General features: G+C 64.8%; 206 protein-coding genes, 4 tRNA genes and 4 pseudogenes (2 of these 214 cut by a window edge). 103 read left to right on the forward strand and 111 right to left on the reverse strand.

Annotation, left to right across the window (positions count from 1 at the left end):
* Positions 1 to 863 carry the 3' portion of a voltage-gated potassium channel protein gene (gene kch / locus RO07_RS20945; RefSeq protein ID WP_237171313.1) on the forward strand. 364 nt of this gene lie to the left of the window's left edge, so 863 of the gene's 1,227 nt are visible here — the last part of the coding sequence; the start codon falls outside the window, past its left edge; the stop codon is at positions 861 to 863.
* An 87-nt stretch (positions 864 to 950) separates the two neighbouring features.
* Here kch and uvrC read toward each other — a convergent pair whose 3' ends face one another.
* Entirely contained in the window at positions 951 to 3,428 is a 2,478-nt protein-coding gene (uvrC, locus tag RO07_RS20950; RefSeq protein ID WP_237171314.1) for an excinuclease ABC subunit UvrC, read from the reverse strand.
* Between the two features lie 145 nt (positions 3,429 to 3,573).
* On the opposite strand from uvrC, the gene earP reads away from it, so the two are divergent.
* Positions 3,574 to 4,893, forward strand: coding sequence for an elongation factor P maturation arginine rhamnosyltransferase EarP (gene earP / locus RO07_RS20955; RefSeq protein ID WP_052266768.1), 1,320 nt, complete (start codon positions 3,574 to 3,576; stop codon positions 4,891 to 4,893).
* Positions 4,894 to 5,031: 138 nt separating this feature from the next.
* Positions 5,032 to 5,589, forward strand: a complete 558-nt coding sequence (efp, locus tag RO07_RS20960; RefSeq protein WP_039405465.1) for an elongation factor P — start codon at positions 5,032 to 5,034, stop codon at positions 5,587 to 5,589.
* A gap of 182 nt (positions 5,590 to 5,771) precedes the next feature.
* On the opposite strand, the gene nagZ is transcribed toward efp, so the two are convergent.
* The 21 genes from nagZ to RO07_RS21065 form a co-directional block, all read right to left on the reverse strand.
* Positions 5,772 to 6,806: a beta-N-acetylhexosaminidase gene (gene nagZ, locus RO07_RS20965; RefSeq protein ID WP_039405466.1), complete on the reverse strand. Its 1,035-nt coding sequence runs from the start codon at positions 6,804 to 6,806 to the stop codon at positions 5,772 to 5,774.
* Entirely contained in the window at positions 6,806 to 7,162 is a 357-nt protein-coding gene (gene acpS, locus RO07_RS20970) for a holo-ACP synthase (protein WP_237171479.1), read from the reverse strand. Before acpS ends, nagZ begins: the two co-directional genes overlap by 1 nt.
* A 197-nt stretch (positions 7,163 to 7,359) precedes the next feature.
* A complete protein-coding gene (pdxJ, locus tag RO07_RS20975) occupies positions 7,360 to 8,121 on the reverse strand; it encodes a pyridoxine 5'-phosphate synthase (RefSeq protein WP_039405468.1) in 762 nt (253 codons plus the stop codon).
* A complete protein-coding gene (gene recO, locus RO07_RS20980) occupies positions 8,118 to 9,122 on the reverse strand; it encodes a DNA repair protein RecO (RefSeq protein ID WP_039405470.1) in 1,005 nt (334 codons plus the stop codon). The genes pdxJ and recO overlap by 4 nt, the downstream gene beginning before the upstream one ends.
* Positions 9,109 to 10,002 (reverse strand): GTPase Era, encoded by an 894-nt coding sequence (gene era / locus RO07_RS20985; RefSeq protein WP_039405472.1) that lies wholly within the window; start codon positions 10,000 to 10,002, stop codon positions 9,109 to 9,111. Before era ends, recO begins: the two co-directional genes overlap by 14 nt.
* Positions 10,003 to 10,061: 59 nt before the next feature.
* On the reverse strand, positions 10,062 to 11,153 hold the full coding sequence (rnc, locus tag RO07_RS20990) for a ribonuclease III (RefSeq protein ID WP_072637226.1): 1,092 nt from the start codon (positions 11,151 to 11,153) through the stop codon (positions 10,062 to 10,064).
* 249 nt (positions 11,154 to 11,402) lie between these two features.
* A complete protein-coding gene (gene lepB / locus RO07_RS20995) occupies positions 11,403 to 12,317 on the reverse strand; it encodes a signal peptidase I (RefSeq protein ID WP_039405474.1) in 915 nt (304 codons plus the stop codon).
* Positions 12,318 to 12,335: 18 nt separating this feature from the next.
* Complete coding sequence (gene lepA / locus RO07_RS21000; RefSeq protein ID WP_039405475.1) at positions 12,336 to 14,141, reverse strand: translation elongation factor 4; 1,806 nt, start codon at positions 14,139 to 14,141, stop codon at positions 12,336 to 12,338.
* A 204-nt stretch (positions 14,142 to 14,345) separates the two neighbouring features.
* Positions 14,346 to 14,600: a glutaredoxin family protein gene (locus tag RO07_RS21005; protein ID WP_039405477.1), complete on the reverse strand. Its 255-nt coding sequence runs from the start codon at positions 14,598 to 14,600 to the stop codon at positions 14,346 to 14,348.
* Positions 14,601 to 14,616: 16 nt separating this feature from the next.
* On the reverse strand, positions 14,617 to 16,101 hold the full coding sequence (locus RO07_RS21010) for a DegQ family serine endoprotease (RefSeq protein ID WP_052266769.1): 1,485 nt from the start codon (positions 16,099 to 16,101) through the stop codon (positions 14,617 to 14,619).
* A 129-nt stretch (positions 16,102 to 16,230) separates the two neighbouring features.
* A complete protein-coding gene (locus tag RO07_RS21015; RefSeq protein ID WP_039405478.1) occupies positions 16,231 to 17,286 on the reverse strand; it encodes a MucB/RseB C-terminal domain-containing protein in 1,056 nt (351 codons plus the stop codon).
* Positions 17,287 to 17,982, reverse strand: a complete 696-nt coding sequence (locus tag RO07_RS21020; protein ID WP_039405480.1) for a sigma-E factor negative regulatory protein — start codon at positions 17,980 to 17,982, stop codon at positions 17,287 to 17,289. It abuts the gene before it with no gap.
* A gap of 38 nt (positions 17,983 to 18,020) precedes the next feature.
* Positions 18,021 to 18,620: an RNA polymerase sigma factor RpoE gene (rpoE, locus tag RO07_RS21025; protein ID WP_010805230.1), complete on the reverse strand. Its 600-nt coding sequence runs from the start codon at positions 18,618 to 18,620 to the stop codon at positions 18,021 to 18,023.
* A 168-nt stretch (positions 18,621 to 18,788) separates the two neighbouring features.
* Positions 18,789 to 20,027: a beta-ketoacyl-ACP synthase II gene (gene fabF, locus RO07_RS21030; RefSeq protein ID WP_039413143.1), complete on the reverse strand. Its 1,239-nt coding sequence runs from the start codon at positions 20,025 to 20,027 to the stop codon at positions 18,789 to 18,791.
* Between the two features lie 142 nt (positions 20,028 to 20,169).
* Positions 20,170 to 20,412 (reverse strand): acyl carrier protein, encoded by a 243-nt coding sequence (gene acpP, locus RO07_RS21035; RefSeq protein ID WP_039405481.1) that lies wholly within the window; start codon positions 20,410 to 20,412, stop codon positions 20,170 to 20,172.
* Between the two features lie 136 nt (positions 20,413 to 20,548).
* A complete protein-coding gene (fabG, locus tag RO07_RS21040) occupies positions 20,549 to 21,298 on the reverse strand; it encodes a 3-oxoacyl-ACP reductase FabG (protein WP_039405483.1) in 750 nt (249 codons plus the stop codon).
* Positions 21,299 to 21,321: 23 nt separating this feature from the next.
* Complete coding sequence (gene fabD, locus RO07_RS21045; protein WP_039405484.1) at positions 21,322 to 22,251, reverse strand: ACP S-malonyltransferase; 930 nt, start codon at positions 22,249 to 22,251, stop codon at positions 21,322 to 21,324.
* A gap of 105 nt (positions 22,252 to 22,356) precedes the next feature.
* The gene (locus tag RO07_RS21050; RefSeq protein ID WP_039405486.1) at positions 22,357 to 23,349 is read right to left on the reverse strand and encodes a beta-ketoacyl-ACP synthase III; all 993 of its coding nucleotides are present in this window, start codon (positions 23,347 to 23,349) and stop codon (positions 22,357 to 22,359) included.
* Between the two features lie 39 nt (positions 23,350 to 23,388).
* Entirely contained in the window at positions 23,389 to 24,441 is a 1,053-nt protein-coding gene (gene plsX, locus RO07_RS21055) for a phosphate acyltransferase PlsX (protein ID WP_052266770.1), read from the reverse strand.
* A 118-nt stretch (positions 24,442 to 24,559) separates the two neighbouring features.
* Positions 24,560 to 24,739, reverse strand: a complete 180-nt coding sequence (gene rpmF / locus RO07_RS21060; protein WP_039405487.1) for a 50S ribosomal protein L32 — start codon at positions 24,737 to 24,739, stop codon at positions 24,560 to 24,562.
* Between the two features lie 128 nt (positions 24,740 to 24,867).
* The gene (locus RO07_RS21065; RefSeq protein ID WP_039405489.1) at positions 24,868 to 25,470 is read right to left on the reverse strand and encodes a YceD family protein; all 603 of its coding nucleotides are present in this window, start codon (positions 25,468 to 25,470) and stop codon (positions 24,868 to 24,870) included.
* 176 nt (positions 25,471 to 25,646) lie between these two features.
* On the opposite strand from RO07_RS21065, the gene RO07_RS21070 reads away from it, so the two are divergent.
* Positions 25,647 to 26,267: a Maf-like protein gene (locus RO07_RS21070; protein WP_039405490.1), complete on the forward strand. Its 621-nt coding sequence runs from the start codon at positions 25,647 to 25,649 to the stop codon at positions 26,265 to 26,267.
* A complete protein-coding gene (locus RO07_RS21075) occupies positions 26,264 to 26,980 on the forward strand; it encodes an SAM-dependent methyltransferase (protein ID WP_039405491.1) in 717 nt (238 codons plus the stop codon). The genes RO07_RS21070 and RO07_RS21075 overlap by 4 nt, the downstream gene beginning before the upstream one ends.
* A gap of 113 nt (positions 26,981 to 27,093) precedes the next feature.
* On the opposite strand, the gene RO07_RS21080 is transcribed toward RO07_RS21075, so the two are convergent.
* The 4 genes from RO07_RS21080 to RO07_RS21095 form a co-directional block, all read right to left on the reverse strand.
* Positions 27,094 to 28,158, reverse strand: coding sequence for a S49 family peptidase (locus RO07_RS21080; RefSeq protein ID WP_039405493.1), 1,065 nt, complete (start codon positions 28,156 to 28,158; stop codon positions 27,094 to 27,096).
* A 61-nt stretch (positions 28,159 to 28,219) separates the two neighbouring features.
* Entirely contained in the window at positions 28,220 to 28,642 is a 423-nt protein-coding gene (locus tag RO07_RS21085) for a Rieske (2Fe-2S) protein (protein ID WP_039405495.1), read from the reverse strand.
* Positions 28,639 to 29,301, reverse strand: coding sequence for an HAD family hydrolase (locus tag RO07_RS21090; protein ID WP_039405496.1), 663 nt, complete (start codon positions 29,299 to 29,301; stop codon positions 28,639 to 28,641). Before RO07_RS21090 ends, RO07_RS21085 begins: the two co-directional genes overlap by 4 nt.
* Positions 29,302 to 29,305: 4 nt before the next feature.
* Positions 29,306 to 30,292 (reverse strand): RluA family pseudouridine synthase, encoded by a 987-nt coding sequence (locus RO07_RS21095; protein ID WP_039405499.1) that lies wholly within the window; start codon positions 30,290 to 30,292, stop codon positions 29,306 to 29,308.
* Positions 30,293 to 30,913: 621 nt separating this feature from the next.
* Here RO07_RS21095 and RO07_RS21100 point away from each other — a divergent pair.
* The 7 genes from RO07_RS21100 to RO07_RS21130 all read left to right on the forward strand — a co-directional run bounded on the left by RO07_RS21100 (position 30,914) and on the right by RO07_RS21130 (position 39,748).
* Positions 30,914 to 34,177: an Rne/Rng family ribonuclease gene (locus RO07_RS21100; RefSeq protein WP_039405502.1), complete on the forward strand. Its 3,264-nt coding sequence runs from the start codon at positions 30,914 to 30,916 to the stop codon at positions 34,175 to 34,177.
* 428 nt (positions 34,178 to 34,605) lie between these two features.
* The gene (gene moaA / locus RO07_RS21105; RefSeq protein ID WP_039405504.1) at positions 34,606 to 35,733 is read left to right on the forward strand and encodes a GTP 3',8-cyclase MoaA; all 1,128 of its coding nucleotides are present in this window, start codon (positions 34,606 to 34,608) and stop codon (positions 35,731 to 35,733) included.
* 72 nt (positions 35,734 to 35,805) lie between these two features.
* Positions 35,806 to 36,657: a hypothetical protein gene (locus RO07_RS21110; RefSeq protein WP_039405506.1), complete on the forward strand. Its 852-nt coding sequence runs from the start codon at positions 35,806 to 35,808 to the stop codon at positions 36,655 to 36,657.
* Between the two features lie 93 nt (positions 36,658 to 36,750).
* The gene (gene mobA, locus RO07_RS21115) at positions 36,751 to 37,341 is read left to right on the forward strand and encodes a molybdenum cofactor guanylyltransferase MobA (protein ID WP_237171315.1); all 591 of its coding nucleotides are present in this window, start codon (positions 36,751 to 36,753) and stop codon (positions 37,339 to 37,341) included.
* An 86-nt stretch (positions 37,342 to 37,427) separates the two neighbouring features.
* Positions 37,428 to 38,711: a molybdopterin molybdotransferase MoeA gene (moeA, locus tag RO07_RS21120; RefSeq protein ID WP_039405511.1), complete on the forward strand. Its 1,284-nt coding sequence runs from the start codon at positions 37,428 to 37,430 to the stop codon at positions 38,709 to 38,711.
* 94 nt (positions 38,712 to 38,805) lie between these two features.
* Complete coding sequence (locus tag RO07_RS21125; protein WP_039405514.1) at positions 38,806 to 39,090, forward strand: hypothetical protein; 285 nt, start codon at positions 38,806 to 38,808, stop codon at positions 39,088 to 39,090.
* A gap of 130 nt (positions 39,091 to 39,220) precedes the next feature.
* Positions 39,221 to 39,748, forward strand: coding sequence for a GNAT family N-acetyltransferase (locus RO07_RS21130; RefSeq protein ID WP_052266771.1), 528 nt, complete (start codon positions 39,221 to 39,223; stop codon positions 39,746 to 39,748).
* Positions 39,749 to 39,945: 197 nt separating this feature from the next.
* Here the strand turns inward: RO07_RS21130 and RO07_RS21135 are convergent, their stop codons facing one another.
* From RO07_RS21135 to pncB, 5 genes are all read right to left on the reverse strand, one after another.
* Positions 39,946 to 41,394, reverse strand: a complete 1,449-nt coding sequence (locus tag RO07_RS21135) for a DNA recombination protein RmuC (protein ID WP_039413146.1) — start codon at positions 41,392 to 41,394, stop codon at positions 39,946 to 39,948.
* A 70-nt stretch (positions 41,395 to 41,464) separates the two neighbouring features.
* Entirely contained in the window at positions 41,465 to 42,457 is a 993-nt protein-coding gene (locus RO07_RS21140) for a 2-hydroxyacid dehydrogenase (RefSeq protein WP_039413148.1), read from the reverse strand.
* 38 nt (positions 42,458 to 42,495) lie between these two features.
* Positions 42,496 to 43,914, reverse strand: a complete 1,419-nt coding sequence (locus RO07_RS21145) for a sodium:proton antiporter (RefSeq protein ID WP_039405517.1) — start codon at positions 43,912 to 43,914, stop codon at positions 42,496 to 42,498.
* A gap of 343 nt (positions 43,915 to 44,257) precedes the next feature.
* Entirely contained in the window at positions 44,258 to 44,920 is a 663-nt protein-coding gene (locus RO07_RS21150; protein ID WP_039405519.1) for a LutC/YkgG family protein, read from the reverse strand.
* A 184-nt stretch (positions 44,921 to 45,104) separates the two neighbouring features.
* Entirely contained in the window at positions 45,105 to 46,298 is a 1,194-nt protein-coding gene (gene pncB, locus RO07_RS21155; RefSeq protein WP_039405520.1) for a nicotinate phosphoribosyltransferase, read from the reverse strand.
* A gap of 219 nt (positions 46,299 to 46,517) precedes the next feature.
* Here pncB and fdxA point away from each other — a divergent pair, with 219 nt between their 5' ends.
* The 3 genes from fdxA (at position 46,518) to RO07_RS21170 (ending at position 47,174) form a co-directional block, all read left to right on the forward strand.
* On the forward strand, positions 46,518 to 46,841 hold the full coding sequence (gene fdxA, locus RO07_RS21160) for a ferredoxin FdxA (RefSeq protein ID WP_039405521.1): 324 nt from the start codon (positions 46,518 to 46,520) through the stop codon (positions 46,839 to 46,841).
* Between the two features lie 95 nt (positions 46,842 to 46,936).
* A tRNA-Asn gene (locus RO07_RS21165) sits at positions 46,937 to 47,012 on the forward strand.
* 86 nt (positions 47,013 to 47,098) lie between these two features.
* Positions 47,099 to 47,174 (forward strand) — tRNA-Asn (locus RO07_RS21170).
* Positions 47,175 to 47,339: 165 nt separating this feature from the next.
* On the opposite strand, the gene oxlT is transcribed toward RO07_RS21170, so the two are convergent.
* Together oxlT and RO07_RS21180 are read right to left on the reverse strand one after the other, a co-directional pair.
* Positions 47,340 to 48,662, reverse strand: coding sequence for an oxalate/formate MFS antiporter (gene oxlT, locus RO07_RS21175; protein WP_039405522.1), 1,323 nt, complete (start codon positions 48,660 to 48,662; stop codon positions 47,340 to 47,342).
* A gap of 985 nt (positions 48,663 to 49,647) precedes the next feature.
* The gene (locus RO07_RS21180) at positions 49,648 to 50,457 is read right to left on the reverse strand and encodes a FadR/GntR family transcriptional regulator (RefSeq protein WP_160118097.1); all 810 of its coding nucleotides are present in this window, start codon (positions 50,455 to 50,457) and stop codon (positions 49,648 to 49,650) included.
* Positions 50,458 to 50,736: 279 nt separating this feature from the next.
* Between RO07_RS21180 and RO07_RS21185 the strand changes: the two genes are divergently transcribed.
* From RO07_RS21185 to RO07_RS21215, 7 genes are all read left to right on the forward strand, one after another.
* A complete protein-coding gene (locus tag RO07_RS21185) occupies positions 50,737 to 52,338 on the forward strand; it encodes an FAD-linked oxidase C-terminal domain-containing protein (protein WP_237171316.1) in 1,602 nt (533 codons plus the stop codon).
* 140 nt (positions 52,339 to 52,478) lie between these two features.
* Entirely contained in the window at positions 52,479 to 53,498 is a 1,020-nt protein-coding gene (glcE, locus tag RO07_RS21190) for a glycolate oxidase subunit GlcE (RefSeq protein WP_237171480.1), read from the forward strand.
* A gap of 8 nt (positions 53,499 to 53,506) precedes the next feature.
* Entirely contained in the window at positions 53,507 to 54,769 is a 1,263-nt protein-coding gene (gene glcF, locus RO07_RS21195) for a glycolate oxidase subunit GlcF (RefSeq protein ID WP_039405523.1), read from the forward strand.
* 176 nt (positions 54,770 to 54,945) lie between these two features.
* Entirely contained in the window at positions 54,946 to 55,350 is a 405-nt protein-coding gene (locus tag RO07_RS21200) for a DoxX family protein (protein WP_039405525.1), read from the forward strand.
* A gap of 61 nt (positions 55,351 to 55,411) precedes the next feature.
* Positions 55,412 to 56,239, forward strand: coding sequence for a dioxygenase family protein (locus RO07_RS21205; protein WP_039405527.1), 828 nt, complete (start codon positions 55,412 to 55,414; stop codon positions 56,237 to 56,239).
* Positions 56,240 to 56,320: 81 nt separating this feature from the next.
* Entirely contained in the window at positions 56,321 to 57,232 is a 912-nt protein-coding gene (locus RO07_RS21210; RefSeq protein WP_039405529.1) for a LysR family transcriptional regulator, read from the forward strand.
* Between the two features lie 167 nt (positions 57,233 to 57,399).
* Complete coding sequence (locus RO07_RS21215; protein WP_052266772.1) at positions 57,400 to 58,758, forward strand: hemolysin family protein; 1,359 nt, start codon at positions 57,400 to 57,402, stop codon at positions 58,756 to 58,758.
* A gap of 144 nt (positions 58,759 to 58,902) precedes the next feature.
* On the opposite strand, the gene RO07_RS21220 is transcribed toward RO07_RS21215, so the two are convergent.
* From RO07_RS21220 to RO07_RS21230, 3 genes are all read right to left on the reverse strand, one after another.
* Positions 58,903 to 59,670: a flagellar brake protein gene (locus tag RO07_RS21220; RefSeq protein ID WP_039405530.1), complete on the reverse strand. Its 768-nt coding sequence runs from the start codon at positions 59,668 to 59,670 to the stop codon at positions 58,903 to 58,905.
* Positions 59,671 to 59,957: 287 nt separating this feature from the next.
* Positions 59,958 to 60,596: a LysE family translocator gene (locus tag RO07_RS21225; RefSeq protein WP_039405531.1), complete on the reverse strand. Its 639-nt coding sequence runs from the start codon at positions 60,594 to 60,596 to the stop codon at positions 59,958 to 59,960.
* Between the two features lie 200 nt (positions 60,597 to 60,796).
* Positions 60,797 to 61,000 (reverse strand): cold-shock protein, encoded by a 204-nt coding sequence (locus tag RO07_RS21230; protein WP_039405533.1) that lies wholly within the window; start codon positions 60,998 to 61,000, stop codon positions 60,797 to 60,799.
* A 449-nt stretch (positions 61,001 to 61,449) separates the two neighbouring features.
* Here RO07_RS21230 and RO07_RS21235 point away from each other — a divergent pair, with 449 nt between their 5' ends.
* Positions 61,450 to 62,289: a peptidoglycan DD-metalloendopeptidase family protein gene (locus RO07_RS21235; RefSeq protein ID WP_084072738.1), complete on the forward strand. Its 840-nt coding sequence runs from the start codon at positions 61,450 to 61,452 to the stop codon at positions 62,287 to 62,289.
* A gap of 116 nt (positions 62,290 to 62,405) precedes the next feature.
* Here the strand turns inward: RO07_RS21235 and mdoH are convergent, their stop codons facing one another.
* The 3 genes from mdoH to RO07_RS21250 form a co-directional block, all read right to left on the reverse strand.
* A complete protein-coding gene (gene mdoH / locus RO07_RS21240; protein ID WP_084072883.1) occupies positions 62,406 to 64,889 on the reverse strand; it encodes a glucans biosynthesis glucosyltransferase MdoH in 2,484 nt (827 codons plus the stop codon).
* Positions 64,890 to 65,041: 152 nt separating this feature from the next.
* The gene (locus tag RO07_RS21245) at positions 65,042 to 66,565 is read right to left on the reverse strand and encodes a glucan biosynthesis protein G (protein WP_039405534.1); all 1,524 of its coding nucleotides are present in this window, start codon (positions 66,563 to 66,565) and stop codon (positions 65,042 to 65,044) included.
* A 391-nt stretch (positions 66,566 to 66,956) separates the two neighbouring features.
* Positions 66,957 to 67,610, reverse strand: coding sequence for a LysE family translocator (locus RO07_RS21250; protein ID WP_039405536.1), 654 nt, complete (start codon positions 67,608 to 67,610; stop codon positions 66,957 to 66,959).
* Positions 67,611 to 67,909: 299 nt separating this feature from the next.
* On the opposite strand from RO07_RS21250, the gene RO07_RS21255 reads away from it, so the two are divergent.
* Positions 67,910 to 68,818: a LysR family transcriptional regulator gene (locus RO07_RS21255; RefSeq protein ID WP_039405538.1), complete on the forward strand. Its 909-nt coding sequence runs from the start codon at positions 67,910 to 67,912 to the stop codon at positions 68,816 to 68,818.
* A 56-nt stretch (positions 68,819 to 68,874) separates the two neighbouring features.
* On the opposite strand, the gene RO07_RS21260 is transcribed toward RO07_RS21255, so the two are convergent.
* From RO07_RS21260 to RO07_RS21280, 5 genes are all read right to left on the reverse strand, one after another.
* Entirely contained in the window at positions 68,875 to 69,897 is a 1,023-nt protein-coding gene (locus RO07_RS21260) for an alpha/beta hydrolase family protein (protein WP_147284597.1), read from the reverse strand.
* A gap of 216 nt (positions 69,898 to 70,113) precedes the next feature.
* Positions 70,114 to 71,400 carry an MFS transporter gene (locus tag RO07_RS21265; RefSeq protein ID WP_039405541.1) on the reverse strand — a complete coding sequence of 429 codons (1,287 nt, stop codon included), beginning with the start codon at positions 71,398 to 71,400 and terminating at the stop codon, positions 70,114 to 70,116.
* A complete protein-coding gene (locus RO07_RS21270) occupies positions 71,397 to 72,590 on the reverse strand; it encodes an amidohydrolase family protein (protein ID WP_039405544.1) in 1,194 nt (397 codons plus the stop codon). The genes RO07_RS21265 and RO07_RS21270 overlap by 4 nt, the downstream gene beginning before the upstream one ends.
* A gap of 13 nt (positions 72,591 to 72,603) precedes the next feature.
* Entirely contained in the window at positions 72,604 to 74,076 is a 1,473-nt protein-coding gene (locus RO07_RS21275; protein ID WP_039405546.1) for a sodium:solute symporter family protein, read from the reverse strand.
* Positions 74,073 to 74,294: a DUF3311 domain-containing protein gene (locus RO07_RS21280; protein ID WP_039405549.1), complete on the reverse strand. Its 222-nt coding sequence runs from the start codon at positions 74,292 to 74,294 to the stop codon at positions 74,073 to 74,075. Before RO07_RS21280 ends, RO07_RS21275 begins: the two co-directional genes overlap by 4 nt.
* Positions 74,295 to 74,911: 617 nt before the next feature.
* Here RO07_RS21280 and RO07_RS21285 point away from each other — a divergent pair.
* The 4 genes from RO07_RS21285 (at position 74,912) to RO07_RS21300 (ending at position 81,145) form a co-directional block, all read left to right on the forward strand.
* Positions 74,912 to 75,718, forward strand: coding sequence for a GntR family transcriptional regulator (locus RO07_RS21285; RefSeq protein ID WP_237171318.1), 807 nt, complete (start codon positions 74,912 to 74,914; stop codon positions 75,716 to 75,718).
* A 150-nt stretch (positions 75,719 to 75,868) separates the two neighbouring features.
* The gene (locus RO07_RS21290; protein WP_039405552.1) at positions 75,869 to 77,170 is read left to right on the forward strand and encodes a UDP-N-acetylglucosamine 1-carboxyvinyltransferase; all 1,302 of its coding nucleotides are present in this window, start codon (positions 75,869 to 75,871) and stop codon (positions 77,168 to 77,170) included.
* Between the two features lie 448 nt (positions 77,171 to 77,618).
* Positions 77,619 to 78,386: a response regulator transcription factor gene (locus RO07_RS21295; RefSeq protein WP_052267444.1), complete on the forward strand. Its 768-nt coding sequence runs from the start codon at positions 77,619 to 77,621 to the stop codon at positions 78,384 to 78,386.
* Positions 78,383 to 81,145 (forward strand): hybrid sensor histidine kinase/response regulator, encoded by a 2,763-nt coding sequence (locus tag RO07_RS21300; protein WP_237171319.1) that lies wholly within the window; start codon positions 78,383 to 78,385, stop codon positions 81,143 to 81,145. The genes RO07_RS21295 and RO07_RS21300 overlap by 4 nt, the downstream gene beginning before the upstream one ends.
* A gap of 10 nt (positions 81,146 to 81,155) precedes the next feature.
* On the opposite strand, the gene RO07_RS21305 is transcribed toward RO07_RS21300, so the two are convergent.
* The 3 genes from RO07_RS21305 to RO07_RS21315 form a co-directional block, all read right to left on the reverse strand.
* Positions 81,156 to 82,499 carry an MFS transporter gene (locus tag RO07_RS21305; protein WP_052266774.1) on the reverse strand — a complete coding sequence of 448 codons (1,344 nt, stop codon included), beginning with the start codon at positions 82,497 to 82,499 and terminating at the stop codon, positions 81,156 to 81,158.
* Positions 82,500 to 82,558: 59 nt separating this feature from the next.
* A complete protein-coding gene (locus RO07_RS21310) occupies positions 82,559 to 83,212 on the reverse strand; it encodes a DUF4286 family protein (RefSeq protein ID WP_039413180.1) in 654 nt (217 codons plus the stop codon).
* A 245-nt stretch (positions 83,213 to 83,457) separates the two neighbouring features.
* Positions 83,458 to 84,411: a LysR family transcriptional regulator gene (locus RO07_RS21315; RefSeq protein ID WP_039405555.1), complete on the reverse strand. Its 954-nt coding sequence runs from the start codon at positions 84,409 to 84,411 to the stop codon at positions 83,458 to 83,460.
* 283 nt (positions 84,412 to 84,694) lie between these two features.
* Here RO07_RS21315 and RO07_RS21320 point away from each other — a divergent pair, with 283 nt between their 5' ends.
* From RO07_RS21320 to RO07_RS21335, 4 genes are all read left to right on the forward strand, one after another.
* Complete coding sequence (locus tag RO07_RS21320) at positions 84,695 to 84,907, forward strand: hypothetical protein (RefSeq protein ID WP_039405558.1); 213 nt, start codon at positions 84,695 to 84,697, stop codon at positions 84,905 to 84,907.
* Between the two features lie 70 nt (positions 84,908 to 84,977).
* Positions 84,978 to 85,310, forward strand: coding sequence for a hypothetical protein (locus RO07_RS21325; RefSeq protein ID WP_052266775.1), 333 nt, complete (start codon positions 84,978 to 84,980; stop codon positions 85,308 to 85,310).
* Between the two features lie 113 nt (positions 85,311 to 85,423).
* Positions 85,424 to 86,728: an O-antigen ligase family protein gene (locus tag RO07_RS21330; RefSeq protein ID WP_084072741.1), complete on the forward strand. Its 1,305-nt coding sequence runs from the start codon at positions 85,424 to 85,426 to the stop codon at positions 86,726 to 86,728.
* Entirely contained in the window at positions 86,722 to 87,615 is an 894-nt protein-coding gene (locus RO07_RS21335) for a glycosyltransferase family 2 protein (protein ID WP_039405560.1), read from the forward strand. The genes RO07_RS21330 and RO07_RS21335 overlap by 7 nt, the downstream gene beginning before the upstream one ends.
* A gap of 101 nt (positions 87,616 to 87,716) precedes the next feature.
* On the opposite strand, the gene RO07_RS26175 is transcribed toward RO07_RS21335, so the two are convergent.
* Both RO07_RS26175 and RO07_RS21340 read right to left on the reverse strand, forming a co-directional pair.
* Positions 87,717 to 87,887 (reverse strand): hypothetical protein, encoded by a 171-nt coding sequence (locus tag RO07_RS26175; RefSeq protein WP_157118221.1) that lies wholly within the window; start codon positions 87,885 to 87,887, stop codon positions 87,717 to 87,719.
* Positions 87,888 to 87,991: 104 nt separating this feature from the next.
* Positions 87,992 to 89,044: a YeiH family protein gene (locus RO07_RS21340; protein WP_052266777.1), complete on the reverse strand. Its 1,053-nt coding sequence runs from the start codon at positions 89,042 to 89,044 to the stop codon at positions 87,992 to 87,994.
* Between the two features lie 256 nt (positions 89,045 to 89,300).
* Here RO07_RS21340 and RO07_RS21345 point away from each other — a divergent pair, with 256 nt between their 5' ends.
* Positions 89,301 to 89,963 (forward strand): 2-hydroxychromene-2-carboxylate isomerase, encoded by a 663-nt coding sequence (locus tag RO07_RS21345; protein ID WP_039405563.1) that lies wholly within the window; start codon positions 89,301 to 89,303, stop codon positions 89,961 to 89,963.
* A gap of 61 nt (positions 89,964 to 90,024) precedes the next feature.
* Here the strand turns inward: RO07_RS21345 and RO07_RS21350 are convergent, their stop codons facing one another.
* The 4 genes from RO07_RS21350 to yfiR form a co-directional block, all read right to left on the reverse strand.
* Positions 90,025 to 91,290 (reverse strand): SGNH/GDSL hydrolase family protein, encoded by a 1,266-nt coding sequence (locus tag RO07_RS21350; RefSeq protein WP_418303729.1) that lies wholly within the window; start codon positions 91,288 to 91,290, stop codon positions 90,025 to 90,027.
* A 208-nt stretch (positions 91,291 to 91,498) separates the two neighbouring features.
* Positions 91,499 to 92,074 (reverse strand): outer membrane lipoprotein YfiB, encoded by a 576-nt coding sequence (gene yfiB, locus RO07_RS21355; protein ID WP_472462555.1) that lies wholly within the window; start codon positions 92,072 to 92,074, stop codon positions 91,499 to 91,501.
* A gap of 81 nt (positions 92,075 to 92,155) precedes the next feature.
* Complete coding sequence (dgcN, locus tag RO07_RS21360; protein ID WP_039413191.1) at positions 92,156 to 93,406, reverse strand: diguanylate cyclase DgcN/YfiN; 1,251 nt, start codon at positions 93,404 to 93,406, stop codon at positions 92,156 to 92,158.
* A gap of 188 nt (positions 93,407 to 93,594) precedes the next feature.
* The gene (gene yfiR / locus RO07_RS21365; RefSeq protein WP_052266778.1) at positions 93,595 to 94,161 is read right to left on the reverse strand and encodes a regulatory sequestration protein YfiR; all 567 of its coding nucleotides are present in this window, start codon (positions 94,159 to 94,161) and stop codon (positions 93,595 to 93,597) included.
* Positions 94,162 to 94,686: 525 nt separating this feature from the next.
* On the opposite strand from yfiR, the gene RO07_RS21370 reads away from it, so the two are divergent.
* The 5 genes from RO07_RS21370 to RO07_RS21390 all read left to right on the forward strand — a co-directional run bounded on the left by RO07_RS21370 (position 94,687) and on the right by RO07_RS21390 (position 101,651).
* On the forward strand, positions 94,687 to 96,408 hold the full coding sequence (locus RO07_RS21370; RefSeq protein ID WP_052266779.1) for a putative bifunctional diguanylate cyclase/phosphodiesterase: 1,722 nt from the start codon (positions 94,687 to 94,689) through the stop codon (positions 96,406 to 96,408).
* Positions 96,409 to 96,728: 320 nt separating this feature from the next.
* Positions 96,729 to 97,835: an S-(hydroxymethyl)glutathione dehydrogenase/class III alcohol dehydrogenase gene (locus tag RO07_RS21375; RefSeq protein WP_039405568.1), complete on the forward strand. Its 1,107-nt coding sequence runs from the start codon at positions 96,729 to 96,731 to the stop codon at positions 97,833 to 97,835.
* Between the two features lie 215 nt (positions 97,836 to 98,050).
* Positions 98,051 to 98,752 carry an SH3 domain-containing protein gene (locus RO07_RS21380; RefSeq protein ID WP_072637125.1) on the forward strand — a complete coding sequence of 234 codons (702 nt, stop codon included), beginning with the start codon at positions 98,051 to 98,053 and terminating at the stop codon, positions 98,750 to 98,752.
* A 788-nt stretch (positions 98,753 to 99,540) separates the two neighbouring features.
* Positions 99,541 to 100,971 (forward strand): amino acid permease, encoded by a 1,431-nt coding sequence (locus RO07_RS21385; RefSeq protein ID WP_039413198.1) that lies wholly within the window; start codon positions 99,541 to 99,543, stop codon positions 100,969 to 100,971.
* Between the two features lie 212 nt (positions 100,972 to 101,183).
* The gene (locus RO07_RS21390; protein WP_039405573.1) at positions 101,184 to 101,651 is read left to right on the forward strand and encodes a cupin domain-containing protein; all 468 of its coding nucleotides are present in this window, start codon (positions 101,184 to 101,186) and stop codon (positions 101,649 to 101,651) included.
* 15 nt (positions 101,652 to 101,666) lie between these two features.
* Here RO07_RS21390 and RO07_RS21395 read toward each other — a convergent pair whose 3' ends face one another.
* Positions 101,667 to 101,960: a hypothetical protein gene (locus tag RO07_RS21395; protein WP_039405576.1), complete on the reverse strand. Its 294-nt coding sequence runs from the start codon at positions 101,958 to 101,960 to the stop codon at positions 101,667 to 101,669.
* Between the two features lie 260 nt (positions 101,961 to 102,220).
* Between RO07_RS21395 and kefF the strand changes: the two genes are divergently transcribed.
* Together kefF and kefC are read left to right on the forward strand one after the other, a co-directional pair.
* Positions 102,221 to 102,958: a glutathione-regulated potassium-efflux system oxidoreductase KefF gene (gene kefF / locus RO07_RS21400; RefSeq protein ID WP_115089309.1), complete on the forward strand. Its 738-nt coding sequence runs from the start codon at positions 102,221 to 102,223 to the stop codon at positions 102,956 to 102,958.
* Complete coding sequence (gene kefC, locus RO07_RS21405) at positions 102,958 to 104,880, forward strand: glutathione-regulated potassium-efflux system protein KefC (protein WP_039405579.1); 1,923 nt, start codon at positions 102,958 to 102,960, stop codon at positions 104,878 to 104,880. Before kefF ends, kefC begins: the two co-directional genes overlap by 1 nt.
* 37 nt (positions 104,881 to 104,917) lie before the next feature.
* Here the strand turns inward: kefC and RO07_RS21410 are convergent, their stop codons facing one another.
* On the reverse strand, positions 104,918 to 105,637 hold the full coding sequence (locus RO07_RS21410) for a hypothetical protein (protein WP_052266780.1): 720 nt from the start codon (positions 105,635 to 105,637) through the stop codon (positions 104,918 to 104,920).
* 122 nt (positions 105,638 to 105,759) lie between these two features.
* Here RO07_RS21410 and RO07_RS21415 point away from each other — a divergent pair, with 122 nt between their 5' ends.
* Positions 105,760 to 106,665, forward strand: a complete 906-nt coding sequence (locus tag RO07_RS21415) for a LysR family transcriptional regulator (RefSeq protein ID WP_039405580.1) — start codon at positions 105,760 to 105,762, stop codon at positions 106,663 to 106,665.
* A 70-nt stretch (positions 106,666 to 106,735) separates the two neighbouring features.
* On the opposite strand, the gene RO07_RS21420 is transcribed toward RO07_RS21415, so the two are convergent.
* Complete coding sequence (locus RO07_RS21420) at positions 106,736 to 107,179, reverse strand: hypothetical protein (protein ID WP_052266781.1); 444 nt, start codon at positions 107,177 to 107,179, stop codon at positions 106,736 to 106,738.
* Positions 107,180 to 107,422: 243 nt separating this feature from the next.
* On the opposite strand from RO07_RS21420, the gene RO07_RS21425 reads away from it, so the two are divergent.
* Entirely contained in the window at positions 107,423 to 108,325 is a 903-nt protein-coding gene (locus tag RO07_RS21425; protein WP_039413209.1) for a hypothetical protein, read from the forward strand.
* Positions 108,326 to 108,427: 102 nt separating this feature from the next.
* On the opposite strand, the gene RO07_RS21430 is transcribed toward RO07_RS21425, so the two are convergent.
* The 7 genes from RO07_RS21430 to RO07_RS21460 form a co-directional block, all read right to left on the reverse strand.
* Complete coding sequence (locus tag RO07_RS21430; RefSeq protein WP_039405583.1) at positions 108,428 to 108,835, reverse strand: DUF4148 domain-containing protein; 408 nt, start codon at positions 108,833 to 108,835, stop codon at positions 108,428 to 108,430.
* 235 nt (positions 108,836 to 109,070) lie between these two features.
* Positions 109,071 to 110,018 carry an SRPBCC family protein gene (locus RO07_RS21435; protein WP_039405585.1) on the reverse strand — a complete coding sequence of 316 codons (948 nt, stop codon included), beginning with the start codon at positions 110,016 to 110,018 and terminating at the stop codon, positions 109,071 to 109,073.
* Positions 110,002 to 110,358 carry an ArsR/SmtB family transcription factor gene (locus RO07_RS21440; RefSeq protein WP_039405587.1) on the reverse strand — a complete coding sequence of 119 codons (357 nt, stop codon included), beginning with the start codon at positions 110,356 to 110,358 and terminating at the stop codon, positions 110,002 to 110,004. Before RO07_RS21440 ends, RO07_RS21435 begins: the two co-directional genes overlap by 17 nt.
* A gap of 55 nt (positions 110,359 to 110,413) precedes the next feature.
* Positions 110,414 to 111,325 (reverse strand): bestrophin family protein, encoded by a 912-nt coding sequence (locus RO07_RS21445; protein WP_039405591.1) that lies wholly within the window; start codon positions 111,323 to 111,325, stop codon positions 110,414 to 110,416.
* Positions 111,326 to 111,514: 189 nt separating this feature from the next.
* Positions 111,515 to 112,444 carry a 3-hydroxyisobutyrate dehydrogenase gene (gene mmsB / locus RO07_RS21450; RefSeq protein WP_039405593.1) on the reverse strand — a complete coding sequence of 310 codons (930 nt, stop codon included), beginning with the start codon at positions 112,442 to 112,444 and terminating at the stop codon, positions 111,515 to 111,517.
* 25 nt (positions 112,445 to 112,469) lie between these two features.
* Entirely contained in the window at positions 112,470 to 113,969 is a 1,500-nt protein-coding gene (locus RO07_RS21455) for a CoA-acylating methylmalonate-semialdehyde dehydrogenase (RefSeq protein ID WP_039405595.1), read from the reverse strand.
* A gap of 151 nt (positions 113,970 to 114,120) precedes the next feature.
* Positions 114,121 to 115,359: an ABC transporter substrate-binding protein gene (locus RO07_RS21460; protein WP_039405597.1), complete on the reverse strand. Its 1,239-nt coding sequence runs from the start codon at positions 115,357 to 115,359 to the stop codon at positions 114,121 to 114,123.
* Between the two features lie 150 nt (positions 115,360 to 115,509).
* Between RO07_RS21460 and RO07_RS21465 the strand changes: the two genes are divergently transcribed.
* Complete coding sequence (locus RO07_RS21465) at positions 115,510 to 116,505, forward strand: LysR family transcriptional regulator (RefSeq protein WP_039405599.1); 996 nt, start codon at positions 115,510 to 115,512, stop codon at positions 116,503 to 116,505.
* On the opposite strand, the gene RO07_RS21470 is transcribed toward RO07_RS21465, so the two are convergent.
* On the reverse strand, positions 116,506 to 117,405 hold the full coding sequence (locus RO07_RS21470) for a LysR family transcriptional regulator (RefSeq protein WP_039405602.1): 900 nt from the start codon (positions 117,403 to 117,405) through the stop codon (positions 116,506 to 116,508).
* Positions 117,406 to 117,613: 208 nt separating this feature from the next.
* On the opposite strand from RO07_RS21470, the gene RO07_RS21475 reads away from it, so the two are divergent.
* Positions 117,614 to 118,843 (forward strand): MFS transporter, encoded by a 1,230-nt coding sequence (locus RO07_RS21475; RefSeq protein ID WP_039405605.1) that lies wholly within the window; start codon positions 117,614 to 117,616, stop codon positions 118,841 to 118,843.
* 83 nt (positions 118,844 to 118,926) lie between these two features.
* On the opposite strand, the gene RO07_RS21480 is transcribed toward RO07_RS21475, so the two are convergent.
* Entirely contained in the window at positions 118,927 to 119,784 is an 858-nt protein-coding gene (locus tag RO07_RS21480) for an arylamine N-acetyltransferase family protein (RefSeq protein ID WP_039405608.1), read from the reverse strand.
* A gap of 219 nt (positions 119,785 to 120,003) precedes the next feature.
* Between RO07_RS21480 and RO07_RS21485 the strand changes: the two genes are divergently transcribed.
* Complete coding sequence (locus RO07_RS21485) at positions 120,004 to 120,459, forward strand: GFA family protein (RefSeq protein WP_039413211.1); 456 nt, start codon at positions 120,004 to 120,006, stop codon at positions 120,457 to 120,459.
* Positions 120,460 to 120,525: 66 nt separating this feature from the next.
* On the opposite strand, the gene RO07_RS21490 is transcribed toward RO07_RS21485, so the two are convergent.
* Positions 120,526 to 121,059 carry a glyoxalase superfamily protein gene (locus RO07_RS21490; protein WP_039413214.1) on the reverse strand — a complete coding sequence of 178 codons (534 nt, stop codon included), beginning with the start codon at positions 121,057 to 121,059 and terminating at the stop codon, positions 120,526 to 120,528.
* 348 nt (positions 121,060 to 121,407) lie between these two features.
* On the opposite strand from RO07_RS21490, the gene zapE reads away from it, so the two are divergent.
* The 3 genes from zapE (at position 121,408) to RO07_RS21505 (ending at position 124,226) form a co-directional block, all read left to right on the forward strand.
* On the forward strand, positions 121,408 to 122,439 hold the full coding sequence (gene zapE / locus RO07_RS21495; protein WP_039405611.1) for a cell division protein ZapE: 1,032 nt from the start codon (positions 121,408 to 121,410) through the stop codon (positions 122,437 to 122,439).
* 182 nt (positions 122,440 to 122,621) lie between these two features.
* A complete protein-coding gene (locus RO07_RS21500; protein WP_039405614.1) occupies positions 122,622 to 123,248 on the forward strand; it encodes a LysE family translocator in 627 nt (208 codons plus the stop codon).
* A 183-nt stretch (positions 123,249 to 123,431) separates the two neighbouring features.
* The gene (locus RO07_RS21505) at positions 123,432 to 124,226 is read left to right on the forward strand and encodes an HAD-IIB family hydrolase (protein WP_039405618.1); all 795 of its coding nucleotides are present in this window, start codon (positions 123,432 to 123,434) and stop codon (positions 124,224 to 124,226) included.
* Positions 124,227 to 124,773: 547 nt separating this feature from the next.
* Here RO07_RS21505 and RO07_RS21510 read toward each other — a convergent pair.
* Positions 124,774 to 125,193, reverse strand: coding sequence for a hypothetical protein (locus RO07_RS21510; protein WP_039405621.1), 420 nt, complete (start codon positions 125,191 to 125,193; stop codon positions 124,774 to 124,776).
* A 796-nt stretch (positions 125,194 to 125,989) separates the two neighbouring features.
* Between RO07_RS21510 and RO07_RS21515 the strand changes: the two genes are divergently transcribed.
* The 4 genes from RO07_RS21515 (at position 125,990) to RO07_RS21525 (ending at position 127,594) form a co-directional block, all read left to right on the forward strand.
* Positions 125,990 to 126,337, forward strand: a complete 348-nt coding sequence (locus tag RO07_RS21515) for a hypothetical protein (protein ID WP_147284596.1) — start codon at positions 125,990 to 125,992, stop codon at positions 126,335 to 126,337.
* 44 nt (positions 126,338 to 126,381) lie between these two features.
* The gene (locus RO07_RS26180) at positions 126,382 to 126,609 is read left to right on the forward strand and encodes a hypothetical protein (protein ID WP_147284595.1); all 228 of its coding nucleotides are present in this window, start codon (positions 126,382 to 126,384) and stop codon (positions 126,607 to 126,609) included.
* Between the two features lie 103 nt (positions 126,610 to 126,712).
* Positions 126,713 to 127,327 (forward strand): pyridoxamine 5'-phosphate oxidase family protein, encoded by a 615-nt coding sequence (locus RO07_RS21520; RefSeq protein WP_039405626.1) that lies wholly within the window; start codon positions 126,713 to 126,715, stop codon positions 127,325 to 127,327.
* Positions 127,328 to 127,339: 12 nt separating this feature from the next.
* On the forward strand, positions 127,340 to 127,594 hold the full coding sequence (locus RO07_RS21525) for a hypothetical protein (protein WP_039405628.1): 255 nt from the start codon (positions 127,340 to 127,342) through the stop codon (positions 127,592 to 127,594).
* A gap of 539 nt (positions 127,595 to 128,133) precedes the next feature.
* Here the strand turns inward: RO07_RS21525 and RO07_RS21530 are convergent.
* Positions 128,134 to 128,499: an SHOCT domain-containing protein gene (locus RO07_RS21530; RefSeq protein WP_167369442.1), complete on the reverse strand. Its 366-nt coding sequence runs from the start codon at positions 128,497 to 128,499 to the stop codon at positions 128,134 to 128,136.
* 468 nt (positions 128,500 to 128,967) lie between these two features.
* On the opposite strand from RO07_RS21530, the gene RO07_RS21535 reads away from it, so the two are divergent.
* The 7 genes from RO07_RS21535 (at position 128,968) to RO07_RS21565 (ending at position 137,139) form a co-directional block, all read left to right on the forward strand.
* Positions 128,968 to 129,041, forward strand: a tRNA-Gly gene (locus RO07_RS21535).
* A 195-nt stretch (positions 129,042 to 129,236) separates the two neighbouring features.
* A complete protein-coding gene (locus tag RO07_RS21540; protein WP_039405634.1) occupies positions 129,237 to 129,818 on the forward strand; it encodes a TetR/AcrR family transcriptional regulator in 582 nt (193 codons plus the stop codon).
* A 101-nt stretch (positions 129,819 to 129,919) separates the two neighbouring features.
* On the forward strand, positions 129,920 to 131,119 hold the full coding sequence (locus RO07_RS21545; RefSeq protein WP_039405637.1) for an MFS transporter: 1,200 nt from the start codon (positions 129,920 to 129,922) through the stop codon (positions 131,117 to 131,119).
* Between the two features lie 651 nt (positions 131,120 to 131,770).
* Positions 131,771 to 132,553: a DUF3348 domain-containing protein gene (locus tag RO07_RS21550; RefSeq protein WP_052266782.1), complete on the forward strand. Its 783-nt coding sequence runs from the start codon at positions 131,771 to 131,773 to the stop codon at positions 132,551 to 132,553.
* Positions 132,550 to 135,576 carry a DUF802 domain-containing protein gene (locus tag RO07_RS21555; RefSeq protein ID WP_039405641.1) on the forward strand — a complete coding sequence of 1,009 codons (3,027 nt, stop codon included), beginning with the start codon at positions 132,550 to 132,552 and terminating at the stop codon, positions 135,574 to 135,576. Before RO07_RS21550 ends, RO07_RS21555 begins: the two co-directional genes overlap by 4 nt.
* A complete protein-coding gene (locus RO07_RS21560) occupies positions 135,573 to 136,250 on the forward strand; it encodes an OmpA family protein (RefSeq protein ID WP_039405644.1) in 678 nt (225 codons plus the stop codon). Before RO07_RS21555 ends, RO07_RS21560 begins: the two co-directional genes overlap by 4 nt.
* Entirely contained in the window at positions 136,243 to 137,139 is an 897-nt protein-coding gene (locus RO07_RS21565; protein WP_084072884.1) for a DUF2894 domain-containing protein, read from the forward strand. The genes RO07_RS21560 and RO07_RS21565 overlap by 8 nt, the downstream gene beginning before the upstream one ends.
* Before the next feature lie 91 nt (positions 137,140 to 137,230).
* On the opposite strand, the gene RO07_RS21570 is transcribed toward RO07_RS21565, so the two are convergent.
* A complete protein-coding gene (locus RO07_RS21570) occupies positions 137,231 to 138,418 on the reverse strand; it encodes an MFS transporter (protein ID WP_039405647.1) in 1,188 nt (395 codons plus the stop codon).
* A gap of 164 nt (positions 138,419 to 138,582) precedes the next feature.
* On the opposite strand from RO07_RS21570, the gene RO07_RS21575 reads away from it, so the two are divergent.
* Positions 138,583 to 139,050, forward strand: coding sequence for a winged helix-turn-helix transcriptional regulator (locus RO07_RS21575; RefSeq protein WP_052266784.1), 468 nt, complete (start codon positions 138,583 to 138,585; stop codon positions 139,048 to 139,050).
* 184 nt (positions 139,051 to 139,234) lie between these two features.
* A complete protein-coding gene (trmB, locus tag RO07_RS21580; protein WP_039405652.1) occupies positions 139,235 to 140,032 on the forward strand; it encodes a tRNA (guanosine(46)-N7)-methyltransferase TrmB in 798 nt (265 codons plus the stop codon).
* 85 nt (positions 140,033 to 140,117) lie between these two features.
* Here the strand turns inward: trmB and RO07_RS21585 are convergent, their stop codons facing one another.
* From RO07_RS21585 to RO07_RS21600, 4 genes are all read right to left on the reverse strand, one after another.
* Positions 140,118 to 140,960 carry an undecaprenyl-diphosphate phosphatase gene (locus tag RO07_RS21585; RefSeq protein WP_039405654.1) on the reverse strand — a complete coding sequence of 281 codons (843 nt, stop codon included), beginning with the start codon at positions 140,958 to 140,960 and terminating at the stop codon, positions 140,118 to 140,120.
* A 103-nt stretch (positions 140,961 to 141,063) separates the two neighbouring features.
* Entirely contained in the window at positions 141,064 to 141,702 is a 639-nt protein-coding gene (locus RO07_RS21590) for a DUF1439 domain-containing protein (protein ID WP_084072745.1), read from the reverse strand.
* A gap of 76 nt (positions 141,703 to 141,778) precedes the next feature.
* Positions 141,779 to 142,042, reverse strand: coding sequence for a YkgJ family cysteine cluster protein (locus RO07_RS21595; protein WP_039405660.1), 264 nt, complete (start codon positions 142,040 to 142,042; stop codon positions 141,779 to 141,781).
* 140 nt (positions 142,043 to 142,182) lie between these two features.
* The gene (locus tag RO07_RS21600; protein WP_052266785.1) at positions 142,183 to 142,965 is read right to left on the reverse strand and encodes an SDR family NAD(P)-dependent oxidoreductase; all 783 of its coding nucleotides are present in this window, start codon (positions 142,963 to 142,965) and stop codon (positions 142,183 to 142,185) included.
* A gap of 161 nt (positions 142,966 to 143,126) precedes the next feature.
* Here RO07_RS21600 and RO07_RS21605 point away from each other — a divergent pair, with 161 nt between their 5' ends.
* The 4 genes from RO07_RS21605 to RO07_RS21620 all read left to right on the forward strand — a co-directional run bounded on the left by RO07_RS21605 (position 143,127) and on the right by RO07_RS21620 (position 146,501).
* A complete protein-coding gene (locus tag RO07_RS21605; RefSeq protein WP_052266786.1) occupies positions 143,127 to 143,744 on the forward strand; it encodes a TetR/AcrR family transcriptional regulator in 618 nt (205 codons plus the stop codon).
* A 96-nt stretch (positions 143,745 to 143,840) separates the two neighbouring features.
* Positions 143,841 to 144,509 carry a protein-L-isoaspartate O-methyltransferase family protein gene (locus RO07_RS21610; protein ID WP_039405665.1) on the forward strand — a complete coding sequence of 223 codons (669 nt, stop codon included), beginning with the start codon at positions 143,841 to 143,843 and terminating at the stop codon, positions 144,507 to 144,509.
* Between the two features lie 123 nt (positions 144,510 to 144,632).
* Positions 144,633 to 144,956, forward strand: a complete 324-nt coding sequence (locus RO07_RS21615; protein ID WP_039405667.1) for a rhodanese-like domain-containing protein — start codon at positions 144,633 to 144,635, stop codon at positions 144,954 to 144,956.
* Positions 144,957 to 145,034: 78 nt separating this feature from the next.
* Complete coding sequence (locus RO07_RS21620) at positions 145,035 to 146,501, forward strand: TolC family outer membrane protein (RefSeq protein ID WP_052266787.1); 1,467 nt, start codon at positions 145,035 to 145,037, stop codon at positions 146,499 to 146,501.
* Between the two features lie 117 nt (positions 146,502 to 146,618).
* Here RO07_RS21620 and waaA read toward each other — a convergent pair whose 3' ends face one another.
* The 4 genes from waaA to RO07_RS21640 form a co-directional block, all read right to left on the reverse strand.
* Positions 146,619 to 147,920, reverse strand: a complete 1,302-nt coding sequence (waaA, locus tag RO07_RS21625) for a lipid IV(A) 3-deoxy-D-manno-octulosonic acid transferase (protein WP_052267449.1) — start codon at positions 147,918 to 147,920, stop codon at positions 146,619 to 146,621.
* Positions 147,921 to 147,922: 2 nt separating this feature from the next.
* Entirely contained in the window at positions 147,923 to 148,810 is an 888-nt protein-coding gene (locus tag RO07_RS21630; RefSeq protein WP_039405669.1) for a Kdo hydroxylase family protein, read from the reverse strand.
* Positions 148,811 to 148,815: 5 nt separating this feature from the next.
* A complete protein-coding gene (gene waaC, locus RO07_RS21635) occupies positions 148,816 to 149,808 on the reverse strand; it encodes a lipopolysaccharide heptosyltransferase I (RefSeq protein WP_237171482.1) in 993 nt (330 codons plus the stop codon).
* Positions 149,809 to 150,036: 228 nt separating this feature from the next.
* Entirely contained in the window at positions 150,037 to 151,434 is a 1,398-nt protein-coding gene (locus tag RO07_RS21640; protein WP_039405672.1) for a phosphomannomutase/phosphoglucomutase, read from the reverse strand.
* 340 nt (positions 151,435 to 151,774) lie between these two features.
* Between RO07_RS21640 and RO07_RS21645 the strand changes: the two genes are divergently transcribed.
* The 7 genes from RO07_RS21645 (at position 151,775) to RO07_RS21675 (ending at position 159,849) form a co-directional block, all read left to right on the forward strand.
* Complete coding sequence (locus tag RO07_RS21645) at positions 151,775 to 152,992, forward strand: oligosaccharide flippase family protein (RefSeq protein WP_039405674.1); 1,218 nt, start codon at positions 151,775 to 151,777, stop codon at positions 152,990 to 152,992.
* Positions 152,993 to 152,996: 4 nt separating this feature from the next.
* Positions 152,997 to 154,142, forward strand: coding sequence for a glycosyltransferase family 4 protein (locus RO07_RS21650; RefSeq protein WP_115089042.1), 1,146 nt, complete (start codon positions 152,997 to 152,999; stop codon positions 154,140 to 154,142).
* A complete protein-coding gene (locus RO07_RS21655) occupies positions 154,139 to 155,284 on the forward strand; it encodes a glycosyltransferase (RefSeq protein WP_039405677.1) in 1,146 nt (381 codons plus the stop codon). The genes RO07_RS21650 and RO07_RS21655 overlap by 4 nt, the downstream gene beginning before the upstream one ends.
* 8 nt (positions 155,285 to 155,292) lie before the next feature.
* Entirely contained in the window at positions 155,293 to 156,435 is a 1,143-nt protein-coding gene (locus RO07_RS21660; protein WP_052267451.1) for a glycosyltransferase family 4 protein, read from the forward strand.
* Between the two features lie 68 nt (positions 156,436 to 156,503).
* Positions 156,504 to 157,598 carry an MraY family glycosyltransferase gene (locus RO07_RS21665; protein ID WP_039405680.1) on the forward strand — a complete coding sequence of 365 codons (1,095 nt, stop codon included), beginning with the start codon at positions 156,504 to 156,506 and terminating at the stop codon, positions 157,596 to 157,598.
* A 54-nt stretch (positions 157,599 to 157,652) separates the two neighbouring features.
* On the forward strand, positions 157,653 to 158,744 hold the full coding sequence (locus tag RO07_RS21670; RefSeq protein ID WP_039405683.1) for an MraY family glycosyltransferase: 1,092 nt from the start codon (positions 157,653 to 157,655) through the stop codon (positions 158,742 to 158,744).
* A gap of 94 nt (positions 158,745 to 158,838) precedes the next feature.
* Positions 158,839 to 159,849, forward strand: coding sequence for a symmetrical bis(5'-nucleosyl)-tetraphosphatase (locus tag RO07_RS21675; RefSeq protein WP_039405686.1), 1,011 nt, complete (start codon positions 158,839 to 158,841; stop codon positions 159,847 to 159,849).
* 35 nt (positions 159,850 to 159,884) lie between these two features.
* Here RO07_RS21675 and RO07_RS21680 read toward each other — a convergent pair whose 3' ends face one another.
* The 7 genes and pseudogenes from RO07_RS21680 to RO07_RS21710 all read right to left on the reverse strand — a co-directional run bounded on the left by RO07_RS21680 (position 159,885) and on the right by RO07_RS21710 (position 165,946).
* Positions 159,885 to 160,715: a lysophospholipid acyltransferase family protein gene (locus tag RO07_RS21680; RefSeq protein ID WP_039405689.1), complete on the reverse strand. Its 831-nt coding sequence runs from the start codon at positions 160,713 to 160,715 to the stop codon at positions 159,885 to 159,887.
* A gap of 12 nt (positions 160,716 to 160,727) precedes the next feature.
* Positions 160,728 to 162,032: a dihydroorotase gene (locus tag RO07_RS21685; RefSeq protein ID WP_039405692.1), complete on the reverse strand. Its 1,305-nt coding sequence runs from the start codon at positions 162,030 to 162,032 to the stop codon at positions 160,728 to 160,730.
* Between the two features lie 7 nt (positions 162,033 to 162,039).
* Positions 162,040 to 162,993, reverse strand: a pseudogene (locus tag RO07_RS21690) (aspartate carbamoyltransferase catalytic subunit); the annotation flags it as partial.
* Between the two features lie 89 nt (positions 162,994 to 163,082).
* Complete coding sequence (gene ruvX / locus RO07_RS21695; RefSeq protein WP_039405695.1) at positions 163,083 to 163,511, reverse strand: Holliday junction resolvase RuvX; 429 nt, start codon at positions 163,509 to 163,511, stop codon at positions 163,083 to 163,085.
* On the reverse strand, positions 163,508 to 164,077 hold the full coding sequence (locus RO07_RS21700; RefSeq protein WP_039405698.1) for a YqgE/AlgH family protein: 570 nt from the start codon (positions 164,075 to 164,077) through the stop codon (positions 163,508 to 163,510). The genes ruvX and RO07_RS21700 overlap by 4 nt, the downstream gene beginning before the upstream one ends.
* 162 nt (positions 164,078 to 164,239) lie before the next feature.
* Entirely contained in the window at positions 164,240 to 165,631 is a 1,392-nt protein-coding gene (locus RO07_RS21705; RefSeq protein ID WP_039405701.1) for a hypothetical protein, read from the reverse strand.
* Between the two features lie 144 nt (positions 165,632 to 165,775).
* Positions 165,776 to 165,946 (reverse strand): rubredoxin, encoded by a 171-nt coding sequence (locus RO07_RS21710; RefSeq protein ID WP_039405704.1) that lies wholly within the window; start codon positions 165,944 to 165,946, stop codon positions 165,776 to 165,778.
* A gap of 221 nt (positions 165,947 to 166,167) precedes the next feature.
* Here RO07_RS21710 and thiD point away from each other — a divergent pair, with 221 nt between their 5' ends.
* Positions 166,168 to 167,010 carry a bifunctional hydroxymethylpyrimidine kinase/phosphomethylpyrimidine kinase gene (gene thiD, locus RO07_RS21715; RefSeq protein ID WP_039413242.1) on the forward strand — a complete coding sequence of 281 codons (843 nt, stop codon included), beginning with the start codon at positions 166,168 to 166,170 and terminating at the stop codon, positions 167,008 to 167,010.
* A 121-nt stretch (positions 167,011 to 167,131) separates the two neighbouring features.
* Here the strand turns inward: thiD and RO07_RS21720 are convergent, their stop codons facing one another.
* The 8 genes from RO07_RS21720 to recA form a co-directional block, all read right to left on the reverse strand.
* The gene (locus RO07_RS21720) at positions 167,132 to 168,931 is read right to left on the reverse strand and encodes an O-antigen ligase family protein (RefSeq protein WP_147284594.1); all 1,800 of its coding nucleotides are present in this window, start codon (positions 168,929 to 168,931) and stop codon (positions 167,132 to 167,134) included.
* Positions 168,932 to 169,093: 162 nt separating this feature from the next.
* Positions 169,094 to 169,612 (reverse strand): pilin, encoded by a 519-nt coding sequence (locus tag RO07_RS21725; RefSeq protein ID WP_039405706.1) that lies wholly within the window; start codon positions 169,610 to 169,612, stop codon positions 169,094 to 169,096.
* Positions 169,613 to 169,871: 259 nt separating this feature from the next.
* Entirely contained in the window at positions 169,872 to 170,600 is a 729-nt protein-coding gene (locus RO07_RS21730) for a TerC family protein (protein WP_039405709.1), read from the reverse strand.
* A gap of 147 nt (positions 170,601 to 170,747) precedes the next feature.
* Positions 170,748 to 171,629: a succinate--CoA ligase subunit alpha gene (sucD, locus tag RO07_RS21735; protein WP_039405712.1), complete on the reverse strand. Its 882-nt coding sequence runs from the start codon at positions 171,627 to 171,629 to the stop codon at positions 170,748 to 170,750.
* Between the two features lie 84 nt (positions 171,630 to 171,713).
* Entirely contained in the window at positions 171,714 to 172,880 is a 1,167-nt protein-coding gene (gene sucC / locus RO07_RS21740) for an ADP-forming succinate--CoA ligase subunit beta (RefSeq protein WP_039405715.1), read from the reverse strand.
* A complete protein-coding gene (locus RO07_RS21745; protein ID WP_039405717.1) occupies positions 172,877 to 173,557 on the reverse strand; it encodes a DUF2889 domain-containing protein in 681 nt (226 codons plus the stop codon). The genes sucC and RO07_RS21745 overlap by 4 nt, the downstream gene beginning before the upstream one ends.
* A 309-nt stretch (positions 173,558 to 173,866) precedes the next feature.
* Positions 173,867 to 174,379, reverse strand: a complete 513-nt coding sequence (gene recX / locus RO07_RS21750; RefSeq protein ID WP_418303692.1) for a recombination regulator RecX — start codon at positions 174,377 to 174,379, stop codon at positions 173,867 to 173,869.
* A gap of 184 nt (positions 174,380 to 174,563) precedes the next feature.
* On the reverse strand, positions 174,564 to 175,628 hold the full coding sequence (gene recA, locus RO07_RS21755; RefSeq protein ID WP_039405721.1) for a recombinase RecA: 1,065 nt from the start codon (positions 175,626 to 175,628) through the stop codon (positions 174,564 to 174,566).
* Positions 175,629 to 175,829: 201 nt separating this feature from the next.
* On the opposite strand from recA, the gene RO07_RS21760 reads away from it, so the two are divergent.
* From RO07_RS21760 to RO07_RS21775, 4 genes are all read left to right on the forward strand, one after another.
* Positions 175,830 to 176,519, forward strand: a complete 690-nt coding sequence (locus RO07_RS21760) for a response regulator transcription factor (RefSeq protein ID WP_039393077.1) — start codon at positions 175,830 to 175,832, stop codon at positions 176,517 to 176,519.
* A gap of 234 nt (positions 176,520 to 176,753) precedes the next feature.
* The gene (locus RO07_RS21765) at positions 176,754 to 178,277 is read left to right on the forward strand and encodes a sensor histidine kinase (RefSeq protein ID WP_039405723.1); all 1,524 of its coding nucleotides are present in this window, start codon (positions 176,754 to 176,756) and stop codon (positions 178,275 to 178,277) included.
* Positions 178,278 to 178,448: 171 nt separating this feature from the next.
* Complete coding sequence (locus RO07_RS21770) at positions 178,449 to 180,107, forward strand: MFS transporter (RefSeq protein WP_039405725.1); 1,659 nt, start codon at positions 178,449 to 178,451, stop codon at positions 180,105 to 180,107.
* 199 nt (positions 180,108 to 180,306) lie between these two features.
* Positions 180,307 to 180,383, forward strand: a tRNA-Met gene (locus tag RO07_RS21775).
* A 1,028-nt stretch (positions 180,384 to 181,411) separates the two neighbouring features.
* On the opposite strand, the pseudogene RO07_RS21785 reads toward RO07_RS21775, so the two are convergent.
* The 4 genes and pseudogenes from RO07_RS21785 to RO07_RS21800 all read right to left on the reverse strand — a co-directional run bounded on the left by RO07_RS21785 (position 181,412) and on the right by RO07_RS21800 (position 183,232).
* A pseudogene (locus tag RO07_RS21785) lies at positions 181,412 to 181,693 on the reverse strand (addiction module antidote protein).
* Between the two features lie 3 nt (positions 181,694 to 181,696).
* Positions 181,697 to 181,792: pseudogene (locus tag RO07_RS26670) on the reverse strand (type II toxin-antitoxin system RelE/ParE family toxin); the annotation flags it as partial.
* A gap of 115 nt (positions 181,793 to 181,907) precedes the next feature.
* A complete protein-coding gene (locus RO07_RS21795; RefSeq protein ID WP_039405727.1) occupies positions 181,908 to 182,249 on the reverse strand; it encodes a TFIIB-type zinc ribbon-containing protein in 342 nt (113 codons plus the stop codon).
* A 206-nt stretch (positions 182,250 to 182,455) separates the two neighbouring features.
* Positions 182,456 to 183,232, reverse strand: coding sequence for a TerC family protein (locus RO07_RS21800; protein WP_039405729.1), 777 nt, complete (start codon positions 183,230 to 183,232; stop codon positions 182,456 to 182,458).
* Between the two features lie 183 nt (positions 183,233 to 183,415).
* On the opposite strand from RO07_RS21800, the gene RO07_RS21805 reads away from it, so the two are divergent.
* On the forward strand, positions 183,416 to 184,375 hold the full coding sequence (locus RO07_RS21805) for a LysR family transcriptional regulator (protein WP_039405731.1): 960 nt from the start codon (positions 183,416 to 183,418) through the stop codon (positions 184,373 to 184,375).
* Positions 184,362 to 185,435: an AI-2E family transporter gene (locus tag RO07_RS21810; RefSeq protein WP_039405733.1), complete on the forward strand. Its 1,074-nt coding sequence runs from the start codon at positions 184,362 to 184,364 to the stop codon at positions 185,433 to 185,435. The genes RO07_RS21805 and RO07_RS21810 overlap by 14 nt, the downstream gene beginning before the upstream one ends.
* A gap of 124 nt (positions 185,436 to 185,559) precedes the next feature.
* Here the strand turns inward: RO07_RS21810 and RO07_RS21815 are convergent, their stop codons facing one another.
* Positions 185,560 to 187,125: a tetratricopeptide repeat protein gene (locus RO07_RS21815; protein WP_039405735.1), complete on the reverse strand. Its 1,566-nt coding sequence runs from the start codon at positions 187,123 to 187,125 to the stop codon at positions 185,560 to 185,562.
* 527 nt (positions 187,126 to 187,652) lie between these two features.
* On the opposite strand from RO07_RS21815, the gene RO07_RS21820 reads away from it, so the two are divergent.
* Both RO07_RS21820 and RO07_RS21825 read left to right on the forward strand, forming a co-directional pair.
* A complete protein-coding gene (locus tag RO07_RS21820) occupies positions 187,653 to 189,392 on the forward strand; it encodes an ABC transporter permease (RefSeq protein WP_039405737.1) in 1,740 nt (579 codons plus the stop codon).
* A 10-nt stretch (positions 189,393 to 189,402) separates the two neighbouring features.
* A complete protein-coding gene (locus RO07_RS21825; RefSeq protein WP_039405741.1) occupies positions 189,403 to 190,719 on the forward strand; it encodes an ABC transporter ATP-binding protein in 1,317 nt (438 codons plus the stop codon).
* Between the two features lie 121 nt (positions 190,720 to 190,840).
* Here RO07_RS21825 and RO07_RS21830 read toward each other — a convergent pair whose 3' ends face one another.
* The gene (locus RO07_RS21830; RefSeq protein ID WP_039405743.1) at positions 190,841 to 191,725 is read right to left on the reverse strand and encodes an outer membrane protein; all 885 of its coding nucleotides are present in this window, start codon (positions 191,723 to 191,725) and stop codon (positions 190,841 to 190,843) included.
* A gap of 451 nt (positions 191,726 to 192,176) precedes the next feature.
* Between RO07_RS21830 and RO07_RS26185 the strand changes: the two genes are divergently transcribed.
* Entirely contained in the window at positions 192,177 to 192,320 is a 144-nt protein-coding gene (locus RO07_RS26185; RefSeq protein WP_157118222.1) for a hypothetical protein, read from the forward strand.
* Positions 192,321 to 192,446: 126 nt separating this feature from the next.
* Here RO07_RS26185 and RO07_RS21835 read toward each other — a convergent pair whose 3' ends face one another.
* Complete coding sequence (locus RO07_RS21835; RefSeq protein WP_174234876.1) at positions 192,447 to 193,430, reverse strand: NAD-dependent epimerase/dehydratase family protein; 984 nt, start codon at positions 193,428 to 193,430, stop codon at positions 192,447 to 192,449.
* Between the two features lie 2 nt (positions 193,431 to 193,432).
* Positions 193,433 to 194,650, reverse strand: coding sequence for a glycine C-acetyltransferase (gene kbl, locus RO07_RS21840; RefSeq protein WP_039413248.1), 1,218 nt, complete (start codon positions 194,648 to 194,650; stop codon positions 193,433 to 193,435).
* A gap of 232 nt (positions 194,651 to 194,882) precedes the next feature.
* On the opposite strand from kbl, the gene RO07_RS21845 reads away from it, so the two are divergent.
* Together RO07_RS21845 and RO07_RS21850 are read left to right on the forward strand one after the other, a co-directional pair.
* Positions 194,883 to 195,473, forward strand: coding sequence for a helix-turn-helix domain-containing protein (locus tag RO07_RS21845; RefSeq protein ID WP_039405749.1), 591 nt, complete (start codon positions 194,883 to 194,885; stop codon positions 195,471 to 195,473).
* Positions 195,474 to 195,849: 376 nt separating this feature from the next.
* The gene (locus tag RO07_RS21850) at positions 195,850 to 197,469 is read left to right on the forward strand and encodes a methyl-accepting chemotaxis protein (RefSeq protein ID WP_072637126.1); all 1,620 of its coding nucleotides are present in this window, start codon (positions 195,850 to 195,852) and stop codon (positions 197,467 to 197,469) included.
* Positions 197,470 to 197,496: 27 nt separating this feature from the next.
* On the opposite strand, the gene RO07_RS21855 is transcribed toward RO07_RS21850, so the two are convergent.
* Positions 197,497 to 198,201, reverse strand: coding sequence for a TetR/AcrR family transcriptional regulator (locus RO07_RS21855; RefSeq protein WP_039413251.1), 705 nt, complete (start codon positions 198,199 to 198,201; stop codon positions 197,497 to 197,499).
* A gap of 324 nt (positions 198,202 to 198,525) precedes the next feature.
* On the opposite strand from RO07_RS21855, the gene RO07_RS21865 reads away from it, so the two are divergent.
* Both RO07_RS21865 and RO07_RS21870 read left to right on the forward strand, forming a co-directional pair.
* Complete coding sequence (locus tag RO07_RS21865) at positions 198,526 to 199,812, forward strand: MFS transporter (RefSeq protein WP_039405754.1); 1,287 nt, start codon at positions 198,526 to 198,528, stop codon at positions 199,810 to 199,812.
* A gap of 176 nt (positions 199,813 to 199,988) precedes the next feature.
* On the forward strand, positions 199,989 to 201,113 hold the full coding sequence (locus RO07_RS21870) for an alkene reductase (RefSeq protein WP_039405756.1): 1,125 nt from the start codon (positions 199,989 to 199,991) through the stop codon (positions 201,111 to 201,113).
* A 143-nt stretch (positions 201,114 to 201,256) separates the two neighbouring features.
* Here the strand turns inward: RO07_RS21870 and RO07_RS26190 are convergent, their stop codons facing one another.
* The 6 genes from RO07_RS26190 to RO07_RS21900 form a co-directional block, all read right to left on the reverse strand.
* Positions 201,257 to 201,397, reverse strand: coding sequence for a hypothetical protein (locus RO07_RS26190; RefSeq protein WP_157118223.1), 141 nt, complete (start codon positions 201,395 to 201,397; stop codon positions 201,257 to 201,259).
* 176 nt (positions 201,398 to 201,573) lie between these two features.
* Positions 201,574 to 202,812: a mechanosensitive ion channel family protein gene (locus RO07_RS21880; protein ID WP_039405762.1), complete on the reverse strand. Its 1,239-nt coding sequence runs from the start codon at positions 202,810 to 202,812 to the stop codon at positions 201,574 to 201,576.
* 217 nt (positions 202,813 to 203,029) lie between these two features.
* Positions 203,030 to 204,235, reverse strand: coding sequence for an osmoprotectant ABC transporter ATP-binding protein OsmV (locus tag RO07_RS21885; RefSeq protein WP_039405765.1), 1,206 nt, complete (start codon positions 204,233 to 204,235; stop codon positions 203,030 to 203,032).
* Entirely contained in the window at positions 204,232 to 204,879 is a 648-nt protein-coding gene (locus tag RO07_RS21890; RefSeq protein ID WP_039405768.1) for an ABC transporter permease, read from the reverse strand. The genes RO07_RS21885 and RO07_RS21890 overlap by 4 nt, the downstream gene beginning before the upstream one ends.
* A 58-nt stretch (positions 204,880 to 204,937) precedes the next feature.
* Complete coding sequence (locus RO07_RS21895; RefSeq protein WP_084072749.1) at positions 204,938 to 205,870, reverse strand: glycine betaine ABC transporter substrate-binding protein; 933 nt, start codon at positions 205,868 to 205,870, stop codon at positions 204,938 to 204,940.
* A gap of 20 nt (positions 205,871 to 205,890) precedes the next feature.
* The gene (locus RO07_RS21900; RefSeq protein ID WP_052266791.1) at positions 205,891 to 206,625 is read right to left on the reverse strand and encodes an ABC transporter permease; all 735 of its coding nucleotides are present in this window, start codon (positions 206,623 to 206,625) and stop codon (positions 205,891 to 205,893) included.
* 877 nt (positions 206,626 to 207,502) lie between these two features.
* Between RO07_RS21900 and RO07_RS21905 the strand changes: the two genes are divergently transcribed.
* Entirely contained in the window at positions 207,503 to 208,876 is a 1,374-nt protein-coding gene (locus RO07_RS21905; protein ID WP_052266792.1) for a GGDEF domain-containing protein, read from the forward strand.
* A 60-nt stretch (positions 208,877 to 208,936) separates the two neighbouring features.
* On the opposite strand, the gene RO07_RS21910 is transcribed toward RO07_RS21905, so the two are convergent.
* The 4 genes from RO07_RS21910 to RO07_RS21925 are packed head-to-tail and all read right to left on the reverse strand — an operon-like array spanning position 208,937 to position 214,153.
* Positions 208,937 to 209,356: a VOC family protein gene (locus RO07_RS21910; RefSeq protein ID WP_039405771.1), complete on the reverse strand. Its 420-nt coding sequence runs from the start codon at positions 209,354 to 209,356 to the stop codon at positions 208,937 to 208,939.
* Positions 209,356 to 210,900: a SpoVR family protein gene (locus RO07_RS21915; protein WP_039413260.1), complete on the reverse strand. Its 1,545-nt coding sequence runs from the start codon at positions 210,898 to 210,900 to the stop codon at positions 209,356 to 209,358. Before RO07_RS21915 ends, RO07_RS21910 begins: the two co-directional genes overlap by 1 nt.
* A 52-nt stretch (positions 210,901 to 210,952) precedes the next feature.
* Entirely contained in the window at positions 210,953 to 212,215 is a 1,263-nt protein-coding gene (locus RO07_RS21920) for a YeaH/YhbH family protein (RefSeq protein ID WP_039405774.1), read from the reverse strand.
* A gap of 15 nt (positions 212,216 to 212,230) precedes the next feature.
* Complete coding sequence (locus RO07_RS21925) at positions 212,231 to 214,153, reverse strand: PrkA family serine protein kinase (protein WP_039405777.1); 1,923 nt, start codon at positions 214,151 to 214,153, stop codon at positions 212,231 to 212,233.
* A 1,053-nt stretch (positions 214,154 to 215,206) separates the two neighbouring features.
* Here RO07_RS21925 and RO07_RS26750 point away from each other — a divergent pair.
* The 16 genes and pseudogenes from RO07_RS26750 to gloA form a co-directional block, all read left to right on the forward strand.
* Positions 215,207 to 215,329 (forward strand): hypothetical protein, encoded by a 123-nt coding sequence (locus RO07_RS26750; RefSeq protein ID WP_257786851.1) that lies wholly within the window; start codon positions 215,207 to 215,209, stop codon positions 215,327 to 215,329.
* Positions 215,326 to 216,120 (forward strand): metal ABC transporter ATP-binding protein, encoded by a 795-nt coding sequence (locus RO07_RS21930; RefSeq protein WP_052266793.1) that lies wholly within the window; start codon positions 215,326 to 215,328, stop codon positions 216,118 to 216,120. Before RO07_RS26750 ends, RO07_RS21930 begins: the two co-directional genes overlap by 4 nt.
* Positions 216,121 to 216,167: 47 nt before the next feature.
* On the forward strand, positions 216,168 to 216,980 hold the full coding sequence (locus tag RO07_RS21935) for a metal ABC transporter permease (protein ID WP_052267452.1): 813 nt from the start codon (positions 216,168 to 216,170) through the stop codon (positions 216,978 to 216,980).
* Between the two features lie 11 nt (positions 216,981 to 216,991).
* Entirely contained in the window at positions 216,992 to 217,918 is a 927-nt protein-coding gene (locus tag RO07_RS21940; protein WP_052266794.1) for a metal ABC transporter solute-binding protein, Zn/Mn family, read from the forward strand.
* 198 nt (positions 217,919 to 218,116) lie between these two features.
* On the forward strand, positions 218,117 to 219,460 hold the full coding sequence (gene miaB / locus RO07_RS21945) for a tRNA (N6-isopentenyl adenosine(37)-C2)-methylthiotransferase MiaB (protein ID WP_039405779.1): 1,344 nt from the start codon (positions 218,117 to 218,119) through the stop codon (positions 219,458 to 219,460).
* A gap of 115 nt (positions 219,461 to 219,575) precedes the next feature.
* A complete protein-coding gene (locus RO07_RS21950; protein ID WP_167369443.1) occupies positions 219,576 to 220,634 on the forward strand; it encodes a PhoH family protein in 1,059 nt (352 codons plus the stop codon).
* A pseudogene (gene ybeY / locus RO07_RS21955) lies at positions 220,631 to 221,095 on the forward strand (rRNA maturation RNase YbeY); the annotation flags it as partial. The gene RO07_RS21950 and the pseudogene ybeY, both read left to right, overlap by 4 nt.
* 170 nt (positions 221,096 to 221,265) lie before the next feature.
* Positions 221,266 to 221,913: a gamma-glutamylcyclotransferase gene (locus RO07_RS21960; RefSeq protein ID WP_039413274.1), complete on the forward strand. Its 648-nt coding sequence runs from the start codon at positions 221,266 to 221,268 to the stop codon at positions 221,911 to 221,913.
* Between the two features lie 129 nt (positions 221,914 to 222,042).
* On the forward strand, positions 222,043 to 222,918 hold the full coding sequence (locus RO07_RS21965; protein WP_039405781.1) for an HlyC/CorC family transporter: 876 nt from the start codon (positions 222,043 to 222,045) through the stop codon (positions 222,916 to 222,918).
* Positions 222,919 to 222,932: 14 nt separating this feature from the next.
* A complete protein-coding gene (gene lnt, locus RO07_RS21970) occupies positions 222,933 to 224,489 on the forward strand; it encodes an apolipoprotein N-acyltransferase (RefSeq protein WP_052266796.1) in 1,557 nt (518 codons plus the stop codon).
* Positions 224,490 to 224,684: 195 nt separating this feature from the next.
* Positions 224,685 to 225,623 carry a glycine--tRNA ligase subunit alpha gene (glyQ, locus tag RO07_RS21975; RefSeq protein WP_039405783.1) on the forward strand — a complete coding sequence of 313 codons (939 nt, stop codon included), beginning with the start codon at positions 224,685 to 224,687 and terminating at the stop codon, positions 225,621 to 225,623.
* Positions 225,620 to 227,800 carry a glycine--tRNA ligase subunit beta gene (glyS, locus tag RO07_RS21980; RefSeq protein WP_039405784.1) on the forward strand — a complete coding sequence of 727 codons (2,181 nt, stop codon included), beginning with the start codon at positions 225,620 to 225,622 and terminating at the stop codon, positions 227,798 to 227,800. Before glyQ ends, glyS begins: the two co-directional genes overlap by 4 nt.
* 24 nt (positions 227,801 to 227,824) lie before the next feature.
* The gene (gmhB, locus tag RO07_RS21985; protein WP_052266797.1) at positions 227,825 to 228,418 is read left to right on the forward strand and encodes a D-glycero-beta-D-manno-heptose 1,7-bisphosphate 7-phosphatase; all 594 of its coding nucleotides are present in this window, start codon (positions 227,825 to 227,827) and stop codon (positions 228,416 to 228,418) included.
* An 84-nt stretch (positions 228,419 to 228,502) separates the two neighbouring features.
* Entirely contained in the window at positions 228,503 to 229,288 is a 786-nt protein-coding gene (locus tag RO07_RS21990; RefSeq protein WP_039405786.1) for a lysophospholipid acyltransferase family protein, read from the forward strand.
* A gap of 84 nt (positions 229,289 to 229,372) precedes the next feature.
* Complete coding sequence (locus tag RO07_RS21995) at positions 229,373 to 230,254, forward strand: M48 family metallopeptidase (RefSeq protein WP_039405789.1); 882 nt, start codon at positions 229,373 to 229,375, stop codon at positions 230,252 to 230,254.
* A gap of 110 nt (positions 230,255 to 230,364) precedes the next feature.
* Positions 230,365 to 230,686, forward strand: the 5' portion of a protein-coding gene (gloA, locus tag RO07_RS22000) for a lactoylglutathione lyase (protein WP_039405791.1). It continues 80 nt past the right edge of the window; 322 of the gene's 402 nt are visible here — the first part of the coding sequence; the start codon lies at positions 230,365 to 230,367; the stop codon falls past the right edge of the window.

Genomic DNA, 230,686 nt, shown 5'->3' on the forward strand with positions numbered 1-230,686 from the left:
TTCATCTGAACGTCCGCCTCGATCTGACGTTCGTTCTCTCGATCGTGTGCCTCGCGCTGCTCCTCTGGTACTGGCGCGAGTTCGACCGCGCGAGCTTCGCGGCCGCCACGCTCTACACGCTCGTAGCCGCCTTCTCGCTGCTCGTCTATTCGACGTTCGGCACCCTCTATCTCGGGCACGAATTCACACCCGCCGTCACCGATCTGGCCACCGCGTTCTACTTCGCGATCGTCACCATGACGACCGTCGGTTACGGCGACATCGTGCCGTACACCACCGACGCGCGGCTCTTCACCGCGTCGGTCATCGTCTTCGGGATCAGCGTGTTCGCGACGTCGCTCACCGTCGTCATTGGCCCGCTCGTCGGCGGCAATCTCAGGAAAATTCTCGCGGGGAGGTTTGCTCACGTGATTCGCAGAGACCACTTCATCGTGGCGGGCGCTTCGCCGCTCGCCATCAACGTGCACCACGAACTCGCCAAGCGCGGGCAACCCGTCACGGTCATCATCACCACCGGCGTGGACAGCCCGTTTCCGGAAGATGCCGACGTCATCCACGGCGACGCCAGCGACAATACGGTGCTGACCCACGCCGGCATCGAACGCGCAAAAGCCGTGCTCGCACTGCGCGCCGACGATTCGGAGAACGCCTTCATCGTGCTCGCCGCCAAGGAGATCGCCCCGAACGTGCGGACGATCGCATCGGTCAACGACAGCAAGCACCTGAGCAAGCTCAAACGCGTGCAGCCGGACATGATCTTCGCGCCGCCGGTCGTCGGCGGAGAACTGCTGGCACGCACACTCTCCGGCGAGACCGTCGACAACGATACGGTGATGCGGCTCCTGTTCCACGGCGATACGTGAGCCGTGCAGTGTCTGGCTCGTCGGCCGGGCAGGCGTCAGGCGGCGTCGAGCAGACGTGGAGCGGACACCTGGCGGACGGCCGTCACATCAGTGCAGTTGGCGGTAGATCTGTTCCGCGAGCGTCGTCGAGATGCCCTCGACACTGGCCAGTTCGTCCACGCTCGCCGACGCTACCCCCTGCAGGCCACCGAAACGCATCAGCAGGCGCTGACGACGCTTCGCCCCGATCCCCTCGATTTCCTCGAGACGCGACGTCTGACGCGCCTTTGCCCGCTTGGCGCGCATGCCGGTGATCGCAAAGCGGTGCGCTTCGTCGCGAATCTGCGCAATGAGCATCAGCACGGCGCTCTCGCGGCCGAGTTCCAGCGGCGGACGCCCGTCGGCAAAAATCAGCGTCTCGAGCCCCACTTTGCGTCCTTCTCCCTTGGCGACACCAACAAGCCGGCCGATATCGATGCCAAGCTCGACGAAAACCTGACGCGCCACCTCGACCTGCCCTTTGCCGCCATCGATCAGCACCAACTGCGGGAGATTGGCCTCCACGTCCGAAACATCCGAAGCGCTCGAGACGCTCGATGGCGCATCGGGCACCTGCGTCGTCGAAGCCGATGTATCGGCACGATCGCCGCTCGCCATCTCGCGGTCGGGCAGCACCACCGTCTCGGCTTCCGCACGCGCCACATCGGCCGCGACGGACGACGGATCGGCAGCATCGTTGACGCTGTTCGCGGCGGCCTCCATCAGACGGCCGTAGCGGCGCGTCAACACCTGGCGCATCGCCGCATAGTCGTCGCCCGGCGTGATCCCCGCGATGTTGTACCGGCGGTATTCGCTCGTCTGCATCTTGTGATGATGGAACACCACGCACGACGCCTGCGTCGCTTCGCCCTGCGTATGGCTGATGTCGAAACACTCCACACGCAGCAGCGCCGGATCATCGATGTCGAGACCGATCGTCTGCACCAGTTCACGCGTGCGCGCCTGCTGGCTGCCCTGCTCTGTCAACAAACGCGTGAGTGCGAGCTGCGCCCCCTGCTGCGCCATGTCGAGCCAGGCACGACGCTGCCCCTGCGGCTGGCGCACCATCGCAATGCGACGCCCCGCCTGCTCGGACAACGCCGCGAGCAACTCGTCGCTCGGCAGCGCGTGGCTCACGATCAGCACCGGCGGCACCGACTGCCCCAGGTAGTGCTGCGCGACGAACGCCTCCAGCAGACGCGACTCCAGCGACGCCGACGGCGTATCCGACGGCATCGCCTCGGCGATATCCCCCGCGATCCTTCCGGCGCCGGCATCGGTGGCGTCCGATTCCGCGACGGACGCGTCCGAGGCCCGCATCTCGTCGTCTTCGAACTCGTCGGCAATGCCACCGTCCACACCGCGCTCCACGTGCGCCGGGAAATAAGCCTTGTCGCCCAGATGACGGCCGCCGCGCACCATCGCGAGGTTCACGCATGCGCGACCGCCGGCATAGGCCACGGCGAGGATATCGGCGTCGACGTCGCCCGCCGTCTCGACGGACTGCTGCTGGAGCACGCCGGAGAGCGCCTGCATCTGGTTGCGCACGGCCGCCGCCTGCTCGAATTTCAACGCTTCGGCATAGGCCATCATCTTGCTTTCGAGGGCGGCGAGCACTTCGCTCTGGCGTCCGGAGAGGAACGCCGCCGCGTTGTTGACGTCGCGCGCATAGTCCTCGTCCTGAATCGCACCAACACACGGCGCGCTGCATCGCTCGATCTGATGCAGCAGGCACGGACGCGTGCGGTTCGCGAAAACCGAGTCCTCGCAGGTGCGCAGCTGGAACACCTTCTGCAGGATCTGAATGCTCTCGCGCACCGCCCATGCGCTCGGGAACGGGCCGAAGTACTGCCCGCGGCGGTCCACCGAGCCACGGTAGTACGCCATGCGCGGGTATTTGTGCTGCGTGAGCTTGAGGAACGGATAGGACTTGTCGTCGCGAAACAGGATGTTGTAACGCGGATGCAGCGCCTTGATCAGATTGTTCTCAAGCAGCAGCGCCTCGGTTTCCGAGCGCGTCACGGTCGTTTCCAGCTTCGCGATGCGCGCCACCATCAGCGCAATGCGCGGTGAGAGTTGCGTCTTGTTGAAGTAGCTGGAGACACGCTTCTTGAGATTGCGCGCCTTGCCGACGTACAGCACGTTGCCCGCGGCGTCGTAGTAGCGATAGACGCCCGGCAGGTTCGGCAACTGGGCAAGCACTTTGCGGGCGTCGAACAACGGTGCGTCGTTGGCGTCGTTGGCGTCGCCCGGCTCACCGGCTTCGGAAGCGTCTGCGGCGCGCGGGCGCGGCGAGCGCTTCGTTTGCTTCGTGCGCTTTGCAGCCTTCGCGTTTTCCCCGCGCTCGGCCTCTTCTGCCTTACCGGGGGCGTCGTCGTTCGCGGTGGCGGCAGTCGCGCCGGCTTCCTCCCCTGTCATCGCATCGGCCGGCTCACCAGCGATCTGCGACGCTGCGGACGCGGCAGTGTGCGCGTCGCCCTCGCCGGCGGCGGATTTCGCTTTGCGGGACTTGCGCAGCGGCGTGACGTCGTGAGCGTCTTCGGTCATGAACTCTGAAATTCGGTGCGTCCTGCGAGCGATGCGCGCAATCGTTGGCAATCATTGCGCCACTGGCGCGACCACCGAACGCCATCATCACGCATCGCAGGGACTAAAATCCAAAGTTTAGACCAATCCGCGTCACCGCTTCTCAATGTCCCTGCCCGCCACGTCGCCTATCGCCGCATCGACCGCATCCACGGCTTCCACCGCGTCCGCCCCGCGCCCGCTGGTGCCGCGCTGCGACCTCTTCTGCACGGTCGTCGACAATTTCGGCGACATCGGGGTGTGCTGGCGCCTGGCCCGCCAACTCGTGCGCGAACATGGCTGGTCCGTACGGCTGTGGGTCGACGATCTCGCAAGCTTCCGGTATCTGCGCCCGGACATCGATCCGACGCTCGCGCGTCAGCGCTGCGACGGGGTCGACGTGCGTCGCTGGGAGGCCGAGTGGCGCGCCGCCCCGGATGACGCCGCGGACGCGAACCCGGGCATGGCCGCCGATGACAACGCCCCCGGCGACATCGTCATCGAAGCGTTCGCCTGCCATATCCCGGACGCCTACGTCACGGCGATGCACGCGCGCAAACTGGCAGGCAACCCGCCGGTCTGGATCAACCTCGAATACCTCAGCGCGGAAGACTGGGTCGAAGACTGCCACCTGATGAAATCGACGCACCCGCAATTGGGTCTCGTCAAGACGTTCTTCTTCCCCGGCTTCACCGAGCGCACGGGCGGCCTCGCGCGCGAACGCGAACTGCTCTCGCGCCGCGACGCCTTTCTGGCCTCCCCGGCGCTGCGCGATGCCTGGTGGCAACGCACGCTCGGCCTGCCCGCCGCGCCGACGGACGCGCTGGTCGTCTCCCTGTTCGCCTACGAGAACGCGGCGCTGCCTGCGTTGTTCGCGCAGTGGGCCGCCAGCGAGACGCCCATCGTCTGCCTCGTGCCCCAGGGCCGCATCGCGCCGGCCGCCGGTGCATGGTTCGGGCGCGAAGCGCTGGCGCCAGGCGAGTCGGCGAGCCGAGGGGCACTGACCGCCTATGGACTGCTGTTCGTGCCGCAAGCCGAGTTCGACACGCTCCTCTGGGCCTGCGACGTGAATTTCGTGCGCGGCGAGGACTCGTTCGTGCGGGCCCAATGGGCGGCCAAGCCGTTCGTCTGGCACATCTACCCCCAGGCCGAAAACGCCCATCACATCAAGCTGGACGCCTTTCTCGCGCGCTACCTGGGTGAGTCCCGGTCAACAACGGCCACCACGACGCCCGACGTCGAACCGCCAACGCACGCCGCCCGCGAGGCGCTGCGCACCTTCTGGCATCTCTGGAACGGGTACGCCAACACCACACCGGACTGGTCGGCGCTGGCCGCCTGCCTGCCGGAGCTCAACAGCCATGCGCGCGCCTGGGCAAACCGGCAAGTGGCCCTTCCGGACCTCGCGCGACAGTTGGCAAGCTTCGTGGAAAATCAGGTAAAATAGCTGGTTTTTCAACGCTTTGCTGCTTAACCTGCTGCCCCGGAACGTTCCGGGCGGACGCGGGAATCAAGCGGCGAATGGGCGTATGGAAGCGCTCAACAAGCGGCAAATCGCTTATTTCGTCACAGGATCTCGTTTTTTATGAAAACCGCTCAAGAACTCCGCGTCGGCAACGTCGTCATGATCGACGGCGAGCCCAATGTCGTGCTGAAGACCGAATACGTCAAGTCGGGCCGTAACTCCAGCGTCGTGAAGATGAAGTACAAGAAGCTTCTCTCCGAAGGCCGTGGCGAGTTCGCCTACAAGGCCGACGACAAGTTCGACGTCGTCGTGCTCGACAAGAAGGAAGTGACCTACTCGTACTTCGCCGACCCGATGTACGTGTTCATGGACGCCGACTACAACCAGTACGAAGTCGAAGCCGAGAACATGGGCGACGCCATCAAGTACCTGGAAGACGGCATGCAGTGCGAAGTCGTGTTCTACAACGAAAAGGCCATCTCGGTCGACCTGCCGACCTCGCTCGTGCGCGTTGTGGAATACACCGAGCCGGCCGTGAAGGGCGATACGTCGTCGGGCCGCGTGCTCAAGAACGCCAAGATCAACGATCTGCTGGAAATCCAGGTGCCGCTGTTCGTCAACACCGGCGACAAGATCGAAATCGACACGCGCACCGACGAGTACCGCAGCCGCGTCTAAGTCGCGACATAACGCCCGCACCGCCCTCGCGGCGATGCGGCGCGATACGCGCAGGCAACAAAAAAGCGCTCAATCCCTCGGGGTGAGCGCTTTTTGTTTGGCGGGTCACCGGTGTCGGCCCCTCGCTCCGTTCCGCGATCTCGCTATCTCGCTATCTCGCGGTCTCGCGGTCTCGCTCGGCCTCAGCCGCCGAACGTCTCCGCGATCAAGCGCTTCGCCGCCTGATACTCCGGCTGCGCGAGCATCTTTTCCCAGCCCTGCACCTTACCGCGTCCCTTGAGATGCTTGATGCGGCGTTGCGACACCGTGTCGGGCACCGTCTTCATCTCGTGCAGCAGCCGGTCCGCCAACTCGGGGCGGTTGCAGATCAGCACCATGTCGCATCCAGCGTCCATCGCCGCATGCGCGGCGGTCACCACGTCGCCCGCGGCGCTCGCGCCCTGCATCGACAGATCGTCGCTGAAGATCACGCCGTCGAACGCATACTTGCCACGCAGGATTTCCTTGAGCCACTTGGGCGAGAAGCCCGCCGGGTTCGGGTCGACCTGCAGATAGATCACGTGCGCCGGCATGACGGCCGACAGCGACATGCCGAGCCAGTCGTAGGGTTGCGCGTCCACCGAGAGAATTTCGTCGAGCGAGCGCTCGTCCACCGGGATCTCGTGATGCGAGTCCGCCGCGACGAAACCGTGCCCCGGGAAGTGCTTGCCGCAGTTCGCCATGCCCGCGAGCAACAGGCCGTGATTGAGGCTCTTGGCCAGCATGGCCACGACGCGCGGATCGGCGTCGAAGGCGCGGTCGCCGATCACCGTCGAAGTGCCGTAATCGAGATCGAGCACCGGCGTGAAGCTCAGATCGATGTCGCATGCGCGCAGCTCGGACGCGAGCACATAGCCCACGGCCGTCGCGACGCGCGTCGCCTTGAACACGTCTTCGTGCCAGAGCTTGCCGAGCTTGCCCATGGCCGGCAGGTGCGTGAAGCCATCCGTGCGGAATCGCTGCACGCGACCGCCCTCGTGGTCGACGGCGATCAGGATATCGTCGCGCACGTCGCGAATCTGCTTCGTGAGCGCACACAGTTGCGCACGGTCGTCGAAGTTGCGGCTGAACAGGATGACGCCCCCGGTCAACGGATGGTCGATGCGGCGGATGTCGTCCTCACTGAGGGTCAGCCCGACGACGTCCAACATCACCGGGCCCGGCCTGCGCTTCGTCATTACGTTTTCTCCGATGCAATGTTGCGTGAAGCGATCGCGAACGCGACCGCGTAGTCTTTCTCGTCCGTGATCGAAATCTCGATGGACAGCTGGCGCTCGGCCAGCCATTGCGCCAGCTCCTCCGAGACCACCACCATCGGTTTGCCCGACGGCGCGTTGAGCGTCTGCACCGCACGCCAGGTCATCGGCCAGCGCATACCCAGTCCGATCGCCTTGGAGACGGCTTCCTTCGCCGCGAAACGCGTGCACAGGTACGCCAGTCCACGAGCCTCGGAGCGATTTCGACGGGCGTGATAAACCTTGAGTTCCTCCGGCCCGAGGATGCGCTCGGCAAAGCGTCCGTTCGTGCGCGTCATCACGCCCACGACACGGCTGATCTGGAGGATATCGGTGCCCACGCCGAACACCGCCGTCGCGCCATGCGCAGGCGCGGAAACGCGGACGCCGGCGGAAGACGGCGCGGCATCGGCAGGCGCGGACGTCGGCAGATTCGGATCGGTCATGTGCGGTGACTGTACGGTAGACGTGGCGCGTATCGCGGGGGAGGGATGGCTCAGCCGCGCGCGGCCAGTCGGCTCGCGACCATGATGGCCTTCATCTCGCGCACGGCGTTCTCCCATCCCGCGAAGATCGCATGCCCGACAATGGCGTGTCCGATATTCAGTTCGGAAATGCCTTCGATGGCAGCAATCGGCTGCACGTTCTCATAGTGCAGACCGTGCCCCGCGTTGACGCGCAGTCCGAGCGAAATGCCCAGGGCCACCGCGCGTTCGATGCGAGCGAACTCGGCTTCACGCGTGGCTTCATCGTGCGCCTCGGCGTAACGGCCCGTATGCAGCTCGACCACCGGCGCCCCCATGCGGGCGGCAGCGCGAATCGGCGCCTCGTCCGGATCGATGAACAGCGACACGCGGCTGCCCGCCTCGCTCAACTGCCGCGTTGCCGCCGCCACACGGTCGTACAGGCCGACGACGTCGAGCCCGCCTTCGGTCGTCAGCTCCTGACGGCGCTCCGGCACCAGGCAGACGTCATGCGGTTTGACGCCGCACGCAATCCTCAGCATCTCTTCGGTCACGGCGCATTCCAGGTTCATGCGCGTGCGCAGTTTATCGCGCAGATTCGTCACATCGTCATCGCGAATATGACGGCGGTCTTCACGCAAGTGCAGCGTGATGACGTCCGCACCGGCCTCTTCGGCCAGCAACGCCGCCTTGATCGGATCGGGATAGGTCGTGCCGCGCGCATTGCGCACCGTCGCCACGTGATCGATGTTGACGCCCAGATCGATGGGGCTGCCGTGGAAGAAGAGGCTCATAGTTTTTGCAGGTCGAGCAGGATCTGCCGGGTATTGAGCGGAACGCCGCCCAGGTGGTGGTTGAGAAGAAAGCGCATGAGCAGCTTGCTTTGTTGCACGGTCTGCGCTCGCGAGTAATCGTCTTGCTCCATATCCAGCAGCGTTTGTCCAATCACCACCGGCCAGTCGGACGGCTCGTCGCCGCGCGCCGGTCGCACGCCCCAGTCGGGATGGAACACGTAACGGCGCTCGGCGCTCACCTTGCCGCGGGTCTGCGTGCAACGGTCGAACGCCACCGCATACCCAGTCTCGCGCAGCAGCACACGCTCGAATGCCCGCAGGATGACGCCCGCCGGCTCGCCATGCGCGAGATGGTGCAGCGTCGCGAGATAGTGCTGGAACAGCTTGTCGTGCGGATCGTCTCGCGCACAGAACTTCACGAGCAATTCGTTGAGGTAGAAGCCGGAGAGCAGCGCGTCGCCTTCGAGCGGACGCAGGCCGCCGACCCACTCGGCCTTGGTCAGCGTGCGCAGCTCGCCCTTGCCGAGCCACGCGAGCGAGAGCGGCTGAAACGTCTGCAACACACCGCGCAGCGCGGAATGCGGACGCTTCGCCCCCTTGGCGACGAGGGCAATCCGCCCATGATCGCGCGTGAGCACGTCGATGATCAGACTCGTTTCGCGATAGGGATAGCTGTGCAGCACGAAGCCCGGTTGCTCGGTCACGCGGCTTTGTTCGCGCTCGGCCGCCCGGGCGGGCGACGGTGCACGCCGCGTACGTTTGGTCGTTCCCCTGGCGGTTTCGGTGGAAGCCTCGGCCTCCTGGAAGGTCTCGGAGGCGTCGTCATCCACGGCGCGCGCGCGGGCGCTGCCCGTGCGGCGCACGGTGCGCGCTCCCGTGCGAGGTGCACGCGGCGAATTGGCCAACGTCGCCGGCGCAGCTTGCCTGTCCGCCCCGGCAGACGTCAGGTCGTCCGGCGCGGCAATCTCCTCACGTGCGGTATCGAGCTCACTCGTAGCCATACGCCCGCAGGCCGGCCTCGTTGTCGGCCCAACCGCCCTTGACCTTGATCCAGACTTCCAGATACACGCGACCGTCGAAAAGCTTCTCCATGTCGAGGCGCGCGTCGGTGGAAATCTGCTTGAGCTTCGCGCCCTTGTTGCCGATGATCATCGCCTTGTGGCTGTCGCGATCGACCAGAATCGTCGCGAAAACACGGCGCAGATTCCCTTCCTGTTCGAACTTGTCGATGATGACCGTGCTCGTGTACGGCAGCTCGTCACCCGTCCAGCGAAACACCTTTTCGCGCAGAATTTCGGCCGCGAGGAATCGCTCGCTACGGTCGGTCAGATCGTCCTCGCCGTAGATCGGTTCGCCTTCGAGCAAGTATGGGCGCAGCACGCCCAGCAGACGCTTGATGTCTTCCGGACGCTTCGCCGAGAGCGGCACCACTTCACGGAAATCGCGCGCTTCGCCTACCGTCTTCAGGAAAGGCAGCATCTCCGCCTTGTCGGCAATGCGGTCCAGCTTGTTGACGATCAGCAGCACCGGCGTGGTCTCGGGCAGCAGCTTGAGCACCTTCTCGTCGTCGGGACCGAAGTTGCCCGCTTCGATGACGAACAGCACCACGTCGACGCTGGCGAGGGTGGACGTTACCGCGCGGTTGAGCGAACGGTTGAGCGCGCTGGCGTGGCGCGTCTGGAAGCCCGGCGTGTCGACGAAGATGTACTGCGCGTCTTCCGTCGTGCAAATGCCCGTGATGCGGTGACGCGTGGTCTGCGCCTTGCGCGAGGTAATGCTGATCTTCTGACCGACGAGGGCGTTGAGCAGCGTCGACTTGCCGACATTCGGACGCCCGACGATCGCCACGGTCCCGCAGCGAAAATCCGTCTTATCGTTCATGATTGGAAACTCTCTTGAAAAGGAGCCGGCGCCTCGCGCCCACCCCTTGAATAGGATGCTCAGGCAGCTGCCGGCGGTTGCTTGGCCACGTCGGCCTTCTCGACGGGCTTGTCTGTGACTTTCTCTGTCGCCGTCTTGTCGCCGCCCTTCTCCCCAGCCTTCTCGCCGCTCTTGTCGCCACTCTTCTCCGGCGCCACGTTCATTGCCGACACCGTTGCCGGCGCGCGGCTCGCGCCGTGGCTCGCCGATGCGGTCATCGCGGGCGCGCTTGCGGCGCCCGCGGCCCCCCCGGCCCCCCCGGCCCCCGTAGCGGCCGTGACGTCGCGCGCCTCCTTCGCATCCTTGCCGGGACTCGCGTCCTTCGACTCGCTCGCCGCGGCCCGCTCGGCCTTCTTCGCTTCGGACGCCGCGGCCTTGGCCGCACGCTTCTTCGCCGCCTTGGCACTCTTTTCGGCCTTCGGCTTCGCCAGTGCCGGCATCTTCTGGACTTCCTCGAGCGCCTTCTTGGCCGCCGCCTGCTCGGCCGCGCGACGGCTGGCGCCCGAACCGCCCACCTTGATGTCGAGCTTCGGCACCGTGCACTCGACCTCGAACTGCTGATTGTGTGCCGCGCCATGCGTGGCGGTCACGGTGTACTGCGGCAGCGCGATCTTGTGCCCTTGCAGGTATTCCTGCAGCAGCGTCTTCGCGTCCTTGCCGAGCGTCTTAGGATCGACATGTTCGAGCACCGGCGTGTACAGCCGCTCGATCACCGCGTAAGCCTTCTCGAAACCGCCGTCCAGGTACATCGCCCCGAACAGCGCTTCGAGCGTGTCGGCCAGAATCGACGGACGGCGAAATCCGCCGCTCTTCAGTTCGCCTTCGCCCAACCTCAGAAAATCGGAGACCCCCAGCGTCTGTGCGATCTCGTAAAGCGACTGCTGCTTGACGAGATTGGCGCGTACGCGCGACAGATCGCCCTCGTCCAGCTTGCCGTAACGGCGAAACAGGATCGCTGCGACCGAACAGTTGAGAATGGAATCGCCGAGAAACTCCAGCCGCTCATTGTTGGCGGCACTGTGGCTACGATGCGTCAGTGCTTGACTAAGCAATTCCGCATCGTGGAAACGATACTGGAGGCGTTCTTCCAGTTGATTCAGAGATTGAGGCATGGCGCAAGTATAGCGCGACGCTCCCGCCCCGGCGCGCGCCGTCGCCAAGAAACGACGGGCTCAGCCGCCGTCCGGCGGGCTTTTCAGACTCGCGGGAGGGCGATGGATCGGACATTTCCGAGGCAGCCATGCCCCGTCGCATTATTTAATTCAAAATTAAAAATAATAATGCGGAAATTGACTTTTTATTATCAATTTCCGCATCAATCAAACCCTAACGGAGAATGGTTTCCCCGGTACTCCGCACGCTTACTGGAAGCTGCCCAGACGCTTGAGGTTCGAGAAGTTCATCCAGATGAAGAACGCCCGGCCCACGATGTTCTGCTCCGGCACGAAGCCCCAGTAGCGGCTGTCCGCGCTGTTGTCGCGGTTGTCGCCCATCATGAAGTAGTTGCCCGGCGGCACCTTGCAGATCACACCCTGGCTGTTGTACTGGCAGTTCTGCTTGTTCGGGAAGTCGTCCGCGCCCATGATGTACGGCGGCACGTTCGGGTCGTTCAGGATACGGTGCTTCACACCTCCCACCGTCTCCTCGAACTGCTTGAAATAGGCGATGTGTTCGTCGTCGAAGTAATCCGGCATGGCCGTCTCGGGCACCGGCTGACCGTTCACCGTGAGCTTCTTGTTCTCGTAGGCCACCACGTCGCCCGGCACGCCGATCACGCGCTTGATGTAGTCCATCGACTCATCCTTCGGGTAACGGAACACCACCACGTCGCCGCGCTTCGGCTCGCCCACTTCGACGATCTTCTTGTTGATCACCGGCAGGCGGATGCCGTAGTCGAACTTGTTCACGAGAATGAAGTCGCCCACGAGCAGCGTCGGGATCATGGAGCCCGACGGGATCTTGAACGGCTCCACCACGAACGAGCGCAGCACGAACACGGCGAGGATCACCGGGAAGAAGCTCGCCGAGTACTCGAGCCACCAGGGCTGGCGCAGCTTCTCGTCGCGCAGGCGCGCACGTGCGCTCGCCACGGCGTTGCCGTCCTGCGAACCGGAACCCTGAACACCGGATCCCTGCAGCGCAAATTGCTGCTGGTCGAATTGCGACACGGCATCCTGCGCCGCCCGGCGGCGCGCCGGTTGAAACACCAACTTGTCGGCCACCCAGGCCACCCCGGTCACCAGCACCAGGATCAAAAGAATCAGGGCGAAATTCATGCGGGACCTGTCGCTACGTTATTTGTCTTCGACTTGCAAAATGGCAAGGAACGCTTCCTGGGGAATTTCAACGCTTCCCACCTGCTTCATGCGCTTCTTGCCTTCCTTCTGTTTCTCAAGCAGCTTCTTCTTACGCGTGATGTCGCCACCATAGCACTTTGCCAGCACGTTCTTGCGCAATGCCTTGATGTTCTCACGGGCAATGATGTTCGCACCGATCGCCGCCTGGATCGCCACATCGTACATCTGACGCGGAATGATTTCCCGCATCTTCGCCGCCACCTGGTTGCCGCGACGACGGCTCTCCGAGCGGTGCACGATGATCGACAGCGCGTCGACCTTGTCGCCGTTGATCAGCATGTCGACCTTGACCACGTCCGACGAACGGTACTCCTTGAATTCGTAATCCATCGACGCATAGCCGCGCGAGACCGACTTCAGACGATCGAAGAAGTCGAGCACGATTTCGGCCATCGGAATTTCGTAGATCAGTTTGACCTGACGTCCGTGGTACTGCATGTCGAGCTGGATGCCGCGCTTTTGCTGGCACAGCGTGACGACCGCGCCCACACATTCCTGCGGCATGTACAGATTGACGGTGACGATCGGCTCGAGGATCTCCTCGATGCGCCCCGGATCCGGCATCTTCGACGGATTCTCGACGGTGAGCGTCGTGCCATCGCGCTGGACGACCTCATAAATCACCGTCGGCGCCGTGGTAATGAGATCCATGTCGAATTCGCGCTCCAGACGCTCCTGCACGATTTCCATGTGCAGCAGGCCCAGGAAGCCGCAACGGAAGCCGAAGCCCAGCGCTTGCGAGACTTCCGGTTCGTATTGCAGCGACGCATCGTTGAGCTTGAGCTTTTCGAGCGATTCGCGCAGGGCGTCGTACTGGTTGGCTTCGACCGGATACAACCCCGCGAACACCTGTGGCTTCACTTCCTTGAAGCCCGGCAGCGGCGCCGGCGCGGGCTTGGTCGTGGTCGTCACGGCGTGCGTGACGGTGTCGCCCACCTTCGCCGCGTGCAGTTCCTTGATGCCCGAGATGATGAAGCCCACCTGGCCGGCCGACAGCGACTCGCGCTGTTGCGAACGCGGCGTGAACACGCCCACCTGCTCGACCGGATACGTCGCGCCGGTGGCCATCAGCTGAATCTTTTCCTTCGGCTTGAGCGTGCCGTTGACCACACGCACGAGCATCACCACGCCCACGTAGTTGTCGAACCACGAGTCGATGATCAGCGCCTGGAGCGGGCCGCTCGCATCGCCCTTGGGCGGCGGCACCTTGGCGATGAGGGCTTCGAGCACGTCTTCCACGCCGAAGCCGGTCTTGGCGGAGCAACGCACGGCGTCGACGGCCTCGATGCCGATGACGTCCTCGATTTCCTGAATCGCGTTCTCCGGCTCGGCCGACGGCAGATCGATCTTGTTGAGCACCGGCACGACTTCCACACCGAGCTCGATGGCCGTGTAGCAGTTCGCCACGGTCTGCGCTTCCACGCCTTGCGAGGCGTCGACCACCAGCAGCGCGCCTTCGCAGGCGGACAGCGAGCGGCTCACTTCATACGAGAAGTCGACGTGCCCCGGCGTGTCGATGAGGTTCAGGTTGTAGACCTTGCCGTCGCGCGCCTTGTATTGCAGCGCAGCGGTCTGCGCCTTGATGGTGATGCCGCGCTCGCGCTCGAGGTCCATCGAGTCGAGGACCCGGGCTTCCATTTCACGATCGGACAAACCGCCGCTCAACTGGATGATGCGATCGGCCAGGGTCGATTTCCCATGGTCGATGTGGGCGATGATCGAAAAATTGCGAATGTGGTCCATGAGGCGGGCTATAGAAAAGTCGGTGCCATGGGATTCGGCTCGGCAGCGGCTTTCGAGAGAATCGGCAAACACGATATTTTAGCCGAAAGCGCGCCCATTCCGTCTGAAATCGCGCGCATCGCAGCGTTATATCGGTAATCGCGGGAAGGTCCGGGAGTCGCTCGGAGAATGATGGTGGCGCGGCAGCGTGGCGGCCTAGTGGGCTCAAGCCGCTTGAACGGCCGGGACCACCGCGATGACGGCGGCGGCATCGAACCGGTAGCGGCACAACTCGCGCTCGTCCAGCGCCAGCACGGGCACGATCTCGTCGTACTTCGCCTCAAGCGCCGGATCGCTGTCGACGTCGACGACCGTGACGGAGAAGTCCCACGCCGGGCGCATCGCTTCGAGCGCCGCAAGCATGTCATCGCACAGATGACACCACTTGCGGCCATAAAGCGTGAGCGCCGGCGCGGTCATGGGTCAGCCGTTCGGCTTACTTGGCCTGTGTGCGTGGGCGCAGCGGCACGAACTGCGTGGCATCACCGCGGCGCACGAGAATCGGCACGAGACGCTTCGGATCCAGCGCCTTGACCACTTCCTCGAACTGCTTCGCGCTGACGATGTCGGCGTCGCCTACCCGCAGGATGACGTCGCCCTGCTGCAGGCCGGCGCGTCCCGCCGGACCTTCGGCCAGCTCGACCTGCACGCCGCCGCGCAGCTTCATGTCCTTCTTCTGCGCCTCGGTCAGATCGGATACCACCAGCCCCAGCGCGTTCGGATGCGGGGTGTCGGCGCTGCCGCTCTGGGCCTTGGAGGCCTTCGGCGCATCGGCGTCGGCTTCCGCGATCGTGATGCGCAGATCCTGGTTCTTGCCCTTGCGCAGGACTTGCAGCGTTGCCGTCGAACCCGGTTTCGTCTCGCCGACCATGCGCGGCAGATCCGTCGCGTGATCGACCGGTCGACCTTCGAACTTCATGATGATGTCGCCCGGCTGCACGCCCGCCTTCTCGGCCGGGCTACCCGGCTCGATACTGCGCACGAGCGCGCCCTGAGCGCGCGGCAGTCCCAGCGAATCGGCAACATCCTTGCTCACTTCGCTGATCGCCACGCCGATACGACCGCGCACCACCTTGCCCGTTTTCTTGAGCTGATCGGCCACGCGCATCACTTCATCGATCGGAATCGCGAACGAGATGCCCATGAAGCCGCCGGTCTGGCTGTAGATCATCGAGTTGATGCCGACGACCTCGCCGCGCATGTTGATGAGCGGGCCGCCCGAGTTGCCCGGGTTGACCGCCACGTCGGTCTGAATGAACGGCAGGTAATCGCCGGTGTCGCGGCCCTTGGCCGACACGATCCCCGCCGTCACCGTGTTCTCGAGACCGAACGGCGACCCGATGGCCACCACCCACTCGCCCACGCGCAGCTTGTTCGAGTCGCCGACCGGCACCGTGGGCAGGTCCTTGGCTTCGACCTTGACCACGGCGACGTCGGTGCGCTTGTCGGCACCGATCAGCTTCGCCTTGAACTCGCGCTTGTCGGTGAGCGTGACGTAGATGCTGTCGGCACCATCGACGACGTGCGCATTGGTGAGAATGTAGCCGTCGGCCGACACGACGAAGCCGGAACCCACGCCGCTGTTCTGCTCCTCGTCGGGCTGCGGCTGTCCACGCTTGGGCGTGCCGCCCTTCGGACCCGGTTGCGGCATGGGCACGCCGAAGAAGCGGCGGAACAGCTCGGCCATGTCGTCGTCCATGCCCGGCGGCAGGCCGCGTTGATTGCGGCTCACGCGCTCGGTCGTGCGAATGTTCACGACGGCCGGGCCGACGCGATCGACGAGCTGAGTGAAATCGGGAAGATTGGTGACGAGCGGCGCGTTCGACGCCGAAGCCGGAGCGGCAAAGGCGGCGGGCGCTCCCGCCAGTTGCGCGGCAATGGCGCCGCCAAGGATGACACGAAGCAGGAGAGTCTTCTTCATTGGAAGAGCGTGGTGCGCGATAGTCTGGGAACCCCTGAGGACGGCCAGGCATCCGACACGGCATCGTGTCTCGATGCGCCTGACTGCCCGGACCGCGCCGTCACCGGTCGCGGCCCACCCGAAAGCCGGTCACTTCGCCGGCTGTTTGTACTCGATGCTGTTGGCGAACTGTTGCAGCGTGGCCTGCGGCACTTCGCCCAGCAAGGTCAGCCAATAGTCGCCATGGCGCTTGATGAGGATGTTCGTCGCACCGGCGCTACCGTGGCCTTCCTTGCGTTCACGCGTAGCCGGCTCGATAAACACCGACAGGCCGGCCATGCCGTCGGAATATACCACCTGCTGGACTTCCAGCGGTTTGCCGTCGGCGGTCGACCGCATCGTGCGACGCACCTCGCGAACCGCCTTGAAGCCCGGCACCTTCTTGTCCACGTCGATGCTCCAGCCGGCGTCGGCCAGATGCGTCGGTGCGATCTGCGGCTTGACCACGTGCCATCCATGCGTTGCCTGGATGGCGTGCAGGATGCGCGCCTTCTCTGTCGGCACGCCGATCGAGATCTGCGAGAACGCGGCCTGCTCGAGCAGATGACCCTCAGCGTCGATGGTCTGCGCACGCAGCAGCAAGCCCGTATTGCGGTCGGCCCACAGGCGGTAACCGAAACGGTAATCGTCTCGCGGCGTGAGTTCGATCACCACGCAGTCGAAGCCGGCCATGCGTTCGTTGGGCAGCAGCTTCGGCGCGTAGTAGTCGAGGACGTCGCGATTGGGTGTGGCGAGCAATGCCGGGAACGAATCCTTGCTCTCGCGCTTTTCCTGGAAGACAGTCTTCTGCTCGGGAATCAGCGTGTAGACGTCGTCGTTCTGGCGAAGAATGCGGCGCTGACGACCGTCGAGCGTCTCCAGTTCTTCGAATTCATTCCCCTTGTCGGCAAAGTGACTGATCTTCGACGAACGCATGGTCGAGCCACGCTGATAGACGAAGGTGCCGATGTAGTTTTGCGTCTGCGCCGCGCGATGGATCTTGGTGAGCCATGCACCGACTTCGCGACGCTCGACCAACGGATCGGACGCCGACGAAGCCTGCGCCCACGCCTGCGTTTGCAGCGTGGTCGCGAGCAAGAAGGCAAAGAGGAAGAAAGTGCGCCCGAAGGGCGCACGCGGCAAGGATTCGATACTCAGGCGCTGCATTTATTCGTCCGCTTGCGCCGAGGCTCGCATGTAGGGAGAAACGCCCTGGCCGATCGGCGCCGGGGCATATTGCTGATGCGCGGCCAGATACTGGTCGAGACGCGCATCGCGCAACACGATCAGATCGTTCGGCGCACCGGCACTCGCCCCGTTGGCCGCCACGGCCGCTTGCGGCTGCTGCGTCAGCGCCACGCGCGTGAGGTTGGAGCCACCGGCGGCCGGCGTCGCGGTCTGAGCCAGCACCTGCGGCTGGGCGCCGCCTGCCGGATGATCCTGCAAACGCGGCACCACCACCCACGACAACGCAGCGACCGCCGCGGCGGCGGCGGCCGTCGGCAGGACACGGCGAACGCGCAGGAAAGGATTGATTCGCGTGACACGCGAGCCCGCCGTCTTCGCGCTTTGTCCGGCACTGGCCTGGGCATCGGCCAGTGCGGTCGGCGCGAGCAGATGCGGCTCGGCTTCGAGGCGCGCGGCGAAGGAGGCCATGAAGGCGGACTCCGAACGCGGCAGCGTCAGTTCATCGGAACGCAGTGCGTCCCCGATCAGATGGTAGTCGTCCCACAGAGGCCGGCCAGAGGTGTCGGCCTCGTCCAGCAGGGCAGCCAGCTCGTCCGGATCGAATTCCCCGTCCATCAACGCGGAAATCCGCTCGGCTTGCAGCCCCCGCTGCGTTTGCACCGTCGCTGATCCCATGATATCCCCCAACGAAAATAACTTCCCCGGCGGCGCGCTTACCAGCGCTTGCCGTCAGGCGTGTCCAGCAGCGGCCGCAACCGGCTGGCAATCGCTTCACGCGCCCGGAAAATTCGCGAACGGACAGTTCCGATCGGGCACCCCATGGCTTCGGCGATCTCTTCGTAGCTCAACCCCTCGATTTCCCGCAGGGTAATTGCCGTCCGAAGTTCATCGGGCAAAGCCTCCATCGCTGTGTTGACGGTCTGAGCAATCTGCTTGCTCATCAGCATCGACTCAGGCGTGTTGATATCCCTTAGTTGATCGGCCTCGGCAAAAGTTTCAGCTTCTTCAGCGTTCGCTTCAGTCGAAGTCGGTGCACGGCGCCCCTGCGTAGCGAGGTGGTTTTTCGCCGTGTTGACAGCAATACGATACAACCAGGTATAGAACGCCGACTCACCGCGAAACTGCGGCAAAGCACGGTAGGCCTTGATGAAGGCCTCCTGCGTCACATCCTCGACCTCGGCGGCATCGCGAACGAGCCGCGACACGAGGCGGATGATCTTGCGGTGATATTTCGCGACCAACAGCTCGAAGGCGGCTTTGTCGCCCTTTTGCACACGCTCGACGAGCGCCTGGTCGATTTCTCGTTCACTCACCTGATATGGATCCGTATTTTCTCTGAGCGGTAGACCCGGTCCGGGCCCGATTGCACCCCGGCGGCACTTGGCCGCCGTGGCTGGAAGTGTCTGTAACGCCGCACGCCCGGGCACACTCACCGGAGCGTGGGTCAGCGGGATAGGACGCCTGCGCGGCGTCCCGCGAACTTAGACGCGCTGGAAGACCAGCGAGCCGTTAGTCCCGCCAAATCCGAAAGAGTTCTTCAATGCGACGTCAATTTTCAGATCCCGCGCCACGTTTGCGCAGTAGTCCAGGTCGCACTCGGGATCCTGATTGAAGATGTTGATCGTCGGCGGTGACTTCTGGTGGTGCACGGCCAGCACGGTAAACACCGACTCCAGACCGCCCGCGCCACCCAGCAGGTGACCGGTCATCGACTTGGTCGAGTTCACCACGACCTTCTTGGCGGCATCACCCATCAGGCGCTTGATCGCAACGGTTTCGGCGATATCGCCCGGCGGCGTCGAGGTGCCGTGCGCGTTCACATAGTTCACCGCGTCGGCGTTCAGGCCAGCGTCGCGCAGCGCATTGCTCATTGCGCGTCGCGCGCCGTCGCCGTCCTCGCAAGGCGACGTCATGTGGTGGGCGTCGGCGCTCATGCCAAAGCCCGTAATTTCGGCGTAGATCTTGGCACCGCGCGCTTTCGCGTGCTCGTACTCCTCGACCATCATCACGCCAGCGCCTTCACCCAGCACGAAACCGTCGCGGTCCCTGTCCCAAGGACGGCTGGCCGTCGCCGGGTCGTCGTTACGTTCGGAGAGCGCCCTCATTGCCGCAAAACCACCGATACCCAGCGGCGACACCGTCGATTCGGCGCCACCGGCGAGCACCGCATCGGCGTCGCCGTACTGAATCATGCGAGCGGCCTGACCGATGCAGTGCAGACCGGTCGTGCAGGCCGTGACGATCGCAAGGTTCGGCCCCTTCAGGCCATACTTGATCGACAGGTGGCCGGAGATCATGTTGATGATCGAACCCGGCACGAAGAAGGGGGAAATCTTGCGCGGACCGCCTTTGAGTAGGGTGTTCTGCGTATCTTCGATCATCGGCAGGCCTCCGATGCCCGAGCCCACCAGTACGCCGATACGCTCGGCGTTCGCCCCGGTGACTTGCAGACCGCTGTCTTCAAACGCCTGAATGCCGGCGGCGAGACCGTAATGGATAAACGTATCCATACGGCGTGCATCCTGGGGCGTCAGGTATTTCGCGACATCGAAATTCTTGACTTCGCCTGCAAAGCGCACCTTGTGGGCGCTTGTATCGAACTTCGTGATGTTGGCGATACCCGAACGGCCCGCGATCAGATTCTCCCAACCTTCGGCAACAGTGTTGCCGACCGGCGAGATCAGGCCCAGACCGGTAATGACGACGCGACGACGACTCACGATACTCCCCTTCTTCTGCTGGGTCATACAAAACAAAAGCCACAGAGGCGACAGGGTTCGACCCTGTGCTCCCTGCGGCTGACAGGCGTGCCTGGCACCGGGAAACCGGTCGGCACTCCGGCCGGCCAGTGATCCGTGGACCTTAGGCTGCCGCCTGATGGGCCTTGATGTAATCGATGGCTTGTTGCACGGTAGTGATCTTCTCGGCGGCTTCGTCCGGGATTTCCGTGGTGAACTCTTCTTCCAGGGCCATCACCAGTTCAACCGTATCGAGCGAATCGGCGCCCAGATCGTTCACGAAGCTGGATTCGTTCTTGATTTCGGCCTCGGCAACGCCAAGTTGTTCCGCGACGATCTTCTTGACGCGTTGCTCAATGTTATCCATTCAAACCCTCCGGGGTAGTTAGTTCAAACAAGTGCGCGCATTTTAACAGGTTTGCCGCGCAAAGTTAGCCTGTGCCAAATAATGTTCAATACCACACAAAATCGCGCAATTTGACCACAATTTACGCGAAAAATCATCAATTCATGTACATGCCGCCATTCACGTGGAGCGTCGTGCCAGTGATGTAGCCGGCCTGCGGCGACGCGAGGAACGCCACGGCATTCGCGATGTCTTCCGGCGCACCGAGGCGGCCCAACGGGATCCGCGCCTTGAGCGCTTCGTGCTGCGCTTCGCCCAGCGCCTTGGTCATGTCCGTGTCGATGAAACCTGGCGCCACGCAGTTGACCGTAATGTTTCGACTGCCGATCTCGGCAGCGAGCGAACGCGACATGCCGGCAACACCGGCCTTGGCCGCCGCGTAGTTCGCCTGGCCCGGATTGCCGGCCGAGCCGACGACCGACGTCACGTTGATGATACGGCCGCTGCGCGCCTTCATCATCGGCTTGATGACGGCACGCGAGAGACGGAAGATCGCCTTGAGGTTGGTATCGATCACGTCATCCCATTCGTCGTCCTTCATCCGCATCGCAAGATTATCGCGCGTGATGCCGGCGTTATTGACGAGGATGTCGAGTTTGCCGTGCTGCTTGAGGATGTCGTCCAGTGCGGCTGCCACGCCCTCGGCGTCGGTCACATTCAGGACGATGCCCTTGCCGGCCAATCCGGCTTCGGCAAAGTAGGCGTCGATGCCCTTGGCACCGCCTTCGCTCGTGGCCGTGCCCACGACCGTCGCACCCTGACGGGCGAGTTCGAGGGCGATGGCGCGTCCGATGCCGCGCGAGGCGCCGGTCACCAGCGCCACGTGATTGTCGAGTTGCTTGCTCATGTCGGAAATATCCTGTCTGTGGCTTATGCCAGTTGACCGCGCACATCCGCGAGCGACGTCGGATCGGTGATCGCCAGCCCAGTCAGATTGCCATCGATGCGCTTGGTCAGGCCGGTCAGCACCTTGCCCGGCCCGCACTCGACCACCTGCGTCACGCCTTGCGCCGCGAGCCACTTCACCGACTCGACCCAGCGAACCGGCGCGGCGGCCTGACGCACGAGAGCATCCTTGATGCGCGCCACATCGGTCTCGACGGCGACGTCGACATTGTTGACGAGCGGAATCTGCGGTGCGTTGAACGTCACGTTCGCGAGATACTCGCGCAGACGATCCGACGCCGGCTTGAGCAGCGACGAATGGAACGGCGCCGACACCGGCAGCATGAGCGCACGCTTGGCGCCCGCCGCCTTGGCCAGTTCGCAGGCCTTCTCGACGCCAGCCTTCGCGCCGGCGATCACGACCTGAGCCGGCGCGTTGAAGTTGACCGCTTCCACCACGCCCGCAGCTGAAGCCTCGGCACAGACATTGCAAACGGTATCGTCATCGAGCCCGAGGATCGCGGCCATGCCCCCCTGCCCGACGGGCACAGCTTCCTGCATCGCCTGGGCGCGAAAGCGCACGAGCGGTACAGCGTCCTTGAATGCGATCACACCGGCCGCGACCAGCGCGGTGTACTCGCCCAGGCTGTGCCCGGCGACGAACGCCGGCTTGGCGCCGCGCTCGGCGAGCCATGCGCGGTACATCGCGTAAGCGGCCGTGAGCATCACCGGCTGCGTGTTGGTCGTCAGATTGAGTTCTTCGGCCGGACCTGCCGCGATGAGCTGGGCCACATCCTGCCCGAGGGCGTCCGAAGCTTCGGCCAGCGTCTCGCGCACAACAGCGTTGTCCGCGAATGCGTCGAGCATGCCAACCGATTGGGATCCTTGTCCCGGGAAAACGAAAGCGAATGTCATGGCGCTGATTTTGCAGTCAAATTCTTCAGAAACATGGCGGCGCGGTGTCGCGCGTCACCGTGACGCGTGCATGAGCGTCGCGGCACGAGCCCCGCGCCGGAACGCTTACATGCGGAACAGCACGGCGCCCCACGTAAAACCCCCGCCCACGCCTTCGATCATGACGTTCTGGCCCGGCTTGATGCGCCCGTCGCGCACCGCGACGTCGAGCGCAAGCGGAATCGAGGCGGCGGAGGTATTGCCATGCTGGTCGACAGTGACGACCATCTTGTCTTCGGACAGCCCCAGCTTGTGGGCCGTGCTCGACATGATGCGCAGATTGGCCTGGTGCGGAATCAGCCAGTCGATCGCCGACGGTTCCAGCCCAGCCTTATCCAGGGCCTCGTTGGCCACTTTTTCCAATACTCTGACGGCCAGCTTGAACACCGCCTGGCCATCCATATAGAGGAACGCTTCGCCGCGCACGGCGCCGGCGTCCACGTTACCCGGCACACACAGGATATGCGCGTAGCTACCGTCGGCGTGCAGCGCGCTCGACAGAATGCCCGGCTCGCTCGAAGCCGTGAGCACGACCGCGCCCGCACCGTCGCCGAACAGCACGCAGGTGGCGCGATCGTTGAAGTCGAGAATACGGGAGAACGTTTCGGCGCCGATCACGAGCGCGTTCTTGTACGCGCCCGAGCGGATGAAATTGTCGGCCGTGGCCATCGCGTACGCGAAGCCCGAGCAGACTGCCTGGACGTCGAACGCGGCACAGCCGTTGGTGATGCCGAGTTTGCTCTGCACGTAGCAGGCCGTGCTCGGAAACACGAAGTCGGGTGTCGAGGTCGCGACGATGATGAGTTCGACCTGCCCAGCCTCCAGTCCGGCCATCTCGAGCGCGCGCTTGGCGGCCTCCACGGCCATGTCGCTGGTCTTCTGTTCCGGTGCCGCGAAATGGCGGGCCTTGATGCCGGTACGGGTGACGATCCACTCGTCGCTCGTTTCGATGCCGCGCGTGGCGAGCTCGTCGGTCAACTGCTGATTGGTCACGCGTCGCGCCGGCAGGTAGCTGCCGGTGCCGACGACACGGGAATAAATCGCGGACTGGGTGGTCATCTTATGATCGGTTAGCGCGCCGGGACGAGGCCGTCTGACTCAGAGCGCCGGAATGGCGCTCACCGGCTTGGCGTCCTGGAGCTGGGTCTGATTCTCTTGCATGGCGCGCGACAAGCGGTCGAGCACACCGTTGCGAACTGCATCATAGCCGCGTTTGATGGCCCATTCAAACGAATAGGCGTCGGCCGAGCCGTGGCTCTTGATGACGAGTGCACGCAATCCGAGCAGCGCCGCACCATTGTAGCGACGGTGATCGACGCGATGCTTGAAGCGGGTGAGAATCGGCAGGGCGATGGTTGCGATCACTTTCGTCCACCACGTCCGGGTGAACTCCTCGCGGATCATGTCGCCAAGCATCTGCGCCAGCCCTTCCGAAGTCTTGAGTGCGACGTTGCCCACGAATCCGTCGCACACGACGATGTCGGTCGTGCCGCGATAGATGTCATTGCCTTCCACGTTGCCGTAGAAATTCAGCGTCGAGCCGCGCAGCAACTCGCCCGCCTGCTTGATGACGTCGTTACCCTTGATGACTTCCTCGCCGATGTTGAGCAAGCCGATCGACGGGCGCTCCTTCCCGTCGACCGCCGCGACCAACGCATGGCCCATTTCGGCGAACTGCAGCAGGTGGGTCGGCTCGCAATCCACGTTCGCGCCCAGATCGAGCATCGTGGTGTAGCCGCCCTTCTGATTGGGCAGCACCGTGGCAATGGCGGGACGCTCGATGCCGGGCAGTGTTTTGAGCACGTAGCGCGAGACGGCCATCAGCGCGCCGGTGTTGCCGGCGGACACGCAAGCCTGCGCACGCGCTTCCTTGACCAGATTGAGCGCCACACGCATCGAGGAGTCTTTCTTCTTGCGCAGGGCGGTCTCGACCGAGTCGTCCATGGCGACGACTTCGCTCGCATTGACCACGGACAGCCGCGGGTGATCCGTCGCACGCAGCTTCGCGAGCTGCGCGTTGATGATCTCCTGCTGTCCGACCAGCACAAGTTCGACGTCGTCGGTGGATTGCACGAAGCGCACCGCGGCCGGCACCGTCACCGATGGGCCGTGATCTCCGCCCATGCAATCGATCGTCAGGGTGACTGTCATGTCGACGTGATTGGCTTGTGGTACAGGTAACAAAAAAAGCGGCAGGATAAGTGCCGCTTTTGCCACATCGGACGATCAAACAGCGCCATGATGGGCGCGTATCGCCTGTCGGGCCGAGTTAGTCGTTCTTGGTCTTGATGACCTTGCGACCACGGTAGAAACCGTTCGGCGAGATGTGGTGACGCAGGTGCGTCTCACCCGACGTCGGCTCGACGGCGGTCGCCGGCGCGGTCAGGAAATCGTGCGAACGGTGCATGCCGCGCTTCGACGGCGACTTCTTGTTCTGTTGAACGGCCATGATAACTCCTCAAAATATCGCGAAATTTTAACACAGTTCGAGCGCCGCCCTACGGTGTCGGCCTGTTGGCCCGACCTGTGCGACTAACGCAAACATGTACTTTGGTGAGCCGGAAATCCGGCCGCACATTACTTTCCGTCCTTGTCCGGCGAGCGCTTGAGCGCTGCCAGCGCCGCGAACGGAGACGGCTTATCCTCTTCTTCGGGCGCGGGTTCCGGTTCGGTCAACCCGTCGCTGCCCGTGGCCAGACTATCGTGAACACTCGGACAAACCTCGTGCTTGGGAACGATCGGCAGGGCCAACAGCAATTCTTCCTCGATCAGTTCGCGCAGATCGAAATGTTTCGAGCCGACCAGCGCCTCGAACTCGTCTTCGTCGAGCGGACGGGCTTCGGCGGCGGCCTCGTCGCGCACGATCTCGAAGGTCGTCTCCGAGTCGAGCGATTCCTGGTACGGCGTAAGACAACGCTGGCACTCGAGCCACATCGGCCCGTTGACCGAGAGCGTCAGGAACTGCGCCACCGTCGGCTTGCCGTCCGCGCGCAGCACCTGCTTTTCAGCACCTTCGGCACGCCAGTGGAACACGTCCTTCGCATGGTCCGACGCCGAGACTTCGGCAGGCACTTCGGTTACCATGCGCGGCAACGCCGCAAGTTGCACGTCACCTTCCGCCACCCGGCCGGTACGCGCGAATTCGAACAGATCGACGATATATTCGTTCATCACGCTCATCCTTGCCTTGGCGCATCCGGCTGCGAATTCACGCCCCTGCTGGCTCGCAGCGCCTTGTCCGACACCGTTTTCCGGCTTTCGAACCCACGTCGCGCGAACTGGCGGGACCGAGCGCCAGATTGCAAAAGCCGTGAATTCTAAATAGTTTTTCGTTTCTCGTCAAACACTTAAACCCGATGACCGCACAGCCCCTGCCATCGCTGATCCTGGCTTCCGGATCACGCTATCGCCGTGAACTGCTCGAGCGCCTGCGCCTGCCGTTTACGGTCGTCGTCCCGGACATCGACGAAACACCCGCCCCCGGCGAGACGCCGCACGATACCTCGCTGCGCCTGGCCCGCGAGAAAGCGCAGGCCGTGGCCGCGCGCCACGCCGGCGCCGTCATCATCGGCTCCGACCAGGTAGCAACGTTCGAGGGCCGCCAGATCGGCAAACCGGGCAACTTCGAGAACGCCATGTCGCAACTGCGCGATATGCGCGGCAAAGTTGTCGAATTCCACTCCGCGCTGTGCGTGCACGACGCCCGCAACGGCCGGAGCCAAGCGAAGGACATCGTCACTCGCGTGAAGTTTCGCGACCTGCCCGACGACGTACTCGCCGCCTACCTGCATGCCGAGACGCCCTACGACTGCGCCGGCAGCGCCAAGTCCGAGGGTCTGGGCATCATGCTGCTCGAAACCATCGAGAACGACGACCCGACAGCCCTCATCGGCCTGCCGTTGATCGCCCTCACGACCATGTTGATGCAAGCGGGCATCGGCCTGCCCGGCCCGGGTACGCACGGAGGCCAGGCATGAGCGGCACGCTGTATCTGATTCCCAACACGCTCGGTGCGAACACGCGCGGCGGCTTGCCAGCCGTGCTGCCCGAGGACGTCCGCGCGGTCGCCGCCGGGCTGAAGTACTTCGTCGGCGAGCAGGCCAAGAGCACGCGCGCGTTCCTGAAACTGGTCGGCGTGAGCACGCCGATTCAGGAAATCGATATCCGCGAGTTGAACGTCAATACGCCGGAAGCGGCCATCGACGCCCTCCTCGCGCCCATTCTCGCAGGCGCAGATGGCGGACTCGTGTCGGAAGCGGGATGTCCGGCGGTCGCCGACCCCGGGGCGCTGCTGGTGCGTCGCGCGCATGAGAAAGGCGTGCGCGTCGTGCCGTTCGTCGGACCCAGCTCCATTCTGCTCGCCCTGATGGCCAGCGGACTGAACGGCCAGAGCTTCGCGTTTCACGGCTATCTGCCGACGGACGCGGCCGAGCGCGCCAAACGCCTGCGCGAACTGGAACAGCGCTCGCGCAAGGAAAAGCAGACGCAGATCTTCATCGAGACGCCCTACCGTAACAAGGCCATGCTCGACGCATTGCTGCAGCACTGCGACGCGTCCACGCTCCTTTGCGTAGCCGTCGACGTGACGCAGGACGATGAGCAAATCGTGACCCATCGCGTGAGAGGTTGGCCGCAGGCACGCATGGAACTCCACAAACGACCCGCGATTTTTCTGTTTCTTGCGCAGTAGCCTGTCGCGCCGAAGCCGCAAATCCCGGCGCCGAATAAGGCAGAGCCCCGCGAAAATCCAGGTTTTCGCGAGGCTCTGCCGCGATGCCTGCCCGCTACGCGTGGCTGGCCTGATTACTTGAGCGTCAGCGCCGACCCCATCATCATCGTCTTCATGGCGGCCTCCCCGACGGCCGCGCCGAAGCGTCGCGCCACCCGCTCGGGCAGGTTTTCCTTGACGGTGTAGTCGACGAGATCGGGCGCCTTGAGCACGTTTCGGGCGACCGAATCGACGGTCCCCAGGCCGTCCGCAAGTCCGAGATCGATCGCGCGCTGACCGGTCCAGAACAGGCCGCTGAACAGATCCGGATCATCCTTCAGACGATTGCCCCGGCCTTTCTTTACCGCGCCGATGAACTGCTGATGCACCTGCTCGAGCATGTCGAGCGCATAGGTCTTCTGCTGCTCGGTCTGCGGCGAGAACGGATCGAGGAAGCCCTTGTTGCGACCCGCCGTCAGCAGGCGCCGCTCGACGCCGAGCTTGTCCATCAACCCGGTGAAGCCGAAACCGTCCATCAAAACACCGATGGAGCCGACGATGCTCGCCTTGTCCACGTAGATCTTGTCTGCGGCCGCCGCCACGTAGTAGCCACCGGAGGCACAAATCTCTTCCACCACGACATACATCGGCTTCTTCGGGTATTTCGCCCGCAACCGCGCGATGTCGTCGTAAATCATGCCGGCCTGCACCGGGCTGCCACCGGGACTGTTGATGCGCAGGATCACGCCCGCAGCCGACGAATCCTCGAACGCCGACTCCAGCGCCGAATTGATTTTCGACGCACTTGCCTGACTTTCCGGGGAAATTTCGCCCGTCAACGTAACGAGCGCCGTGTGTTTGCCGGAAGCCGACCCGGTCGGGCTCGACGCGCCGTCGAAATCGAAGACCGACCAGACGATAAGCGCGAAGATCGCGAGCGTAAGCAGTCGGAAGAAGATTTTCCAACGGCGTGCAGCCCGCTGCTCGCGGATGCCGGCCATCAGCACCTTCTCGAGCATCTCACGCTCCCACGGCTTTACGGCATGGGGATCGCGACCGCCGCCACCGCCATTGCCGCCATTGCCGGCGGACGGACGACCACCTGGCGGCGGGAAACCGGGTTCAGTGCGGGACGAGTCGGGCGGCAGTGGGTCGGCCATACGTTATCCAGAAATACTTCAGTGATGAGCGATCGATACACGACGTATGGCGCAGAAGCCTTCAAGTCGCGGGCGTCTCGGGGTTTGGTACTTCGATATAGGCGTCGGGCCACCAGACGACGGTTGTCCCGGCAGGCTGACCGTCATCGGCTGCGGCGGGCCGCTCTTCGACCCGCACCGGTTGCAACGCGCCGCCACGGCAAGGACCGCCGATGCAATGACCGGTGTCCGGCTCATAGGTCGCACCATGAGTGGCGCACATCAAGTATAAGCCGGACGTTTCGAAGAACTGCCCCTCCGACCAGTCGAGCTCCATGGGCACGTGCGCGCACTGATTGAGATAGCCGAATACGCGTCCGTCGTAGCGGATCACGAACGCCGGCGTCAGACGCCCGCCCACGAGGACTTCGAAGCGCACGCCCCGGCCGCCGTCCTCAAGGGCCGCGCCTGGACAAATCGGCTGTGGCGCCACGGCTTCGCTCACACGCGCTCCAGCAACCAGTCACGCAGTTCGGCCACGCTGCTCGCGCAATACGCCGGCTCGAGCGCCACCAGTTGATCACGCGGATGCGCGCCGCCGTATGCCACCGCCACGCCGGCCGTGCCGGCGCTGCGCGCCATCTGCAGATCGTGCGTCGTATCGCCGATCATGACCGTGCGGCCCAGATCCTGGCCGAGCTCACGCGTGAGTTCCTGCAACATGGCCGGGTGCGGCTTGGAGAATGTTTCGTCGGCGCAACGCGTGGCGTCGAACATTCGCATGAGGCCGGCCGCTTCGAGCGCCCGGTTCAGGCCAACGCGCGACTTGCCCGTCGCCACCGCCAGGAAACGACCGCGCGAGCGCAATTCTTCGAGCAATTCCCGGATACCGGCAAACAACACCGTCTCCTTGTCACCTATCAAATAATGAAAGCGATAGCGCTCGGACAGGCGCGGATAGTGTGCGGGGTCGAGTGACGGAACGGCCATCTGGAGCGCATCGCGCAAACCGAGTCCGATCACGTGACTCGCCAACTCGTCGGTCGGCACCGGCAGGCCGAGATCGCGGCAGGCCGCCTGGATGCAGCGGGTAATGGTGGGCGTCGAATCCATCAACGTCCCGTCCCAGTCGAACACGACCAGGTCGAATTCAGTGCTTGGCATCGCCTCAGGCGCCTCGAAGTTGATTGAGGAATTTCTCACATTCTGGCGGCAACGCCGCTTCCAGCGCAATTGGCGTCTCCAGCACCGGATGGGTGAACTTCAGCCGCCATGCATGCAGGAACATGCGCTTGATGCCAGGCTGGACGCCGGGGCGGGCCAACGACTTGTTCAGCGTGAAGTCGCCGTACTTGTCGTCGCCTATGATCGGCGTGCCGCAATGCGCCAGATGAACGCGAATCTGATGGGTTCGCCCCGTTTTCAGTTCCGCTTCCAGCAACGTATAGGGTGGCAACGATTCCACCATACGAAATATCGTATGCGAGGCTTGGCCATCTTCCTGTACTCGCACGCGGCGCTCCCCTTCCGCGGTGACATATTTATATAGCGGGACTTTGACCGCGCGTTGGCGATCGCGCCATTCACCGGTGACACAGGCGAGGTAGCGCTTGTCCATCCGGTTGTGGCGAATCTGTTCGTGCATGCCGACAAGGGCGGCGCGTTTTTTCGCGAGCAATAGAATGCCGGACGTCTCGCGGTCGAGGCGATGCACCAATTCGAGGAATTTCAACTGCGGCATGGCGCGGCGCAACTGCTCGATCACGCCGAACGACACCCCGCTGCCACCGTGCACGGCCACGCCGGCCGGCTTGTCGATAGCCATCAGGTAGTCGTCTTCAAACAACACGGGGAACGTGGCGGCCGGCACATGGGCAGGGGCATCGGCGACGGGCGCCGCGACGCGAACCGGCGGAATGCGGACAATATCGCCCAAAACAAGTCGATAGGCAGCGTCTATTCGCCCTTTGTTCACGCGGACTTCGCCGCTCCGCAAAATGCGATAGACGTGGCTTTTTGGTACTCCTTTGCACTCACGCAGGAGGAAATTATCGATGCGTTGCCCGGCCGAGCCATCATCGACCTCGACGAGCCGGACCTGCGGTGCGGACGCCGGCGCAACCATTTTCTGCCGACTTTTGCCTAACTCATTCATTATGAATATAATTTGCCCAACAGAGGTGGCGGTAGCGGGAATCATGCCAAATCCCCACATCTGTCGGTGCATACCCCAAAACGGTATTTTACTTGCACCCCGGGCAGGCTGCTCGTCCGGTGACCCTGGAGCAGCAAGCGCACGCACGTCACGCAGCGTCGGCAGGAAGTTGGCCCACAGGCCGCTTCGGTCGCAACGCGCGGGACGCGGATAGAGTTGGTGGTTATAGAATTTTTTGGCGATCAGCCCGAACGCCCTTGTTCGAGCTGATCGCTTTGTGAATATCGTTCGCGTAATAGTCGAGATTGAGGCGCCGTCACAAGAAGAATAAGTGTCGGCAGGCGCCCCGAGAAAATGTTGATGAAGTTTCTCGTCCAGTTTCTCCTGGTACGGACTGCAAGCCCGAAGTGATCCGCGCTGCGTCGGAGTTTTCCGGCACGTCGGCGAATCGGGGTGAGCGCGAAGACATATTCGCAGGCGCCTTTGCGTCCGTTGGCCTCATCGCCCGGACCCCCCGGCAATTCTTCCACCCCCGGCTCGAACCTCGCGTGTTGGATAACTCGAGTGATACGTGCCCGACGCACTGCGCATTGGCAACTGCGGCGGGTGGGAGTCGTTTTCATGAAACGCATGTTGTTCAACGCCACGCAGCAGGAAGAACTGCGCGTGGCCATTGTCGATGGGCAAAAACTCATCGACATCGATATCGAGACGGCCGGACGCGAACAGCGTAAAGGCAATATCTACAAGGGTGTCGTCACCCGTATCGAACCCTCCCTCGAAGCCTGCTTCGTCAACTACGGCGAAGGCCGCCACGGCTTCCTGCCATTCAAGGAAATTGCCCGCGCATACTTCCGCGACGGTTCCGATGTGCGCAATGCGCGCATTCAGGACGCCCTCTCAGAAGGCCAGGAACTCATCGTTCAGGTCGAAAAGGAAGAACGCGGCAACAAGGGCGCCGCCCTCACGACGTTCATTTCGCTGGCCGGCCGCTACCTCGTGCTGATGCCGAACAACCCGCGTGGCGGCGGCGTGTCGCGCCGCATCGAGGGCGAAGACCGTCAGGAACTGCGCGAAACGATGGCGGAGCTCACACTGCCGGAAGGCATGAGCATCATCGCCCGCACCGCAGGCATCGGCCGCTCGGCCGAAGAACTGCAGTGGGATCTGAACTATCTGCTGCAGTTGTGGCACGCTATCGAAGGCGCCGCCCACAACATCGAACTGCCGCGCGACTCGGCCCTCATCTATCTCGAGTCGAGCCTCGTCATTCGCGCCATTCGCGACTATTTCCAGCCGGACATCGGTGAAATCCTCATCGATACGGAAGAAATTTCCGAGCAGGCACGCAACTTCATGCAGGTGGTCATGCCCGATCACCTCAATCGCGTGAAGCAATATCGCGACGACGTGCCCCTGTTCTCCCGTTTCCAGATCGAACACCAGATCGAGACGGCTTACTCGCGTCAGGTGCCGCTGCCCTCGGGTGGCGCCATCGTGATCGACCACACGGAAGCCCTCGTGTCGATCGACGTGAATTCGGCGCGCGCCACCAAGGGCGCCGACATCGAGGAAACCGCCCTGCGCACCAATCTGGAAGCTGCCGACGAAGTCGCCCGCCAGTTGCGTCTGCGCGATCTCGGCGGCCTGATCGTGATCGACTTCATCGACATGGAGTCGGCCAAGAACCAGCGTGAAGTCGAACAACGTGTGAAGGATGCGCTCAAGCACGACCGGGCCCGCGTCCAGATGGGCAAGATCTCGCGCTTCGGCCTGATGGAGCTCTCGCGTCAGCGTCTGCGCCCGTCGCTGTCGGAAGGCACGCACGTGACCTGCCCGCGCTGCAACGGCACCGGCCACATCCGCGACGCCGAATCGTCGGCGCTGCAAGTCCTGCGCATCATCCAGGAAGAAGCGATGAAGGAGCACACGGCAGCCATCCACTGCCAGGTGCCGGTCGAAGTCGCGGCGTTCCTGCTCAACGAAAAGCGTCAGGAAATCAACAAGATCGAAGCCCGCTTCAAGGTTGGCGTGCTGCTGATCCCCAACAAGCATCTCGAAACGCCGCATTACAAGCTCGAGCGCCTGCGCTTCGACGATCCGCGTCTCGATGCACCGAAGGCAAGCTATGCGCTCGCCGAGGAAGCCGCGCGCGCATCGGAAGACGATCCGGCCGGCTACAGCAAGAAGAAGGAAGACGTCCGTCCGCGTCAGGAAGCGGCCGTGAAGGGCATCACGCCCGAGCAACCGGCACCGGCTGCGCAGCCGCGTCCGGAAGCCGTCGCACCGGCAGCGGCCCCTGCCGCCGCACCGGTCCGCAGCGGCGGTTTCTTCGGCTTCGTGAAGCGTCTGCTCGGCCTCGAGTCGGCAGCACCGGCGCCCGTCAAGGCCGAAGAACCGGCCAAGCCGGCGGCGCGTCCGCCGCGTGAGCGCCACGAGCGTCCGCATCAGCAGAACCGCAACCGTCGCGGCAACGCACGCGACGAAAACAAGGCGGGCAAGGACAATGCCGGCCAGACGGCCCGTGAGGGTCGGGAAGGTCGCGAGGGCCGCGGCGCTCGTCCGGAGCGTGCCGAGCGCAATGAACGCAACGAGCAACGCCAGGAAGGCCGCGACAAGCGTGAGCGCGACGACGCCCAGCGTCAGCCCGCACAGGACGTGCGTGCCGAGGAAGGCCGTGAACCGCGTGAAGGCCGTGAGCGTGGCGGCCGCCGTGACCGCAACGAGCGTCGCGAACGCCGTCCGGCGGAAGGCGCCGAGGGTCAACAAGCCGCAACGCAACGCGTCGCTCAGCCGAGCGCACCGGCTGCCGCGCTGGTGGCCCCGCAGGATGACGTGGAGCAAGATCGTCTGACCGCACAGGTCGAAGGCGCACCGATGGCGGGCGAAGAAGGCGAGCAGGCGAATGAAGAGCGCCGCCGCAGCCGTCGCCGCGGCCGTCGTGGTGGTCGTCGCGAACGCGAAGCCAACGAGCAGCAACTGCCGGCAGACGGCGAGCAAGGCGAAACCATCGTCACGGAAGACGACGTCGAAAGCTCGCGTGCGCCGGTGTTGACTGCCGAAGCCGCCGAGCATGCCGCCACCGACGCGCTGGCACGTGCCGCCGCGCCGCTCGCCGCCGTGGCAGCAGCTCCGGCTGTCGCCTCGCCGGTCGCCTCGATCACCCCGCACACCCAGCAAGCCGAGCCGACGCCCGCGCCGGTTCAAGCGGAGCAAGTGCCGGCCCACACGGTTCCGGTCGCCACGGTTGTGGAAACCGCGCCCGCCGCCACGCCGGAAGTGCCGGCCCCGGTGGTCGTCGAACCGGTTGCTGCGGCCCCGCTGCCGAGCACCGATGCGAGCGTCGCGCCGGTCGTGCCACCGGTGAATGCCCCGCTGCCGACCGCCACGCCGGTCCCGGCCCAGCCGACGATCCCGGCCGAAGCCCTGACGGAAATCGCTGCGACGGCTGCATCGGCAACCACGGTTGCCAGCGCGCCGGCACCGGTCGAAACGGCTCAGGCTCAACAAGTCGCATCGACCTCCTCGGTGACTCCGCCGGCAGAAGTCGAAGCGGCGAAGGCCGTGGATCCCGTGGAAAGGCCGGCCGCGGCAATCGCCGCGGTTCCGGAAGCTGCTGCCGCCGCGACGGAAGTCGTCACGCAGAAGCCGGCCGCCGTGGCTGTCGAGCCGACGCTGGAACGCAGCGCGCTGGAATCGACGCTCGCAAGTGTCGGTCTGGTGTGGGTCCACACCGATGCCGACAAGCATCGCGCCGCCAAGGAAGCCGCCGCGCAAGCCGTGCCGGCACCGCGCGTGCCGCGCGAGCGTCGTCCCGTCGCGCCGCTCAACGACGGCCCGATGGAGCAGGTGGAAACACGCGCACCGTCGAACCACGCAGCTTGACGCGATCGCGCACCCACGGCCCCGGCATCACGCCCGGGGCTTGCAGAGCGTGACGTAATGCCAGAAAAGGAGGCTCCGGCCTCCTTTTTTGCTGCGTACTCATCGAAGGTTCGAGGTGCGCCGAATGCCTCCGGGAGATCCGTTCGCCGCACGTTTTTTCGACATTTTCGGGACGAAGACGCAGTCGCCACGGCCGCAACCCCGCGTTGTCCCGACTTGTGCGCATCGTCGCCTGTCCGTATCTTGACAGGTAGATGTGCAGTACAGGCTTGACGCTTCGCAACGAACGCATGGCTTCCCGCCGTGACCGGTGATCGCGCAGACCGCTTTTCCTGCCGCCACGCACCGGCCCTCTCTCGCCGACGTTCCCCACGTCGGCGGCCCGCGGGGCAATTCGTTAGAATGGAGACGCAAGCCAAGACCCCGACATGACTGAAACGATCATCCGACTCACCGATCTGCGAAGCGACGCCCGCTATGCGACGCAAACCCCGCAGATTCCCGCACAAGTGCGCGCCGCGACCGGCCATCTCGAAGATGCGCTCGCACGGCCGCTGCACGACCTGCGCATCTCGGTGACCGATCGTTGCAACTTCCGCTGTGTCTATTGCATGCCGAAGGATGTCTTCGACAAGAACTACGCGTTCCTGCCGCAATCGTCCCTGCTGTCCTTCGAAGAAATCGAGCGCACCGCGCGACTGTTCGTGGAACATGGCGTGGAGAAGCTGCGCCTTACCGGCGGCGAACCGCTGTTGCGCAAGCACATCGAGCGGCTGATCGAGATGCTTGCGCGCCTGCGCACGCCATCCGGCAAGCCGCTCGACATCACGCTCACGACCAACGGCTCGCTGCTTGCACGCCGCGCCCAGTCGCTCAAGGACGCCGGCCTGACCCGCGTGACCGTCAGCCTGGACAGTCTCGACGATGCGATCTTCCGCCAGATGAACGACGTGGACTTCCCGGTGGCCAAGGTGCTCGAAGGCATTGCCGAGGCTCAGCACGTAGGGCTCGGACCGGTCAAAGTGAACATGGTCGTCAAGCGCGGCACCAACGACGGCGATATCGTTCCCATGGCGCGGCATTTCCATGGCAGCGGCGTGGCGCTGCGCTTCATCGAATACATGGATGTCGGCACGTCGAACGGCTGGCGCATGGACGAAGTGCTGCCGTCGGCCGATGTCATCGCACGATTGAACGACGCCCTGCCCGTCGAGCCGCTCGAGCCGAACTACCCTGGCGAGACGGCACAACGCTGGCGGTATCTCGATGGCGGCGGTGAGGTCGGCGTCATTTCGTCAGTCACACGCGCTTTTTGCGGCACTTGTTCGCGGGCGCGCCTGTCTACGGAAGGCAAGTTGTATCTGTGCCTGTTTGCCAGTTCCGGTTACGACTTGCGCACGCTGTTGCGCAACGGCGCGAGCGACGCGCAGATCTCGACCGTCATCGGCGACATCTGGCGAGGCCGCACCGATCGGTACTCGGCCTTGCGTACGGCGGCCACGGGTTTGCCCGAGAACGCCCCACCGAAAGTGGAGATGTCCTATATCGGTGGATGAGCGTCCCGGACGTCGCCCATTCCTCCACGGCGCATCGACCTGCTTTCGAACTTTCGAATTCCTTCACGACACATGATTTTTGCTGCCCCGGGCGCTCGTCACGCCCGAGACTCCTTCTCGATTTCCCGACGCGTCATCGCCGCGAGCCTCGGCGCACTCGCCCTGATGCTGGCGAGCCTGGCCGCGCCTACGCGCGCCTGGGCCGACTGCGACACGTCCAATCGTGACATCGCGAACCATCTGATGACCTACAGCGGCCAGCTCGGCGAGCGCAACCCGTTGCGCCTCGTGCTGCGCCCGAGCTCCGGCGGCAAGCTCGAGGGCCGCTACGCCAATGCGTCGTCACTGGGCGACACGTATCTCACCGGCAAGCTGGAGAACAAGTCGCGTCTCCACCTGACCGAATTCGACGCGGGCGGCATGCCACGCGCCACCTTCGACGGTGAATTCGCGTCGGCTGGCGACGTCAACCGCCAACGCGTTTCGTCGACGAGTTGCGAAGTCATCTCGGGTCAATGGAAAGACCTGCGTACCGGCCGCACGGTGCCGTTCGAGCTGTCGCTCGCGAGCATCCAGAGCGGCAAGATCGACCATCTCTACGGTGTGGCCGGCGTGAGCGACGACGAGACGATCAACCGTGCCGCCACGCAGTTCCGCAAGGGCGTGCTCGACGACCGGCGCGACGTCGTCGCACAATCGATCCGTTACCCATTGCATGTCTCACTGCGCGGGAAGACGATCGTGCTTCGCAATCCGAAGTCGCTCCTCGCGCGTTACAACGAGATCTTCACCGACAGGTATGTCCGCACCATCGGTGCGGCGGTTCCGCGATTGATGTTCGCGCGCGATCAGGGCGTGATGCTCGGCGACGGCGCCGTCTGGTTCGACGCCGCGGGGCGCGTCATCGCGCTGAACCGCTCCTGACGCGAACGTTCTCCGCGCTCTCCGTTCTCGGCCCGCCGTCCCCACGACTCTCGACCACCGCCCATGCCCACGTCGCCCATTTCCCACGATGCCATGACCGGCCTGATCCTCGCAGGGGGACGCGGGCAACGCATGGGCGGCCGCGACAAGGGCCTGCAGATGTTCGCCGGTCAGCCGTTGGTCGCGCATGTCGTCGCGCGCTTGCGCCCGCAGGTGGGCGCGCTGCTCATCAGTGCAAATCGGAACGGCGATGCCTATGGAGCGTTCGGCGCGCCGATTGTGGCCGATGAGACGCCGGACTTTCCCGGCCCGCTGGCGGGCATGCTGGCAGGATTGCGTGCAGCGCGCACAGACTATGTGCTGACGGTGCCCTGCGACGCGCCCTATCTCCCGGCGGATCTCGGCGAGCGGCTGGCTGCCACGCTCAGCGGGTCGGCCCCTGGCACCACGCCGGCCCCACTGGCCGCCTATGCCGCCACGGCGCAGGGCCCGCACCCGGTGTTTGCCCTCCTGCATCGGTCGCTGGCCGACGACCTCGCCGCCGCGCTGGCGAGCGGGGAGCGCCGTGTCCGGGCGTGGCTGGCACGCCACAACGCGGTACAAGTTCACTTCGGCGACGAGCGTCCGTTTTACAATGTCAACACGCTGGACGACCTCCATTCCGATACGCCGCGCGCCCCCTGACATTCCGGGCATCGACGCGGCCCGATCCGTCGCCATCGCTTTTACGGGATTCACGCCCGGTACTGCCGGATGACGACGCCACACCGATGACAACACTAGACGACGCCCTGGCCGGCTTGCCGGACTACGACCCTAACCATATGACGGTCGAGCTGGCGCGCGCGATCATCGTGCGCACCGTGCGTCCGGTGTCCGCGGTCGAGCACGTCGCCGTACGCAGCGCCTTGGGCCGTGTGCTGGGCAGCGACGTCATTTCTCCGCTGGATGTCCCCGCTTTCGAAAACGCGGCCATGGACGGTTACGCGTTCGCAGGCAGCGCACTGGCCGCCGGTGGCGACGTGCGCCTGCGCGTGGCGGGCCGCTCGCTCGCGGGCCGTCCGTTCGACGGCGTCGCCGGTACCGGTGAGTGCGTCCGCATCATGACCGGTGCGCTGATGCCGGCAGGCTGCGACACGGTGGTTCCGCAAGAGCAGGTGCGGCGCGAGGGCGACACGGAAATCGTGATCTTCGCGGCAAACGCCGTCACGCCCGGACGCCACGTGCGCCATGTCGGCGAGGATCTGGCAGCCGGTCATCCGGCGCTGCATGCAGGCAAACGCCTGCGCCCGGCTGCGCTCGGACTGCTGGCGTCGCTCGGCATCGCCGAAGTGCCGGTTCGCCGCCGCATTCGCGTGGCGTTCTTCTCGACGGGCGACGAACTACGCTCGGTCGGCGAGTCGCTCGCCCCGGGCAATCTTTACGACAGCAACCGCTACACGCTGTATGGCATGCTGCAGCGGCTGGGCGTGGAAGTGCTCGACCTCGGTGTCGTGGCCGACGATCCGCAGGCGATCGAGGACACCCTGCGCATGGCGTGTCGCGATGCAGATGCGGTCATCACGTCGGGCGGCGTGTCGGTCGGCGAGGCCGACTTCACCCGCGAGATGATGACGCGTCTGGGCAATGTGGTGTTCTGGAAGATGGCCATGCGCCCCGGGCGTCCGTTCGCTTTCGGCGAGCTGGAGTGCGACGGTCATCGCGCGCTGCTCTTCGGACTGCCCGGCAATCCGGCGGCCGTGATGGCATCGTTCTACCATCTGGTGCGCGATGGTCTGTTCGCGCTCATGGGCGCCGAGCCGCAAACGACGCCGCGCCTGCCGGTCCCGACGGCCACCGCCATCGCGAAGCGCCCCGGGCGCACCGAGTTCCTGCGCGGCATTCTCGCCACCGACGAACAGGGCCGCTGGCAGGTCACGGTGGCCGACGCGCAGAGTGCCGGCATCCTGCGCACCATGAGCGAAGCGAACTGCTTCGTCACGCTCGATACGGCACGCGGCGACGTGGCGGCGGGCGAGCTGGTCGACGTCATCGTATTCGACGGCCTGGTCTGAGGCACCCAATCAAGCGAAGCAACGAAACAGCACTAAATCGCCGGGGTCGGGGCTTCGACGACTTCGGCACCACATAAACCGAAAGCACACGTCAATGACAACGAAAAAACAGATCACGTATATCAGTCCCGGCCAGACGGCCAAAGCGCTGGTACTGGTCTATCTCACCTTCAGTATTCCGCTGGTGCTGCTCGCCTTTCTGGCGGCCTTCATCCGCTACGGAGAATTGCCCGGTCTCGCGTTCATTTCCGCACTGGTGCTGAATGCCATCGTCGGCTTCGTGCTGCTCTGGATCGCCTGCCACGCCTATAATTGGGTGGCCGAACGATTCGGGGGCATAGAAGTCGCGTTGAGCGACGCTCCCGAAGACGAATACTGATTCACCTCCCGACAGCGAGGCGTCACCGGCCGCGGCGATCCGTGCGTCGGTGGACACGCGACTTCTCCCGCTTTGCGTGCTTTCCTCGCTGTCCTGACTCACTCACTGGCTGAAAAGCCCATTTGCTGTCATGTCCCTGACCCTACGAGTTGCCACGCCCGACGACGTCGACGCCATTCACAGCCTGATGCGAGAACTGGCCGTCTTCGAGAAACTGCTGGACATCTTCGAGGCCACGCCGTCGAGCGTGCACGAGGCCCTGTTCGGCGCCAACCCGGCAGCCGAGTGCCTGATGGCCGAGTGGGAGGGCCAGGCTGTCGGCTACGCCCTGTACTTCCACAACTTCTCGACCTTCCTCGGCCGCCGCGGGTTGTATCTGGAAGACGTCTACGTTCAACCATCTATGCGCGGCAAGGGCGTTGGACAGGCGTTGATGCGCAAGCTCGCGGGCATCGCCGTGGAGCGCGGTTGTGGACGCTTCGAGTGGACCGTGCTCGACTGGAACCAGCCGGCGATCGACTTCTATACGTCGCAGGGTGCGACGGTCTTGCCCGACTGGCGCGTCGTACGCATGGCCGGCGAGGCGCTCGACCGGTTCGCTCGCAGCGTCGGCGAGGCGCTCGACCGGTTCGCTCGCAGCGTCAGCGAGCCGCGCTGAGTCCGGGCGTTCAAGCGGTTATTGAAGGCGATTCCGGTGGCGCTTTCCGGTGCTTCCCGAATCGCGCCAGGGAATCGCTTTGGAACGAAATGTCGGCCTTTGCGGCTGACTCGATCCGGGACTTGCCCCCGGTCACGACGCTCGGTCGCGGTTCAGGTGCAATTCCGGTGCGATGCAGACGCCAATCAAACCGCACACTAAACTGCATCGTCGGGATCCAGATCAACACCGAGCAGTTCGATGGCCTGCTCTCCGGGCAGCGCCTCCACCGCCTTGAGCTGACGCGCCATCGCGCGCGTGCGCACTTCGGCCTTGTCGATCGAACGCGCCACCGTCTCCAGCTGCGACTTGGTCTTGGCCAGCACGTCGCCGAACTTGGTGAATTCCGTCTTCACCGCGCCGAGCACCTGCCAGACTTCGCTGGAGCGACGCTCGATGGCCAGTGTGCGGAACCCCATCTGCAGGCTGTTGAGCAGGGCGGTCAGCGTGGTCGGTCCCGCCACCGTGACGCGGTATTCGCGCTGGAGCAGATCCGAGAGCCCGGGGCGGCGCAGCACTTCCGCATAGAGGCCTTCCGTCGGCAGGAACAGCAGCGCAAAGTCGGTCGTGTGCGGCGGTGCCAGATACTTCTCGGCGATGGTCTTGGCTTCGAGACGAATTCGCGTCTCCAACGCTTTCGACGCCTCTTCCACCGCCACTGGATCGGCGCGCTCCTGCGCATCGATCAGACGCTCATAATCTTCGCGCGGGAATTTCGCGTCGATCGGCAGCCAGACCGGCGTGGCGCTATCCCCGTTCTGTCCCGGCAGCGCGATGGCGAATTCCACGCGCTCGGCGCTGCCCGGCTTGGTCGCCACGTTCTTCGCGAACTGTTCCGGCGTCAGCAATTGTTCAAGCAGTGCCTGCAACTGCACTTCCCCCCAGATGCCGCGCGTCTTCACGTTCGTCAGCACGCGCTTGAGGTCGCCGACGCCAGCCGCCAGCGTCTGCATCTCGCCAAGGCCACGGTGCACTTGTTCCAGACGATCCGACACGAGCTTGAACGACTCGCCGAGCCGCTGTTCGAGCGTCGCGTGCAATTTCTCGTCGACAGTACGCCGCATCTCTTCGAGCTTCGCCGCATTGTTGACTTCGATGTCCTTGAGCTTCTGCTCCAGTGTGGCGCGCACTTCCGCGAGGCGACGCTCGTTGCCTTCCGCCAGTTGCGTCAACTGCTGGTGTTGCGCTTCGCCGAAGCGACGCAGCGTCGACGCCTGCTCTTCGCGCATCTGCTGGCCGTTGAGCACCAGGCTCTGACGCACCGCGTCGAGTTGTGCGGCGTTCGTCTCGGTGAGCTTGGCGAGTTGCTGGGCGAAGCCGTCGATCTGGTTGTTCTGCACCGTGGCCACGCTCGTCATCTGCGCGGCGAGCGTTTGCTGGAACTGCGCCATCTGCGCACTTTGCTCGCCGCGCCCGGCGCGGGCGGTGTCCGCGAACTCCTGACGCAGTCCGCGCTCGCTGCGTTCGGCCGAGCGCAGCAGGTCGTCGCGCACGCTGGCGAGCGCATCGACGAATGTCGAGTCGCCACCGCGTTGCCACACCTTCACCGCAATCGCGATCATGACCAACAGATTCAGCGCCGCCAGCGCCACCAACACCATCTCCATCATCGCGTCGCGACTCCCATCGATTCTGTGACTTGCATTCCGACCTTATCGCCCGCAAAGGCGCGCGCAGTTACGACTTGCGCACCGCGGGATTGAGCAGGCACGGCGGCTTGCCCGCGGCGGCGCCGAAGCCCAGCGCCGCAATGAGGTTGTCCGCCGCGAGGCTCGCCATGCCGCGACGCGTTGCCGCCGATGCGCTCGCGATATGCGGCGTCAGCACGACATTCTTCACTTTGAGCAGTTCCGGGTGCACCTTCGGCTCGCCCTCGAACACGTCGAGACCCGCAGCCGCAATCTGTTTGTCTCCCAGTGCCTTTGCGAGCGCAGCGTCGTCGACGATGCCACCGCGCGCCAGATTCACGAGCGTGGCCGTCGGCTTCATCATCGCGAGTTCGGCCGCGCCGATCGTGTGATGCGTCGCAGGCGAATACGGCAGGACGAGGATCACATGATCGGCCGTGCGCAGCAGCGTGTCCTTGTCGACATAGCTCGCCTTGCAGGCCGCTTCGGTGTCGACGTCCAAGCGCGAGCGATTGTGATACACCACGTGCATATTGAAACCCATCGCACGGCGCGCGATCGCCTGGCCGATGCGTCCCATGCCGATAATCCCCAGCGTACTGCCGTGCACATCGGCGCCGAGGAACATGTCGTAGGCCCACTTGTCCCAATGCCCTTCGCGCAGCCAGCGCTCCGACTCGGTGACCCGACGCGCAGTGGCCATCAGCAGGGCCCAGCCGAAATCGGCGGTCGTCTCGTTGAGCACGTCGGGCGTGTTCGTCGCCATGACGCCGGCAGCCGTCATCGCGTCGATATCGAAGTTGTTGTAACCCACCGCCATGTTCGCGACCACGCGCAAGTGCGGCGCACCGGCCAGCACCGAAGCATCGATCCGCTCGCTCGCCGTGGTGATCGCGCCCACCTTGTCCGCCAGACGCGCGCGCAGTTCGTCGCTCGAATACACCGTATCGGTGTCGTTGCGCTCGACATCGAAGTACTGCGCCAGACGCTCGATCACGTCGGGAAAAATCGCTCGGGCTACCAGTATCTTCGGTTTCACCAGTTGTCTCGCAGAGGTTGGCCGCGTGGCAATGTCGCGGCTCAGAAGAATATCAGGGTCGTCAGGACGAAAAGCGGCAGCAGAATCGCGCCCGACCACAGCATATAACCAAAGAAGCTCGGCATGCGAATGCCGCGCTGCTCCGCAATGGCTTTCACCATGAAGTTCGGCGCATTGCCGATGTACGTGTTCGCGCCCATGAACACCGCGCCCGCCGAAATCGCCGCCAGCGTGGCCGCGCCGGTCGTCATCAGCGATGCCGCGTCGCCGCCTGCCGTATTGAAGAACACCAGGTACGTCGGTGCATTGTCGAGGAACGACGAAAGCAGCCCGGTCGCCCAGAAGTACATGACGTTGTCCGGCGCACCGCCCTGCCCCGTGACGAGGCGAATCACCCAGCCGAGTGCGCCCGCTTCGCCGGCGCGCAGGATCGCCACGACGGGAATGATCGTCAGGAAAATACCGGCGAACAGCTTCGCGACTTCCTTCATCGGTTCCCAGTTGAACCCGTTGCCCTCGCGCGCCGTACGCGGCGTGATCGCCAGCGAGATCAGCGTGATCACGATCAGCCCGGCATCGCGGGCGAAGTTCTGCAACGCCACCGGCGTCCCGAAGACGTCGAACGCCACGCCAGGCTTCCAGATGCCACTCATCAGCACCAGCCCCACCGCGGCTGCCAGCAGTACGAAGTTGCGCTTGCCTTCCAGACGCACCGGTGCGGCGTGCGGCGTCGGGTCCAGCGCGTCGATCTGGCGCTCCGTCTTCTGACGGAAGTAGTAGCTGTCGATCAGGAAGAACAACACCAGCAATACGGTGCAGATGAACAGCGTCTCCGGCCAGAGGTAACGTGCCGTCCAGAAGAAATCGACACCCTGCAGGAAACCGAGGAAGAGTGGCGGATCGCCCAGCGGCGTGAGGGAGCCGCCCGCGTTCGCCACGAGGAAGATGAAGAACACGACGACGTGTACGTTGTGCTTGCGGTTGTCGTTCGCGCGGATCAATGGACGAATCAACAGCATTGCCGCGCCCGTCGTTCCCATGATGCTCGCGAGCACCGTGCCCAACGCGAGCAACCCCGTGTTGAGCCATGGCCCGCCGCGCAGGTTGCCGTGCACGCAAATGCCCCCTGCCGTGGTGAACAGCGCAGTGAGCAGGACGACGAACGGAATGTACTCGGCCACGACCGCATGCACCGCCCCGTACCATGCCGCTCCCGCCCCGAACACCAGCGCAAAGGGCAGCAGAAACGCCGCGCCCCAGAACGCCGCGATCTTGCCGAAATGGTGATGCCAGAATGCCGGAGCGAGCAGCGGCCCGAGCGCGATCGAGAGCAACAACCCGGCGAACGGAACGCCCCACCAGGCGACGAGCTGTGCGCCATCCGGTCCGGCAGCAAACGCCGCCGGGCTGATCAGCGCCAGCCCCGCTGTGGCCAGCGCCCCCAAAATCCCCTTCTGCATTGTGTCTTGTTCCTATTGATGAATGGTCAACTCCTTACGAGTCACCACCTTCACGAGAGTGCCCCAACGGCGCGAGCTTGGGATATTTCCCTAACTTGCATCGATGTGAAACGAAAGACCGCCGGGATGGCAATACGGCAAACCGGCGAAGAACGGTAGTCGCGGTCGTGAACGCTCAAAGAACCTCAATACGGCTCAGCGCGGGTCAGAGCTGCTCAAGACGCTGACCGCTAGTCCTCTGCGAGGGGGCACCAGTGCAATGAAGCATCCACCGCCTGAGCGATGCCAGCGCTCCGACGAAGCAACGCCGTGCCACGTCAGCGCAATGCCCTCAGCGTCTCGCTCAGGCCCCGTCGACGACGATCACGTGAACGCGGTACGGCCCGTGAGCGCCCAGCACCAGCGTTTGTTCGATATCGGCGGTGCGCGACGGTCCCGCAATGAAATTGGTGGCACGCGAGAGCTGACCACGTTCGCTGCGCATGAGCGCGAATCCGTCTTCATGGCCGGCGACGATGCGCGACGCGGGAACGATGGCGATATGCGTTTCCGGCAGCAGTGTGGCCGAAGCAAACGTCTGCGGCCCCGACATCATCATCAGTGCGCCAGTCTCCGCGATGGCGCAGAAGCAACCCGTGATGCCGACGAGATCGTCGCCGTGCGGCTTGCGGAATTCCACGTGGCACCCCGCGCCTGCCCAGTCGAGCTCGCGCAGCGTCGGCCACGCGACGGCCTGCGTGTTGAGCCCGTTGGCCTGCAGATACGTTGCGGCGGCGGCCGGCACATCGCGCATACCCGGCACGCGGGCGATGGTCGTCGACAGCGCTTCGGCCTTGCCGATGAAGGTCGCGACGAGATCGCCGGGCATCGTCGGGCGCGGTCCCTGCGGATGGCGCGCCAGATAGTCCTCGGCCGCCGCCTGCTCGTTCGCACGCGCGGCATCGGGACGATGCTGCGCATTTCGGATGCGGGCGAAGATGCGATTGCGGGCGTCGGAGGTGTCCATGGCTGCGTCCTGTGAAGCCGACGCGCCGGTCTGAAGCCGGCGTCGTCCGCTGGGTCGGGTGTCGTATCACGAAGCCGCCGGGAGCTTTCCGGCGGGCGATGGGCAATTATAACGGTTGCCCCTCGCGCCACGACGAGCCTTCGCACACTATCGGAATGCTCTGGCGGTGCGCTCGGACAACGCGTCAGTGGCCCGCTGCCGGCTCCGGCGCGATCTCGAACACCTGGCGTAGATAGGCGAGGTAGGCGTCGTCGTCGCACATGTTCTTGCCCGGTGAATCCGAGAGCTTGGCCACCGGCTGGCCGTTGCAGCGCACCATCTTGATGACGATCTGCAGCGGCTGATAGCCCAGATCGTTGGTGAGGTTGGTCCCTACGCCGAAGGCCAGTTTGCAGCGATCGCGGAAGCGCTCGAACAGCTGGAGCACCTTCGGAATGTCGAGGCCGTCCGAGAAGATCATGGTCTTGGTGTGCGCGTCGACGCGGTTCTGCGCGTAGTGTTCGAGCAGCCGCTCGCCCCAGGCGAACGGGTCGCCGGAATCGTGACGCGCGCCATCGAAGAGCTTGCAGAAGTACATGTCGAAGTCGCGCAGGAACGCGGACATGCCGTACACGTCGGACAGCGCGATGCCCAGATCGCCACGATACTCCTTCGCCCACGTCTCGAAGCCGAAGATCTGCGAGTCGCGCAGCCGCGGGCCGAGTGCCTGACAGGCTTGCAGATACTCGTGCGCCATCGTGCCCAGCGGGGTGAGGCCGAGCTTTGCCGCGTAGTACACGTTGCTCGTGCCCGCAAACTGCTCGCCGAGTTCGTCGCGCAGGGTGAGGATGACCTCCTCGTGCCACTCCTTGGAGAAGCGGCGGCGCGTGCCGTAGTCGGCAATCTTGCAGTCGCGATAATCCACCGGCTCGGCGAGCATGCAGATCTTGTCCCTGAGCCGCTGACGCCCTTCTTCGTACGCCGGCGTGCGCTGCGTGTTGCGGAAGTAGACCTCGTTGACGATGGCCAGCACCGGGATCTCGAACAGGATCGTGTGCAGCCACGGCCCCTGGATGACGATGTCGATCTCGCCGTTGCGCTTGGCCGACGGCTGCACGGTGATGTACTTCTCGTTCAGGTGGAAGAGATCGAGAAAGTCGATGAAGTCGCTCTTGATGAAGCGCATTGCACCGAGATAGCGCAGTTCCGACTCGGTGAAGCGCAATCCGCAGAGCAGGCGGATTTCGTCGCGAATCTCGTCGACATAGGGCGTGAGATCGACGCCTTCGGTGCGGCACTTGAAGCGGTACTCGACCTGGGCGGCCGGAAAGTGATGCAGCACCACCTGCATCATCGTGAACTTGTAGAGATCGGTATCGAGCAGCGACGTAATGATCATGGCGGCGGGCCCCGCGCGGAGCACTTACAGCGATGTCCGATGGTACCGCAAAGCGGCGTCGGGCATGAGATCGAGGCCAGGACGCGCAAGCTCGCTGCGCGGGTTGCCGGGACAGGGTCCGGGAGGGGCCGGCTCCCTCACCGGCGACGTCCGGCTGCGTTACAATACGCGTTTTAACGGCCGCTCGAAGCCGTTTCGCCCTACTCTGGAGTTGTTGGCATGACCCACGTTGTCACCGAAAGCTGCATCAAATGTAAATTCACCGACTGTGTGGACGTTTGCCCCGTGGACTGCTTCCGCGAGGGGCCGAACTTCCTTGCGATCGATCCGAACGAGTGCATCGATTGCGCCGTCTGCGTGGCCGAGTGCCCGGTGAATGCCATTTATGCCGAAGAGGACGTGCCGGGCGACCAGCAGGAATTCATCGCGCTCAACGCCGAGCTCTCGCCGAACTGGCCGAGCATCGTGAAGACGAAGACGCCGCTGGCCGATGCCGATCAATGGAAGGACGTGACCGACAAGCTGCATCTGCTCGAGCGCTGAACCAGGAGCGGTAATTGCGCACGGGACGCAGAAAAAATGCGCGCCGAGTGTTGACAGTGTGCGAAAACCGCCTCTATAATCGCTTTCTCTTTTGATCCCCGATAGCTCAGTCGGTAGAGCGCCGGACTGTTAATCCGTAGGTCCCTGGTTCGAGCCCAGGTCGGGGAGCCAAGAATACCGAAGCGATGGCCTCGCACACGCGGGGCCTTTGTTTTAGTCGATGCGTAGCGATCGCGGCGCACGACGCACAAGTTTGATCCTCGATAGCTCAGTCGGTAGAGCGCCGGACTGTTAATCCGTAGGTCCCTGGTTCGAGCCCAGGTCGAGGAGCCAAAACGCAAGAAGCCTCGCCAATCGGCGAGGCTTTTTTGTTTCTGCAGTATCGATGTCCGCTGCCCCCTCACGTGCTCCCGCCGCATCGTCATAAACGAACGGGGCACCGTCTCCGGCGCCCCGCTCCCTACCGCGTTGCTTGCACTTCAGTACGACTTGCCGACATCACTCGCCTGCAGGCGCACCGATCGCCACCGATGAAGCGCTCGTCGTCGCTTCCGGACGATTCTGGTCTTCGATCCAGCGACGGCGCATCGGCGCGAGCAGGAACTTCGCCGCCACGGCCGCCGTGATGCTGATCACGGCGGCGGCGATGAACACGCGATCCCAATGACCGCCGACGGCCAGCACGGATGCCAGCGGCACCAGCAGCGCCGCCGTGCCCTTCGCCGTGTACAGCGTGCCGGCGTTGGACGCCGCATTCTTGCTGCCGAATGTGTCCGCGCACAGCGCCGGGAAGATCGAGAAGATCTCTCCCCAGCACAGGAAGGTCATCGCCGCGAAGAACACGAACATGTACGGGTTCTGACCAAAGTGCATCAACCCGAGCATCGCCACGCCTTCTCCAAGGAAGATGATGAACATGGCGTTCTCGCGACCGATCTTGTCCGAAACGAAACCGCACAGCGGACGCGTGAAGCCGTTGCACAGGTTGTCGATCGACAGCGTCATCGTCAGCAGCGGCAACGTCGCGCCGAACAGCGTCATGGGCATCGATGCAATGCCGTAGTCCTTCGCGATCGGACCGATTTGCGCCGTCGCCATCAGACCACCGGCCGCCACCGCCACGAAGCACGCGTAGATCACCCAGAACACCGGCGTACGGATCATCTGGCCCGAGGTGTAGTCGACCTTCGTCGCCAGGTTGCGACGCGAGACGGTGATGCCCTTCGGCACACGCGGCTTGACCAGCATCAGCGCGAGCAGAAAGATCGCCGCGCCCTGCACGATGCCGAAGTTGAAGAACGCCGCCTCGTAGCCCGACTCGCGGATCATGTTCGCAATCGGAATGACCGTGATGGCCGCGCCGGCGCCGAAACCCGCCGCCGTCAGACCGGCCGCCAGACCGCGCTTGTCCGGGAACCACTTGAGGGCGTTGCCCACGCACGTGCCGTAGACGCAACCCGCACCGATACCGGCGATGACCGCCGCCGTGTACAGCACGGCCAGCGTCTCGGCGTACGAATACATGATCCACGACACGGCGACGCACACCGCGCCGCCCGCCACGACCGGCCGCGGGCCGAAGCGATCGACCAGCCAGCCCTCGATCGGCACGAGCCACGTTTCCACCACAATGAAGATCGAGAACGCCACCTGGATGGCCGCGATGCCCCAGTGATGCTTCGCCTGCATCGGCTCGACGAACAACGTCCACGAATACTGCAGATTGGCCACCAGGCCCATACAGATGATGCCGATCACCAGTTGTGACCAGCGCCCTCCCAGAAAAGAGGTTTTCTCCTCCGGTTGTGCGGCTGCTTGCATGACTTGCCTCCTATTCCTGTCAGACGATTGGCGACGACCCGCGCTTGATGTTTGCGGTGCTCGCCGCCATCGCGTCCCGTCGCGCGGCCCGGCATGGGGATCTGCGCAGTACGGCACGCCTCCTGGCATTGCATGCGGCTCATGCTTGGCCGCTTGATCGCGGAGCGTCGCCTGGCGGCGAGCTCGCGGGGCTCAAGCCCCGGCTGACTGACTCTCGGAAGCGCCAAAGGACACTTCCGGCCCCCACTTCGGCGCGGCGACGCGGGCGTTACGCCCGCGCCGGCAAGTTGCCGGCTGCCGAAGGGTGACTGGGGAAACAAATTCGAGTGCGGACCGGCCAGCGACGTCGTACTGTCGACAACGACGCGAGCCCTGCCCCCTCACTCAGGCGGGCGCGCCCCGCGGACGCGTGATCGCCGGATCGCCTGCCCGGAACCCGCGGCAGGGAGATGAGGCACGCCGCAGCGCGCCGGTCGGTACCGGTAACGCCGACGGCGGATGCGACTGGACAGCCGGTGCGAAAACATCGCACGAGGTCTGCCCGAAAAGAAATATGGACGTACCCAACTTGCGTCTCCGATGAGTGCCGCGCGATTCGTCTGCCGTCCGGAAATTCACGGGTCCAGTCTGGCAATTTGCGCCGCATTGAATCTGATATACAAGATTCAATATATCGAATTAAGTATTTTTATGGTTCCAAAATTAGTCGATGGTCGAATGACTGTCAACCCGAGAGCGCCCTCACGGGCGTAGCGATCGACGCTGGATATTCAGGATTGTCACGAACGGAAGGTAAGCGCTTGGTAACCGCCAAAACCGCGTGATATCTGTCGTTGGGAGGCGGGGAGGGGCAGGAACTGGAGGAAGAATGGCTCGTGCGGCATCGCACCACACGGTACAGGGTCAGGGAAAACGATGACGTTTTGGGATCTTCGTTCCGGCCGCCCACCCTCGCACGAGGGCGGCCGCCGTCGGTGCGGATGCGTCAGTTCGGCTCGACGTCGCCCGAATTGTTGCGGATGAAGGTCAGGTGTTCGCGCAGCGAGCGTTGCGCGCTGGCAGCGTCATGCGACGCCACGGCATTGAAGATGCGGCGATGCTGAGCGATGAGCTCGGCCAGATCGGCGCCGTGACCGACGATGGCACGGTAGTTGTCGACCACCGAGCCGCGCAGCAGCTCGAAGATCGCGTGCATCAAATGCACGAGCACGAGATTGTGCGTGGCTTCGGCGAGGGCCAGATGGAAGTGTGCGTCGAGCTCCGGCACGCGCGTGAGCAACGACTGTCCGCGCGCATCGCCTTCGCCGTCGAAGCCGTCGCGCTCGGCGGCATAGGCGGCATAGGCGGCCTCGAGCGCTTCGAGCGCCTGGGCCAGACGAGCCACGTCCTCGGGCGTCGCGCGCTCGGCCGCCAGTTCCACGGCCTTCGCTTCGAGCACCTCACGCATTTCCAGGACGTCGTCGACCGTCTTGCTATGCCGCGACATCAGTTGCGAGAGCGGTTCGGCAAGCAGTGGCTGGCTCGCGTTCGCGACCAGATAACCGCCCCCGGCACGACCCACGATCAGGCCGCGCGACTCCAACCGCAGCAGCGCCTCGCGCAACGAGGGGCGCGACACGCCCATCTGCTGCGCAAGATCGCGCTCCGACGGCAATGCCGAGCCCGGCGCCAGCCGCCCTTCGACGACCATCGTCTCCAGTTGCTCGTAGACCATGTCGGACAAACGCAGCCGCGGCGGCGGCGTCACCGGCGCGAAGCTGGCGGCGGCGGAATCGCTGATGGGAGAAGAGGACATAGGCTGGGACGACTCGTTGGACGGCATGTCGGCTTGGGTTCTCGACGAAGAAATCACAGACGCCACGATACAGGATGCGGCCGGCGTCAGGGCGCCCTTTCCCCGGGTACGCGCCTGCTGTCGGGACGTCTCTCCAAAATCAAGGGTTAACCCGGTAGTCGAAATCGGATCATTCCCTTTACGATGACGTCACCCGATAACTGGTCTACTGGTCGACCAGTCTACCAGCAGACCAGTGAAATCTCATTACACGTCAACCTTCGTCCGAGAGCAAGCCCGATGGCGTCAAATGCCCCGCTTCCTGGTTCGTCCCCCGTCCTCGCGCCGCGCCCTCGGCAACCGCTGAATGTCAGTCTGAGTGCCGTCACGGCGAGCGTGGCAAGCGCGGCGAACGCCGACGAGCCGGTCTTCGAAACCGTTGACGAGGCTACGCGCGCCGCGCGCCTCGCCGCCTTGCGAAGGGCCGTGCCGGAGGTGCAATGGCTCACCGACCGCGAACAGATCACGCCGTACGAGTGCGACGGACTCGCCGCCTATCGCAAGTTGCCGCTGGCCGTCGTGTTGCCGGCCGACGAGGACCAGGTCTGCCGCATTCTGCGCGCCTGCCGCGAGCACAACGTGCCCGTGGTGCCCCGCGGCGCGGGCACCGGCCTGTCGGGCGGCGCCATGCCCATTACCGACGGCATCGTGCTCTCGCTCGCGAAGTTCAAACGCATTCTCGAAGTGGACGCCTACGCGCGCACGGCCACCGTACAGCCCGGGGTGCGCAACCTCGCCGTATCGGAAGCGGCCGCCCCCTACGGCCTTTATTACGCACCCGATCCGTCGTCGCAGATCGCCTGCACCATCGGCGGCAATGTCTCGGAGAATTCCGGCGGCGTGCACTGCCTGAAGTACGGCCTTACCGTGCACAACGTTCTGCGCGTGCGCGCCGTGACGATGGACGGCGATGTCGTGGAGTTCGGCTCGCACGCGCTCGACACGCCGGGGCTCGATCTGCTCTCGGTGTTCATCGGCAGCGAAGGCATGTTCTGCGTCGTCACGGAGATCACCGTGAAGCTCGTGCCGAAGCCCCAGGTGCAGCAGGTCATCATGGCGAGCTTCGATGACGTGGAAGCCGGTGGCAACGCCGTAGCCGCGATCATCGCCGCCGGCATCATTCCGGCGGGACTGGAGATGATGGACAAGCCCGCCACGCAGGCTGTCGAAGAGTTCGTGCACGCGGGCTACGATCTCGACGCCGCGGCCATCCTGCTGTGCGAATCCGACGGTACCCCCGAAGAAGTTGCCGAAGAAATCGCGCGCGTGTCGGCAGTGTTGCGTGCTTCAGGGGCGACGCGCATCCAAGTCTCCGCATCCGAAGCCGAGCGTCTGCGCTTCTGGTCGGGCCGCAAGAACGCGTTTCCGGCCGCCGGGCGCATCTCGCCGGACTATTACTGCATGGACGGCACGATTCCGCGCCGCACGATCGGCACGCTGCTCAAGCGCATCGAAGCCATGGAAGTGCAATACGGGCTGCGCTGTATCAACGTCTTCCACGCGGGCGACGGCAACATGCATCCGCTCATCCTGTTCAACGGCAACGATCTCGACGAATGGCATCGCGCCGAAGCGTTCGGCAGCGACATTCTGGAGGCGTGCGTCGAGCTCGGCGGCACCGTCACGGGAGAGCACGGCGTGGGCATCGAGAAGATCAACTCGATGTGCGTGCAATTCTCGCCGGAGGAGCGCGATGCGTTCTTCGGTGTGAAGCGCGCGTTCGATCCGGCAGGCCTGCTCAACGCCGACAAGGCCATCCCCACGCGGGCGCGCTGCGCCGAATACGGCAAGCTGCACGTGCGCGGCGGCCTGCTGCCTCATCCCGATTTGCCGAGGTTCTGATGTCGCAAGTCATTCGCATGGCGTCGTCCGGCGCCGACACCGATACGGACACGGGTATCAACGCCGATACCGAAGCGCAAGCCGCACAGCGCGCGCTCGCCGACATTCGCGAGCGCGTGCTCGCGGCCACCGCCGGCGGCATGCCGCTCGATATCCAGGGCGGCGGCACCAAGCGCTGGTACGGACAGACGCCCGTCGGCGAACCGCTCGACATGCGCGCCTATCGCGGCATCGTCTCGTACGACCCGGCCGAACTCGTCATCACGGCGCGCGCGGGCACACCGCTCGCGCAAATCGAAGCCGCGCTGGCCGAGCGCGGTCAGATCCTGCCGTTCGAGCCGCCGCATTTCGGCCCCGGCGCCACGCTTGGCGGATGTATCGCCGCGGGACTCGCCGGCCCACGCCGCCCACACGTGGGCGCTCCCCGCGACTTCGTGCTGGGCGCCGTCGTCATGAACGGTCAGGGCCAGGTGCTGCATTTCGGCGGGCAGGTGATGAAGAACGTCGCGGGCTACGACGTCTCGCGCGTGCTGGCCGGCTCGCTCGGCACGCTCGGCGTGCTGCTCGAACTCTCCATCAAGGTATTGCCGTGTCCGGTGGCGGAGGCGACGCTGCGCTACGAGATGTCGCAGGCGCAAGCCATCGACCAGCTCAACCGCTGGGGCGGCCAGCCGCTGCCGCTTACGGGATCGGCGTGGCATGATGGCGTGCTGAGCGTTCGTCTGGGCGGGGCTTCCGCCGCGATCGACGCCGCGCGCATCGCCATGGGCGGCGAGCACGTCGGCACGGTGCAAGCCCAGGCGTACTGGGAAGCGCTGCGCGAGCAGACGCATCCCTTCTTCGCCGACGCACCCGTCGTGGGTGAGGGACAACCGCTGTGGCGTCTGTCGGTGCCGTCGACCACGCCGCCGCTCGCCCACGGCGACGCGCATCTGATCGAATGGGGTGGGGCGCAGCGCTGGTGGATCACACCGCGCGCGGCCGACGAAGTCCGCACAATTGCCGCTTCGGTCGGCGGGCATGCTACGCTGTTCCGTCATGGCGACAAGACGGCCGGCGTCTTCACCTCGCAACCGGCCGCACTGCACGCTATCGGCGAACGCCTGCAGGAGGCTTTCGATCCGAGCCGCATCTTCAACCGCCATCGGCTGTACCGCTAAATTCGACGATGCAAACGAACCTCGCAGAATTTCTCCGCCAGACGCCGGACGGCGACGAAGCCGAAGCCATCCTCCGCAAATGCGTGCATTGTGGCTTCTGCACCGCCACGTGCCCGACCTACCAGTTGCTGGGCGACGAACTCGACGGCCCGCGCGGACGCATCTACCTCATCAAACAAATGGTCGAAGGCCAGAGCGTGACGCGGGAAACGCAGCGCCACCTCGATCGCTGCCTGACCTGCCGCAGTTGCGAATCGACGTGCCCGTCGGGTGTGCAATACGGGCGTCTCGCCGAGATCGGCCGCCGTCACGTGGACGCCAAGGTCGGCCGCCCGGCCGGCGAGCGCGCGCTGCGCTGGACGCTCGCCCGCGTGCTGCCCAATCGCGCCCTCTTTTCGCCGGCGCTGCGTCTGGGCCAGCAGTTCCGCTCGATCCTGCCGCGCGCGCTGCGCGAGAAGGTACCGCACCGCCAACGCTCGGGCGCGTGGCCGCACGCCAGACACACCCGCCGCATGCTCATGCTCGAAGGCTGCGTGCAGCCGGCCATGCTGCCCAACGTCAACAAGGCGACCGCCCGCGTGCTCGACACCCTCGGGATCGAGCTCGTCCGCCCGGCGTCGGCAGGGTGTTGCGGCGCCATCCGTCTGCATCTGAACTATCACGACGACGGCCTGGACGACGCGCGCCGCAACATCGACGCCTGGTGGCCCGAAATCGAGGCAGGGGCGGAAGCCATCGTGATCAATGCATCGGGCTGCGGCGCGACGGTCAAGGAGTACGGCCACCTTCTGCGTCACGATCCGCAGTACGCCGGCAAGGCACAGCGCGTCTCCGAACTGGCGCGCGACCTCGCCGAAGTACTGCTCGACAACATCGAGGCGCTGCAGCGCCGCGTGCCGAACCGCAAGACGGGCAAGATCGCCTATCACCCGCCCTGCACGCTCCAGCATGGTCAGCAGCTCAAGGGGGTGGTGGAAAAAGTGCTCGCGTCGGTGGGTGTGAACGTCATGCTGCCGCAGGACAGCCACATCTGCTGCGGCTCGGCGGGCACGTACTCGGTCACGCAGCCCGAGCTGTCGCACCAATTGCGCGACGCGAAATGGAAGTCCCTCGACGCGCTCGAGCCGGAGCTGGTGGTCTCCGCCAACGTCGGCTGCATCTGCCACCTGCAGGCCACCGCCAAGGGCGAGCACGCCCGCGATCACGCGCCGGTCCAGCACTGGATCGAACTGCTCGATCGGATGATCGCTACCCCGCAAATCGCCAATTGAGTCTCACCCGGATTGATTGTCCCGACAACAGGGACAATCAATCCCGAGTCCGCTCGTTTATCTGGACGATGGCGCTCCCTAGAATCGTCGGTAAGTCAGCCCGCCTTCCCGGCCTCACTGGCCTCACCGTGGCGCAGACGAACCTCACCCTCGATTCCCCCTGGACGGAGCCCGTCATGATCGATACCAAAACCGCCCCGTACGCCGCGCTGCTGCTGCGCGTGTCGCTCGGCATCCTGTTCCTCGCCCACCTGTCGCTGAAGGTGTTCGTCTTCACCGTGCCGGGCTTCGTCGGCTTCTTCGGCTCGCTCGGCCTGCCGCCGTTCCTGGCCTATGTCACCATGGCCGTGGAACTCGTCGGCGGCCTGATGCTGATTGCGGGCTTCCACGCGCGCTTTGCCGCATTGCCGCTCGCCGTGCTGATGCTCGGCACCATCGTCACCGTGCACGGCCACAATGGCTGGATGTTCGCGAACAAGGGTGGCGGCTGGGAATTCCCCGCGTTCTGGCTGGTGGCGCTGCTGGTCGTCGCACTGCTCGGCGACGGCGCCTGGTCGATTCGCCGCCCGCGCACCGCCTGACGCGCCACGCGCGATTCGACGCGACCGAACACGGCTCGAAGCCAGTACCGGAGAAACCGCCATGTCTGCCCTGCCCACCCTCTTCGTCTCTCACGGCTCGCCGCTGCTTGCGCTCGAACCGGGCCGCACCGGCCCGTTGCTGACGGCGCTGGGGCGTGCGGTACCCCGTCCGCGGGAGATTCTCGTCGTCTCCCCACACTGGTCGACGCCGACACCGCGCGTGGGCAATCTGGCGCAGCAGCGCACGATCCACGACTTCGGCGGTTTCCCCCGCGAGCTTTACACGCTGCAGTACCCGGCCGCCGGTTCCCCCGCCCTCGCCGAGCGCACCGTCCGGATCCTGCACGATGCCGGGCTGCCTGCCGCCACCGACGACCAGTGGGGGCTCGACCACGGCGCCTGGGTGCCGCTGCGCTATCTGTATCCGGATGCCGACGTGCCGGTCACGCAGTTGTCGCTGCAGCGTCATATGCGCCCGGAGTACCACTATCGCGTCGGCCAGCAGCTCGCCTCGCTGGCGCGGGACGGTGTGCTGATCGTCGCCTCGGGCAGCTTCACGCACAACCTGCATGAAGTTTTCCGCGCCCCGTCGGAAGATCGGGAGGAAGCCCCTTACGTGGCCGAATTCGCCGCGTGGTTCACCGAACACCTGGCCGCGATGGATCTCGATGCGCTGTTCGACTATCGTGCGCGTGCGCCGCACGCCGAGCGCGCGCATCCAACCGACGAGCATCTGCTGCCGCTCTACATGGCGTTGGGCGCCGCGGACGACCCCGCACGGCAGACGCACTTCGACACCGGTACGACCTACGGCGCGCTACGCATGGATGCCTTCGCGTTCGGCAGCGCCGCCCCGTCGCTCGCCGAGGTCGATGCGCTGGCACAATGACGTCTGCAAGGCCGAAGCGCGAGACGCCACGTTTCGTGCGCCGGTCGTCCGCCGCGCATTCCTGAGGAGCATCGTCCCGGCATGAACAAACTTCGCGAGATCGAGTGCTTCATCGCCGTGGTCGAATCGGGCAGCTTCGTCAAGGCGGCGGCCTCGCTCGGCATCTCGAAGACCGCCATCTCGCGCTATGTCGCCGATCTCGAGGCGCGTCTGGGCACTCGGCTGCTCCAGCGCACCACCCGGCGGCTGTCGCTGACCGAGCCCGGGCAGCGTTACGTCGAGCGTTGCCGTCAGATCCTCGCCGAACTCGACGAAGCCGATGCGATGGCCGGCGAGCAGGACGGGGAACCGGCCGGTGCACTGCGCATCAACGCGCCGCATACGTTCGGCGTGCTGCACCTGGCGCCACTCTGGCCGACGTTTCTGAGCCGCCATCCGCAGGTCTCGCTGGACATCACGTTGAGCGACCGGCTCGTGGATATCGTCGACGAGGGCTACGACCTCGCGATCCGGATCACGCGTCTGCCCGATTCCTCGCTGGTGCACCGCCGGCTCGCGGGCACACGCATGGTGCTGTGCGCCTCGCCCGACTACCTCGGCCAACACGGTACCCCTCGACATCCGAGCGAACTCGCGCATCACGAAACGGTGGGTTACAGCTACTTTTCGCACCGTCGCGAATGGCGCTTCGACGGCCCCGACGGCCCGGTCTCGGTGCGCACCCGCGCGCGGCTCATCGCCGATAACGGCGACACCTGTCTGGCCGCCGCCGTGGCAGGCGCGGGCGTCATCCTGCAACCGGCGTTTCTTGTGCAGGACGCCCTGCGCGATGGCCGGCTCATCGAGTTCCTGCCGGAATACACGCAAGGCGAGACGGGCATTTTCGTGGTCTACCCCACACGCAAATACCTCAGCGCGAAAGTGCGCGCGCTCATCGACTTCCTCGTGGAAGCCTTCGCGGCGCCGGGATGGCGCGCCCTCGATCGGCGCTGACGCCCTGCGGGCAGGCAGGAGGCTTGCTCGCATCCGCCGCGAAAGGCCTGCGAACCGTCAGCGAATGGCCGCAAACGGCACATAAAACGCAGCAACGTCACGGCGTTTTTATGGCATGCCGCAAATGTCCCTTATACTGACGGGCCTGCTGTCCCATTTCATATATTTTGGAAAACTTCTTACTGATCGTCGCTGCGATCCTGCTGGTGTTGCTCAACGGCTTTTTCGTGGCGGCGGAATTTGGTCTCGTCAAACTGCGCCAGACGCGCGTTCATGTCATAGCCCGCCAACGCGGTTGGCGCGGTCGTATTCTGGCCAAGGTCCACGGCCAGCTCGATACCTACCTCTCGGCCTGTCAACTCGGCATCACCCTCGCCTCGCTGGGTCTGGGCTGGATCGGCGAACCGGCGTTCGCGCGCATTCTCACGCCGCTGTTCGAACTGGTCGGCGTAAGCTCCGCCGAACTGATTCACGCGCTCGCCTTCTTCATCGCGTTCTTCACGATCTCGTACCTGCACATCGTCGTGGGCGAGCTCGCGCCGAAGTCGATGGCGCTGCGCATGCCGGAAGCCGTCTCGGTGTGGACCGCCGCACCGCTCTACGGCTTCTACTGGCTGATGTATCCGGCGATCTGGATTCTCAATCACAGTGCCAACCGGCTGCTGCGCTGGACCGGACTCGATCCTTCGCACGGCACCGACGCGCACTATTCGGCCGACGAAATCAAGCTGATCGTGCGCCGCGGCGCCACCAGCGAAAAGCTCTCGCGCGACGACTGGAACGTGGTGGCCTACGCCATCGACTTCAGCGATCTGACCGTCTCCGACCTGATGCGTCCGATGAGCGAAGTGGCCGCGTTTCGCCTCGGTGCCACGTTCGCCGAGAACATGGACACGGCCTATCGCCATCGCTACAGTCGCTACCCGTTCCTCGATCACGACGGCGAGACCGTGCTCGGCGTGGTCCACCTCAAGGACCTGTTCCTCGCCGAGCACCACGGCCAGTCCATCGAGGACCTCGGCAGCATGGCGCGTCCGGTCGAGCGGGTGAAGCCCGACATGCCCGCACGCGAACTGTTCAGCCGCTTTCGCCGCGGTGCGCCGCACTTCGCCATCGTGGGATGGCCCGACCAGAAGCCCATCGGCTTCCTGACGCTGGACAACCTGCTCTCGGCGCTGGTCGGCAAGATCCGCGACGAATTCCGGCAAACGGAAGACGACTGGACCCGCATGGAGGACGGTACGCTCATCGGCCGCGGCAGCCTGCCGATCCTCACGCTCGAGCGTGCGCTCGGCCTGGAGATCCCGAGCGAACACGCGGAATCCGTCGGCGGCCTGATCATGAACGCGCTCGGCTATCTGCCCCGCGAAGGCCAGAAGGTCGACTTCGAGGGCTTCTCGGTCGTCGTGAAGAAGATGCAGGGCCCGCGCATCGTGCTCGTGCGCGTCTATCCGGAGAGCGTGCGCGAAGCCCGCGAAATGCAGGGCAAGACACCCCATATGGCGGCTCGGCAACGAGACGATTGAAAGGGTGTTCGATCCCCCCGGAGGCCGGCGTCAAGCCGATCTGTCGCGGCGGCGGCGAGCGATTCCCACGCTCGCTGACAAACGAGAAAGGCGACCCGAGGGTCGCCTTTCTCGTTGCTTTCCGATGTATCCGCTGGCCCGGGCTCAGGCGCGAGCGAATGCCTTGCGATTGAGTTCGAGTTGGGTGATGAGCTTCTGCAAGCGCGATTCCGCCGTGCGCGTGAGCGCGATGAAGCGGCAGCCCACGTGGTACTCGACGTCCTTCGCGAGCGGCACGGTGCGCACTGCACAGACCTCCAGATCGACTTGCACCGTGCCGTAGTCGCGCAGTTCGATCTCGGCGTGCATCAGCATGGAGCCCTTCGGGATATCGACGGCCGCCGCGGCCTTCGTGCGCAGGCCAACGCCGCCCAGCGACAGATCGAAGACCGACAGGCGCATCGGCGTCTCGTCCGGGAACTTGACCGTGCATTGATAAGGATCGAGGATCGGCGTCTTTACACGGAAATAGTCGCGGCGCTGCAGGCGCACGAGCGTTTCCGGATACGACGAATAGAAAGCGGGATAGCCTTCGTACTCACGCTCTTCCACGTCGCCAATCGGGAAATGAATCTGGATGCCTTCCGGCACGCCGACGAACAGCGCGCGCTTGTTGGCCAGCAGTGCGCGGTTTTCCGTCTCCACACCGCCCCAGTCGAAATAGAAACCGCGGGCCTGCGGCTCGACCTTGAGCAGACGCGTCACGAGCTGGCGTTGCCCATTCGCGAAGTACACGGTCATGAAATCGCCGCGGGTGGCCAGATGACGCAGCACGCCGCCGATCTCCAGCGGGTTGCTGATGCGATACGAGTCGTGCAGTTGAGACTCTTCGTCCGACGGTGCCGGTGTCACCTGCGGTTCTGTCGTTTCCATACCTGATCTTCTATTTGTCCCCGTGACGGCCGCGCCTGGTCGCGCGGTCCGTACGCAATAAAGCCTTCGCGATGCACGAGCGGTGTTGCCATCGTCACATCGCGGCGTGAATACACGCCCGTCGATGCTCAATCACCGTCCCAAGCATCGGATCATGAACGTTAACGGTCGCCGGCCGGAAATATTGAGTGCACCGACGCACGAACCTGCTGCTCCCCGTACCGTGCGCCACACCCGGGCGTTCGCCAACGCCCCTGCCACCTTGTCGAGGTTGGCCCGACGGTCGATCAGCGATGCACCGCTGCCATCAACGCACCGAAGCCCATGAACACACCGCCGCTGATGCGGTTGAATGCCTTGAGCACGCGCGCCTCGCGCAGATACGGCGCAATGCGCAGACCGCCCGTGGCGTAAATCATGTACCAGCTCATTTCGATGACCGCGAACGTGCCGAGCAGGATCGAAAACTGCGGCAGCTTGGCGGCCGCCGGATCGATGAACTGAGGCAGGAACGCGGCGGCGAAGAGAATCGCCTTCGGATTGCTGGCCGCGACCAGGAAACCGGATTTGAACAGCTTGCCGAAGCTCGAATCGGCGACGAGTGCGGGTGTACCGAGGTTCGCGGCGGCCTCCTTCGTGTCCACCGGCGAGCGCCAGCTCTTGTAACCGAGGTACACCAGGTACGCCGCACCGACGTAGCGCAGCGTATCGAACAGCATTGGCCAGGCCTTGAGTACCGCGCCGAGACCGGCGGCGGAGATCGACATCATCGCGATGAGCGCCGTCATGCAGCCCACCATCGTTCCCAGCGCCGGGCGAAGCCCGTGCCGCGCGCCATGTGTCATGACGAGCAGCATGTTCGGCCCGGGCGTCGCCGAGACGAAGAAGACGGTGACCACGAACAGCCACCAGGTTTGCAGGCCCATGATTGCCTCGAAAGAATGCCTACGCGAATGCGAACAGGCATTGTAGCGTCGAACCGTGACAGTGACGCCGTTCGCGTGCACGTCTCATGCGAATCAAAAATAGTGGCCAAAACAAACAGGCCCGATGGCTTTCGCCATCGGGCCTGTTCATCGTGCGATGCCGGCTTGCCATGAGGCCAGCGCGGCATGACAAGCGCCTGTTACAGCGGCTTGATGTTCGCGGCTTGCTTGCCCTTCGGGCCAACCTTGACTTCGAACGACACGCGTTGAGCTTCTTGCAGCGACTTGAAGCCGTCGACCTTCACTTCCGAGAAGTGAGCAAACAGGTCTTCACCGCCGGCGTCCGGGGTGATGAAGCCGAAGCCCTTTGCGTCGTTGAACCACTTAACAATACCGGTTTCCATGTTTTTTCCTAATAAAACAATAGCCTGGGATCGGAATGACCCCTCTAGCGCTGACAATCAAGGGAAAATGAAGGACTAGAAACCAGCGAGAAGCAGGAAAACTACGTCTGACAACAACTTCGCGGCTTGACAATCTGCAGTTGGTTTTATACGTGTAGCGCCGACGCTTGTCAACAGGGGAAATGCAGCAAAATACGTAACAATTTCCGCAAATAGCGGGGAATTTGGGTGCTCATCACGTGTCCGATGGGCAATTCCTGCCCGTACAATGGGCGTTTGTCCCGCGCCCGTGCCGTTATCGCGCGTTTCGGTCGTGTTTCGTGCTCCGAAGCCGTTCTTAGGGGAAATCCTCCCTGGACGTCTACACGCTTACACCGGCCGCCACGCCTCGCAACGCCACAGGGCCCCTGATCTCCCTGACCTGCCTACGGATGGAGCCTGACCGCCTCATGCGACCCACCGCGTCGCACCCTGCACGCCCCCTCGTTCGACCCCATGCGTCCGCCCGCGCGGACGACGCTCGCCCTTGCGCCTCTCGCTGGCTTGCCCGCTGGCGCACGTATTCGCTGACGCTCGCCGTCTGCGCCACGCTGGCCGCCTGTGCGGGATCGCCGACTTACGGTCCGGTGCCGGCCGGCAGTTACCGCGTGCAATCGGGCGACACGCTCTATGGCATCGCCCGCGCCAACAACGCCAGTACGGCCGACCTTGTGCGCTGGAACGGTCTGACCGATCCGGACAAGATCGAAGTCGGCCAGGTGTTGCGTGTGGTGCCGCCTGCCGGCTCGTCGAGTGCGCCGGCAGCGGTGGCATCCGCGGGCGCGGCCGCGTCGGGCGGCGCCTCGAAAGCCCGCCCGAGCCCCAAGCCGGCGCCGAAGAAGTCCGCCCCCGCGCCGGCCGCCCCGCGCACCGCCACCAACAAGATCCCGATGGTGTGGCCGGCCGACGGTCCCGTACTGGCGAACTTCAACGGCAGCAGCAACAAGGGCGTCGACATCGGCGGCAAGTCCGGCGATCCGGTGTATGCCGCCGCCGCGGGCAAGGTCGTCTATGCCGGCAGCGGTCTGCGCGGCTACGGCAATCTGGTGATGGTGCAGCACGAGAACGGCTATCTCACCGCCTACGCCCACAACCGCGCCCTGCTGGTCAAGGAAGGGGCGTCGGTGAGCAAGGGTCAGAAGATCGCCGAGATGGGCGACACCGACTCGCACGGCACCGTGAAGCTGCACTTCGAGGTGCGCCAGAAGGGCACGCCATTCAACCCGCGCGACTTCCTGCCGTCGCGTTAGGTACTCGGGCGCTCAGCCCGTTATCCGGCCCTCCCCAAGCCACTCCCGAAAAGCATAACGGCAAGGCGCTGAGCCTTGCCGTTCTGCCTTGTACCGCGCAGCCTCGCCCCGAGGAATCAGGCCGAAGCCAGATAGCCTTGCGCCAGTCCGTTCGAGCGGGCATCGCGCCAGTCGCGATGTGCACGCGGATCCGTCCACACGAGCAGATGGAGCGCGGCGAGCCCGCGCGGATCGTTGAGCAACTCCCACTTCTGCGTGTTGGTCAGCTTCGCCGGTCCCTTGAGCAGCGCCGTCTCGACGCGGCCCGCGCGCACGGCGTCGCGCTTCGCGTCGTCGAGCGTGGGCGCCACGCTCGCGGCGACCAGCGCATTGGCCATCGGATCGACCACCGCGTCGACGAAATCGACGTGCTTGCGCGATTCGTCGGTGTACTTCTCCGTCATGCGCAGTTCCTTGGGCGGCCACGACTCCTCGGGAATCAGGAACAGGCGCGCGCGCTTGAGGGCGCGACCGAGCGAGACGCGGCTGGAGAAAACCGACACCGGAATCGAAATCATCATCGAGCCGACGATCGGCATCAGCCACCAGATGAAGTCCGGATTGAGCCAGTAGACCATGCCGCCCCATCCAAGCCCGATCAACGTCTGCAGACCGTGGCGTCGAATCGCTTCGCCCCAGTGCGTTTGCGCGTCTTCGCGCGGCGGCGACTTCCACTGAATGGCGATGCCGGTGAGCGCGGCGAGCACGAACTGCGTGTGAAACAGCATGCGCACCGGCGCGAGCAGCGCGGAGAACACCATCTCGATGAACATGCTCACCGTCACCGCGACTCCGCCGCCAAAGCGCTTCGCGCCCTTCACCCAGATCAGCAGCACCGCCAGGATCTTCGGCAGGAAGAGCAGCGTGGCCGTGGCCGAGAACAAGGCCAGCGCGCGCTCGGGGTGCCATTCGGGCCACACCGGGAACAATTGACGCGGCGCGGTGAAGTACTCGGGCACCACCAGCGTGTGCTTGGCAAGCAGGCACGTGGACAGAATCAGGAAGATGAACCACAGCGGCGCGGAAACGTAGGCCATCGCGCCCGTCACGAATACGGCGCGATGCACCGGATGCATGCCTTCGGCCAGGAACAGGCGGAAGTTCATCAGGTTGCCCTGACACCAACGGCGGTCGCGCTTGAGCTCGTCGAGCAGGTTCGGCGGCATTTCCTCGTAGCTGCCGGGCAGATCGTAGGCGATCCACACGCCCCAGCCCGCACGCCGCATGAGCGCCGCCTCGACGAAGTCGTGCGAGAGAATCGCGCCGGAGAGCGCGCCCTTGCCGGGCAGCGGCGCCAGCGCGCAATGCTCGATGAAGGGCTTCATGCGAATGATCGCGTTGTGCCCCCAGTAGTGCGATTCGCCCAGTTGCCAGTAGTGCAGACCCGCGGTGAAAAGCGGACCGTACACGCGACCGGCGAACTGCTGGAGGCGGGCGTAGAACGTTTCACGGCCTGCCGCGAGCGGCGCCGTCTGAATGAGGCCGGCGCTCGGATGCGCCTCCATCATGCGCACGAGTTTGGTCAGACATTCACCGCTCATGACGCTATCGGCGTCGAGCACGATCATGTAGCGATACTCGCTGCCCCAGCGACGGCAGAAGTCGTCGAGGTTGCCGCTCTTGCGCTTGACGCGCCGTTTGCGGCGTCGATAGAAAATCCGGCCGAAGCCATCGACCTCGCGGCACAACGCCTGCCAGGCGTCCACTTCGGCCGTGCAGCTGTCGGCCTCGTTGGAGTCGGACAGGATGAAGAAGTCGAAGCGCTCGAGGGAGTCCGTCTTGGCGAGCGACTCGTAGGTCGCGCGCAGTCCGGCGAACACGCGACCGACGTCCTCGTTGCAGATCGGCATGACGATGGCCGTCCGGGCATTCGGCTCGATCGGCGCATCGCCGGCGGCCATCTTCGAAATCATGTGGCGATCGCCACCGAACAACAGGACGAAGAAACCGAAGATCGCGGTCCAGAAGCCTGCCGACACCCAGCCGAACAGCAGGACGAACAGCACCAGCACGGCAAATTCGAGCGGATCGGCGCCGTGATACGGCAGCACCGAGGCCATGAAGTGCGTGGCCAGTGCGGTCTGCGCGATCATCAGCACGAGCAGCATCCAGCGGCGACGGCGCCCGGCCTGCGACCACTTGCCCTTGGGATCGGGGGCGTCGCGCACGAGCGGATCGGGATCGGCGCGGCCGGTCAACTTGCGCCACAGACGCGCGAGCGGATTGAGCGACCAGGGACGGGGCAGGAGAGACGCACGACGCACCGGCGGCGCGACGCGAAGCGTTTGCACGCCGCGCACTTCGTTCAGGCCCGCCGCCGCGGCCAGCGAGCCGCCTTCGGTGAGCGCGAGACGCACGGGTTGCGAGGCGAGCACCGCATTGCTGTCGGACTCGATTTCCGCCGTGTCGCGAGCGTGCCATGCCGCGCTCGCCCCAGGCGTGGCCGCAGCCGCATCCGAAGCGGGTAGCGCGACCAGCTCCCGCGGCGTGCCGGTGGCGGACTCGGAGAGGTCGGGCGCATTCGCGGCGTCCACGGCGTCGGCGGCGCCGCCGTTCGCCATGCGTGCGGCGAGCAGACGCTGAATGCGCGTGAGCACGTCGAGCGAATCGCCGCCCTCACGCTTCGCTTGCGCGAGCAGGGCGCGGCGTTTCTCCGCGGGCAGGGGCAACCGGTTGACGTACAGCTCGTCGACCGGAATATCGGAGCGGTCGCTCACTCGGGGGGTAACAGGTAGCTCCACGTTTCGGATAGGGTATTGCTGCCGTTGCGCAGGTAAGCGCGCATTTCGACGGGTTTCTCGGAATCGAGGCGGCGCATGCGCAGCATGACGCGGTAGCCTCCCGTGACGTCATTGCGCTGCGTCTGCACTTCGAGGATCTTGCCGTTGCCGTCGATGGATACATTGCCTTCGACCTTGGCATCGTCCGGCAGTTTCTTGAGCGCCGGGCCCTCGAAATCGAGTGCAAACAGCAGACTGTCGTCTGGTTTCCCCCGGTAGCCGTGTCCTCGACGGCTTTGCGTCACCCACGCCGTGGGAGGGCGTTTGTCGTTATCTTTCTGCCAGGAAAGCTTGTACTCGAGCGAGTACGGTTGCTTGGGTTTGGGAGGCGAGTCCGGCACCCAGTACGCGACGATATTATCGTTCGTTTCGTCCGGCGTCGGGATCTGCACGAGCTCCACGCGGCCCTGGCCCCACTTGCCCTTGGGCTCGACCCAGGCGCTCGGCCGCAGTTCGTAGTGGTCTTCGAGGTCCTGGTAATCGGTGAAGTCGCGATCGCGCTGGATCAGGCCGAAACCGCTTGGGTTGGACAACGCGAACGACGACACGAGCAGGCGTTTCGGATTGACGAGCGGACGCCAGATCCACTCGCCGGTTCCCGACTGGATCGACAGGCCGTCGGAGTCGTGCACTTCGGGACGATAGTCGGGCACGGCGGGCGGCTGGTTCTCGCCGAAGAAGAACATGCTGGTGAGCGGCGCGATACCGAGCTTGGTGACGTTCTCGCGCAGGAACAGTTCGGCCTTCACGTCCACGGTGGTGTCCACGCCGGGCCGCAGCGTGAAGCGGTACGCTCCGGTCGCGCGCGGCGAGTCGAGCAACGCGTAGATGGTCAGCTCTTTGGCGCCGGGCGCCGGGCGCTGAATCCAGAATTCGGTGAAGCGCGGGAATTCCTCGCCGGAGTTCAGCGCGGTATCGAGCGCGAGACCGCGTGCGGACAGGCCGTAGGTCTGGTTCTTGCCAAGTGCGCGGAAGTAGCTCGCGCCGAGGAAGACCATCACTTCGTCCTTGTACTTCGGCGTATTGACCGGGAAGTGGATACGGAAGCCCGCGAAGCCGAGCCCGCGCAATTGTTTCTGGTCGACCTTGAGTGCGCCGAAGTCGAACATGTCGGGGCTGTAGCGCACTTCGCGCGCGGTGTTGCCCACGAGTTCGTTGATCTTGACGGGACGGTCGTAGTACGAGCCCTCATGGAAGAACATCAGCTCGAACGGCAGCTTCTGCGCACGCCACAGCGCCTTCTCGGGCTTGAAGCGGATGTTGCGATAGCGATCGTAGCTGAGGTTCTGGAGATCCTTGGGCAGGTTCGGATCCTTGGGCTTGTAGCGATTGTTCGCGAGCGTGCGCGCCTGTTTGGCAACGTCGTCGAACGAGAAAGCATGCGCCGCGCCGGAAAAGAGCGCGCAGACGCTGAGCACACCGGCGAGCGCCAGGCGCAGGGCGCGGTGGGAAATCATGCGGGGAACCGCGGTGGGCAGGAATTCCATCGGCAATGGGGATAGCGTGTAACGCGCGTGCCGACCGTAGCCAGCGTGCGCCGAACGCGCAATTTTACCCGCTCATTCCCCGATTGACTAAAGATGCATCGGCAAAACCTTCGAAGCGGGCGCTCACATTACCCAAATCCTCCGGCCCGACGCCGCCCGAGCCGCGTCACAAATTTGTGACTATTTGTGACCAAGGGGCAAAAGGGGACGGAAAAGAGAGGGTTTTTGACGCCTCTCCTGCCCGTTTTCGTCCGTTTCAGCCAACTTGAAAACAGGTTCCTGCCGTTTTCTCGTCATTTCCGCACCGACGAGGTCTATCGGGAGGGGCGCGGCGTGTCGATTCACGAAGCAGCTTGCCGCGTTACCGCCCCGCCAGCGCCAACATCCCCCCAAGTCCCATCAACGCACCACCAATGGTGCGCCGCACGAGATGCTGACGACGCACCATCGCCTCACGCAGCCACCCCGCCGAAAATCCAAGCGCCACCAGGCTGAACCACGCCCAATGCGCGAACGACATGAATGCACCGTAGGCCAGCCCCAGCTTCCAGCCCGTGCCCGCATGCACCACCTGTGTGAACGTGCTCACCACGAACAACGTGGTCTTCGGGTTCAATGCGTTGGTGAAAAAACCCGTGCGGAACGCTTCCATCGCCTCGCGCCCGCGAGCCGCGCCCGCTCCACCCATCGCGTCGGCTTCGCCCCGCCCTTCCTCCCGCGTCACATCCGCCACCAACGAACGATCACGCCACGTCCGCCAACCGATGTACACCAAATACCCCGCCCCCACCCACTTGATCGCCGTGAACAACCACGGCACCCGCGCAATCACCAAACCCACACCCACCAACGTGTAGAACACATGCACCTGCACCCCCGCCGCAATCCCCAACGCCGCCCATAACCCCGCCCGACGCCCGTGCCGCCAACTCGAACGCGTCACCATCGCGAAATCCGGCCCCGGGCTGATCACGGCCAACACCGTGATGGTCATCACCGCCAATAGCTCTTGCATGAGTTTTTCTCACCTGATTCTTTTTTGAAGGCTCTGGGGCTCGCAGATTTGCTTCTCCCCTCTGCTGCTACCGCCTCATCCGATTACCACCCCGATGGACCGGGGCCCTATTCCGCCGCTCAAACATAGACCCAACTCGCTGCAGAACAGGGCCCCGGTCCATCTCACCCATTCATCCACCCGCATCGCGCTTATTGCGCCCCGCTCCTGTTCTTGGTCGTCGTGTTCGTATTTTCTTTGGGTTCCTTCGGCGCCAAAAGCGATCTTTTTGTTGGGGGATTCATGTTAATTTCTCACGTATGAATCGCTCCCTGCCGCTCAACGCACTCCTCGTGTTCGACGTCGCCGCCAACGAACTCAGCTTCGCCCGCGCCGCCGACCGCCTCTTCGTCACCCACGGCGCCGTCAGCCGCCAAATCCGCTCACTCGAACTCGCCCTCGGCCTTCCCCTCTTCGAACGCCGCAACCGCGCCGTCTTCCTCACCCCCGCCGGCGAACGCCTGCACGCCACCACCCGGCATATCTTCGAACAACTCGACACCACCGTCGCCAGCCTTCGCTCCACCCACCCGGCACGCCCGCTCGTCGTCTCCTGCGAACCCACCCTCGCCATGCGCTGGCTGATTCCCCGCCTCGCCGCCTTCGCCCACGCTCACCCCGATATCGCCCTCCACCTGCATTCGGCCGGCGGTCCCCTCGACCTCGCAAGCGCAGGCGTCGATGTCGCCATCCGCCGCAACGACTTCTTCTGGGGCCACACCCTGGTCGCCGAACCGCTCGCCGACGAATGGATCGGCCCAGTCGGATTGCCCTCGACATTCGCCCGCGCCCAACTCCACACGCGAACCCGGCCCCACGCCTGGAAAGACTGGCAACGCGCCATGCAACTCGCCGGCGTAACCCCAGACACGCTGCCCCGCTTCGACGCGAATGCCGCGCCGCCCCCGTTCGAACACTTCTATCTGAGCCTGCAGGCAGCCGGCGCCGGACTCGGCGCAGCCATCGGATCGGTGTACATGGTCAGCGACGAATTGAGCGCCGGACGACTGGTCGCTCCCCATGGCTTCGTACGCGACGGCTCGGCCTACGTCGCGCTCGCGCGCGAACCCTTCGCCGACAATCCGGCATGCGACACGCTGTTGAACTGGTTGAGAATTTCGCTGGCAGAATCCGCAAGACCCTGGATCGACGCAGACGCCAGACAGTGACTCGTTCGACGCCACGGCGTTGCGCCGTGCGTCATCGTCCCATCACCACGGCCGCGTTACTTCGCGTCGAGCTTCACACCGAACGCGGGCGTGGGCACGCTACATCGATGGCCGCGCACGTTGTCGAGGAACCGCTGGATCAACGGCAGCACCTTGAGCTCGACGTCGCCATGCCCGTATCCGAAGCCGGCAAAGTTGAAGTGCGTCGCACCATCGACCACCGCGAGCCAATGACACCCTGCGGGTAGATCGGCATACGGCTCGGTGCGCGTCTGCCACTTGCCGTCGAACGGCTCATCGCGCGTGCCGGTCACCATCAGCACCGGCTTCTGGATGCCACGCCATGCCCCGGCCGGAAAGATCGGCCCCGGTCCCTGCGGAGACAGAGCGACATAGCCGTCGAACCGATCGTCACTGTCGAGTCCGAGCTTGTTCTTCGCCCCCGCTTCTATCATCACCGCCGCCGCCCCCATCGAATGACCGATGAAGACCGCCGGCCCCGCACGGCACTGGGTTCTCGCCCAATGGAGTGCCGCACCGGCGTCCTCGAGCCGATCGTCATACGCTTCGGGGTCCGTAGTGAGTGCCTGCAAACCATCGCGCAGTCCACCGTTGCGCACGCGCTCGCGCAGCGAGTCGCGGCCGCTTTCCTTGTGCGCCATCGTCACGGCAAGCCAGCCGTACTGCGACAGTGCGCGACCGAGCCACGACAACGCGTCGCGGTCGTCACCCGTCTCCGGGCTGAGCACGGCCACGCCGTTGCAGACCGACGGCGGACGGAAAACGTGAAGATTGACGTAGGCGCCGTCGCTGCGCAGCACTCGCTGATCGGTGCCGGTCGGCGGTCGTTGAGAAGCGCTCGGTGAGGCGGCCAGCGATGTGGCGGATGTGGTCGATGCTGCGGAAGACGACGATGCCGCGACTGGTGCCGGCTTCTGCGCGAGCTTGCCCGGCAAGGTGGTGTCGGCTGCCGAGACAGGCGAGGAGAACAGGGTCAGCGCAGTCAGGCAGAGGAGCGCCATCGCACCGGAACTGCGGGCACCGAGCGCGACGAGCATCGTCCCGATCGATCGTCCCACGGCCCTGCGCGACAGTCCGAGCATCCGTTCTCCCTAGGTATCTGGCAGCCCGCAGCCGAGTAGGGCCGGAAGGCCAGGGACCGGTCTCGCGCCGAAGTCCCGCTGCGACATCACACGATGAGCCATCTTAGCGCGGATTGCGAAGGAACTCGCATGATTTTTGCATCGCCGATACCTGTCTCGCGTGCGCAACGCGCGCCGCCCGCGGTACGCACGTCAAGCGCGCTGATGACACCCCCCGCGTGCGTCGCGCGATAGTCCCAGCGCCAACGCGTAACCCGCCGGATCGAAGCGCCACGTCAGTGCGATCAGCGCCACATTGAACACGATCAGTCCGATCCATGCCGGCATGAAACTGCCCGTCGCCGCGCGCACGGCGCCCGCCGCGAACGGCGCGAGCGCCGCAATGCAGAAGCCCACTCCCTGCATGAAGGCCGCCAGCGCCGCCGCGTGACGCGGATGCGCGTGATGATCCAGCGCGAGCACGAGCCCCAGCGAGAACGTGCCGCCCAATCCGAAGCCGATGCCGCCGATCCACCACCACGCCGCGGCGTCCGGCGCGCCGACCAGCCCCGCCAATCCGGCCAGCGTGGCCGCGAGCGCCAGCGTCAACCAGCGACGACGATCGACGCTGCGACGCGCGAGCCACGGCAGCAATAGCGCAGCGACCACCTGACACGCCGTGAGCCATGCGAGCAACGCGCCGCTGTGCGTCGCGCTCATGCCGCGCTGTTGATAGAACGGAGGCAGCCACGCGACCATGGTCGTATAGGTGCAATTGATGAGGCCGAAGTACACCGCTAGCGTCCAGGCGCGCTGCTTGCGCAATAACGCCCGCATCGACGGCATGCCGCCCGCCGCACGCAGACTCCCGGGCGCATCTCCCGCGGAAGGCGCAGTGAAAGTCGTGATGGAAGTCGTCGTGGAAGTTGTTGCGCAAGCGGCCGACACCGGCACGCCCCGCGACAACGGGGCACGCCACCAGACGAGCGCCGCCGCACACACCACCACCAGCCATATGCCCAGTCCGACGCGCCAGTCGTCCGCCTGCGCGGCCACCCACGGACTCGCAGCCGCGCCAAGCCCACCGCCGCCCATCAGCGCCGCCGAGTACAACCCCATCATCGACGTCATGCGGGCCGCGCTGAAGTTCGCCTTCACCACCCCCGGCAACAACGCCTGAATGACGGCGATGCCAATGCCGGACGCCAGCGCGGTGCCGATCATCGTCAGGGTGTCGTCGGCAACGAATCGCATGCCGCACGCCAACGCGAGCGCGGCCAGGCCGAGCAGCACGCCGCGCCGCTCGCCGAACCGGCGCGCAAGCCCGCTCGCGGCGAAAGCGCCCGCACCCATGGCCAGCACGGGCAGCGACGTCAGCAGCGCCGCGACGGGATACGTCATCCCGGTCGCTTCGCGGATCTGCGGCAGCAGCGGACTGATCGACGTGAGCGTCGGCCGCAGCGTCAGCCCGACCGCGACGATCGCCAGCCAGAGCGTCATACCGCCACGCCCTCGCCCACGACGACGCGGCCGTTGGCGATCACCCAGCGACGCGGCGCACGCGTCACGATGGCCTGCGCAACATTGACGGCATCGACGAGTACGAGGTCGGCGCGCGCCCCGACCCGCAGGCCGTAGTTCTCGAAGCCGCAAACGGTCGCGCCCTGATGCGTCACGCAGTCGAGCGCCACCTGCTCGAGCTCGTCGTCGCGACGCAGGTTGTAGCGCAGACCGATCATCATGGCGCGCTCGAGCATGTCGGGCGAGCCGTAAGGCGTCCACGTGTCGCGAATGCCGTCGTTGCCGCCGGACAACGCCACGCCCGCACGCCGGCAGGCCAGCAACGGCGGCACGGTGCGCGAGGGCGGCGCCGTCGTGACGAGTGCCACGCCGGCCTGTGCGAGTCGCGCAAGCATGGCGTCGGCACGCGCCGCATCCAGTTCCCCCAGACAAAACGCATGCGACACCACGACCTTGCCCTGCATGCCCAGTGCCGCAATGCGTTCGAGCATCAACTCGAAAGAGAACACGCCCATCTCGCCCGGCTCGTGCAGATGGATGTCGACGGGACAGCCATGCTTGTCGGCAAGCGCGAACATGGCGTCGAGCGACGCCCTCGGGTCGCGATCGATGGCGCACGGGTCGAGCCAGCCGAGAACGTCGGCGCCGCGCGAAAGCGCGGCATCGAGCAACTCGACGGTGCCGTCCCGATCGAGCACGCCCGATTGCGGGAACGCCACGATCTGCATGTCGAGCGTATCGGCCAGCGTGTCGCGCGTGGCCAGCACGCCGTCGAGATGGCGCAGGCCCGCGTCGGTGTCGATGTCGACGTGCGTGCGCAAACGCGTGGTCCCCGCGGCGAGAAACGCACGTCCGAGTGCGAGCGACGCCGCACCGGCATCGTGCCCGCTGCGCGCGCGCCACCGACGCTCGTTGTCGATGCGATCGATGAGCCGCGTGCCGCATTCGTTGACGTACCACGGCATGCCCCACATCGTCTTGTCCAGATGCGTGTGCGACTCCACGAGCCCCGGCATCAGCAGCGCGCCGCGCGCATCGATCTGCGTCGCCGCGATCTCTTGCGTCGCGGGCAGCGACGCGCCAAGCGCCACGATGCGCCCGTGCGCCACGCGCACGTTCACCGGCGTGCCGTCGAACGCGCGTGCATTGCGAATATCCAGTGTTGTCATGCGTTCCTCGATGTCATTGAGCAGCCAGCGTCACTGCAACGTTACGCGAACGTGTTAGCAGGCTCACGATCACGAACGTGGCGCCGTTCACCGCGAGCGCCACCAGCCCCATGTTGATCGACGCGATCGTGGCCGAAGCGCCGGGAAACAGCGTATGCAGGTTGACGTCGAACCCAACCGCTGCGAGCAGCACGACAGCGCCCGCGCCAATGCCGGCAAACGCGCCGTACTTGTTGCCGAACGGGCGTGGCAGCAGACTCGCCACGAACGACGGGAACAACTGCGTGAGCAGGCTCGACGCGAACAGCGCCAGCGTCACGAACGTGGCACCGCCTCGCAGCACGAAGAACACCGCCACCAGCCCGAACACCGGCAGCACGCGCTTGGCGAGCTTGCCCACGAACGCATCGCTCGCCTGCGGCGCGAAGCCGTCGCGATAGATGTTCTTGGCGATCAGCGTGGACGCGTTGAGCAGGATCATCGAACCGGGCACGAGCGCGGTCAACACCCCGACACCCCCGATCACACCGACGAACCACGGCGAGAACGTCTGCTTGACGATGCGCAGCAGCGCCAGATCCGAGTCGGCGCCCGTGAGCCCGGGCACTTGCAGGATCGCCGCGAAGCCCACGAAGAACATGAACGCGATGACCATCTGGTAGAGCGGCATCAGAATCGTGTTCTTGCGCACCGCGCTCTCGGTCTTGGCTGCATACACGGATGTGAAGACGTACGGATACAGGTAATAGCCGAGCGATGTGAGCAGGATCGTCGAGTTGTACCAGGACAGCGTCAGCCCGCTCGTGGGCATCTGCAGGAAACCCGGCCGCGCCGCCTCGATACGGTCGAACATCTCGCCGAAGCCGCCGAAGTAGTGCAACGGCAGATAGACACCAAGGAAGATCGCGATCACGAGAATCAGGATGTCCTTGTAGATCGCAATGCTCGCCGAACCGTGAATGCCCGAGACGGTGATGTAGAGCACCATCGCAATCGCGCCGCACCAGATCGCCACCGCCGGTGGAATCGTGCCGTACGACGCCTCCGAAACGATGATGCCCAGCCCGCGCAGTTGAATGATGAGCAGTGCGCTCATGCCAAGCACGGCCACCACCGAAACGATCACGCCCATCGCCCGCGAACGGTACGCCGTCGCGAAGAAGTCGGAGAACGACACGCAACCGTGGCGCGTGGCGTGACGCCAGGCCGCCGGCAGCATCCAGTAGCCGAGCAGATACGCGAGCGCACCGTACGCCAGGATGTAGAACGCGGGCGGCCCCTTGCTGTACGCCCACCCGCTCGCGCCCAGAAATGTGAAGGTCGAGAACGCTTCCCCGGCCATCAGCAGAAAGACGAGCAGCGTGCCGAAACCCCGGCCGCCGACCGCCCATTGCTCCAGGCTCATCGTGCGGCCGCGACGCGCGCGCAGCCCGACGAAGAGCGCGAATGCGAGAAACGCCGCGATGACGGCGAGCGCGGCATTCATGATGCGGCTCCGTCGCGGTCGTCGGCGCGCGCGGTGTCGCGCGAACCATCGAAGCGGAACATCACCACCATGACCAGCGAGGTCAGCAGCAGCCAGACGATGTTCCAGGTCATCAGGAACGGCAGCCCGGCAAGCCGGGTGCCGACATGTTCGGCGAGCCAACCGCCGCTGTAGAAGGCCGCGACAGGCAGCGCGGCCAGGCAATGTACGGATTTCATGACGTCTCCAGACCCAAGGAATTTCAAAGGGCGCCCCGCCGGTAACGACAGCGACAGCGGTGCGGCCATGGCTTCGGCCACTTCGCAAGGGCTTGGCGACGACTGGCAGGTTACGTCGAATTGCCATATCATCAACCAAACATAACGAAATGGTTAACCATTTTTGTTGACCATTATCGACAGCGATTTGCCGAAATGCAAGGTCGCCGTACCCGGATGGAGGGAAATCGAGGGTTTACCGGGAGAACGCGCGGGGGAAGCGCGGCACAAAGGAAAGGCGCAGCAGGAAAGCGCGAAGGGAGAAGCACGAGAAAGCCGGTGTGTGCCGGCGAGCGCCATTCACGAGCCATGCCGACGTATGCCAACGTATGTCGACGTGAACGCCGGCGTCGAAGGGCTGGCGCCGGAGGCTTGCGTGGGGACGCCGTGCGGGCAGCGTGAGCGGGGGCATCCCGGCGGGTACAATGCGCTCCACGTCCGCGCGAAACCATGGGCCGCGGGCGCTCCGTGCCAGCCGGGACCGGAGGGGCAGGACTGGCCGCGAGGGGCTTCGCTTGCCATTCAGCGCCATGGTCTCGGGGCTTCCGCCCGGCAAACGACTTTCAGGGAGGTCAGGCTTGAGCCGCACCGCAGCACCGGCGTCGCCGCGCGACGCTTCTCCCACCGGGATCACGCCCGGCGCCGCCCGCGGGCATCGCGACGAGAGCGACGCCGCGCCGGGCAGCGCCGGGCAGCAGATCGAGGCGCGCGTCTATGCCGCGATCTCGCAAGCGCTGCTCTCCGGCAAGCTGCGCCCCGGCATGCCGCTGCGCGAGCGCAACCTGGCCCAGGCCTTCGATTGCACGCGCGGCGCGGTGCGCAAGGTGCTCGCGAGACTCGGCTTCGAGGGCAAGCTGGTGCTCGAGCCGAATCGCGGGGCGTTCGTGCCGCAGCCGTCGCTCGACGACATCCGCCAGACCTACCGGGCGCGACGCGTGCTGGAAACCGGCGTGATCGCCAGCATTTGCGGGCGCTTGAGCGTCGGCCAACTCGCCGTGCTCGACGACCACGTCGCCACGGAAGCCCGCTCGCATGCCGAGGGCACGCACGAGCGCTCCATCCGTCTCGCCGGCGAGTTCCATCTGAAACTGATCGGCATGGCCGACAGCGCCGAGCTCGATGCATTCGCCCGCACGCTCGTCGCCAAGACCGAGCTCTACAAGGCGCTCTACGATCCGGCGGAATTCATCCATTGCGCGCCGACGGAGCATGCCCAGCTCGTTGGTCTGTTGCGCGACGGCAAGACGCAGGACGCCATCGCGCTCGCCACTGCGCATCTCGACGAACTCGAAACCCGCGTCCTCACGCGCGCGGCGGCGGCCGAAACGCCCGACTTTCGCGCCATCTTCGCCGAGGCATTCGCGGGCGCCGCACCGCACGGGTGAATCCCTCGCGCGTCAAGCGGGCGCGGCATTCCCGCCACGGGCCTGGGGTCGCGTCGCACGCAGCGCGCAATCGGGGTATATTTCGCCTGTTTGCGACGGGCGCCACGCCCGACCTCCCCTCGCTTGACGCATGAAGCCCGAAGGAAGCCCATGTCCCATCTGGTAGTCCACGGCGGCCAGCCGCTGCGCGGCCGTATCACCCCCTCCGCCAACAAGAATGCCGTTCTGCCGGTGCTGTGCGCCACGCTGCTCACCGACCAGCCGGTGCGCCTCGTCGGCGTGCCCGAAATCACCGACGTTCGCAAGATCCTCGATATCTTCCGCCAGCTCGGCAGCGACGTCAGCGTCGATTTCGATACCGGCACGCTCGACCTGCACCACCGCAACACGAAGTTCGACCCGCGCACCGACCATCTGCCCGAAGAGATGCGCTCGTCGATCATGCTGGTGCCGCCGCTGCTCGCGCGTTTCGGCGTGGCGCGCATCGAAGACAACATCAAGGGATGCACGCTCGGCGTGCGCGAAATCGATCCGCATATCGAAGTGCTTCGGCATTTCGGCGGACGCGTCGAGCGCACCGAAGGCTCGCTGCTCATCCATGCCGACGACGCCCGCCCCGCCATCCACCACTGGCTCGACTATGCGTCGGTGACCACGACGGAGAACTTCGTGCTGTGCGCGGCGACCGCCAACGGCCGCTCGCAACTGAACAACGCCGCGTCCGAGCCGCACGTGCAGGAATTCTGCCGCTTCATGCAGATGCTCGGCGTGCCGATCGAAGGCGTCGGGACGTCCCAGCTCGCCATCGAAGGCGTGGCGCGCTTCGGCGGCGGTGAATTCCGCTTCGCCGAGGACTTCCACGAAATCACCACTTTCCTCGCGCTCGGCGCCATCACCGGTGGCGAGATCACGGTCAAGAACACGGCCCCCGAGCAATTCCCGCTGATCGACCGCACGTTCGCGAAATTCGGCGTGAAGGTCGAACACCGCGACGGCTGGTCGACGGCCACGGCGCAAGGCAGGCTGAAAGTCCAGACGCCGTTCACGCAGAACATTCTGACAAAGGTGGAAGCCGCCCCGTGGCCGTACTTCCCCGTCGATCTGCTGCCGATCTTCATCGCGCTGGGCGTGAAGGCCGAAGGCAGCGCCATGTTCTGGAACAAGGTGTATGACGGCGCGATGGGCTGGTCGACAGAACTGTCGAAGTTCGGCGCCCACGTATTCCAGTCCGATCCGCACCGGTTGATCACGTTCGGCGGCGTGCCGCTCTCGCCCGCCGTGGTGGAAAGCCCGTACATCATTCGCGTGGCGATCGCCCTGCTGATGGTGGCGGCCAGCATCGACGGCCAGTCGACGATCAAGAACGCACAGCCGATCCGCCGCGCGCACCCGCGCTTCGTGGAGAATCTGTGCTCGGTCGGGGCGAACGTCGTCTGGACGACACCCGAATAAACCGAACGAGCGAATCGAGCGAACGGCTTGGCCGGCTCCCCCCGGGGGGCCGGGCTCGTCAGATTGGGGCCCGCCAACGGCAGACGACCCCCCGATCGCCTGCACGCCGGTCATCGCCCCGACGAACCCGACGGTTGACGTTACCCGAGCCGGCCGCATCCCGAACCACGCCATCTTTGCCCGACGGCAATAAACGTTTGCTCAAAGGAAAAATATTTCCCATGCGCAGGCTTTCGCACCAGATCGCCCGCCGCGGGACGCGGCGCCACGAGGCGATTGTGAAAGAATGGCGAGCATCATGAGCGACCGTCCCCTGCCCTCGCAGCCCCTCGCGATGCCTCCCACGCCGTCCAGCGTAACGTCCGACGCGTCATGGCCGGCCTCGCCCCACGCCAGCCACCTTGCCGGCGTGCGCGTGCTCGTCGTCGACGACAACCAGGAAAACCGCATGCTGCTGATGGACTTCCTGAGCCAGCAGGGCTGTCGCGTCTACATGGCGCAGGACGGTCGCGACGGTTACGCCAAGGCGCGCACCGTGCTGCCCGACCTGATTCTCATGGACATCCGCATGCCCGTATGCGATGGCCTGGGCGCCTGCCGGTTGCTCAAGGCCGATCCCGGCACGCGCCAGATCCCGTTGATCTTCCTGACCGCCGCGGCGCTTCCCGGGGAACGCGTGGCCGGGCTTTCGGCGGGCGCAGTGGACTACATCACCAAGCCATACGACTTCGAAGAAGTGCGCTTGCGCCTTTCGATCCATCTGAAGGCGACCACGCCCGCGGCGACACCCTCCGCAGGCGACGCCGCCCTCTCGCCGCTACCCGTGCAGGCCCACACGCTCGACGCCGTCCTCTTTCGCGCCACGCGCGCGCTGCTGCTCGATCGGCTCGAGACGACGCCCGAGCTCGCGGGTCTTGCCAGCGCCGTCGGCACGAATACGCGAAGACTCAATCTGGCATTCCGCCGCTGCGTCGGAGTGACGGTGTTCGACTTTCTGCGCGAAGAGCGCATGAAAGAGGCGCGACGGCTCCTGTCCGAGACGTCGCTCGACATCCAGAGCATTGCGAGCGCGGTCGGCTTCACCAGCGCCGCCAATTTCGCGACGGCCTTCCGAGAGCGCTTCGGCATGCCGCCGAGCGGTTTCCGCGAGCACGGGGTCCAAGGCTCGACGGCCGCGACCGACGCGACGCCCTCCGGCACGGCGGGCTCGCGATGAATGTCGCGGTTGCGCCGGACAGCCCGGCGTACGGAATGCAGCGCGTCGCCGTCTGGCTCGCGTCGCGCGCCGTCGTTCTGATGCTGCTCCTGTGGGTGGCGGGCGTCGCCGCGTCGCCGGTCTCCCCTGCCGCATCGCCCATCGATATTGCGAGTGCCCCGTCGCCGCTCACGCTCGACACACAACTCCGAATCCTCGAGGATCCGACGGGCCGCCTCGACGCCGCCCAGGCCTACGCCGCGCCCGGCTGGCGCGACGTGCAGCCCAGCATGCTCAATCCCGGCTACAGCCGCTCGGCGTTCTGGCTGATGGGCCGCGTCGAGAACACCGGCGAGCAGCCCGTCACGCGGTGGTTGAGCGTGGGCATCGTCAGGCTGGAAGACATACGTTTCTATGCGATGTCGGCCGACGGCACGCGCCCCGTCGTCACATGGCTGGCGGGTCACACCGTACCGCTTGCGCGCCATCCGGTGCGCTCGGAGACTTCCGTCTTTCCGATCACGCTCGCCCCCGGCGAACGTCTGACGTATCTGGTGCGGGTGCGGACGCGCTCGTCGGTGAGCATCGTGGCGCAGCTCTGGCAGCCGGACGGATTCCGTCTGGCCGAATCGCACAATGCGATGATCGCCATGCTGCTCGCGGGGTCGATGATCACCATCGGGTTGTACGCTTTCGTGCTGGGCGTGACGCGTCGCGACCCGGTGTTCGTGCTGCTCGCCTTCACCACGGTGACGCAGGTCGCTCAGGACATGGCCTTCCAGGGCTTTCTCTATCGCTACCTGCTGCCGCAGGGCGGCGAGCTGATCGTGCGCGCCCCGAGCTTTCTCTCCACGCTCACGGTGGCCAGTTTCAGTGCGATGGTGGTCCTCTTCTCCGGGCTGCATCGCATACGGCTGTGGCGCTGGACCTATACCGTCATCATCGCGCTCATGGTCGGCATGGCGCTGTGGGTCGCGTTCGGCGATCATCGCGCGGCGGCACTGACGCACTTGCGGTTGCTCTCCGCGTTCAACGTCGTCTGGGTCGTCTCGCTCATCGACGGCTGGCGACGCGGCTTCGCCAACGCACGTCTGTGCCTGCTCTCGTTTTCGCCCGGTTGTATCGCACTCTCCTGGCGGCTGGCTGTCATTCACGGCCTGCTGCCCGAGGCGTGGCTGGCCAACACGGCCATGGCGTGGAGCACGAACGTTTCCGTGCTACTCATGCTGACCATCATCGTGGCGGGACGCTCGCGCGAGCTCGTGCGCGAGCAGCGCGCGGCGCAGCGCGAGTTGCTCGACGCACGCCGCGAGGAACAAGTGCGGCTCGCCAACGCCGTGGACGCCCGCACGCAGGAACTGCACGCCGCGCTCATCGCCGCCGACGAGGCCAACAGCGCGAAGAACGACTTCCTCGCTCGTATCAGCCACGATCTGCGCACGCCGCTCACCTCCATCATCGGCTTCGCCGATCTCGTGCAGGCGGGCGGACGCGAAGATGCCGATCGGGGCCGCATCATCCGTCGCAGCGCGCATCACATGCTCGCCATGATCAACGACCTGATCGAGTACGCCGGCGGTGGCGCGGCGGACGCGTTGCACGTCGCGCCGGTATACACGCACGCCTTCATCGACGGCATCGTGCACGAAGGCATGAGCCTGGCGGGCAAGCACGGCAACGCGTTTCTGCTCGACATTCGCACGCCGTTGCCGCCGTTGCTCTCGCTCGACGCCAAGCGCGTGCGGCAAGTGCTCGCCAACTTGCTCGACAACGCCGCAAAGTACACCGACCACGGCACGATCACGCTCTCGATCTCGACCGCGCCGCACACGACACATGCCGACGTCGTGAACGTTTCCTTCAGCGTGGAAGACTCCGGCTGCGGCATCGCACAGGAAGACCTGCCACGGGTCTTCGAGCCGTTCGCACGACTCGACCGGGCGCGCCGCCTGCCGGGGGTGGGACTCGGGCTGGCCATCGTGCGGCAATGGGTCGAGCGCATGGACGGCACCATCGCGATCCACAGCACGCCCGGCCAGGGCACGCGCGTGGCGTTCTCGCTGCCGTTGCGCATCGCGCGCGAAGCCGATCTCGTGCCGCAGTCGCTTGCCGGCGCCACGCACGCGTTGCCGTCTCTCGACGGCAGCGGCCATCATCTCTGGCTCGCCGAGGATTCCCCCGAGATCCGGCAGTTCCTGCATGACGAACTGGCCAGCCTGGGCTTCACGGTGCGCACGTTCAGCGACGGCGTCGCGCTCGTCGCCGCACTGGGCGACGCCAGCAAGCCGCCGCCGGATCTGGTCATCACCGACCATATGATGCCCAACGCCGATGGTCTCGCCGTCGCGCGTGCGGTTCGCCGCCGCTGGCCCGCCCTGCCGGTGCTCGCTGTCTCAGCCTCGCCGCAGGCGCTGGCCAGCGACGACCCGGCAGGCGCCGGCTACAACGCCTGCCTGCTCAAACCGATCGAACTCGCCGACTTGCGCAACACGCTGGCACGACTGCTGAACCTGCCACGCGACGACGCTCGCGCCGCGTCGGATGCCGCGCAGGCGACCAATGTACCAAGGCTTCGTCCGTCGCGCGAATTGCTGCACGACGCGCAACAATTGATCGCCATGGGCGCCATCACCGATCTCATCGACTGGGCGCGTGACCTGAGCGCCCAAACCCCGCAATTCGACGGCTTCGCGCGCCACGTGCAACAACTGGCGCAGCGCGGCGATCTCGCCGGACTCACGGCGTTGTGCGACGCGCCGTCGGCGGCGTCAGCGGTCTAGCGCCAGGAGATCAGTCCTTGAGCGGCTTGTGTGCCGTCTCACGCGCGGCGAAGAGCGCGATCGCCGTGACCGCCAGCGCGGCCGTCACGTACAGCGACACGGAGACTGTCGTGCCGTACTTCTTGTACAGGCTCACGATGATGAGCGGTGCGAAACCGCCGCCAAGAATACCGGCAAGCGTGTAAGCGAGCGACGAACCGGCATAGCGCACGCGCGTGGGGAACTGCTCGGTGACGAACGCCGCCTGCGGTCCATACATGATCGCGTGGATGACCAGGCCGACGACCACCGACAACACGATCAGCGCCGGGCTCGACGTATCGAGCAGCACGAAGAACCCGTACGCCCAGATCACCGCGCACAGCACGCCAAAGCCGTACACGGGCCGACGGCCGAGCCTGTCGGAAAGCGCACCGAAGAGCGGCACCGTCAGCGCGTTGCATGCGGTGCCCACGAGCACGGCGGTCAGCGCGAGTGGGCGCGAGAGGTGCAGCGTGCCCGTTACATAGGTCAACGTGAAGACGACCATCAACGCGTAGAGCACGTCCGAGCCGATTCTCGAACCGCCGGCGATCAACAGGTTGCGCCAGTGCGAGCGGAATACGTCGGCGATCGGCATTTCCGCCTGACGGTCCGAGTGCGCCATCTCTTCGAACATCGGCGTTTCTTCGACGCCGCGCCGCACCCACAGACCGAAAGCCACGAGCACCAGGCTCAGCAGGAACGGCACGCGCCACCCCCACGAGAGGAAATCGTCCGGCGAAATCGACAACGTGATGAGTGCGATGAGGCCCGTGGCCAGCAGCGTCCCGAACGACGGGCCGACCTGCGTCCAAGAGGCATTCAGGCCGCGCTTGCGCTGATCCCCATGCTCGACCGAGAGGAGCACGGCGCCGGCCCATTCGCCGCCGAGCGCGACACCCTGTACGAAGCGCAGCGCCACGAGCAGCACCGGGCTCCAGATGCCGATGGCCGCGTAGGTCGGCAGCAGCCCCATGAGGCCCGTGGTCACGCCCATCACGACGAGGGTGAGCACCAGCACGGCGCGTCGGCCGATCTTGTCGCCGAGGTTGCCGAAGACGAAGCCGCCGAGCGGCCGCGAGACATAGCCCACGGCGTAGGTCGAGAGCGCCAGGATCGTGCCGGCCAGCGGATCGACCGACGGGAAGAACAGGTGATTGAACACCAGGGCGGCGAGCGTGTTGTAGACGGTGAAGTCGTACCACTCGAGCGTGGTGCCGACCATGCTGGCGGTGGCGAGGCGCCCCTTCTTCGCGCGCTGCCCGTCGTGCGCGGTCTGCGCGTCTTGCGTGGCGGCGTCTGCACCGCCGCGGGTATTGGAATAGGTCGTCATGGATGTCTCCAGTGAGTCCGTGAGATCCCGAGGGACAGAAAGATCGAGGTCCGGGGGCGTCAGTCGCCGTTGGCGCCGAGACGCCACAGCATTGCGAAACGGGTCACGTCCGCGGCGGGAATGCCGTGCGAGGCAGCGAGCGCTTCCGCGCTGGCACGCACGGCGGCGAGGTCGGAGCCTTCGATCAGAACCACCGCGTCGGCCGGAGGCAGCGGGGCATCCTTGGCCGTGAGCGAAACGGATAGCGCGGGCACGGTGACTTGCAGCGTGGCGCGCACGATGCCGTCGGCTTGCGCGATCTCGGCGAGTTGCGCGGCGAGGCGCGGACGTGCCTGCTGCACCACCGCTTCCGTGAGCACGAACGCGGCGAGCATGCCGCCCTGCCCTTCGCCGGCTTCCACGTCCAGCGTGCCGACGCGGCGCTGCGTGTGCTGCATGCGCGCGAAGTTGCTCAGCGACCATGCCGTCTGATGATTGAAGGCCTGGGCATACGGCTCGCTGGTGAAGACGGAAGCGTCTTGCGTGCAGTAGAGCGCGAGATACGGGCGCGCCGTATCGTGCAGCGCCTTGAAGCGTCGGGCGAACCGGAAGCCGGGAATCGCCACGCGCTCCTGCATGTGTTCGCGGTCGTACCAGCGATTGAAGTCAGCCTCGAAGGCCGGATCGATATTCGTCCAGATACAGAGTTGGGCGCGCGGGGCAGTCACAGTCATGAGGCATTCCATCGGTTTCGACAATCGGGAGGCCGGCCAGCGCGCGAGACGCAAGGCTCGACCGTCCGACCGAGTGTGCAAAACGAGGGAAAACGCGTCCAACAAGAAATCAAATTCGCCGCGACAGCAATTTCTTATGACCGTCGCGAGTCCCTTGTCCGACGGGCAGGCGAATGAGAGGGCCGCTGGGCTCGAGCGACGCGAAGATCACGAGGGCACCGCTGCGCTGGAAGACGGTGGATCGCTCAGGATTCGCCGTCGCCCCACGCGGGGGCGGTCATGGCGGCGGCCGGCGGAATGGCGATGTCCGGCCCCATGTTGAGGGCGAACTCGCTGGCGGTGCGCTGCGCGAGACGTGCGACGTTCTCGGCGAGCAGCGCCCCCGTGCGGAAAGAACCGACGAGCGGCAGGTTGGGGAAATTGGCATTCACGCGCAGCAGATGCAGGCTGTGCTCGCCAAGCTCGCGCTGAATGATGGCCGGCGGCAGAATGGCCACGCCGAAGCCGTCGGCCACGAGCCGGATGATCGCCGCCACCGACGTCATGCAATTGACCCGCACGGGCCGCTCGGCGGCGACCGAGAACATGCGCTCGAGCGTCTTGTGCGGGCCGGAATGGCGTGAAAAGCTCACCAGCGGATAAGCGGCGAGATCGGCCACGTCCAGCGTCTCGCCTTCGAGATTGAGCTTCGGGCTCGCCACCCAGCGCATCGGGAATTCCGCGAGCATCAGGTTTTCGATCCCCGTGCCGTTCTGCATGTCCGTCTGCAACACGAGATCGAGCGAGCCGGCCTCCAACTGCTTGCACAGGTTGATGGTCGTTTCGCTGGTGACTTCGATTTCGAGTTGCGGGTATTCGCGATGGATGCGTGCAGCCAGATCGGGGAACCAGCTATGCACGATGGACTCGACCACACCGATCTTGAGCACCCCCGGGGGCATGTCCGGATCGCTCAGCTCGCGCTTCATCTCCTGACCGAGCGTCACGATTCGCTCCGCATACGCCAGCGCCTTCTGGCCAGCGGCCGTGAGCGTCACCTCGCGGGCGCTGCGATCGAACAGCCGCACGCCGAAGCTCTGCTCGAGCGAAGCGATCCGGCTGGACACCCCCGCCTGCGTGGTGTGCAGACGCTCGGCCGTCAACCGGAAATTCCGGAGCTTGGCGAGCCAGACGAAGGTTTCGAGAAAACGCAGATTCATACGGGATAACGGCAAAAAGACCCGGGAAATTGCCCATTTTAGCGGCAACACACTAGGGCCAACCAGACGCACGGAACGTAGCGCCGCGGGACGATGCTGTTACGTCCCGACGTTCCTCTCATGTTTCGTTTTCGTAACGTTTTCCGATGACGCGCCGACGTCAGCCGTCATCAACTCCTTACAAATCAAGCGGTTAGTCGACTTGGGAGGCCTGGCGCGGGATTTGCATATGCCTGGATAACGGCCCTACCGAGGCCGGAGGGCCGAATCTCTGGAGACAGTCATGGCAACCGCCCATTTCCGCCGGCCGCATCCGACAGTGGAACTCGCGCGCTGCGTGTTCCGGCAGCATTACATTCGTATCATGCAGGCCGACCAGCCTGGCAACTATGCGGTGCTCGTTGACATATGGCCAATGGACGGCCGGACGTTCTCCAGCATCGATCAGGCCAAGCATGCGGCGATGCTATTCATCCGCGACATGGAAAACGACTGAGTCCACTTCGGTGATATGCCCGCGCCAGCGGCGCTGGCGCGCAGCGCGCCCCGCCTCGACACGAGACCCGATGAAATACCATCACACACACTACAACGCCCGGGCCGCCATGCCACGTGCCGCCGCCCGCCAGGAAGTCGTGCTCGACCCGTCGAATGACCCATACGCGCGAGTCGCGGTCGAAGCCTACGCAGAGGCTTGCGCCCACGAGCAACCCTGGCTCGCAGAAGCGTTGCAGCGCCAATACCAGTTGGCGGGAGGAACGCCGTCGAGCGCCGCCGCGCTCTGGCGCGCGTTTCATGCTGCGCAACGTCAGGCCCGCGAGAGCGATTCGTATGACGAAGCGGCATGGACACACGTCGCGCTGCATCTGTGCGGGGTGCTGGGGGCGATGAATTTGTGAGCGTCGGCCCGCCTTGCAAACGGCGACGTTGTTGAAGATTCATAAAAACGCGGTGTCGAGGGCATTTCTGGCATACTTCGTGCAAAGCAAATCACGAAGTCCGCAAGTTGCCAATGAGCAAGTTCCCCGCGCCGGTTCGCTGTGCCAGCCGACACCTCCTAGCCAAGATTTTCGGCATTCTGATCCTGTTATTTCCCGCCGCCGCGCTCGTTGTGCCCCGCGGAGGAAACACGGTGATGTTCCTCATCGTGGCGTTGGGAGCTGCGGTACCGCTGGCGGATCGCAAGCAGGGTGAGATTCGGGCGCATATCAAAGCTGACGTTGGTGTCCGCGTGTTCGTCGTGTCGCTGGCCCTGCCCTTTTTCGGCGTCCTGCTGACCGAGGCGCTCCACGGAAAAATTATCTCGAACACGCTGGACTCCCCGGTTCGTTTCCTGCTCGCCGTCATCGTATTTTTCGGATTGCAGCGACTTGTCGACGCCGTGCCGAAATGGGCCGACCTCACCTTCGCCGCGGGCGCCATCAGCGCGGCGGCCATGGCGCTGTATTCGACGGCGGACCTTCTCGCACCGCGTGCCGGAAGCACATTTCTCAATCCAATCCACTTTGGCGACATCGCCCTGCTGCTCGGCATCCTTTCGGTGGTGTCGATTCATTGGCTGTCCCACGACAAGCCGTGGATCGTGGCACTCAAGATCATTGGCGGTGTGGCCGGTTGCTATGCCTCGGTGGCAAGCCAGTCCCGAGGGGGATGGATCGCGTTACCGTGTCTGCTCGTCGTCTGGTTGTTATGGCCCAGACATCCGGTCAGCGTGGCTCGCCGGGTCACGATAACGATCGTTGCCGTCGTCCTGCTCGCGAGCACTTTCGCATCGCAAACGGTTCGCGAACGGTTCGCATCCGTTCAGACCGACCTCACCAGCCTGTCAGCCGGGCAGCCGGACACATCCACCGGCATCCGGCTCGAGCTATGGAAAGCGGCCGGTCAGCTCATCGCGGAGCATCCGGTACTTGGGCTGGGCGCTCATGGCTACCGGCTCGCCATGCCGACCATGGCCAAAGAGGGCGTACTCACACCGACCGCCGCCGAGTACGGTATGGGCGAAGTCCACAATCAAGTGCTGGCGTATTTCGTCGACTACGGACTGCTCGGCTTGCTGGCCATTCTCGGCGTCTATATCGGCCCTGCCTGTTTCTTCATCCGCGCGGCCAGGCTCAGCCATAGCCCGCGGGCACACCGAGCGGCCCTCATGGGACTGATGACGGCCGTCGCCTTTGCCGTTTTCGGACTGACCGTCGAGACGTTCAACCTGAAGGTGACGGTGGCCTTCTACGCGACGATGCTGTCATTATTTGCGGCATTCGCCAACACCACCGAACCGGCCCCTTCGCGCCAAGGCCAGAACAAAGCATGCTGAGCATCCTGATCCCTACCTGGAACAACCTGCCGTTCCTCAAGCTGTGCATCGATAGCGTTCGCCGTCATTCAGGCGAAGCGCACGAGATCCTCGTCCATGTGAACGACGGCAGCGACGGCACACTCGACTGGGTGCGCGAGCAGGGTCTGCGTCATACGCACAGCATGGGCAACGTCGGTGTATGCCTGGCGCTGAACCAGCTCGCACCGCTCGCGTCGCACGATCAGTTGCTGTTCCTGAACGACGACATGTTCGTCACGCCCGGCTGGGACACCGCACTCACCGACGCCGCCCGCGCGCTCGACACCCCCGTGTACTACCTGTCCTCGGTGATGATCGAGCCGAACGCCGGCGTCAGCAAACAGGTGGTTTCGAAGGACTTCGGCACGACAACGGACACGTTCGACGAAGCGGGACTGCTCGCCTTCGCCGCATCGCTCGGTCGCGGCGACGTGAATGGCGTGCCGACGCAGCCCACGCTGGTGAGCCGCAGTCTGTGGCATCTGGTCGGGGGGTACAGCATCGAATTCGGCCCGGGGATGAGCAGCGACGACGACTTCCTCATGAAGCTGTGGCTGGTCGGCTGTCGCACCTTCCGGATCGTCGGCAAGAGCGTGGTGTACCACTTCGGCTGCCGTTCCACCGGCCGTGTCGTGAAGAATCGCGGTAGCCGTGAGTTTCTGATGAAGTGGGGAATGACGCAGGCCGAGTTCAAGCGCGATTACCTCGACCTGGCCGGCACGCCGGCAGGCAGTACGCTGCCCAATGTCCCGCAGCCCAGCGGCAAGAGCCGCATCAAGCGCGCGCTGCACGGCAGCAAGCCCTACCCGCTCGAAGACCTCGCCCGCTGGGATGCCAACGTACCGAGCCATCTCCAGTTGGACTGACCCCCGACAACCATACCTGTGCACCGGCTGACGAACGTCAGCCGTCCCTTTCCCTTCCTTTTCCTTTTCCCGCGACCTCGCACCGGACAACGACAGCGACGTCAATGGCGCGGGTGACGAATCCGGCTCCAGGCGTGCTCCAGACGCTGCACCGCACGATGATCGGGGTGTCGCGTCCACCACTGGCCGATTTCCCAGGCCATGCCGGCCAGCAGGGCGATCAGGATAAGCGCGCCGACCGTGTACCAGATTTCACCGAATGAGGTTGCCATGTTGGCCTCCCGAAAACGCTTCACGGACGACCATTGGCCGTCCGTGATTGCATTCTAGGCGAGGCCGCCCGGCTTGCCCGCCGGGTCTACCCTTGAGGCAGGGTTCAGAGCTGTCCCATCATCAATTGCACCGCGAGGCTGCTCACCGACACGGCGGCCCACACCCCCAGGCCCAGCAGGATCGGACGCACGCCCGTCGACGCCATGCGACGCAGGTTCGACGACAGGCCGATGGCCGTCAACGCAACGATGATCAGGAACTCGGCGGCGTCGTGAATCCAGGGCTGCAACTCGGCCGGCACGAACCCGGCGGTACGCACGCCCGAGGCGATGAGGAAGCCGAGAATGAACCACGGGAAGATTCGGGCGAGGCTGAAGTTGCCGGCGCCGGCGCGCTTGGCACGGTAGGCGACGATGGCGGCCAGCGTCAGGCAGATGGGGATGATCAGCGTGGCGCGGGTGAGTTTCACGATGGTCGCATAGTCGCCCGCGGCCTTGCTGTAGCTGTAGCCTGCGGCGACGACCGACGACGTGTCGTTGATGGCCGTTCCTGCCCACATGCCGAAGCCGAGATCCGACAGGTTCAGCATATGGCCGAGCATCGGGAACAGCAGCACGGCCGCAATGTTGAACAGGAAGATGGTCGAGATAGCGAACGCGGTTTCGTGGTCGTCCGGCTTCACGATCGGCGTGACCGCCGCGATGGCCGACCCGCCGCAAATGGCCGTTCCCACGCCGATAAGCAACTTGAGCTTGTCGCCTACGCCCAGCAGACGACCCAACCCCCACGCCGACAGGCCGGCCGCGGTGATGGTGACGGCCGTCACGGCCAGCGACTCCAGGCCGGTGTGCGCCACCTGCGACAGACTCAGGCCGAAACCGAGCGCGATGATCGACCACTGCAGCACGTACTTCGAGGCGAACTTGATGCCGGCCTCGTAGCGGGCGCCGGGCGAGAAGACGTTGCGCACGAGAATGCCGAGCAGGATGCCGAACACCGGACCGCCGACGATCGGCATCTCACGACCGAGCAACAGCGCCACGAACGCGATCGCGGTCGAAAGAAGCAGACCGGCCCACGGGTTGTGCTGATCCGGCACCAGCGTATCGGGCCGGCTGGCCGCAGCGTGGCGAGTGGTGTGGGTTTTTGTTGTCATGGCAGGCACTCCGATGGAATGACTGCAAGTCTAAAAACTCCGCTTCAATAATAAAAATCGTTATATCAAATACAAATCATCCGAAAATCCGATGATTTGGCGAGAGGTATGAGCGACCTCGATAACCCACTGAATTCACTACACTTTTGGGGACAGGAAGTGAGGCCTTGATGACGCTCGCCAAGCGTATGGCACCGCTACACTGTGCGAAGTCCGCAAAAGAGACTCCCAGAGCTCACTTCAGGAGACCGCCTCCATGTCGCAAGTTGTCGGCACCGCGCCCTCGCGCGCGCAGTGGTATTTCGATTTCGCCTCCCCGTTCTCGTATCTCCAGTTCGAGCGGTTCGACACGCTGCCGCCCGAACTCGACGTCGAACTCAAACCGATCGTGCTCGGTGCGATCCTCGTGCATCTGCAAACGCAAGGGCCGGCGGAGACGCCGCGCAAACGCATCTTCACGTACCGCATGGCGCAGTTTCGTGCCGAGCAGGACGGCATTGCCTACCGCATGCCGCCCGTGCATCCGTTTCATCCGATCCGTGTGCTGCGTCTGGCCGTGGCACTCGGCGCCACACGCGACGTCGTACGTGCGATCTTCCGCTTCATCTGGGCCGAGGGGCGCGACGTCACCGACGCGGGCGAATGGCAGGTGCTGAGCGAGCGTCTTGGCTTGTCCGGCGGCGAAGCCCTCGCCCGGGCGGAAGCGCCGGAGGTGAAGGCCGCGCTACGCGAGAACACCGAAAGCGCGATCGCGTCGGGCGTGTTCGGCGTGCCGACGTTCGCTCATGACGGCCAGTTGTATTGGGGTGACGATGCGACAGCGCTGTTCCGGCATTGCCTTGCGCATCCCGAATGGCTGCACTCGCCAGAGGTGGCGCGTCTTGAACAGGTGACGGTCGGCGTGCGACGGGAGCGTTGAAGCCCCGCCCGCTTACCGACTCGCGGCACTCCCATCGCCGTTGCGCCGTCACGCGCGACGGCTACTTCACGCCGCCGAGCACGAGCGCCAGAGGTACGGCGTCCGCCATCGCGGCATAACCGGCGTCGCTCGGGTGCGTGCCGTCGCCGCTGTCGAAGCGCGGCAACATGCGTGTGGGCTGAGCGGGATCGCGCAGGGCCGCATCGAAGTCGATCACGCCATCGAATGCGCCACCGGTGCGCACCCACTGGTTGACCGCCTCACGCACGGCTTCGCGCTCGGGCGGCAGTTTGCCCGGCGGGATGGTCGTTCCCAGAATCCGGACGTTGCGGGCGCGCGCCGCCGCGATCAGCGACTGGTACCCCCCGATCATCTCCTGCGCGTTCACGATCACGTGCGGCACGTCGCAGTCGAGTCCCGCATGCGGCGGCACGTAGCCGAAATTGATGTCGTTGATGCCGATCTGTACGACCACCGTGCGTACGCCGGGCTGCTCCAGCGCATCGCGGCGAAAGCGCGCCACCAACCGCTCGCCGTAACAGGCCGAATCGTGCAACAGACGATTGCCGCTGATGCCGAGATTGAGCACCGCGACATCGCGACGCCCCGCGCCCTCGATACGCCTCGCCAGCACGTCCGGCCAGCGGCGGTTCGCGTTGAGCGTGCTGCGCATGCCGTCGGTGATCGAGTCGCCGATCGCGACGACGGCTTGTGCCGGCATGTCCGGCACCACGCTCACGCCCGCGAGCCATAGCGTGTTCGTAAAGCGGGTGGGAAATACCGACGCCTTCGCATCGTCGACGAAGTCGCCGGCACCGCTCAGGAACGCGGTCTGCTGCGCGATCTTGTGCCACGTTGTCGGCGTGCGCGCTTCCCGGGTAAAGAGGCTGATGGCCAGCGGCGCGCCGGCGCGCACGGCGAACGGCACCGGATCGCTCTCCAGCGACGCCCCGGGCGCGATCCTGGCGACCGGCTGCCCACTGAAGGTGAGCGCGCGCGCCGTCGTCGCATCGATGGCGGCGCCGCGCAAGGACGCCGCCACGCTTGCGCGTTCGATGACCAGCGGCTGAGTGCCGTACGCGTTGCTCAGGCGCACGCGCGTTTCATTGCCCGAGAGCGTCGGGTAGACGATCTGGCGCACCGTCCGCCCGCCCACGGCCGGCGCCCGATTGAACGACGGGGCTGCCGGGTGCTGCGCCACGGCTTGCGGCGCGGTAGCCCAGACGCCCACGCGCGCGTTCTGGGCGAACGCCCCCGGGGCCGTGCCCGCCACCGCGGCCAACAGGGCGCAGGTCGGCGCCACGGACAAGACGCGGCGCACTCGCAACAGGCCGTCGGGGAGAAAGAAACGGTGAATCAGGGACATCGGGAACGTCGGAGGCATCGCGACAAGAACGGGCGGCTCCGCCGGAGGACTCCGGCGATAGCCGACATTGTGCCTGATCGCAGCCGTTGGCAAGCCCTGACCTGCCTTACCGTCGATAACGACCCTCCACGGATCATCTCCGGTCGCACGAGCGCGACGAGACGAAACTTCAACGCGTCGAAATCACGATCGCCACGCGGCGATTCTGCGCCCGGCCGGCCGGCGTGCTGTTATCGGCCACAGGATTGCGCTTGCCCGCACCGACCGTCTTGATCCCCGCACGCTGCATCCCCGCGTCGATCAGTGCCTCGGCCACGGCGTCGGCACGCCGCCCGGAGAGCTGTTCGTTGTAGGCGTCGCTACCAACCGAGTCCGTGTAACCGTACACGCGCACCTCGTTCAGGCCGACCTTCACCAGCGTCTGTCCGATACGGGCCACGGTCTGCCGCGCCCCGTCTTTCAGCACGAACTGGTCGGTGTCGAAGAGCACCGTATCGGCCATGCCGAATTCCCAGCCCTCGTCGGTCTGGACGAAGCCTTCGGCCTTGAGTGCCGCAATCTGCTCGGCGGTCAGGCCATGGACCGGAGTGGTCTGGCAGCCGGCCAGTGCGCCGATGCCGATCAGGCAGACGAGTGCGGCGAGACGGCGCGCGCGGGTCATCAGGCTCGCGAGTCGATGAACGAGACGCGCAGCCCAGCCGATAAGCGCGCGGTACGAGCGGTGAGTGTCAACAACGAAGTCCAAGGTAAATCCCCATTGCGGTATGTAATCTGATCGTCATTTATGGTTATGGTGATGCCTGTGGCCTGGTTGCTGCGCGCAGCTTCATGCGAGGCTTTGCGCCACATGCCAGGTCCCCACGCCGGCCCGTTTGGCCTGATACATCGCGGCATCGGCCATGCGCAACAGCCCGGGCGCGTCGGCGGCGTGGTTCGGGTACAGCGCCACGCCGATGCTCATCGACGTGATGACCTCGCCGCCATCGGGCAGCGGGATCGGTTTTTCCATCGCCACGAGCAAACTCTGCGCGAGCCTCACGGCGTTCGACGTCTGGCGCACGCCGGGCAGCATCACGGCGAATTCGTCGCCCCCGAGCCGCGCCACCAGATCGCCTTCGCGCAACGGCTGACGCAGGCGCTCGGCAATCGTGATCAGCACGGCGTCGCCGGCGTCATGCCCCATCTGGTCGTTGATCTCCTTGAACCGATCGCTGTCGAGATAGAGCAGGGCGACATGGGTGCCCAGCTCGTGGGCGTCGATCAACGCCTGGGCGAGACGCGACTCGAAGTACCCGCGGTTCGGCAGCCCGGTCAACGGATCGTGATTGGCCTGGTGCGCGAGCGTTGCGTTCTGCGCGCGCAGATGGTTCTGCCACCCCTCGAATTCGTCGAGCAGCGCGTTGAAGTCGTCGCCGAGTTCCTTGAGCTCGGCCAGCGGCGTGGGCGCCACGCGCTGATGGAACGCGCGCTCGCGCCGCACGGCATGGGCGACCTCCGCCAGCGCGCGCAGTGGCTTGACGATATCGCGATGCATTCGCTTGGCCAGCACGTTCGCCACGGCAAACGTTACCAGCAGACACGCCAGCACGCCACCCACGCCACTCAGTAGGAATACAAAGAACTGATGTCCCTGCCCCTGCACCTCGATATGACCGACGACATTGCCGTCATGGCGAATCGGCAGCGTGACCGGCCCGGGCAGCGCGATGTCGGCGACCGTACGTTCCAAGCGCGTGAGCGTGCCGCCATCGGGCCGCCGCCACAGCGCGAACTGTGCGCCGTTCGCATCGAGCACGCGCACCTGCACCACGTCTTCGTCATTCGCGATGAGGGCGATGCCTTCCTGCGCGGCCACGCGGTCGCCGAACACCACGGCGGCCTCGGCGGTGTAGGCGAGCGAGCGGCCGAGCAGCATCAGGTTGTTCTCGGCGTAGGCGCGCAGTCCGATCCACGCCACGAGCGTGAGCGAGACGGCAGCCAGCACCACGGCGGAGACGGCCAGACGCAGGTGCGTGCGTCGCAGCACGCGCTGCAGCGACGGGCGAGCGCGGCGTCGCGGCCCCCGCGTGCTGGCCATGGCCGGCTGATTGTCGAATGGCGGCAAGTGATCGTTGCGCCGGGACGCGCCGTTCACGGCCGCCGACGGGGGATCGCCGGCCGCGCCGGGCGCGCCGGTCCTGGCCTCCGAGGCGAGCGGCGACAGGAGGCCGGCCATGGGCGCGCCGGTTCCGGGGGGCAGAGTGGGGGTTGGGGGGCGTTGGATCGTCATGGTGTCCCCGGTTTTCGCGCCAGCTTCAGCACGTTGGGGTGGACACGTACGCCGCTGCGCGCGACGGTGTCGAGGTTGATGTCGAAAGTCACCCGGTCGGCATCGACGTTCAGGCAGAACATCGTGCCCTGCGTGCACGAGTCATTGCGCTCGCTGATCGTCAGCATGGGGTGACCGGCGATGCTGGCAAGCAAGTGCCGGCGTTCGGTGTCGCTTACGGCACCGAGATACAACGCGTCGCACGACGAACCAATCGCAGGATCGGTGACCGGTATGCGCTGCGCTTCGACCGGTAGACCGGTACTGGGCAACGGCCCGGAGAGCAACTCGCGTGCGTAGTCAGTGTTGCCGCTCACGCAAAGGCGAACCTTGTCGGGAGACGTTGGCCAGCGGGTATAACTGATGATGCCCAGCACCACTTGCCGCACGCTGGCGTCGCGGACGTGGTTCGCCGCCGATGCGGCAGATGCTCCGACGGCAGGCGTCTGCGCTACGGCGTGCCCGACGGCAAACAGCAGTCCGGCGAACCACGCACCCCGTGCGAGCGCGAAACGTGCGCGCACACGAAGACCTGGCCGGCGTTCCCGCCAGTCACGTCCCGCCATGCTGTTCACCGATATCCAGACGCAATGCAACGCTGTCTTCCTTTGCCGAAATTGCCGATGTTGCCGGGGTGTTCACCGCCTTGCCGGATTGACGTACTGCACGGGGCCCCCGTTCGAGTCAGGGCGCATCATACCGAAGGCCTCGCCCGCAAGCCATACAGGTGAACCATTTGCCGCACGCCGTCATCGCCCGCGCGCCTCGCCGGCGCGACACATCCCTCTCATTTTCGATAGGCCTCGCAGGGCATCGGAACAATACACAGCATGCGCGAGACAATGCATTTGGGAAACCCCTCCACCCCCCACGTTTTCCCTCGTCCACGGCCCTTTTCGACGTGGCAGAATAGTGCACATAACTTTTTGAAAAACAAGAGAAATCAAGCCCGTCGATCGCTCGATTTTCGAGATGACAATCGCGACGCCAGGGAGGTGTTGCATGACGTGCCGGAACCCCGCTCGGAGCGGCTTTCGGGAGGTGTGGGCATGAACGAGCCCGTCCCCCGTCGGGTGCCCGACGTTCAAACCGAATTGAGCCGCGCTGCGCTCGACAGCGCCCCTTATGCCATGTTCGTGTGCAACGACGACGGCATGCTCGAGCGCATGAACGCGGCGTTCACACGGCTTACCGGTCACCAGCCCGCCGACCTGCTGGGCAAGCGCAGCTTTCTTTCCTTGCTGGACCCTTCCGAGCTGGCACGTCGCCGGCCGCCTGCGCTGGCCAGCCTGTCAGCCGGCGAGGCGGTGCCCTACGACGACGAGTGGCATCTGCTCACGCCGGCGCGCAGTTGGCTGCCGGTCCGCCTCGCCTTGTCGTGTGTCGAGCATGTGCCCGGCGAGCGACGCTGGGTCGGCATTGTGCTCGACCTCTCGCAGCACGTCGAAGTGGCGTCGCGGCTGTGGTACGTCACCCACCATGATCCGGTCACCCGCCTGCCCAACCAGACACTGCTCGACGAACGCCTCGAACTGGCGATTCACCGTTGCGCGCGCCAGCAAGCCGGACTGACCGTGATGCTCATCGAGCTCGATCATCTTCGCAAGCTGCGCGGCACCTTCGGGCCGCCGGCGGCCGAACTCGCCCTGCGCATCGCCGCCGAGCGTTTGCGCGAGGCGGTCGGCCCCGAAGATACACTGGCATGCCTGGGCGGCAGCCAGTTCGTGATCGTCACCAATGAAACGGGAGACGCGGCGCGCGTACTGGCGTCGAAGCTGCAGGCGCGGCTCGCCCAATGGGTCGACGTCGACCGGAATACCGTGGCGCTCGACGCAAGCATCGGCGCCGTGAGCTATCCCGATCACGGCAGCACGCCGGAGACGCTGCTGCGCCGCGCCCACGTAGCGTTGGCGATTGCCGATGCGAACGGCGGCGGCCTGCGCTTCTTCAGCAGCGAAATGGACGCCCAGGCGAAGCGGCGCAACGCGCTTGAAAGTCTCTTGCGCGTGGCCGTGCACGACCAGCCGCACGCGCAACTGCACCTCGTCTATCAGCCGCAGGTCAGTTTGTCGGACGGCGAGATCCGCAACGCCGAAACGCTCCTGCGCTGGCGCCATCCGTCCCTCGGCGCGATCGGCCCGGCCGAGTTCATCCCCATCGCCGAGACTTCGGGGATGATCCTGGCGCTGGGCGAATGGGTGATGCAGACCGCGTGCCGCGAAGCGAGCCGACTGCTGCGCCGCTGCGGCCGTCTGCCGCGCATCTCGGTAAACGTTTCGGCGCAGCAGTTCGCGCGCCAGGATGTCGTGGGCATGGTCGAGCGTGCATTGCAGGCGCACGCATTGGCGCCCGCGTATCTGGAGATAGAAATCACGGAGACGGTGCTGCTCGGCGATTCGAGCACCGCCGTCGGATGCCTGCGCTCACTGCATGACATGGGTGTGGAGATCGCCGTGGACGACTTCGGCACCGGCTACGCGAGCCTTGCCTACCTGACGCGTTTCCCCGTCAACCGCCTGAAGATCGACCGGACCTTCGTGCGCGACATGCTGACACATGCACCGAGTCATGCCATCGTGAGCGCGGTGATCGCCATGGCACATTCGCTCGGGCTGCGCGTGACAGCCGAAGGCGTGGAGACGCAGGCGCAAGCCCAGCGACTCACCGAATTGGGCTGCGACGAGGCGCAGGGCTACTGGTTCGCGCGGCCCGTCGACATGCACGGGCTGCATCACATCGTGGCGCCGCTGGGCAGCGGTGCACGGCGCTGACGCAAACTCGCTTCGCCAATGCCGTGCGCCGGCTCGATGTCGAACCGTCCGTCGCCCGGTCGGATTGGCGTTTTGGGGCACTACCGAGCGGGATTTCACGAGCCGTCGGCTCGCCCCTCGTGAGCCGGTGCGGGTCGCCTGACGGGAACAGGCGAGGCAGGTGAGACAGGCGTGCCGGGCGCCGGCGTCTGGCAATTCTTGCGTCGGGCGCCGCATTTTCCGGTGACATGGCTTGTCAAGACTCGCGCGTGACTTTAGAACGCGGTAAGGTACGTCGCGAAGGGAATCCCCCGAACGACGTTGCAACGAGGAATATCGCCATGAAAACCAAAGCCGCCATTGCCTGGGAAGCGGGCAAGCCCCTGACCATCGAAGAAGTCGATCTGGAGGGGCCGCGCGCGGGCGAGGTGCTGATCGAGGTCAAGGCCACCGGCATCTGCCATACGGACTACTACACGCTCTCCGGCGCCGACCCGGAGGGGATCTTCCCTGCCATTCTCGGCCATGAAGGTGCGGGCGTGGTCGTGGACGTCGGTCCCGGCGTCACCACGGTGAAGAAAGACGATCACGTCATTCCGCTGTACACGCCCGAGTGCCGTCAGTGCAAGTTCTGCCTGTCGCGCAAGACCAACCTCTGCCAGGCCATCCGCAGCACGCAGGGCCGCGGCCTGATGCCGGACGCCACGTCGCGCTTCTCGCTCGACGGCAAGCCCATCTTCCACTACATGGGCACCTCCACCTTCTCGAACTACATCGTCGTGCCGGAAATCGCCGTGGCGAAAGTGCGCTCCGATGCGCCGTTCGACAAGGTCTGCTACATCGGCTGCGGCGTGACCACCGGCGTAGGCGCGGTCGTCTATTCCGCGAAGGTCGAAGCGGGGGCGAACGTCGTGGTGTTCGGCCTTGGCGGTATCGGCCTGAACGTGATCCAGGGCGCGAAGATGGTCGGCGCCGACAAGATCATCGGCATCGACATCAATCCGGGCCGCGTCGAGCTCGCGAAGAAATTCGGCATGACGCACTTCATCAATCCGAAGGAAGTCGAGAACGTCGTCGACGCCATCGTGCAGTTGACCGATGGCGGCGCCGACTACTCGTTCGAGTGCATCGGCAACGTCACGACCATGCGTCAGGCACTGGAGTGCTGCCACAAGGGCTGGGGTCAGTCGTTCATCATCGGCGTGGCGGCGGCCGGTCAGGAAATCAGCACGCGCCCGTTCCAGTTGGTCACGGGCCGCGAGTGGAAAGGCTCCGCGTTCGGCGGCGCACGCGGGCGCACCGATGTGCCGAAAATCGTCGACTGGTACATGGAGGGCAAGATCAACATCGACGACCTCATCACCCATACCTTGCGTCTCGATCAGATCAACGAAGGCTTCGACCTGATGAAGCGCGGCGAGTCCATCCGCTCGGTCGTGCTGTATTGATCGCGGGAGGGGCGAACGGATGGCGGCGTGGCGCCCGCGCCGCCTGAAATCGCAAGCGAAGTCATACGCGCCAATATTCCTGTCTCGTTTCGTTACACGATACTGAAAACCAACGATGGCAGGCGTCGGTCGAACCGGACGGAAAGACTTCGGGCGGGTTATCGCTGCCTGACGGCGATGCCGTCAAGCTGCGCCGCCGACATAGGGAGACCGACATGAAACCATGGACCTTACCGCTCGTCCTTGCCGGGGCGGCCGTGATGACGGCGGTGCCGGAGGCGGCGTCCGCGCAGTCGGGACAGGCGGTTGTCAACACGCTGGCCAACGTGCGCGCGGGTCCGGCGGCTGAATATCCCGTTGTGGCGCAGGCCGCAGCCGGCATGCCGGTGACCGTGTATGGCTGCCTGTCCGGTTACACGTGGTGCGACATCGGCTTGCCGGGCACGCGCGGCTGGATCTATGCGGGTTTGTTGAGCTATCCGTACCAGGGCAACCCGGTGCCGGTGCTCAACTACGGCACGGCGATCGGGTTGCCGATCATCACTTTCTCCATCGGCTCGTATTGGGGCAGCCATTACCGCAATCGTTCGTGGTATCACGATCAGCGGTATTGGCACCGGCCGCCGCATTGGGGTGGGCCGGGACCACGCCTGCCGGGTCATTATCCGGGACCGGGCCACCGGCCGCCGGGGATGGGCCATGGACCGGGACCGCGGCCGCCGGGCCACGGAGCGGGTCCGGGCTCCTGGCCTCCGGGTCATGGCGCGGGTTCGGGGCCGGGGCGTCCGCCGGGACATGGCGCGGGGCCAAGGCTGCCGAGGGGAGGACATGACGGGTATGGCGGGCGTGGCGGAGGTCATGGTGGAGGGCATGGAGGCCGCCATCCGGGCGGCGCCCCAGGCGGCCCAAATCAATGAGACGCCAAGGGACGACGTAGGGCAAGCCGTATGAAGTGGGCGGTGGTTGTGGGGGGTGAGATGGGCGGACGTTATCGGTGCCCTGACGGAGCGACTTTGAGGTGGAGCGGAGTCAGGGTACCGGTAACGTCCGCGGCCCGGGCGTCTGAGCGGGTGGGAAAGTGATGAGCGGGTTGTGGGTTTCGCTGGCCAGCTTCCGATAAACTCCTGATAAGCCTCAACACGCCCCCCAAATTCAGCAATCGCTGCACGCACCTCCTGAAAAACGCTTAAAATGTGAGCAATTCCGGCCAGGCGGGGGTGCCGATCAGGCGCCGATGGCCGGACTGCAGGACAGCGAGCCATGGCCCGAGCGACGCGCACGAGTTTGCGTACCCGGGCATTCAGCATCAATCAAGACCCTTCAGCAGACCTTTCTCCGGTGTGCCGTCGCGTAGCCGCGATGGTCACGGCAGTCCGGCAGGATCCTCCGTAAGTCTCGATCGTGTTCGTCCCGCCCTGGCGTGCCATGCGCACGCCGTGGTTGCCTATCGCCATGCCGCAGCCGGCGCGCGTCATCCGCGCACGCCGGCGCGGCGAGGACTCCAGTGCGCCGTTGTGGCGCCGGCCGCGTTTGGTGCATGGACGAAGCTCGCATCCCTGTGGCGATCCGCCAGGCATGGGAACGAGCGGCCACAAGCCCGGGGTGCCTTTGCGGCCAGGTCGCGGGACACGTCTCCCGTGGAATTCCCGATGGCGCGCGCGACGCGAACGCCGGGGGCATACGTTGCAGGAACCTTTTGCAGTTCATGAGTCTTTTTCGTACCAAAAACATCGAGAGCATGCTCGCTGCCGGCCGTACTGGCAGCCTGCGCAAAGTGCTTGGCCCGGTCGATCTCGTCCTGATGGGCATCGGTGCCATCATCGGCACCGGCATCTTCGTGCTCACCGGCACCGGCGCCCTCACCGCGGGCCCCGCCCTCACCCTCTCCTTCATCATTGCGGCCACCGCATGCGGTTTCGCCGCCCTGTGCTACGCCGAATTCGCCTCGACCATTCCCGTCTCCGGCTCCATCTACACCTACAGCTACGCCACCCTCGGCGAAATCGTCGCGTGGATCATCGGCTGGGATCTGATGCTCGAATACGGGCTGGCGTCGTCGGCCGTCTCCGTGGGCTGGTCCGGCTACTTCCAGTCGCTCGCCGCCGGCTTCGGTCTGCACCTGCCCAATGCCATCACGGCGGCACCGGGCAGCGTGCCGGGCGTGACCACCTTCATCAATCTGCCCGCCGTCGTGATCATGTTGCTCATCACGTGGGTGCTGTCGCATGGCGTGCGCGAGTCCGCGCGCATCAACAACCTCATGGTGGCGATCAAGATCAGCGTGGTGCTGCTGTTCATCGCGGTGGGGGTCTGGCACGTCAAGCCGGCCAACTGGACGCCGTTCATGCCATTCGGCACCAGCGGCATGTTCAACGCCGCCGCGCTCGTCTTCTTCGCGTTCATCGGCTTCGACGCCGTCACGTCCGCCGCCGAAGAAGTGCGCAACCCGGGGCGCGACCTGCCCATCGGCATCATCGGCTCGCTCATCGTGTGCACGCTGCTCTACGTCGCGGTGGCCGCCATCATGACCGGCATCGTGCCCTTCGCACACTTCGCCGGCATCGACCATCCCGTCTCGCTCGCGCTGCAGTACGCCGGCCAGAACTGGATCGCGGGCTTCGTCGATCTGGGCGCTATCCTCGGCATGACCACCGTCATTCTGGTGATGACCTACGGTCAGACCCGCATCACCTACGCCATGTCGCGCGACGGCCTGCTGCCGCCCATGCTCTCGAGCATCCATCCGACGCACAAGACGCCGTTCGCCGGTACGTGGATCATCGGCGTGGTGTTTGCCGTCATCGCCGGCTTCGTGCCGCTGGACGTGCTCGCCGAGCTCATCAACATCGGCACCCTGTCGGCATTCGCCCTCGTGTCGGTCGCCGTGCTGGTGCTGCGCCGCACGCGCCCCGATCTGCCGCGCGCGTTCCGCGTGCCGGGTGCGCCGGTCGTACCGCTCGTCTCCGCCGGACTGTGCCTGTTCCTGATGGCGCACCTGCAAGCGGCCACGTGGATCGCCTTCGTCGTGTGGCTCGCCATCGGCCTGGTCATCTACTTCTCGTACGCGCGTCGCAACGCCGTGCTGCACAAGTATGACGCCGAGGCTGTCCCGTCCGCACAACAGCCCCAGCCCTGAATCTCCTCACCGACCGACCCGCCTCGCGCCCCGGCGCGAGAGCGCGTATAGTCCGGCACAGGCGCGCGCCGTCACCGATCCGCTTCGCGATCTCCCGCTGCGGCGCGCGCCGCCCGCCTCCCATGGCGGGTCGCGTCATCCTGCCTCCTGCAAGCGTTGGTCCGTAGTTCCCTTGCTTCAGTGGCTTCACATCCCTGCAAAGGAAAAAGAACATGCGCCGCTATGTCCTGCTCGCTGCCGTACCCGCCGCCTTTGCCGCGGGCTTCCTCGCTTCCCATTCGATGCCGAGCGCGAACGCGCAAAACGCGCAAGCAAGCGCCCTCGCGGCGCAGATCATCGACGTCGGCGCCATGACCGACGAACAGATCGGCAAGCTCGTGCCCAACGTCGGCACGCTTCGCACGAAGACACTCGTCGCCACGCCCAACGGCACCGTCGCGGTACAGAGCGGCAACGTGCCGCGCCACACCCATCAGGAGGCGGACGAGATTCAATACGTGATTTCCGGCAGCGGCACCTTCTGGCTGGGTGATCAGCAGCGCGAAGTGCATCCGGGCGACCTGATCGTGATCCCGCGCGGGACCGTGCATGCCGGCTCGCAGAACACAAGCAGCGAGTTCAAGGTGCTCGCGATCAAACTGCCGCCGCAAGCGCCGAACGACATTCAGTTCGTGAAATGACAGAAGCCGTGCGGCTCAGCCGAAATTCCGGTTGAGCCACACCGCGCCATATCCGAGCGCAAACATCGTCAGCAGCAACGGGATGGAAATGCGCAGCACCTGGATGACGAGCGGGCGAGGCGGCAGACTCTCGTCCTGCGGCATGCGTCCGGCCTCGTGCAATGCGCCCGTGCACAGCGCGGCGGCCACGGCGCTCGCGAACACCCAGAACGTCTGGTTGTAGAGCAACGCGACGAGCAGCAGCGTCAACGCGACGTTGCGACCGTGGTAAATGAGATTGACAGCAGTACGAAAGGCTTGCGGCGACATATTCGTAGAGCGCCGGTGCATACGGTGCGACCGGACCGGCGCGAAGGTCTTGTTATTCGTCCTTGAGTCTGCGGCGCACCCGCGGTGCGCCGCGCCCCTCGAAAGCGGCGAAGGCAACCCAAGCTTAAACAGGCTTAACGGCTTTCGCCAGCGTAGTCTTTAACTTGCGAGATACCGGCCGCATGCCGCGACGGCGCACGGCGTCAACTCATACCTCGGGGCGATGCCCGGCGACATGGGGATGCGGTATGCTCCCCGGCATGACTTTCCCCGCCTCTCCCCCCAATTCCGGTGACGCCCCCGCAGACGCCGACGGCGCGCCCGGGCGCAGTGTCTACGTCATCGTGGCGCACCCGCGCTGGCGCGACTCACGCGTGAACCGTCGGCTGCTCGCCGCCGCACGCAGCATTGCCGGCGTCGACGTCAACGATCTCTATTCCACCTATCCCGACTTCAGCATCGACGTGGCCGCCGAGCAGCGGCGGGTCGCCCGTGCCGACCTGATCGCGCTCGTGCACCCGATCTACTGGTACAGCATGCCGCCGTTGCAAAAGCTCTGGCTCGACGAAGTACTGTCGTGGGGATGGGCTTACGGCCACGGCGGCCACGCCCTCGCCCACAAGGACCTGTGGCTCGTGGCGAGCACCGGCGGGCCGCACGCCAGCTATCGCGCCGAGGGCTATAACCAACACGACTTCGCGGACTTCCTGCCCGCCTACGAACAGACGGCGCGGTTGTGCGGCATGCGCTTTCTGCCGCCGCACGTATTCTACGGCGCGCGGCGCAGCGACGACGCCGCGCTCGACGCCCACGTGAGCGACTTCGCCGGGCGACTCGCCACCTACCCGCAATGGCCCGAACTGATTTCGATGGCCGAGGCGCCCGAATGCGGGGACATTCCCGTGGCGGATCGTCCGCGCTGCCAGACCGGCGTGGCCGACGCCGTGGCGCCGTCGGCATCCGATGACGAGATCGTTGGCACCGGGAAGGGGGTCTGATGGAACACGTTCCGGCCTGGCTACTGGCCAGTCTCATCTATCTCGCGGCAGCGGTGATCGTCGTGCCGCTGTCCCGCGCGCTGGGCCTGGGCGCGATCATCGGCTATCTCGCGGCGGGGATCGCCATCGGTCCGTGGGGTCTGGGGCTGGTCTCCCGCGTCGAAGACGTGCTGCACTTCGCCGAGTTCGGCGTGGTGCTCATGCTCTTTCTCGTCGGCCTCGAACTGGAGCCGCGACGCCTCTGGAATCTGCGCCGGCCGATCTTCGGCTGGGGCGCCGCGCAGGTGCTCGGATGCGCCGTGCTGCTCTTCGCGGCCGGCATCGCGCTCGGTGCACCGTGGCGCATCGCGCTGGTGGCCGCACTCGGCCTGGCGCTGTCGTCCACCGCCATCGCGCTGCAGGTCATGGCCGAGCGCAACCTGCTCGCCACCCCGAGCGGACAGGCCGGGTTCTCGATTCTGCTGTTTCAGGACGTCGCCGCCATCCCGATCCTCGCGTTGCTGCCGCTGCTCGCCGATTCGGTCGACAGCCGCATGCTGACCGGCACCGAGCGCGCGTTCGAAGCCTTGAAGATCGTCGGCGTGATCGCCGCGATCATCCTCGGCGGGCGGCTCGCCCTGCGCCCGCTGCTGCGCTGGATCGCCAACAGCCGCACGCCGGAAATCTTCACGGCCGCGTCGCTGCTGCTGGTCGTCGCCATCGCCGCGCTGATGCAGTGGGTCGGACTGTCGATGGCGCTGGGCGCCTTCCTCGCGGGCGTGCTGCTCGCCGAAAGCGAATACCGGCGCGAACTGGAAACCGACATCGAGCCGTTCAAGGGATTGCTGCTCGGCCTGTTCTTCATTGCCGTGGGCATGAGCATCGACTTCGGCGTGCTGCTCGCGCAACCGCTGCGCATGATCGCCGTGGTGGTGGGCTTCATGATCATGAAGGGGCTGGTGATCCACGGTCTGGCGCGCACGATGCGACTGCCGTACCAGGAGCGGCCGATCTTCACGCTGCTGCTGGCCCAAGGCGGCGAATTCGCGTTCGTGGTCTTCCAGTCCGCGGGACCGCAGGTGCTGCCGCCGGCAGTGTCGTCGTTCCTGATCGGTGCGGTGGCGCTGTCGATGCTCGTCTCGCCGCTGCTGCTCGTGGCCATCGACAAGTGGCTGTTGCCGCGCTACAGCGTCAAGGGTTCGCCACGCATGGAGGAAATCTCCGAGCCGCAGTCGGCCAACGTCGTGATCTGCGGCTTCGGGCGTTACGGGCAGATCGTGGGCCGTGCGCTGGTGCCGCAAGGCGTGTCCATCACCGTGCTCGACCATGATCCCGACACCATCGAGAGCCTGCGTCAGTTCGGGTTTCGCGTGTTCTACGGCGATGCCACGCGGCTCGACCTGCTGCGCATCGCCGGGGTGGCGAGCGCGCGCGCCGTGGTCGTGGCCGTCGACGACGCGGACCAGTCGCTCGAGATCGTCGACCTGATGCGCGAGCACTTCCCGCACGTGCCCATCGTGGCGCGAGCGCGCAACGTCGGCCATCTTTTCCAGCTTCGCGATCGCGGCGTGCAGCACATCGAGCGCGAAGTCTTCGAGTCGTCGCTGCGCAGCGCCCGTTCGGTGCTCGAAGCGCTGGGCTGGCCGGCGGCCGAAGCACGCGAGGCGACGATGGCATTTCGCCGGGCGAACCTGCAACTGACCGACGAGATGTACCCGACGTACCAGGATCGCAACAAGATGATCGCGACGGCCAAGGAAGGCCGCCGTCAGTTCGAGGAGCAGATGACGCGCGAGCGCGAACAGCGTCGCGCGCAACGGCAGGTCACGTTCGGCTGGGACGACGACACGGTGCCCGACACGACGCCCACGCCATCGTCGCCGCCAACCTCATCGGCTTCATCGGGCAAGCCCGACAGCACGGCCGACGACCGGCGCATGTGAACATCGTGCGCCGGCGCGATGGGGTGACTGTGAGGCGCTAGGCCTCGATATTGAGAAATCGCGGATACCGACCGCTGCCGTTGCCGGAGGGTTCGTCGTAGCGCACGCGGGCGAGCGCCAGACGATACGCCGAGCGAGCGATGTCGGACGGCTCTCCGATTCTTGACCACAGCGCCTGATCGAGTTCCGCAATTTCAAGCAGCAGGCATCGCATGTCGTGTGGCAATTCGTAGCGCTGCACGATGTCGCACATCAGATTGGCCGTCACAACCGCGAGTAAACGTCGGCGGTCAATCGCGCTGCCGGCAACTTCGACCCGATCCTTCAACTGCGAGAGGAGCGCGCCCCCCGCCTGAGCACTCACGCGAAGCGTGGCCGCGGGCAATGCAAGGGCCGTAATGTAGAACGCGTCGTCGGGCTGAAACGCCTCCAGTTTCAGTGTCACATCCCGCGCCTTGTGAAGAATCGCGCGCTGCCGCATGAGCCTGCCTTGTACCGACGCGGGTAGACTCGGGAAGGTACTGTGAAGGCGGACGTAGTATCCCTCGCCGGATTCCCAGTCCCCGAGATGCTCCGCGTCGATATGACAGGCAAGCGCGGACAACTCAATCAGGTCTCCGACGAGCGCGCGACTCGCCAGATAGGCATGCAGTGCATCCCTCGTGTTTTCTGGGGAGGCGGTATGCGCCTTCCAGCATTGGGCGATGAAGTCGGCAAACGCCGGGCTCGATGGCAATGCGATGAACGTTTTTTCCATCCGTGACTCCTGTTCGATGCGAATGACCAACCGGCATGGTTGACCTGTCGTCGAGTGTGAGTTGTCGGCCACAGGCCGACCAGTGCAGAATGTGGAATCGAACATTGCGTTATGCGCCTGGTATGAAACGCCAATCGTGGACGTCCGTGGATCTCAATTTGCTGAAAGCCTTCAGCGTGCTCGTGTCGGAGCTGAGTGTCGCCGCCGCCGCTCGACGGCTGAATCTGAGTGAATCGGCGATGAGCCGAACACTCGGTCGAGTCCGGGAGGCATTCGGCGACCCGGTGCTGGTTCGCGCAGGACGCTCGTTGGTCCCGACCCCGCGAGCGTTATCGTTGCAAGCGAAGGTCAACGAGATGCTCGAGGCTGCCCAGGAGATTTTCCGGGCCGATGAACCTCCGAATCCCGCGGCGCTCGAGCGCACGTTTACGATTCAATGTAACGAGGGGTTTGTCGTGGAATTCGGGGCAAAGCTGCTTGGCATCGTGAGAGCATCGGCGCCCAAAGTTCGATTGCGCTTTGTGACTCAGAGGGAAAAGAGTGCGGAAGCATTGCGCGAGGACTTTGCCGACGTGGAAATTGGCGTGCTCGGGAGAAGCGGTCCGGAGATTCGTTTGAAGACGCTACTGAGAGATCGCTTCGTCGGCGTGGTTGCACCGGATCATGCGCTGGCGAAGCGCGGGCACGTCAGCGTGAGCGACTACGTATCCCATGAGCACGTCAGCGTGTCGCGCCGTGGACTCGTCGATGGGCCCATCGACAATGCGTTGCGCGAGAACGATGTCGTTCGGGATATCGCGGCGGTCGTTTCCAGTTTTCCTGCTGCCTTGGCGATGGCGCGTGACAGTGAACTCATCGCCAACGTGCCGTTTCGCCAGACGGCATTCGCGCGAAAGGGGATGCACACCTTTGAGCTGCCATTCGAGACCCCGCAGGTCGTTGTCTCCATGATGTGGCATCCCAAGGTCGACGCAGACGCCGCCCATCGATGGTTGCGAGACTGCCTGCAATTGGCGTGCGAGGAATGAGGGGGCGTTGCTTCGTCTGGAACGATTCCTGAGACCCGGGCCCCAGAGATGAAACGCCCCGCCACCGTGCTCACATGGCCCGGGCGAATCCGTCGAACGGACGGAAATGGCCGTCTGCCGGCACGGTCGCATCGGCACGCAGGCGCGCTTCGGCATCGGCGCCCGCAAGGCCGCGATAGTACAGGTGCACGGCGATAGCCGCCGAATAGCGGCGAATTTCGACCAGCGCGAGGTGAGCATGCTCGGCCGACGTGAACATCAGATAAGGCGACTCCTGTTCGATGAGTCCCGCGACCTGATGCAGCCCGTGGCGGTGCAGAACCTCCGCGAGTTCGTCGCGGCTGCGGTGCGTGTTCGCATCGGTGGTCGGGTACATCATGCGCAGCAGCGCGAGCGGATGTTCGGCGCAGGCCAGCGAGAGCGCCTGCACGACAGCGTGACTGTCGAGCGCCGTGGCCACGGCGTCACCTTCGGGACGATGCTGCGGAAAGAGTTGCTCAAGGGTCAGCGTCATGATGAGTCCAGTGCAAGAAAGCTGCAAAACTGCGACAGCGGATTCCACAGTCTAGTGAGTCGGAAACGCCCGATAAACACCGCGGCGTGAAGACCTGCGTTGCGCGCGCCGCAACAATTACCGGATATTTCTTGCGCATCGGGACGCCTTGCGACCGACGCTACACGGCGCTCCCTCATCGCTTGATGATATGATTTTCGCCGACGCCGATGAGACTCATACCTGATGCGATATCCCGAAACGATGTCCGACACGCTGGCAATTGCCATCACCGAGGCCGACCATGTCATGCGCCACTGGCAATACGACATCGATGGCCAGATTGAAATTGGTTCGGACTCCCACAAGCGCATGTTCTGCCACATGCTGCTCGAGTCGCATAATCCATACAAGCCCGCGATCATCGACTGGCCGGTGCTGCCGCCGGACGCGCTCAAGCGTCTGACGGCCCTCCCCATCTGGGACATTGCCGTGCAGACGGAAGGCCGCGCCTCGATTCGCGTCGCCACTTACGCCGCGTCTGTGCAAGACCCGCTGCTGCGCAAGGCCATCGCCATGGACGGCGACGAGGAGGCCCGTCACAAGGTGGTGCTGTCGCGGCTCGTCGAGGCTTATGGCATAGAACTGGCCCCCGAACCCGCCTATCCACCGCCCAGGAACGCCGAATGGGCGTGGATGAAGACCGGCTTCAGCGAATGCATCGACAGCTTCGTCGCGTTCGGTCTGTTCCGCTCGGCGCAGCGTTCCGGCTACTTCCCCGAGGCGCTCGTGGAGACCTTCGAGCCGGTCATCCAGGAGGAAGCGCGCCACATCCTGTTCTTCACCAACTGGGTCGCGTGGCATCGCCATAACCTGCCGCGCTGGAAGCGGCCGTGGTTCTATGCGCGTGTCGTGGCCGTATGGATCACGCTGATCTGGGAGCGTCTGGCGATCGCGCGCGGCATCGACACCGACGGCGTGGCGCGCGACTCCAACTTCCTCGTGACCGGCACGGCCGATATCGGCGAATCGCTCAAGCCGCGCGAGCTGATCAAGCTGTGTCTGGAAGAAGATGCGCGCCGCATGGAAGGCTACGACAAGCGCCTGCTGCGCCCGACGTTCGTACCGAGGCTCGCACGCCTCGCGCTGCGCTTCATGAGAGGCTGAGCGGCTAAGCACCTGGGCGAACCGATGAAGAAAAGCCGCCCCGGGCTCACGCTCGGGACGGCTTTCTCATTGCAGCTTCATGCCGGGGGCACGATCGTTCGATCAGCTGCCTTGGCTCACGTCCAGTTCGCCGGCGGCACGGGCGCGGGCCAGTTCCTGCTTCACGTCGGCACGCGACACGTTCGAGCCCTGCGACACGACGATCGGGTAGTTGACGTCGTTCTCTGCCATCAAGCCTTCCGCGCGAGCCTGCGCCAGCTCGGTCTTCACTTCGGCGCGGCTCTTGACCGAGCCCGAGGCGACATACACCGGGTAGTCGGCGTCGCCGTGCGGGATCAGGCATTGCGCACGGGCCTGCGCCAGATCGGCGAGCACGGCGGCGCGCGTGAGCGGCTGACCTTGCGAAGCGACTTCGGGGTAGTTATTGCCGTTTTCGGCGGCAAAGCTGCCGGCAGCACCCAGCGAAGCCACGGCGGCAATAAGGGCGATTGCGATGTTCTTGCGGTTCATTTTCCTAACTCCTGTCTAGTTGCGACGACTTTGTTTTGAATTGCGCCGTCGATGGAAGGAAGTCTAGGACTGCGCATTGCAATGAAAAACGCGATATTCGTTCACGAACTATTGCGACTTTCGATGAGAATCAACGCACCAAATCGGTGCAACCCACCAAGCACAAACGCCGCAGCGCGCCAATGCGATGGCGGGCTGCGGCGTCGGCGGAACGCTTTCCGGTGAGACGAGCGGCTTAATCGACGAGCGATGCGCCGAGGGCGTCGAGCAGGAAGTTCGAGCCGCGCTCGCGCGAGCCAGCGTCGTCGTAGCCGTCGAAGAAGGCGCCCTGCTCCGTCATGACGACGTGCGTACCGCCATCGCGCGGCCTGAGTTCGAAAGTTGCCAGCGACGCCGAGATCTTGCGCTCGTCGAGGTGCATCTCGTACGCGTAGACGACGCGCACGTCGGGCACGACGTCGAAGTACACCGCGTCGAACGTCGACACCATGCCGCTCGACCAGCGTGCGCGGGCGCGCTCGGTTCCGCCCGGGCGCACGTCCATCGTGCGCTCGATCAGCGTGAGGCCGTCGCCGCGCGCGAACCAGCGGTCCTTGGCTTCACGCTCGGTCAGCGCGCGGAACACCCGCGACGGCGAAGCCGGATACTGGCGCTCGATGCGGAAACTGCCGTGCACCACACTGCGCTGCGTGGGCGCGTCGAGCTCGCGCAACACCTCGCGGCCGAGCTTGTCGAGCGTCTGCTTCCAGCCTTCGCCTGCGCCCTCGGGCATCCACGCATAGGCGGGATCATGCACGGTGTAGCGTTGCTCGACCTCGAGCCGGGTGCCGTCGGCAACATCCGCGAACGTCGCCGTCGTCAGCGCGCCGAACAGCGCGTGCCCCTTGGCGTCGCTCACATCCATCTCGATCACCAGACGCTTCAGATCGTCGATTTCGACGAAACGGCCGCGAATCCAGTGCGACTCGCCTTCGGGCGACTGCATGCGCAACTCGAACACGCCGCCCACGCGGGGCTCGACCGTGGCTTCGGGCACCGTGTAGCCGAGCGGGCAGAACCAGCGCTTGACGGCATCCGTCGTCGTCCACGCGCGGAACACCGTCTCGCGCTTGGCGGCATACGTCCGGCCGACGCTCAACGGGCGTGGCGAGCCGGCGGCCTTTACTTCACTTGCTGTCCTCATGAACTTCTCCTTCGGGCGGCAGGCTGGCCAGATACTCGCCCAAACGGTCGAGATGGCCTTCCCACTCGTGACGACGCTGATTGATCCATCGCTCCGCGAGGCTCAGCGCCTGGGGTTCGATCCGGCACGTGCGCACACGGCCGGTCTTTTCCGTACGCACCAGGCCGGCGCTTTCGAGCACGGACAGGTGCTGCATGACCGCCTGCAACGACATCGACAGCGGCTGCGCGAGCGCACTCACGGACGCGGGTCCCTGCGCCAGCCGCGCGAGCATCGCGCGACGCGAGGTATCGGCCAGTGCCTGGAAGGTCAGATCGAGGGCGTTGTCATGGTCAAGCATGTACTTGAGTATAAAGGTTCACGAAAGTAAAGCAAGGACTTTAGTATTAAAAATTTCAGGTGACGATGTGGTGATCGCGCGGCCGCACCCGGGCCGTGTGCTGACGGTGAAGGATTTCGCGCAGCGACTGCTCGATGGTTTCGGTCATGGCGTCGAGCGCCAGATCGTTCGCCTCCAACCCGAAAGGCTCCTCGATCTCGGCGCTGACGGCTTCGAGCGCGAAGAAGGTATAGGAGATGAAGGCGACGATCACTGGCGTCATCGGCCCGATGGAATCGACCAGGCCGAACGGCAGCAGCACGCTGTAGAGATACGTCACGCGATGCAGGATCACGCCGTAGGTGAACGGAATCGGCGTGGAGGCGATCCGCTCGCAGCCGCCGATGGCGTCGCCCATGCGGTCCAGATGCATCTCCATGACCTGTGCGAGCGGTGCGTCGATCTGGCTTTCGAGCCGCCGTTCGCGCAGCCATTCCCCCGCCATGAGCAGGATCGCGATCGGCTTGAACTGCTTGCGCGCGAGGCACGCCACGTCCTCCGGCGACAGCAGGCGCTCGAAGTCGGCGCGCGCGTCGGTGCCGCGCAATTGGTGGCGCATGCCGTGCACGAACGCGATCAGATAAGCGACGAAACGCGGCGAATCGGACGTGTCGGAGATCAGCGTCATCGACTGACGCGCCAGCGCGCGGGTCTCGTTGAGCACGCTGCCCCACAGCACACGCGCCTCCCAGTACCGGGCATAGCTCGTGGTATTGCGAAAGCCGAGGAAGATCGCTAGCGTGATGCCGATGAGCGAGAACGGCACGAACGTGAGCGGGATCTTCCATTCGAAGATGCGGCCGTGCGCGACGGTCACGAGAATGGAAATGATCGTGGTGAAGACGAGCTGCGGGGCGATCTTGGGCAGGATCGAGCCGCGCACGACGAAAAGCATGCGCAGCCAGTGCAGATTGGGACGGACGATCATGATGACGAAGAGGCTCGCGGAGCAAGCGAAAACAGGCCGTTGGGGGAGCCGTTGCGCCGCGATGATACGCCCATATCGGCAGGTTTGAAATGGTCGTGGTCGATACCGTCCCACTACAGGACGAAACGCCCGTCGGCCGCGAGACCGACGGGCGTTTCCCCTGTTTGCCGCCGCGCCACCGCGCCGGGCCTACTTCACATCCAGCGCCTGCGCGAGCGTGACCGGATCCTGGAAGATGCTCGAGAAGTCGAGCGCCCCGTGTCCATTGGCGCGATGCACCTCGAAGATGCGGCGCGCCAGATCGCCGAGCGGCGTGGCAACGTTGCTGGCCTCGGCGGCCCCATGCGCGAGGCGCAGGTCCTTGGCCATCAGGTCGGTGGCAAAGCCGCCGGTGTAGCCGCGCGAGGACGCCGCATTCTCCATCACGCCGGGGCACGGATTGTAGACCTCCAGCGTCCAGTTGCGGCCCGAGCTCTGCTGCATGACCACCGAGAGCACCTTCGGATCGAGGCCGTTGGCAATGCCCAGACGCAGCGCCTCGCTCGTGCCCGCCATCAGGATGCCCAGCAGCATGTTGTTGCACAGCTTGAGCGTCTGACCGGCGCCGAGCGGGCCGCCGTGGTGGATGGCCCGTCCCATGCTGCCGAGCAGCGCTCGCATGCGCTCGACGAGCGCGGCGTCGCCGCCGACCATGAACGTGAGCGTCCCGGCCGCGGCCCCGGCCGTACCGCCCGAGACCGGCGCGTCGAGCAGCGGCGTGCCCGGGCGCGCGAGCTTGGCCAACTGACGCGGGATCTCCGGGGGCACCGTACTGCTGTCGATCAACACGGCGTCTGCCGGGGCGTTGGCAAGCACGCCCTGCTCGCCGCCGTAGGCCGCCAGCACGTGCTCGCCGGCGGGCAGCATCGTGATGACCACCTGCGCGTCGCGCACGGCGTCGGCAATCGACGCGGCCGCCGTGCCGCCCGCGGACGCGAGCCGCTCGACGGCGGCGCCGGACAAATCGAAACCGCGCACGGCGTGCCCTGCCCGGACCAGGTTGGCGGCCATCGGCCCGCCCATGTTGCCCAGGCCGATGAACGCGACGCGCAAGGCGCCTTGCTGTGTTTCCGTAGCCATCGTCTGTCTCCCGAAAAGGCGCGCGTTACTTCAGCGTGATCGTGGTGTTCACGCCGACGGGGCCGGTGCCGCGCGCTTGCCAACGCGCCGTGACGGTCTTGGTCTGCGTCCAGAAAAGGACGGCCTGCTTGCCGTTCGGGCCCAGGTCGCCGAGCTTCGACGCACGCGAACCCGTGAAGCTGAACCACGCCACCGGCACCGGAATCGGCAGGTTGATGCCGACCTGGCCGACGTCGATCTCGTTCTGGAACTGACGCGCCGCACCGCCGTCCTGCGTGAACAGCGCCACACCGTTGCCGTTCGGGTTGGCGTTGACGAACGCGATCGCCTCGTCGAGCGTATCGACGCCGGTCATGCACAGCACCGGTCCGAAGATCTCCTCGCGATAGATCGACATGTCGGCCGTCACGCCATCGAAAATCGTCGGGCCGACGAAGTTGCCTTCCGGCGCTTCCTTGACCGCGTGGCCGCGACCGTCGAGCAGCAGCTTCGCGCCTTCCTCCACGCCGGCGCCGATGAGCCTCTCCACACGTGCACGCGCCTGCTTCGACACCACCGGCCCCAGATCGGCCTTGCGGTCGGTGCCCGGGCCAACCTTCAGCGCACGTGCGCGTTCGACCAGCTCCGGCACCCACTCGCGCGCCTCGCCCACGAGCACCGCCACGGACGTTGCCATGCAGCGCTGACCGGCCGCGCCGAAGGCGGCGCCCAGCAGGTGGTTGATGGCTTGCTCGCGATCGGCATCCGGCAGGATCACGCAGTGATTCTTGGCGCCCATCATCGCCTGGCAGCGCTTGCCGGCCTCCGACGCGCGGCGATAGATGTGCGTGCCGACGTGTGTCGATCCGATGAACGAGATGGCCTTGATGTCGGGGTGATCGCAGATCGCGTTGGCGATGTCCGGTCCGCCGTGCACGACGTTGAGCACGCCCGGCGGCAGACCGGCTTCGAGCGCGAGCTCGGCCAGGCGCAGCGATGCGCTCGGATCCTGCTCCGAAGGCTTGAGCACGAACGTGTTGCCCGTGGCGACGGCCAGCGGGAACATGAAGCACGGCAGCATCACCGGGAAGTTGAATGCGGTGATGCCGGCGCATACGCCGAGCGGTTCGATGAGCGTATATACGTCCACGCCGCCCGCGGCGTTCTGTGCATACTCGCCGAGCTGCAGCGATGCGATCGAGCAGGCGTGCTCCACCACTTCGAGACCGCGGCCGACTTCGCCTTCGGCGTCGGGCAGCGTCTTGCCGTGTTCGCGCGTGATGAGTTCGGCGAGCTCGCCCGTGTGATCGCGCAACAGTTGCTGGAAGCGCAGCATCACGCGCATGCGGTTCGCCTGCGACGTATTGCGCCACGCCTTGTAGGCGGCCTTCGCCGAGGCCACGGCGGCGTCGAGCTCGTCGGTCGTGGCGAACGGCACGCGGGCAACCACTTCCTGGGTCGCCGGGTTGATGACATCGCGCCACTGCGTCGACTTCGATTCGACGCGCTTGCCGTCGATGAGCAGCGGAATGGTGGGTAGGGACATGACACGCTCTCCTGATCGAACGAATACTGGGATTCGGGGGTTATCGGTGATGGTTTTTTCAGTTTCGGCGGACGGCGGACTGCCCGTGCAAGACGTGCAGCGCCGCCGGCACTTCAAAGATAGGCAATCGAGGCGATGCCTGCTGCCGCGCTCACTTCGGCGCCGAACTCGTCTTCACGAGCGCGCAGCTCGACTTCGACAGCGGCTGGAACGCTTCCGTCGCCGGCACCGTGCCGACCTTCGTGTAGTAGTCCCACGGCCCCTTCGACTCGGCCGGAGACTTCACGCGGAACAGGTACATGTCGTGGATCACGCGACCGTCGGGACGGATCGACGCGTTGTGCATGATCGGATCGCGAATCGGCATTTCGCGCATCTTTTGCGCGACGACCTTGGCGTCGACGCTCTTGGTCGCCGCCACGGCACGCAGGTAATGCAGCACGCTCGAATACACGCCGGCCTGCACCATCGTCGGCTTGAGATCCTTGTACTTCTTCTGGAAGCGGGCCGACCAGGCGCGCGAGGCGTCGTCGTAGTCCCAATAGAAGCCGTCGGTGAACATCAGGCCCTGCGCCGTGTTCAGACCGAGCGCATGCACGTCGGAGAGGAAGACCAGCAGTGCGGCGAGCTTCTGGCCGCGCTGCACGATGCCGAATTCGCGCGCCTGCTTTAGCGCGTTGACGGTGTCCTGGCCGCCGTTGGCGAGCGCCACGACCTGTGCCTTCGAGCTTTGCGCCTGCAGCAGGAACGACGCATAGTCCGACGCGTTGAGCGGATGACGCGACTGCCCGACCACGGTGCCGCCCAGTGCCTTCACGTTATCGGCGGCGTCCTTTTCCAGCGAGTGGCCGAATGCGTAGTCGACGGTGATGAAGTACCACGACTTGCCGCCGTTCGCGACGATGGCCCGCGCCGTGGCGGCCGACTGCGAATACGTGTCGAACATCCAGTGGAAGCCCGTGGGAGAACAGTCTTCGTTGGTCAGCCGCGTGGTTGCCGGACCGGAGAACAGCACGACCTTCTGCTTGTCCATCGCGAGCTTCTGCACGGCGAGCGCGGCAGCCGAGTTGGTCAGGTCGGCGATCGCATCGACGTTGTCGCGATCGAACCATTCGCGCGCCTTGTTGGCCGCGACGTCGGCCTTGTTCTGGTTGTCGGCCGAAACCAGATCGATCTTCATGCCCTTGCACTCGGCGGCGAGGCAGTCGTCAATGGCCAATTGCGCGGCCGCCACGGAGCCCGCGCCGCCCATCGCCGAATACGTCCCCGACATGTCGGTCAGCACGCCCACCTTCACCGGACGGTCCGGCAACTGCGCCATGCTTCCCACCGACGTCACTCCCAAGCCCGCGCCGAGTCCCAGCGCGAGCAGCCACGGCTTGATCTTCATCGCTTGTCTCCTTCAGATCCTTTCAGGTCTCTTATGCTTTCGTCGCCGACGTCTATGCGTGGCGCTCATAAATTGTATTTGTGCGAATTTGCTTTACATAGCGCAAATCTGCATCTACTTTGTGCACAAATACACATAGGAGACCGGGCCATGACCCGCAAGGCGACGATACGGCAGGCGACGGCGACGGGCGCCGCCGGCACTTCGGCGAGTTCCGGCGCCGAACCTCGTCCGGACTGGGACGACCTTCGCTACTTTCTCGAGGTGGCGCGCACGCAGCGTGTGAGTGCGGCGTCGCAGCGGCTCGGCGTCGACCACACGACCGTCTCGCGTCGCGTACGGGCGCTGGAGCAATCGCTCGGCACGCTGCTCTTCGACAAGTCGCGCAACGCTGGCTACGCGCTCACGCCCGAGGGCCAGCAGTTGCTCGTGCATGCCGAACAGATGGAAACCACGCTGCAGTCCGCCTGCGAACAGGTCGCCGGACTGGGGCAGACGCTCTCGGGCCATGTGCGCATCGGTTCAACCGAAGCGTTCGGCACCTACTTCGTCACGCCGGTGCTCTCGCGCTTCCAGCGCGAGTACCCGGCCATCGACTTCGACGTGCTGCCGGTGCCGCGCTTCGTGAGTCTGTCCAAGCGCGAGGCCGATCTGGCCATCACCATCGAGCGCCCGCAGCGCGGCCCTTACGTGTGCAGCAAGCTGTGCGACTACCGTCTGCAGTTGTACGCCACGCCCGGCTATCTCGCGCAGTACGGTGACGTGAGGCGCTTTGGCGACCTTGCCGGACGGCGCTTCATCAGCTATGTGGACGAGCTCTCGTTCAGCAACGAGTTGCGCTATCTGGAAGATGTCGTGCCGGGCGGCAACGTGGTGTTGCGCAGCACGAGCGTGATCGCGCAATACCAGGCCGCGCTGCAAGGCGAGGCGCTCGCGATCCTGCCTTGCTTCATGGCCGCGCAGGACCCGCGCCTCGTGCCGCTGCTGGTCGACGAGGTGGTCGTCACGCGCAGCTTCTGGATCTACTGCCACGAAGAGCTGCGCACGCTCAAGCGCATCACGGTGCTCTGGGACTACCTGCGCGACGCCGCCCAGCGCAACGACGCGCTGCTGCAGGGCCGCGCCGGACAACTGCTGTGGGGCTGATCAGCGAATCTTGCGCTGCTCGTGATCGATCACGGCGGGAATCGCCGCGCGCATGGCTTCGATGAAGCGGCGCAGCCGCGCGGGGTAGTACTTCGCGTAAGGATAGATGATGTACATCGGCAAGGCCGTCGAGCGCCATTGCGGCACGAGCTGAATCAGGCGCCCCTGCGCAACGTCCTCGGCCATCACCCACGACGAGCAAACGCCGACGCCCAGGCCGCGCAATGCGGCACTGCGCAACGCATACAGATTGTCGGTACTCATGCGCGGGTCGAATGTCACGCGCTCGGTCTCGTGCGTCGTCTGGTGCGTGAGCGTGATCTCGTTGCGATAGAACGTGGTGAGCGAGAGCCATGGCAGCGACGCGAGCTCCGACGGATGTTCGGGCATCTCCCGCCCCGCCAGCAGCGCGGGCGACGCCGCCACGATGCGCGGCACGTCGGTGAGCGAGATCGCCACGTTCGAGCCGTCGCGCAGCTCGCCCACGTGGATCGCGCAATCGATACCTTCGGCGATGAAGTCCGGCTCGCGGTCCTGCAGGAACCAGTGGACCTTCATGCCGGCATACCGCTCGAGAAAATCCGCGAGCGGCCCGATCAGCATTTCCTGCCCGAAGGCATGCGGTGCGAGCACTCGCAGCGTGCCCTCGGGATCGTCGCCGGTGCCTCGCAGATCGGCCTCGAACGCTTCCCAGTTCGTCACCAGTTCCTTCGCGCGTGAAAAGCAGCGTTCGCCGTCCTCGGTGAGCTTCATGTGATGCGTGGAGCGTTGCAGCAAGCGCAACCCGAGCGAGCGTTCGAGCATCTGCAGGCGTCGGCTGACGGTGGGCTGCGTGGTGCCGAGCAGCGCCGCAGCCGCCGAGAGGCTGCCCGCCTCGACGATGCGCACGAAGGTCTGCATCAGTTCGACGCGATCGGCGCCCGAGCCCCGGGCAGGACCGGCATCACGGGAGTCCCCTTTCGGGGAGGTCTCCCCTGAAGGGGATGACGAGTGAGGGAGGGAACTTGTCATACGCAACACGTATAAAGGTTGTACGGATTATAGGTCTACCGCTGCACCGCACCAAGCGAGACACTACGCCCCGTACTTTCCTATTGGAGCCTCCCGCATGAGTTCCGCTCAGCTTTCCACCGCCGGTCAGGCCGCCACACGGCCGCAACCGGAGCTTTCCGCCCGCCTGATCCTGTTGCTGGCGACCGGCACGGGTCTGACCGTCGCATCGCTGTACTACGCGCAACCGATGCTCGGCATCATGACCGACGACATCCATGCCGCCAACACGACCGTCGGCTGGGTGCCGACGCTCACCCAGCTCGGCTACGCGCTGGGCATCCTGTTGCTGGTGCCGCTGGGCGACATCATCGACCGCCGCCGCATCGTGCTGATCAAGGGCGCGATCCTGACGCTCGCGCTGCTCGTTGCCGCCGTCTCTCCGGGGATCGGCACATTGCTCGTCGCGAGCCTGGCGATCGGACTGACCGCGACGATGGCGCAGGACATCGTGCCGGCAGCGGCGTCGATCGCACCCGAGTCGATTCGCGGACGTGTCGTCGGCACCGTGATGACCGGCCTGCTGCTGGGCATCCTGCTCTCGCGGGTGGTGTCGGGCTTCGTCGCGGAGAACTTCGGCTGGCGTGCGATGTATGTCGTCGCGGCAGTCAGCGTGGCCGCGTTCGGCGTGGTGGCATGGCGCAGCCTGCCTTCGTTCCATCCCACGACGCAGATGAGCTACGGCCAGTTGATCGGCTCGATCGCGAGCCTGTGGAAGCGCCATCCGGCCCTGCGTCGTGCGGCATTCGCGCAGGGGCTGCTGTCGGTGGGTTTCAGCGCGTTCTGGTCGACGCTGGCCGTGATGCTCCATGAAGCGCCGTTCCATCTTGGCGCGGCCGCTGCCGGGGCCTTCGGCCTGGCGGGTGCGGCCGGTGCGCTCGGCGCGCCGCTGGCCGGGCGTATCGCCGATCGCAAGGGTCCGCAGATCGTGACGCGTCTCGGCGCCGGCCTGGTCGCCGTCTCGTTCGCCGCGATGCTGCTTGCGCCGATGCTCGGCGCCCATGCGCAACTGTGGCTCATCGGGCTGGCCGCCATCGGCTTCGATCTGGGCGTGCAGGTGGCGCTGGTGTCGCACCAGACCATCGTCTACGGCATCGAGCCCGCCGCGCGCAGCCGTCTGAATGCCGTGCTCTTCGTCGGCGTGTTCATCGGCATGTCGATCGGGGCGTTGCTCGGCGCGCAGGCACTGGCGCACTGGGGCTGGACGGGCGTCGCGTCGCTTGCCACGCTGGCCGCACTGGGTGCGCTCACCGTACGGATGTGGCCGGGTACGACGTCGGCGCACTGATGCACTGATTCGCGCTTCGGCAACGCAACGAGAAGGCCGCTTCCCTCGGGAAGCGGCCATTTTTTTGCGACGTGTCGCGGCGCTCAGCGAGCGGACTTCGCCGCCCCCTCCTGCGCGCGCTCGAACAGTTCACCGGCGTCGATACCGTCGAGCCGGAGGCCGAAGCGCTCGCTCAGGATCTGCGCGAGTTGTGCTGCCGAGGCGATGTCGGTCTCGGCGACGACCTCGCCTTGCGACGAGCGCTCGGTCAGTCGGGTATCGAGCAGTGCGATGCGTCCCTGCGGCAGCACGCGGCATGCCATCAGGTGCTGCCGGAAAATCGACTCGGGCGCGCTCGACGTGTACCAATTGCCGAGCTTGTAGTCGATCCACTCGGCTGGCCGTGGCGTGAAGCGGTAGACGGGCAGCCATTTCTCCGACGACTTCACGCTCAGGCGGTACTCGCTCACGGGGGCGCCCTCACCGGTGCGCACGGCGTCGAGCAGGTACGTCTCGAGCACGGTCGACTGCGGCTGTGTCGAATGCAGTCGCAGCGGCGCGGTCAGCGTGACCGAGCCGAAGCCGACGTCGGCCAGCCATGCCTCGCCCTCGAGGTCGACGCGCAACAGCATGTGCGTCAGCGGCGCTTCCACGTCGAACGTCCGGCCCCAAACGACACGGCCGATGAGCGGTGTGACCTGGAAGCCGAGATGCGTGAGCGCGCTCGCGAACAGTGCGTTCTGCTCGAAGCAGTACCCGCCGCGCCCGCCGTCTACCAGCTTGGCCACCACGGACGGCAGATCGACGTCGACCGGGCGCTCCCGGATCGGGTCGAGATTCTCGAACGGGATGGCGAGCGGGTGAAGCGCGTGCACGGCGCGCAGGACGTCGAGCGTCGCCGCACGCGGGCCGGTGTAGCCGATGCGCTGAAAATAGCGCTCCGGATCGAAAGGATGGGACATGACAGGCAGCCTCTCACGGGGTGCGAACATACGCGGAGCCCATACGTTAGCGCATCGGCGCGGCACGCGGACAAAGCCCTGCGGTTCCTCGGGGGGATTGCCGCAGGTTGCCGCAGCAAGCCAGGGTCACCAGACCCTATGACTTCCGGCAGGGACACGCCCGCGCGCACTCGCCGTATCCTTACGCCATTGCGCAGCCTGCGCATTGAACATGCTTTCATGACAACCACGACAAATCCGAACCTCACGAACCTCACCGTCGCCTGCCAATGCGGCGGCGTCACCATGACCCTGTCCGGCGAGCCGGCCGCACGTGCGCTTTGCCACTGCAACGCCTACCGGGACTTCTATGGCAGTCCGATGCTGGCCGCCACGGCCTGGGAGAAATCGCAGGTGTCGTTGACGGGTATGACGCAGCGGTTCTCGCATCCGACGCGCCGGATGACGCGTGAGTTCTGTCCCCAATGTGGCGAGACGCTGCACGGCACGAACCGCCTCGACATGCGCGTCGTGCCGAATGCGCTGCTTGCGCGGGCACACGACGCCACATTGCCGGCTTCCCTGCGGCCGACCATGCATCTGTTCTATCGTCATCGCGTCCTCGACGTGCGCGACAATCTGCCGAAATACCTCGACGGCTGGGACGGCGCCCTGTACGAAGAAGGGACGGACTGACTCGAATGCCGCCGCCGGCGCGGCGGTCATCGTCAAGACTGGCGACGACCGCCCATGCGTTGGCGATCAGCCGTTGGATTCGCAGAAGCGGATGCGATTGTTGAACGGATCCGTCACCGTCATCTGCTTGCCCCAGTCGAGTTCTTCGATGCCGGGGTTCATGTTCGGGTAACGCTTGCCGCTCAGCTCGCGCTGATAGGCCTCCACGCCGCGCATGTACACGAACGTCGTGGCGCCCGGGCTGGCGTCGCCGAAATGGCCGGACAGATGCAGCGTCATGCCCGCGCGCGAAACCTGGCAATACAGCGGTAGACCGTCGGCGAAGCGATGCTCCCAGTCGAGCCGAAAACCGAGGAAGTCCACGTAGAATTCGCGCGCCTTGGCTTCGTCGAAGATGCGATGGATCGGCGCGACGGTGTCGAACGCGATGCCGTCGCTCGTCGCGGAGGCGAGTTTTGCGGCCAGCACGTTCCAGTCCGCGACGCCGAACTGTGCGGCAACGGATTCGAGGGCCTGTGCGTGGGAAATGTCGATGCCCTCGCGCGCGAGACGTTCGCGCAGGGACTTGGCCATGACTTTGGCGTCGAGGTAGGTTCGCATGTTTGCCATCCTTGGTGATGTTCGGCGGCGACGATTTCGATCAGTGCTCGCGTTGCTGATGCGCGTCGCCTGATGAACGGGACGGACATGCGACCTGCGATGCTTTCACCGTGCCCGGCAAGCGGGTGCGAGCGGCAGGCAGCATCGGCCTTGACGGCGATTCTAGCAGCAAACTGCGCCGGCACGGCGACGCCGCGGTCGCCTTGAAGCCATGACGGAAGGCGATGCCGAAATGCGATGACTGCGCGCCGAATTCCGCATTGGCCGCCGCCGCGGGGCGTCGGTATAGTGGCGCAGGTTGGTCAATGCCACACGCACCGACCGCCGTTCCGATGGAGTCCGTCTTTCATGATCGATGCCGAGCGCGTGACGCAGGCGCTGGCCGCGCGCCACATTCACCCCGATGCCCGTCAACGCGATGCGCTCGCCGCCCTCGCCCGCCTGGGCGCTGGCGACAGCCATTACGAAGGCGTCTATTGTCACGGTCTGCCCGGACGCGGCAAAAGCCTCGTCGTCGACACCGCCTTCGCCGTGGCGGTATGCGATAAGCGCCGCGTGCACTTCCACGAGTTTCTGCGCGATATCCATCGGCAGCTCGTGCGCGAGCCGAAATGCGACGACCGGCTGGCCGCCGTCGCCAATCGCTGGCTCGACGGCGTAGCGCTGCTTTGCTTCGACGAATTCCACGTCCATGACATCGCCGACGCCTTCCTCATCGGCCGCTTTCTCGACATCGCGCTCGCGCGCGGCGTGCGGCTGGTGCTCACATCGAATTACGCACCACAACAGTTGCTGCCCGACCCGGAATTTCACGAGCGCTTCGTGCCGACGATTTCGGTCATTCTGCGGCGCTTCGCCATCGTTCATTTCGACGGCGCCACCGACTACCGCGTCGGCGGCGAGCCCGCGCAATTGCCGCGCTGGATCGCTCCGCTCGAACTCGCCCGCGCGACGCTGCCCGAGCACTATTTCGCCATGGAAGGCATGCCGCCCGGAATACCCATGGAGGTCTCGCTCGCCGGCCGTTCGCTGCCGGCGCGCAGTGCAGGCGAACAGGTGTTGTGGGCGGATTTCGATGCGCTTTGCGTGGCTCACCGTTCGCATCTCGACTACCTGGCGCTCGTCGAACAATGGTCGGCGCTGATCGTCGACGACCTGCACGTCGAGCGGCTGCACCGCCCCGACACCCTGCAGCGCTTTCTATGGCTCGTGGATATCTGTTACGACCGTCAGCGCACCTTGCTGATCGCGTCGGACACGCCGCTGATTCCAGCCCTCGACGCGCTCAGCGACTGGCGCGATCTGTCGCGCACGATCAGCCGCCTCGCCGAGATGGGTTCGCGCGATTATGAGCGGCGCACGCTGGTTCGTCCGCGTTGAATGTCTCTGAATTTCCGGTGATTACGCGATCCCCGCGCTCACGCTCAAGGACGACGCGCCGCGGGCCGATCGGGATTCGCCGGACACCTTGTCCGACGATAGTCGGCCGGGGAGGGCCTGCATTGCTGACGTTCGCAGTATCTGTAACACTGGCGCTTCTGCCTTGTTCCCGGAATCTCGTCATGCAACTCTCCACACTCGCGATTTATGCCACGGCCGCGCTGATTGGCGGTCTGATCCCCGGCCCGACGACATTGCTCGCGCTGGCGAACGGCATTTCCGGCAACTGGCGCGTGGTGCTGGTCGGCATGTGCGGTGCGGCGCTGTCGGACATGCTCGTGGTGGCGGCCGTCGGGGCGGGGCTCGGGGCATTGCTGATGGCGTCGGCCACGATGTTCGCCACGGTGAAATGGGTCGGCGTGGCTTATCTCGTGTGGCTGGCGATCCAGTTGTGGCGCAGCCATCCGCAGGATTTGAGCCAGGTGCGCATCAAGTCCGATCTGAGTGCGCGACGCGTCTTCCTGCGCAGCTTCGGCGTGGCGTTGACCAATCCCAAGATTCTTCTGTTCTTCTCGGCGTTCCTGCCGCAATTCGTCGATACGTCGCTGCCGCTCGCGCCGCAATACGCCGTGCTGGCGGTGGTGTCGGCGGCGGTCGACATCGTGGTGATGACGCTGTACGCCACGGGCGGCGTGCAGGCCGCCCGCCTGATGACCGCGCGTGGTCTGCAGCGTCTGAACCGCGCATGTGCCGTGGTCATGTTCTCGCTCGCCGGCGGGCTGGCGATCTATCGCAAAAGCGGGAGCTGACGGCGGCTGTCGCGCGACGGCGATGTCGTCTGCGCGCGACGCCAATGGCATGTCTGAACGCCTCGGCACGAGGGTGAGCACCGCCAAATGACATTTCCGTATATGGAAATCTGACGGCGCGCCTGTCCCGGATTTCGTTGGGTGCATACTCGATGCCCCTTCGAGCGTATCGACTCACAGCTTATGCAAGTCCTCTCCCGAGCCCCCGCCGGCGAATTCAGCGACGTCCGCTTCGTGCTGACGGACATGGACGAGACGCTGACGCGTCACGGGCGTCTGGCCGCCAACGTCTACACGGCACTGGAACGCTTGCAGGTAGATGGGTTCCGGGTGATTCCCGTGACGGCCGCACCGTCGGGATGGTGCGACCAGATGGCGAGGATGTGGCCCGTCGACGGCGTGATCGCCGAGAACGGTGGCATCTTTCTCCAACGCCAGGCCGACGGGCACGGCGTCGTGCGTCGATACTGGGATGAGGCGGTTGCCCGTGAAGATGCGCGGAACGCATTGACGGAACTCGCGAACGACGTACTCGCGCGCGTTCCCGGATCGCGGCTGGCCGACGATCAGAGCTTCCGGCTTACGAGCGTGGCGTTCGAGCGTAGCGGGGTTGCCGGCAAAGACGTCGAAATCGTTGAAGCGTTTCGTGCCGCGGGTGCCGACGCCACGATCAACAACCTGTGGGTCCTCGGATGGTTCGGTGGATACGACAAGTTGAAGATGTCTGGTCGCACCCTGCTGAGGGCGTTCGGCGTCGACATCCATGTCGAGGGCCACAAGGTGCTCTATTCGGGCGATTCGCTCAACGACGCCCCGATGTTCGCCTTCTTCCGCAACACTGTTGGCGTCAGCACCGTACGCGACTATCTCGACGTGCTGCCCAAGGCCCCGGCATGGGTGACGAACGGCCCTGGCGGGGACGGGTTCGTGGAGATCGCGGACCGATTGCTGCGCGATGCGCGCAGGCGCCCTGCCTGACGACGACATCGGATTCGTTGGGCGACGACGCGCGAAAAGCGCCGGTCGGCAACGACGTGACGAACAAATTGCGCCGCCAGTGTGGGATGGCGCCGGCCAGTGGGATGCCGGGAAAAGCATGGAAATTCTGACTGAGCCGGAGCGCCGCCGTCGGCGCGCGGCGCAAAAAAATCGCCATTGTGCAGGCAACATTGGAGCCAGGAGCGGCGGTGTCGGCCGTTGCACGTCGGTGCAACGATGGTACGCCGCTGCGTGTGACGCATGCGCTAGACTGCTACAACCGCGAGGCGATTAGCTGGGCAGCGACGACCGGCGAGCATGGCGATGTGTGGCGCGCGACGTGATGCCAGCGCCTCGGCACCACTCAAGCGACGTTTGAACACTACAACGAGTTCCCCGTATAAAGCCCTGAATACTGCTCGCGCGAGTTCAAGCGATTCAGTGTCATCAACCTATGGGCTGCTGCCAGTTTCATGGACACCAAGTTACGGTGAACAATGGAACCGGCGGCAGCCCATTGATTCCAACTTGCTGTTGACAACGCCCCTTAAAACGACCACGGTCGCCAAAAGGAATTATCAGGCGTTTGGGGGGACGTGGCTTTTTCAGTCAAGCCGAGCCTCTTCCTGGCAGGCCCCCTCAGTTCGCCCTCCCAAGTGAGGTACGTGATCACATTATCGAGTCTGACTTTGTAATCCCGGGCGATTCCTAGGCGTCCACCTCGGTCCGTGATTGCATCCTTGCCGAGATCGTACCATTCCTTCAGCATGGAATCGGTGACAGGCCGGAGTCCGCCCGGGTTGAGCCGATCGTAGGCATGCTGCCTCAGCTCACCGTTCGCCTTGAGATAACGTGTCACGTTCGAGTATTTGACGTTGTATTTCCTGGCGACTCCTTCGAGTCCATCGTTTTCATCGATTCCATCCTTGTAGCGCTCGCTCCAGTCCTTCAGCATGTCGTCGGTCACCTCGGGCCTCCTACCACGTCGTCGAGAGGGGATGGGCGCTGCGCCCGGCATAAGATCCCATCCACAGCCAGAGTTCTCTTGTCCCACGCCCGTATCTGGCTTGACATTCCCCCAGCCAGCATTAAAACGGAGTGCCTCGGTCAACGGCGAATTTGACAAGCAATCAGAATAGGGCAGCGTATCGATAGCAGCTTGTCCTCCACCGATACCTACCCCGATACAATTTTTTGCCCAGACGCTCGCGGACTCGTTGTCGAATGCACGTCCTGTTGCCTCGAACGATGGAACGCCGACGGACAATGAGGGTCTTGGATACCCCGAGTCGGAACTAAGATAGGGCTGCTCGACCAACCTCGATTTTGTGGATAGATCAAGGGGCCCCGGCGACGTTTGCCGACCTACGCCAATACAATTTGCCGCCCAGATCTGCCCTGGATGATGAGGATAAGCGCCTTGATAAGGGTGGTAGAGGGGACTGACGGAAGACTGTGGAAGGATTTTCATGAATATTTGATGGCGAGTACCGGCGGTAAAGTTAATGGGTGGATTTATGGAATCTTCAACCCAAAGATCTCTCAATTTGCTTTCGCACTCTTGCAAAAATTGACCACTCGTCTATATAACCGCTTGTATCTGCCCAACTGCTGCGCGTAAACGTGGGCATGCGCCCCCCGCTGCCCATCGAATGGCTTCCTCGCCGGTACTCGAAATCTTGGGGTCCGGCAGACAATGCAACGACGGTAAGGAGATCCTGAATATGCAGATGACGCGCCAATAGATCAGGTAAATGGCCGCAATGGAAAAACTCGTAGCGCTTGAGCGGCGATTGACTGTAGACGAGCGGATGTTCCCGCTCGAGCACTATCGGGAGGGGGCTCATACCGACAATGCAGCGATCGGAGCGTCCTTCGTCCCCTATGGGCTGGCCCGTGATCTAGTCACGTTGTTGATCCGTGTGCCGGGATTGGCGCGCTGGTATTTGCCCGCGAGTCCGAGGATCGTCATCCGATCTGTGTGGAGCGAAATGCGGAGTACGCACGCGTTGGGCGCGGGCAAGCTGGATGGCGCATCAGAACATCATCTCTTTCAGGAGTGGGAGATTCGCCCGTCATCAGCGCAATGGCTGTTTTGTTCCGCCGTTTAACCAACGCGTGCTAGCATGAGACAAAAGAGGTGGGAGTTTGTCACATGCCAACACAGATGTATAAGCAATACGGGAAGCGAACGTATACGATTCGAGTCGCGCCCAACGGGGTTTCAGGCTGGAGAGCCGTGGCTTCGGTCGGTCATATGGAAGGTGGAGTGTTCTTCACCGACTTTTCCAAGATCACCGGCCTATCGGGATATTCGGCAGACGACGCCTGGGTTCGAGCCGAAGCGCAAGTCCTGACATTCATCGACAAGATCGACAGTTGATCCTTCGTCCGCCGTCCGTGCCTGGGCACTTATCGGTGGACTGCAGGCCGTTCCGGAATCGCGATCGAGCTTCCGGCGGATTCGACATTTGCGAGAGCGTTGTATGGGTCATGAAATTGACAGCGTGGAACAACTCGAAGCGATTTATGGCGAACCGAGCGAACGCGCGCTGTGGAAGGAACTGAACTATCTCAACGAGGACTATCAGGCCTTCGTTAAAGCTTGCCCTTTCGTGGTGCTGGCATCTGTTGGCGACCAGGGGACCGATTGCTCACCGAAAGGCGATCCCGCCGGCTTCGTTCAGATCCTGGACGAAAGGACGTTGGCGATTCCGGATCGTCCCGGCAATAACCGGATCGATAATCTTCGCAACCTCATCGCCGATCCGCGTGTTTCACTTCTTTTCTTGATTCCGGGCATTGGCGAAACGCTGCGAGTCAACGGACGCGCTCGCATCTCCGTCGATCCGGATTTGCTCTCTCGCTTTGAAATCAGCGACAAACTGCCGAGAACTGTCATCGTGGTGTCGATCGACAGCGTGTATTTCCATTGCGCCAAGGCGATCGTCCGCTCCCGGTTATGGGATCAGGCGACGCAGATCCCCCGCGAGACACTGCCTAGTACCGGCGCAATGCATCGGCGTTTGAGCGGTGGGCATTTCGATGGGGATACCTACGACCGGGATTTGCCGAAACATACGGCGGACGGGTTGTACTAAAGGAACATCAGCATGACGCATGCGAACCACGTTCAGCAGATCAGGGATATGTGCGACACCAAAGGTCTTCCGTTGGTTTTGGAAGGGCAACTGGTGGGAGATGTCTTTCGGGTCAGCGCGAAGATCAAGTTTCCGGGGGACGATTGGTTTGTCGCTTCAGGGGAAGGTGGGTTGAAACCCGATTTGGCGTCTGCGGTCGAGTTCGTGTATCGCGAAGTGAAAGCGAAAGTGCATCACGAAATTCTTCAGCGGACGTTGCGGGGGTAACGGCTTAACGCGAGCCACCAAGTAGCCGCAGCATAGCGAAGCTATGCCAAATGCCTCGACTCAGTACCGCCAAGGCGCAGACGAAAATAAGAAAAGCCCGCACATGGCGGGCCAAAGACTGACGGTCACTCGGGAGGCCACCAGCTTCCACGAACCTATGTCGAAATGTCGCTGGTTGCGTCCAACGCCGTTGGTAATAGTCGTTCCGAATGGCAATCTGCCTTTGCTGATCCGCTGCCTGGACTTGGCTCATTGCGTCTGCGTGCCCCTTCGCATACGCCTCCTGTTGAAGCTTTGCGAGTGCTTGCGTGAACGCCGCCTGCGGTGGATCTTGGTGCACGCCATGCGGTTGTTGACTCACGAACCGTCCCCAAAATTGTGCATATGTGAGCTACATGGCACCGACCACAGCGGCAGCACTTATGTGAATCGAAACGTCACGCGCAACGCAATGCAGACTACCTAGGAACACACTTGGCGATGGTCGGACGGTGGTGACGAGATCTACACACCAACCCTGTTCCTAAGTAGTTTATTGGTTAGATACTTGCGAGGATTTCATCGCGCCGCTTCTGGAAATCCTCGGGGCTGATGAGTCCCTTCTCATGCAGATCCTTCAATTTCCGAATACGGTCCTCGACTGCGACGGGAGAACCTGCCGCCGTCGGTGCCTGGCCGGTGTGAACTGCTCCAGCACATGCTGCATTGATGTCATTCATCAATGCCACCTCATCAAACAGAGTGTTTCCCTTCTTATCCCGCGTGAGGTTTGAATAATGCCGACCAAGAGCAAGCGTCTTTTGCTTGATATCAGCGTTTGTTGGGTTTCTCTTTAGTTCATCGAGCGACGAGATATACCGTTGGTGCGCTGCCTCTCGCTCTCTTTGCTTTTTCTTCTCGCTCATGATTGCAAGAACAATTATCGCGACCACTGCAATAAGAAATATCCAACCCATCGCTTTTCCCCGTTTATCTGGTTACATCGAGATATTTAGTTTTTTCTGCTTATGCGTTGCCTAAGCCTACACACGACCGGAATTAACGCCGACCTCGGCCATGCAGTGTATGACATCCGCGGTGTTCACCTCAAGACTCCCCGCCTATCTCAGTCGTGGCGTTTTTGCCGCTGAGCAAGATTTTCGTCTCGCATTCGGCCAATAGCGCTTACCGCATCAAGCTTAAAAACCGCCCCAAACGGACCAAAAGGAGCCAGAAAAGGCATCCCCGCGATGGGAATCGAATCTGAGATTCCAAAATGCTGCCAACACACACCGATTCCAGCAATCCGATCCGAAGTGGATACGCTTTTCACGCCACCTACCAGATCTCACGATTGCCAAACTCCCCAATCCCCGCGTAGAATAGCCCTCTTCGCGGGCGTCGTATAATGGTAATACCCTAGCTTCCCAAGCTAGAGCCGTGGGTTCGATTCCCATCGCCCGCTCCAGAGATTCTTCGAAGAAGCCGTCCTCGTGACGGCTTTTTCGTTTTCCGCCGTCGCGGAGCGCCTCCAAAAAATCAATCCCACAACCCACATCCGGTTATTTGAACATCCGTTCAAAAATAACCTATAGTCCCACCATCGCAGCGTTGCCCCGTGGGCGCAGCCCATTTTGCTGCCCTTCTCCCTTTGAGGCCCATCATGAGCGGTAGACCCAGAGAATTCGACGACGCGGCCGTCATCGACGCCGCCATGGACGTCTTCTGGACGCACGGCTATGAAGGCACCTCCGCGCAAGCGCTCGTCGAATGCACCGGCCTCGGACGCGGCAGCCTCTACAACGCATTCGGTAGCAAGCTCAACCTCTATCACGAAGCCCTCGAGCGCTATCAAACGCTCGGACTTCAAACTCAACTCGACATCCTCAACGCCCCCGGCCCCATCAAGGACCGGCTGCGCGCGCTCATGCAATGGGGCATCGACGAGGACCTCGATCCCGAGAAGCAGCGCGGCTGCATGACGCTCTTCGCCGTCCTCGAGCGCGGCGCAAAAGACCCCAAGGTCCGGCAGATCAGCCTCGCCTACCTCACCCGCATCGAACAAGTCATCGTGCACCTGATCGCCGTCGGCCAGCATAGCGGCGAACTGTCCACCGAACGCTCGCCGCTTCTCGTCGCGCGCACGTTCCTGTCCAGCTACTACGGCCTGCGCGCACTCGGCCGCACCGTCAGCGATCGCGCCTTCCTCGAAGACATCGTCGAAGGCGCCCTCGCCCAGCTCTAAGCACCCTCACGCCCAAAGCCCCCAACACACGCACAGAATCCCCGACCCCGTCCCTCCACGGGCTCTCCCCCAACTCCGAATTTGGAATGAACGTTAAAAATATGACTTCGAAATCCGCCATGCCAGCCGTCGTCTACTTACTCGGACTCACGGTCTTCGCCATGACAACGGCCGAATTCATGGTCGCCGGGATGATGCCCACGCTCGCCCATGCGATGGATGTCGGCATCGGCGCCATCGGCAATCTCATTTCGCTTTACGCACTCGGCATGGCCATCGGCGGACCAGTGCTCACCGCCGTGCTGCTCGCCCTGCGCACGCCGCACAAGCGCGCCCTCGTCTGCCTCCTGACGATCAACGTCGCAGGCGGCGTGCTCGCCGCCGTCGCCACGCGCTATGAAGCGATGGCGCTCGCACGCATCGTCATGGGTGTCGCCAGCTCCGCCACATTCGGCGTCGCGCTCACGCTGTGCGCCGACCTCGTCGCCCCGTCCGTGCGCGGACGCGCCGCCGCCTTCGTGCTCGGCGGCCTGATGTTCTCGCCCGTCGTCGGCGTGCCGCTCACGGCCTACATCGAGCAACACTTCGGCTGGCGCGCCAGCTTCTGGCTGGTCGCCATCCTCGCCGCACTGTGCACCATCGCCGTCGCCCTCTGGGCCCCCGTCACCCAAAAGCAGAGGCGCGAGGACATCAGCCTCGCCGCCGAAATCCGCTCGCTGCGCAATCGCCCGCTGTGGGCCGCGTTCGCGACCAGCGGCCTCATCATCGGCGCCACCTTCGCCGCGTTCAGCTACTTCTCGCCCATCTTCCTGAACGTCGCCGGTGTCTCCGCCGCCGCAATCCCGAACCTGCTCGCGATGTACGGCATCGCCAACATCATTGGCAACGCCATCACCGGACGCTTCGCCGATCGCCACACGCTCACCGTTCTCGTCGCGGGCCTGAGCGTGCTGGCCCTCGCACTGGTCAGCTTTGCACTGTGGGCCGAACTGCGGCCGGTCGGCGTTGCCGCCTTCGCCGCCATCGGCCTCACCGGCGTCTCGCTCAACCCCGCCATGGTCGCTCGCGTAATGCGCGCCGCCACGCCGGGGCCACTCGTCAACACGATGCACACGTCGGTGATCACGGCCGGCCTTGCCTTCGGCACGTGGGCCGGCGGCGCCGCAATCGATGCCGGTTATGGCCTGCGCGCGCCCCTCTGGATCGGCGCCGCCATGGCCGCACTCGGTCTCGCCAGCCTGCTGCCCTACCTGCGCAACGGACTGGCCCAGTCGCCCGACACGGCTTGCTCCGTGTCCTGAGTTGCCGCTAGCTCACTGCTTAGAAGAAGTTCGCGATGCCGGCGAGGAGCTCAGCCACCGGCTTCGCGCGCAGCGCCCACGTACCTACCGTCACCAGTCCATCGCAGATCGGTCCAATTGCGGCCATGTCACACCTCTCGTTTTCGTTCGGTTCGATGTTGCTTGTTTGTCCCTAAGCGAGTGGCTTAGAGAAAGTTCGCAAGGCCTGCCAGAAATTCGGCCACCGGCTTCGCGCGCAGCGCCCACGTACCTATCGTCACCAGTCCATCGCAGATCGGTCCAATTGCAGCCATGTCACACCTCTCGTTTTCGTTCGGTTCGATGTTGCTTGTTTGTCGCTAAGCGAGTGGCTTAGAGAAAGTTCGCAAGGCCTGCCAGAAACTCGGCCACTGGCTTCGCCCGCAGTGCCCACGTACCTACCATCACCAGTCCATCGCAGATCGGTCCAATTGCAGCCATTTCACACCTCCGGTTTTTGCTTCGTCGTTTCGCGTTTGTCGCGAGTTGGGTCAAAGATAAACCTCGGGATAAGGGCTGGAAACTGAGATAAATCACAGTCGGCACCCGGGCGCCGGATGGCGCCGGAGGCGGCCACCTGGGGCAAGAGGCGCGCGCAGTGTAAACTGCAGGGTTTTCGACCCCCCCAGTGGAATGGTGCAAGTGCCCCGGCGTCCCGTTATCAGCGCCCCGACACTCATACGCTCGCTGGCCCGTCTGAGCACGTTCGCGCCCCCAGAGGCCGCGCCGTCGCTCTCGGACCGCCTGAGTCAGTGGCTGGGCTGGACCGACGCCATCGCCCTGTCGTCGGCCCTCAAGGCCAACCCGCCGGCTGCAACGCCCGGCGTGCGTTCGGCCGCGCAGGATCCGGCCAGCGAACTCGCCCGCGTGCGCGCGGAGCTCGCCACCGCCATCGCTCGCGATTGCGGGCTGGCGGCCGCGCCAGGCGGGCAGATTCGTGCGCTCAGCGCCGCCGAGCGCCAACGCGCCGCGTCCTTCGCGGAGTTTCCGGCCTATCGCCAGCGCTACGCGACCTCGCAGCAGACGATGGACACGGCCATCAGCGCCCTGCGCACACGCCTGCGCGCCCAGCTCGCCACCCAGTCGCCGCAGGCTGCGCGACTGGCCAGCGTGGACGCCGTCATGGAACGCGTGATGGGCGCCCGCGAGCGGACCCTGCTCGCCAGTGTGCCGAACCTGCTCGAGAGCCATTTCGTGCGCCTGCGCGACACGGAACAGGCCGCGATGGCCGCCCCGCGCGTGCCCGGCGCACCGCCGCTCGCGCCGGCCGGCACCTGGCTCGACACCTTCCACCGGGATATGCAGAGCATCCTGCTCGCGGAACTGGATATACGCCTCGAACCCGTCGAAGGGCTGATCGCCGCCCTCGCATCGGCGCCGACTGGCGAAAACGTTAGTGAACCCGGACAACAATGACCCGTTACCTCGTTGATCTCGTCGCCTTTGTCGCAGGCCTGGCCGTCGTCGGCTGGATCGCCATCGGCTATGCCGGTACCAACACCCTCGCGCTGGCTATCTCCCTGCTGATCGCAGCGGTCTACCTCATCGGCGCCCTCGAACTCAAACGCTTCCATGAATCGACGAACACGCTCGCCCGCGCCGTCGCCGGCCTGAACGCCGCCCCCGCGTCGCTGCCCACCTGGCTCGACACGCTCCCCGCCGGCCTGCGCAACGCCGTGCGTCTGCGCGTGGAAGGCGAACGCGTCGGCCTGCCCGGCCCCGCCCTCACGCCCTACCTCGTCGGCATGCTCGTGCTGCTCGGCATGCTCGGCACGTTCCTCGGCATGGCCGCGACGCTGCGCGGCACCGGCCTCGCCCTCGAAGGCGCAACCAACCTCGAAGCGATCCGCGCTTCGCTGGCCTCGCCGGTCAAGGGCCTCGGCTTCGCTTTCGGCACGTCCGTCGCCGGGGTGGCGACCTCGGCCATGCTCGGCCTGCTCGCCGCGCTCGCTCGCAAGGAACGCGTGCAAGCCGTCCAGGCGCTCGACGCCCGCATCGCGACCACGCTGCGTCCCTTCTCGCAACAACATCAGCGCGAAACCACGCTGCAACTGCTCGCGCAGCAAGCCACCGTCATGCCCGCGCTCGTCGACCGTCTGCAGGAAATGATGGCGGCCATGGAGCGCCAGAGTCAGACGCTCGGCGAACGACTCGTCGCAAGTCAGGACGCCCTTCACGCGAAGACCGACGCCTCCTACGCGCAGCTGACCAGCGCAATGCAGCAGTATCTGAAGGACAGCGTCGCCACGACCGCCAGCGCGGCCGGCGCCGCCATCCGCCCGGAAGTCGAAGCGACGATGGCGAGCCTGGCGCGCGAGGCGGCGTCGTGGCATCAAACGGTGTCCACCGCGATGCAAGATCGCATGGACGGCCTGTCCGATCGTTTCGAAGCCACGACCGCGCGTGTCGCAAACGTCTGGAAAGATTCGCTCGACGCTCAATTGCGTGCCAACGAATCGCTCGCAACCGATCTGCGCACGGCGCTCGGTGAATTCACGCAGACCTTCGATACGCGCTCGGCGCGACTGCTCGACGACGTCGCCACACGCCTCGAAGCCGCGACGGGCCACGTCAGCCAGGCCCACGCGAGCGTGGCGCAAACGTGGGAGTCTTCGCTCGCCGCGCAACAGCGCTCGCACGACACCCTCGCCGAGAACCTTGGCAGCGCGCTGAATCGATTCACGCAGACGTTCGATTCGCGCTCGACCAAGCTCGTCGACGATGTCGCCGCCCGACTCGAGACCGCGACGAATCACGTCAGCACCGCACATGCGGGCGTCGCACAAACCTGGGAAGCGTCGCTCGCCGCGCAGCAGACCACCAACGACACGCTCGCCAGGGATCTCGCCGCATCGCTCGCGCAATTCGCACAGACGTTCGAGACGCGCTCCGCAGGCTTGCTCGCCGATGTCACGTCGCGCCTCGACAACGCCACCGGCAGCATCGCCACCGCACAGACCACCGTCGCGCAGGCCTGGGAGCAAGCCCTCGCCCAACAACAACGCTCGCATGAGGCGCTCACGCAAGACCTCGGCACGGCGCTCGATCGCTTCGCGCAGACCTTCGAAGCCCGCGCCAACGCACTGCTCGGCGACGTGGCGACCCAGCTCGAAGCAGCCAGCGGCAACGTGAGCGGCGCGCACGAACGCGTCGCGCAGGCGTGGGACCAGTCGATCGCCCAGCAGAAGCAGGCGAACGAGACGCTCAACGCCGATCTCGCCGCCGCGCTGACCCGTTTCGCCGACACCTTCGAGCAGCGCGCCTCGCAACTGATCGACAGCGTGAGCCTGCGTACCGAAGGCGCGATGCAGAGCGTATCGGAGACTGCCAGCGTGGTGTCCGGCGAGTGGAAGCAAGCCCTCACCGCGCAGCAGACAGCAAACGAGACGCTCGCAAACGATCTCGGCACGGCCCTCGAACGCTTCGCGCAAACGTTCGAATCGCGCGCGACGCAGTTGCTCCAAAGCGTCTCCGCCCACATCGACTCGACCTCCGAGAACGTGGCGCAGACCTGGCGCGACGCCATCGCCGAACACACGCGCACGAGCGAGCGTCTGGCCGACGGCAACCAGCAGCTCATCGCCGCGACGACCAGCGCCTTCAACGACCACAGCGCGTCGTTGATGCAGGCGCTGAGCGCCGCGAACGCCGCCCATCACGACGCTACCGCCGAGCGCGAGACGCAACGCCTGTCCGCGTGGACGCAGACGCTCGAAGGCACGCTGGCCACGCTGCGCGCGCAATGGCAGCAGATCGGTGAGCAGACGGCCACCCAGCAGCAAACGATCTGCGACACGCTCGCGCGCACGGCGTTGGAGATGTCCGAGCAGACGCGCGCCAATGCGAACGACACCATCGCCGAGATTTCGCGTCTGGTGCAAACCGCCTCGGAAGCCCCGAAGGCTGCCGCCGAGATCATCGGCGAACTGCGCCAGAAACTCTCCGACAGCATGGTGCGCGATAACGCCATGCTCGAAGAGCGCTCGCGCCTGCTCGACACGCTCGGCACGCTGCTCGACACCGTCAAGCATGCCGGCAACGAACAGCGCGCCGCCGTCGACGAGCTCGTCACCACGTCCGCGCAATTGCTCGAACGCGCGGGCGCGAATCTCGGCGACGCGGTCGCCGCACAGACCGACAAGCTCGCCGCCGCTTCGGCACAGGTCGCGGGCAGCGCCATCGAGATCGCCAGCCTCGGCGACGCCTTCGGCGCGGCAGTGCAGAGCTTCGGCGAATCGAACTCGCAACTGCTGGAACACCTGCAGCGCATCGAAGCCGCGCTCGACAAATCGATGGCGCGCAGCGACGAACAGCTCGGCTACTACGTCGCCCAGGCGCGCGAGGTCGTGGAACTGAGCGTGATGTCGCAAAAGCAGATCCTCGAGAATCTGCAGGAACTGGCGCAGACGCGGGCACAACCGGGTAGCGTGGCAGCATGAGGGACGAACTGGACGCGGGCATCGGAGAGAGTGTCGAGAGCGGCGACATTGGCGCCGCGTCGCCCACGTGGGCCGTCTTCGGCGATCTGATGTCGGTGATGCTCGGCGCGTTCGTGCTGATCATGCTCGGCGTGATCGGCGTGCAGATCGAACTGTCCACGAAGCTCGAACGCGAGGTCAAGGAGCGCCGTGCCGAGACGCAGCGCCGCGAGACGCTTGAAAAAGCGCTCGCCGGCCCGCTTGCGGGCGGCCGCGTCACACTCGTGAACGGCCGCATCGGCATCAGCGGCAACGTGCTCTTCGCGCTGAACTCCGATCAGTTGCAGCCCCAGGGGCGCGAGGTGCTGCGCAGTCTCGCGACGCCGCTCGCCGCCTACCTGCGCGCGAGCGACGAGATCCTGATGGTGAGCGGCTTCACCGACGACCAGCAGGTGCGCGAGACGAACCGCCGCTTCGCCGACAACTGGGAACTCTCGGCCCAACGTGCGCTTACCGTCACACGCGAGCTCATCGCCGCCGGTGTGCCACCGTCGTCGATCTTCTCGGCGGCATTCGGCGCCGAACAGCCCGTGACGTCGAACGCCGACGAAGCCGGTCGCGCCAAGAACCGTCGCGTGGAAATCGCCCCCATGCCGCGCAGCAGCGCCAGCAATGCAGGCAAGCCGCATGCGTGACGCCAACGTCGATTCACTCGTGGCCGAAGCATCGGTGGCATCCGGCGCGCCGGCGCCGGCAGCCCCGGCCGACACCCTGTCGGCACGGATCGCGCAGTGGCGCTCGCAGGGCGCCGACAAGCGAGACCCGGTGCGCTTTCATCGCATCGAAGCCCTCGCCGCACGAAGCCGTGCCTATGATGGCGACATACGGCGCGTGCTCGACGAACGGCTCAAGACGCTCGTCGACGAGTTTGCGCAACGGCTGACGTCCATCGAATCGACACCCGAAACCTCGCAGGACGCGCCAACCGACCAGCGCGCGGCGTCGCTGCTCGCCGCACTCGCCGCGGATATCTCGCATCGCGCTGGCGATCGTGCAGCGCCCGCGCCGGCATCTCGTGCGCCTCGTGCGCCTCGTGCACCTCGCGCCGTGGCGCTCGCGAGCAACACCGGACGAGCCGGCGATACGATCTCGCCGGCAACCGCCCCGGCCTCCACGTCCACCTTGGCCCCCTCGGCCGCACCGCCGGCCAGGCGTGCCGCCACGCCGCTCACGCCCGTGGCGGTGCCCATCACGCCAACGGTCATCTCGACGGACGACGCCTTCGAGGATCTCGACGTGCTCGAGTACTTCCGCGAGACGTGGTCGAAGCTGAGTACCGACGGCAACCTCCGGCAGTCGCTCGCGCAAGTGCCGGAGAACGCCGGTCCGCTGAACTCCAGCCATCTCGTGCATCGTGCACTGTCGCTCATGCACGACGTCTCGCCCGACTACCTGCGGCACTTCCTGCGCCATGCCGACGCGCTCTCCTGGCTCGAAGACATGGAGACGACAGGCGTACTCGGCAACAAGAGTCCGGCACGCGCCACGACGCCCGCAAAACCGAGCCGCGCGAAGACGCGTTGACGAGCGCTCGTCGGGGGCACCGGGCTGCTCGTCAGGCATTCCACCGGTGTCGTGACGATCGCAACGCGGGAAGTCTCGTGACAAATCCCCGTCAAGCACCGCGGCGCGCCTTGGCGCTGTGCGGCATCCATCGCAACGTCAGCGCCCAGCAAGCCAACGCCGCCAGACTCACGAGCGCGCCCAGCACGCACACGCCCGTCCACCCGAATGCCGCGAAGGTGGCCGTCGCGGCAACCGCGCCCAGCCCGCTGCCGGTCGCGTAGAACAGCATGTACGCACCGACGAGTCGGCTCGGCGCATCGGTGCGCGCCGCGAAGATCAGGCTTTGATTCGTCACGTGAATGGCCTGGCCGGCGAGATCGAGCAGCAACACCCCGAGCACCAACCAGCCCAGCGACGCATGCAGCCCGGCCAGCGGCAGCCATGAGAGCGTGAGCAGAATCAACGCCGCGCCTGTCGTGCGCTGCGCCCAACCGCGGTCCGCCCAATACCCGGCACGCGCCGCCGCCAGCGCCCCCGCGGCGCCGACCAGTCCGAATGCGCCGATCGTCGTGTGCGAGAAGTGGAACGGCGCAGCGGACAGCGGCAGCACCAGCGCACTCCAGAAAATGCTGAACGCCATGAACATCAGCAGGGCAATGGCGCCACGAATCTGCAAGGTGCGCTCCTCGCGCAACAGCTCGAACATGGAGCGCAGCAACACGACATATCGCTGACGCGACGAAGAGGTCCCTTGACGCGGCAACGTGCGCCACAGCACGGCGCCGAGAACGAGCATCGCCAGCGCCGAGGCCAGATACACGCCACGCCATCCCGCGATGTCCGCGACGCCGCCCGCCATCACGCGCGCCAACAGCAGGCCGACCACCACACCACCCTGCGTCGCGCCGACGACGCGTCCGCGCTCGTGCTCGCCCGCCGTACTCGACGCATAGGCGATGAGGCCCTGCGTCATGGCCGTGCCCAACATGCCGACCAGCGTCATACCGAGCAGCAGCGCCAGCGCCGAGGTCGCCACCGACACCCACAGCAGGCTGATCGTCAGCAAGCCCAGTTGAACGAGCATGAGACGCCGCCGCTCCCACTGGTCGCCGAGCGGCACGAGGAACAGCAGCGCCAGCGCGCAGCCGATCTGTGTCGCCGTGACGACACCGCCCGCGGCGCCATGCGAGATCGAAAAATCGTCCGCAAGCAGGTCGAGCAACGGCTGCGCGTAGTAGACGTTGGCGACGCTCAGTCCCGCCGCGCACGCGAAGATCGCCACAAGCATGCGCGGCATCCTGCCCGGTACTGCCGTTGACGGCGGCACGCCCGCTGCCTGGGTCGATTGACATGATGGCATGAGTTCTCCCAAAGTGGTTTCAAATCAATACTGGTTGGATCATAACCAAACCAGTTTTAAAATGAAACCTAATTTGCGATACCCGAACGAGGTCGATATCCATGTCCACATCGAAAACTGCCGCGACGCAGACACCGCATCCGTCGCTCGACACCTGCCCCGTGGCGCGCACGGTCGACGTGATAGGGGATCGCTGGAGCCTGCTCATCGTGCGCGATGCCTTCGACGGTGTACGTCGCTTCGGCGACTTCCTGCGCAGCCTGGGAGTCGCGCGCAGCATGTTGACGACACGGCTGCGGGCACTCGTCGACGCCGGCATCCTCTCGGTGCAGCCCGCGTCGGACGGCACGTCGTACCAGGAATACGTGCTCACGCCGCAGGGGCGCGAACTCTTCACGCTCGTCGTGGCGCTGCGGCAGTGGGGGGAAAAGCATCGTTTCGGCCGGCGCGAGCGGCATTCGACGCTCGTCGACACGCGCACCGGCGAGCCGCTGGCGGACCTGCGGCCGAGCACCGTCGACGGACGACCGATTGCGCCCGAGGACACGCAAGTCGTCCGCCCGGCCTGAGCGGCGCCCTTAGCTTGCCACTCGAGGGGGTTCCGGGCGATAATCGAGCCCGCTCCCGTCGCCAAGGCGCGGGAAATTCCTTTGAAAAATCATCGTGTTGGGCGTTGACTTCGGCAATCGACGTGAGTCCGCCGCTTCCCCCGATACCTCGACAAGCCGTCGCCTCAGACGGCTTTTTGTTTCCATGACGAATCACGGACACCTGCCGGCCGACGACGCGCAACCGGCCCACGACGACGCAGCCGACGCCGGCGCGCCGGACTCCAACGAACAGGACGGCGACGTCTACGTCGGCCCAGACGGCGTCGCTCACCCGCGTCGCATTCGCAGTTTCGTGCGACGCGCCGGCCGCAGTTCCGAAGCCCAGAAGCGCGCCTTCGACGCCCTCGGTCCGAAGTTCGTGGTGCCGTACGCCCCCCGGTCGCTCGACTGGCCCGCCGCATTCGGCCGCGACGGCGCGCCGCGCATCCTGGAAATCGGTTTCGGCATGGGCGACGGCACCGCGCACATCGCCAAGCTGCGGCCTGACGACGATTTTCTCGGCGTGGAAGTGCACGAGCCGGGCGTGGGCGCGCTGCTCAAGCTCATCGGGGAGACCCCGCTCTCGAACATCCGCATCATCCAGCACGACGCAGTGGAAGTCGTTCAGCACATGCTGCCGGAAGGCTCGCTCGACGGCGTACACGTCTTCTTCCCGGATCCGTGGCACAAGAAACGCCACCACAAGCGCCGCCTGTTGCAGCCGCCGTTCGTGGCGCTGCTCGCTTCGCGCCTCAAGTCGGGCGGCTATCTGCACTGCGCGACCGACTGGCAGGAGTATGCCGAGCAGATACTCGAAGTGCTCGGCGGTGAAGCGTCGCTCGAGAACACAGTGGGCACCGGTTACGCACCGCGCCCCGACTATCGCCCCGTGACGAAGTTCGAGAACCGCGGCCTGCGCCTCGGTCACGGCGTGTGGGATCTCGTGTTCAGGAAGCGCTGACCGGCATCACGGACGACATTGCGCCTGCACCAACGCAGAGGGCACCCCACGGGTGCCCTTTTTCATTGCGACGCCGCTGCCTGCGTCAGTCCGCCCAGACGACGAGGCCGCTGTAACCCGTCGCCAGCACGACGATGCCGAACACGATGCGATACCACGCGAACGCCGTGAAGTCGTGCGAAGCGATGTAGCGCAACAGCCAGCGCACGCAGATGAAGGCGCTGACGAAGGCCGCGATGAAACCGATGCCGAACAGACTGAAGTCGTCGACCGACAGCGTCGAGCGCGCCTTGTAGAGCTCGTAGACGGTGGCGCCGAAGAGGATCGGAATCGCGAGGAAGAACGAGAATTCGGTCGCCACACGACGCTCCAGGCCGAACATCATGCCGCCGATGATCGTCGCGCCCGAGCGCGACGTGCCGGGCACCAGCGCGAGGCATTGCGCGAAGCCGACCTTCAGGGCGTCGGCAAGCGACAGGTCGTCGATCGAATTCACGCGCGGCAACCTGCCCGCCTCGACGTTGCGGCGATTGTGCCGCTCGACGAGCAGAATGATCACGCCCCCGACGATGAACGCCGTGGCGACCACGATAGGATTGAACAGCACGGCCTTGATGTGCTTGCCGAAGAGCAGACCCAGCACGATGGCCGGCACGCAGGCGGCGATCACGTTGATCGCGAAGCGACGCGCCTTCGCATCGCCGCCGAGCCCCAGGACCACCTGTGCGATCTTCGCGCGGAATTCCCAGCACACAGCAAGAATCGCACCGAACTGAATCACGATCTCGAAGACCTTGCCCTTGTCGTCGTTGAAGTCGAGCAGACTGCCGGCCAGAATCAGGTGACCGGTCGACGAGATCGGCAGGAATTCGGTCAGACCTTCGACCACACCGAGAATGACGGCTTTGAGCGCCAGCAACAAGTCCATGCAATGAGTTCCTGAGAAGTCGTGGAGCGTAGGGAAACCAGGCGAGCTGACAAGCAGGCGACGCGAGCGAGGTCGGCATGCGCCCCGCTTCGCGTGCGAGCCGTCATCGCGAATCGAATTTGACGTTCACACCATGCGCCAGCACGGTGATCGCGCCCGGCTGACGCGCCGCGCCGCCGATATTGAGCTGCTCGGGCTTGAACGTATAGATCGGTGCGTTCTGCAGCAACTGTGTCGCGATCAGCGCGCCTGCCGCATTCAACTGCCGCGACCAGCGCTCGGGCAGGCCGTCGATGGTGAACGTCTCGACCTCGGGATCGCGCAACACGACCGACATCGTCGCGGGATCGTAGGCAAGTGCGCTATCGATCGCGAGCGTGCCCGTGAGCGGCGCGCCGCCCAGCGGATGCATGACGGTGGCATCGACGGACACGGCCAGCCGGTTGCGCTCGGGCAACAGGGTCAGTCGCGGATGCGACAGGTTCACGTCGAGCACGGCGAGCACGCGCCGGTCGAACGGAAACTTGCGTTCGAGCGCTCGCTGCAACTGGCCTTCGGAAAAAGTGTAGTCGTTGCCGAACGGCAACCCCGCGCACGCCCCGAGTCCTGCGGCGAGCACGGCGGCACCGCCCAACGCCAGCCAGCGCCGGCGTCCCGTGTCAGGCACATGGGTTGCATGAGGCGCGTCATGTGCCTCGCAGTGCTGACGAATGGACGAATCTCGATACGGACTTATCGGCATGTCGCGTTCCGCTACAGAGCTCAGGCGCCCCATACGCCTGATACGCGCGACTATAGCACCCGAGTGCGACAGAGCACTACGCGCGGCCGGGCGCGGTCATCGACTCCAGCGTGGACAGCCAGGCGATGGCCTGCGCGCGATCGTTGCCGCACATTTCCGCCGACGGCTGCAGCGATCCGCACACGGCCGGGCGCTGCGCACTGCCGAAGATCCGGCAGCGATCGTCCTCGTCGAGCTGCACGCAACGCGTGTTCGCCGGTTTGCCGTTCGGCATGCCGGGAATGGGCGTCGAGATGGAAGGCGCGATGCAGCAGGCCGCGCAGCGAGGTCGGCAGTTCATGGAAAGGTGGGAGGTCGGGGGGCGCGCTCGACGAAAGGCATCGTCCTGCGTGGCGCGACGCCCGAATCGCAAATCGCAATGTGCGCGCATTTTAACGCGGGCGGGCATGCGCGGCATGGGAACGCCGCGCGCCCACGGACTCACCAGGGCAAGCTGCCCGAAACGTCGAAGAATCCGCCGGTGACCGGGCCGCGCTCGCCAAGCGCGAGCATCACCACACTGCGCGCCCCTTGCTCGAGACTCTCGCGGGCGCGCCCGGCCGAAGCGTCGCCGGCCAGACTGGCGGGAGCCCCAGGATCGACCGAGTTCACCGTGATCGACGTCTCGCGCAGCGTCTGCGAGAGCTGCACCGTCAGCATGTTCAGCGCGGCCTTCGACGCGTTGAAGCCGATGCGCCGCATCGACGCATGCGCCCATGCCGGATCGTTGTTGTGCGCGAGCGAGCCCAGTCCGCTCGACACGTTGACGATACGTCCGCGTTCGGAGCGCGAGAGCCACGGCAGCATCGCCTGCGTGACCCGCAAGGTGCCGAAGAAGTTGGTCGCGAAAACGCGCTCGACCGCTTCGATGGAGGCGCGCTCGGGCGCGTCGTCGCGCGGATCGGTCACCCCGGCGTTGTTGACCAGCACGTCGAGCCGACCATGATATCGGCCAATGCGATACGCGGCGGCGTGCAGCGTCTCCGGTCGCAGCAGATCGATGACCAGCGTCTCGGCCTGAAAGCCGGCCTTGCGCAGCGGCTCGACCACTTCGTCGCCCTTCGCTTCCTCGCGAGCCCCGACCAGCACCGTCATGCCGGCCTCCGCGAGCGCTCGCGCCACTTCCTGTCCAATTCCTCGGGTCGCGCCGGTCACCAGCGCCACCTGTCCCACATGGCGTTCGGCGTCCTCACGCGCCACATTCTCGATAGCGTCCCGTTTCATCACTGCTCCCGTCGAATTGCCTGTTGTTCTGCGCCCAACCGCACGCAAATTTGTTAGCATCGAGTTTATGAAGAATCCTTCAGCTTTTCTATTCGCATATGAAACCTGACAGCCGGGGCCCCGCAGCGCCCCGTAAAACGCCGCAACAGGCCCGATCGCGGGTGACCATCGACGCGATTTTCGAGGCCGCGCTTCAGGTTTTGCTGCTCGACGGCGGACGCCAGCTCACGACCACGCGCGTGGCCGAGCGCGCCGGCGTGTCCGTCGGCACGCTCTATCAATATTTCCAGAACAAGCAGGTGCTGCTCTACGCGGTGCTCGAGCGCCACGTGGAGCGCATCGTCGAGACGGTCGAGGCGACCTGTCTGGCCGCGCGCGGTCAACCGCTCGAGACGATGGCCCGCGAGCTCGCCCGCGCCTACGTGGGCGCGAAGATGAGCAACATCGAGGAAGCGCAGGCGCTGTATCGGCTCTCCGAGGATATGGACGGGCGGGAGATCTTCGCGGACGCGGCCACGCGCATGCATGCGGCCGTCGTGGGCATGCTCGGCAGCGCGCGCAATGCGCACTTCGCCGATCCGTCCACGGTCGCCTTCGTCTTCCTGAATTCGATGACGGGGCCGATCAAGGCGATTCTGGAGAACCGCGCACCGGCGGGCACCTGCCACGAAACGCTGGCCGCGCAGATCGCCGATCAGATGGCGACGATGTGCGCGGCTTACCTCAATCGCGTGGCATGCCCGCAGGACGTGCTGCAAACCGCGGCACCGGCGGCATAGGCGCGTGCTGCGTCAAAAGTACACGCGTCATCATGACCGCCGCCCGGAACTGGTAAAATGCCGGGTTGTGTTTGCCTACTACCCACGGTAATCGAGATGAATTACGAACAGGCCCGCTTTAACATGATCGAGCAGCAAATCCGTCCCTGGGACGTGCTCGACCAGCAAGTGCTCGATCTGCTGACGGTGGTCAAGCGCGAAGAATTCGTGCCGGCCGCCTATCGCGATCTCGCCTTCACCGACGTCGAACTGCCCCTGCCGGGCGCATCGATCGCCAACAAGAGCCAGCACATGATGTTCCCGCGCGTCGAAGCGCGCATCCTGCAGGCTCTCGCGCCGAAGAAGAACGAGAACGTGCTCGAGATCGGCACGGGCTCGGGCTACATGGCGGCCCTGCTGGCCTACAACGCGCATCACGTGACGACGGTCGAATTCGACGCGAACCTCGCCCAGGCCGCCCAGCAGACGCTGCGCGCCAACGGCGTGACGAACGTGGAAGTCGTCAACGCGGACGGCGCCCAGGGCTGGAGCGCCGCCGCGCCGTACGACGTGATCGCCATCTCGGGCGCGCTGCCCGAACTGCCGCAGGCGTTCCTCGACCAGTTGAAGGTTGGCGGCCGTCTGGCAGCGTTCATCGGCGGCAGCCCGGTCATGGAAGCGCAACTGATCACGCGCCTATCCGAGACCGAATACCGCACGGAAAACCTGTTCGAGACGCAAGTGGCCTATCTGGTGGCGCCGCAACCGTCGAGCTTCAAGTTCTGAGCCCGGCGACCGGGTCGCGTGCCGCCGGCTGACGGCACGCCCCGGATCGCCGCGAGCGGACCGGTCCCGCCCCGCGAGGGGTTCCATGAGAACCGGACGCCATCAATACGACACACGAACATCATGCAAAACATTTCACCGGCGCAATTGGCCCAGTGGCTCGCGGATGGGGAACGCGGGCAACCCACGCTGCTCGACGTGCGTGAGGATTGGGAAGTCCAGACCTGCCACATCGCCCAGAGCAAGAATGTGCCGCTCGGCGACGTGCCCAGCCGTCTGACCGAACTCGACGCCGATGCCCCCATCGTGTGTATCTGTCACCATGGCATGCGCAGCGCTCGCGCCGCGATGTTCCTGGAACAACAAGGTTTTACTCAGCTGTTCAATCTGGACGGCGGTATCGATGCCTGGGCTCGCCAGGTCGATCCGTCGATGCCGACTTACTGAGCCAGAGCCGTGCGCCCCCCGAGGCTTGCCGCGCGACAGCGTGCGGCCAAATGTGCGCCCGCGCGGCGCGCCGTCCCTGTGAGCGCCTTCGTCCTGACGGCGACGCTCGCGGCCCTCATCGGCTTCGCCACGCCCGCTGGCGCGACCGACCTTCTCCAGCTCTACAGCGAGGCTCAGAGCCGCGATGCGCTCATTGCCAGCGCCCGCTCCGCATACCTCGCCAACATCGAAGCCCTGCCGCAGGCGCGCGCCGCGCTGCTGCCCCAGATCACCGCGCGCTGGGGCGCCGTCAACACGCACTACGGCTCGGGCAACATCTCGAACACGTTCGGCAGCAGCGGCTACAGCCTCGCGCTCACGCAGCCGCTGTTTCACTGGGACAGCTGGCAGTCGTACCAGCAGGGCAAGCTCACCGTGGCGAGCGCCGAAGCGTCGTTCGCACAGGCACAGCAGGATCTGATTCTCCGCGTGGCGACCGCCTACTTCGACGTGCTCGCCGCACAGGACGACCTTGCCCTGGCTTCCACACACAAGCAGGCCATCGCCGAACAGCTCGCGTCCGCCAAGCGGAATTTCGAAGTCGGCAACGCCACCATCGTCGATACGAACGAAGCGCAAGCGAGCTTCGACCAGGCCACCGCCCAGGAGATCGCGGCGCAGAACACGCTCGACGTGCGACGCGCGGCGTTCGCGCGCATCGTCGGTCACCCGGTGGGCTCGCTCGCCACGCTGCGCGCCGGGGCCACGCTGCCCTCGCCCGAACCGAACAACGTGGCGGACTGGGTGACGCAGGCCGAACAGGCCAATTACGGCGTGCAACTACAGGCGCTCGCGCTGGAGATCGCGCGACGCGAGACGTCGAAAGCCAGGTCGGGCTACATGCCGTCGGTGGATCTCGTCGCCGCCGGGGCACATTCGAACGTCGGCAACGCGAACAGCCTGCTCACTTCGGCAATGTCGAGCCCGTCGAGTCAAAGCACGGGACCGAGCGCCGCCGGCCAGATCGGCATCCAGATCAGCATCCCGATCTTCTCGGGCGGCTCGGTGCAGAGCAAGATGCGCCAGACGCTGGCCCTCGAAGACAAGGCGCAGAGCGATCTCGACGACGCGCGCCGTCTCGCGGTGCTCAACGCTCGCCAGTCCTACCTGGGCGTGTCGAGCGGGCTGGCGCAGGTCAAGTCGCTCGAAGCGGCCGAGCAATCGGCACAGTCGTCGGTGGCGTCGAACAAACTCGGTTACCAGGTGGGCATTCGCATCAACGCCGACGTGCTCAACGCCGAAGACAAGCTCTTCACGACGCGACGCGATCTCGCCAAGGCGCGCTACAGCACGTTGCTCTCGAGCCTCCAGCTCAAGGCCAGCGCCGCCACGCTCGTCGACACGGATCTGCAATTGCTCAACGCGCTGCTCACGGAGAATCCGGACGCCTCGGCCGTGACCGCCGGTGCTCGCGCCAGCACACCTGCCAGCCCCTCCGCCCGCGCGCCTGCGGGAATGCCCGAGCGTGGCGTGCGCCCGGGCACCGTCTCACCCGTTCGTCGCTAGACAGGGCGCGAAGCGCGCGGGAACGCACGGCGCAAAACAAAAAGCCTCGCATGGCCGGTTCGACATGCGAGGCTTTTTTTGTCGACGAGCATCGGAGAGATGCAGAAGGTTCCCGCCCTACTGCACCAGTCCCGGCTTGTCGAGCCAACGTCCCAACGCCGCGACAGTGCGCGCGGTCGCGCCCTGATGCTGTTTCGCGAACAGCGTTGCGGCGGTGCGCATCGCGAGGCGTCGGTCGTCGTTGACCAGGACGTCGGCCAGCGCCGCGGCCAGTTCGCCCGCGTCGCTCACGCGCCGCGCAGCACCGGCCGCCAACGCATTCTCGCTCGCCTGCGTGAAGTTGAACATGTGCGGACCGAACACGACCGGCGTGCCCGCCGCGCAAGCTTCGATCAGGTTCTGGCCGCCCAGCGGCAACAGGCTGCCACCGATGAACGCCACGTCCGCCGCCGAAAAATACGCCGGCATCTCGCCCATCGAATCGCCGAGCACGACATCGATATGCGCGGGCAGCGGCGTGCCGTCGTCGGGCCACGCACTGCGGCGCACGTAGTTGAGACGCACCTTGTCGAGCATCGCCGCGACTTCGTCGAAACGCTGCGGGTGACGCGGCACGAGCAGCAGCAACGACTGGCGCCCGACATTGGACGCCGCTGCCAGCATGGCGCGCGCCTGCAGCACCAACGCCTCCTCGCCGTCGCGCGTACTCGCCGCGAACCACACCTTGCGCGCGCCGAAGCGCTCGCGCCAGCGTGCGCCCAACGCAAGCAGCTGCGCAGGCGGTGTCATGTCGAATTTGAGATTGCCCAACACATCGACGTCGTGCGCACCCAGCATGCGCAGACGCTCGGCGTCGGCATCGCTCTGGGCGAAGACGCGGCTGAAGCCGCCGAAGATCGGCCGGGTGGCTTCGCCGAAGCGCGCCGCCCGCCGGAACGAACGCGCCGACATGCGCGCGTTGGTCAGTACCAGCGGCACGCCGTCCTCGCGGCACGTGAGGACGAGATTCGGCCACACCTCGGTTTCCATCACCAAGCCGACGCTCGGACGCCATTGCTTCAGGAATCGCCGGATCGGCCCGACCATGTCGTAAGGCAGATAGCAGCGCTGCACGCGCTCGCCGAACAGGTTCTCGCCGATGGCGCGCCCAGTCGGGGTCATGTGCGTGAGCAGGATGCCGTGCGACGGATAGCGCTCGAGCAGCGCTTCGATGAGCGGCTGTGCGGCGCGCGTCTCGCCGACGGAGACGGCGTGCACCCAGATAAGCGGACGGCCGGTGTAGGGCGGAGCATCGTAGAAGCCGAAACGCTCCCCGATGTGGCGACGATAGCCGGGCTCGAAGCGGCCGCGCCACCACAGGCGCACCACCGCCAGCGGTGCGACGATCCACCAGAGCGCGCGATAGACGAGACGCAGCACCATCAGACGAGCGCGCGATGCGTGAGGCGTTGCAACACCGCCAGCGGCGAGCACTCTGGGTGCACCATCGCGTCGGCGGGCAGGAAAAAGGTCTGCTCCATCATGAACTGGCCCGACATCACGGCGTGCGACGTCTGATCCGAGAAGCAGATCCAGACGCTGCCCGGCGGGAACGGCATGGTCTGCTGGCCGGCGTCGCGCTGGTAGCCCATATCGGCCTTCATGCCGTCGTGCAGATGCAGCATGATGTGATCGTAGCCGCTGCGCGGGCGCTTCGTGATGCCCACGGCGTTCTGCAGCCACGCGGAACCGGGCCATTGCGTCGGCACTTTCGGCAGGAACCGCGTGGCCACGGCCTCGAACGGCTCCCCCACGCGCCAGACGCGCGGCTGCCCGGCCGGATTGATGTTGGTGAACACGCGCAGAATGCGCTCGCCGTAGTTGGGACGTGATGGGAAAGCGTCCACGTGCAGACGGCTGTCATCCTTGCGCCACGACGTCTGACGCGTCTCGACCTGATGCAGACGCAGGCTCGTCGGCGCGGCGCGCAGCTTGCCGCGATATTCGGGCAGCAGACCGTCGATCAGGCTGCACGCCTGCGTGTAATAGCGCCTGACCAGCGCGTGCACGGCGCGGTGCGTGGCGTCGTCGGCCGCGACGCCGACGAGCACGTCGGTCTTCGGATCGAGGCTGATGTTCTTGCGTTTCGGATCGGCAATCGCGGGGTCGAGCAGGCGCTGCTCGGCCGCGTCGATCGCGAAGGCCAGATGGGGGAAGTACAGGACCTTGCCCGCCTCCACGTCCGCCACGAGGGTCTCGCGCGGCACCGACAGCGCGCCGCCTTGCCAGTCTGCCGACTCGACGGTGACGATCTGGCTGTTTTCGCTCATTTCACTCATGCGATTGGGTCCTCCCCGGTCGCGGCGACGCCAGCGGCACGTTCGCTGCCGCCAGCCGCCGGCTGTGACGACAGCAACGGCGCCAACTGGCGTACGGCGTCACGCACCTGTGCGAGCGTTGGCTTGTGTTCGGCGTCGCCGAGATTGACGATGCGCGGCGACCAGAATCCACCGGTCCGCCACGCGGTGGTGAAATTGTATAGCTCGATGGTCGGTCGGTTCAGCGCTGCGGCAATATGCACCAGTCCCGTGTCCACGCCGACGGTGATCGCACCGCGATCGATCAGCCCCACGACCTGCGACAGATTCATCTTCGGCGGCACCCGGGCCACATCGCCGAGCGCAGCCGCCAGCCGCTCCGATACGGTGCGCTCGGCCGGGCTGCCCCACGGCAGCACGATCAGGAATCCGTGCGAGGCGAGATCGCGCCCCAGCGCAATCCAGTTGTCTTCGGGCCAGGTCTTGTCGTCGCGCGAGGTCGCGTGGACGAACACCGCATAGGGGCGGTCGGGACACTGGCTGTGATCGGCGCGCTCGGTCGCAATGCCGAAATCGGTCTCGGCCGGCGCCGTGAAACCCATCGCCCCCCCGACCAGCAGTCGCGAACGCGTGACGACATGCGTATGCGGTTCGATCCGCACCATGTGCTGATAGAGAAAGCGCACCGGCCACTCGTAGCTGGCGCCTTCGGTACGGTTGCCAAGCCCCCAGGTGGCGCCGCGCGCGGTACGCGCGATCCAGCCCGTCTTGACCAGTCCCTGCGTGTCGATCACATAGTCGTACGGCGTTTCTCGCAGGGCGCGGCGAAATGCGCCGATTTCCTGCCAGGTGCGCGCGGCGAACGGCTTCTTGCGCCAGCGGCGCAGCGCGAAGGGAATCACCCGACGCACGCCGCGCACGAGTTTGACGAGGTCGACGAAACCTTCTTCCACGACCCAGTCGATCTGGGCCTCGGGATAGCGGCGCAGGATGTCCTGCACCACGGGCATGTTATGGACGACGTCGCCGAGCGACGAGACTTTGACGATCAGAACCTGCAACCGAACGCCCCGGCGGTTCGGCCGGGCCTCGTGAGCAAAACCGCGATTTTACCCCGAGCCAGGCCGCCATCGGCACGGATGCCCGATCTTCTCACTCGCCCCGCCCCCACGTGTGCAGGTGGCAAACGAGGCAACGCGACACAATGCGCCGTCGCCCCCGCCCGGTCTGGCCCGGCCTCAGAACGGCAGTCTGGCGTCGGGTTTGACGGCGAGAATCGCCTGGCGAAAGTCGTCCTGGATGCGCTTGAGCGCGGCGTCGCTGTCGGCCTCGAAACGCAGCACCACGACCGGCGTGGTGTTCGACGACCGCGCCAGACCGAAGCCGTCCGGGTATTCGACGCGCACGCCGTCGATCTTGACGACCTCCTGCGCGCCGTCGAACCTGGCCGTCTCGCGCAGCTTGTCGATCAGCGCGAAGTTTTCGCCTTCGGCGAGCGGGATCTGCAGTTCCGGCGTCGAAATCGAGTTCGGCAGCGCGTTGAGCACAGCGCTCGGATCGGCCGCGCGCGACAGGATTTCGAGTAGACGGGCGCCGGTGTAAAGGCCGTCGTCGAAGCCATACCAACGGTCCTTGAAGAACACGTGGCCGCTCATCTCGCCCGCGAGCGGTGCGCCGGTTTCCTTGAGCTTGGCCTTCACGAGCGAGTGCCCCGTCTTCCACATCAGCGGCTCGCCGCCGTGCTGCTTCACCCAGCTCGACAGGTTGCGCGTGCACTTGACGTCGTAAATGATCTTCTCACCCGGATTGCGGCTCAGCACCTCGGCGGCGAAGAGCATCAGTTGACGATCGGGATAGATGATCTGGCCGTCCTTCGTGACGACGCCCAGGCGATCGCCGTCGCCGTCGAACGCGAGGCCGATTTCGGCGTCGGTCGTCTGCAGCGTGCGAATCAGATCCTGGAGATTCTCCGGATGGGCCGGATCCGGGTGATGGTTCGGGAACGTGCCGTCCACGTCGCAGAACAGTTCGATGACTTCGCAGCCAAGCGCGTTGAACAGCGCCGGCGCGTAGGCGCCCGCCACACCGTTGCCGCAATCGACGGCGATCTTCATCGGACGCGCCAGATGCACGTCGTTCACGATGCGCGCGCGATACGACTCGCCGATCTCGTCGGCCGTGTACGTGCCCTGACCGGTCTCGAAGTCCTGCCGCTCGATCAGTTTGGCGAGCGCCTGGATGGCGTCGCCGTAGATGGCGCGCCCGCGCAGCACCATCTTGAAACCGTTGTAGTCGGGCGGATTGTGGCTGCCCGTGACCATGATGCCGGAGTCGACGACGCGGCCGTGCAATGTGACGTTCGTGGCGAAATACACCATCGGCGTGACGACGACGCCGATGTCGACCACGTCGACGCCCGCGGCGCGCAGGCCATCGGCCAGGGCGGTGATCAGTTCGGGGCCGGACAGGCGACCATCGCGGCCGACCACGACGGCATTGCCGCCCTCGCGACGCAGCGCCGTGCCGAAAGCGCGGCCGATCAAATGCGCGACGTTGGCGTCGAGCGTCTTGCCGACGATGCCGCGAATGTCATAAGCCTTGAAAATCGCAGGCGAAACTTGCGTGGATTGCGTCATGGAAGTGGGTCTCTCGGAAACGAGGGAAGAAATGAGCATTGACGCGTGCGGACCACACCGGGCCGGCGCTCCGAACGCTATGCGTACCTAAAGCGGCGCGCCGCCGTCATCGGGCAACGCGGCAAACGGGAATTCCCGGCGCGACCTCCGGCCGGGAACGGCTGCATTACGTTAAAATTATACGGGACTTCGCCGCGCTGCGGCATGTCCCGGGAGCCCTGTCAGTAGGCGCCTACAATCCTGGTGTGCGCCACCTGACGAGTGGGGCAGCATCACCCGCACCGGCCTTACGAGGCCGGTTTTGCTTATTTCGAGAACGAGTGAGCCGCGCGAGCGCCACATGCCCTATCGGACCATCATTCGCAACATCCTCTGGATGCTGACCGAGCGCGGCGCGCAGATCGCCGGCGGCATCGCGGTCTCCGGGCTTCTGGCGCGCAGCCTGGGCGCCGCCCAGTTCGGCCTGTTTCAATACGCGCAATCGCTCGTGTTTCTCGCCGCATCGCTCACGCTGCTGTGCGGCAGCGAGGTCGTGGTGCCCCGTCTTGTCGGCAAGTCCGAGGCCGAGCAGCGCACGGTCATCGCCCATGCCTTCCTGCTGCGGCTCGCCGCCGCCGCCATCGCCTACACGCTCCTCGCCGTCTATGTGATCGCGTTCGCCGAGTCCTCGCTGCTGGCCGTCACGCTCTGGCTCGGCGTGGCGCTCTGGTTCCGCGAGCCGTCGGGCATCGTGATCGCGTGGCTGCAGGCGCGCACGTTCAACCGTCCCAGCGTCACCGCCAATCTTTGCGCCCTCGGCGTGAAGCTCGCGCTCGTGGCCGTGCTGTTCGTCACGCACGCGGACATTGCGGCGTTTGCCGTCGTCTACGCGCTCGAAGCCATCGTCGCGGCGGCACTGCTCGCACGCTATTACCTCAGGCATTCGCCCAGCACGCCTGTCGTCTGGCGACGCCGGCTGCTTGCCGATCTGCTCGCGAGCGGCGCCACGTTCTGGGGCGGATTGATGCTCATGATGCTCTTCAAGCGCATCGACCAGCTCGTCCTCAAACCGATCGTCCCGCTCGCGGAACTTGGCGCTTACGCGGCGGCCATGCAGGTCACCGAGAACTTCGTGCTGGTCGCGCCGATCATCGCCAACTCGCTGGCGCCGCAGCTGATTTTCCAGACGGTCGACAACACGGTCGCGCGACGCAACACCGTGCGCGCCGTGTGGTTGATGGTCGCCGCTGGCGCCTGTCTGGCCGTGCCGATTGCGCTGCTTGCCCCATGGATCGTGCATCTCATTTACGGCGCGGGGTTTGCGGAGTCTGCCGAAATTCTCCGGGTGTCGGCGCTCATGGGCATTCTCGTCTTCGCCGATGCCGCCCTGAACCTCACGCTGATTCGTCGCGGCGCCGGCCGATGGGTGATCGCGAAGTGGCTTTGCGCGGCGCTCGTGGCGTTCGTCGTCGTGCGCACGCTCGCGCCGACGCTCGGCGCGCTTGCCGGCGCCCTGGGCTACGGCGCCGGTTACGCGGCGGCACTGCTGCTCGGCGTGTGGCTGCTGCGACGGGACTGACGCGATGACGGCCACAACCAACATGTCGACCTCGCGTCCCCGCACCCTCTGCCTGTTCACGGGAACGCTCGCGGCATTCGCCGGCGCCGAGCGCGCGACCGCCACGCTCGCCAACGCGCTCGCCGCGCGCGGGCATCGCGTGCATGTGCTCTCGCTGTGGGGGCACACACCCGTCTTCACACTGGCCGACGGCGTCACGCACCATGCCTTGTTCGCCGAGCGCGTGGCGTTCAAGCGTCATTACGCGTCCATCGTGTGCCGGGTGCGGCGCTATGCGCGCGAGCACGAACTCGATGTGATGATCGACGTCGATCCGATGCTCGCGCTCTACACCGTGCCAGCCACGCTGGGCCTGGCGCTGCGTCGCATCGCGTGGGAGCACAGCACCTATGCGAGCGATCTCGGGCGCCGTGCGCGACGCTGGGCGCGTTCGCTCGCCGCCCGGCGTTACGACGCCGTCGTGGTCCTGACCGACGCCGACCGCGAAGCGTGGCTCGCCCATCACCCACGCGCCCACGCCCGATTCGTGACGCTGCCGAATCCGCTTGGCCTGCCGATTCCCGGGTCGCCCGCATCGCATGACGACGATCGATGCGTGCTCGCCGTCGGCCGCCTCATCCCGGAAAAGGGTTTCGACAGGTTGATCGACGCATGGTCGCGGATCGCCGTGGACGCCCCCGGCTGGCGCGTGCAGATCGTGGGCGATGGGCCGTTGCGCGACGCCCTGCTCGCGCAGGCGCGCGAAGCCGGCGTTGGCGACAGCGTGAGCGTGCTGCCCGCCGTGAGCGATATCGCCCGCTACTATGCGCGTGCGGCCGTCTATTGCCTGCCGTCGCGGCGCGAGAGCTTCGGGCTGGTGCTGCTCGAAGCCAAGGCTTACGCGTTGCCCGTGGCTGCCTACGCCGCCGACGCCGGTCCGCGCGCCCTGCTGCGCCATGAGATCGACAGCCTCGTCGTGGACGATGGCGATATCGCGGGATTGGCCGGCGCCCTCGCCCGCCTCGTCGGCGATGCGGCCTTGCGCGAGCGCCTCGGTCATGCAGGTTACGTCCATGCCCGACAGTTCGACGCCGACGTTATCGCAGCGCGTTGGGAGACGCTGTGGGCGCCTGACGAGTCTTCCGCAGCGCGGGTGGAGGACATCCGATGAAAATCCTGCTGCTCGTCACCGGACTGCAACTGGGCGGCGCGGAGACGCAGGTCGCCGACCTTGCCCGAGGCTTTCTCGCGCGCGGACACGACGTGACGTTGATTTCGCTGACGGGCCAATGCGCGATTGCGCTGCCCGAATCGGCGCGCCTCACGCTTGTCGAGCTGCAAGCGGGCAAGACGCCGTGGTCGCTGGCATGCGCGCTGCGGCGGCTCGTCTCGTATCTGCGCGCATGGCGTCCGGACGTCGTGCACGCGCATATGGTGCATGCGAACCTGCTCGCGCGCGTAGCGCGATGGTTTGCGCCGATGCCGGTGCTCGTCACGAGCGCCCACAGCCGCAACGAAGGCGGACGCCTGCGCATACTGGCGTATCGCCTCACCGATCGCTGGACGGACCTGAGCACCAATGTGAGCGACGACGCCGTCGCCGAATTCGTCGCGCGCCGCGCCGCGCCGCCGACACGTATCGTCAGCATGCCCAACGGCATCGATACACAACGTTACCGACCGGATGCGCAAGCGCGCGTGACCATCCGTGCCGTCGAAGCACCCGGCCTTGCACCAACGACGCCGATCGTCTTCGCTGCCGGTCGCCTGGTGGAGGCAAAGGACTATCCGACGTTGATCGACGCCTTTGCCTGCGTGGTCGCGCAGATGCCGGAGGCGAAGCTGTTCGTCGCGGGCGACGGGCCACTGCGCGCATCGCTGGAGGCATTGGTGCAGGCGCGAGGGCTCACGGGAGCCGTCACGCTGCTCGGGCGTCGAAACGACATTGCGCGGTGGATGTGCGCGGCGGACGTGTATGCCATGTCGTCCGCCTGGGAAGGACTGCCGCTGGTGATCGGCGAAGCGATGGCCTGTGGCCTGCCCGTGGTGTCGACCGACTGCGGCGGCGTGCGCGAACTGCTCGGCCCTGACGACGGCAACACACTCGTGCCCGTCGGCGATGCGCGCGCGCTGGGCGATGCGCTGCTCCATCGATTGCAACAGTTGCGCCTTCCCCGCGATGCGGACAACGCGCTTGACGCGACAGGCGCAGCCAACCGCGAGCGCATCGTTACCCACTACTCGCTCGACGCCGTCGTGACGCGATGGCTCGAAATGTATGCCCGTCTCGCCAGGGCGGACGCGAAAATCTGATGTTCCCTATGCAACCACCCGTCCTGTTCTGTTCAAACTCGTTCTGGTCCATTCACAATTTCCGTGGCGGGCCGATTCGGGCGTTGCTGAACGCCGGCCATCCGGTTCACGTCGTGGCCCCGGACGACGATTACGCGCCGCTGCTTCGTAGGATGGGCTGCACAGTGCACGTCATGCCCATGGCGTCGAAGGGGCAGAACCCGCTGCAGGACATGGCGCTTACATGGCGTCTTTTCCGCCTCTACCGGCAAATTCGCCCTGCCGTGTGCTTCCACTACACAATCAAGCCCAATATCTATGGTGCCGTCGCTGCTCGGTGGGCTGGCATTCCGTCGGTATCCATCACGACCGGCATGGGCACGGTATTCATCAACAAGTCGCTGATTACTTTCGTGGTTCGCCAGTTGTACCGGTTCGCCTTCCGTCGCACGCTCGAGAACTGGCTGCTCAATGAGTCCGATTTCCATGCGATGGTGGACGGCGGCCTGGTCGACGCGCGCAAGGCTCGGCTGTTGCCCGGCGAGGGTGTCAATCTCGATCATTTCGTACGCGCACCGTGGCCGGATGACGATGGCACATTCCGCTTCCTGCTGATTGCGCGTCTTTTGCGCGACAAAGGCGTGCTGGAGTTCGTGGAAGCTGCCCGCAAACTGAAGCCGTCGATGCCTCACGTGAAGTTTCAGTTGCTGGGTCCCGCGGACGTTGAGAATCCGACGGCCATTTCGCGCGAGCAGGTCGCTGCCTGGGTCGATGAGGGTCTCGTCGAATATCTCGGGGTCACTCAGGAGGTTCGCCCTTTCATCGCGCAAGCGCACTGCATTGTGCTGCCGTCCTATCGCGAAGGCCTGTCCCGCACTTTGCTCGAGGCCAGCGCCATGGGACGCCCCGTGCTCACGACCGATGTCCAAGGGTGCCGTGAAGTGGTGACCGACGGCGTGACGGGATGGATCGTTCCGGTACAGGATGCATTGGCGTTGGCCGCGCGAATGCGGCACATCGCCGATACGCCGGCGCGCGACCTGGAAGCGATAGGAGAGACCGGGCGTGATAAAGTAGCGCAGAATTTTGACGAGCGACCGGTGATTGCCGAGTATTTTCGGATATTGGGAATTGTCAATCGTGATGCGTCTGCTCCTATATCCCACCTTTGATGGGCCATATGAGATGACACCTGTCGAAGATAATAACCAGGCAACGCAATAACCGACTTCTCCGCACTATGCTGAACCTGACCTTGGCATTGGTAGTTTCATTTGTCACTACGCTGCTTATTGTGCGTTATGCCCACGTGCACGCCCATTTTTCGAGCGATAGCGATACACAAGGTGTTCAGAAGGTGCACGCCCACCCCGTCCCTCGCATCGGAGGACTGGGCATCATGCTCGGCTTGCTCGCGGCAGGCACCTTCGCGACATTCAATTACTCCGGCAACCTCAAGGAAATCCTCCTTCTGACGCTCAGTGCAGCACCGGTATTTCTCGGCGGGTTTGTCGAAGACGTAACAAAGCGCGTGTCCCCGAGAACGCGTTTGCTGTGTGCAATGGTTTCGGCCCTGGTGGCTTATTGGATTCTCGGCATTCACATCAATCGTGTCGATATCGTGCTCATCGACAAGATGCTGGCCGTTCCGTTTATTTCGATCGTGCTCACTGTCGTTTGCGTCGCGGCCATGACCAATGCCATTAATATCATCGACGGCTTCAACGGCCTCGCGGCGATGGTCAGCATTTTCATGTTCATGTCGCTCGGCTACGTCGCATTTCAAGTGGGCGATAATGTCGTGCTGACAGCGACGATGATCATGATCGGCGCCGTTTTGGGATTCTTCATTCTCAATTATCCGAACGGATTGATTTTCCTCGGCGATGGTGGTGCGTATTTCGTCGGCTTCATGCTCGCCGAGCTTGCGATTTTGCTGGTGATGCGCAATCCGGCCGTGTCGCCGTGGTATCCGGCGTTGATGCTGATCTATCCGATTTTCGAAGTCTGCTTTTCGATTTATCGTCGCCGATTCGTGCGTGGCGTCTCCCCGAGCATGCCCGACGGTGTGCACTTGCACATGTTGATCTACAAACGGGTGCTGCGCTGGGCCGTAGGCTCAAAGATCGCCGCACAGCTTGCACGGCGAAATTCGATGACGTCTCCGTACCTGTGGGTGCTTTGCCTACTCGCAGTCATCCCGGCCACGATCTTCTGGCGATATAGCGGCGTACTGGCGGCATGCTGCTTCGTTTTCGTCGTCATGTATATCTGGCTCTACCAGCGTATCGTGCGCTTCCGATCACCCCGCTGGATGATTCTCAAGAAGAAGTAAGTCGCGCTCCAATTCCTTCCCCGACGGCCGATTTGTCGACCGTCTACAGGCATCATGCTGAGTCTCGCTATCGCCCTCGTCGTGTCGTTCGTTGCGACGCTGTTGATCGTCCGTTACGCGCACGTTCACGCCCGCTTCTCCGGGGACAGCGACATCGCCGGGGTACAGAAATTTCATGTGCGTCCCGTGCCTCGCATCGGCGGTGTCGGCATTCTCGCCGGCCTCATCGTGGCCGCGACCGCCCTCGTCTTTTCCTACCCGAAAGTCTCCCGCGACATCCTCCTGCTCGTCGCCTGCGGCCTGCCGGCCTTCATCTCCGGTTTCATCGAGGACGTAACGAAGAAGGTCACGCCCACGGTGCGGCTCGTCTGCACCATGTTCGCCGCGTTGCTCGCCTGGCTGATGCTAGGCATCCACATCACGCGCGTGGACATCGGCGTGGCCGACCGCGCGCTCGTTCTCACCGCCGTGTCGGTACCGCTCACCGTCCTGTGCGTGGCCGGCATGGCCAATGCCGTGAACATCATCGACGGCTTCAACGGCCTGGCCGCCATGGTCGCGATGATCATGTTCGCGTCGCTGGGCTACGTCGGCTTCCAGGTGCAGGATCCGATCGTGCTCACCACGTCGATGATCATGGTCGGCGCCATCCTGGGGTTCTTCATCTTCAATTTCCCCGGCGGGCTGATCTTCCTCGGCGACGGCGGCGCCTATTTCATCGGCTTCATGCTCGCCGAGATCGCCGTGCTGCTCGTCATGCGCAACCCTCAGGTGTCGCCCTGGTATCCGGCGCTCATGGTGATCTACCCTGCCTTCGAGGTCTGCTTCTCGATCTATCGCAAACGCTTCGTGCGCGGTATTTCGCCGGGCATCCCCGACGGCGTGCACCTGCACATGCTCGTCTACAAGCGCCTGATGCGCTGGGCGGCGGGGGCGCGCACCGCAAGCGCGCTCACGCAACGCAATTCCTTGACGTCTCCGTACCTTTGGCTGCTATGCTTGCTGGCAGTGATCCCGGCAACGGTCTTCTGGCGACATAGTCTGGTGCTCGCGCTGTGCTGCGTCGCTTTCATGGTGACGTACGTGTGGCTGTATCTGCGCATCGTCCGCTTCAAGGCGCCACGCTGGCTGATCTACAAGAAATGAACGACCTCGGGGGGCGGCGCGCGAACGGCGCGCGGTCGCGGCACACCCAAGCCCCCTGATCGGGACAACAAGACAAGACAGCGCCACCAACGCAATGCGTGACATCTATGCCATCGGCGACCTTCAAGGTTGCCAAACGTCGTTTGAACAACTGCTCGCACGCCTGCCCCAGGACTCGGACCTTTGGCTCGCGGGCGATCTCGTCAACCGCGGCCCGCGCTCGCTCGATACGCTGCGTCAGGTCATCGCGCTCGGCGATCGCGTGACGGCCGTGCTCGGCAATCACGATCTCCATCTGCTGGCCGTCGCCGCCGGCGTGCGTCAGGCGCACGGCAGCGATACGATCGACGACATTCTCAACGCCCCCGATCGCGACGCGCTCGTCGACTGGGTTCGACGTCAGCCGCTCGCGCATTTCGCACGTGGGCATCTGATGGTGCACGCCGGCGTGTTGCCGCAGTGGGATGCCGCGCAGGTCGTCTCGCTCGCACAGGACGTACAAATGCAGTTACGCGGCCCGGACTGGAAGACGTTCCTCTCGCGCATGTTCGGCAATCAGCCCGACCAGTGGCAGGAAGGCCTCAGCGACGAAGACCGCCAACGCTTGACCATCAACGCCCTCACCCGCATGCGGTTCTGCACCGCGGACGGACGCATCGACTTCAAGATCAAGGAAGGGGCGGACGCCGCCAGCGAAGCGCTCAAGCCGTGGTTCGATGCGCCCGGCCGCCGCACGAGCGACGTCACCATGGTCTTCGGTCACTGGTCGGCGCTCGGACTCGTGATGCGCGACCGTCTGCTGGGCCTCGACACCGGATGCGTGTGGGGCGGCAAACTCACCGCGGTGAAGCTCGCCGAGACGCCCGCCGGGCGTGACTTGATTCAGATCGATTGCCCGCAAATCCGTGATCCGTTCGCGTCGGCGGACGGCAAGAAGCGCAACAAGATCAAAAAGGCGGACAAGGCCGAAGACGCGTTCAAGGCCGCAAAGGCGGAGAAGCTCGGCAAGACGGCGCGCAAACTCGACGCGCCGCTCAAGATAGACAAGGCGAACAAGAGCGAGAAGCCGGCGAAAGCCGCCAAGCGCAAAGGCGATGGATCGTGATCGCTGCGCGGCGACGTACCACGCGCCGGTGAACGTCAGGCCTGCATCGCCTGTGCGGCATCGCCCTCTTCACCGTCCAACGCCGATTCGCGCGAACCGACCGAACCGCTTTGCGGCAGCAACGCTTCGGGCAGGAAGGCCTGCAACGCTTCACCGACCGCCTTCTGCGCGCCGAGTGCAAACTCGCGGCGATGCTGGCCTTCCTGGGGATACTGCGGCTCGCCGATCGACAGGCGTACCGTCATCGGCGGTGCACGCAGGATCATGTCGATGGACTCGATCAGGCTCGTCTCGCCGATATAGGCCGGCGCCATCGTATGGCGCTCGCTGGCGGCGTCCGTATAGAACAGACACAACGGCTGCACTGGCTTGGCCGTGGTGACAGGTGCCTGCAGCAGGTTGGCGTGGAACGGCAAAAGACTGCGGCCGTCCGTCGTCGTGCCTTCCGGAAACACGGTGATGATGTCGCCGTCGCGCAGACAATCGGACAGGTAGTGCATGATGCGACGCGCGTCCGCACGGCGCTCGCGCTGAAGGAAGATCGTACGCGTCTGCACGCACAGCCAGCCGACCAGCGGCCAGTGCCGAATCTCGGCCTTGGCGACGAATCGCACCGGCTGCCACGCATTGATCGCGAAGATGTCGATCCACGATACGTGATTGCACAGCAGCATCACGCCGCCGTCGGGCAGCGGCGCGCGCTGCTCGACTTCGAGTCGCATGCCGCACAACCTGAGCAGCTTCTGCGACCACGCGCGAATGCGCCGATGTTTCGCCGCTTCGGACAGAAACGGGAAGAGCAGCAGCGCGGTCAGCAGGCCTCGCGCGAAATGCAGGCCCAGACGGAGTTTTTTTATCAACAGCACGGCAATCGCATCCTAGACGGCGAGGGCATCGTACGCCACGTGGCCACCGACCAACGTGAACCGAACGCTACCCGGCAATTCGTATCCCAGAAACGGGGTGTTGTGCCCGGCACTGCGCAACTGCGCCGCCGAGACGGTCCAGTACGACGAGGGGGCGAACACGCAGACATCCGCCGTGAGCCCCGCGGCCAGCCGACCGGCGCCCGGCGCCGCCGCTTCCAGCCGTTGGCCCGGTGCATGCGTCACGCGCGCGAGTGCATCCACGAGCGGCACGCGAGCCTCCTCGGCCCACTTCAATACCAGCGACAATAGCAGCTCCAGTCCGCTCGCCCCCGGCGCCGCCTCGGCGAAGGGCACGAGACGGGCGTCGGCGGCCAGCGGCGTATGGTCCGAGCAGATGGCGTCGATGGTGCCGTCGCGGGCCGCATCGCGAATGGTATCGCGGTCGCGCCCGCCCCGCAGCGGCGGGTCGAACCGGTACTGGGCGTCAAAATAACCGATGTCCATGTCGGTCAGATGCAGATGATGCGCTGCGACGTCGCACGTCACCGGCAAACCTTCCGCCTTGGCCGCACGCACGAGCGCAACGCCCGCCCCCGACGACAGGCGGCACAGATGCACACGCGTGCCCGTGACGCGCACGAGTTCGAGAATGGTATGCAGCGCGATGGTCTCGGCCGCAACCGGAATCCCCGCCAGTCCGAGACGCGATGCCACCGCGCCACTTGCCGCCACGCCGCCCGCGGCGAGCGCCGCATCCTGGGGACGCAGCCACACGCTCAGGCCGAACGTGCCCGCATATTGCAACGCCCGCAACAACGTGCGCGTATCGGGCGTCGGTGCGTTCGCCTGCGACAGGCCAATGCAACCCGCCTGCGCCAATTGCGCCATCTCGGTAAGCTCGTTGCCAGCCAAACCGACCGTGAGCGCGCCCAGCGGATGCACCTGCGCGGGATGTGTCGCGCCGGCGCGCAATCGCAGCATCTCGACGAGGTCGGGCTCGTCCAGCACGGGATCGGTGTCGGGCGGGCACACGACGCGCGTCACGCCGCCGGCCAGCGCCGCAGCCGCCTCGCTGGCGGCCGTCACGCGCCGAGCGGCCAGATCGACGAGTCCGGGCATCACGCGCCGAGCGGCCAGATCGACGAGTCCGGGCATCACGATCGACCCGGTAACATCGACGGTCCGCTCCGCGGTGAAGTCGGCAGGCGCCGCATCCAGTGCAACGATCCTGCCGTCGGCGACGAATACGTCCTGTACGCGATCGGTTCGGGTAGCGGGATCGATGAGGCGACCGCCCTTCAGATGCAGTTTCATCGCGCCCTCATCCGTGATTCGCGGCGACGATGCTCATCACCGCCATGCGCACGGCAATGCCGAACGACACTTGTTCGAGAATGACCGATTGCGGCCCGTCGGCAACCGACGAATCGATCTCCACGCCGCGGTTCATCGGACCGGGATGCATGACGATGGCATCGGGTTTGGCAAGTGAGAGACGCTCCGGCGTCAGGCCGTAGTACTTGAAGTACTCGGCCGCCGAGGGCAGCAGCGCCCCGTTCATGCGTTCGTTCTGCAGGCGCAGCATGATGATCACGTCGACGTCGCGTAGCCCCTCGTCCATGTCGTGGAACACGCGCACGCCGAGTTGCTCCAGCCCCGCGGGCAGCAGCGTACGCGGACCGATGGCGCGCACTTCGGGCACCCCGAGCGTCGTCAGCGCATGGATGTCGGATCGGGCGACGCGCGAATGCAGAATGTCGCCGACGATCGCCACCGTCAGGTTCTGGAATTCGCCCTTGTGATGGCGAATCGTGTACATGTCGAGCAGGCCCTGCGTCGGATGCGCATGGCGACCATCGCCCGCGTTGATGACGTGCACGTGCGGCGCGCAGTGTTCCGCGATCAGGTACGGGGCACCCGACTGTGCGTGACGCACGACGAACAGATCGGCATGCATCGCCGACAGGTTGCCGATGGTGTCGAGCAGCGTTTCGCCCTTGCTCGTCGACGACGCGTTGACATTCAGATTCAGCACATCGGCCGAGAGACGCGCCGCCGCGATCTCGAACGTCGTGCGCGTACGCGTGGAATTCTCGAAGAACAGGTTGAAGACCGATTTGCCGCTCAGCAGCGGGACCTTCTTCACGTCCGCATCGTTGACGCTGACGAACTGCGTCGAAGTGTCGAGGATGTGCATGATCACGGCACGCGGCAGACCTTCCACCGTCAGCAGATGCTTGAGTTCGCCGTTGCGGGTGAGCTGCGGATGGCCGCGTCGTCCGAGCATTCCATTAGCCATGCGCGGACTCCGCGAACGTGAAGGAGGCGCGACGGGCGCGGCGCAATGCGGCCCCGGACAAAACGTCAGGCAGGAACATGCTCGTCGAAATACTGCTGGAGAATGATGCGAGCGGCCTCGGCGTCGAGCGAGGTCTTTTGCGAGACCTTGACGCCGGCCTCGGCCAGCGCGGCGGCAGCCGCCACGGAGGAGTAGCGTTCGTCGACCCACACCACCGGCACGTTGAAACGTCCATTGAGCTGGTTGCCGAAACGCTTCGCTTGCTGGGTCATCTCGTGAGGCGCGCCATCGGGATGGCACGGCAGGCCGACGACGATCAGCCCCGGTTGCCACTCGGCGATCAGTTTGCCCGTCTCGGCAAAGCGGACTTCACGATTGAGATTGGCGATGACAGTCAGGGCACGGGCTTCGCGCAGCATCTGATTGCCGATCGCGACGCCGATCCGGCGCTCGCCGTAATCGAAAGCGAGCACCGTGGCGCTGCCTGCCGTCATGCGTGACCTGCGTCAGCGGAGAGCATCGACGACGTCACCCCAAGCAATGCCAGCGCGGCGTCGAAGCGCTCGGCAGGCGGCACGTCGAACACGATGCCCGGATCGGCGGCGACGGTCAGCCAGCCGTTGCGGCTGATCTCGTCCTCGAGCTGCCCGGCGCTCCAGCCCGAGTGGCCGAGCGTGAGCAGGAAGCGGCCCGGCCCTTCGCCGTTGGCCACGGCTTCGAGCACATCCTTCGACGTCGTCATTTCGAGCCCACCCGGCACCGACAGCGACGAGCTGTACGCGGTACCTGTAGCCTCGTGCAGCACGAAGCCGCGCTCGGTCTGCACCGGACCACCGAAGAACACCGGCTGACTCGCCAACGGATCGATTTCGAGCTTCAGATCGAGCCGCTCGAACAGCGACTTCAGATCGATATCGGTGGGACGATTGATGACCAGCCCGATCGCGCCTTTTTCACTATGCTCGCACAGATACACGACTGTGCCGGAAAACGTCGGGTCGGCCATGCCCGGCATGGCGATGAGGAACTGATTGGTGAGATTGATACGGTCGTTCGGCATAGGGCCAAAGTTTATCGGAGCCTGGTGATGGTCTGCTGCCCGGTCGTTCATCCACACCCGGCGAGCCCGCTCGGCACTTGCCTGCGGCCGGTCAGCGGACGAACGCTTTCCGCATCGTGGTACGGCCATCGGCCGCCAGCGGCAGCCCTTGCGCCGACTTTATCACGGAACGTCACGTGCGGTGACGAGCCGCTGCCCGAACACACTGGCATCCAGCGCCCGCTCGCGCCACATCGCCATCTCGGCGATCAGGTCTGGGCGTGGCTCGGGATATGTGTCGGCCGCAAATTGATGCAGCATGCCGCGCAGCGCCTTGACGGTCATCGCCAGCGCCGCCGGCCCGCCCGGCTCCGCGGGCGGGGACGCCGCCAGACGCTCGCCGGTCGCGGCCACGGCCGCCGCCAGCCGCGCGACGGGCGCCAGACCGATCGCGGCCGAATACTCCGCCACGCGCGCGGCCACGGCCGGATCGTTCAAATTCGGCAATGCCTCGTCGGCGAGGCTCAGATACGTCTGACAGACGTCCTGGCGCACGGCGAGCGGTCCGATGCGCAACCAGTCGCGCGAACTGGCGCCGGCGCCCTGCTTCTGCCCGGTCTGGGCGGTATTCATCAGCGGTTCCGGCAAATGAGCCGTCCGCCGCAGCACGCCGAAGTCGGCCAGCAGCGTGCCCAGCCAGCTATCGGGCGCTTGTGCATTCCAGGTGGCGAGCGCTTCGACCAGATCATGGCCCGGCACGGCGTCCGTCGTGCTCTTGCCCCCCGCCGGCGCCGCCGTCGATGCGGGTTCTGCGCTGCCGGGCGCGCCGGGACGCGTCAGTTGCTTGCGCAGCGCCATGTTCATCCGGCCGATCTGGCGTTTGTCGGCCAGACTCAGTGGAGCGCGGGCAAACCGCAGCCAGGCAGCGGCCAGACGCCAGTAATCGAGGGGTGCGGTCGCGCCCGCGCGGTGAAGGTCGGCGGCGAGATCGGCCAATTGGCCCAGCGCGGCGGTCGTGTCGATGGCATCGGCGTCGGGCCGCAACAGCCGGAGCAGCACGCGTTCGACGTCGGCGCGCAGCGGCGCGGTGCCGGGCGGCAGCCCATGCAGACGCGGATGCGCGACGGCCCAACCGGCCATGCGCAACTCGCCTGGTGTCGGTGCACCGGGCCAGCCGGCGGACTCGTTGGACGCGCCGGGGGCCTCGGTACTGTCGGCCGGAATTTCCGCCCCGGCGGCAGGCGCGGTGCCGGCCCGCCAGATGTCGCGCTCAAATTGGCGCAGCGCGTTGCGCTGGGCGTCCTGCCCGCCCGGCTCGCCCGGCCCGCCATAGGCGGCCTCGGCGATGGCCTGCACCAGGCGCTCGCCGTGCAACGCCCAGTCGGCATGGCCGCTCGCCTGCAGCAGGCGGTTCGCACGCCGCAGCGGTCCGAGCGCAGCCGCCGGACCGTTCGACCACGCGTCCGACGCCTCGGTGAGCGCGTCGGCCACATCGGGCAGACGCCACAACGGCAGGTCGCGCTCTCGCGATTCGCGTGAGGACGTGCTGTCGGGGGGCGTTTGCGGCGTCACCATAGGCCATCTCCAGGCCGCGAGGCCAGTCTTCGTGAATTCGGGCGGGGAGTTTGCCGCGCCGTCAGCCGGTTGCCTGGCGTGACGGCCGGAGAATGCGGGAAAGGTGCGGGCATCCGATCAGACAGACGGCAGTGCCGTCCGGCCTCAGATCTGCACCATCTCGAAGTCTTCCTTGCGAGCGCCGCACTCGGGACAGGTCCAGTTGATCGGCACATCTTCCCAGCGTGTGCCGGGCGCAATGCCCTCGTCGGGCAAACCTGCCTGTTCGTCATAGATCCAGCCGCAAATCAGGCACATCCAGCTCTTGTATTCCATTCTTTCTTCAGCGACGAGCGTTCCGTTACAATGGCTTGTCAACCGCTTCGGGCACCCCGGCGCAAATGCCGGACGGTGTTGTGGGAACCCGGCCGGCCCATTGTCCATTGTCCGGTGGGGGCGTTGCCCACGGCGCTTGGAAGCGCTCCGAAACGGGCATTTAAGGCGTGATGGTACCAACGAACCCAAAGCCTGACCAGATCGCCGTCTATCCTGCCTCCATGCACACTGAATCTCCTCCCATCCTCCTGACCTTCGGACTCTCCGACCCCACTTCCGCAACCGGCGTGCAGGCCGACCTGCTCACCTTTGCGAGCATGGGCGGCTACGGCGTGTCCGTCCTGACCGGCTACTCCTCGCAAGACTCGCGCGCCTGCGACGACGTGCAATCGATCGACCCGGACTGGATCGGCGATCAGGCGCGCATGCTGCTCGAGGACATGCCCGTCGCCGCATTCAAGGTCGGCAGCGCGGTCAACGCCGAAAACGTCGCGGCCATCGCCGAAATCGTCTCCGATTACGCTGAAACGCCGCTCGTGGTCGCACCGGACTTCGGGCTGGCCGGTGAGCATCTGCTCTCCGCCGACGAGTTGCGCGAAGCCACCGCTACCCTGCTCGTCCCGCAGGCAACCGTGCTCGTCGTGAGTCCGGCCAGCGCGATCGCACTCGCGCAAGCCGTATCCGAGAATGAAAATCTGGCGCTCGACGAAGCGGTGAGCCTCCTGCTGGAAGGCGGGTGCGAGTTCGTGCTGGTGAGCGACGCCAACGCGCCGCAGTTCACGCACACGCTCTACAGCGACGGCGGTGTGGTGCGCGAGGACGCATGGGATCGCCCGGCGCACAACGTGGCCGGCGCGATCGACACGCTCGCCGCGGCCGTGACCGCCATGCTCGCCAACGACCCCCAACCCACCGTCCCTGAAGCCGTGTGCGAAGCGCAGGAGTATCTGCATCAAGTGCTCGAGAACGCCTTCCGCCCCGGCATGGGCCGCCATTTCCCCGACCGCTTCTTCTGGGCGCGCAGCGAGGAGACGGATCAGGACATCGACGCCGGCGACGCCTGACACACCGGTAAGTCGGTACAGGGTCGAGGATCCGTCTGCTGGAATGGAAAAGCGAAAACGCCCGCGAAAATTGCGGGCGTTACGCTTTGTGGCTTACGGCAATAGACGCGGCGCCGGCTGATCAGGACGCGCGTCGCGCCGTGGCCTGCGAGGACGTCATCGCTTCGTCGTCGTCCGCGTCGCCTTGAGGTCGTCCCCACGCCTCGATGACACGCCGCGTGAACGGTTTGAGCTCGTCACCCTGCGCTCGCAACATGCGCACGAGCGAGGCGTACTGCCCCTCGAAGATCAGCGAGTTGTAGTTCTTCAGGCGCGCAATGTCCTGCATTGCCTCGTCGTTGCGACCGGCCAGCGCCAGCAACACGATGTAGCGCTTGATCATCGTCGGCCCGGCGCCCAGCGCAAGCGCTTCGCGGTGCGCGGCGAGCTTCTCGTCGAGTTGATCGCGGTTGAGGAACAGCGCTCCCGTCACCGCGTAGTCGCCGTACGGCGCGAAGAACAGCGCCGGATCGGCACGATAGGCATCGATCTTGCCTGCGCGATACGCCACCTCCACTCGCTGATAGTCGCCATACAGCCAGGGAATGGCCACGCACGCGAACAGCACGATCACGCCATTGATGGCGCCGGTCGCCGTCGGCGACACGCTGTCGATGGCCTTCGTCTCGCAAAAACCGAGCAGGAACAGCGCGGGCAACAGGAAGAACGCATAGTGCTGCGGATACTCCAGCATCGCGTGCACGGCGAGCATGCCCAGCAGAATGAAGGCAAACGCGATGGGCGGCGTCTTGATGCCGCGCACCGCCCGGGCGAACCAGAACACCAGCGGCAGCAGCACAAGCAGTGCCCCCACGATGCCCGTCTTGGCCAGCAGATCGATCAACGCATTGTGGGCGTTATCGGCCATTTCGACCGGACCGAGCTTGTCGACGAGGGCAAATTGCGCGTCGATGTAATTCGACCAGCCGGCGCCGAAGATCCAATGCTCGCGGAAGATGGCAACGCCGTATTCCCACAGATTCAGACGCCCGGTCACCTGCCCGGTCTGGTGCATCCGCGCCACGGCGCTGCCGTCCAGTTGCCATCCCCACGCGACGTTGGCCCAGCCGACGAACATCGTCATCAAGGCGAGCAACGGCAGGATCGCAACGGGCACGAACCAGCGTGTCGAGCGGCGCATGCCGCGGGCGGGTTCGGCCCGCTCGATCCACACCAGCCACAAACCGAAAGCCGACATGAACGCCAGTTGCAGCCATGGCGTACGTGAACCGGTCAGGCAAATGCCGATATCGAAGACCGCGCAGGCGGGCAGCCAGAGCCAGGCCGGCAACTTGCGCTGGTACCAGAGATAGAACGCACCGGCACTGGCCAGCGACAGATACGTTGCCAGATGATTGGGCTGGTACATGTTGCCGAACAGACGGCGCGCCACCGACACCGTGTACTTGGCGACGAACCACGGCACATGCGTTTCCAGATGGAACGCCTGCACGAGTTGTGCGCCCACGGCGTACAGCCCGCCCAGGGTGAGCGCCACGGCGCTCCATCGCATGAGCACGCCACGCCAGCCCAACTGTGCAAGCCAGAAGCCGGCATTCGCCGCCACGATCATCGCCACGCCGTAGAGCAACGCCGTCATCATCAACTGCGGCAGCTCGGTAGGCAGCATCGCACGCTGCACGAGGACCACACCGACAAAGGCCAGCGGCATCCAGGTCACGCGCGGCATGCGCAGCACGCGTGCGTCGCGCTGCCACACGGCGACCATCGAGAGAGCGCCGAGCAGCGCGAACAACGAGAACGCCAGCGTCTCCGAATAGAACGTCGAAATCGGATAGGTGTGCTTGACGAGGTTATAGGGCAGAGCCCAGATCAGGGCCAGCGTCAGCCCGATTAGCGAAAGCAGCAGAGGAGGAAACAAGATCGTCGCCGTGCGATGCACCGGTGGAAAGATGCGCAAGCATAACGAAAAACGGCCGCCCGGGGGCAGCCATTTCACGCCTGACGCGTAAGAGCGCTGCCTGCAAAAATGCCGCAGCGGCCAGCCGGGGACGAGGTATCGTCGCGCCGGGCGGCCCGTGCGTCAGTCATTCCCAGATCCCGCACCGCGGCACTCCGGGGGCGCCAGCTTGGCCGACAACGTGGCGCCACCGGGCGCACCTTCGCGGCCCTTGGCGTAGCACGTCCACACGATCTGGCCCTCGGGCGCCTTGCCGACCGTGAGCGCTTCCGCGCGGCCTTGCGCGCCGGCACTCGTGGGCACCAGCACGATCGCGCCGTCGCCGGCGCGTTGCGTGTAGGCCACCGTCACGTTGCCGCTCACGGAGTCGATGGTCACACCGCTCACGTTGTCCGTGGCGCTCGGCGCCTGCCAACCGCTGTTGAACGGCGCGCCATGCATCGCGTTCTCGCTCACGAGCGCCTTGGCCGATGCGGCAGCCCCCAGCCCTTCGACGACCCGGGCGCGCACCAGATAATTCTGCAGATAGGGTACCCCTGCCGTGACCAGCACGCCGATGATCGCCAACACGATCATCAACTCGATCAGGGTGAAGCCCCGGGACTTGGCGATACCGGTGGTCCGGTGGCCGAAACGACGCATTGTGTAACTCCCTGCTAAAGCAATGAAAACGAAACAGACGCGCTGTCCAGACATCGAAACGGCGCTCGTTGGGGGGAAGTGGGCGGAGTATGCCACAGCCCCTTGGGCGCCAGCCCTGCCGCAGATCAAAATCGGGCGGGGGCCGAGGGGGCGCGGAGAATCGTCCTAGTGCCAAGCCGGACGACTCATCCGGCCGGGGCGCCCGTTTTCCCACAAAGTCATGGCGGACGCTCAGCGTCCGCCATCGCAATGGACCCGATTACTCGGGAGAGGTTGCATGCCTTTGACGGGCCTCGCTCCGACGCTTGAGCACAAGTCCGAGCCCCACGACCAGCGCCGCTCCGGCCGCCGCCGCCACGTAGTGAGTGTATGCGGCCGCCGTGCCGGGCAATTGCAGCCAGGGACCGATACCCGGATCGGACACGATGAGGCCGCCGGCAATCCAGCCAAGCAGCCCCGCGCCGGCGATCACGATGACGGGGAAGCGATCGAGCGCCTTGAGTACCAACTGGGAGCCCCAGACAATCAGCGGAATGCTCACCAGCAGACCGAAGATCACGAGCGGCAACTGATGGTGTTCGGCGGCGCCCTGCGCCGCGCCCGCGATCGCGATCACGTTATCGACACTCATCACCAGGTCGGCCACGATGATGGTCTTGACCGCCGTCCACAGCTTGTCTGCGGGTTTCACACTGTCGTGCGCGTCTTGGTCGGGCACGAGCAACTTGACGCCAATCCAGAGCAGCAACACCCCGCCCAATGCCTTCAGATAGGGGACTTCGAGCAGCGTCACGGCGAACGCGATCAGGATCACGCGCAGCACGATCGCGCCGACGGTCCCCCACACGATGCCCTGCAGACGTTGCTTGGCCGGCAGATTCCGGCAGGCGAGCGCGATCACCACGGCATTATCGCCACCCAGCAGGATGTCGATCATGATGATCTGCAGAACCGCAGCCCAGTTCAGCTCGGCAAAGAACGCAAGCATGGCGGGAAAATCCTCGGAAGCGGAAAACGGGAATGACTTGGGTACGGCAAGAGCAAAAAAGGGAGCCCGAGGCTCCGGGCTCCCTTTTTCAGGACCTTTCGCGCGGCTGCCGGTCCCGACACCCGACGCGTGGTCGTCCGGCGAAGATTACAGCACCGACTTGAGCAGACGGCCCATTTCCGACGGGTTCTTGGTCACCTTGATACCGCAGGCGTCCATGATCGCCAGCTTGGCTTCGGCCGTATCGGCACCGCCCGAGATCAGCGCGCCGGCGTGGCCCATGCGCTTGCCCGGAGGCGCCGTCACACCGGCGATGAAGCCGACGACCGGCTTCTTCATGTTGCCCTTGATCCACTCGGCGGCCGTTGCTTCGTCCGGACCACCGATTTCACCGATCATGATCACGGCGTCCGTATCCGGATCGTCGTTGAACATCTTCATGACGTCGATGTGCTTCAGACCGTTGATCGGGTCGCCACCGATACCGACGGCGGTCGACTGACCCAGACCCAGCGCGGTCAGCTGACCCACGGCTTCGTACGTCAGGGTACCCGAGCGCGACACCACGCCGATGCGACCCTTCTTGTGAATGTGACCCGGCATGATGCCGATCTTCAGCTCGTCCGGCGTGATCACGCCCGGGCAGTTCGGGCCGAGCAGCAAGGTCTTGCGACCTTCGCGGCGCATACGGTCCTTCACTTCGATCATGTCGCGCACGGGGATACCTTCCGTGATACAGATCGCCAGGTCCAGATCGGCTTCGACGGCTTCCCAAATCGCGGCGGCGGCGCCTGCAGGCGGGACGTAGATCACCGAGACGGTCGCGCCGGTTTGTTCCTTGGCGTCCTTGACCGAACCGAAAATGGGAATGCCCTCGAAGTCTTCGCCAGCCTTCTTCGGGTTCACGCCGGCGACGAACGCGTTCTTGCCGTTCGCGTATTCGCGGCACATGCGGGTATGGAACTGGCCGGTCTTGCCAGTGATACCTTGGGTGATGACCTTGGTGTCTTTGTTGATCAGAATCGACATTGCTTGATTTCCTTCATCCGGTTGCCTGACAGCGCTCGCGCGGCCCCTACGGGCGGCACGCCACTGCGGCTTCGACTGTTCTGGTTACTTGCCTGCGGCAGCCGCGACAACCTTCTGGGCAGCTTCTTCCATGCTGTCCGCAGAGATGATCGGCAGGCCGGACTCGGCGAGCATCTTCTTGCCCAGGTCCTCGTTCGTGCCCTTCATGCGCACGACCAGCGGCACCTTCAGCGAGACGGCCTTCGATGCGGCGATCACGCCTTCGGCGATAACGTCGCAACGCATGATGCCGCCGAAGATGTTGACCAGAATGGCGGTCAGGTTCGGGTTCTTCAGCATGATCTTGAACGCTTCGGTGACCTTCTCGGTCGTGGCGCCGCCGCCCACGTCCAGGAAGTTCGCCGGCTCGCCGCCGAACAGCTTGATGGTGTCCATCGTGGCCATGGCCAGACCGGCGCCGTTCACCAGGCAGCCGATGTTGCCGTCGAGCGAGATGTAGGCCAGATCGAACTTCGAGGCTTCGACTTCAGCCGGATCTTCTTCGTCCAGATCGCGGTAAGCAACGATTTCCGGATGACGATACAGGGCGTTCGAATCGAAGTTGAACTTGGCGTCCAGCGCGGTGACCGTGCCGTTGCTGCTCACGTTCAGCGGGTTGATTTCGGCCAGCGAGGCGTCGGTTTCCCAGAATGCCTTGTACAGGCCTTGCAGGATGGCGCGGCCTTGCGGGATCGAAGCGTCGGGAATGCCGATCTTCTTGGCCAGGTCGTCGGCTTGCGCATCGGTCAGGCCGATCGACGGCTCGACGATCACCTTGTGGATCAGTTCCGGGTGCTTTTCGGCGACTTCTTCGATGTCCATGCCGCCTTCGCTCGAACCCATCAGCACGATCTTCTGCGAGATACGGTCGACCACGAGGCTGACGTACAGTTCGTTCTTGATGTCGGCGCCTTCTTCGATCAGCAGGCGATTGACCTTCTGACCTTCCGGACCGGTCTGGTGCGTGACCAGTTGCATGCCGAGGATCTGGCCGGCGTATTCACGCACTTGCTCGATCGACTTGGCAACCTTCACGCCGCCGCCCTTGCCGCGACCACCTGCGTGAATCTGGGCCTTGACCACCCAAACCGGGCCGCCGAGTTCTTCGGCTGCCTTCACGGCCTCGTCCACGGAAAACGCCGGAATGCCGCGGGGCACCGCGACTCCGAATTTCCGGAGGATTTCCTTGCCTTGATACTCATGAATCTTCATGCGTGATTCCCTTCTTGCTGAGTTGGAAGTTTGGGTTCGAGCGTGCGAGTCGAGACACCATCGCGCACCGCTTCTTCTGTAGTGACGGGCGTCGAGGGCTCGTTCGCTCGATCGTTTGCGCGGCCGTTGAACCAGCGCGGGTAAAACCGGCGCACCGCCTCGCCATCAAACCGCAGGGCGTGGCAATGTCCGAGTTGGAAAGGGGGTGCCGTGTTGCCGGCATCGTTGGCCGCCGTGTCCGGCGTGTGAATCACCACACCGGCAAAGGCCTGAATCGCTGCCGTGGGCAGGACACTGCAAAGTTCTGTGAGATGGGTACAACCGGCGGCACCGCCGAGGCGCTCGCGAACCGCATGGCGGAAGCCGTAGCGCAGGTTAAGACCAATCAATTTACGGTATTCGGGGCCGATCTGATCGCAAATGCCGGGATATGGCACCCAATCGGAAACGGCTTCGGCGTCATGCACCTCGAAATTTTCGTCGATCGTCAGACGCAGCCACAACTCGTGAATCGGCGTGCCCTCCTCGCGAAGTCCTGTTGCCAAGGCAAAATCCCGATCCTTGTGATCGGTCAGACAGGCTTCAATGTCCCATAGGCCGTCGGCGCGCGAAAACGCTTCGACAGCGATCGTGCGGCGGTGACGCAGGGTACGAGGGGCAGGCGCGGAGAGCGGCATGCGGAAGTGTGCAATGCATGAACGCGGAAAGACCTTGATTCTAGCATAGGCGACCGGCGAGACTGCCGCAGCGCAGCAGACGCCCGCTGCATAAGGTCGAATTACCCGACCCATTGGTCGGGTTATCAAAATCGGCGGGGCGACGAAGGAATGGTGCAACGCCAAATGGCGATAACCGAGAGGCGACGCGTCACGCAGGAGTCCGCCTCATCGGACGCCCGCCGCCCTATGGCTCGGCAGCTTGCGAGTGTCATGCTCGCTTTGACGATGAATGCAGGCGCATCCATCAGAAAGTGGACTGAATGAGGATCAGAGATCGTCGGCAAAATCGTCCGCGCCACGCACGATTTTGCTGATAACGGTACGCGAGAAGCCACGCGAGGCCAGAAAGCGCATCTGTTTGGCCTTCGCTTCCGGGGTCGTGGCCACTTCGCCGAACTTCTTTTGCCATACGGCACGGGCACGGGCCAACTCGGTGCTGCGCAACTGTTCGGCGAGCTCCGTCACCGTTTGCGCATCGACCTGATGCTGCTTGAGCTCGTTGACGATACGCGTCGTCCCCAGCCGGGACGCCCGGCGATTGACCACGCTCTCCGCAAAGCGTTCGTTGGAAAGCCAGCGCTCCTGCTCCAGCCCATCGAGCAGGCGATCCAGTGCTTCGGGATCCTCGGCATCGACATAGGGCAGGAGCTTGCGGCGCAACTCGGCGCGACTGTACTCTCGGCGCGCAAGGTACGACAGAGCGCGTCCCTTGAGGCTCAGCGCGGGCTTGCGCGACGGCTTGGCCGCGACGGCAGCGTCACCCGGCGGAGGGGGCGGCACATTCGGGTCTCGGGGTGGGCGGCGTTGGATCATGGGCTCATCAGGAGTGCAATCCGCGCGCAATCTGTGGTGCAATCGGTGGCGCAATCAGGGTGACGCACTCAGTAGCGCAATCAGCGGCGGAAACAAAAAACGGCAACGCGACGCCGCAAGGCTTCGCGTTGCCGTCCAGGTTCCGAGGTCCTCAGACTTCGTCTTCTTCTTCGATCTCGCCGGTCTCGTTGATCGCCGTGACACCCAGCGATGCGCGCACCTTGTTTTCGATCTCACGGGCGACGTCCGGATTTTCACGCAGGAATTCACGCGCGTTGTCCTTGCCCTGGCCGATCTTCTCGCCGTTGTAGCTGTACCAGGCACCGGCCTTTTCGACGATCTTCGCGGTCACGCCCAGATCGATGATCTCGCCTTCGCGTGAAATGCCCTGACCATAGAGGATGTCGAAAATCGCTTCCCGGAACGGCGGCGACACCTTGTTCTTGACGACCTTGACGCGGGTTTCGTTGCCGACCACCTCGTCGCCCTTCTTGATCGAACCGATACGGCGGATGTCCAGACGCACCGACGAGTAGAACTTCAGTGCGTTACCGCCCGTCGTCGTTTCGGGGTTACCGAACATCACACCGATCTTCATACGGATCTGGTTGATGAAGATTACCGTGCAGTTCGTACGCTTGATGGTACCGGTGAGCTTGCGCAGCGCCTGCGACATCAGACGGGCCTGCAGACCCGGCAGCGAGTCGCCCATTTCGCCTTCGATTTCGGCCTTCGGCACCAGTGCCGCGACCGAGTCGATGATGATGAGGTCGATCGACCCCGAGCGCACCAGCGCGTCGGCGATTTCCAGGGCCTGTTCGCCCGTGTCCGGCTGCGAAATGAGCAGTTCCGGCACCGACACGCCCAGCTTGCTGGCGTAGCCGACGTCGAGGGCGTGTTCCGCGTCGATGAACGCGCAGGTGCCACCGAGCTTCTGCATTTCGGCCACGACTTGCAGCGTGAGCGTGGTTTTACCCGACGATTCCGGGCCATAGATTTCGATCACGCGGCCGCGCGGCAGACCACCGACGCCAAGCGCGATGTCCAGACCCAGCGAGCCGGTCGAGACGACCTGGATGTCGGCTTCGACCTCGCCGTCGCCCAGACGCATGATCGAGCCCTTGCCGAATTGCTTCTCGATCTGCGCGAGGGCGGCGGCAAGCGCCTTGCCTTTCTCGGCCGACAGATTGGCAGACCCTTTCTTGCTTTCTTCCATGAATCGTCCTTTGATATGATGAGCGAGACGGCTCGAGTGAGGCGTGAATGGCGGTACTGTATAAAAAAACAGTGCCCTTTGCAAGTGCCTGTTGTCCGAAAGCGCCGAAACGACAAAAAAGCCGCGAACCACGCGCCGCAACATCCCAGGAGACACACCGCAGCCGCCAGGCCGCGGTGCCCACACAAGCCTATCACGCCCATGCGAATTCTCATCGCAGAGGATGACAGCATTCTGGCCGATGCCCTGACCCGCTCGCTGCGCCAGGGGGGCTACGCCGTCGATCACGTCAAAACCGGGCTCGAAGCCGATTCCGCCCTTTCCGCTCAGACGTTCGATCTGCTGATTCTCGACCTCGGTCTGCCCCGCCTGCCTGGCCACGAAGTCCTGCGCAGATTGCGCGCACGCAATTCCCATCTGCCGGTCCTGATCCTGACCGCGTCCGACAGCGTCGATGCCCGCGTGAAGGGCCTCGACCTCGGCGCGGACGATTACATGGCCAAGCCTTTCGCTCTCGCGGAGCTCGAAGCGCGCGTCCGTGCGTTGACCCGGCGCGGCGCCGGCGGCGGCTCCACCGTCATCCGCCACGGCCCGCTCAGCTTCGACCAGGTCGGACGCACCGCCTATATCAACGAACAGATGCTCGACCTCTCCGCCCGTGAACTCGAACTGCTCGAGGTGCTGCTGCTGCGCACGGGCCGGCTCGTGTCGAAGGAGCAGCTCGTCGACCATTTGTGCGGCTGGGGCGAAGAGGTGAGCAACAACGCCATCGAGGTGTACATGCACCGGCTGCGCAAGAAGATCGAGCCGAGCGGCGTGCGCATCGCCACCATTCGTGGATTGGGGTATTGTCTGGAGAAGCCGGCCGCCGCGCCTGCCAATGCGGCCTAAGCGCGGGGTACACCGCGCATGAACCGCGATTCGCGGGAGCGCCGCCCGGGCGGCGACAGGCATGGCACCGGGATCGACGCCCGCGGATCGACCCCGCCGGCCAATTCCGTCCATGCAACCCGCGCCTTCCCGGCCATTTCGCCTTCCCAGTTCGCCTGACCGATGCGTCTGAGCCTTCGTCATCACCGTCGCGCCCCGGTTGCCCCGACCGATCCGGACCGTCCGGCAGACGGCATGCGAGCGCCCGACGCGGACCCGTTCGATCCCTACGCCGATCCCTTCGTGCGCCCCGGTTTCGGCGCCCCGCTCGAGCGCGAGGCCGAACCGCCGCCACGCTCGCTGTTCGGCGAGATTCTCGACTGGATGCTCGCGCCGTTGCTGTTGCTCTGGCCGATGAGCATCGCCGTGACGTATCTCGTTGCGAAATCCATCGCCAACGGCCCGTTCGATCGCGCGCTGGAAAACAATACCTACGTTCTCGCCCAGCAAGTGCACTCGGATCGCGGCCAGGTCACGCTCACGTTACCGATGCCCGCACGCGACCTGCTGCGCGCGGACGCCACCGACAACGTGTACTTCCAGGTGCTCGGCGCGAAGGGCGAACTGGTCGCGGGTACGGCCGAGTTGCCGCTCCCGCATGAAGACGACAGGCCGCAGCCCGGCGTGGTGCAGTTTCGCGACGAGACGGTCGGCGGCAACGACATTCGCGTGGCTTTCACCTACGTCGACCTGCCTCGCATGGCGCCCCCCGGCAGCATGGCGCTCGTGCAGGTTGCAGAAACGTTGGACAAGCGCAGCCAGTTGGCCAACGAAATCATCAAGGGCGTGATCCTGCCGCAGTTCGTGATCCTGCCGCTGGCCATCGTGCTCGTCTGGTTCGGGCTTTCGCGCGGCCTCGCGCCGTTGCATGCGTTGCAGGAACACATCCGCGCCCGTCGCCCCGACGATCTTTCTCCGCTCGAAGCGCGGCAAGCGCCGCCGGAAATCGCGCCGCTCGTCAACTCATTGAACGATCTGCTCGAGCGTCTCGAACAGAACATGAAACTGCAGCAGCGCTTCATCGCCGACGCGGCGCATCAGCTCAAGACCCCGCTCGCCGGGCTGCGCATGCAGGCGGAGCTCGCGCTGCGCCAGACGTCGCCGGACGAACTGCGCCGCTCACTCTCGCAGATCGCGGTGAGTTCGGAGCAGGCCGCGCGTCTCGTCAATCAGTTGCTCGCACTCGCGCGAGCGGAGAACAGCGCGAACGACGCCGCGGCCTTTACGCCGCTCAACCTGAGCCTGCTCGCGCGCAGCGCCATGCAGGACTGGTTCCAGGCGGCCTTCGCCAAGCGCATCGACCTCGGTTTCGAAGAGCCACCGTTCCCTGTGCATCTGTCGGGTCAACCGGTGATGTTGCGCGAGTTGCTCAACAACCTGATCGACAACGCGATTCGTTACACGCCGGCCGGCGGCAAGGTGACGGTGCGGCTGCGCCATGAGGCGTCCGACGGCTTCGTCCACCTGGAAGTGGAAGACACGGGGCCGGGCATTCCGGCCGCCGAGCGCCCGCGGGTGTTCGAGCGCTTCTACCGCATTCTCGGCAGCGACAGCGACGGCAGCGGACTGGGCCTCGCGATCGTGCGTGAGATCGTGCAGATCCATCGCGGCGACGTGAGCGTGCTCGACCATGTCGACGCGCAGCATCCCGAAGCAACGGGCACGCTCATTCGCGTCACCCTGCCGCTCGCGGAGCCTATCGAAAACCCGCATGCGTGACGAAAGCACGCCGAATACGTTCGAAATCGGGCCAAAGTCGAGGGTAAGTCCCTACGCGCGTAAGCTTCGAGTCAGTTTCGCGTCAGACGACGGTAAGGTTGCCCTCCAATAATCAGTTGCAGCGGCCCGGGCATGTCCCAGGGGCGTGCTTACATTACAGGAGACAACCGCATGGCTACTGCAACGACAGCCACCTCCCATGCGCCGATGACCGCCGAAGAGAAGAAGGTCATCTTCGCGTCGTCGCTGGGCACGGTGTTCGAGTGGTACGACTTTTACCTGGCCGGTTCGTTGGCCGCATTCATCAGCCGTCACTTCTTCTCCGGCATCAACCCGACGGCCGCGTTCATCTTCACGCTGCTGTCATTCGCCGCCGGTTTCGCGGTGCGTCCGTTCGGCGCCATCGTGTTCGGGCGCATCGGCGATCTGGTCGGCCGCAAGTACACGTTCCTCGTGACCATCACGCTGATGGGTCTGTCGACGTTGGTGGTCGGTCTGCTGCCTGGCTACGCGTCGTGGGGCATTGCGGCACCGGTGATCTTCATCGCCATGCGTCTGCTGCAGGGTCTGGCGCTCGGTGGCGAGTACGGTGGTGCTGCCACGTACGTTGCCGAGCACGCGCCGCATGGCCGTCGCGGCTTCTATACCTCGTGGATCCAGACGACGGCCACGCTCGGTCTGTTCCTCTCGCTGCTCGTGATTCTCGGCACCCGCATGGTGATGGGCGAAGAGGCGTTTGGCGATTGGGGCTGGCGCATTCCGTTCGTGCTGTCGATCGTGCTGCTGCTGATCTCGCTGTGGATTCGTATGCAGCTGAACGAATCACCGGCGTTCCAGCGCATGAAGGCGGAAGGCAAGGCATCGAAGGCGCCGCTCACCGAGTCGTTCGGTCAGTGGAAGAACCTGAAGATCGTGATTCTGGCGCTGGTCGGTCTAACGGCAGGTCAGGCAGTCGTGTGGTACACGGGCCAGTTCTACTCGTTGTTCTTCATGACGCAGGTGCTCAAGGTCGACGGCAACACCGCGAACATCATGGTCGCGCTGGGTCTGTTGATCGGCAGCCCGTTCTTCGTGTTCTTCGGCGCACTGTCGGACAGGATCGGCCGCAAGCCGATCATCATGGCGGGCTGCCTGCTCGCGGCGCTGCTGTACTTCCCGATCTTCAAGGCGCTCACGCACTACGCCAACCCGGCGCTCGAGGCCGCAACGGCGCGCTCGCCGATCACGGTGATCGCGGATCCGAACGAGTGCTCGTTCCAGTTCAACCCGGTCGGTACGTCGAAGTTCACCAGTTCGTGCGATATCGCGAAGAGCTATCTGTCGCGCGCCGGTCTGAACTATCGCAACGAAGCGGCACCGGCGGGCACGATGGCAACGGTGAAGATCGGCGACAAGGTGATCTCGTCGGTCGACGGCAAGGCCGCCGATGCGAAGGACAAGACCAAGGCGTTCGAGACGGAGATGTCGGCCACGCTCAAGGCTGATGGCTATCCGCCGAAGGCCGATCCGGCACAGATGAACAAGCCGATGGTTGTGATCCTGCTGGCGATCCTGGTGATCTTCGTGACGATGGTGTACGGCCCGATTGCGGCGATGCTCGTGGAACTGTTCCCGACGCGCATTCGCTACACGTCGATGTCGCTGCCGTATCACATCGGCAACGGCTGGTTCGGCGGCTTCCTGCCGGCAACCGCCTTCGCCATCGTGGCCGCCAAGGGCGACATCTACTCGGGCCTCTGGTATCCGATCGTGATCGCGCTGGTGACCTTCGTGATCGGCATGCTCTTCATCAAGGAAACCAAGGACGTCGACATCTATGCCAATGACTGATGGGGCGACCTGTCAGCCAGATTGAGATGGCGCAACGACCGCGACGCCGGGGCCTTCGGGCTCCGGCGTTGTTTTTTGCAGATACCATCTGACCGCGGAAGGATTGGGTCGGTATCTCCCCCGACGCTGCAGGATTTTCATCATCCCGCGAAAAACCTGTTGACAGCCCATAGGGGCCTACCTATAATCTTTCCTCTACGGCGAATTAGCTCAGTCGGTTAGAGCGACGGAATCATAATCCGCAGGTCCGGGGTTCGAGTCCCTGATTCGCCACCAAATACGAAAACGGCTTCCAGCGATGGAAGCCGTTTTTATTTGTTCCGCAAACCGGTCACTTGGTTGGCATGACCAGCTTCCCTTTGCGGTGACGGACGTACCGGCGAGTCATCTGCTCATCGGCGTGACCGAGCCGGTCTTTCGCCGCAGCCAGAATTACCTGACCAATCGCGGCTTACCCCCTCGCTTCGGCGAATACAGAATGTAGTACGGACTAAACAGGAACTCCGTTGCCACCGTCGCCGCCGCAAACGTCGGAAAGTAAATCGCATGGCTCGGATCAGGCACGTGCGCTCGTCTGATTTTCTCTTCCTCCTCATCCCAAACGTAACCGAGGTACCTGCCGTGTGCGTAGAACCACACGACATAACCCTCACGAGGGAATGACGGCGGCAATGTCGGGGGTCGTCCCTTGCCACCTCGTTTACCGGCTCCACCTGCGGTTCCAACACCATGTGGGATGGCGCCACTATCGTTCGAATCTTCCATTTCGCCTCCATTTCGAAGCTGCATCCTGGGACCGAATTCATCATGGCAGTTCCTTCGTCACTCGCGTTTCAGTAACTTCCGAGTTTTTCCGCGATTTCGTGACGGCTACGCCGAGTCTCCAAAGACGGTGACTCTTTCCAGATACCTGGAGTGCGCAACTTGATGACTGTCGATAACAGAGGTGGAATGAGCCGCTCACGTAAACGAGCTCATTGGGGGCGTTGCGGCGAATGCAAACTCAGTGGATGCTTGAGAGCGACATTGCCGTGCTTGTTATGTGGACGCGGTGAGGCCGAAGATATCGGGCGCAATACGAGCGCGGCGCCACAATCAGTGTGATAGGTAAACGTCGAGCGCCTTCTCTACGTGGGCGATCCTTCGACTATTGATTCGCGCCCATGGGCAGAGAAGCGCCCATCGAACTTCGCGCGCCCCTGCCGGCATCGAAAGCGATACCGATCCAAATCCGGTGCGCGCATGCTCTTAGCCACCGCCGAAGCCCTTCCACTGCGATGGCGAATCCCCAAGCATGGACTAGCTTAAGCATGCGCCGTCGCATGCAATTGCAACCCGAGCGCTTTGATGACCTTCAAAATTGTTCCAAAGCTCGGGTTGCCCTCGCTCGACAACGCCTTGTACAGGCCCTCCCGCGTCAAACCTGCATCACGAGCAACTTGCGTCCTCCCACGCGCGCGCAATCACACCGAGTGCTTGGGCGATTCGCCCCCCTCCAGAAGGCATGCCTCGAAATATTCGGCGACATCCTTTTCGGTCTTCAGATATTCGGCCGAATCCCACGGCCGAGTTTTGATTTTTTCCATCGCTTACTCCGTATCAAGGTGGGGTAGCATCCGATGCGCGGCTTTGATGTCCGACGCCTGGGTCGACTTGTCGCCACCGCATAGCAGGATGATCAGCACAGCGCCGCGCTGTACGTGTTCGCAGTCCTCCAACACCACGCGAGAAAGCCAGTCCCGATGAACTGGCTTTCTCATCGGCATGCCCATATGCGTGGGCACCGTCCCTCGCCCGCGATCAATCGAAATCGAACATCTCGAAGAGCGACTTCTTCTTGCGGGGCTGTTCGTAGTGGCGACGGCGGTCGTCGTGGCCGTATTGGGGGTGACGACGATGTTTGCCGTCGCCATGATTGTCATGATCCCGATACTCGCGTTCGATGCGTTGCATGCGCTCATCGCTCGCGCCGCCTCGCGTCAGATGCGCCGGCATCGTTCCGCCGCCGTCCGTACGTTCGATCAGCTTGTCCAACTCGCCGCGATCGAGCCATACGCCCCGGCAACTCGGACAGTAATCGATCTCCACTCCCTGACGCTCCGTCATCAGCAAATCCGGGGTACCGCATACAGGACACTTCATCGTTTCGCTCCGTCACGTGAAAGACAACGCCTTCAATGTATCGGTCACGAAAGGCCGAAAAAACCTGCATTTACATTCGCAATACTTCGAAAAAACCGAACCCCATCTCATCTCCCTTTGCAGGTAAATCCATGCAAAAAAAGCGGCGCCGGCTTTCACCGGCACCGCCTCGTCCATCGCCTCAAACCGTCAAACCGGCGTCGGGCTCAGTGCAGGACCCTCGCCTTCGCGGCCTCGCGTCGCGCTTTCGCCCGTCGTGTAAGCATGTTCAATCCCTCGACGAACGCCGAGAATGCCATCGCCGCATAGATGTAGCCCTTCGGGATGTGCGAGCCGAAGCCCTCCGCGATCAGCGTCATGCCGATCACCAGCAGGAAGCCCAGCGCCAACATCACGACGGTCGGGTTCGCCTCGATGAAGCGCGACAACGGCCCGGCCATGAACAACATCGCCGTCACCGCCGCAATCACGGCGACGAACATGATCGGGATGTGCTCGGTCATGCCAACCGCCGTCACGATACTGTCGATCGAGAACACCAGATCCAGCATGAGTATCTGCAACACCGCGGCACGCGCAGTGATCGTCGCAAGCGCGCCCCCTGCCGATGCACCATCCTGCTCGCCATGCCCGTCATCCGTCGCCACGTGGTGATGCATCTCCTTCGTCGCCTTCCACACGAGGAACAGCCCGCCCGAGATCAGAATCAGATCGCGCCATGAAAAGCCGTGCCCGAACAGTTCGAACAGCGGGGCGGTCAGCTTCGCGATCCACGCCACCGTACCCAGCAGCGCCAGCCGCATGATCAGCGCCAAGGCAATGCCCATGCGCTGCGTGCGCGCGCGCATCGACGATGGCAGCTTGTTGGTAAGGATCGAGATGAAGATCAGGTTGTCGATGCCGAGCACGACTTCCATCACCACCAGCGTAACCAGCGCCGCCCATACCGCCGGGTCGGCCGCCAAAGCAAGAAGATAGTCCATAGGTGCGCCAGAGTTTCCGTAGGTTTCGGGCTCGTTCGCCACCGCGCCGGCAGCGTCCAACCCCAGGTTATCCCGTGCGCTACGTAGTGCGCCAGGTCAGGACTGCATCATCATGCAACTCATACTTCGCAAAAACCAGTTATATACTTCATCACAATTCGGTTTTTTCGAAGTTAACGGCTCATGTTGAACTACCGCCATCTTTACTATTTCTGGGTCGTCGTCAAGGAGGGTGGCTTCGCCCGGGCGGCGGAGCGTCTCGACATGGCCGTGCAGACAATCAGCGCGCAGGTTCGCGAACTGGAGAAGTCGCTGGGACACCAACTGCTCAAACCGGCCGGACGAGGCGTCGCCATGACCGAGTCAGGACAGGCGGCGTTCCGGCGGGCGGAGGAGATTTTCCGCCTCGGGCAATCGATTCCGGACGAAGTGCGCGAAGCAGCAAGCGGGCGGGTCGCACGTCTGGCAGTCGGTCTCGCAGACGGCATCTCGAAGCTGGCCGCCCACGCGATTCTCGCACCCGTGCTCGACACCCCGTCGCTGCGGCTCGTCTGTCATGAAGGCGAGCACGAGCAACTGCTCGCCGAGTTGGCGCTCCACAAGCTCGATCTCGTGCTCGCAAGCCAGCCCGCGCCCTACAACCCGACACTTCGCCTGGCCAGCGAGCGTCTGGTCGAATCGCCGGTGGACTGGTATGGTCCCGCGTCGATCGTGCGCAACACCTCCCGCGAACACTTCCCGTCATGCCTGAACGATCTGCCCGTGCTGCTGCCGACGGGCCATTCGGCACTGCGCGCCCGCCTGGACCTTTGGTTCGAAGCCCAGGGCATCCGGCCGAACGTCGTCGGCGAATTCGAGGACAGCGCACTCATGGCCGTCTTCGCCACGCGCGGCATGGGCGTCTTTCCGTTGAGCGAAACCGGTGCGGGCGACGTATCGGTGTTGCGCGGCCTGCGCTGGCTCGGCCGTCCCGACGGCGTGCACGAGGAAATCCACGCGATCCGATCCCGGCGCGGCGAGGGCCATCCGCTCGTGCTGCGCATCCTCGCACAAATCGGCCAGACGTCCGATTCTGATATAAGGACGGTGAAGGCGCCTCCGGCGCCGCCATCTTCTGCAAGGAAATCCCATGTCAAGTCGTAGCGACCAGCGCAAGTTCTTCCAGCTCATGCTGTTCGTCGTGACGATCGTATTCGGGTGGATCCTGTTCCCGCTGTTCGGGGCCGTGTTCTGGGGGACGATCCTGGCCGTGCTGTTCCAGCCGGTGCAGCGCCGCCTCCTGACCCGCATGCGGGGTCGACGCAATCTGGCCGCGCTCGTCACGCTCGCCCTCGTCCTGCTGATCGTGATCCTGCCGCTCACGCTCGTCGTCGGCATGCTCACTCAGGAAATCAGCACCGCGCTCGTGCGCTTTCGCACCGACCTGCCGCAACTCACCGTCGCCTTCCAGCAACTGCTCGACCGTCTGCCGGCCAGCGTGCATCGTGTGATGGATCTCGCGGGCGTACAGGACGTGAACGCCATTCAGCAGCGGCTTGGCGACGGCGCCGCGCAAATCGGACGCCTGGTGGCCGTCTATCTGGTGAGCATCGGCCAGAACACCGCGCAATTGCTGGTGAGCTTCGGCGTGATGCTCTACCTGCTCTTCTTTCTGCTGCGCGACGGCACGGCCCTCGGCGCGATCGTGCGCCGCGCGATTCCGCTCGACGAGCGTCACAAGAGTCAGTTGATTCGCCAGTTCACGACGGTCGTGCGCGCCACCGTGAAAGGCAACATCGCCGTGGCCGTGGCGCAAGGCGCGCTCGGCGGCTTCATCTTCGCCGTGCTGGGCATTCAGGGCTCGGTGCTCGCCGCCGTGGTGATGGCGTTTCTGTCGCTGCTGCCGGCCGTCGGCGCTGCGTTTGTGTGGGTGCCGGTCGGCGTCTGGCTGTTGCTTTCGGGCTCGATCTGGAAGGGCGTGGTGCTGTTCGCGTTCTGCGGCATCATCGTGAGCCTGGTCGACAACGTGCTGCGCCCGATTCTCGTCGGCAAGGACACCAAGATGCCGGACTGGATCGTCCTGATCTCCACGCTCGGCGGCATGTCGCTCATCGGGTTGACCGGCTTCGTGATCGGCCCGCTCATCGCCGCCCTGTTCATCGCGAGCTGGAACATCTACACGCGCATGGGCGAAGACGACAGCGATCAGGCGGACGCCAACTGATCGGCGGCGAATCGTCAGCGGATCGGTGGCGCAAGGCCACCGTACCGTCGGGCACAGTCCTGGCGCAGGCCGACGCCCATCATGTCGACGGGAAACGACTGGCGGGCTTCACCTCCGTCGCGCCTTACTGCGCGACGGGCTCCTCTCGCACGAGCGCGGCGAGATCGGTCCGGGCCTGCGCCATCACGCTGTCCCAGTCACCGTGCCGGGGCTGGCGATAGAGCGTGACCGACGGGTACCAGTCGCTGTCCCGACGCGAGAGCTGCCAGCGCCAGTCCGGCGTGAAGCCGAGCAGTCCCCAGACCGGCTTGCCGAGCGCGCCCGCCACGTGCAACACCGCGGTGTCGGCCGCAATGACGAGATCCATCTGCGCGATAACGGCCGCGGTCTCGGCGAAATCGCTGAGCTTCGCACCGATGTCGTGCACGTTGCGATAAGTCGCCAGTTGCGCACGCTCGTCGTCGGTCGCATCGACCTGCAACGAATAGAACTGCGCATCGGTGTCGAAGAGCGGCGCCCAGTGTTCGAGCGCCACGTCACGATTCGGTGAGAAAGGTCGCGCGCACCACACGAAGCCCACGCGCGTCTGCCCGTCCGGCTTCGCGCCCAGCATCGATCGCCAGATCGTCTCCCGCCCGACACTCGAGCGCAGATAAGGCGAGTGCGCGGCAACGTTGCCGCCTGCCTTGAGCAGATGCGGCAAGCTGAGCAACGGCATTTGCCAGTCGAACGACGGCACCGGCATGTGCTCGCCGAGCACGGTCACACCGCGCGCGAAACCGCCAAGGAATGTGACGAGGGGCGCCTGCACCGACAGCACGACATTCGCGCCCATCTCCACCAGACGCGGCACGAAGCGCACGAACTGCAACGTATCGCCGAAGCCCTGCTCGCTGTAGACGAACACGGTCTTGCCCGCGAGCGACGCCTTGCCGTCCCACAGCTTCTCGCTGAAACGGCGCTTCTGGCCGCCGTCCTGCCAGCGCCACTCGTAGTCGTGCCAGCCATGCTCGAACTCGCCGAGCAGCAGATGGGTCTGCGCACGATTGGTGCGTGCGCCCGCGTGCTCGGGAGCGAGCTTCACCGCTTGATGCAGGCATTGCAGCGCCTCGGCAAACTCGTGCCGCTCGCGCAGTGCCACACCCAGGTTGACGAGCGGGTCGGGCTGTTGCGGCGCGATGGCGTTGGCCAACCGATAGGCGTCGATTTCCTCGTCGTAGCGACCCAGCGCACCGAGTGCACGACCGCGGTTGAAGTGCGCCTGCCAAAGCGCCGGCGCCTTGGCGGAGGTGCGCTCGAACCAGACGAGGGCGCGCGCGTTGTCGCCGGCCTGCGCCCACGTGAGCCCAATGGTGTGCATCGTGCCGATGACGTCCGGCGACTGCTGCACCGTCGCCTCGAACAGCGCCTCGGCGCGCATCGGGCGGCCGGCCTTGAGGCTGGCCATGGCCGCGTCGTAGGCTGCCTGCGCCCCGGCCTGCGGCACGAGCGCGAGCAGGCGATCGAACGCGTCGGCCGCGGCTTCGAACGCGCTCATGCGCAACGAGACATAGGCGAGCCCTTCGAGGGCGGGCAGGAATTCGGGAGATTGTTTCAGTACTTGGCGCAACTCGACGATCGCTTCGTCGAGCCGGCCCGCGGCACTCAGTTGTCGTGCACGCTCGCAACGCGCTTCCAGTGGCGTCGTCATGCGGCGCATTCCTTGCTTGTCTAGGGAGATGAGGGGACAGGCCGGCAGCCACTTGTCAGCCGCGTCGCACCGCCGCACGGCCACAGGCGCCGTGGCCCGTTCGAGCGGTGCACACTACACGACCGCACGGCCCGAATCAAGCCGCGCGGATTGGTCCGTGCCACACGCATAAAGTTCACATCTTCACAACATGGCGCCTCGCGCAAAACCTTCTTCGAGTCGCCTTTCCAGTCAACGTCCCTTGCCTCCCCTCGACTTCCGCCCGACCGATTTCGGCATCCGCACGGATCGAACTCGCCTCTGTATCACTCAACAAAACACCACTCTGCCGCAATGCAGCATAAAAACCACAGTCGATTGCAGAATCGCCCGGTTTGCCAGACGGATGCACGCGCTTTAACATCAAATCGCGAGGCAATCTGGTAGCATCCGCTGCCGTCCGTGCGCACGCGCATCGTCGCTGCCGTGCCGCTCCCGGACGTTTCAGTCCAGTTGTTCGTCCGACCCCTCATTCATTCGAGGTACCGATGACGCGCGTAGCCCGTCCGTTCATCCCCGCCACTGCGCGACGCCTGCTGCCCAATCGCTGGGATTTCATCGCCTTCCCGCTCATCATCGGCTTTCTGATGGTCAGTTCGTCGGGCATTCGCCAGACGTGGGCGCCACTGGCCGACCTGCAGACCGAGGTCATTTCGCTGGACCCGGCCAATCTGCCCGAATACGCGCTGCGCACCACCCTGCGCATGCTCGCGGCAATGGTCGCCTCGCTGCTCTTCACGCTGGTGTACGGCACGCTCGCCGCCAAGAGCCGCCGCGCGGAGAAGCTGCTCGTGCCGATGCTCGACATCCTCCAGTCGGTGCCGGTGCTCGGCTACATCTCATTTACCGTCACCTTCTTCCTCGCCCTCTTCCCGGGACGCGTGCTCGGCGCCGAATGCGCCGCCATCTTCGCGATCTTCACGAGCCAGGCGTGGAACATGACGTTCTCGTTCTACCAGTCGATGCGCACCCAGCCGCGCGATCTGTCGGAAGTCGCCGTGAACCTGCGGCTCTCCCCGTGGCAGCGCTTCTGGAAGCTCGACGTGCCCTACTCCATGCCCGGGCTCATCTGGAACATGATGATGAGCATGTCGGGCGGCTGGTTCTTCGTGGTGGCCTCCGAGGCGATCACCGTGGGCGACAAGACAGTCACGCTTCCGGGCATCGGCGCCTACCTGGCCACGGCCATCCTGCAGCGGGATCTGCAGGCCGTGGGCTGGGTGATCCTGGCGATGGTCGTCGTCATCGTGATCTACGACCAGTTCCTGTTCCGCCCGATGGTGGCCTGGTCCGACAAGTTCCGCCTGGAAGATACGGTTTCGCAAGCGGCGCCCGAATCGTGGGTGCTCAACATGATTCAGCGCACGCGCGCCATTCAGTATCTGCTGCGTCCGTTCGGCAAGCTGCTGCGCGCGATCGCGCGCATGCGCATGCCGCTGTCGCTGCCGGCCGCCATCCACTCGGAGTCCCACACCCCGCTCTCGCGCGTGATCGACGGGCTCTGGGCCGCGCTGCTCGTGGTGCTGGGCGTGTCCGCCGCGTGGAAGATCTGCACCTTCGTGCTGGCCGAAGTCGGCTACGCCGAAGTGCTGCATGTGTTCGGCCTCGGCGTGATCACACTCGTGCGCGTGGTCGTGCTCATCGCCATCGCGTCGGTGATCTGGGTGCCGCTGGGCGTGCTGATCGGTCTGCGTCCGAAGCTCGCCGAGCGCATCCAGCCGCTCGCCCAGTTCCTCGCAGCCTTCCCGGCCAACCTGCTGTTCCCGATCTTCGTGGTGGCCATCGTCCATTTCCACGCCAATCCGGATATCTGGCTCTCGCCGCTCATCGTGCTCGGCACACAGTGGTACATCCTGTTCAACGTCATCGCCGGCGCGACGGCCTTCCCGAACGACTTCAAGGAAGCCGCCACCAACTTCCGCATCCGCGGCTGGCAATGGTGGCGTCAGGTGATGCTGCCGGGCATCTTCCCGTACTACGTGACGGGCGCCATCACGGCTTCCGGCGGCGCGTGGAACGCGTCGATCGTCTCGGAATACGTGCAGTGGGGCGACGACAAGGTCGCCGCGCACGGCCTTGGCGCCTATATCGCACAGACGACCGCCGCGGGCGACTATCCGCGCATTCTGCTGGGCATCGCCGTCATGGCGCTGTTCGTCGTACTGTTCAACCGCTTGCTGTGGCGCCCCATGTACGCCATCGCCGAAAACAAGCTTCGTCTGAATTGAAGGGGCCGTGATGCCGAACGATACCCAAACGACCATCGGAAAAGAGATCTTCTCGCTCGCCAACGTCAGCCGCGGATTCCGCAAGGGCAGCGACGAGCGCCAGGTGCTCGACGGCGTGAACCTGCAACTGCACGAAGGCGAGATCGTCGGCCTGCTGGGCCGCTCGGGCTCGGGCAAGTCGACGCTGCTGCGCATCATCGCGGGCCTGATCCAGCCGAGCACGGGCGACATCCGCTACCTGGGCGAGCCGCTCGAAGGCCCGCCGGAAGGCGTGGCGATGGTGTTCCAGACGTTCGCCCTGTTCCCGTGGCTCACGGTGCTGCAGAACGTGGAGGCCGGCCTCGAAGCGCTCGGCGTGGAGCCGAAGGAACGCCGCAAGCGCGCGCTGGCCGCCATCGATCTGATCGGTCTGGACGGCTTCGAGAACGCCTACCCGCGCGAGCTCTCGGGCGGCATGCGTCAGCGCGTGGGCTTCGCGCGCGCGCTCGTGGTCAACCCCACGCTGCTGCTCATGGACGAGCCGTTCTCCGCGCTCGATGTGCTCACCGCCGAGACGCTGCGCACCGACCTGCTCGACCTGTGGAGCCAGCGCCAGCTGCCGATCAAGTCGATCCTGATCGTCACGCACAACATCGAGGAAGCAGTGTTCATGTGCGACCGCATCCTGGTGCTGTCGTCGAACCCTGGTCGGGTGGTCGCCGAGATCAAGGTGCCGTTCCCGCATCGCCGCAACCGTCTCGATCCGGCCTTCCGCAAGATGGTCGACGATATCTATGCGCTGATGACCTCGCGCCGCAGCGCCCACACCATGCAGAAAATGCCGCTCGAACTGTCGAGCCCGCTGCACGAGGTGTCGACCAACCTCATGGCCGGTCTGCTGGAGGCGCTCGCCGTGCCGCCGTACAACGGTCGCGCCGACTTGCCGGAAATCGCGCAGACGCTGCTGCTGGAGGTCGACGACCTCTTCCCCGTGGCCGAAATTCTCGATCAGCTCGGCTTCGCGGAACTCAAGGAAGGCGACATTCTGCTCACCGCCGCGGGCAAGCGTTTCGTGGACATGAGCACGCAGGAACGCAAGGTGCTGTTCGCCGAACACCTGCTGCGCCACGTGCCGCTGGCGGCAAGGATTCGCAGCGTGCTGCAGGAACGTCGCGGACAGCGCGCCCCGCGCGTGCGCTTCGAGCAGGAACTGGAAGATTCGATGTCGGACGATCTCGCGCAGGAAACGCTCGATACCGCGATCAACTGGGGACGCTACGCCGAGATCTTCTCGTACAACGACCACACCGAGACATTCAGTCTCGAGGACGTGGAAGGCGCGACCTGACCGGCACGTTACCGTGACATGCGGCCCGGCGGACCACCGCCGGGTGCCGGGCACCGGCTGACGGCCGCCCCGACGCCACGCCGCCACGAACACCCGATCGCAGGCGTGGCGTTGTCTTCTGTCAGAAAGCGTAGCCCACGCCGATCATCCACGTCTGGTTGATCGTCTTCGAATCGGGCTCGTAGGCGCTCGTGCCCGGACCGACCTGGGTCACGTCCGAGCGGCCGTACTGGAAGCGCGACCATTCGTAGGTGGCGTTCACGTGGAAGTTGCGGGCGACGGCGTAGTCGAGCCCGAAACCGGCGACGACGACCGGCTTGTTGCCCAGCGTGAACGTGTTCTGCGAGCCAGCAAGCGTCATCGACGATCCGACCATGGCGCCGGCGCGAACGTCGGCCGTGGCCACGAGCTTCGGCATGATCTCGAGTTGCCCCATCAGCCCGCCGCCCACCACGTGGTGACGATAGCGCTCATGGAAGCCGTACGGATCGCGGCTGCTGTCACGAATCCAGTCGTGATAGCTGTAGGTCACGTACGGGACGACCTGCGCGTTCCACGTGCCGAGAAGGAACGGGAACGCCCGGCCGGCCTTGAACGTGACGTCCGTCGTGGTCGAGCGCGTGGTCATGTTGTAGTTCGGCTGGAGGACGCGTCCGGCGAAGTCCTGAAGGTACCCGCCGTAATTGACGTCGCCGTGCGCCACACGCACCGAGCCGCTGAAATACAGATTGGAGATACCGAACAGTTGGCGTTGCGTCGAGGCGCCCAGCGCGAACGCGGCGGTCGTGCCCCGTTCCGAATCGTTCCTGCCCGGCCCGATGTCTTCCCAGTAGTGCAACCGCTGGGCCCCGGCACCGACCCACACCTGGTTGTTGGCGCGCAGCACGGCGTCCTGCGCGTGAGCGTTGGCCGCACACAGGACGGCGGCAACGCTGGCGAAAACAGCGCGTTTGGCGGCGACGGTGCATCGACCGCAAGCGATGGTGCGGCGCGTATTCTGCGTCATGGCACGACCCTCCCCAGGCGTGATCTCAACGACGACTTGGAAGTGGCCATCGGTCGAGCCACCGCCTTTTTCGGCATTGTTTCAGCGCGTCGCGCGCCGCGCAAGCGGTGAAATGTGGGTGCGTTGCACCCCTCGATCGTCGAGATTCATTACCCTCGAAACATCGCACCGGAAGTGGCCGCCAGCCGGGCAAGCGCCTGCGACGGGAGCCCGACGAAGCGACATTTCGCCGGTTCAAGCCCTTTGTCGAAACGTCGAGCCCGGTTCCAACCGTATCAAAAAGGCCACACCTATCGGTATAGATACTGATTCGTGGTCGCTTTTGTGCGGTCGCATAATCGATTCAGAACCTGCCTGTCGCTAGCCGAGCGCGCCGGGGGGTGCGGGAACGACATCCCGGGCAGGTTCTTTCCGCGGCGAAGACCGTGTATCAGACCCGAGAAGACGCAACATGAGCTATTACCATTCGAAAGAAGAAGGACGGGGACGCGCCATTACCTTCACCTCAGCCTATCGCTGGCGCCGGCGCGCGTTCGCCGTGACCTGCGCAGTGATCGCCGCCCTCGCCTACTACGCGATGCACCACCCGAAGTAAGCGGTTCCTCAAAGACCTGCCCGTGCCTCGCTGCGGGCGCCGTGCCAGACGCAACAAGGCGCGTACGACTGAAATCGCACGCGCCTCGTCAGGAACGTCTTCGCTTTCTCCCCTGTGTTTTACCGCTCAGGCCGCGTTTCCCAATGCCGGTGCATGCCAGTCGAGCGGCACGTTGGCCAGCATGTCGTCGACCATCGCATCGAGGCCGAACGCCGGTCGCCAGCCCCAGTCGTAGCGGGCATGGGTGTCGTCAAGCGTGTGCGGCCACGTCTGCGCAATGGCCTGCCGGAAGTCCGGCGCGTACTTCACCGTAAAGCCCGGCACACGGCGCGCGATGGCCTCGGCCAGCGTCGCCGGATCGAAGCTCACCCCCGCCACGTTATACGACGAGCGCACCCGCAAACGCGAAGCCTCCGCGTCCATCAGCTCCAGCGTGGCGCGCACGGCGTCTGGCATGTAGATCATGGGCAGCGTGGCGTCTTCCTTCAGGAAGCAGGTATAGGTCTCGCCGCGACGCGCCGCCTGGAAGATGTCGATGGCGTAGTCCGTCGTGCCGCCGCCTGGCGGCGTCTTGTAGCTGATCACGCCGGGATAGCGCAGGCTGCGCACGTCCACACCGAACTTCGTGAAGTAGTACTCGCACAGCCGCTCGCCCGCCTGCTTGCTGATGCCATACATCGTGGTTGGATCCATGATCGCGAGCTGTGGCGTTTCGACGGCCGGCGTATGCGGACCGAACGCGGCGATCGACGACGGCCAGAACACTCGCAGCCCCTTCTCCGGATGACGCGCATTGTGCTCACGTGCGAGTTCGAGCACATTGAGCAGGCCGTTCATGTTCAGCGTCCAGGCCTGCAGCGGACGAGTCTCGCCGGTAGCCGAAAGCAGCGCCGCCAGATGGAATATCTGCGTAATGCCGAAGCGCTCGACGAGTGCGGCGAGCCGCGAGGCGTCGAGCACGTCGAGGGGCTCGTAGTGCACGGCGTGACGCGACGGTCCCGGTGCGATGTCCGTGGCAATGACGTTCTCGCTGCCGTACTGGGCGGCCAGGGCTTCGACGAGTTCGCTGCCGATCTGCCCGTTGGCGCCGATGATGAGGATCCGTTCCATGTTCAACCTTGCTTGAGAATGCCGAGTTCGTTGCCGGCCTGGGCGAACGCCGCCAGCGCACGGGTGAGATGCTCACGCGTATGCGCGGCCGAGAGTTGCACGCGCACGCGCGCCTGACCTTGCGGCACGACCGGGTAGAAGAAGCCCGTGGCGATCACGCCGAGTTCGTAGAGGCGCTGCGCGAAGCGTTGGGCGAGCGTGGCGTCGAAGAGCATGACCGGCACGATCGGATGTGTGCCCGGCTTGATCGTGAAGCCGAGCGCCGCCACTTCGTGGCGGAAGAACGCTGTGTTCTCGTGCAGTTGCTCGCGTCGTGCCGACGAGTGTTCGAGTTCATCGAACACCGCGAGCGACGTGCCGACGATGGCCGGCGCAAGGCTGTTCGAAAAGAGGTACGGCCGCGAGCGCTGGCGCAGCGTCTCGATCACCTCGCGGCGCCCGGCCGTGAAACCTCCCATCGCGCCGCCGAGCGCCTTGCCCAGCGTGCCCGTGATGATGTCGATCTTGCCGAGCACGCCATGATGCTCGTGTGTACCGCGCCCCGTCGGTCCCATGAAGCCGGTGGCGTGACACTCGTCGATCATGATCAGCGCACCGTACTGCTCGGCCAGCGCCACGATGCGATCGAGCTGGGCGATCGTGCCATCCATCGAGAACACGCCGTCCGTGACGATGATGCGGTGACGCGCCCCGGCCGCGGCCCGCAGCTGACGCTCGAGGTCGTCCATGTCGTTGTGGGCGTAGCGCAGACGCTGCGCCTTGCAAAGACGCACGCCGTCGATGATCGAAGCGTGATTCAGCGCGTCGGAGATGATGGCGTCCTGCTCGTCGAAGAGCGGTTCGAAGACGCCGCCGTTGGCGTCGAATGCCGCTGCGTAGAGGATGGCGTCTTCCGTGCCGAGATACGCGGCGATACGCGCTTCGAGCGCCTTGTGCGGCCCCTGGGTGCCACAGATGAAGCGCACCGACGACAGCCCGAAGCCGAAGTCCTCCAGCGCCTTTTGACCCGCCTTGACGAGCGACTCGCTACCCGACAGTCCCAGATAGTTGTTGGCGCACAGGTTGATGCGCGTTTGCCCGTCGTCGCACATGACCTCCGGCCCCTGCCGCGACATGAGCACGCGTTCCTGCTTGAAAAGGCCTTGGCGGCGCGTGTCTTCCAGTCGTTCAGTCAGTTGGCGGTAGAAGCCCTCGCGGGCTTCCGAGGCGAGAACGGTCATCGTGCGCATCTCCTGAGTGCGTGCGGCGTCGCCATTGTGCGACGCCACCGGGTCAATGGCCGGCATCGGTGCGCCGGCAGATATCGAAAGCGGGTGGTGATATGAGGGGGGATGGATCTGCGGGTCTGCGCACACGCTCTGCTACCATGCAGCCATTCACCTTATCGAAAACTATACCTTATATTGAACTTATTTCAATATATTGAAAAATTCTAATATCCAGGATATCCATATGGCAAGCCCCACCGTCACGCCCGCGATGTCCCCGGTCACCCCACCGCCCGTGGGCGACATGATTCAGCAGTTGCGCAAGGAGCGCGGCATGACGCTCGAGACGCTCTCGCGCGCCTCCGGCGTCTCCAAGTCGATGCTCTCGCAGATCGAGCGCGACAAGGCCAACCCCACCATTGCGGTTGCGTGGCGTCTGGCCAACGCGCTGGGCGTGCGGCTCGATCAACTGCTGGGCGCGCCGGCGGGCGACCCCGAACCGGTGCGTGTGATCGGCAAGCACGAGACGCCGACGCTCGCGGGCGCCGAACACGCCTACACGCTGAAAATCCTCGGTCCGATGGAGCTGGCCGGGAAGTACGAGTGGTACGAACTGACGCTGCAGCCAGGCGCCGCGCTGGTCTCCGAGCCTCACGACCCGGGCACGCGGGAGCATTTCACGGTATTCGACGGTCAGGTCGACGTCGAAGTCGAGCACTTCGCACGCCGCGCCAAACCGGGCGAGACGGCGCGCTATCCCGCCGATCGCGCCCATGCCATTCGCAATGTCGGGAAGTCCGTCGCGCGTGGTTTGCTGGTGGTGATTCACGGCTGATCCGCAGCGGTGAATCGCGAAGCGCGGCGCCCTGTCCCGTCGCGCCGGCGCAGGCGCTTGGTCGCACCACGCCGCACGCTCTGTGCCCCTCCCACGCAATCTCCACAATTTCTGCCATTTCGGCGTCGCTCCCGTGAATTCGCCCGTCCTCCGGGCGCTTCCGGGGTGCCGAGTGCCCCGCGCATCCACATTCCCGACCGCCAATCGCTCAAGTCCCCGCCAGGACTGCCGTTAGCACACGTTCAGTCGGTGTCCTTATCAGCGGTGCCGGCAACCGATCGATAACCGGACCGCATGGGCGGGAGGCCGTGACCTCTCGCCACTGCGACCGCCGTAACGGCAACGCCTGTGCGGAATCAGTGGGGAAGACGAAGGAATGCAACGATTGAGTTTGAAAGCGAAGTTGTGGGCCGCGGTCGCGTTGATGTGGGTGAGCTTGCTGGCCATGGCGGTCTGGGGCGCGTGGGCGCAGCGCGACACCATGCTCGCCGAACGCCGCGCCGGTCTCACGCACGTGGTCGAATCCGGCCTGAGCCTGGCGAAGTACTATGCCGGACGCGCCGAGCGCGGCGAGATCAGCGTGCCCGAGGCGCAAAAGCTGGCGCGTGAGCACATCGGCGCGATTCGCTACGACGGCGACAATTATTTCGGTATCTTGAACTCGCAGCGCGTGATTGTCCTGAACTCGGTCAATCCCAAGCTCGAAGGCAAGGACATGAGCCAGTTCCGCGATCCGTCGGGCAAGCTCATGTTTTCGGACATCGTCGCGGCGGCGCGCACCGACGATCCGTTCGTCACCTACCTCTGGCCCAAACCCGGCTCGGACAAGCCCGTCGAGAAAATCAGCCGCGTGGGGGCGTATTCGCCTTGGGACTGGTATCTCACGACGGGCGTCTATGTCGACGATATCAACGCGGCGTTCGTCGGAGCGCTGCTTCGTTGGGGTGCGATGCTGACCGTGATCGGTCTGGCCGTCTCCGGCGTGATGCTGCTCATCATCCGCAACGTCCAGCAGAGTCTCGGCGGCGAGCCCGAATACGCCGCCGACATCGCCACGCGCATTGCCGACGGCGATCTGCTCACCCAGGTGCGTCTACGCGCCGGCGACAGCGGCAGCCTGCTTTTCGCGATGCAGCGCATGCAGGCCAATCTCCAGCAGATGATCGGACGCATCCGCGGCGGCACCAGCGCGATTACGCTGGCGGCGCGCGAAATCGCCGAAGGCAATACCGATCTGTCCTCCCGCACCGAGCAGCAGGCGGCGGCGCTCGAGGAGACGGCGTCATCGATGGAAGAGCTCACCTCGACCGTGCGTCAGAACGCCGACAACGCGCGCCAGGCAAGTCAGCTCGCGGAGAATGCTTCGGCCATCGCGGTGCGTGGCGGCCAGGTCGTGGATCAGGTCGTCGCCACGATGGAAGGCATTTCGCACAGCTCGAGCAAGGTCGTCGACATCATCGCCGTCATCGACGGCATCGCCTTCCAGACGAACATCCTCGCCCTGAACGCCGCCGTGGAAGCCGCGCGAGCGGGCGAGCAGGGACGCGGGTTCGCGGTGGTCGCCGGCGAAGTCCGCACGCTCGCGCAACGCAGCGCGGCGGCGGCCAAGGAAATCAAGGAATTGATCGAGGCATCGAACGGGCGTGTGCAGGACGGTTCGGTGCTCGTCGCCCAGGCGGGACAGACGATGCACGACGTCGTGCAGGCGGTGCGGCGCGTAACCGACATCATGGGCGAGATATCCGCCGCGTCCGAAGAACAGAGTCGCGGCATCGAGCAAGTCGGCCGCGCGATCACGCAAATGGACGAGGTCACCCAGCAGAACGCCGCCCTCGTCGAACAGGCCGCTGCTGCCGCGGCATCGATGGAAGATCAGGCGCACCTGCTGGATCAAGCGGTTGCGGCATTCCGCATGGCGACGGAGCATTCGCAAGTCGATGCGCCGCAGCGCGCCGTCACCTCCGCCGCCGTGGCCCGTCAGCGCCTGGCGGCTTGATGAAGCGATGTCCTTCGTGGCGGTCGGTCACGCGCTGAGTTTGCCGGCGAGTCCCGCGTCGATGATCTGACGCACGACCGCCGGCATGATCCGCAGCGGCGGCGAGCCCGGCCCGAAGGTCTGGCTCGCGGCATAACCACCGTCAAGAATCAACGACAGCGCATCGACCAGCGGCGCGGGGTTCTTCAGTCCGGCTGCCGTCGCGAGCGTCGTAAAGCGCTGCACCACTTCCGCCTTGTAGCTCACCACCGCCCTGCGCGCGGGATGCCCGGGGTCCGGAAACTCGGCCGCCACATTCACGAACGGGCAGCCGCGATAGCCGGGCTTGCTCGCGCGTTCCGCGAGATCCACGAAAATCTGCAGCATCTGCGCGCGCGGATCGCCGACGCGCTTCGCAATGCTCTCGTCGATACGCGCGAGGCTCGACGTCTGCATATGGTCGAGATACGCGAGAATCAGTTCGTCCTTCGACGCGAACTGCCGATACAGGCACATCTTGTTCACGCCCGCGCGCTTGACGACGGCATCCACGCCAACGGTGCGCACGCCTTCCGTGTGGAACAACTCCACCGCGGCATTGAGCAGGTACTGTTGCGCGACCGGTGCGGGGGTCACGTGGCGTCCGGTCTTGCCCGCGCGCGCGGCTGCGCTGCGACGGCGCGCCGTCCCGGCAGCCGGCTCGCCCGATCCCGCTGGCACCGACTTCGCCGGCTTTGTCGATTCTGTCGTCATCGGCCCCTGCCCGCCCTTCGCGATTTTTGCGGTTCCGTTCGACTTCCGTGGCTTCCGCGGCTTCCGCGGCTTCGGAGGCGCGTCCGTCGCCGTCGCGGACGTTGTCGATTTGGCCATGCTCTGATGCTCCCGAAATCTGAAACTGGCGGCGCCGGACAAAGCCCCTGCCGCCGCCAAGGAATGCTTGACATGTTACCGATCGGTTCATAACATGGCAACCTCATGTTACCGATCTGTCACAACCCCACCGTTGCTGTAGACAGTCCGGTCCCGACAAACGTCCCGAGGCTGGCTCCCAGGCCAGCCCGATGCCAGGATTTCCGCATGAAGGCAGCTCTCGCAAGGCGCATTGACGGCCGCTTCCACTATGGGTGGATCGTGGTCGGCGTGATTTTCCTCGTCCTGCTCGCGTCGGCGGGCATCCGCGCGACGCCGAGCGTGATGATGGTGCCGCTCGAGCACGACTTCGGCTGGAGCCGTGCCACGATCTCGCTCGCCATCTCGGTGAACCTGGCGCTCTATGGCCTGACGGGGCCCTTCGCCGCCGCCGCGATGCAACGTTTCGGCATCCGCCCGACGGTCATGGTGGCGCTGCTGCTGCTCGCTTCCGGCACGGCGTTGTCGTCGCTGATGGTCGCTCCCTGGCAGATGGTACTGATCTGGGGCGTGATGGTCGGCGGTGGCACCGGTGTTGCCGCGGTCACGCTCGCGGCAACGGTGGCCAATCGCTGGTTCCACACGCATCGCGGCCTCGCAATGGGCATTCTCACGGCGAGTTCCGCCACCGGTCAGATGGTCTTCCTGCCAATGATGGCGGCGATCACCGAGCGGTACGGCTGGCGTCCGGTGGTGCTGATCGTGGCGCTGGTCGCGGCGATCGCGCTGCCGCTCGTCGCGCTTCTCGTACCCGAGCGGCCAGGCTCCGTCGGGCTGCGTCCGGTCGGCGCGCCGGAGGATGCCCCCGACGTGCCGCTCGCCCAGGGCAACCCGCTCGCTCACGCACTCTCGGTGCTGCGCATGGCAGCCGGCAAGCGCGACTTCTGGCTGCTCTTCTTCAGCTTCTTCATCTGCGGCGCCAGCACCAACGGTTACATCGGCACGCACTTCATCGCCATGTGCGGCGACTACGGCATCTCCGAAGTGAAGGGCGCCGGCATTCTCGCCGCCATGGGCATGCTCGACCTCGTGGGCACCACGCTCTCGGGCTGGCTCTCGGACCGCTACAACAGCCGCGTGCTGCTGTTCTGGTACTACGGTTTGCGTGGCCTGTCGTTGATCTACCTGCCCTACGCTTTCGGGTTCGACTTCTTCGGCCTGCCGCTCTTCGCACTGTTCTATGGCCTCGACTGGATCGCCACGGTACCGCCGACGGTGCGTCTGACGACCGACGTGTTCGGCAAGACGATGGCGCCGATCGTGTTCGGCTGGATCGTCGCCGGTCACCAGCTCGGCGCGGCCACGGCTGCCCTTGTCGCCGGCTCGCTGCGCGCCACGCTCGGCAACTACACGATGGCCTCGATGCTCTCCGGCGGCGTGTGCATCGTCGGTGCGTTCATGGTGCTGCGCATTGCGCGTCGCGTGCCGACCAACGCCGTTCCGGCCAACGCCTGAGCGATGACGAACGAAGTGCGCGGTTGACCGCCGGTGCAGGCGGGACAGCGCCCTTCGTCGGCTGCCTCGTCGGTTGGCGCCGGGCGTTGGCGCCGCCAGCAAGGCTAGCGGGATTGCCGTAACCTATGCTGGTTTTGTGCAACACAGCATTCGCCAATTTCACAGGACCTTCAGCAATGACGGACTCGCAACAAACCTCTTTTTCCGCACTGGATACGGATCTGTTTTCGCCGTACCGGCTCGGCCCGCTCGAACTGAGCAATCGCATCGTGATGGCGCCGCTCACGCGCAGCCGCGCCGGCGTCGGTGACGTGCCCGGCCCGATGGTCGCCGAGTACTACGCACAGCGCGCATCGGCCGGTCTCATCATCAGCGAAGCCACCAACATTTCGCAGCAAGGCAAGGGTTACGCCTTCACGCCGGGCATCTACACCGACGCGCAAGTCGCCGGCTGGAAGCAGGTCACCGACGCCCTGCACGCCAAGGGCGGCAAGATCTTCTGCCAGCTCTGGCACGTGGGACGCATCTCGCACCCGTCACTCCAGCCCGGCGGCGCGCTGCCGGTCGCCCCGTCGGCGATTCAGCCAGCAGGCAAGGCATTCACCGAGCACGGCTTCGAGCCGCATCCGACGCCGCGCGCGCTGGAGACATCCGAGATCCCGGGCATCATCGAACAGTATCGTCATGCGGCCGAATGCGCGAAGCGGGCGGGCTTCGACGGCGTGGAGATTCACGCCGCCAACGGCTATCTGCTCGACCAGTTCATGCGCGACAAGACGAACCACCGGACCGATCAATACGGCGGCAGCATCGAAAACCGCGTGCGCCTGACGCTGGAAGTCACGCAGGCGGTGGTTGACGTGTGGGGCGCGGATCGGGTGGGCATTCGCCTCTCGCCGGTGAGCCCGGCCAACGATTGCGGTGACAGCCATCCTGAACCGGTATTCACGTACGCCGTCGAGCAACTGAACCGGTTCGGCCTCGTGTATCTGCACGTGGTCGAAGGCGCGACGGGCGGGCCGCGTGAAGTGGAGAACGGCTTCGATCTGCAGAAGCTGCATCGAATCTTCAAAGGCACGTACATGGCCAACAATGGCTACGACCTCGCGCTCGCGATCAAGGCGCGCAAGGAAAACCTCGCGGATCTGATCGCGTTCGGCAAACCGTTCATCGCCAATCCGGATCTGGTGGAACGCCTCAAGCGCGGCGGCCCGTACAATTCACTGGATCGCGACACGCTCTACGGCGGCGATGCGCGCGGCTACGTCGACTATCCGACGCTGGACGAATCGGCTGCGTAAGCGGTGAGCCGCAGCACGTCCCGAAAGACTTTGGACGCATCGATGACAGGGCTCCTGCGGGAGCCCTTTTCAACCTCGCGAGTCGTTAACGACCCGATCACTATGCATTTCCGGAAGCGAGACGACCCAGACTTCACTCCGCTTCACCATTCCCACTCCTTTTCGTCGAAGTCGTTGGGAAACTGCCACAGCTGCAGTTCTTCTTCACTGCCCATGTCCGGAAATTCCAGCGGCATTGCACTGACGATATCCACCGGCCGACCTAACGCATCTCTTTCGTCCATCTTTCGCTCCAGTTGGTAGCCCCGTTCCCTCTTGCGTGGATTGAGGAACATCGTCGCAGCGCGAAGCACCAAAGTAAACGGAAGCAAAAGAATTCCGGATTCTTCCTGAAGTACGTTTCCGATTGTCCGAATCCATTTTCGGACCCGTCAGCACGGCAACGGCGTGCCCTCGAAGATCACGCCGCGCGTTGCGCCTGCCACTGCAGCAGATCGGCACCTGCCGGATTCTGGTACATACGCAAGCCGAACTCCGGCAGGATCGCAAGCAGATGGTCGAAAACATCGCCCTGCACACGCTCGTATTCCGCCCACACGGTCGTGTTCGTGAAGCAGTACAGCTCCACCGGAATGCCGGTTGCCGACGGCGCCAGCGAGCGGACCATGCACGTCATGCCTTCGTGAATGTTCGGATGCGCCTTCAGGTAAGCCAGCGCATAGGCGCGGAACGTCCCGATGTTCGTCAGGCGTCGCGTATTCGCCACCACCCCGGCCGCGACGCCGAGCGCCGCATTCGCGTCCGCAAGCGCGCGTTGCTTCTCGCTCAGATACGGCGCAAGCAAGTGCAGCTTCGACAGACGCGCGATCTCCCGTTCGTCGAGGAATCCGACGCTGCCCGCGTCGATGCACAGCGTGCGCTTGATGCGCCGCCCGCCCGACTGCTGCATACCGCGCCAGTTGCGGAAGCTCTCGGAGATCATCCGCCACGTCGGAATCGTCGTGATCGTCTTGTCCCAGTTCTGCACCTTCACCGTGTGCAACGCGATGTCGACCACGTCCCCATCCGCGCCGACCTGCGGCATCTCGATCCAGTCCCCTACGCGCAGCATGTCGTTCGACGTCAGTTGGACGCTCGCGACGAACGACATGATCGTGTCCTTGAATACCAGCAGCAGCACTGCCGACATCGCCCCCAATCCCGAGAGCAGCAACCACGGAGAGCGGTCGATGATCGTGGCCACGATGGCGATGGCCGCCACCACATACAGCGCGATCTTGCCCAACTGCACGTAGCCCTTGATCGATCGGGTACGCGCATGCTCGGACTCCGCGTAGACCGTTTGCGCCGCATCGAGAATGCCGGCAACGGCCAGCGTGGCGTAGAGCAACGTCGTCGCCAGGGCAACGTTGGCGATCACCAGCACCGCCTTCGGCGGCAGATCCGGCACGAGCCCGATGCCGAACTGGATCACGAGATACGGCAGCACGCGCGCGGCACGATGGAACACGCGATGTGCGAGCAAGGCGTCATCCCAACGGTTCGCCGTTCGCTGCACGACGATGCGGACCACGCGCACGATCAGAAACCGTGCCACCGCCTGTACCAGCAGCGCGGCCAGAACCAGTATCGCCGACGCTGCGGCCATTCGTGCCCTCGGCGCACTTTCGAACCACGCCGATATCGCTTCCCACGTCATCCAGCCACTCCTTGCCATGGTTCGCCCCCGCCGCGCGGCGAGGACGGTGAATGCAAAAATGACGGCGCATGAGGCCGTCATTCCCTGCCGCGTCGGCCCGGACGTCAACGACGTACCGACCGGCGCGCCTTCGTGCGACTGCGCATATGCAGCCGTGCCGCCACGGGTGCTGCCGAAAGTCGCCGGCGCCCCCGAGGTGCCCCATCCGTCCGGGAACTTACGCCGACGCCCCGAACGGCACGCTGGCCACGACACTGGGCGAGCCTTGCAGCGACGGCGCGATGATCGTGCCGCCGCTGCTGCCGCTGCCGCGCGACTTGCCCGAGCTCAGGTAATCGGCGATGGAATCCTGCGTCACCTCGCCGAGGTACTGATTGTCGTCGCCCAGCACCGGCAGCGACGCCAGATTGTGCTCGTACATGCGCGAGAGCAGCACGCGCAGATTGTCGTTCGCCACCGCGGACGCCTTGAAGTCGCGCACCCGCTCGCCGCACGTGCCTTGTGCGTGACGCGTATCGCGCCGTGCAATGTAACCGAGCGCACGGGCGTTTTCGTCCACAACCACCAGCGAACGCGTGTCGAGCTCGTCCATCATGCCGTAAGCCTCGGCGAGCGTGGTCTGCGGTTTGACGGTCGGTTGCGGCGTGGCCGCATCTTCGGCGCGCACGAGCAGCAGCCGCTTGAGAATTCGGTCATGTCCCACGAAGCTGGCAACGAACTCGTCGACCGGACGGGCAAGCAGCGCGTCCGGCTGCGCGTACTGCACCAGACGCCCCTGCCGGAAGATCGCGATACGGTCCGCGAGCTTGATCGCCTCGTCGATATCGTGGCTGACCATGATGACGGTCTTGCCGAGCTGACGCTGCATCTGCAGAAACTCGTTCTGGATCGATTCGCGGTTGATCGGGTCGACCGCGCCGAACGGCTCGTCCATCAGCAGCACGGGCGGGTCGGCCGCCAGCGCGCGGATCACTCCGATACGCTGCTGCTGACCGCCCGACAACTCGCGCGGATAACGCGACAGATAGCGCTTCGGATCGAGCGCCACCATGCCCATCAGTTCGGTCGCGCGTTCGCGGCAGCGCTTCTTGTCCCAGCCCAGCAGACGCGGCACGACCGTGATGTTCTCTTCGATGGTCATGTTCGGGAACAGACCGATCTGCTGGATCACGTAGCCGATATGGCGGCGCAGTTCGATCTCGTTGATCTTGCCGGTGTCTTCGCCGTTCAGGAGAATGCGCCCGGAGGTCGGCTTGATGAGCCGGTTGATCATCTTGAGCGTGGTCGTCTTGCCGCAGCCCGACGGCCCGAGGAAGACGCAGATTTCGCCCGGCGGCACCTCGAGGCTCACCGAGTTCACGGCGGTCACGGGCGTACCGTCCTTCTGGACGAAGCTTTTGGTGAGATTGTCGAGTGTAATCATACGGTTCGGATTCCTTTCGGTGTCAGCACGCGCTGCAGGCGGTGCAACAGGGTGTCGGCAACGATGGCGAGCAGACTCACCATCACCGCACCCACGACAAGCTGCCGGGTATCGCTCTGGCTGATCCCCCGGGTGATCAACACCCCGAGACCGCCCGCCCCGACGATGGCGCCGATGGCCATCACGCCAACATTCATCACGACGGCCGTGCGCACGCCGCCCAGCACCACGGGCACGGCCAGTGGCAATTCGACGAGGCGCAGACGCTGCCAGAACGTCATGCCGATGCCAATGCCCGCCTCGCGGATGCTCGGATCGATCTGCCGCAACGCGAGAGACGTGTTGCGCATGATCGGCAGCAACGAGTACAGAAACACAGCGGCGACCGCCGGCGCCGGGCCGATGCCCATGCCATACACGGACAGCGCCGGGATCATCAGACCGAACAGCGCGATCGATGGAATGGTGAGCACGACGGTGGCCAGGCCGAGCACCACGCCCGACAGCCAGCGAAAACGCGTGACCAGCACGCCCAACGGCACGCCGACCACGATGGCCGCCCCGACCGAAGCGGTAACCAGCCACGCATGCTGGCCCGTCAGGGTCAGGACGCGATGCCAGTTATGAGTCAGAAATTCAATCATGGGACTCCTCAGTCAATCAGCAACAAGGGGGAATCGATGCATCGGTGCACAGGCGCCGTCACTGCGCCAGCCCAACCTGCTTGAGGAACTCGCCGGCCACGCGCGACACGCTGCGGTGATCGATATCCACCTGGGCGTTCATGTCGCGCATGTTTTCGTCGTTGATCTTCGCGGCGAGCGCGTTGAGTTCGTCGGCGAGTTTCGGGTTGGCGTCGAGCACTTCCTTGCGCACCACCGGCGTGGCGGCATACGCAGGGAAGAAGCCCTTGTCGTCGGCCAGCACCTTCAGATCGAAACCCTTGTTGCGGCCGTCGCTCGTGTAGACAAGACCGGCGTCGATCTGCTCGTTGCGCAGCGCCGTGTAGACGAGTCCCGGATCCATCTGCTTGATGTTGCGACGCTCGAGGTGAAAGTCGTAGAGCGCCTCCATCGGCTCGAGGCCGTCGGAGCGGCCAACGAACTCCATGTCGAAGGCGAACTGCATCTTCGGATTCGCGCGGAACTTCTCCACCAGTTGCGATACGGTCTCCAGCCCTTCCTCGCGGGCGATCTTGCCGGGGACGGCGAACGCATACGTGTTGTTGAGCGTCGACGGATCGAGCCAGACGAGACCGATCTTGCCGTCGAGTTCCTTCACTCGCTCATACGTCTGCCGAGGGTCGAGCTTCTCGGTGACCTTGTTGTAGACGATGAGCGAAGTGCCGGTGTACTCCCAGACGATGTCGAGTTGGCGGCTCTCCATGCCCTGGCGCATGACCACGCTGCCCAGACCGTTCTTCAGTTCGACGTCGTATCCCTTGCTGCGCAGGTACTGCGCGGTCATCTCGGAGAGAATCAGCTGCTCGGTGAAATTCTTGCCGCCGATGGTGAGCGTTGCGGCCTGCGCGGTGGCGCTCGTCGCCATCACGCCAAGCGCGAGACACGCCACGCCGAGTGCTCGCATCCAGCGAGACACGCGGCCGGTCAGCGCACGGGAAAGTGAAGCTTGCATATGTGGAGTTCTCCGTTGTCTCAACGCGTCGCCGCGCCATGGCGTGCGAACCAGAGGCCGCTCGCGAAGGCGAGGATGCCGTCGAGCACGAGTGCGAGGAGTGCCGTCCCGCCAGCGCCGAGCAGCAACTTCGTCTGATCGTTGAGGTAGATGCCCGGGAAGATCAGTTGTCCCAGACTGTCCGCGCCGATGAGGAACGCGAGCGGCGCAGTGCCGACGTTGATCGCGAGCGCGGTGCGAATGCCGCCGACGATCACCGGCATGGCGTTGGGCAGGTCGACGCGAAACAGAATCTGTGCCGGCGTCATGCCCATGCCGCGCGCCGATTCGCGCAGCGCGGCAGGCACCTGGCGCAAGCCTTCGTACGAGTTGCGCACGATCGGCAGCAGCGATGCGAGCCACAACGCCAGAATGGCCGGTCGGTCGCCAATGCCCAGCACGGCCATCGACAGCGCCAGCACGGCGAGCGACGGCAACGTATTGCCGATGTTGAAAATCTGCACGGCACGCTCGGCATGTTTTTCGAACATCGGCCGCGAGATCGCCACACCCGCCGGTATGCCGACGGCGATGGCCAGCGTCATCGATATCGCCACGAGCTTGAGATGCTGCTGGGTGTAATAAACCAGGTCGCCCCGGTATTTGACGAGCGCGTCCACGCCCAGCCAATACACCAGACCGGTGACCGCGGCGGCGACGCCGAGCAGTCCGAAGCCGGCCAGATAGAGAATGCGATACTGCTTCGCCACGTTCATGCTCCCTTTGAATGGGTTGGCAGCGCTGGCGTGAGGCAATAGCAATCGCCCCGCGTGACAACGCGGTCAAACAAGCATGACAACTGTTAGCTGCCTTGCGAATTGTGAAGTGTTCGCTCCGAAGGTCTGTGATAGACAACGGTGACGAACCAGGCGTCGCGGAGTGCGACATGAGAGACAAGCTTTCGACGCCATGGGCGCCTGGGCCTCTCGGTGCACGCTTATTGAAAGCGCGCGAAAGTTTTACTGCACGAACTCATTGCTTGATGGAACGCATCGCCGGCGCAACGAGGAACACCGGCAACGCTTGAATTCTGTGTTTCTATGGGCCAATCGCAGCGATTAGCTTTTTTTATTTTATTACAGATAGTGCGTCGATGCCAACCCATGCAGCGCTTTTAGTGAAGAATCCATCGAAATTGCACGCAAATACAGGGCATATTCCCGATGTATATAGCAGTACAAATTAATTGCACGCGTTGTAATCGCCCGTCATTGCTGGCGTCGCGAGGAACGACATGTGTGTGTCCCGAAATCGGCGATTTTGATGTTCCGCACAGCGGTCCAGCGTGCCGCAACATTTTATTTCTCCCTTCCCGCCTCCCCGTCTGTAACGGACGTTTGAAGTCCCTCACGACGCGCATGTTTACATGGTCGAACGGATAATGGGATGCGTCGTCCGGAAACGGGTGCGAACGCGATAAAACTCGTGTATTCTCCGAGGTTTATCTTAGTTTTCAATCATTTAGCGCAAAATCGGGGAAACGCGACGGCAACGCAAGGCCATGACCTTGCGACCCGTTGTGCGGGCGCTGTGATTGAACGGTGCAAGGCGATCGTGCGTACGCACGAAGGCGTTGATTGGCGAATAACAACTATGAAAAGTACCATCAGCCGTACCGAGCAGGGCAACCGTGTTGCGGCGACCGTGATATTGATCGCGTGTGCCGCACTCACCCTCGCGGGCTTTCTCACGCGCGCATTCGAGGGCGCCGTCAATCCGCTGCTGACCTTCTTCCTTGTATCGGCCGGCGGCATCCTCAATCTTTCGACGGCGTGCCTGCTCGGCGTCCAGTATCTGTACAACGGCAAGCGTTATTTCGCCCAGTTCGGTTGTGCGTTCCTGCTGCGCGGCCTCTTCATGTTCACCGAAGGCGTGCTGCTCGCCAATCAACTCGCCGGCATTGCGACACATGTCACGCGCGCGCCGTTCTGGCTGGCGTTGGTGGCCGAGGCCAGTTTCGCCGCGTACGTCATGCTGAGCGTGCGCAGCTATGCCCGCACGCGCAGCGATCCGCACACGCGCCCCGGCTACTCCGAGGCGGCCCGCTACGGGGCGACCGTGCTGATTGTCTGGGTGACGGTGTCGCTCTCGCTCGTCGGCGCCGGTCGCACTCTGGTCACGCCGCATCTCGCCGGCGGCGTCGACATCGAAACGCTCGCCATCGGCGCACTGTTCCTGGCGTACGCCGCGCTGTGGTGGCGCGTTGCCGCCGTCACGCGTCTCTCGCACAAACTCTTCCTGCTCGTATGGGTCGTCGTGACGATCTCGCTGTGCCAGTTGCTGCTCTCCCTGACGGCGCCGAGCGAATCCTCCTACCAGTGGTACGCCGCGCGGCTGCTCGCCCTGGCGTCGCCGGGTGTCGCCACTCTCGCGCTGGTGTGGGAGATCACCCGCCAGTATCAATCGCTCGCGCTCACCAATACGGACTTGGTGGAGAAGGTCTTCATCGATCCGCTCACGCATATCTACAACCGTCGCTATTTCGACAATCGCATCCGACTCGTGGCCGAGCGCGTGCAGCAGCGTTCGATTCCCCTGTCGGTGCTGCTCATCGACATCGACTATTTCAAGCAGGTAAACGACCGCTACGGGCATCCGTTCGGCGACGCCGTCCTGCAGCGCATCGCCAACACGATTCAGCACTGCATCCGCCTGCCGAGCGACTTTGCCGTGCGGCTCGGCGGCGAAGAGTTCGCGGTGGTGTTGCCGGAGATCGATCAGCATGCGGCGCTGCGTGTGGCCGACCGTATCCGCGAGTCGGTCAAGCGCGCGAGCACCGATCTGTTGCCGGCGAAAGCGCGGGACGACGGTGAGTTCATCACGATCAGCGTGGGGATTGCCTCCTGGGAACCGGGCGAGCCGCTGATCATCAGCTCGATGCTCGAGCACGCCGATCAGGCGCTCTATCAGGCCAAGCACAAGGGCAGAGATCAGAGCGTGCTGGGTGGCGGACAGATGGCCGCCTGAAGGCCGGTGGGGCGACGGCACGACACCCACGTCGTGATCAGACACTCACGCCCCGCGGATCTAACGGCGAGGCTCGATGGGCGGCCCTTTGAGTTCGACGGTATTGCCGTCCGGATCGTTGAGATAGCAGGACGGCCCTTCCCCGTGTGCGCCGTAGCGCAGCACCACCTCCCCCAGCGTTACCCCGTGCGACGCCAATCCGCGCCGGATCGCCTCGTCATCGAACGGTTCGACGCGCAGGCAGAAGTGATCCATGTTACGGCCCTCGGCGCCCGGCGCCACGCCGCCCTGACGGCCGATCATGCCGTCCACGTCGACGAGGTCGATCAGCGCGTCGCCCGCGCGCAGTTGTACCAGCCCGAGCTCGGCCTGCACTTTCTCGAGCGTACAGCCGAGCACGTCCACGTAAAAGTGCCGCAGCCGGGCCACGTCGTTGGTGCGCAGCACGACGTGATCGAGGGCGACGAACGGAATCTTCATCACGTGCTCAAGGCATAGCGCCGCCGCTTCTCGACCTTGGTCTCGTGCGTCATCTCGCTGCGGCCGTCTTCGTAGACCGTCTCCAGGCGCACCGTGAATCCCCAGAGACGGGCCACGTGCTTGAGGACTTCTTCGCAGCTGTCGTCGAGCGGCTTGCGATCGCTTTGCACATGGCGCAGCGTAAGCGAACGATCGCCGTGCAGGTCGACGTGCGCGACCTGGATGTTCGGTTCGAGCTGACTCAGGTTGTTTTGCTGCGCCAGCATCTCGCGAATCTCGCGGTAACCCGAGTCGTTGTGGATGGCGGTCACCCGCAGGCGGCTGTCGCGATCGTCGTCGAGCACGGAGAACAGCTTCAGATCGCGAATGACCTTCGGCGAGAGGAACTGCTGGATGAAGCTCTCGTCCTTGAAGTTGCGCATGGCGAAGTCGAGCGTCTTCAGCCAGTCGCCGCCCGCGATGTCGGGCGCCCAGCGGCGGTCCTCGTCGGTCGGCGCCTCGCACATGCGGCGGATGTCCTGGAACATCGCGAAGCCGAGCGCATACGGATTCATGCCGCTGTAGTACGGGCTGTCGAACGACGGCTGATAGACCACGTTCGTATGCGCGTGCAGGAACTCCATCATGAAGGCGTCGTTGACGAGTTTCTCCTTGTAGAGCTGCTGGAGGATCGTGTAGTGCCAGAACGTGGCCCAGCCCTCGTTCATCACCTTCGTCTGACGCTGCGGATAGAAATACTGCGCGAGCTTGCGCACGATGCGCAGGATTTCGCGCTGCCATGGCGCGAGCTTCGGCGCATTCTTCTCGAAGAAGTACAGCAGGTTTTCCTGCGGCTCGCCCGGAAACGCCGGCTCCTCGGATTCGGTCGGATCGAGACCGTCCTCTTCGTCGTCATCGTGCAGCACGTGGTTGGGCAGCGTGCGCCAGAGGTCGTTGATCTGCATCTGCAGATAGTTCTCGCGCTCCTTCTGGCGCGCCTGCTCCTGGGCGAGCGACAGGCGCTTGGGCCGCTTGTAGCGGTCCACCCCGTAGTTCATGAGCGCGTGGCAGGAGTCGAGCAGCAGTTCCACGGCCTGCTCGCCGTAGCGTTGCTCGCACTCGGTGATGTAGTTGCGCGCGAAGAGCAGGTAATCGACGATGGCGTCGGCGCTCGTCCACGTGCGGAACAGGTAATTGCCTTTGAAGAACGAGTTGTGACCGTAGCTGGCGTGCGCGATGGTGAGCGCCTGCATGGTCATGCTGTTCTCCTCCATCAGATACGCGATGCAGGGGTTCGAGTTGATGACGATCTCATAGGCGAGCCCCATCTGCCCGCGCTTGTAGCCGCGCTCGGACGACAGGAAGTGCTTGCCGTACGACCAGTGGTGGTAGCCGATGGGCAGGCCCACGGTGGCGTAGGCGTCGAGCATCTGCTCGGCGGTGATGATCTCGATCTGATTGGGATACGTGTCGAGCTTGAAGTCCGCCGCGATGCGCGCGATCTCGTGCTCATAGCGCTGAATCAGCTCGAACGTCCATTCCGATCCGGTGGATATGTACGCCATGATGCGTCCTCGTTGCGATGCGGTCTGCGGCGCGGCCGACGCCAACCAACGGTCAGGCCGCCTTCTTCTTGAACAGATCGTGCAGCACCGGGTAGATTTCAGCCGCTTCCATGATGCGTTGCATCGCGAAATTCGGGCACTGCTGCTTGACCGACAGATATTCGTTCCACAGATTCTGGGGCTCGGCGCTGGCGACCTCCACGTACGCGAAGTACTGCACGGCCGGCATGATCGTCTGGAGTAGCAGATCGCGGCAGATGGGTGAATCGCCGTCCCAGTTGTCGCCATCGGACACCTGCGCGCCGTAGATATTCCAGTCGCTCGGCGAGTAGCGGTCGGCGATGACTTCCGCCATCAGCTTGAGCGCGCTCGATACCACCGTACCGCCCGACTCGCGTGCGTAGAAGAAGTCGTCTTCGTTGACTTCCTTCGCGGTCGTATGGTGACGAATGAGCACGAGGTCGATACGCTCGTAGTTGTGCCGCAGGAACAGGTAGAGCAGCATGAAGAATCGCTTGGCGAGATCCTTCCGGCTCTGGTCCATCGATCCGGAGACGTCCATCAGACAGAACATGACGGCCTGTGCCTGAGGGCGCGGCTGCATGATCCGGTTCGAGTAGCGCAGGTCGAGCTTCTCGATGTAGGGAATCGCTTCGACGCGGGTACGCAGATGCGTGATCTCGTGCGCGAGCACCAGCGCGCGTGGCGAGGTGTCGCCCTCGCGCGAGACGACGTCGGCGTATTCGGCCTCCAGTTCGCGCAACTGCTTGCGATAAGGCGCGGTGAGCGCGATGCGCCTCCCCAGCGAGCTGCGCATCGTGCGAATGACGTTCAGGTTCGACGGCGTGCCGTCGATGGAGTAGCCCGCGCGGACTTTGCGAAACTCCGGGATCTGTGCGAGCCGACGTTTCGCGAGGTCCGGCAGGGCCATGTCCTCGAAGAAGAACTTCAGGAATTCCTCGCGGGAGAGGTTGAAGACAAAATCGTCCTCGCCCTCCCCCGAGTCGCTGGCGCGGCCACCGCCGCCACCCGCGCCCGATTGCGGACGCTCGAAGTTGTCGCCCACCACGAACTCGCGGTTGCCGGGATGAACCATCTCCCGCCGCCCGCCGGGCCCGTGGTGGAACAACGGCTCCGAAATATCCTTGACCGGGATCGAGACCTGTCCGCTGCCATCGATATCGGTAATCTTGCGCCCGCCCACCGCCTTCGCGACCGCGCGACGAATCTGCTCGCGGTAGCGTTTGATGAAACGCTGCTGGTTGATGGCGCTTTTGTTCTTGCCGTTTTGCCGTCTGTCGATGATTGCTGACATAGTGGCCCCGAGGGATTACGAGGATTTGCGCACGCGCAGATACCATTCCACGAGCAGGCGGACCTGCTTCGGGGTATAGCCTTTTTCCACCATCCGGTTGACGAAGTTGGCGTGCTTTTCCTGATCCTCCTTGGAAGACTTCGCGTTGAAGGAGATCACCGGCAGCAGATCTTCCGTCGTCGAGAACATGCGCTTTTCGATAACGGCCCGCAGCTTCTCGTAACTGGTCCAGAGCGGATTCTTGCCCGCGTTGTTGGCGCGGGCGCGCAGGACGAAGTTGACGATCTCGTTGCGGAAATCCTTCGGGTTCGTGATGCCGGCCGGCTTCTCGACCTTCTCCAGCTCATCGTTGAGCGCCGTGCGATCGAGAATCTCGCCGGTATTCGGATCGCGATACTCCTGATCCTGAATCCAGAGATCCGCGAAATTCACATAGCGGTCGAAGATGTTCTGGCCGTACTCGGAGTACGACTCCAGGTACGCGGTCTGAATTTCCTTGCCGATGAACTCGACGAACGGCGCGGTCAGATACTCCTTGATGTAGGCGAGATAGCGCTTCTCCACTTCGCCCGGATACTGCTCTCGCTCGATCTGCTGCTCGAGTACGTAGAGCATGTGCACCGGGTTGGCCGCCACTTCGGTGTTGTCGAAGTTGAAGACCTTCGAGAGCACCTTGAAGGCGAAGCGCGTGGACATGCCGGTCATCCCTTCATCCACGCCGGCGTAGTCGCGATACTCCTGATACGACTTGGCCTTCGGGTCGATGTCCTTGAGGTTCTCACCGTCATAGACACGGACCTTGGAGAAGATGTTGGAATTCTCGGGTTCTTTCAGACGCGTTAGCACGGCGAACTGGGCGAGCATCTTCAGCACGTTCGGCGCACGCGGCGCGTTGGCGAGCGAGCTGTTCTTCACCAGCTTCTCGTAGATCTTCACCTCGTCGGTCACGCGCAGGCAGTACGGCACCTTCACGATGTAGATACGATCGAGGAAGGCCTCGTTGTTGCGGTTGCCCTTGAAGCTCTGCCATTCCGCCTCGTTCGAGTGCGCAAGCACGATGCCGTCGAACGGGATCGCGCCGAACCCTTCCGTCCCCTTGTAGTTGCCCTCCTGCGTGGCGGTCAGCAACGGGTGCAGCACCTTGATCGGCGCCTTGAACATTTCGACGAATTCGAGCAGGCCGCGGTTGGCCAGGCACAGACCGCCGGAATAGGAGTAGGCGTCCGGATCGTCCTGCGGATACTCCTCGAGCTTGCGAATGTCGACCTTGCCCACGAGCGACGAGATGTCCTGATTGTTTTCGTCGCCCGGCTCGGTCTTCGCGATCGCAATCTGCTGGAGCACCGACGGACGCACCTTCACCACACGGAACTTGGTGATGTCGCCGTTGAACTCGTTCAGACGCTTGGTGGCCCACGGCGACGGAATCGTATTCAGATACCGCACCGGAATGCCGAAGTCCTCTTCCAGAATCTTGCCGTCTTCCTCGGGCGAGAACAGACCCAGAGGCGACTCGTGCACCGGCGATCCCTTCAGGCAATAGATGGGCACGTCCTCCATCAGCGCCTTGAGCTTCTCGGCCAGCGACGACTTGCCGCCGCCCGGAGGCCCGAGCAGATAAAGGATCTGCTTGCGTTCCTCGAGACCCTGCGCGGCGTGCTTGAAGAACGAGACGATCTGCTCGATCGTGTCTTCCATGCCGTAGAAGTCGCGGAACGCCGGATAGATCTTGATGATCTTGTTCGAGAACAACCGCGAGAGTCGCGGGTCGTGGTGCGTGTCGATGAGCTCGGGCTCACCGATGGCGCGCAGCATGCGTTCGGCCGCCGTTGCGTAGGCCGTCGAGTCCTTCTTACATATCTCCAGATATTCCTGGATGCTGTATTCCTCTTCCCTGCGTGCTTCGAAACGTGTCGTGTAGTGGCTGAAAATATCCATATGCCTCACCCCCGCTTCATCGGAAAACACCGCGACGCGATGCCCGCTCTATTGCCTAAGACCCGGATGACTGCGCAATGGTTTCGACCTGGCTCACTGCATGCCGGAGCGACTTTCGCGAAACCTTTCGCACTGTCCCCTCCCTCACATGAACGACTCAAAATCGGTTTAGGTTGACTTTAAACTTGTCACTGGAAATTGCAACTGTTAACTCATCATATGCACAAACCAAAAAACTGTCGCTAGATATTTTCCGCAGCGCTAAGCAATCGCGATAACCCACATGCCACAAGGGTTTGCGCCTCATCTACGCACTGCGCACGTGGCCAGAGACAGGCCAGATTTCAAGCGCTTCTCCAAGCGGTTTCACACGCACTGCGCATTCGGGTTTGCCTGCATTTCGAACCGCTTCTGTCGCAACGTCAACTCATTAAGGAATCCTATCAATTTGATGGAATTCGACATGAAGAATCGGTGCACGGTGTGCCGGGTTTTCGGGAAAAAAAGTGGGTAGCCCGACGACGTCGACGAATGCGAAGACGTGGGCGCGAGACGAGTTGCTTTCCTGTACAAGCGTCGCGACTGCGCAGGTCGCGAAGATCGCGCGAATGCCGTACCCCGGAGGCGGGAATCCGCGAGCGGAAAGTCGATGGCCGGATGATCGAACGGGCAAACCTCCTCGGCGGTATCGGCACGCTGTCGTGCGATTCGCCCGATGTGCGGGAAACGCCTATGCTCCCTTACACCTTGCGTCGCACCATGCCACCACCTCATCGATGCCTTGCATATTGCCGATCTCTGGAATGAAGCGAACAGCGTGCCAGTCGATCGAGCGTGAACCCATGTTACGCCGGTTCGCAAAAATGTGCTGCCTCGATATGTAACGTCTTGTGTTTCCGACGCCCATCGAGCGCACAGGCGAGCGCCGCCGGACGTTTCCCCGCCGGACGCGTTCGAACGCGCCCGCCATGGTGTTTCGTGCAATAATGCAACTTTGTTGCATTTATTACACAGTTGCAATCTGCAGACCTGCCCTGCGCACCTGTCTCGTTCATGATCCGCTTTTCCGTTTGGCTCTACCGTCTCGCCGGCTGGGAACGCACCGCCTTGATGCTGCTGGTGCTCGTTCCCCTGTGGGCGCTCGTCTACTGGGCGCTGCAAGGAGTCGGCTCATGATCGGCTGCCGTGATCTGTCGGTGCGCTTCGGGCCGAATGTCGCGCTCGAAAGCGTGAGCGCCACCTTCGCGCCCGGCGTGCTCAGCGCGGTCGTGGGTCCGAACGGCGGGGGCAAGACCACCCTGCTGCGCTCGCTCGCCGGACTGCAGCAGGCGTCGGCCGGCGCCGTCGTCAGCGACGGGCCGGTGGCTTATCTGTCGCAGCGCCCCGAAACGGATCATCGCTTCCCGATGTGCGTCGAGGAATACGTGTTGACGGGCACCTGGCGGCGTACCGGCGACGCCCGCCGCCTCGGGCGCGAGGAGTTCGCGCGCGCCCACGACGCGCTGACCCGGGTCGGCCTCGCGGACAAGGGCATGCAGGCGCTCGAAGCCTTGTCCGGCGGGCAATGGCAGCGGGCGCGCTTCGCCCGGCTGATCGTCGAGGACGCACCCATCGTTTTGCTGGATGAACCGCTCACCGGGATCGACGTCCCCTCGGCGGAACTGTTGCTGGCCTTGCTGGATCAATGGCGCAACGAGGGGCGCACGGTGGTGACCGTGCTCCACGACCTGCCGCTCGTGATGGACCGCTTCGAATACGTTGCCGTGATTGCCGGCCGGCTGGTGGCCGACGGCGCCCCGGTCGACTGCCTCTATGGCGGTCAGGGCGGTCAGAGCGCGCAGGGGGCCGACGGCGGCGGCCATGCCGGCGGGCATGGCGGGCTGTGGGGCGCGGGCGGCTATACGGCGTTCACCGCCGCGCCGGCGATGGCGGAGCGCGCGCCGCGCCCGTCTGGAGAACGACGGTGAGCGACGTGCTCAATTGGCTTGTCGGCCCGTTCGCGGAATTCGACTTCATGCGCCATGCGCTGGTCGGCAGTCTGGCGCTGTCGCTGGGCTGCACGCCGGTCGGCGTGTTCCTGCTGCTGCGGCGCATGAGTCTGATGGGCGACTCGCTCTCCCACGCGGTGCTGCCCGGCGCGGCGCTCGGGTACCTCATCGGCGGCCTGTCGCTGCCGTGGATGGCGGGCGGGGGCATGGTCGCGGGGCTGCTCGTCGCGCTGCTCGCGGGACTGTCGAGCCGCCGCACACGGCTGGACGAGGGCGCCTCGTTCGCCGGCTTCTATCTGCTGGCGCTCGCGGGCGGCGTGGTGATCGTCTCCAAGTGGGGCAACAGCGTCGACCTGATGCACCTGCTCTTCGGCTCGGTGCTGGCGGTGGACGATCCGTCGCTGCTGCTCGTGGCGGCGATCGCCTCCGTGACGCTGCTCTGGTTCGGATGGCATTATCGCGGTCTCGTGCTCGATAGCGCCGATCCGGCATTCCTCGGCCAGGGCCGTGGCAGGAGCGTCCTGCGCTACCACCTCGGCTTCACGGTGCTCACGGTGATGAACCTCGTCGCGGGCTTCCAGGCGATGGGCACGCTCATGGCCGTGGGGCTGATGATGCTGCCGGCGGCGACGGCGCGCCTGCTCGCCCGCACGCTGCCCGGCATGCTGCTCGTGGCGTGGCTCGTGGCAAGCGCGGCGAGCGTGATCGGATTGTTGATTTCGTATTACCTGGCCTGTCCTTCGGGGCCGGCCATCGTATTGACGGCGGGCATCGCCTATCTGGGCGCGCTGCTTGCTTCGTCGGGCCGGTCGAATACATCCGGCGCCCCGGCGCTTTGAGAGAGGAAAACATGTTCGGATTGGGAAAATCGGGCGGCAAATCATGGCTCGCAACGCGCTTCGTCACATGGTTCGCCCTGGCGCTGGCGTTGGCCGCCCCGGCACACGCGCAGGACACGCGGCTGCCTGTCGGCGTGAGCTTCAGCATCCTGTCCGACATCGTGAAAGTGGTCGGCGGCGACCGGATCGACGTCACCACGCTGGTGGGCCCCGATCAGGACACGCACGTCTATGAGCCGACCCCGGCGGACGTCGCGAAGATCTCGGGCACGAAACTGTTCTTCGTAAACGGCCTGGGCTTCGAGGGTTGGCTGCCGCGCCTCATCAAGTCGAGCCATTACACCGGCACGCTCGTCACCGTGACCAAGGGCCTCAAGCCCCGCACGATGGTCGACGATGGCCGCACGGTGACCGATCCGCACATGTTCCAGGATCCGGAGCGCGTGAAGACGATGGTGGACAACATCGCCGCCGCCCTGTCGCAGGCTGACCCGGCGGGGCGCACCTACTACGCCGAGCGCGCGAAGAACTACCGCGGCGCGCTCGACGACCTGATTACCTGGGCCAACAAGCAGCTCGCCCCGATCCCGCCCGCACGCCGCGTGGTACTGACCTCGCACGACGCGTTCGGCTACCTCGGCCAGCGTTTCGGCATCAAATTCGTGGCCCCGGAAGGCGTGTCGACGGAGAGCGAAGCCAGCGCCAGGGACGTCGCGAATCTGATTCGCGTGATCCGCCGCACGGGCATCAAGGCGGTGTTCATGGAGAACATCTCCAATCCGCGCCTGATCCAGCGCATCGCGCACGACGCCAAGGTCACGGTCGACGGCAAGCTGTACTCCGACGCGCTGTCGCAGAATCCGGAAGCGTCGACCTACCTCCAGTTGTTCCAGCACAACATCCGCGCCATCGCCGCCGCGATGAAGGACAACCGCTAGGCGCCCCACGCCTACGGACGGTGCACGCGGTATAATGCGTGTACCACACACCGGCCCCGCAAGGAGGTCCGGACAGGCCGGCCACGCCGGCTTTTGCGTTTGGGCCGCCGCTTTTGTCTCGCGGCCCCACGAAACTGAACCCCGGAAACATCCAGAACGGACGCCCCCAGGTCAACCACTGCGAACGGCGCACACTCAATGGCAAAGAAGATTTACATCAAGACGTTCGGCTGTCAGATGAACGAGTACGACTCCGACAAGATGGCGGACGTGCTCGGCGCAGCCGAAGGTCTCGAAAAGACCGATTCCCCCGAAGACGCCGACGTCATCCTGTTCAACACCTGTTCGGTGCGTGAAAAGGCGCAGGAAAAGGTGTTCTCGGATCTGGGTCGCATGCGCGCCCTCAAGGAAATCAAGCCGGACCTCGTAATCGGCGTTGGCGGCTGCGTGGCGAGCCAGGAAGGCGCGGCGATCGTGCAGCGCGCGCCATACGTCGACGTGGTGTTCGGTCCGCAAACGCTGCACCGCCTGCCGCAGATGCTCGAAGCGCGCCGCACGACCGGCCGCTCGCAGGTCGACATCTCGTTCCCGGAGATCGAGAAGTTCGACCATCTGCCGCCGGCCAAGGTGGAAGGCGCCACCGCGTTCGTCTCGATCATGGAAGGCTGCTCGAAGTACTGCAGCTACTGCGTGGTGCCGTACACCCGCGGCGACGAAGTTTCGCGCCCGTTCGAGGACGTGCTCACCGAGATCGCCGGGCTCGCCGAACAGGGTGTGCGTGAAGTCACCCTCCTGGGGCAGAACGTGAACGCCTACCGCGGCCTGATGGCCGACGGCGAAATCGCCGACTTCGCGCTGCTCATCGAATACGTGGCGGAAGTGCCGGGCATCGAGCGCATCCGTTACACGACGAGCCATCCGAAGGAATTCACGCAGCGTCTCATCGACACCTACGCCAAGGTGCCCAAGCTCGTGAGTCACCTGCATCTGCCCGTGCAGCACGGCGCCGATCGCGTGCTCTCGGCGATGAAGCGCGGCTACACGGTGCTCGAATACAAGTCGATCATCCGCCGTCTGCGCCAGGTGCGCCCGGAAATGTCGATGTCGTCGGACTTCATCGTCGGCTTCCCCGGCGAGACGGAAGAGGATTTCGACAAGCTCATGGCGATGATCCACGAGATCGGCTACGACACGAGCTTCTCGTTCATCTACAGCCCGCGCCCCGGCACGCCGGCCGCCAACCTGCCGGACGACACGCCGCGCGAAGTCAAACTGCGTCGCTTGCAACATCTGCAGGCCGTGATCGAGGAGAACGCGGCGCGCATCAGCCAGAGCATGGTCGGCTCGCGCCAGCGCATTCTGGTCGAAGGCGTCTCGCGCAAGGACCCGAACGAGCTGCAGGGCCGCACGGAAAACAACCGCGTGGTCAACTTCCCGGTCCCCGAGGCGCAGCGCGCCGCGCTGATCGGCCAGATGACCGACGTCGTGATCACGTTCGCCTATCCGCATTCGCTGCGCGGCGAACTGGTCGCCACGCACTGAACGCCCCCCGCAAATATGAACGGACCCGGCGGAACCGGACAGGCGCGCCGCCTGCCCCGGTCCGCCGCCCGGCGACTCCATCGACAGACCTGAACAGGCATCCGACCGGATCATCTTGAAAGCACCCGCCCAAGAATTCACTGCCCCGCGCGACGACAACCGCCGTCTGGCCAATCTCTGCGGCCCGCTCGACGAAAACCTGCGTCAGATCGAACAGGCGCTCGACGTCTCGATCTCGCGGCGCGGCCATCGCTTCTCCGTTCGCGGCAAGAGCGCCGTGATCGCCACGCAAGCCCTCGAGAGCTTCTACAACCGCGCCACGGAGCCGCTGTCGGTCGACGACATCCAGCTCGGCCTCGTGGAGACCCGGCAAGGACACGCGCCCATCGTGCGCCACGGCGACGACAACCCCTTCGCCACGGGCGAGACGGAAGACGGTTCGCCCGTGCTGCACACACGCCGCAGCGACCTGCACGGCCGCACGCCGGCGCAGCGCGAGTACCTGAAACAGATCCTCTCGCACGACGTGACCTTCGGCATCGGCCCGGCCGGTACCGGCAAGACGTACCTGGCCGTGGCATGCGCCGTCGATGCGCTCGAGCGCGACGCGGTCAAGCGCATCGTGCTCACGCGCCCGGCCGTGGAAGCGGGCGAGCGCCTGGGCTTCCTGCCCGGCGATCTCGCCCAGAAGGTCGATCCGTACCTGCGCCCGCTCTACGATGCGCTCTACGATTTGCTCGGCTTCGACAAGACGCAGAAGTACTTCGAGAAGCAGATGATCGAAATCGCGCCGCTCGCGTACATGCGCGGGCGCACGCTCAACCACGCGTTCATCATCCTGGACGAGGCGCAGAACACCACGCCCGAGCAGATGAAGATGTTCCTCACACGTATCGGCTTCGGCAGCAAGGCGGTCGTCACCGGCGACACGACGCAGGTCGATCTGCCGCGCGGCCAGAAGAGCGGTCTGATGGAGGCGCAACTGATCCTGAAGAACGTGCGCGGCATCGCCATGACCCGCTTCACGAGCGTGGACGTGGTGCGTCACCCGCTGGTCGCGCGCATCGTCGAAGCCTATGACGCACACGCCCAGCACGCCGAGGCCGGCCTGGATCTGCCCGCTTCGACCGGGCAGGAACCGCGCCCCGCCCGCGCCACGCGAGGCAAGGCATGACAGCGCAAACGCCGCGCCATGCGCTCACCCTGACGAGCCAGTTCGTGGCCGGTGCGGCGTTTGCCGCGCACAAGGCGCTGCTCACGCGCGCACGGTTGCGCCGCTGGGTGCAGGCCGCGCTGCTCGCCGACGCGGAGCTCACGCTGCGCTTCGTCGACGCGGACGAGGGTCAGGAACTCAATCGCGGCTATCGCGGCAAGGACTACGCCACGAACGTGCTCACGTTCGCGTACGCGCAGGACGAGAGCGACCCGGTCAGCGGCGACATCGTGCTGTGCTGCCCCGTGGTGGAGCGCGAGGCGAACGAACAGGGCATCACGCTCGAAGCGCACTACGCCCATCTGATCGTGCACGGCGTGCTCCACGCGCAAGGCTACGACCACGAGGACGACGACGAGGCGCAGGAGATGGAAGGGCTCGAGACGGAGATTCTCGCCGGCCTCGGCTACGCCGATCCTTATGCGTCGGAGAAGTCCGCCGCGGCCGGATCGGCGCGGACCGCTCCCGCGAAAGCCAGCAAACCGAAAGCGAAAGCGCCCGCCAAAGTGCGCAGCGCCTGAGCCGAGACCACCACGATCGCATGGACCGCATCCCAGACCGCCCGACGGCCCCCGAAACCGCACCGGCCAGCATGTCCTGGGGGCCGGGATGCACGCAATATCCGCCCGACATCGGCCTCGGCCGTCATCTGACGCCGGAAGAACTCGCGTCGTCGCTCGACGCCGCCCTCACCGGCTGGGACGGCCGACGCGATCTGTGGATCTTCGCTTACGGCTCGCTCATCTGGAATCCCGGGCTGCCCATCGAGGAAAGTCTGCATGGCCGTGTCTACGGCTATCACCGCGGTCTGTACCTGTGGTCGCGCGTCAATCGCGGTACGCCGGAACGACCAGGGCTCGTGCTCGCGCTCGATCGCGGCGGCTCATGCGCCGGCGTGGCCATGCGGCTCTCGGCCGTGAAAGCGCGCGAGCAGCTGGAAACACTCTGGTATCGCGAGATGGCGATGGGGTCGTACCGTCCCGCGTGGCTGAATTGCGCCCTCGTCGACGGGCGCGCCGTGCCGGCGCTGGCGTTCGTGATGCGACGCGACGTGAAGAGCTACGCCGGCCGGCTGCCCGACGACATCATCCGCAAGGTGTTCGAACAGGCGCAGGGGCGTTACGGCACAACGCACGATTACGTTGCCCGCACGGTGAAGGCCTTGCGCGAAGCGGGCATGCCCGATCCGGCGCTCGAAGCCGTGCTGCACCGATGCGGTGCGCGCCGAAATACGCCGTAATCAACGCATCGCCGCCGCCGGCCGGTACACCACGCCCATGCGACCGGCTGTCGCGGCGGCGCCGCACATTTGTTGTATCCTTGAGCTTCCTGTAACAGCTCGGCGTCCGCCCAACTTGGACGCGCCGTCATGAACGACCCTTATCCCAGTCGACCCGGTCCAAAGAAAACCGACAAACCCCGCTCTCTGCTCGAACGCCTCACCGATCTGATTTCCCCGGAACCGGAGTCGCGTGCAGAGTTGCTCGAAATTCTGCAAGACGCTCACGCCCGCAACCTGATGGACGCCGATTCCCTGGCGATGATCGAGGGCGTATTCCAGGTGGCCGATCTGTGCGCCCGCGACATCATGGTGCCGCGCGCGCAAATGGACGCCATCAACATCGAACAGACCCCCGAGGAATTCGTCCCGTTCGTGCTGGAGCAGGCGCACTCGCGCTATCCGGTCTACGAAGGCAATCGCGACAACATCATCGGCATTCTGCTCGCGAAGGATCTGCTGCGTTACTACGCCAACCACGACTTCGACGTGCGCGACATGCTGCGCCCGGCCGTGTTCATTCCGGAATCGAAGCGTCTGAACGTGCTGCTGCACGACTTCCGCGTGAACCGTAATCACATCGCCATCGTCGTGGACGAATATGGTGGTGTGGCCGGTCTCATCACCATCGAGGACGTGCTCGAACAAATCGTCGGCGACATCGAGGACGAGTACGATTTCGACGAGGAAGAAGACAACATCATCGCCGCGCCGGACGGCACGTACCGCATCCGCGCACTGACCGAGATCGAGCAGTTCAACGAAGCGTTCGGCACGCAGTTCGTCGACGCCGAGAACGACACGATCGGCGGTATGATCACGCACCAGTTCGGTCGTGTGCCCCGTCGTGGCGAACGCCTGCGCATCGGCAATCTCGTGTTCGAAGTGCTGCGCGCCGACGGCCGCCAGATCCACATGCTGCTCCTGCGGCGCGTGGAGCCGGCACCGGCCGTTCAACCCGAGTAATCCACCATCGATCCATGCAGGAAATGACCGTCCACGCGCCCGAGCGGCGCTCGTGGCCGGCCTGGCGCGCCCGTGTGCTCGCCGGTCTGGCCGGTGTCGCCCAAACGTTGGCGTTCGCGCCGCGCGACGTGTGGTGGCTGCAACTGCTGGCCGCCGCCGCGCTGTTCGCGCTCGTCGAGCGCACCGCCTCGCGTCGCGACGCCCTCTGGCTCGGCGGCAGCTTCGGCGTGGCGTCGTTCGTGTCGGGCATCTGGTGGCTCTACATCAGCATGCACACCTACGGCGGCATGCCCGGCGCGATGGCCGGCGCGGCGGTCGTCCTGTTCTCGACCTATCTCGCGATCTACCCCGCGCTCGCCGCATTCGTCACCCGCTGGGTGGGCGCGGCCGGCGCGTGGCGCCCGTTCGCGTTCGCCGGCGCCTGGACGCTCGCCGAATGGCTGCGCGGCACCGTCTTCACCGGCTTCCCGTGGCTCTCGCCCGGCTACGCCCATGTCGACGGCCCACTGGCCGGCTTCGCACCGCTCGTGGGCGTCTATGGCATCGGCGGGCTCGCCGCGCTCGCGGCGGCATGGCTCGCACGCGGCGTACGGCCCGTGAACGCCGCTGCGCGACCGGCCAGGCGTCTTGCGGCCGTGCTTGGCGTGCTGGCGTTGCTGGGCGTCGGTGCCGGACTCGCGCGGCACGCGTGGACGAGCCCCTCGGGCAAGCCGCTGACGGTACGCCTGCTGCAGGGCAACGTCGCGCAGGACATGAAATTCGAGCGCGCGGGCATCGAGCACGCCCTGGCGATGTACCGCGACATGATCGTCGCCGCGCCCGCCGACCTGATCATCACGCCGGAGACGGCGTTCCCCGTACTGCTGCAGGGCATCCCGCCCGAAGTGGCGGAGCCGGTGCGCGAGTTCGCCGACCGCACGGGCTCGCACGTCGTGCTGGGGGCCGTGGGCGCCACGCTCACCGACCGCGGCCCGACCGACCTGACCAACAGCCTGTTCGGCGTGACGCCGCGCGACCCGACGCTCTATCGGTACGACAAGCATCATCTCGTGCCCTTCGGCGAGTTCATCCCGTGGGGCTTTCGCTGGTTCGTCGACATGATGCACATCCCGCTGGGCGACTTCCAGCGCGGCACCGCCACCCCGGCCGGCTTCCCCGTGCGGGATCAGCGCGTGGCGCTCGACATCTGCTACGAAGACTTGTTCGGCGAAGAGATCGCGCGCTCGCTGCGCGGCACGCCGGAGCCCGCCACCGTGCTCGCCAACGCGACGAACCTCGCCTGGTTCGGCGACACCATCGCGCTCGATCAGCATCTGCAGATCGCCCGGATGCGCACGCTCGAGACGGGCCTCCCGATGCTGCGCGCGACCAACACGGGCGCGACCGCCATCATCGACGCCCAGGGGCGGGTCCAGGGTCGCCTGCCGGCGATGACGACCGGTGCCCTCACCGGCAGCGTGCAGCCGTACACCGGCCTCACGCCGTATGTGCGCTTCGGCAATGTACCGGCACTGGTGCTCGCCCTCGTCGCGCTGGGCCTCGGGCTGGCGATGACGTGGCGCCGGCGCTGACGCGGCGTCAGTGGATGCGAAAATCCCCGGTTGCCGCGGCCACCGGGCGGCGTTGTCCCTCATTCGGGGGCAACGCCCCATTCGGGTCGAATTCCCGCTAAAATTCAATGTTTTAGTCTTCTGGCCGCGCTCGCGGCCGGGCCAGCAGACTGCGCAAAATCCGCATTTTCCCCTGTTCGTCCGCGCGAATTCATCATGCTTACCTTTCAACAAGTCATCCTGACGTTGCAGGATTACTGGGACAAGCAAGGCTGTGCGTTGCTCCAGCCTTACGACATGGAGGTCGGCGCCGGCACCTCGCACACTGCCACGTTCCTGCGCGCAATCGGCCCGGAGCCATGGCGCGCTGCCTACGTGCAGCCGTCGCGCCGTCCCAAGGATGGCCGTTACGGTGAGAACCCGAACCGCATGCAGCACTACTACCAGTACCAGGTGGTGCTCAAGCCGGCCCCGGAGAATATTCTCGATCTGTACCTCGGTTCGCTGCGCGCGCTCGGCCTCGATCTGACCGAGAACGACGTGCGTTTCGTCGAAGACGACTGGGAGAACCCCACGCTCGGCGCCTGGGGCCTGGGCTGGGAAGTCTGGCTCAATGGCATGGAGGTGACGCAATTCACCTACTTCCAGCAGGTCGGCGGCCTCGACTGCAAGCCGGTGCTCGGCGAAATCACCTACGGGATCGAGCGTCTGGCCATGTATCTGCAACAGGTCGAGAATGTGTACGACCTCGTGTGGACCGAATGGGAAGAGCAAACGGCAGACGGCCCGGTCAAGCGCCGCCTGACCTATGGCGACGTGTTCCATCAGAACGAAGTGGAGCAGTCGACCTATAACTTCGAGCACTCGAATCAATCGATGCTGTTCGGCTTCTTCGACAACTACGAGAGCGAAGCGAAGCGCCTCATCGAAGCCGAACTGGCGCTGCCCGCCTACGAGATGATTCTCAAGGCCGCGCATACCTTCAACCTGCTAGACGCGCGCGGCGCCATCTCGGTGACCGAACGTGCGGCATATATCGGCCGTATCCGGGCGCTCTCGCGTCTGATCGCCCAGGCCTACTACGCTTCGCGCGAGAAGCTCGGCTTCCCGATGCTGCACGCCCCCGCCGCCCAACACCCAACGCAAGCCGCATGATGAGCACCGCACAACGCACCCTGCTGGTCGAACTGCTGACCGAAGAATTGCCGCCGAAGGCGCTGGCGCGTCTGGGTGACGCGTTTGCCGACGGCATTGCCAACGGCCTGCGCACGCGCGGGCTCGTCACTGGCGAGAGCGTCGTGACGCCCTACGCCACGCCGCGCCGCCTCGCCGTGACGATCTCCAACGTGCCCGAGCGCGCGCCGGACGCCACCATCCGCGCGAAGGTGCTGCCCGTGTCCGTCGCCCTGGACGCCGACGGCAACCCCACGCCGCCGCTCGCGAAGAAGCTGGCCGCCATGGGCTTCGCCGACCTGCCGCTCGCCAGCCTGGAGCGCGCCATGGACGGCAAGGCCGAAGCGTTTTTCCACACTTACACCGCGGCAGGCGCCCAGTTGGCCGACGCGCTGCAGGCCGCCCTCGACGACACGCTCGGCAAGCTGCCGATCCCGAAGGTGATGAGCTACCAGCGCCCGGACGGCGAGACGGTGCAGTTCGTACGCCCGGTGCACGGTCTCGTCGCCCTGCACGGCGAGACGGTCGTGCCGATTACGGCCATCGGTCTCGCGGCAGGCAACAGGACGCAGGGGCACCGTTTCCTGTCCAAGGGTGAAGTGGTCATTACCAATGCCGACACCTATGCGGCCCCCCTCGAGGTCGAAGGCAAGGTGATCGCAAGCTTCACGGGCCGTCGCGACGAGATTCGCAAACAACTGCTCGCCACGGCCGGGCGCGACCACGTGGTCATGCCCGACGCGCTGCTCGACGAAGTCACCGCACTCGTCGAATGGCCCGCGATCTACGCCTGCCACTTCGAGAAGGAATTCCTTGCCGTGCCGCAGGAATGTCTGATTCTCACGATGCAGACGAACCAGAAGTATTTCGCGCTCACCGACAAACCGCTCGCCGAGGGCGGCCGTCTGACGAACCGCTTCCTGATCGTCTCGAACATCGCCACCGCGCATCCCGAGCAGATCGTCACCGGCAACGAGCGCGTGGTGCGCCCGCGTCTGGCCGATGCGAAATTCTTCTTCGAGCAGGACAAGAAGAAGCGGCTCGCCGAGCGTGTGCCGCAACTGGCCAACGTCGTGTATCACAACAAGCTCGGCTCGCAGCTCGAGCGCACCGAGCGCCTGGTGAAGCTCGCCGGCGCGATTGCGCAGATGATCGGCGGCGACGCCACGCTCGCATCGCTCGGCGACGAGACGGCGCAAGCGGACGATCGCGACCTCAAGCTGACCGAGCTCGCCGCGCGCGGCGCACTGCTTGCGAAGGCCGATCTGCTGACCGACATGGTGGGCGAATTCCCGGAGCTGCAAGGCACGATGGGTACGTATTACGCCCGCCACGACAACGAGCCGTCGGCCGTCGCACTCGCCTGCTCGGCCCACTACCAGCCGCGCTTCGCCGGCGACGCATTGCCTGCCGGCTACACCGGCACCGTGGTGGCGTTGGCCGACAAGCTCGAGACGCTCGTGGGCATCTGGGGCATCGGTCTGCAACCGACCGGCGAAAAGGATCCATTCGCGCTGCGTCGCCATGCGCTGGGTATCGTGCGCATGCTGGTCGAAAAGCGTCTGCCGCTCATGCTCAGGGATCTGCTGAACGCGGCCTACGCACAGTTCTCGTCCGGCGTGGCCGGCGCCGGCTATCTGGACGAAGTCGAGGCCTTCGTGCTCGACCGCCTGCGCGGTTATCTGCGCGAGCGCGGCTACGCGGCCAACGATATCGAGGCCGTCCTCGCCCATCCGCACGCGATGGCCACGAGCCTGGGCGACCTGCTCGACCGTCTGGATGCCGTGCGCGCCTTCTCGGCGCTGCCGCAGGCCGAAGCACTGGCCGCGGCCAACAAGCGCATCGGCAACATCCTGAAGAAGACGGCGCCGCCGCCCGAGGGCAAGGTCGACGAATCGTTGCTCGAGGAGCCGGCCGAAAAGGCGCTCAACGCCGCACTCGAGAAGGTCACGCCGGAGGTGACGCGCTACTCCGGCGAGCGCCAATACACGCAGGCGCTGTCGGTGCTGGCCGAGTTGCGCGACGCCGTCGATGCGTTCTTCAACGACGTGATGGTGATGGCCGAGAGCGAGAAGCTTCGCAACAACCGCCTCGCGCTGCTCTGGAATCTGCACGTGCAGATGAATCAGGTGGCCGATCTCTCGAAGCTCGCCGCTTAATTACTCCGCACCCGACGCCCGCATATGGATTCGCGCAAAGACCGCACTCCCGGCCCCGCCGCCCGCAAACTGGTGATTCTCGATCGGGACGGCGTCATCAACGTCGATTCCGATCAGTTCATCAAGTCGACCGACGAGTGGGTGCCGCTGCCCGGCAGCCTCGACGCCATCGGTCGCCTGAATCAGGCCGGTTACCGGGTGGTGGTCGCGACGAACCAGTCGGGCGTTGGCCGAGGACTGTTCGACATGGCGACGCTCGGGGCGATGCACGCGAAGATGTCGAAGCTGGTCGCTGCGGCCGGCGGGCGAATCGACGCGGTGTTCTTCTGTCCGCACACGTCGGCCGATGCATGCGACTGCCGCAAGCCCAAGCCCGGCCTGTTTCAGGAAATTGCACGGCGCTACGAGATCGACCTGACCGGCGTGCCGGCCGTGGGCGATTCGCTGCGCGATCTGCAGGCGGCCGCGGCCGTCGGCGCGCATCCGCATCTGGTGCTCACCGGCAAGGGCAAAAAGACGCTGGCGGACGGCAATCTGCCGGAGGGCACGCGCGTACACGACAGCCTCGCGGCGTTCGTGAAAGACCTGCTCGCCGAAGCCGACGCCAAGGGCGCATGAGCGGGGGCCATCGCAACACACAAGACGGCCACCCAATGGCATAGGACAATCGCTCAGGCGACCCACACCCGACACACCAGACCGATGCTGCAACTTCGCTCGATTCTCTTCTTCATCTTCCAGATCGTCTGGACGATTCCGTACGCGATCGCGTGCATCGTATCGTTCCCGTTCCTCACGCGCGTACAGCGCTACTGGTTCGCGGTGGGCTGGTGCCGGGTCGTGCTGCACGTAGCCGACGCGCTGTGCGGCATTCGCTACCGCGTGATCGGCCGCGAGAACCTGCCCGACACGCCCGCGATCCTCCTCTCGAAGCACCAGTCGGCGTGGGAGACGATTGCGCTGCCCGCGCTCATGCCGCGCCCGCTGTGCTACGTGTTCAAGCGCGAGTTGCTCTATGTGCCGTTCTTCGGCTGGGCGCTCGGCCTGCTGAGCATGATTCACATCAACCGCAGCAAGGGCACGGACGCCTTCCAGTCGGTCGTGCAGCAAGGCCGGCAGCGGCTCGCGGAAGGCTCGTGGATCATCATGTTCCCCGAAGGCACGCGCACGAAGACCGGCTCGCGCAACAAATACAAGTCGGGCGGCGCCCGCCTGGCGGCGACGACCGGCACGCCGGTCGTGCCCGTGGCGCACAATGCCGGACGCGTCTGGCCGCGCAATTCGTTCACGAAATATCCGGGCGAAGTCATCGTCTCGATCGGTCCGGTGATCCCGACGGAGGGACGCACGGCCGAAGCCGTCAACGCCGATGTCGCCGAATGGATCGAGCGTGAAATGGTGCGCATCGACCCGGCTGCCTACACGTCGGAGCCGAAGGCCCGCACGTCCGACGCCACCGACGCCCCCGACACGACACCACGAACCTGATTCGCATTCCGAGACCGTCTCATGTCGAACGACCAGCCCGCCACCCGCGACACCCGCTCCCGGCATGAGACGCCTGCCCCCCAGATGGAGCTCGACCTGTTCGGCAGCCCCGGCGCCGAAACCAATGGCGTCGCCACCGACGTGTCCGCCGCCGTCGCGCCTGGTTCGGCCGCGCTGAGCCCTTCCGTTGTCGACACCGGCACCCTCCAGGCACCGCCCGTCAGTCCGCGCCGCACGCCAGCCAACGGCGAACGCGTGATCGTGCTCGACGGACACGCGCTCTATTACCGTTTCAAGCGCTCGTCGCGCCGCACCATCGGTTTCATCATCGACGAGTCGGGCCTCGCCGTGACGGCCCCCCGCTGGGTCACACTGGTCGACGTCGAAGCCGCCATCGTCGAGAAGAAGCGGTGGATCTTCAACAAGATCGCCGAGTTCCGCGAGCGCGCCGCACAGCGCGTAATCCCGCGCGTGAACTGGATCGACGGCGCCACGCTACCGTACCTCGGCCACACCTTGACCGTGCGGCTGGGCGGGCGCGCCGGCGCGACGCAATACGACATCCATACGCATACGCTGTGGCTCGATCTGCCGCCACAGGCTGCCCCCGAGCAAATGCGCGATCGCGTACAGGGCTGGCTGCAGCAGGAAGCTCGCAAGCTCTTCACCACGCGGCTGGAAGTCTACGGCGAGCGGCTCGGCGTGCGCTACAGCGCGCTGGGACTGTCCTCGGCGGCGACGCGCTGGGGAAGCTGCAGCGCCGACGGACGCATCCGGCTGAACTGGCGTCTGATTCACTTCCCGCTCGGCGTGATCGATTACGTGGTCGCGCACGAACTGGCGCATCTGAAGGAGATGAATCACGGCCCACGCTTCTGGCAGGCCGTGGCGTCGATCTTCCCGGAGTTCGAGGCCGCACGCGATGCACTCAAGTCGCACGCGCCCGAGTGGCTGCCGGAATTCTGACCCCGCACAGCCGTCACCACGAAGATTGTTTCAACGCTGCATGAACTCGGCTCATTTTCATGGTCACGGGTACAATCGAGGCTTCGTTGTCCCCACCCCGTGAAAACACCATGCGAATGCTCCATACCATGCTGCGCGTCGGCGACCTGCAGCGCTCGATCGATTTCTATACGCGTGTGCTCGGCATGCAACTGCTGCGTCAAAGCGAGAACACCGAATACAAGTACACGCTGGCCTTCGTCGGCTACGGCGCCGAGTCGGAGAACACCGTGCTCGAACTGACGTACAACTGGGGCGTGGAAAAGTATGAGATCGGCACCGCCTTCGGCCATCTGGCCGTGGAAGTCGACGACGCCTACAAGGCCTGCGACACGATCCGCGCCGCCGGCGGCAAGGTGACGCGCGAAGCCGGTCCCGTCAAGGGCGGCACCA

This window comes from Pandoraea pulmonicola, assembly GCF_000815105.2.
GTDB lineage: Bacteria > Pseudomonadota > Gammaproteobacteria > Burkholderiales > Burkholderiaceae > Pandoraea > Pandoraea pulmonicola.

Coding starts and splice junctions, on each gene's coding strand:
- RO07_RS21815 (WP_039405735.1), bottom strand. CDS start 187,125: ATGACGACGCCACTGGAAGCGCGTTGCGAGCGTGCACGACAACTGAGT.
- RO07_RS21640 (WP_039405672.1), bottom strand. CDS start 151,434: ATGACGCAATCCACGCAAGTTTCGCCTGCGATTTTCAAGGCTTATGAC.
- oxlT (WP_039405522.1), bottom strand. CDS start 48,662: ATGCAAGCAGCCGCACAACCGGAGGAGAAAACCTCTTTTCTGGGAGGG.
- RO07_RS21700 (WP_039405698.1), bottom strand. CDS start 164,077: ATGCCGAACGACCGTATCAATCTCACCAATCAGTTCCTCATCGCCATG.
- fdxA (WP_039405521.1), top strand. CDS start 46,518: ATGACCCACGTTGTCACCGAAAGCTGCATCAAATGTAAATTCACCGAC.
- RO07_RS21065 (WP_039405489.1), bottom strand. CDS start 25,470: ATGAGCGTGATGAACGAATATATCGTCGATCTGTTCGAATTCGCGCGT.
- RO07_RS21965 (WP_039405781.1), top strand. CDS start 222,043: ATGAACGACCCTTATCCCAGTCGACCCGGTCCAAAGAAAACCGACAAA.
- RO07_RS21415 (WP_039405580.1), top strand. CDS start 105,760: ATGAAACGCCAATCGTGGACGTCCGTGGATCTCAATTTGCTGAAAGCC.
- gmhB (WP_052266797.1), top strand. CDS start 227,825: ATGGATTCGCGCAAAGACCGCACTCCCGGCCCCGCCGCCCGCAAACTG.
- RO07_RS21340 (WP_052266777.1), bottom strand. CDS start 89,044: ATGACAACAAAAACCCACACCACTCGCCACGCTGCGGCCAGCCGGCCC.
- RO07_RS21005 (WP_039405477.1), bottom strand. CDS start 14,600: ATGACCGCGCCGGCGCTCACGCTTTATGGCCGCAAGTGGTGTCATCTG.
- RO07_RS21335 (WP_039405560.1), top strand. CDS start 86,722: ATGCTGAGCATCCTGATCCCTACCTGGAACAACCTGCCGTTCCTCAAG.
- RO07_RS21440 (WP_039405587.1), bottom strand. CDS start 110,358: ATGCTTGACCATGACAACGCCCTCGATCTGACCTTCCAGGCACTGGCC.
- thiD (WP_039413242.1), top strand. CDS start 166,168: ATGCACACTGAATCTCCTCCCATCCTCCTGACCTTCGGACTCTCCGAC.
- RO07_RS21310 (WP_039413180.1), bottom strand. CDS start 83,212: ATGACTGTGACTGCCCCGCGCGCCCAACTCTGTATCTGGACGAATATC.
- pncB (WP_039405520.1), bottom strand. CDS start 46,298: ATGATCATTACGTCGCTGCTCGATACCGATCTCTACAAGTTCACGATG.
- RO07_RS21770 (WP_039405725.1), top strand. CDS start 178,449: ATGGCTACTGCAACGACAGCCACCTCCCATGCGCCGATGACCGCCGAA.
- fabG (WP_039405483.1), bottom strand. CDS start 21,298: ATGAGCAAGCAACTCGACAATCACGTGGCGCTGGTGACCGGCGCCTCG.
- fabD (WP_039405484.1), bottom strand. CDS start 22,251: ATGACATTCGCTTTCGTTTTCCCGGGACAAGGATCCCAATCGGTTGGC.
- RO07_RS21940 (WP_052266794.1), top strand. CDS start 216,992: ATGTTCGGATTGGGAAAATCGGGCGGCAAATCATGGCTCGCAACGCGC.
- RO07_RS21730 (WP_039405709.1), bottom strand. CDS start 170,600: ATGCTTGCGTTCTTTGCCGAGCTGAACTGGGCTGCGGTTCTGCAGATC.
- RO07_RS21385 (WP_039413198.1), top strand. CDS start 99,541: ATGAGTCTTTTTCGTACCAAAAACATCGAGAGCATGCTCGCTGCCGGC.
- RO07_RS21665 (WP_039405680.1), top strand. CDS start 156,504: ATGCTGAACCTGACCTTGGCATTGGTAGTTTCATTTGTCACTACGCTG.
- glyQ (WP_039405783.1), top strand. CDS start 224,685: ATGCTTACCTTTCAACAAGTCATCCTGACGTTGCAGGATTACTGGGAC.
- RO07_RS21910 (WP_039405771.1), bottom strand. CDS start 209,356: ATGAAGATTCCGTTCGTCGCCCTCGATCACGTCGTGCTGCGCACCAAC.
- RO07_RS21230 (WP_039405533.1), bottom strand. CDS start 61,000: ATGGAAACCGGTATTGTTAAGTGGTTCAACGACGCAAAGGGCTTCGGC.
- miaB (WP_039405779.1), top strand. CDS start 218,117: ATGGCAAAGAAGATTTACATCAAGACGTTCGGCTGTCAGATGAACGAG.
- RO07_RS21570 (WP_039405647.1), bottom strand. CDS start 138,418: ATGCCGCGCATGCTTGTGGCGATCTTCGCGTGCGCGGCGGGACTGAGC.
- RO07_RS21550 (WP_052266782.1), top strand. CDS start 131,771: ATGGTGCAAGTGCCCCGGCGTCCCGTTATCAGCGCCCCGACACTCATA.
- RO07_RS21235 (WP_084072738.1), top strand. CDS start 61,450: ATGCGACCCACCGCGTCGCACCCTGCACGCCCCCTCGTTCGACCCCAT.
- RO07_RS21370 (WP_052266779.1), top strand. CDS start 94,687: ATGAACGAGCCCGTCCCCCGTCGGGTGCCCGACGTTCAAACCGAATTG.
- RO07_RS21555 (WP_039405641.1), top strand. CDS start 132,550: ATGACCCGTTACCTCGTTGATCTCGTCGCCTTTGTCGCAGGCCTGGCC.
- RO07_RS21330 (WP_084072741.1), top strand. CDS start 85,424: ATGAGCAAGTTCCCCGCGCCGGTTCGCTGTGCCAGCCGACACCTCCTA.
- RO07_RS21435 (WP_039405585.1), bottom strand. CDS start 110,018: ATGAGGACAGCAAGTGAAGTAAAGGCCGCCGGCTCGCCACGCCCGTTG.
- RO07_RS21810 (WP_039405733.1), top strand. CDS start 184,362: ATGTCAAGTCGTAGCGACCAGCGCAAGTTCTTCCAGCTCATGCTGTTC.
- mobA (WP_237171315.1), top strand. CDS start 36,751: ATGACCGGCCTGATCCTCGCAGGGGGACGCGGGCAACGCATGGGCGGC.
- RO07_RS21180 (WP_160118097.1), bottom strand. CDS start 50,457: ATGTCCTCTTCTCCCATCAGCGATTCCGCCGCCGCCAGCTTCGCGCCG.
- RO07_RS21150 (WP_039405519.1), bottom strand. CDS start 44,920: ATGGACACCTCCGACGCCCGCAATCGCATCTTCGCCCGCATCCGAAAT.
- RO07_RS21475 (WP_039405605.1), top strand. CDS start 117,614: ATGAGTTCCGCTCAGCTTTCCACCGCCGGTCAGGCCGCCACACGGCCG.
- lepA (WP_039405475.1), bottom strand. CDS start 14,141: ATGGACCACATTCGCAATTTTTCGATCATCGCCCACATCGACCATGGG.
- RO07_RS21205 (WP_039405527.1), top strand. CDS start 55,412: ATGTCTGCCCTGCCCACCCTCTTCGTCTCTCACGGCTCGCCGCTGCTT.
- plsX (WP_052266770.1), bottom strand. CDS start 24,441: ATGACAGTCACCCTGACGATCGATTGCATGGGCGGAGATCACGGCCCA.
- RO07_RS21410 (WP_052266780.1), bottom strand. CDS start 105,637: ATGGAAAAAACGTTCATCGCATTGCCATCGAGCCCGGCGTTTGCCGAC.
- RO07_RS21245 (WP_039405534.1), bottom strand. CDS start 66,565: ATGATTTCCCACCGCGCCCTGCGCCTGGCGCTCGCCGGTGTGCTCAGC.
- RO07_RS21585 (WP_039405654.1), bottom strand. CDS start 140,960: ATGGACTTGTTGCTGGCGCTCAAAGCCGTCATTCTCGGTGTGGTCGAA.
- RO07_RS21855 (WP_039413251.1), bottom strand. CDS start 198,201: ATGACGACAGAATCGACAAAGCCGGCGAAGTCGGTGCCAGCGGGATCG.
- RO07_RS21280 (WP_039405549.1), bottom strand. CDS start 74,294: ATGAAATCCGTACATTGCCTGGCCGCGCTGCCTGTCGCGGCCTTCTAC.
- RO07_RS21835 (WP_174234876.1), bottom strand. CDS start 193,430: ATGGAACGGATCCTCATCATCGGCGCCAACGGGCAGATCGGCAGCGAA.
- RO07_RS21145 (WP_039405517.1), bottom strand. CDS start 43,914: ATGCAGAAGGGGATTTTGGGGGCGCTGGCCACAGCGGGGCTGGCGCTG.
- RO07_RS21485 (WP_039413211.1), top strand. CDS start 120,004: ATGACAACCACGACAAATCCGAACCTCACGAACCTCACCGTCGCCTGC.
- era (WP_039405472.1), bottom strand. CDS start 10,002: ATGAACGATAAGACGGATTTTCGCTGCGGGACCGTGGCGATCGTCGGG.
- acpS (WP_237171479.1), bottom strand. CDS start 7,162: ATGACGCGCACGAACGGACGCTTTGCCGAGCGCATCCTCGGGCCGGAG.
- rpmF (WP_039405487.1), bottom strand. CDS start 24,739: ATGGCCGTTCAACAGAACAAGAAGTCGCCGTCGAAGCGCGGCATGCAC.
- RO07_RS21655 (WP_039405677.1), top strand. CDS start 154,139: ATGAAAATCCTGCTGCTCGTCACCGGACTGCAACTGGGCGGCGCGGAG.
- RO07_RS21225 (WP_039405531.1), bottom strand. CDS start 60,596: ATGGGCCTGCAAACCTGGTGGCTGTTCGTGGTCACCGTCTTCTTCGTC.
- RO07_RS21820 (WP_039405737.1), top strand. CDS start 187,653: ATGACGCGCGTAGCCCGTCCGTTCATCCCCGCCACTGCGCGACGCCTG.
- RO07_RS21270 (WP_039405544.1), bottom strand. CDS start 72,590: ATGACAACACTGGATATTCGCAATGCACGCGCGTTCGACGGCACGCCG.
- RO07_RS21015 (WP_039405478.1), bottom strand. CDS start 17,286: ATGCAGCGCCTGAGTATCGAATCCTTGCCGCGTGCGCCCTTCGGGCGC.
- RO07_RS21575 (WP_052266784.1), top strand. CDS start 138,583: ATGTCCACATCGAAAACTGCCGCGACGCAGACACCGCATCCGTCGCTC.
- RO07_RS21900 (WP_052266791.1), bottom strand. CDS start 206,625: ATGAACGTGGCGAAGCAGTATCGCATTCTCTATCTGGCCGGCTTCGGA.
- RO07_RS21850 (WP_072637126.1), top strand. CDS start 195,850: ATGCAACGATTGAGTTTGAAAGCGAAGTTGTGGGCCGCGGTCGCGTTG.
- RO07_RS21100 (WP_039405502.1), top strand. CDS start 30,914: ATGAAACGCATGTTGTTCAACGCCACGCAGCAGGAAGAACTGCGCGTG.
- recA (WP_039405721.1), bottom strand. CDS start 175,628: ATGGAAGAAAGCAAGAAAGGGTCTGCCAATCTGTCGGCCGAGAAAGGC.
- glcF (WP_039405523.1), top strand. CDS start 53,507: ATGCAAACGAACCTCGCAGAATTTCTCCGCCAGACGCCGGACGGCGAC.
- RO07_RS21530 (WP_167369442.1), bottom strand. CDS start 128,499: ATGAGCGAGAAGAAAAAGCAAAGAGAGCGAGAGGCAGCGCACCAACGG.
- RO07_RS21600 (WP_052266785.1), bottom strand. CDS start 142,965: ATGAAACGGGACGCTATCGAGAATGTGGCGCGTGAGGACGCCGAACGC.
- RO07_RS21545 (WP_039405637.1), top strand. CDS start 129,920: ATGACTTCGAAATCCGCCATGCCAGCCGTCGTCTACTTACTCGGACTC.
- RO07_RS21610 (WP_039405665.1), top strand. CDS start 143,841: ATGAATTACGAACAGGCCCGCTTTAACATGATCGAGCAGCAAATCCGT.
- RO07_RS21505 (WP_039405618.1), top strand. CDS start 123,432: ATGCAAGTCCTCTCCCGAGCCCCCGCCGGCGAATTCAGCGACGTCCGC.
- RO07_RS21825 (WP_039405741.1), top strand. CDS start 189,403: ATGCCGAACGATACCCAAACGACCATCGGAAAAGAGATCTTCTCGCTC.
- kbl (WP_039413248.1), bottom strand. CDS start 194,650: ATGACCGTTCTCGCCTCGGAAGCCCGCGAGGGCTTCTACCGCCAACTG.
- RO07_RS21460 (WP_039405597.1), bottom strand. CDS start 115,359: ATGAAGATCAAGCCGTGGCTGCTCGCGCTGGGACTCGGCGCGGGCTTG.
- uvrC (WP_237171314.1), bottom strand. CDS start 3,428: ATGACCGAAGACGCTCACGACGTCACGCCGCTGCGCAAGTCCCGCAAA.
- RO07_RS21050 (WP_039405486.1), bottom strand. CDS start 23,349: ATGACCACCCAGTCCGCGATTTATTCCCGTGTCGTCGGCACCGGCAGC.
- zapE (WP_039405611.1), top strand. CDS start 121,408: ATGATCGATGCCGAGCGCGTGACGCAGGCGCTGGCCGCGCGCCACATT.
- RO07_RS21930 (WP_052266793.1), top strand. CDS start 215,326: ATGATCGGCTGCCGTGATCTGTCGGTGCGCTTCGGGCCGAATGTCGCG.
- RO07_RS21325 (WP_052266775.1), top strand. CDS start 84,978: ATGAAATACCATCACACACACTACAACGCCCGGGCCGCCATGCCACGT.
- RO07_RS21110 (WP_039405506.1), top strand. CDS start 35,806: ATGATTTTTGCTGCCCCGGGCGCTCGTCACGCCCGAGACTCCTTCTCG.
- RO07_RS21990 (WP_039405786.1), top strand. CDS start 228,503: ATGCTGCAACTTCGCTCGATTCTCTTCTTCATCTTCCAGATCGTCTGG.
- RO07_RS21075 (WP_039405491.1), top strand. CDS start 26,264: ATGAGCGGCACGCTGTATCTGATTCCCAACACGCTCGGTGCGAACACG.
- RO07_RS21315 (WP_039405555.1), bottom strand. CDS start 84,411: ATGAATCTGCGTTTTCTCGAAACCTTCGTCTGGCTCGCCAAGCTCCGG.
- RO07_RS21795 (WP_039405727.1), bottom strand. CDS start 182,249: ATGAAGTGTCCTGTATGCGGTACCCCGGATTTGCTGATGACGGAGCGT.
- RO07_RS21265 (WP_039405541.1), bottom strand. CDS start 71,400: ATGACGCTCTGGCTGGCGATCGTCGCGGTCGGGCTGACGCTGCGGCCG.
- lnt (WP_052266796.1), top strand. CDS start 222,933: ATGCAGGAAATGACCGTCCACGCGCCCGAGCGGCGCTCGTGGCCGGCC.
- RO07_RS21590 (WP_084072745.1), bottom strand. CDS start 141,702: ATGCCGATAAGTCCGTATCGAGATTCGTCCATTCGTCAGCACTGCGAG.
- recO (WP_039405470.1), bottom strand. CDS start 9,122: ATGGCTACGAGTGAGCTCGATACCGCACGTGAGGAGATTGCCGCGCCG.
- RO07_RS21880 (WP_039405762.1), bottom strand. CDS start 202,812: ATGACGTGGGAAGCGATATCGGCGTGGTTCGAAAGTGCGCCGAGGGCA.
- RO07_RS26190 (WP_157118223.1), bottom strand. CDS start 201,397: ATGGACGAAAGAGATGCGTTAGGTCGGCCGGTGGATATCGTCAGTGCA.
- RO07_RS21675 (WP_039405686.1), top strand. CDS start 158,839: ATGCGTGACATCTATGCCATCGGCGACCTTCAAGGTTGCCAAACGTCG.
- RO07_RS21185 (WP_237171316.1), top strand. CDS start 50,737: ATGGCGTCAAATGCCCCGCTTCCTGGTTCGTCCCCCGTCCTCGCGCCG.
- RO07_RS21200 (WP_039405525.1), top strand. CDS start 54,946: ATGATCGATACCAAAACCGCCCCGTACGCCGCGCTGCTGCTGCGCGTG.
- RO07_RS21920 (WP_039405774.1), bottom strand. CDS start 212,215: ATGTCAGCAATCATCGACAGACGGCAAAACGGCAAGAACAAAAGCGCC.
- glcE (WP_237171480.1), top strand. CDS start 52,479: ATGCCGCTCGATATCCAGGGCGGCGGCACCAAGCGCTGGTACGGACAG.
- RO07_RS26175 (WP_157118221.1), bottom strand. CDS start 87,887: ATGGCAACCTCATTCGGTGAAATCTGGTACACGGTCGGCGCGCTTATC.
- RO07_RS21895 (WP_084072749.1), bottom strand. CDS start 205,870: ATGCAAGCTTCACTTTCCCGTGCGCTGACCGGCCGCGTGTCTCGCTGG.
- RO07_RS21615 (WP_039405667.1), top strand. CDS start 144,633: ATGCAAAACATTTCACCGGCGCAATTGGCCCAGTGGCTCGCGGATGGG.
- RO07_RS21595 (WP_039405660.1), bottom strand. CDS start 142,042: ATGAACTGCCGACCTCGCTGCGCGGCCTGCTGCATCGCGCCTTCCATC.
- RO07_RS21345 (WP_039405563.1), top strand. CDS start 89,301: ATGTCGCAAGTTGTCGGCACCGCGCCCTCGCGCGCGCAGTGGTATTTC.
- kefC (WP_039405579.1), top strand. CDS start 102,958: ATGGAACACGTTCCGGCCTGGCTACTGGCCAGTCTCATCTATCTCGCG.
- RO07_RS21500 (WP_039405614.1), top strand. CDS start 122,622: ATGCAACTCTCCACACTCGCGATTTATGCCACGGCCGCGCTGATTGGC.
- RO07_RS21890 (WP_039405768.1), bottom strand. CDS start 204,879: ATGATTGAATTTCTGACTCATAACTGGCATCGCGTCCTGACCCTGACG.
- RO07_RS21470 (WP_039405602.1), bottom strand. CDS start 117,405: ATGCAGACCTTCGTGCGCATCGTCGAGGCGGGCAGCCTCTCGGCGGCT.
- RO07_RS21905 (WP_052266792.1), top strand. CDS start 207,503: ATGAAAAGTACCATCAGCCGTACCGAGCAGGGCAACCGTGTTGCGGCG.
- RO07_RS21210 (WP_039405529.1), top strand. CDS start 56,321: ATGAACAAACTTCGCGAGATCGAGTGCTTCATCGCCGTGGTCGAATCG.
- RO07_RS21135 (WP_039413146.1), bottom strand. CDS start 41,394: ATGGAGATGGTGTTGGTGGCGCTGGCGGCGCTGAATCTGTTGGTCATG.
- RO07_RS21925 (WP_039405777.1), bottom strand. CDS start 214,153: ATGGATATTTTCAGCCACTACACGACACGTTTCGAAGCACGCAGGGAA.
- RO07_RS21520 (WP_039405626.1), top strand. CDS start 126,713: ATGGGTCATGAAATTGACAGCGTGGAACAACTCGAAGCGATTTATGGC.
- lepB (WP_039405474.1), bottom strand. CDS start 12,317: ATGAATTTCGCCCTGATTCTTTTGATCCTGGTGCTGGTGACCGGGGTG.
- RO07_RS26185 (WP_157118222.1), top strand. CDS start 192,177: ATGAGCTATTACCATTCGAAAGAAGAAGGACGGGGACGCGCCATTACC.
- RO07_RS21430 (WP_039405583.1), bottom strand. CDS start 108,835: ATGAACCGCAAGAACATCGCAATCGCCCTTATTGCCGCCGTGGCTTCG.
- RO07_RS21885 (WP_039405765.1), bottom strand. CDS start 204,235: ATGATTACACTCGACAATCTCACCAAAAGCTTCGTCCAGAAGGACGGT.
- RO07_RS21525 (WP_039405628.1), top strand. CDS start 127,340: ATGACGCATGCGAACCACGTTCAGCAGATCAGGGATATGTGCGACACC.
- RO07_RS21390 (WP_039405573.1), top strand. CDS start 101,184: ATGCGCCGCTATGTCCTGCTCGCTGCCGTACCCGCCGCCTTTGCCGCG.
- mmsB (WP_039405593.1), bottom strand. CDS start 112,444: ATGGCTACGGAAACACAGCAAGGCGCCTTGCGCGTCGCGTTCATCGGC.
- earP (WP_052266768.1), top strand. CDS start 3,574: ATGTCCCTGCCCGCCACGTCGCCTATCGCCGCATCGACCGCATCCACG.
- RO07_RS21070 (WP_039405490.1), top strand. CDS start 25,647: ATGACCGCACAGCCCCTGCCATCGCTGATCCTGGCTTCCGGATCACGC.
- RO07_RS21725 (WP_039405706.1), bottom strand. CDS start 169,612: ATGCGTCGTTTCGGCCACCGGACCACCGGTATCGCCAAGTCCCGGGGC.
- RO07_RS21445 (WP_039405591.1), bottom strand. CDS start 111,325: ATGATCGTCCGTCCCAATCTGCACTGGCTGCGCATGCTTTTCGTCGTG.
- mdoH (WP_084072883.1), bottom strand. CDS start 64,889: ATGGCGAACGGCGGCGCCGCCGACGCCGTGGACGCCGCGAATGCGCCC.
- RO07_RS21670 (WP_039405683.1), top strand. CDS start 157,653: ATGCTGAGTCTCGCTATCGCCCTCGTCGTGTCGTTCGTTGCGACGCTG.
- RO07_RS21080 (WP_039405493.1), bottom strand. CDS start 28,158: ATGGCCGACCCACTGCCGCCCGACTCGTCCCGCACTGAACCCGGTTTC.
- RO07_RS21255 (WP_039405538.1), top strand. CDS start 67,910: ATGAATCGCTCCCTGCCGCTCAACGCACTCCTCGTGTTCGACGTCGCC.
- sucC (WP_039405715.1), bottom strand. CDS start 172,880: ATGAAGATTCATGAGTATCAAGGCAAGGAAATCCTCCGGAAATTCGGA.
- RO07_RS21865 (WP_039405754.1), top strand. CDS start 198,526: ATGAAGGCAGCTCTCGCAAGGCGCATTGACGGCCGCTTCCACTATGGG.
- RO07_RS21420 (WP_052266781.1), bottom strand. CDS start 107,179: ATGACGCTGACCCTTGAGCAACTCTTTCCGCAGCATCGTCCCGAAGGT.
- RO07_RS21380 (WP_072637125.1), top strand. CDS start 98,051: ATGAAACCATGGACCTTACCGCTCGTCCTTGCCGGGGCGGCCGTGATG.
- RO07_RS21540 (WP_039405634.1), top strand. CDS start 129,237: ATGAGCGGTAGACCCAGAGAATTCGACGACGCGGCCGTCATCGACGCC.
- RO07_RS21375 (WP_039405568.1), top strand. CDS start 96,729: ATGAAAACCAAAGCCGCCATTGCCTGGGAAGCGGGCAAGCCCCTGACC.
- RO07_RS21845 (WP_039405749.1), top strand. CDS start 194,883: ATGGCAAGCCCCACCGTCACGCCCGCGATGTCCCCGGTCACCCCACCG.
- RO07_RS21295 (WP_052267444.1), top strand. CDS start 77,619: ATGCTGCTGATGGACTTCCTGAGCCAGCAGGGCTGTCGCGTCTACATG.
- RO07_RS21935 (WP_052267452.1), top strand. CDS start 216,168: ATGCGCCATGCGCTGGTCGGCAGTCTGGCGCTGTCGCTGGGCTGCACG.
- RO07_RS21765 (WP_039405723.1), top strand. CDS start 176,754: ATGCGAGCGCCCGACGCGGACCCGTTCGATCCCTACGCCGATCCCTTC.
- RO07_RS21220 (WP_039405530.1), bottom strand. CDS start 59,670: ATGGAAACGACAGAACCGCAGGTGACACCGGCACCGTCGGACGAAGAG.
- trmB (WP_039405652.1), top strand. CDS start 139,235: ATGACGAATCACGGACACCTGCCGGCCGACGACGCGCAACCGGCCCAC.
- RO07_RS21455 (WP_039405595.1), bottom strand. CDS start 113,969: ATGTCCCTACCCACCATTCCGCTGCTCATCGACGGCAAGCGCGTCGAA.
- RO07_RS21465 (WP_039405599.1), top strand. CDS start 115,510: ATGACCCGCAAGGCGACGATACGGCAGGCGACGGCGACGGGCGCCGCC.
- RO07_RS21490 (WP_039413214.1), bottom strand. CDS start 121,059: ATGCGAACCTACCTCGACGCCAAAGTCATGGCCAAGTCCCTGCGCGAA.
- RO07_RS21960 (WP_039413274.1), top strand. CDS start 221,266: ATGTCCTGGGGGCCGGGATGCACGCAATATCCGCCCGACATCGGCCTC.
- RO07_RS21480 (WP_039405608.1), bottom strand. CDS start 119,784: ATGTCCCATCCTTTCGATCCGGAGCGCTATTTTCAGCGCATCGGCTAC.
- efp (WP_039405465.1), top strand. CDS start 5,032: ATGAAAACCGCTCAAGAACTCCGCGTCGGCAACGTCGTCATGATCGAC.
- dgcN (WP_039413191.1), bottom strand. CDS start 93,406: ATGGCCAGCACGCGGGGGCCGCGACGCCGCGCTCGCCCGTCGCTGCAG.
- RO07_RS21710 (WP_039405704.1), bottom strand. CDS start 165,946: ATGGAATACAAGAGCTGGATGTGCCTGATTTGCGGCTGGATCTATGAC.
- RO07_RS26750 (WP_257786851.1), top strand. CDS start 215,207: ATGATCCGCTTTTCCGTTTGGCTCTACCGTCTCGCCGGCTGGGAACGC.
- RO07_RS21515 (WP_147284596.1), top strand. CDS start 125,990: ATGGAAAAACTCGTAGCGCTTGAGCGGCGATTGACTGTAGACGAGCGG.
- RO07_RS21685 (WP_039405692.1), bottom strand. CDS start 162,032: ATGAAACTGCATCTGAAGGGCGGTCGCCTCATCGATCCCGCTACCCGA.
- moaA (WP_039405504.1), top strand. CDS start 34,606: ATGACTGAAACGATCATCCGACTCACCGATCTGCGAAGCGACGCCCGC.
- rnc (WP_072637226.1), bottom strand. CDS start 11,153: ATGCCTCAATCTCTGAATCAACTGGAAGAACGCCTCCAGTATCGTTTC.
- RO07_RS21090 (WP_039405496.1), bottom strand. CDS start 29,301: ATGCCAAGCACTGAATTCGACCTGGTCGTGTTCGACTGGGACGGGACG.
- RO07_RS21305 (WP_052266774.1), bottom strand. CDS start 82,499: ATGACGACCTATTCCAATACCCGCGGCGGTGCAGACGCCGCCACGCAA.
- RO07_RS21250 (WP_039405536.1), bottom strand. CDS start 67,610: ATGCAAGAGCTATTGGCGGTGATGACCATCACGGTGTTGGCCGTGATC.
- RO07_RS21915 (WP_039413260.1), bottom strand. CDS start 210,900: ATGGCGTACATATCCACCGGATCGGAATGGACGTTCGAGCTGATTCAG.
- RO07_RS21275 (WP_039405546.1), bottom strand. CDS start 74,076: ATGAATGCCGCGCTCGCCGTCATCGCGGCGTTTCTCGCATTCGCGCTC.
- RO07_RS21650 (WP_115089042.1), top strand. CDS start 152,997: ATGACGGCCACAACCAACATGTCGACCTCGCGTCCCCGCACCCTCTGC.
- RO07_RS21130 (WP_052266771.1), top strand. CDS start 39,221: ATGTCCCTGACCCTACGAGTTGCCACGCCCGACGACGTCGACGCCATT.
- glyS (WP_039405784.1), top strand. CDS start 225,620: ATGATGAGCACCGCACAACGCACCCTGCTGGTCGAACTGCTGACCGAA.
- RO07_RS21630 (WP_039405669.1), bottom strand. CDS start 148,810: ATGAGCGAAAACAGCCAGATCGTCACCGTCGAGTCGGCAGACTGGCAA.
- RO07_RS21095 (WP_039405499.1), bottom strand. CDS start 30,292: ATGAATGAGTTAGGCAAAAGTCGGCAGAAAATGGTTGCGCCGGCGTCC.
- RO07_RS21800 (WP_039405729.1), bottom strand. CDS start 183,232: ATGGACTATCTTCTTGCTTTGGCGGCCGACCCGGCGGTATGGGCGGCG.
- RO07_RS21010 (WP_052266769.1), bottom strand. CDS start 16,101: ATGAAGAAGACTCTCCTGCTTCGTGTCATCCTTGGCGGCGCCATTGCC.
- moeA (WP_039405511.1), top strand. CDS start 37,428: ATGACAACACTAGACGACGCCCTGGCCGGCTTGCCGGACTACGACCCT.
- RO07_RS21870 (WP_039405756.1), top strand. CDS start 199,989: ATGACGGACTCGCAACAAACCTCTTTTTCCGCACTGGATACGGATCTG.
- RO07_RS21830 (WP_039405743.1), bottom strand. CDS start 191,725: ATGACGCAGAATACGCGCCGCACCATCGCTTGCGGTCGATGCACCGTC.
- nagZ (WP_039405466.1), bottom strand. CDS start 6,806: ATGACGAAGCGCAGGCCGGGCCCGGTGATGTTGGACGTCGTCGGGCTG.
- acpP (WP_039405481.1), bottom strand. CDS start 20,412: ATGGATAACATTGAGCAACGCGTCAAGAAGATCGTCGCGGAACAACTT.
- sucD (WP_039405712.1), bottom strand. CDS start 171,629: ATGTCGATTCTGATCAACAAAGACACCAAGGTCATCACCCAAGGTATC.
- RO07_RS21805 (WP_039405731.1), top strand. CDS start 183,416: ATGTTGAACTACCGCCATCTTTACTATTTCTGGGTCGTCGTCAAGGAG.
- RO07_RS21395 (WP_039405576.1), bottom strand. CDS start 101,960: ATGTCGCCGCAAGCCTTTCGTACTGCTGTCAATCTCATTTACCACGGT.
- pdxJ (WP_039405468.1), bottom strand. CDS start 8,121: ATGAGCCTCTTCTTCCACGGCAGCCCCATCGATCTGGGCGTCAACATC.
- RO07_RS21300 (WP_237171319.1), top strand. CDS start 78,383: ATGAATGTCGCGGTTGCGCCGGACAGCCCGGCGTACGGAATGCAGCGC.
- RO07_RS21705 (WP_039405701.1), bottom strand. CDS start 165,631: ATGGTGACGCCGCAAACGCCCCCCGACAGCACGTCCTCACGCGAATCG.
- ruvX (WP_039405695.1), bottom strand. CDS start 163,511: ATGACGGCAGGCAGCGCCACGGTGCTCGCTTTCGATTACGGCGAGCGC.
- RO07_RS21760 (WP_039393077.1), top strand. CDS start 175,830: ATGCGAATTCTCATCGCAGAGGATGACAGCATTCTGGCCGATGCCCTG.
- RO07_RS21565 (WP_084072884.1), top strand. CDS start 136,243: ATGCGTGACGCCAACGTCGATTCACTCGTGGCCGAAGCATCGGTGGCA.
- waaC (WP_237171482.1), bottom strand. CDS start 149,808: ATGCCCGTGGTGCAGGACATCCTGCGCCGCTATCCCGAGGCCCAGATC.
- RO07_RS21995 (WP_039405789.1), top strand. CDS start 229,373: ATGGAGCTCGACCTGTTCGGCAGCCCCGGCGCCGAAACCAATGGCGTC.
- RO07_RS21290 (WP_039405552.1), top strand. CDS start 75,869: ATGTCCCATCTGGTAGTCCACGGCGGCCAGCCGCTGCGCGGCCGTATC.
- kefF (WP_115089309.1), top strand. CDS start 102,221: ATGACTTTCCCCGCCTCTCCCCCCAATTCCGGTGACGCCCCCGCAGAC.
- RO07_RS21125 (WP_039405514.1), top strand. CDS start 38,806: ATGACAACGAAAAAACAGATCACGTATATCAGTCCCGGCCAGACGGCC.
- RO07_RS21645 (WP_039405674.1), top strand. CDS start 151,775: ATGCCCTATCGGACCATCATTCGCAACATCCTCTGGATGCTGACCGAG.
- RO07_RS21425 (WP_039413209.1), top strand. CDS start 107,423: ATGTCCGACACGCTGGCAATTGCCATCACCGAGGCCGACCATGTCATG.
- RO07_RS21020 (WP_039405480.1), bottom strand. CDS start 17,982: ATGGGATCAGCGACGGTGCAAACGCAGCGGGGGCTGCAAGCCGAGCGG.
- RO07_RS21660 (WP_052267451.1), top strand. CDS start 155,293: ATGCAACCACCCGTCCTGTTCTGTTCAAACTCGTTCTGGTCCATTCAC.
- RO07_RS21745 (WP_039405717.1), bottom strand. CDS start 173,557: ATGCCGCTCTCCGCGCCTGCCCCTCGTACCCTGCGTCACCGCCGCACG.
- RO07_RS21320 (WP_039405558.1), top strand. CDS start 84,695: ATGGCAACCGCCCATTTCCGCCGGCCGCATCCGACAGTGGAACTCGCG.
- RO07_RS26180 (WP_147284595.1), top strand. CDS start 126,382: ATGCCAACACAGATGTATAAGCAATACGGGAAGCGAACGTATACGATT.
- RO07_RS21560 (WP_039405644.1), top strand. CDS start 135,573: ATGAGGGACGAACTGGACGCGGGCATCGGAGAGAGTGTCGAGAGCGGC.